Annotated in this window: 198 protein-coding genes, 4 tRNA genes, 2 pseudogenes and 1 riboswitch (2 of these 205 only partly in view); of the genes and pseudogenes, 130 read left to right on the forward strand and 74 right to left on the reverse strand. The window is 65.9% G+C overall.

Annotated elements, in window-relative coordinates; genetic code table 11:
• The 3 genes from AC1MLZ_RS00550 to AC1MLZ_RS00560 form a co-directional block, all read right to left on the reverse strand.
• Positions 1-1,138 carry the beginning of an ABC transporter permease/M1 family aminopeptidase gene (locus AC1MLZ_RS00550; protein ID WP_480959960.1) on the reverse strand. It extends 2,453 nt beyond the left edge of the window, so only the first 1,138 of its 3,591 coding nucleotides appear in the window; the start codon lies at positions 1,136-1,138; its stop codon lies off the left edge, out of view.
• A 5-nt stretch (positions 1,139-1,143) separates the two neighbouring features.
• The gene (locus AC1MLZ_RS00555; RefSeq protein ID WP_480959961.1) at positions 1,144-2,055 is read right to left on the reverse strand and encodes an ABC transporter ATP-binding protein; all 912 of its coding nucleotides are present in this window, start codon (positions 2,053-2,055) and stop codon (positions 1,144-1,146) included.
• 340 nt (positions 2,056-2,395) lie between these two features.
• A complete protein-coding gene (locus tag AC1MLZ_RS00560; RefSeq protein ID WP_480959962.1) occupies positions 2,396-2,680 on the reverse strand; it encodes a hypothetical protein in 285 nt (94 codons plus the stop codon).
• 100 nt (positions 2,681-2,780) lie between these two features.
• On the opposite strand from AC1MLZ_RS00560, the gene AC1MLZ_RS00565 reads away from it, so the two are divergent.
• Positions 2,781-3,920 carry a calcium:cation antiporter gene (locus tag AC1MLZ_RS00565; protein ID WP_480959963.1) on the forward strand — a complete coding sequence of 380 codons (1,140 nt, stop codon included), beginning with the start codon at positions 2,781-2,783 and terminating at the stop codon, positions 3,918-3,920.
• A 2-nt stretch (positions 3,921-3,922) separates the two neighbouring features.
• Here the strand turns inward: AC1MLZ_RS00565 and AC1MLZ_RS00570 are convergent, their stop codons facing one another.
• The 3 genes from AC1MLZ_RS00570 to AC1MLZ_RS00580 all read right to left on the reverse strand — a co-directional run bounded on the left by AC1MLZ_RS00570 (position 3,923) and on the right by AC1MLZ_RS00580 (position 6,341).
• Positions 3,923-4,309: a c-type cytochrome gene (locus AC1MLZ_RS00570; RefSeq protein ID WP_480959964.1), complete on the reverse strand. Its 387-nt coding sequence runs from the start codon at positions 4,307-4,309 to the stop codon at positions 3,923-3,925.
• Positions 4,306-4,503, reverse strand: coding sequence for a hypothetical protein (locus tag AC1MLZ_RS00575; RefSeq protein WP_480959965.1), 198 nt, complete (start codon positions 4,501-4,503; stop codon positions 4,306-4,308). Before AC1MLZ_RS00575 ends, AC1MLZ_RS00570 begins: the two co-directional genes overlap by 4 nt.
• Before the next feature lie 113 nt (positions 4,504-4,616).
• Complete coding sequence (locus AC1MLZ_RS00580) at positions 4,617-6,341, reverse strand: M1 family metallopeptidase (protein WP_480959966.1); 1,725 nt, start codon at positions 6,339-6,341, stop codon at positions 4,617-4,619.
• 262 nt (positions 6,342-6,603) lie between these two features.
• On the opposite strand from AC1MLZ_RS00580, the gene lon reads away from it, so the two are divergent.
• The 7 genes from lon to AC1MLZ_RS00615 all read left to right on the forward strand — a co-directional run bounded on the left by lon (position 6,604) and on the right by AC1MLZ_RS00615 (position 14,714).
• Positions 6,604-8,997, forward strand: coding sequence for an endopeptidase La (gene lon / locus AC1MLZ_RS00585; protein ID WP_480959967.1), 2,394 nt, complete (start codon positions 6,604-6,606; stop codon positions 8,995-8,997).
• Positions 8,998-9,124: 127 nt separating this feature from the next.
• Positions 9,125-9,397: an HU family DNA-binding protein gene (locus AC1MLZ_RS00590; protein WP_056048186.1), complete on the forward strand. Its 273-nt coding sequence runs from the start codon at positions 9,125-9,127 to the stop codon at positions 9,395-9,397.
• Between the two features lie 67 nt (positions 9,398-9,464).
• Positions 9,465-9,539: transfer RNA gene (locus tag AC1MLZ_RS00595), tRNA-Val, on the forward strand.
• 283 nt (positions 9,540-9,822) lie between these two features.
• Positions 9,823-10,458 (forward strand): CerR family C-terminal domain-containing protein, encoded by a 636-nt coding sequence (locus AC1MLZ_RS00600; protein ID WP_480959968.1) that lies wholly within the window; start codon positions 9,823-9,825, stop codon positions 10,456-10,458.
• Positions 10,455-11,618: an HlyD family secretion protein gene (locus AC1MLZ_RS00605; protein ID WP_480959969.1), complete on the forward strand. Its 1,164-nt coding sequence runs from the start codon at positions 10,455-10,457 to the stop codon at positions 11,616-11,618. The genes AC1MLZ_RS00600 and AC1MLZ_RS00605 overlap by 4 nt, the downstream gene beginning before the upstream one ends.
• Before the next feature lies 1 nt (position 11,619).
• Positions 11,620-13,251: a DHA2 family efflux MFS transporter permease subunit gene (locus AC1MLZ_RS00610; RefSeq protein ID WP_480959970.1), complete on the forward strand. Its 1,632-nt coding sequence runs from the start codon at positions 11,620-11,622 to the stop codon at positions 13,249-13,251.
• On the forward strand, positions 13,251-14,714 hold the full coding sequence (locus AC1MLZ_RS00615) for an efflux transporter outer membrane subunit (protein WP_480959971.1): 1,464 nt from the start codon (positions 13,251-13,253) through the stop codon (positions 14,712-14,714). The genes AC1MLZ_RS00610 and AC1MLZ_RS00615 overlap by 1 nt, the downstream gene beginning before the upstream one ends.
• A 290-nt stretch (positions 14,715-15,004) precedes the next feature.
• On the opposite strand, the gene AC1MLZ_RS00620 is transcribed toward AC1MLZ_RS00615, so the two are convergent.
• Positions 15,005-15,340, reverse strand: coding sequence for a DUF6481 family protein (locus tag AC1MLZ_RS00620; protein ID WP_056058003.1), 336 nt, complete (start codon positions 15,338-15,340; stop codon positions 15,005-15,007).
• A gap of 297 nt (positions 15,341-15,637) precedes the next feature.
• Between AC1MLZ_RS00620 and AC1MLZ_RS00625 the strand changes: the two genes are divergently transcribed.
• Together AC1MLZ_RS00625 and AC1MLZ_RS00630 are read left to right on the forward strand one after the other, a co-directional pair.
• Positions 15,638-17,236: a hypothetical protein gene (locus AC1MLZ_RS00625; RefSeq protein WP_480959972.1), complete on the forward strand. Its 1,599-nt coding sequence runs from the start codon at positions 15,638-15,640 to the stop codon at positions 17,234-17,236.
• Positions 17,237-17,323: 87 nt separating this feature from the next.
• A complete protein-coding gene (locus AC1MLZ_RS00630; protein WP_480959973.1) occupies positions 17,324-20,029 on the forward strand; it encodes a TonB-dependent receptor domain-containing protein in 2,706 nt (901 codons plus the stop codon).
• Between the two features lie 163 nt (positions 20,030-20,192).
• Here AC1MLZ_RS00630 and AC1MLZ_RS00635 read toward each other — a convergent pair whose 3' ends face one another.
• Positions 20,193-20,849 carry a prolyl hydroxylase family protein gene (locus AC1MLZ_RS00635; RefSeq protein WP_480961425.1) on the reverse strand — a complete coding sequence of 219 codons (657 nt, stop codon included), beginning with the start codon at positions 20,847-20,849 and terminating at the stop codon, positions 20,193-20,195.
• A 180-nt stretch (positions 20,850-21,029) separates the two neighbouring features.
• Here AC1MLZ_RS00635 and AC1MLZ_RS00640 point away from each other — a divergent pair, with 180 nt between their 5' ends.
• The 20 genes from AC1MLZ_RS00640 to AC1MLZ_RS00735 all read left to right on the forward strand — a co-directional run bounded on the left by AC1MLZ_RS00640 (position 21,030) and on the right by AC1MLZ_RS00735 (position 38,646).
• Positions 21,030-21,803, forward strand: a complete 774-nt coding sequence (locus AC1MLZ_RS00640; RefSeq protein ID WP_480961426.1) for a type II secretion system protein N — start codon at positions 21,030-21,032, stop codon at positions 21,801-21,803.
• Entirely contained in the window at positions 21,800-24,013 is a 2,214-nt protein-coding gene (gene gspD, locus AC1MLZ_RS00645; protein ID WP_480959974.1) for a type II secretion system secretin GspD, read from the forward strand. The genes AC1MLZ_RS00640 and gspD overlap by 4 nt, the downstream gene beginning before the upstream one ends.
• A gap of 134 nt (positions 24,014-24,147) precedes the next feature.
• Entirely contained in the window at positions 24,148-25,668 is a 1,521-nt protein-coding gene (locus AC1MLZ_RS00650; protein ID WP_480959975.1) for a GspE/PulE family protein, read from the forward strand.
• Positions 25,669-25,784: 116 nt separating this feature from the next.
• Positions 25,785-27,011 (forward strand): type II secretion system inner membrane protein GspF, encoded by a 1,227-nt coding sequence (gspF, locus tag AC1MLZ_RS00655; RefSeq protein WP_480959976.1) that lies wholly within the window; start codon positions 25,785-25,787, stop codon positions 27,009-27,011.
• A gap of 8 nt (positions 27,012-27,019) precedes the next feature.
• A complete protein-coding gene (gene gspG / locus AC1MLZ_RS00660) occupies positions 27,020-27,460 on the forward strand; it encodes a type II secretion system major pseudopilin GspG (protein WP_480959977.1) in 441 nt (146 codons plus the stop codon).
• Positions 27,435-27,914, forward strand: a complete 480-nt coding sequence (locus AC1MLZ_RS00665; RefSeq protein WP_480959978.1) for a GspH/FimT family pseudopilin — start codon at positions 27,435-27,437, stop codon at positions 27,912-27,914. The genes gspG and AC1MLZ_RS00665 overlap by 26 nt, the downstream gene beginning before the upstream one ends.
• A 58-nt stretch (positions 27,915-27,972) precedes the next feature.
• On the forward strand, positions 27,973-28,326 hold the full coding sequence (gspI, locus tag AC1MLZ_RS00670) for a type II secretion system minor pseudopilin GspI (protein ID WP_480959979.1): 354 nt from the start codon (positions 27,973-27,975) through the stop codon (positions 28,324-28,326).
• Between the two features lie 41 nt (positions 28,327-28,367).
• Positions 28,368-29,051 (forward strand): type II secretion system minor pseudopilin GspJ, encoded by a 684-nt coding sequence (gene gspJ, locus AC1MLZ_RS00675; RefSeq protein ID WP_480959980.1) that lies wholly within the window; start codon positions 28,368-28,370, stop codon positions 29,049-29,051.
• On the forward strand, positions 29,041-30,030 hold the full coding sequence (gene gspK / locus AC1MLZ_RS00680) for a type II secretion system minor pseudopilin GspK (RefSeq protein WP_480959981.1): 990 nt from the start codon (positions 29,041-29,043) through the stop codon (positions 30,028-30,030). The genes gspJ and gspK overlap by 11 nt, the downstream gene beginning before the upstream one ends.
• Positions 30,027-31,121 (forward strand): type II secretion system protein GspL, encoded by a 1,095-nt coding sequence (gene gspL, locus AC1MLZ_RS00685; protein WP_480959982.1) that lies wholly within the window; start codon positions 30,027-30,029, stop codon positions 31,119-31,121. Before gspK ends, gspL begins: the two co-directional genes overlap by 4 nt.
• A complete protein-coding gene (gene gspM, locus AC1MLZ_RS00690) occupies positions 31,118-31,594 on the forward strand; it encodes a type II secretion system protein GspM (RefSeq protein ID WP_480959983.1) in 477 nt (158 codons plus the stop codon). Before gspL ends, gspM begins: the two co-directional genes overlap by 4 nt.
• Positions 31,591-32,316, forward strand: coding sequence for a type II secretion system protein N (gspN, locus tag AC1MLZ_RS00695; protein ID WP_480959984.1), 726 nt, complete (start codon positions 31,591-31,593; stop codon positions 32,314-32,316). Before gspM ends, gspN begins: the two co-directional genes overlap by 4 nt.
• Positions 32,317-32,382: 66 nt before the next feature.
• Positions 32,383-32,459 (forward strand) — tRNA-His (locus AC1MLZ_RS00700).
• Between the two features lie 111 nt (positions 32,460-32,570).
• Entirely contained in the window at positions 32,571-33,620 is a 1,050-nt protein-coding gene (locus AC1MLZ_RS00705; RefSeq protein ID WP_480959985.1) for a Leu/Phe/Val dehydrogenase, read from the forward strand.
• Positions 33,621-33,795: 175 nt separating this feature from the next.
• Positions 33,796-34,521 carry a heme ABC transporter permease CcmC gene (gene ccmC, locus AC1MLZ_RS00710; protein ID WP_480959986.1) on the forward strand — a complete coding sequence of 242 codons (726 nt, stop codon included), beginning with the start codon at positions 33,796-33,798 and terminating at the stop codon, positions 34,519-34,521.
• Positions 34,522-34,618: 97 nt separating this feature from the next.
• Positions 34,619-35,065: a cytochrome c maturation protein CcmE gene (ccmE, locus tag AC1MLZ_RS00715; protein WP_480959987.1), complete on the forward strand. Its 447-nt coding sequence runs from the start codon at positions 34,619-34,621 to the stop codon at positions 35,063-35,065.
• Complete coding sequence (locus AC1MLZ_RS00720; protein WP_480959988.1) at positions 35,062-36,975, forward strand: heme lyase CcmF/NrfE family subunit; 1,914 nt, start codon at positions 35,062-35,064, stop codon at positions 36,973-36,975. The genes ccmE and AC1MLZ_RS00720 overlap by 4 nt, the downstream gene beginning before the upstream one ends.
• Positions 36,972-37,499 carry a DsbE family thiol:disulfide interchange protein gene (locus tag AC1MLZ_RS00725; RefSeq protein ID WP_480959989.1) on the forward strand — a complete coding sequence of 176 codons (528 nt, stop codon included), beginning with the start codon at positions 36,972-36,974 and terminating at the stop codon, positions 37,497-37,499. Before AC1MLZ_RS00720 ends, AC1MLZ_RS00725 begins: the two co-directional genes overlap by 4 nt.
• A 101-nt stretch (positions 37,500-37,600) precedes the next feature.
• Positions 37,601-38,002 (forward strand): cytochrome c-type biogenesis protein, encoded by a 402-nt coding sequence (locus tag AC1MLZ_RS00730; RefSeq protein ID WP_480959990.1) that lies wholly within the window; start codon positions 37,601-37,603, stop codon positions 38,000-38,002.
• Entirely contained in the window at positions 38,002-38,646 is a 645-nt protein-coding gene (locus tag AC1MLZ_RS00735) for a tetratricopeptide repeat protein (RefSeq protein WP_480959991.1), read from the forward strand. The genes AC1MLZ_RS00730 and AC1MLZ_RS00735 overlap by 1 nt, the downstream gene beginning before the upstream one ends.
• 96 nt (positions 38,647-38,742) lie before the next feature.
• Here AC1MLZ_RS00735 and AC1MLZ_RS00740 read toward each other — a convergent pair whose 3' ends face one another.
• Positions 38,743-38,961: a DUF3072 domain-containing protein gene (locus tag AC1MLZ_RS00740; RefSeq protein WP_248521178.1), complete on the reverse strand. Its 219-nt coding sequence runs from the start codon at positions 38,959-38,961 to the stop codon at positions 38,743-38,745.
• A 50-nt stretch (positions 38,962-39,011) separates the two neighbouring features.
• Complete coding sequence (gene ald / locus AC1MLZ_RS00745) at positions 39,012-40,118, reverse strand: alanine dehydrogenase (RefSeq protein ID WP_480959992.1); 1,107 nt, start codon at positions 40,116-40,118, stop codon at positions 39,012-39,014.
• A gap of 127 nt (positions 40,119-40,245) precedes the next feature.
• On the opposite strand from ald, the gene AC1MLZ_RS00750 reads away from it, so the two are divergent.
• The 6 genes from AC1MLZ_RS00750 (at position 40,246) to AC1MLZ_RS00775 (ending at position 46,988) form a co-directional block, all read left to right on the forward strand.
• Positions 40,246-40,686 carry an Lrp/AsnC family transcriptional regulator gene (locus tag AC1MLZ_RS00750; RefSeq protein WP_480959993.1) on the forward strand — a complete coding sequence of 147 codons (441 nt, stop codon included), beginning with the start codon at positions 40,246-40,248 and terminating at the stop codon, positions 40,684-40,686.
• 291 nt (positions 40,687-40,977) lie between these two features.
• The gene (locus AC1MLZ_RS00755; RefSeq protein WP_480961427.1) at positions 40,978-42,876 is read left to right on the forward strand and encodes a potassium transporter Kup; all 1,899 of its coding nucleotides are present in this window, start codon (positions 40,978-40,980) and stop codon (positions 42,874-42,876) included.
• A 112-nt stretch (positions 42,877-42,988) separates the two neighbouring features.
• Positions 42,989-43,507, forward strand: coding sequence for a 2'-5' RNA ligase family protein (locus tag AC1MLZ_RS00760; protein WP_480959994.1), 519 nt, complete (start codon positions 42,989-42,991; stop codon positions 43,505-43,507).
• 66 nt (positions 43,508-43,573) lie between these two features.
• A tRNA-Met gene (locus AC1MLZ_RS00765) sits at positions 43,574-43,650 on the forward strand.
• Positions 43,651-43,830: 180 nt separating this feature from the next.
• Positions 43,831-46,203 carry an FdhF/YdeP family oxidoreductase gene (locus tag AC1MLZ_RS00770; RefSeq protein ID WP_480959995.1) on the forward strand — a complete coding sequence of 791 codons (2,373 nt, stop codon included), beginning with the start codon at positions 43,831-43,833 and terminating at the stop codon, positions 46,201-46,203.
• The gene (locus AC1MLZ_RS00775) at positions 46,200-46,988 is read left to right on the forward strand and encodes a formate/nitrite transporter family protein (protein ID WP_480959996.1); all 789 of its coding nucleotides are present in this window, start codon (positions 46,200-46,202) and stop codon (positions 46,986-46,988) included. The genes AC1MLZ_RS00770 and AC1MLZ_RS00775 overlap by 4 nt, the downstream gene beginning before the upstream one ends.
• A gap of 31 nt (positions 46,989-47,019) precedes the next feature.
• On the opposite strand, the gene fdhD is transcribed toward AC1MLZ_RS00775, so the two are convergent.
• From fdhD to AC1MLZ_RS00790, 3 genes are all read right to left on the reverse strand, one after another.
• On the reverse strand, positions 47,020-47,811 hold the full coding sequence (gene fdhD, locus AC1MLZ_RS00780; RefSeq protein WP_480959997.1) for a formate dehydrogenase accessory sulfurtransferase FdhD: 792 nt from the start codon (positions 47,809-47,811) through the stop codon (positions 47,020-47,022).
• Positions 47,808-48,245, reverse strand: coding sequence for a molybdenum cofactor guanylyltransferase (gene mobA / locus AC1MLZ_RS00785; protein WP_480959998.1), 438 nt, complete (start codon positions 48,243-48,245; stop codon positions 47,808-47,810). Before mobA ends, fdhD begins: the two co-directional genes overlap by 4 nt.
• Before the next feature lie 74 nt (positions 48,246-48,319).
• Positions 48,320-50,608 (reverse strand): FdhF/YdeP family oxidoreductase, encoded by a 2,289-nt coding sequence (locus AC1MLZ_RS00790; protein WP_480959999.1) that lies wholly within the window; start codon positions 50,606-50,608, stop codon positions 48,320-48,322.
• Between the two features lie 124 nt (positions 50,609-50,732).
• On the opposite strand from AC1MLZ_RS00790, the gene trxB reads away from it, so the two are divergent.
• The gene (gene trxB / locus AC1MLZ_RS00795; RefSeq protein ID WP_480960000.1) at positions 50,733-51,701 is read left to right on the forward strand and encodes a thioredoxin-disulfide reductase; all 969 of its coding nucleotides are present in this window, start codon (positions 50,733-50,735) and stop codon (positions 51,699-51,701) included.
• A gap of 22 nt (positions 51,702-51,723) precedes the next feature.
• On the opposite strand, the gene AC1MLZ_RS00800 is transcribed toward trxB, so the two are convergent.
• From AC1MLZ_RS00800 to AC1MLZ_RS00810, 3 genes are read right to left on the reverse strand one after another with little or no spacing between them, the layout of a single operon-like run.
• Positions 51,724-52,491 (reverse strand): hydrolase 1, exosortase A system-associated, encoded by a 768-nt coding sequence (locus AC1MLZ_RS00800; RefSeq protein ID WP_480960001.1) that lies wholly within the window; start codon positions 52,489-52,491, stop codon positions 51,724-51,726.
• Positions 52,479-53,153, reverse strand: coding sequence for an alpha/beta hydrolase family protein (locus AC1MLZ_RS00805; protein WP_480960002.1), 675 nt, complete (start codon positions 53,151-53,153; stop codon positions 52,479-52,481). Before AC1MLZ_RS00805 ends, AC1MLZ_RS00800 begins: the two co-directional genes overlap by 13 nt.
• A gap of 29 nt (positions 53,154-53,182) precedes the next feature.
• Complete coding sequence (locus AC1MLZ_RS00810; RefSeq protein ID WP_480960003.1) at positions 53,183-53,461, reverse strand: acyl carrier protein; 279 nt, start codon at positions 53,459-53,461, stop codon at positions 53,183-53,185.
• Positions 53,462-53,554: 93 nt separating this feature from the next.
• Between AC1MLZ_RS00810 and AC1MLZ_RS00815 the strand changes: the two genes are divergently transcribed.
• From AC1MLZ_RS00815 to AC1MLZ_RS00870, 12 genes are all read left to right on the forward strand, one after another.
• On the forward strand, positions 53,555-55,216 hold the full coding sequence (locus AC1MLZ_RS00815) for an acyl-CoA ligase (AMP-forming), exosortase A system-associated (protein ID WP_480960004.1): 1,662 nt from the start codon (positions 53,555-53,557) through the stop codon (positions 55,214-55,216).
• Positions 55,213-56,439: a pyridoxal-dependent decarboxylase, exosortase A system-associated gene (locus AC1MLZ_RS00820; RefSeq protein WP_480960005.1), complete on the forward strand. Its 1,227-nt coding sequence runs from the start codon at positions 55,213-55,215 to the stop codon at positions 56,437-56,439. Before AC1MLZ_RS00815 ends, AC1MLZ_RS00820 begins: the two co-directional genes overlap by 4 nt.
• Before the next feature lie 183 nt (positions 56,440-56,622).
• Complete coding sequence (locus AC1MLZ_RS00825; protein WP_107961943.1) at positions 56,623-57,267, forward strand: XrtA/PEP-CTERM system exopolysaccharide export protein; 645 nt, start codon at positions 56,623-56,625, stop codon at positions 57,265-57,267.
• A gap of 2 nt (positions 57,268-57,269) precedes the next feature.
• Positions 57,270-58,793 carry an XrtA system polysaccharide chain length determinant gene (locus AC1MLZ_RS00830; RefSeq protein ID WP_480960006.1) on the forward strand — a complete coding sequence of 508 codons (1,524 nt, stop codon included), beginning with the start codon at positions 57,270-57,272 and terminating at the stop codon, positions 58,791-58,793.
• 7 nt (positions 58,794-58,800) lie between these two features.
• The gene (locus AC1MLZ_RS00835) at positions 58,801-59,835 is read left to right on the forward strand and encodes an AAA family ATPase (protein ID WP_480960007.1); all 1,035 of its coding nucleotides are present in this window, start codon (positions 58,801-58,803) and stop codon (positions 59,833-59,835) included.
• A complete protein-coding gene (locus tag AC1MLZ_RS00840) occupies positions 59,835-61,499 on the forward strand; it encodes a hypothetical protein (protein ID WP_480960008.1) in 1,665 nt (554 codons plus the stop codon). Before AC1MLZ_RS00835 ends, AC1MLZ_RS00840 begins: the two co-directional genes overlap by 1 nt.
• 13 nt (positions 61,500-61,512) lie before the next feature.
• Entirely contained in the window at positions 61,513-62,583 is a 1,071-nt protein-coding gene (locus AC1MLZ_RS00845; protein ID WP_480960009.1) for an ExeA family protein, read from the forward strand.
• A gap of 19 nt (positions 62,584-62,602) precedes the next feature.
• Positions 62,603-63,430, forward strand: a complete 828-nt coding sequence (locus AC1MLZ_RS00850; RefSeq protein ID WP_480960010.1) for an XrtA system polysaccharide deacetylase — start codon at positions 62,603-62,605, stop codon at positions 63,428-63,430.
• Positions 63,427-64,464, forward strand: a complete 1,038-nt coding sequence (locus AC1MLZ_RS00855) for a FemAB family XrtA/PEP-CTERM system-associated protein (protein ID WP_480960011.1) — start codon at positions 63,427-63,429, stop codon at positions 64,462-64,464. Before AC1MLZ_RS00850 ends, AC1MLZ_RS00855 begins: the two co-directional genes overlap by 4 nt.
• A complete protein-coding gene (locus AC1MLZ_RS00860) occupies positions 64,461-65,756 on the forward strand; it encodes a glycosyltransferase (protein WP_480960012.1) in 1,296 nt (431 codons plus the stop codon). Before AC1MLZ_RS00855 ends, AC1MLZ_RS00860 begins: the two co-directional genes overlap by 4 nt.
• Positions 65,753-67,228 (forward strand): exosortase A, encoded by a 1,476-nt coding sequence (gene xrtA, locus AC1MLZ_RS00865; RefSeq protein ID WP_480960013.1) that lies wholly within the window; start codon positions 65,753-65,755, stop codon positions 67,226-67,228. Before AC1MLZ_RS00860 ends, xrtA begins: the two co-directional genes overlap by 4 nt.
• Positions 67,229-69,115, forward strand: coding sequence for an XrtA/PEP-CTERM system amidotransferase (locus tag AC1MLZ_RS00870; protein WP_480960014.1), 1,887 nt, complete (start codon positions 67,229-67,231; stop codon positions 69,113-69,115).
• 141 nt (positions 69,116-69,256) lie between these two features.
• Here AC1MLZ_RS00870 and AC1MLZ_RS00875 read toward each other — a convergent pair whose 3' ends face one another.
• Positions 69,257-70,927 (reverse strand): formate--tetrahydrofolate ligase, encoded by a 1,671-nt coding sequence (locus AC1MLZ_RS00875; protein WP_480960015.1) that lies wholly within the window; start codon positions 70,925-70,927, stop codon positions 69,257-69,259.
• Between the two features lie 197 nt (positions 70,928-71,124).
• Here AC1MLZ_RS00875 and AC1MLZ_RS00880 point away from each other — a divergent pair, with 197 nt between their 5' ends.
• Positions 71,125-72,720: an isocitrate lyase gene (locus AC1MLZ_RS00880; protein WP_480960016.1), complete on the forward strand. Its 1,596-nt coding sequence runs from the start codon at positions 71,125-71,127 to the stop codon at positions 72,718-72,720.
• Between the two features lie 286 nt (positions 72,721-73,006).
• Here the strand turns inward: AC1MLZ_RS00880 and AC1MLZ_RS00885 are convergent, their stop codons facing one another.
• Positions 73,007-76,156, reverse strand: coding sequence for a PAS domain-containing protein (locus tag AC1MLZ_RS00885; protein WP_480960017.1), 3,150 nt, complete (start codon positions 76,154-76,156; stop codon positions 73,007-73,009).
• Between the two features lie 378 nt (positions 76,157-76,534).
• Positions 76,535-78,088, reverse strand: coding sequence for an aldehyde dehydrogenase (NADP(+)) (locus AC1MLZ_RS00890; RefSeq protein ID WP_480960018.1), 1,554 nt, complete (start codon positions 78,086-78,088; stop codon positions 76,535-76,537).
• 274 nt (positions 78,089-78,362) lie between these two features.
• Between AC1MLZ_RS00890 and AC1MLZ_RS00895 the strand changes: the two genes are divergently transcribed.
• The gene (locus tag AC1MLZ_RS00895) at positions 78,363-79,358 is read left to right on the forward strand and encodes a LacI family DNA-binding transcriptional regulator (protein ID WP_480960019.1); all 996 of its coding nucleotides are present in this window, start codon (positions 78,363-78,365) and stop codon (positions 79,356-79,358) included.
• A 43-nt stretch (positions 79,359-79,401) separates the two neighbouring features.
• Complete coding sequence (locus AC1MLZ_RS00900) at positions 79,402-81,201, forward strand: IlvD/Edd family dehydratase (protein WP_480960020.1); 1,800 nt, start codon at positions 79,402-79,404, stop codon at positions 81,199-81,201.
• Between the two features lie 282 nt (positions 81,202-81,483).
• Here the strand turns inward: AC1MLZ_RS00900 and AC1MLZ_RS00905 are convergent, their stop codons facing one another.
• Genes AC1MLZ_RS00905 through AC1MLZ_RS00925 form a run of 5 tightly spaced genes read right to left on the reverse strand, consistent with a single transcriptional unit; the run spans position 81,484 to position 86,627 of the window.
• Positions 81,484-82,329, reverse strand: a complete 846-nt coding sequence (locus tag AC1MLZ_RS00905) for an aldose 1-epimerase (protein ID WP_480960021.1) — start codon at positions 82,327-82,329, stop codon at positions 81,484-81,486.
• Positions 82,329-83,744 (reverse strand): sugar porter family MFS transporter, encoded by a 1,416-nt coding sequence (locus AC1MLZ_RS00910; protein WP_480960022.1) that lies wholly within the window; start codon positions 83,742-83,744, stop codon positions 82,329-82,331. Before AC1MLZ_RS00910 ends, AC1MLZ_RS00905 begins: the two co-directional genes overlap by 1 nt.
• 43 nt (positions 83,745-83,787) lie before the next feature.
• Positions 83,788-84,666, reverse strand: coding sequence for an SMP-30/gluconolactonase/LRE family protein (locus AC1MLZ_RS00915; RefSeq protein ID WP_480960023.1), 879 nt, complete (start codon positions 84,664-84,666; stop codon positions 83,788-83,790).
• A gap of 1 nt (position 84,667) precedes the next feature.
• Positions 84,668-85,453: a D-xylose 1-dehydrogenase gene (gene xylB, locus AC1MLZ_RS00920; protein ID WP_480960024.1), complete on the reverse strand. Its 786-nt coding sequence runs from the start codon at positions 85,451-85,453 to the stop codon at positions 84,668-84,670.
• A 4-nt stretch (positions 85,454-85,457) separates the two neighbouring features.
• A complete protein-coding gene (locus AC1MLZ_RS00925) occupies positions 85,458-86,627 on the reverse strand; it encodes a fumarylacetoacetate hydrolase family protein (protein ID WP_480961428.1) in 1,170 nt (389 codons plus the stop codon).
• A gap of 196 nt (positions 86,628-86,823) precedes the next feature.
• Between AC1MLZ_RS00925 and AC1MLZ_RS00930 the strand changes: the two genes are divergently transcribed.
• The 4 genes from AC1MLZ_RS00930 to AC1MLZ_RS00945 all read left to right on the forward strand — a co-directional run bounded on the left by AC1MLZ_RS00930 (position 86,824) and on the right by AC1MLZ_RS00945 (position 94,615).
• Positions 86,824-86,985, forward strand: coding sequence for a hypothetical protein (locus tag AC1MLZ_RS00930; RefSeq protein ID WP_480960025.1), 162 nt, complete (start codon positions 86,824-86,826; stop codon positions 86,983-86,985).
• The gene (locus AC1MLZ_RS00935; RefSeq protein ID WP_480960026.1) at positions 86,985-88,625 is read left to right on the forward strand and encodes a DUF5597 domain-containing protein; all 1,641 of its coding nucleotides are present in this window, start codon (positions 86,985-86,987) and stop codon (positions 88,623-88,625) included. Before AC1MLZ_RS00930 ends, AC1MLZ_RS00935 begins: the two co-directional genes overlap by 1 nt.
• Positions 88,626-88,662: 37 nt before the next feature.
• Complete coding sequence (locus AC1MLZ_RS00940; RefSeq protein WP_480960027.1) at positions 88,663-91,545, forward strand: TIM-barrel domain-containing protein; 2,883 nt, start codon at positions 88,663-88,665, stop codon at positions 91,543-91,545.
• A 388-nt stretch (positions 91,546-91,933) separates the two neighbouring features.
• A complete protein-coding gene (locus AC1MLZ_RS00945) occupies positions 91,934-94,615 on the forward strand; it encodes a TonB-dependent receptor (protein WP_480960028.1) in 2,682 nt (893 codons plus the stop codon).
• Positions 94,616-94,703: 88 nt separating this feature from the next.
• On the opposite strand, the gene AC1MLZ_RS00950 is transcribed toward AC1MLZ_RS00945, so the two are convergent.
• Positions 94,704-96,836: a TonB-dependent receptor gene (locus AC1MLZ_RS00950; protein ID WP_480960029.1), complete on the reverse strand. Its 2,133-nt coding sequence runs from the start codon at positions 96,834-96,836 to the stop codon at positions 94,704-94,706.
• A 113-nt stretch (positions 96,837-96,949) separates the two neighbouring features.
• Here AC1MLZ_RS00950 and AC1MLZ_RS00955 point away from each other — a divergent pair, with 113 nt between their 5' ends.
• From AC1MLZ_RS00955 to AC1MLZ_RS00970, 4 genes are read left to right on the forward strand one after another with little or no spacing between them, the layout of a single operon-like run.
• Positions 96,950-97,696 carry an ABC transporter ATP-binding protein gene (locus AC1MLZ_RS00955; RefSeq protein WP_480961429.1) on the forward strand — a complete coding sequence of 249 codons (747 nt, stop codon included), beginning with the start codon at positions 96,950-96,952 and terminating at the stop codon, positions 97,694-97,696.
• Positions 97,693-99,111, forward strand: coding sequence for an ABC transporter permease (locus AC1MLZ_RS00960; protein ID WP_480960030.1), 1,419 nt, complete (start codon positions 97,693-97,695; stop codon positions 99,109-99,111). Before AC1MLZ_RS00955 ends, AC1MLZ_RS00960 begins: the two co-directional genes overlap by 4 nt.
• A complete protein-coding gene (locus AC1MLZ_RS00965; RefSeq protein ID WP_480960031.1) occupies positions 99,108-100,463 on the forward strand; it encodes a DUF3526 domain-containing protein in 1,356 nt (451 codons plus the stop codon). The genes AC1MLZ_RS00960 and AC1MLZ_RS00965 overlap by 4 nt, the downstream gene beginning before the upstream one ends.
• A 43-nt stretch (positions 100,464-100,506) precedes the next feature.
• On the forward strand, positions 100,507-101,457 hold the full coding sequence (locus AC1MLZ_RS00970; protein ID WP_480960032.1) for a type 1 glutamine amidotransferase: 951 nt from the start codon (positions 100,507-100,509) through the stop codon (positions 101,455-101,457).
• A gap of 89 nt (positions 101,458-101,546) precedes the next feature.
• On the opposite strand, the gene AC1MLZ_RS00975 is transcribed toward AC1MLZ_RS00970, so the two are convergent.
• On the reverse strand, positions 101,547-104,411 hold the full coding sequence (locus AC1MLZ_RS00975) for a TonB-dependent receptor plug domain-containing protein (protein WP_480960033.1): 2,865 nt from the start codon (positions 104,409-104,411) through the stop codon (positions 101,547-101,549).
• 357 nt (positions 104,412-104,768) lie between these two features.
• Between AC1MLZ_RS00975 and AC1MLZ_RS00980 the strand changes: the two genes are divergently transcribed.
• The 8 genes from AC1MLZ_RS00980 to AC1MLZ_RS01015 all read left to right on the forward strand — a co-directional run bounded on the left by AC1MLZ_RS00980 (position 104,769) and on the right by AC1MLZ_RS01015 (position 116,573).
• Positions 104,769-107,144 (forward strand): PAS domain-containing sensor histidine kinase, encoded by a 2,376-nt coding sequence (locus tag AC1MLZ_RS00980; protein WP_480960034.1) that lies wholly within the window; start codon positions 104,769-104,771, stop codon positions 107,142-107,144.
• 118 nt (positions 107,145-107,262) lie between these two features.
• Positions 107,263-107,712: a tRNA (adenosine(37)-N6)-threonylcarbamoyltransferase complex ATPase subunit type 1 TsaE gene (gene tsaE, locus AC1MLZ_RS00985; protein WP_480960035.1), complete on the forward strand. Its 450-nt coding sequence runs from the start codon at positions 107,263-107,265 to the stop codon at positions 107,710-107,712.
• The gene (locus AC1MLZ_RS00990; protein ID WP_480961430.1) at positions 107,709-108,689 is read left to right on the forward strand and encodes an aminoglycoside phosphotransferase family protein; all 981 of its coding nucleotides are present in this window, start codon (positions 107,709-107,711) and stop codon (positions 108,687-108,689) included. Before tsaE ends, AC1MLZ_RS00990 begins: the two co-directional genes overlap by 4 nt.
• Positions 108,686-109,441, forward strand: a complete 756-nt coding sequence (locus tag AC1MLZ_RS00995; RefSeq protein WP_480960036.1) for a nucleotidyltransferase family protein — start codon at positions 108,686-108,688, stop codon at positions 109,439-109,441. Before AC1MLZ_RS00990 ends, AC1MLZ_RS00995 begins: the two co-directional genes overlap by 4 nt.
• Positions 109,434-112,394 carry a double-strand break repair protein AddB gene (gene addB / locus AC1MLZ_RS01000; RefSeq protein WP_480960037.1) on the forward strand — a complete coding sequence of 987 codons (2,961 nt, stop codon included), beginning with the start codon at positions 109,434-109,436 and terminating at the stop codon, positions 112,392-112,394. Before AC1MLZ_RS00995 ends, addB begins: the two co-directional genes overlap by 8 nt.
• Entirely contained in the window at positions 112,384-115,809 is a 3,426-nt protein-coding gene (gene addA / locus AC1MLZ_RS01005) for a double-strand break repair helicase AddA (protein WP_480960038.1), read from the forward strand. The genes addB and addA overlap by 11 nt, the downstream gene beginning before the upstream one ends.
• 64 nt (positions 115,810-115,873) lie before the next feature.
• Positions 115,874-116,197 (forward strand): thioredoxin TrxA, encoded by a 324-nt coding sequence (trxA, locus tag AC1MLZ_RS01010; protein ID WP_055877560.1) that lies wholly within the window; start codon positions 115,874-115,876, stop codon positions 116,195-116,197.
• Between the two features lie 91 nt (positions 116,198-116,288).
• On the forward strand, positions 116,289-116,573 hold the full coding sequence (locus tag AC1MLZ_RS01015) for a virulence factor (RefSeq protein WP_480960039.1): 285 nt from the start codon (positions 116,289-116,291) through the stop codon (positions 116,571-116,573).
• Position 116,574: 1 nt separating this feature from the next.
• On the opposite strand, the gene argJ is transcribed toward AC1MLZ_RS01015, so the two are convergent.
• Positions 116,575-117,795 (reverse strand): bifunctional glutamate N-acetyltransferase/amino-acid acetyltransferase ArgJ, encoded by a 1,221-nt coding sequence (gene argJ, locus AC1MLZ_RS01020; RefSeq protein WP_480960040.1) that lies wholly within the window; start codon positions 117,793-117,795, stop codon positions 116,575-116,577.
• Positions 117,796-117,938: 143 nt separating this feature from the next.
• Here argJ and AC1MLZ_RS01025 point away from each other — a divergent pair, with 143 nt between their 5' ends.
• From AC1MLZ_RS01025 to AC1MLZ_RS01040, 4 genes are all read left to right on the forward strand, one after another.
• A complete protein-coding gene (locus AC1MLZ_RS01025; protein WP_480960041.1) occupies positions 117,939-118,190 on the forward strand; it encodes a hypothetical protein in 252 nt (83 codons plus the stop codon).
• Between the two features lie 99 nt (positions 118,191-118,289).
• Entirely contained in the window at positions 118,290-121,028 is a 2,739-nt protein-coding gene (gene secA / locus AC1MLZ_RS01030) for a preprotein translocase subunit SecA (protein WP_480960042.1), read from the forward strand.
• Positions 121,029-121,302: 274 nt separating this feature from the next.
• Positions 121,303-121,719, forward strand: a complete 417-nt coding sequence (locus AC1MLZ_RS01035; protein WP_480960043.1) for a secondary thiamine-phosphate synthase enzyme YjbQ — start codon at positions 121,303-121,305, stop codon at positions 121,717-121,719.
• A 127-nt stretch (positions 121,720-121,846) separates the two neighbouring features.
• Entirely contained in the window at positions 121,847-122,461 is a 615-nt protein-coding gene (locus AC1MLZ_RS01040) for a CC0125/CC1285 family lipoprotein (RefSeq protein WP_480961431.1), read from the forward strand.
• Positions 122,462-122,629: 168 nt separating this feature from the next.
• Here AC1MLZ_RS01040 and mfd read toward each other — a convergent pair whose 3' ends face one another.
• Positions 122,630-126,100 (reverse strand): transcription-repair coupling factor, encoded by a 3,471-nt coding sequence (gene mfd, locus AC1MLZ_RS01045; protein WP_480960044.1) that lies wholly within the window; start codon positions 126,098-126,100, stop codon positions 122,630-122,632.
• A 118-nt stretch (positions 126,101-126,218) separates the two neighbouring features.
• The gene (locus AC1MLZ_RS01050) at positions 126,219-126,485 is read right to left on the reverse strand and encodes an FAD assembly factor SdhE (protein WP_480960045.1); all 267 of its coding nucleotides are present in this window, start codon (positions 126,483-126,485) and stop codon (positions 126,219-126,221) included.
• Between the two features lie 108 nt (positions 126,486-126,593).
• Here AC1MLZ_RS01050 and recG point away from each other — a divergent pair, with 108 nt between their 5' ends.
• Entirely contained in the window at positions 126,594-128,645 is a 2,052-nt protein-coding gene (gene recG / locus AC1MLZ_RS01055) for an ATP-dependent DNA helicase RecG (protein ID WP_480960046.1), read from the forward strand.
• A 31-nt stretch (positions 128,646-128,676) separates the two neighbouring features.
• Positions 128,677-129,117, forward strand: coding sequence for a DMT family transporter (locus AC1MLZ_RS01060; RefSeq protein WP_480960047.1), 441 nt, complete (start codon positions 128,677-128,679; stop codon positions 129,115-129,117).
• Between the two features lie 4 nt (positions 129,118-129,121).
• Here the strand turns inward: AC1MLZ_RS01060 and AC1MLZ_RS01065 are convergent, their stop codons facing one another.
• From AC1MLZ_RS01065 to serS, 5 genes are all read right to left on the reverse strand, one after another.
• Positions 129,122-129,424 (reverse strand): PilZ domain-containing protein, encoded by a 303-nt coding sequence (locus tag AC1MLZ_RS01065; protein ID WP_480960048.1) that lies wholly within the window; start codon positions 129,422-129,424, stop codon positions 129,122-129,124.
• A gap of 122 nt (positions 129,425-129,546) precedes the next feature.
• Positions 129,547-130,770, reverse strand: coding sequence for a tyrosine--tRNA ligase (gene tyrS / locus AC1MLZ_RS01070; protein ID WP_480961432.1), 1,224 nt, complete (start codon positions 130,768-130,770; stop codon positions 129,547-129,549).
• Between the two features lie 296 nt (positions 130,771-131,066).
• Positions 131,067-132,200 carry a peptidoglycan DD-metalloendopeptidase family protein gene (locus AC1MLZ_RS01075; protein ID WP_480960049.1) on the reverse strand — a complete coding sequence of 378 codons (1,134 nt, stop codon included), beginning with the start codon at positions 132,198-132,200 and terminating at the stop codon, positions 131,067-131,069.
• Positions 132,200-132,964: a 5'/3'-nucleotidase SurE gene (gene surE, locus AC1MLZ_RS01080; RefSeq protein ID WP_480960050.1), complete on the reverse strand. Its 765-nt coding sequence runs from the start codon at positions 132,962-132,964 to the stop codon at positions 132,200-132,202. Before surE ends, AC1MLZ_RS01075 begins: the two co-directional genes overlap by 1 nt.
• Positions 132,964-134,241, reverse strand: a complete 1,278-nt coding sequence (serS, locus tag AC1MLZ_RS01085) for a serine--tRNA ligase (RefSeq protein WP_480960051.1) — start codon at positions 134,239-134,241, stop codon at positions 132,964-132,966. Before serS ends, surE begins: the two co-directional genes overlap by 1 nt.
• A gap of 173 nt (positions 134,242-134,414) precedes the next feature.
• Between serS and AC1MLZ_RS01090 the strand changes: the two are divergent.
• The 5 genes and pseudogenes from AC1MLZ_RS01090 to AC1MLZ_RS01110 all read left to right on the forward strand — a co-directional run.
• Positions 134,415-134,468 (forward strand): annotated as a pseudogene (locus tag AC1MLZ_RS01090) (hypothetical protein); the annotation flags it as partial.
• Positions 134,469-134,518: 50 nt separating this feature from the next.
• Positions 134,519-134,842, forward strand: a complete 324-nt coding sequence (locus tag AC1MLZ_RS01095) for a hypothetical protein (RefSeq protein ID WP_480960052.1) — start codon at positions 134,519-134,521, stop codon at positions 134,840-134,842.
• Between the two features lie 81 nt (positions 134,843-134,923).
• The gene (locus AC1MLZ_RS01100; protein ID WP_480960053.1) at positions 134,924-135,250 is read left to right on the forward strand and encodes a hypothetical protein; all 327 of its coding nucleotides are present in this window, start codon (positions 134,924-134,926) and stop codon (positions 135,248-135,250) included.
• 668 nt (positions 135,251-135,918) lie between these two features.
• Positions 135,919-136,389: an RNA polymerase-binding protein DksA gene (dksA, locus tag AC1MLZ_RS01105; RefSeq protein WP_480960054.1), complete on the forward strand. Its 471-nt coding sequence runs from the start codon at positions 135,919-135,921 to the stop codon at positions 136,387-136,389.
• Between the two features lie 144 nt (positions 136,390-136,533).
• Positions 136,534-136,833, forward strand: coding sequence for a PilZ domain-containing protein (locus tag AC1MLZ_RS01110; RefSeq protein ID WP_480960055.1), 300 nt, complete (start codon positions 136,534-136,536; stop codon positions 136,831-136,833).
• A gap of 140 nt (positions 136,834-136,973) precedes the next feature.
• Here the strand turns inward: AC1MLZ_RS01110 and AC1MLZ_RS01115 are convergent, their stop codons facing one another.
• Complete coding sequence (locus tag AC1MLZ_RS01115; RefSeq protein WP_107962500.1) at positions 136,974-137,129, reverse strand: YdcH family protein; 156 nt, start codon at positions 137,127-137,129, stop codon at positions 136,974-136,976.
• 252 nt (positions 137,130-137,381) lie between these two features.
• Between AC1MLZ_RS01115 and AC1MLZ_RS01120 the strand changes: the two genes are divergently transcribed.
• Together AC1MLZ_RS01120 and AC1MLZ_RS01125 are read left to right on the forward strand one after the other, a co-directional pair.
• Positions 137,382-137,543, forward strand: a complete 162-nt coding sequence (locus AC1MLZ_RS01120; RefSeq protein ID WP_480960056.1) for a YdcH family protein — start codon at positions 137,382-137,384, stop codon at positions 137,541-137,543.
• A gap of 114 nt (positions 137,544-137,657) precedes the next feature.
• On the forward strand, positions 137,658-138,119 hold the full coding sequence (locus tag AC1MLZ_RS01125) for a DUF1465 family protein (RefSeq protein ID WP_480960057.1): 462 nt from the start codon (positions 137,658-137,660) through the stop codon (positions 138,117-138,119).
• A 101-nt stretch (positions 138,120-138,220) separates the two neighbouring features.
• Here the strand turns inward: AC1MLZ_RS01125 and AC1MLZ_RS01130 are convergent.
• A tRNA-Pro gene (locus tag AC1MLZ_RS01130) sits at positions 138,221-138,297 on the reverse strand.
• A gap of 122 nt (positions 138,298-138,419) precedes the next feature.
• Here AC1MLZ_RS01130 and lepA point away from each other — a divergent pair.
• The 8 genes from lepA to AC1MLZ_RS01170 all read left to right on the forward strand — a co-directional run bounded on the left by lepA (position 138,420) and on the right by AC1MLZ_RS01170 (position 149,081).
• The gene (gene lepA, locus AC1MLZ_RS01135) at positions 138,420-140,228 is read left to right on the forward strand and encodes a translation elongation factor 4 (RefSeq protein WP_480960058.1); all 1,809 of its coding nucleotides are present in this window, start codon (positions 138,420-138,422) and stop codon (positions 140,226-140,228) included.
• Between the two features lie 155 nt (positions 140,229-140,383).
• Positions 140,384-140,572, forward strand: a complete 189-nt coding sequence (relB, locus tag AC1MLZ_RS01140) for a type II toxin-antitoxin system RelB family antitoxin (RefSeq protein WP_480960059.1) — start codon at positions 140,384-140,386, stop codon at positions 140,570-140,572.
• Positions 140,573-140,613: 41 nt separating this feature from the next.
• Positions 140,614-140,841 carry a type II toxin-antitoxin system RelE/ParE family toxin gene (locus AC1MLZ_RS01145; RefSeq protein ID WP_480961433.1) on the forward strand — a complete coding sequence of 76 codons (228 nt, stop codon included), beginning with the start codon at positions 140,614-140,616 and terminating at the stop codon, positions 140,839-140,841.
• A 212-nt stretch (positions 140,842-141,053) separates the two neighbouring features.
• Positions 141,054-143,348 carry a TonB-dependent receptor gene (locus AC1MLZ_RS01150; protein WP_480961434.1) on the forward strand — a complete coding sequence of 765 codons (2,295 nt, stop codon included), beginning with the start codon at positions 141,054-141,056 and terminating at the stop codon, positions 143,346-143,348.
• Positions 143,349-143,597: 249 nt separating this feature from the next.
• A complete protein-coding gene (locus AC1MLZ_RS01155; protein WP_480960060.1) occupies positions 143,598-146,966 on the forward strand; it encodes a polysaccharide deacetylase family protein in 3,369 nt (1,122 codons plus the stop codon).
• Positions 146,967-147,043: 77 nt separating this feature from the next.
• Entirely contained in the window at positions 147,044-147,802 is a 759-nt protein-coding gene (gene modA, locus AC1MLZ_RS01160; protein ID WP_480960061.1) for a molybdate ABC transporter substrate-binding protein, read from the forward strand.
• A complete protein-coding gene (modB, locus tag AC1MLZ_RS01165; RefSeq protein ID WP_480960062.1) occupies positions 147,803-148,492 on the forward strand; it encodes a molybdate ABC transporter permease subunit in 690 nt (229 codons plus the stop codon).
• Entirely contained in the window at positions 148,482-149,081 is a 600-nt protein-coding gene (locus tag AC1MLZ_RS01170; RefSeq protein WP_480960063.1) for an ATP-binding cassette domain-containing protein, read from the forward strand. Before modB ends, AC1MLZ_RS01170 begins: the two co-directional genes overlap by 11 nt.
• 73 nt (positions 149,082-149,154) lie before the next feature.
• Here AC1MLZ_RS01170 and AC1MLZ_RS01175 read toward each other — a convergent pair whose 3' ends face one another.
• Positions 149,155-151,386: a glycoside hydrolase family 3 N-terminal domain-containing protein gene (locus AC1MLZ_RS01175; protein WP_480960064.1), complete on the reverse strand. Its 2,232-nt coding sequence runs from the start codon at positions 151,384-151,386 to the stop codon at positions 149,155-149,157.
• A gap of 233 nt (positions 151,387-151,619) precedes the next feature.
• Here AC1MLZ_RS01175 and AC1MLZ_RS01180 point away from each other — a divergent pair, with 233 nt between their 5' ends.
• From AC1MLZ_RS01180 to AC1MLZ_RS01190, 3 genes are read left to right on the forward strand one after another with little or no spacing between them, the layout of a single operon-like run.
• Entirely contained in the window at positions 151,620-152,345 is a 726-nt protein-coding gene (locus AC1MLZ_RS01180) for an ABC transporter ATP-binding protein (protein WP_480960065.1), read from the forward strand.
• The gene (locus AC1MLZ_RS01185) at positions 152,338-154,863 is read left to right on the forward strand and encodes an FtsX-like permease family protein (protein WP_480960066.1); all 2,526 of its coding nucleotides are present in this window, start codon (positions 152,338-152,340) and stop codon (positions 154,861-154,863) included. Before AC1MLZ_RS01180 ends, AC1MLZ_RS01185 begins: the two co-directional genes overlap by 8 nt.
• Entirely contained in the window at positions 154,863-155,930 is a 1,068-nt protein-coding gene (locus AC1MLZ_RS01190) for a lipocalin-like domain-containing protein (RefSeq protein WP_480960067.1), read from the forward strand. The genes AC1MLZ_RS01185 and AC1MLZ_RS01190 overlap by 1 nt, the downstream gene beginning before the upstream one ends.
• Positions 155,931-156,025: 95 nt before the next feature.
• Here AC1MLZ_RS01190 and AC1MLZ_RS01195 read toward each other — a convergent pair whose 3' ends face one another.
• Together AC1MLZ_RS01195 and AC1MLZ_RS01200 are read right to left on the reverse strand one after the other, a co-directional pair.
• A complete protein-coding gene (locus tag AC1MLZ_RS01195; protein WP_480960068.1) occupies positions 156,026-156,757 on the reverse strand; it encodes an acid phosphatase in 732 nt (243 codons plus the stop codon).
• The gene (locus tag AC1MLZ_RS01200) at positions 156,754-157,827 is read right to left on the reverse strand and encodes a phosphatidylinositol-specific phospholipase C1-like protein (RefSeq protein ID WP_480960069.1); all 1,074 of its coding nucleotides are present in this window, start codon (positions 157,825-157,827) and stop codon (positions 156,754-156,756) included. The genes AC1MLZ_RS01195 and AC1MLZ_RS01200 overlap by 4 nt, the downstream gene beginning before the upstream one ends.
• Positions 157,828-157,848: 21 nt before the next feature.
• On the opposite strand from AC1MLZ_RS01200, the gene AC1MLZ_RS01205 reads away from it, so the two are divergent.
• The 6 genes from AC1MLZ_RS01205 (at position 157,849) to AC1MLZ_RS01230 (ending at position 163,462) form a co-directional block, all read left to right on the forward strand.
• Complete coding sequence (locus AC1MLZ_RS01205) at positions 157,849-158,184, forward strand: hypothetical protein (protein WP_480960070.1); 336 nt, start codon at positions 157,849-157,851, stop codon at positions 158,182-158,184.
• Positions 158,185-158,659: 475 nt separating this feature from the next.
• Complete coding sequence (locus tag AC1MLZ_RS01210) at positions 158,660-159,139, forward strand: DUF4126 domain-containing protein (protein WP_480960071.1); 480 nt, start codon at positions 158,660-158,662, stop codon at positions 159,137-159,139.
• A complete protein-coding gene (locus AC1MLZ_RS01215; RefSeq protein ID WP_480961435.1) occupies positions 159,136-160,518 on the forward strand; it encodes an FAD-containing oxidoreductase in 1,383 nt (460 codons plus the stop codon). Before AC1MLZ_RS01210 ends, AC1MLZ_RS01215 begins: the two co-directional genes overlap by 4 nt.
• A complete protein-coding gene (locus AC1MLZ_RS01220; RefSeq protein ID WP_480960072.1) occupies positions 160,515-162,173 on the forward strand; it encodes an FAD-dependent oxidoreductase in 1,659 nt (552 codons plus the stop codon). The genes AC1MLZ_RS01215 and AC1MLZ_RS01220 overlap by 4 nt, the downstream gene beginning before the upstream one ends.
• Positions 162,174-162,190: 17 nt before the next feature.
• Entirely contained in the window at positions 162,191-162,475 is a 285-nt protein-coding gene (locus AC1MLZ_RS01225) for a UBP-type zinc finger domain-containing protein (RefSeq protein ID WP_480960073.1), read from the forward strand.
• 297 nt (positions 162,476-162,772) lie between these two features.
• Positions 162,773-163,462: a peptidylprolyl isomerase gene (locus AC1MLZ_RS01230; protein ID WP_480960074.1), complete on the forward strand. Its 690-nt coding sequence runs from the start codon at positions 162,773-162,775 to the stop codon at positions 163,460-163,462.
• 280 nt (positions 163,463-163,742) lie between these two features.
• On the opposite strand, the gene AC1MLZ_RS01235 is transcribed toward AC1MLZ_RS01230, so the two are convergent.
• Positions 163,743-165,359, reverse strand: a complete 1,617-nt coding sequence (locus AC1MLZ_RS01235; RefSeq protein ID WP_480960075.1) for an NAD(P)/FAD-dependent oxidoreductase — start codon at positions 165,357-165,359, stop codon at positions 163,743-163,745.
• Between the two features lie 54 nt (positions 165,360-165,413).
• On the opposite strand from AC1MLZ_RS01235, the gene cobO reads away from it, so the two are divergent.
• From cobO to cobS, 5 genes are all read left to right on the forward strand, one after another.
• Positions 165,414-166,019: a cob(I)yrinic acid a,c-diamide adenosyltransferase gene (gene cobO / locus AC1MLZ_RS01240; RefSeq protein WP_480960076.1), complete on the forward strand. Its 606-nt coding sequence runs from the start codon at positions 165,414-165,416 to the stop codon at positions 166,017-166,019.
• Positions 166,020-166,212: 193 nt separating this feature from the next.
• A riboswitch (cobalamin riboswitch) is annotated at positions 166,213-166,408 on the forward strand.
• 172 nt (positions 166,409-166,580) lie between these two features.
• Positions 166,581-166,988, forward strand: a complete 408-nt coding sequence (locus AC1MLZ_RS01245) for a DUF1636 domain-containing protein (RefSeq protein WP_480960077.1) — start codon at positions 166,581-166,583, stop codon at positions 166,986-166,988.
• Entirely contained in the window at positions 166,985-167,998 is a 1,014-nt protein-coding gene (cobT, locus tag AC1MLZ_RS01250; RefSeq protein ID WP_480960078.1) for a nicotinate-nucleotide--dimethylbenzimidazole phosphoribosyltransferase, read from the forward strand. Before AC1MLZ_RS01245 ends, cobT begins: the two co-directional genes overlap by 4 nt.
• Before the next feature lie 11 nt (positions 167,999-168,009).
• Positions 168,010-168,567, forward strand: a complete 558-nt coding sequence (locus AC1MLZ_RS01255) for a histidine phosphatase family protein (RefSeq protein ID WP_480961436.1) — start codon at positions 168,010-168,012, stop codon at positions 168,565-168,567.
• Between the two features lie 5 nt (positions 168,568-168,572).
• On the forward strand, positions 168,573-169,295 hold the full coding sequence (cobS, locus tag AC1MLZ_RS01260) for an adenosylcobinamide-GDP ribazoletransferase (protein WP_480960079.1): 723 nt from the start codon (positions 168,573-168,575) through the stop codon (positions 169,293-169,295).
• Here cobS and AC1MLZ_RS01265 read toward each other — a convergent pair.
• From AC1MLZ_RS01265 to AC1MLZ_RS01275, 3 genes are read right to left on the reverse strand one after another with little or no spacing between them, the layout of a single operon-like run.
• Positions 169,257-170,729, reverse strand: coding sequence for a cobyric acid synthase (locus tag AC1MLZ_RS01265; RefSeq protein WP_480960080.1), 1,473 nt, complete (start codon positions 170,727-170,729; stop codon positions 169,257-169,259). The two genes, cobS and AC1MLZ_RS01265, sit on opposite strands and share 39 nt — an antisense overlap.
• Positions 170,717-171,655: an adenosylcobinamide-phosphate synthase CbiB gene (gene cbiB, locus AC1MLZ_RS01270; RefSeq protein WP_480960081.1), complete on the reverse strand. Its 939-nt coding sequence runs from the start codon at positions 171,653-171,655 to the stop codon at positions 170,717-170,719. Before cbiB ends, AC1MLZ_RS01265 begins: the two co-directional genes overlap by 13 nt.
• Positions 171,648-172,634, reverse strand: coding sequence for a threonine-phosphate decarboxylase (locus AC1MLZ_RS01275; protein WP_480960082.1), 987 nt, complete (start codon positions 172,632-172,634; stop codon positions 171,648-171,650). Before AC1MLZ_RS01275 ends, cbiB begins: the two co-directional genes overlap by 8 nt.
• Before the next feature lie 80 nt (positions 172,635-172,714).
• On the opposite strand from AC1MLZ_RS01275, the gene cobU reads away from it, so the two are divergent.
• From cobU to AC1MLZ_RS01290, 3 genes are all read left to right on the forward strand, one after another.
• Complete coding sequence (gene cobU / locus AC1MLZ_RS01280; RefSeq protein WP_480960083.1) at positions 172,715-173,272, forward strand: bifunctional adenosylcobinamide kinase/adenosylcobinamide-phosphate guanylyltransferase; 558 nt, start codon at positions 172,715-172,717, stop codon at positions 173,270-173,272.
• A 100-nt stretch (positions 173,273-173,372) separates the two neighbouring features.
• Positions 173,373-173,606, forward strand: coding sequence for a hypothetical protein (locus AC1MLZ_RS01285; protein WP_480960084.1), 234 nt, complete (start codon positions 173,373-173,375; stop codon positions 173,604-173,606).
• Positions 173,607-174,044: 438 nt separating this feature from the next.
• Positions 174,045-174,782, forward strand: coding sequence for a Crp/Fnr family transcriptional regulator (locus AC1MLZ_RS01290; RefSeq protein WP_480960085.1), 738 nt, complete (start codon positions 174,045-174,047; stop codon positions 174,780-174,782).
• An 8-nt stretch (positions 174,783-174,790) separates the two neighbouring features.
• Here the strand turns inward: AC1MLZ_RS01290 and AC1MLZ_RS01295 are convergent, their stop codons facing one another.
• From AC1MLZ_RS01295 to AC1MLZ_RS01315, 5 genes are all read right to left on the reverse strand, one after another.
• Entirely contained in the window at positions 174,791-175,009 is a 219-nt protein-coding gene (locus AC1MLZ_RS01295; RefSeq protein WP_192975560.1) for a hypothetical protein, read from the reverse strand.
• Positions 175,010-175,105: 96 nt separating this feature from the next.
• The gene (locus tag AC1MLZ_RS01300; RefSeq protein ID WP_480960086.1) at positions 175,106-176,122 is read right to left on the reverse strand and encodes an arginine N-succinyltransferase; all 1,017 of its coding nucleotides are present in this window, start codon (positions 176,120-176,122) and stop codon (positions 175,106-175,108) included.
• Positions 176,119-177,324 carry a hydrolase gene (locus tag AC1MLZ_RS01305; protein ID WP_480960087.1) on the reverse strand — a complete coding sequence of 402 codons (1,206 nt, stop codon included), beginning with the start codon at positions 177,322-177,324 and terminating at the stop codon, positions 176,119-176,121. Before AC1MLZ_RS01305 ends, AC1MLZ_RS01300 begins: the two co-directional genes overlap by 4 nt.
• Before the next feature lie 40 nt (positions 177,325-177,364).
• Positions 177,365-178,267: a DUF481 domain-containing protein gene (locus AC1MLZ_RS01310; protein ID WP_480960088.1), complete on the reverse strand. Its 903-nt coding sequence runs from the start codon at positions 178,265-178,267 to the stop codon at positions 177,365-177,367.
• A gap of 39 nt (positions 178,268-178,306) precedes the next feature.
• The gene (locus AC1MLZ_RS01315; protein WP_480960089.1) at positions 178,307-178,801 is read right to left on the reverse strand and encodes an RNA pyrophosphohydrolase; all 495 of its coding nucleotides are present in this window, start codon (positions 178,799-178,801) and stop codon (positions 178,307-178,309) included.
• A gap of 74 nt (positions 178,802-178,875) precedes the next feature.
• On the opposite strand from AC1MLZ_RS01315, the gene AC1MLZ_RS01320 reads away from it, so the two are divergent.
• From AC1MLZ_RS01320 to AC1MLZ_RS01330, 3 genes are all read left to right on the forward strand, one after another.
• A complete protein-coding gene (locus AC1MLZ_RS01320; protein WP_480960090.1) occupies positions 178,876-179,817 on the forward strand; it encodes a histone deacetylase family protein in 942 nt (313 codons plus the stop codon).
• Positions 179,814-181,175 (forward strand): cryptochrome/photolyase family protein, encoded by a 1,362-nt coding sequence (locus tag AC1MLZ_RS01325; RefSeq protein ID WP_480960091.1) that lies wholly within the window; start codon positions 179,814-179,816, stop codon positions 181,173-181,175. The genes AC1MLZ_RS01320 and AC1MLZ_RS01325 overlap by 4 nt, the downstream gene beginning before the upstream one ends.
• A gap of 125 nt (positions 181,176-181,300) precedes the next feature.
• Positions 181,301-182,545: a class I SAM-dependent methyltransferase gene (locus tag AC1MLZ_RS01330; protein WP_480960092.1), complete on the forward strand. Its 1,245-nt coding sequence runs from the start codon at positions 181,301-181,303 to the stop codon at positions 182,543-182,545.
• 81 nt (positions 182,546-182,626) lie between these two features.
• On the opposite strand, the gene AC1MLZ_RS01335 is transcribed toward AC1MLZ_RS01330, so the two are convergent.
• On the reverse strand, positions 182,627-183,337 hold the full coding sequence (locus AC1MLZ_RS01335; RefSeq protein ID WP_480960093.1) for an SDR family NAD(P)-dependent oxidoreductase: 711 nt from the start codon (positions 183,335-183,337) through the stop codon (positions 182,627-182,629).
• 16 nt (positions 183,338-183,353) lie between these two features.
• Complete coding sequence (purF, locus tag AC1MLZ_RS01340) at positions 183,354-184,811, reverse strand: amidophosphoribosyltransferase (RefSeq protein ID WP_480960094.1); 1,458 nt, start codon at positions 184,809-184,811, stop codon at positions 183,354-183,356.
• Between the two features lie 120 nt (positions 184,812-184,931).
• Here purF and hisI point away from each other — a divergent pair, with 120 nt between their 5' ends.
• The 4 genes from hisI to AC1MLZ_RS01360 are packed head-to-tail and all read left to right on the forward strand — an operon-like array spanning position 184,932 to position 188,067.
• The gene (gene hisI, locus AC1MLZ_RS01345; protein WP_480960095.1) at positions 184,932-185,294 is read left to right on the forward strand and encodes a phosphoribosyl-AMP cyclohydrolase; all 363 of its coding nucleotides are present in this window, start codon (positions 184,932-184,934) and stop codon (positions 185,292-185,294) included.
• On the forward strand, positions 185,291-185,776 hold the full coding sequence (locus tag AC1MLZ_RS01350; protein ID WP_480960096.1) for a hypothetical protein: 486 nt from the start codon (positions 185,291-185,293) through the stop codon (positions 185,774-185,776). The genes hisI and AC1MLZ_RS01350 overlap by 4 nt, the downstream gene beginning before the upstream one ends.
• A gap of 32 nt (positions 185,777-185,808) precedes the next feature.
• The gene (locus tag AC1MLZ_RS01355) at positions 185,809-186,261 is read left to right on the forward strand and encodes a MerR family transcriptional regulator (RefSeq protein WP_480960097.1); all 453 of its coding nucleotides are present in this window, start codon (positions 185,809-185,811) and stop codon (positions 186,259-186,261) included.
• 3 nt (positions 186,262-186,264) lie between these two features.
• Positions 186,265-188,067, forward strand: a complete 1,803-nt coding sequence (locus AC1MLZ_RS01360) for an acyl-CoA dehydrogenase C-terminal domain-containing protein (protein ID WP_480960098.1) — start codon at positions 186,265-186,267, stop codon at positions 188,065-188,067.
• A gap of 339 nt (positions 188,068-188,406) precedes the next feature.
• Here the strand turns inward: AC1MLZ_RS01360 and AC1MLZ_RS01365 are convergent, their stop codons facing one another.
• Genes AC1MLZ_RS01365 through AC1MLZ_RS01375 form a run of 3 tightly spaced genes read right to left on the reverse strand, consistent with a single transcriptional unit; the run spans position 188,407 to position 191,989 of the window.
• Positions 188,407-189,723: a cell wall hydrolase gene (locus AC1MLZ_RS01365; RefSeq protein WP_480960099.1), complete on the reverse strand. Its 1,317-nt coding sequence runs from the start codon at positions 189,721-189,723 to the stop codon at positions 188,407-188,409.
• Positions 189,720-190,640 (reverse strand): cysteine synthase A, encoded by a 921-nt coding sequence (gene cysK, locus AC1MLZ_RS01370; RefSeq protein WP_480960100.1) that lies wholly within the window; start codon positions 190,638-190,640, stop codon positions 189,720-189,722. Before cysK ends, AC1MLZ_RS01365 begins: the two co-directional genes overlap by 4 nt.
• A complete protein-coding gene (locus AC1MLZ_RS01375; RefSeq protein ID WP_480960101.1) occupies positions 190,637-191,989 on the reverse strand; it encodes an MFS transporter in 1,353 nt (450 codons plus the stop codon). Before AC1MLZ_RS01375 ends, cysK begins: the two co-directional genes overlap by 4 nt.
• A 462-nt stretch (positions 191,990-192,451) precedes the next feature.
• On the opposite strand from AC1MLZ_RS01375, the gene AC1MLZ_RS01380 reads away from it, so the two are divergent.
• The 5 genes from AC1MLZ_RS01380 to AC1MLZ_RS01400 all read left to right on the forward strand — a co-directional run bounded on the left by AC1MLZ_RS01380 (position 192,452) and on the right by AC1MLZ_RS01400 (position 197,642).
• A complete protein-coding gene (locus AC1MLZ_RS01380; RefSeq protein ID WP_480958258.1) occupies positions 192,452-193,651 on the forward strand; it encodes an IS256 family transposase in 1,200 nt (399 codons plus the stop codon).
• 234 nt (positions 193,652-193,885) lie between these two features.
• Positions 193,886-194,938 (forward strand): pyruvate dehydrogenase (acetyl-transferring) E1 component subunit alpha, encoded by a 1,053-nt coding sequence (pdhA, locus tag AC1MLZ_RS01385; protein WP_480960102.1) that lies wholly within the window; start codon positions 193,886-193,888, stop codon positions 194,936-194,938.
• The gene (locus AC1MLZ_RS01390) at positions 194,938-196,350 is read left to right on the forward strand and encodes a pyruvate dehydrogenase complex E1 component subunit beta (RefSeq protein ID WP_480960103.1); all 1,413 of its coding nucleotides are present in this window, start codon (positions 194,938-194,940) and stop codon (positions 196,348-196,350) included. The genes pdhA and AC1MLZ_RS01390 overlap by 1 nt, the downstream gene beginning before the upstream one ends.
• 106 nt (positions 196,351-196,456) lie before the next feature.
• Positions 196,457-197,110 (forward strand): squalene/phytoene synthase family protein, encoded by a 654-nt coding sequence (locus AC1MLZ_RS01395; protein WP_480960104.1) that lies wholly within the window; start codon positions 196,457-196,459, stop codon positions 197,108-197,110.
• A 64-nt stretch (positions 197,111-197,174) separates the two neighbouring features.
• Positions 197,175-197,642: an EF-hand domain-containing protein gene (locus AC1MLZ_RS01400; RefSeq protein ID WP_480960105.1), complete on the forward strand. Its 468-nt coding sequence runs from the start codon at positions 197,175-197,177 to the stop codon at positions 197,640-197,642.
• Here the strand turns inward: AC1MLZ_RS01400 and trmFO are convergent.
• The gene (trmFO, locus tag AC1MLZ_RS01405) at positions 197,578-198,945 is read right to left on the reverse strand and encodes a methylenetetrahydrofolate--tRNA-(uracil(54)-C(5))-methyltransferase (FADH(2)-oxidizing) TrmFO (RefSeq protein WP_480961437.1); all 1,368 of its coding nucleotides are present in this window, start codon (positions 198,943-198,945) and stop codon (positions 197,578-197,580) included. The two genes, AC1MLZ_RS01400 and trmFO, sit on opposite strands and share 65 nt — an antisense overlap.
• Before the next feature lie 58 nt (positions 198,946-199,003).
• Here trmFO and AC1MLZ_RS01410 point away from each other — a divergent pair, with 58 nt between their 5' ends.
• Together AC1MLZ_RS01410 and AC1MLZ_RS01415 are read left to right on the forward strand one after the other, a co-directional pair.
• Positions 199,004-199,447, forward strand: coding sequence for a DUF488 domain-containing protein (locus AC1MLZ_RS01410; protein ID WP_480960106.1), 444 nt, complete (start codon positions 199,004-199,006; stop codon positions 199,445-199,447).
• A 275-nt stretch (positions 199,448-199,722) separates the two neighbouring features.
• Positions 199,723-200,460, forward strand: coding sequence for an energy transducer TonB (locus AC1MLZ_RS01415; protein WP_480960107.1), 738 nt, complete (start codon positions 199,723-199,725; stop codon positions 200,458-200,460).
• An 85-nt stretch (positions 200,461-200,545) separates the two neighbouring features.
• Here the strand turns inward: AC1MLZ_RS01415 and moaC are convergent, their stop codons facing one another.
• From moaC to AC1MLZ_RS01435, 4 genes and pseudogenes are all read right to left on the reverse strand, one after another.
• On the reverse strand, positions 200,546-201,013 hold the full coding sequence (moaC, locus tag AC1MLZ_RS01420; RefSeq protein ID WP_480960108.1) for a cyclic pyranopterin monophosphate synthase MoaC: 468 nt from the start codon (positions 201,011-201,013) through the stop codon (positions 200,546-200,548).
• Entirely contained in the window at positions 201,010-201,801 is a 792-nt protein-coding gene (trpC, locus tag AC1MLZ_RS01425; protein WP_480960109.1) for an indole-3-glycerol phosphate synthase TrpC, read from the reverse strand. Before trpC ends, moaC begins: the two co-directional genes overlap by 4 nt.
• A gap of 1 nt (position 201,802) precedes the next feature.
• Positions 201,803-202,792, reverse strand: coding sequence for an anthranilate phosphoribosyltransferase (gene trpD, locus AC1MLZ_RS01430; RefSeq protein ID WP_480960110.1), 990 nt, complete (start codon positions 202,790-202,792; stop codon positions 201,803-201,805).
• A gap of 110 nt (positions 202,793-202,902) precedes the next feature.
• A pseudogene (locus tag AC1MLZ_RS01435) lies at positions 202,903-203,460 on the reverse strand (anthranilate synthase component II); the annotation flags it as partial.
• A 188-nt stretch (positions 203,461-203,648) separates the two neighbouring features.
• Here AC1MLZ_RS01435 and AC1MLZ_RS01440 point away from each other — a divergent pair.
• Positions 203,649-204,053: a hypothetical protein gene (locus tag AC1MLZ_RS01440; protein WP_480960111.1), complete on the forward strand. Its 405-nt coding sequence runs from the start codon at positions 203,649-203,651 to the stop codon at positions 204,051-204,053.
• A 76-nt stretch (positions 204,054-204,129) separates the two neighbouring features.
• On the opposite strand, the gene trpE is transcribed toward AC1MLZ_RS01440, so the two are convergent.
• Together trpE and AC1MLZ_RS01450 are read right to left on the reverse strand one after the other, a co-directional pair.
• A complete protein-coding gene (gene trpE / locus AC1MLZ_RS01445) occupies positions 204,130-205,623 on the reverse strand; it encodes an anthranilate synthase component I (RefSeq protein WP_480960112.1) in 1,494 nt (497 codons plus the stop codon).
• A gap of 4 nt (positions 205,624-205,627) precedes the next feature.
• Entirely contained in the window at positions 205,628-207,583 is a 1,956-nt protein-coding gene (locus AC1MLZ_RS01450) for a peptidylprolyl isomerase (protein WP_480960113.1), read from the reverse strand.
• A gap of 161 nt (positions 207,584-207,744) precedes the next feature.
• On the opposite strand from AC1MLZ_RS01450, the gene tpiA reads away from it, so the two are divergent.
• Positions 207,745-208,488, forward strand: coding sequence for a triose-phosphate isomerase (gene tpiA, locus AC1MLZ_RS01455; RefSeq protein WP_480960114.1), 744 nt, complete (start codon positions 207,745-207,747; stop codon positions 208,486-208,488).
• 127 nt (positions 208,489-208,615) lie between these two features.
• Complete coding sequence (locus tag AC1MLZ_RS01460) at positions 208,616-209,314, forward strand: hypothetical protein (RefSeq protein WP_480960115.1); 699 nt, start codon at positions 208,616-208,618, stop codon at positions 209,312-209,314.
• Positions 209,315-209,452: 138 nt separating this feature from the next.
• Here the strand turns inward: AC1MLZ_RS01460 and AC1MLZ_RS01465 are convergent, their stop codons facing one another.
• Positions 209,453-210,838: a leucyl aminopeptidase family protein gene (locus tag AC1MLZ_RS01465; RefSeq protein WP_480960116.1), complete on the reverse strand. Its 1,386-nt coding sequence runs from the start codon at positions 210,836-210,838 to the stop codon at positions 209,453-209,455.
• Positions 210,835-212,226 (reverse strand): serine hydrolase domain-containing protein, encoded by a 1,392-nt coding sequence (locus AC1MLZ_RS01470; RefSeq protein WP_480960117.1) that lies wholly within the window; start codon positions 212,224-212,226, stop codon positions 210,835-210,837. Before AC1MLZ_RS01470 ends, AC1MLZ_RS01465 begins: the two co-directional genes overlap by 4 nt.
• Before the next feature lie 164 nt (positions 212,227-212,390).
• Here AC1MLZ_RS01470 and AC1MLZ_RS01475 point away from each other — a divergent pair, with 164 nt between their 5' ends.
• Complete coding sequence (locus AC1MLZ_RS01475; protein ID WP_107957518.1) at positions 212,391-212,537, forward strand: lmo0937 family membrane protein; 147 nt, start codon at positions 212,391-212,393, stop codon at positions 212,535-212,537.
• Between the two features lie 125 nt (positions 212,538-212,662).
• On the opposite strand, the gene AC1MLZ_RS01480 is transcribed toward AC1MLZ_RS01475, so the two are convergent.
• Together AC1MLZ_RS01480 and AC1MLZ_RS01485 are read right to left on the reverse strand one after the other, a co-directional pair.
• Positions 212,663-212,959 (reverse strand): diguanylate cyclase domain-containing protein, encoded by a 297-nt coding sequence (locus AC1MLZ_RS01480; protein WP_480960118.1) that lies wholly within the window; start codon positions 212,957-212,959, stop codon positions 212,663-212,665.
• On the reverse strand, positions 212,953-213,285 hold the full coding sequence (locus AC1MLZ_RS01485; RefSeq protein WP_480960119.1) for a diguanylate cyclase domain-containing protein: 333 nt from the start codon (positions 213,283-213,285) through the stop codon (positions 212,953-212,955). The genes AC1MLZ_RS01480 and AC1MLZ_RS01485 overlap by 7 nt, the downstream gene beginning before the upstream one ends.
• Before the next feature lie 75 nt (positions 213,286-213,360).
• Here AC1MLZ_RS01485 and AC1MLZ_RS01490 point away from each other — a divergent pair, with 75 nt between their 5' ends.
• Positions 213,361-213,525, forward strand: coding sequence for a hypothetical protein (locus AC1MLZ_RS01490; protein ID WP_480960120.1), 165 nt, complete (start codon positions 213,361-213,363; stop codon positions 213,523-213,525).
• A gap of 78 nt (positions 213,526-213,603) precedes the next feature.
• On the opposite strand, the gene rpsU is transcribed toward AC1MLZ_RS01490, so the two are convergent.
• On the reverse strand, positions 213,604-213,804 hold the full coding sequence (gene rpsU / locus AC1MLZ_RS01495) for a 30S ribosomal protein S21 (protein WP_031393196.1): 201 nt from the start codon (positions 213,802-213,804) through the stop codon (positions 213,604-213,606).
• Between rpsU and AC1MLZ_RS01500 the strand changes: the two genes are divergently transcribed.
• Both AC1MLZ_RS01500 and AC1MLZ_RS01505 read left to right on the forward strand, forming a co-directional pair.
• Positions 213,803-213,961 carry a hypothetical protein gene (locus tag AC1MLZ_RS01500; protein WP_480960121.1) on the forward strand — a complete coding sequence of 53 codons (159 nt, stop codon included), beginning with the start codon at positions 213,803-213,805 and terminating at the stop codon, positions 213,959-213,961. The genes rpsU and AC1MLZ_RS01500 overlap by 2 nt on opposite strands.
• Before the next feature lie 113 nt (positions 213,962-214,074).
• On the forward strand, positions 214,075-215,082 hold the full coding sequence (locus AC1MLZ_RS01505) for a LacI family DNA-binding transcriptional regulator (protein WP_480960122.1): 1,008 nt from the start codon (positions 214,075-214,077) through the stop codon (positions 215,080-215,082).
• Here the strand turns inward: AC1MLZ_RS01505 and AC1MLZ_RS01510 are convergent.
• The 3 genes from AC1MLZ_RS01510 to AC1MLZ_RS01520 form a co-directional block, all read right to left on the reverse strand.
• Positions 215,054-216,199: an MFS transporter gene (locus AC1MLZ_RS01510; protein ID WP_248521462.1), complete on the reverse strand. Its 1,146-nt coding sequence runs from the start codon at positions 216,197-216,199 to the stop codon at positions 215,054-215,056. The genes AC1MLZ_RS01505 and AC1MLZ_RS01510 overlap by 29 nt on opposite strands.
• A gap of 89 nt (positions 216,200-216,288) precedes the next feature.
• Positions 216,289-218,547: a TonB-dependent receptor gene (locus tag AC1MLZ_RS01515; RefSeq protein WP_480960123.1), complete on the reverse strand. Its 2,259-nt coding sequence runs from the start codon at positions 218,545-218,547 to the stop codon at positions 216,289-216,291.
• Positions 218,548-218,679: 132 nt separating this feature from the next.
• Entirely contained in the window at positions 218,680-219,729 is a 1,050-nt protein-coding gene (locus AC1MLZ_RS01520) for a Gfo/Idh/MocA family protein (protein ID WP_480961438.1), read from the reverse strand.
• Between the two features lie 65 nt (positions 219,730-219,794).
• On the opposite strand from AC1MLZ_RS01520, the gene AC1MLZ_RS01525 reads away from it, so the two are divergent.
• Together AC1MLZ_RS01525 and AC1MLZ_RS01530 are read left to right on the forward strand one after the other, a co-directional pair.
• The gene (locus AC1MLZ_RS01525) at positions 219,795-220,703 is read left to right on the forward strand and encodes an aldo/keto reductase (protein ID WP_480960124.1); all 909 of its coding nucleotides are present in this window, start codon (positions 219,795-219,797) and stop codon (positions 220,701-220,703) included.
• On the forward strand, positions 220,700-221,770 hold the full coding sequence (locus AC1MLZ_RS01530) for an LLM class flavin-dependent oxidoreductase (protein ID WP_480960125.1): 1,071 nt from the start codon (positions 220,700-220,702) through the stop codon (positions 221,768-221,770). Before AC1MLZ_RS01525 ends, AC1MLZ_RS01530 begins: the two co-directional genes overlap by 4 nt.
• Positions 221,771-221,801: 31 nt before the next feature.
• Here AC1MLZ_RS01530 and AC1MLZ_RS01535 read toward each other — a convergent pair whose 3' ends face one another.
• On the reverse strand, positions 221,802-222,710 hold the full coding sequence (locus tag AC1MLZ_RS01535; RefSeq protein WP_480960126.1) for a LysR family transcriptional regulator: 909 nt from the start codon (positions 222,708-222,710) through the stop codon (positions 221,802-221,804).
• Positions 222,711-222,964: 254 nt separating this feature from the next.
• Between AC1MLZ_RS01535 and AC1MLZ_RS01540 the strand changes: the two genes are divergently transcribed.
• Entirely contained in the window at positions 222,965-224,017 is a 1,053-nt protein-coding gene (locus AC1MLZ_RS01540) for an MFS transporter (protein ID WP_480960127.1), read from the forward strand.
• 125 nt (positions 224,018-224,142) lie between these two features.
• Here AC1MLZ_RS01540 and glpD read toward each other — a convergent pair whose 3' ends face one another.
• The 5 genes from glpD to AC1MLZ_RS01565 form a co-directional block, all read right to left on the reverse strand.
• Positions 224,143-225,636 carry a glycerol-3-phosphate dehydrogenase gene (glpD, locus tag AC1MLZ_RS01545; RefSeq protein ID WP_480960128.1) on the reverse strand — a complete coding sequence of 498 codons (1,494 nt, stop codon included), beginning with the start codon at positions 225,634-225,636 and terminating at the stop codon, positions 224,143-224,145.
• A complete protein-coding gene (glpK, locus tag AC1MLZ_RS01550) occupies positions 225,633-227,120 on the reverse strand; it encodes a glycerol kinase GlpK (RefSeq protein WP_480960129.1) in 1,488 nt (495 codons plus the stop codon). Before glpK ends, glpD begins: the two co-directional genes overlap by 4 nt.
• Before the next feature lie 17 nt (positions 227,121-227,137).
• The gene (locus AC1MLZ_RS01555; RefSeq protein WP_480960130.1) at positions 227,138-227,947 is read right to left on the reverse strand and encodes an MIP/aquaporin family protein; all 810 of its coding nucleotides are present in this window, start codon (positions 227,945-227,947) and stop codon (positions 227,138-227,140) included.
• 64 nt (positions 227,948-228,011) lie between these two features.
• The gene (locus AC1MLZ_RS01560; protein ID WP_480960131.1) at positions 228,012-228,389 is read right to left on the reverse strand and encodes a PilZ domain-containing protein; all 378 of its coding nucleotides are present in this window, start codon (positions 228,387-228,389) and stop codon (positions 228,012-228,014) included.
• A gap of 142 nt (positions 228,390-228,531) precedes the next feature.
• On the reverse strand, positions 228,532-229,407 hold the 3' portion of the coding sequence (locus tag AC1MLZ_RS01565; RefSeq protein WP_480960132.1) for an oligosaccharide flippase family protein. 573 nt of this gene lie beyond the right edge of the window; only the last 876 of its 1,449 coding nucleotides appear in the window; its start codon lies beyond the right edge, outside the window — the gene reads right to left on this strand; it ends in the stop codon at positions 228,532-228,534.

Below are 229,407 nucleotides of genomic sequence, written 5' to 3' on the forward strand. Positions count from 1 at the left end.
GCTCCCCCGCATAATAGATCGCGATGATCAGCGGGATGATGCTGAAACTGCCTTGCAGCGTGCCGATCACCGCGAACGTCAGTTGCCGGATCGGTGCGCCGAACATCTCGTTGGCGAATAACATCCCGGCCAACGTGTTGAACAACCCGATGATCAGCAGCACGAGGAACGCAGGACTGCGGAACACGAGCGCCATCTCGAACCGGCAACGCGACGCCAGCCGTGTCCAGCCAGCGGCTTGCGGACGTGCCGGAGGCAGGCGTTCGACCGTCTGGGGTGGCGTTGCGGCAAGCTTCTCGTCGCTCCTGCGCTGTTTCTTCAGTTTGCGCTTCGACATCCCGCGTTCGGCGAAGCTGAACCGGGCATAGGCGATGCCGACCGCTATCAGTCCGAGGGTAAGGGCGATTGCGCGATTGGCGAGCAACGTGCCGGTAAACGGCGGCAGGCCGGCATTGGCCTGGCTGGCGGTCCAGTAGCGCGTGGTCGTTCCGAGCGCACCCAGTCCGAAAAGCTCGACATAGGCACCCACCGCACGCCATTCGGGCTTCGTTCGAAGAATGCCGTTGATCGCGAGATACAACACCAGGAACACGACGACGCCGAGATAGCTGTACATCATCGAGCGCGTCGCGGTGGCGACCGCGAAGAAGATCGCCGACGTCAGGAAGACGTTGGGCAACGCCAGCAGGAAATAGGCGTAGGCATAATCGCGCAACCGGTTCGGTCCGAGCGTTTCGGCATCGATCCAAGGCATCAGCGATCCCAGCCAGATCGCCAGCGGAATTGCCGCGAAGGCAAGCGCCGCCGCGGCGAATGCGCCGAGGAAGCGGGCGATCAGATAATCGAACTTGCCGACGCGCGTCGAGCGTACCATCGGCCCGAACCCGCTCTCGTCGTCGCGCACGATGACGTTCGCGACGAACGCGGTCGTCACGAACATGAAGAACAGCGACATGATCAGATGCACCTGCGCGATCGCGACGGGGGCATTCTTGTGGATGTTGGCGCCGCTGCCGATCTGGATCTGTTCGACGGTCATCGACCCGAACGTCAGCAGGAAGAACAGGATCGCTACCACCCAGAAGACCGGATTGCGTAACTGATAGCGGAGTTCGAAGCGCGCGATCTGGGCGAACATCGCGCTCAGACTGCTGCAGCGGAGGTGGCGGGTTCGTCGACCAGCACGCGTCGCGATCGCGCCAGCGTGGAGAAATACACGTCCTCCAGACCGCCTGCTGCCGCCGTGAAGCCTTCGCCTGGATCGTCGTTCGACAGGATGTGGATGATCGTGCGACCCGCGAACAGCCGTGTCGAGATCACTTCGTAGCGCAGCCGGCATTCGTCGAGTTCGTCGCGCCCGATCGTCTTGGCCCACACTGCACCGCGCGTGCGTGCGATCAGTTCGAGCGGCGCGCCTTCGAGCTGGATACGGCCCGCTGCCAACACCGCCATGCGCGGGCACAGATCGGCTACGTCCTCGACGATATGCGTCGACAGGATGACGACGACGTTCTCGCCGATCTCGGCCAGAAGGTTCAGGAAGCGGTTGCGCTCTTCGGGGTCGAGTCCGGCGGTCGGTTCATCGACGATGATGAGTTCGGGATTGCCGATCAGCGCTTGCGCGATGCCGAAACGTTGCCGCATTCCGCCCGAGAAACCGGCGATCGCCTTTTTGCGGACCGACCAGAGATTGGTCTGGTTGAGGAGCGTCTCGACGGTGTCCTTGCGCTCCTTCGCGGATGCCACGCCTTTCAGCACGGCCATGTGATCCAGCATGTCGTAGGCCGATACCCGCGGGTACACACCGAAATCCTGCGGGAGATAGCCAAGCCGTTCGCGGAGCGCTTCGGGATTCGCGATCACGTCGATCTCCCCGAACCGGATCGAGCCCGACGTCGGCGTCTGCAACGTGGCGACTGTGCGCATCAGCGTCGACTTGCCCGCGCCATTGGGACCAAGGAGCCCGAACATTCCGTTGGGTACGTGCAGCGTGACGGCGTCGAGCGCGCGTGTCCCGTTGGCATAAATTTGCGTGACGTTCTCGAGATCGAGCATGGAGACCCTTCCGATTTGTCGTCAACCTACCCGGTGTATTGCTCGAGTAAAGCGGTTTATGCCTCGATTTGGATGGACCGTCTGGTGCCGGTGATTGAACCGGCATCTGCCATGCGGGCGCAGGCGTATGATCCAGGTTTCGGGGATCGACATCCTCTCGGCCTTTGTGGTTGGTTGCGTATTTTCTGATGGTGGACCGCCCACAGTACCGCGAGCACTTGTGCAACGTTCTATAGGATGAAGGGCCGGCGGCAATGCTATCGACACGCGCGTTGATCTGCGTGTGGTAACCGCGCCCGTCGCCGTGGGAATGCGTGCCGCTATGCCACGAGGCGATTGACTATCCGCCTGCGTTCGGCCCGGGTTCCGGCGGCTCGGTCCATCGTCCGAACACTGCGGACCGGAACAACGGGCTTGCGCCACCTGCGACCGGATCGACGCCCAGCGCCTCCATAATCTTCCGTGCATCCCGTACGCTCAGCGACACGTCGACGTCGCCCACGTTGATCGGCGAGACGCCGTGCAACGCCACTGCGGCGCTGGAGATCACCCACCAGGGATCGAGGGCATCGCGCAGCACCTCCGTCGTCATAACGAGCGTTCGGCGAAGATCGGCAGGCAACATCCGTGCACACTAGCCGATCATCATCGAGGGGCAATCGCGTCGACCCGGACCCTTATCGGCCCTCGCGCATTCGTTGTCCAAGTAGCAAGCGGGAACATGCATGACGATCGAAGTCGCCGACCGACCGAATAAACACGTGCCGAATGAACATGGGGCGGAGACGATGCCGGACCGCTTGGCGCTGCCAATCTGGACGCTGATCGCACCGGGACTAGGCCTCATCGCCGTGCTTGTCGGCCTTGCAAAGATGGGGGCGCTCGGCACCGCCGCCGCCGTAATCGTCCTGATAGGCAGCGTGCTTGCAGCGGTGCATCACGCCGAGGTCATCGCGCACAAGGTCGGCGAGCCGTTCGGCACGCTCGTCCTCGCGATTGCCGTTACGGTGATTGAGGTGTCGCTGATCGTTTCGCTGATGCTGGCCGATGCGGGCGACGCGACCACGCTCGCGCGCGACACGGTGTTCGCGGCGATCATGATCATCCTCAACTTCATTATCGGCATCTGCCTGCTGGCGGGCGCGGTCCGGCATCACGAGCAGCGGTTCACGTTGAAGGGCATGACTGCGGCGCTTGGCGTGCTCGCAGCAATGGCGGTGCTGTCGCTGATCCTGCCGAACTACACCTCGTCGACGGCGGGACCGACCTACGCATCGTCGCAGTTGATGTTCGTCGCGATCGTGTCGCTGGTCCTCTACGGCACGTTCGTCCTGGTCCAGACGGTCCGCCACCGCGATTATTTCCTGCCCTCGACCGACGACAAGGACGATCACGCCGCCCCGCCATCAGGGCGCGCGACCGGGATCGCCTTCGCGGCGTTGCTGGTGGCACTCGTCTCGGTGGTGTTGCTCGCCAAGACGCTGTCGCCGACGATCGAAGCCGCAGTCATCGGCGCCGGGCTGCCGCTGACCGTGGTCGGCGTAATTATCGCCGCGTTGGTGCTCGCGCCGGAAAGCCTGGCCGCCTACAAGTCCGCACGCCGCAACCGGTTGCAGACCAGCCTCAACCTCGCGCTCGGCTCCGCACTCGCGACGATCGGTCTGACGATCCCGAGCGTTGCGATCGTGTCGCTCGTGCTCGACCTGCCGATCGCGCTCGGCATCGATGCGAAGAGCATGACGCTGCTCGCGCTGTCGCTGTTCGTCGCGACGCTGTCGCTCGGTACCGGGCGGACGACGGTGTTGCAGGGCGTCGTCCACCTCGTGATCTTCGCGGCCTATCTGTTCACGACGGTGGTGCCCTAAGCTCAGGGACCTTGCGTCGACAGGTATTCGATGACGTCGGCGCGGTCCTTCGGGTCGGGGAGGCCTGCGAACGCCATCGTCGTGCCGGGCACCATCCGCCGCGGGTTGGTGAGCCAGACGTCCATCCGCTTGGCGTCCCATTTGCCGCCGAGCGCCTTCAGTCCGGCGGTGTACGAGAAGCGCGGGCGGCGCTCGCCAATCGGGTTGCCCATCACGCCGTAGAGATTGGGACCATCCGTATCGCCCCCATATTGCCCGATCGTGTGGCACGCGGTGCAGCGTCGGAACACGCGCTCGCCCCGCGCGATCTGGTCGGTCGCGCCGGTGTCCGGACCCGAACCGCACCCGGCGAGTGCCAGCGTCAGCAGGAGCCAGCCCGCGGCCTTCATCGTCTCTGGCGTGCCGCCAAGGCTAGGCCGGCGGCGATCTGCACGACCGCATAAAGGCGTCTGCGGCCGGGGCGGTCGACGAACGGTTTCACCAGCTTCTCCGTACCAAGCGCGTCGTCCTTCCAGAGATCGACGTGTCGACGCGGCTGAAGCAGGCCGATCAGGCCGTCCCCGACCGCAAAGATCGCCGCCATCTCCGCCGCGCGCGATCCCCAGACGTTCCCCTGCGAACGCAGGGGGCCAGGAGCCTCAGGCGTCGTCTCTTGAGACCCTGGGTCTCCGCGTTCGCGGGGGAACGGCGGAGAGGTCATTGCGCTTTCACCTTCGCAGCTTGCGCGGCTTTCCAGGCCGCCACGTCTTCCAGCGCGACACTACGCCGCAGGACCAGCGCATCGGGGTCGATCACGACATGCGCGCCGGCCGGGACGGACACGCTCGCCTTCCCCCCGGTCATCGGCAAAGTCCGCGTCTTACCATCGATCTGCACCTGAACCGGCAGCGGGAAGGGGCCACTACCCGGCACTTTCCACGCCAGCGACAGCGTATTCCCCGTCCGCGTCTCGACCAGTTCGGGCAGAGCCGCCTGACGAAGATACACGTCGAAGAACCATTTATAATCCTTCCCCGTCACCTGCCGGACGAGCGCCTCATACTCCATCGTCGACCCAAACCGAGGCGTAAAATTTCCTGGCTTCGGATCCGCGCGCCCATACACCGCCAGCCGCGTGACGTCGAAGAACGCCTTGTCGCCGATCAACCCACGCAGCGTGTGGAGCATCCAGGAGCCTTTGTAATAAATGTCCTGCCCGGCGCCGCCCTTGTCGAGCTCGTACACCTCCTCTTCGGTGGTGACGCGCTGCTGCGTGATCGGCTTCAGGTTCATGATCGAGGTCCGCTCACCCTGCATCATCGCCGCATAGCGCGCACGCCCCTCGCGCCATTGGCCGTAGAGCGGCTGCATGTACGTACCATAGCCCTCGTGCAGCCAGTAATCGTCCCAATTGGCGGCGGTCAGCTGGTTGCCGAACCACTCATGCGCGAACTCGTGCTGGAACAGCCAGTCGAACCCTTCCGGCGCCTTGGCATAGTCGTTGCCGTACGCGTTGATCGTCTGGTGCTCCATGCCCTTGTGCGGCGTCTCGACCACGCCGAGCTTCTCGTCGCCGAACGGATAGGGGCCGATCATGCTCTCGAAGAAATCGAGCGTCGGCGCGAATTCGGCAAAGAGCTTCTCCGCCTGCGCCTTTTCGCCCGGCAGATACCAGTAATGCATCGGAATGCTGTTGCCGAAGCGGCTCTTGTACGCGCCGCTGATCTCCTCGTACGGCCCGACGTTGAGCGCGATGCCATAGGTGTTGGGATGCTTGGCGCGCCAGTTCCACGTCGTTCGGCCATCCGCCAGCGTATCGACGCCGAGCAGCACGCCGTTCGAAGGCGCCTTCAGCCCCTTCGGCACGGTGATGTGCAGCGTGACCAGCGCTGGCTCGCCGGTCGGGAAATCGAGGCACGGCCAGAACAGGTCGCAGCCATAGCCCTCCGCAGTGGTCGCGAACCAGGTTCGGCCATCGGGCGTCTTCGACCAGACCATCCCGTCGTCCCACGGCGCCTTCACCGCGACGTGTGGCGTGCCGCCATAGGTGATCTTCGCGGTGACCTTGCCGCCTGCTGCGACGGGCTTGGGTAGCGTGATCGTGAGCCGTCCCTCGGGATTGCTCCACGCCGAGGGCGCGAGCGCAACGCCGTCGATCGCGATCGCGGTGACCGGCAGATTACGGTCGAGGTCGATCGGCAGGCGGGTGAGTGGCGCCTTCGCGGTGAAGACCAAGGTGGCCACCCCGTTCAGGCTCTCCGTGTCGGGCAGGACCTCGATTGCGAGATCGGCGCTGTCGAAGCGGAGCGCGGTCTGCTCCGGCGTCAGCACCCCGCCGGAGCGCTGCGTCTGAGCGGTAATTGCGGGCTCGCCCTTCTTTGGAAGCGGGGCGGCGGCGAGAAGCGCGGTGGCGCTGGCGGCGAGGAGGAGGCGCGAGATCATGGGCGGCGTTCTCGCGCGGAGGTCGGAGCGATACAAGCCCCTCCGTCATGCCGGGCTCGTCCCGGCATCCACCGTTCCGCACACTCGATAGACGTGAGTTCGCGGAACGGTGGACCCCGGAACACGTCCGGGGTGACGGAGGTGAGCGCGGCCGATCCGACCCTTCCACATACCGATCCACCACCAACCAATTGATGGACGGTTCATCCTCACCATATAGGGTAAGAGATTGCCCCCCATGCAGGCACCCACCGGAGCGTTCATGACCCAGTACCCCGTCCTTCCTCTTCGCGACATCGTCGTGTTCCCGCACATGATCGTGCCGCTGTTCGTCGGCCGCGATAAATCCGTTGCCGCGCTCGAAGCGGCGATGGCGGCGGACAAGGAGATCTATCTCGTCGCGCAGGTCGACCCGGCCGAGGACGATCCCTCGCGCGACGCCCTGTATTCGATGGGCGTCACCGCGACCGTCTTGCAACTGTTGAAGCTCCCCGATGGCACCGTCCGCGTGCTCGTCGAAGGCAAGCAGCGCGCGACGCTGGAGACGCTGGACGAGAGCGGCGACTTCCTGACCGCTACCGTAGAACCAGTTTCCGATGCCGAAGTCGAAGGCGCCGAGGTTACTGCGCTGATGCGCTCGGTGGTCGACCAGTTCGAGAATTACGCCAAGCTCAACCGCAAGCTCGCCTCCGAGACCGCGGTCCAGATGTCGGAGATCGAGGACGCGTCGAAGCTGTCCGACGCGGTCGTCGCCAACATCGCGATCAAGGTCGCCGAGAAGCAGGCGATGCTGGTCGAGACCAACCCGTCCAAGCGCCTCGAAATGGCGATGGTCGCGATGGAGGGCGAGCTGGGCGTCCTGCAGGTCGAGAAGAAGATCAAGAGCCGCGTCAAGCGCCAGATGGAAAAGACGCAGCGCGAATATTACCTCAACGAGCAGTTGAAGGCGATCCAGCGCGAACTCGGCAACGAGGACGGCGAGGGCGAAGGCGACGAGATCGCCGAGCTGACGCAGAAGATCGCAACGCTCAAGATGAGCAAGGAAGCGCGTTCGAAGGCGACGGGCGAGCTGAAGAAGCTGAAGACGATGGCACCGATGAGCGCCGAGGCGACCGTCGTGCGCAACTATCTCGACGTGCTGCTCGGCCTGCCATGGGGCAAGAAGTCGAAGATCAAGAAGGACATCGCCGCCGCGCAGGTGACGCTGGACGAGGATCATTACGCGCTCGAGAAGGTCAAGGACCGGATCGTCGAGTATCTCGCGGTGCAGGCTCGCACCAACAAGCTGAAGGGGCCGATCTTGTGCCTCGTCGGCCCTCCCGGCGTCGGCAAGACCTCGCTCGGCAAGTCGATCGCCAAGGCAACCGGACGCGAGTTCATCCGTCAGTCGCTCGGCGGCGTGCGTGACGAAGCCGAGATTCGCGGCCATCGTCGGACGTATATCGGCTCGTTGCCGGGCAAGATCGTGACGAACCTGAAAAAGGCCGGCACCTCGAACCCGCTGTTCCTGCTCGACGAGATCGACAAGCTCGGTCAGGATTTCCGTGGTGATCCTGCGTCGGCGTTGCTGGAGGTCCTTGACCCTGAGCAGAACGGCAAGTTCCAGGATCATTATCTGGAGGTCGATATCGACCTTTCGGACGTGATGTTCGTCTGCACGGCCAACACGCTGAACCTGCCGCAGGCGCTGCTCGATCGCATGGAGATCATCCGTCTGGAGGGCTATACCGAGGACGAGAAGGTCGAGATCGCCGAACGCCATCTGGTCGAGAAGCAGATCGAGGCGCATGGCCTGAAGCCGGGTGAGTTCACGCTGACGCAGGAGGGGCTTCGTACGCTCATCCAACAGTACACGCGTGAGGCCGGCGTGCGTACGCTGGAGCGCGAGATCGCCAAGCTGTGCCGCAAGGCGCTGCGCCAGATCCTTGAGAACAAGACCACCAGCGTCACGATCACGCCCGAGAACATCGGCGAGTATGCCGGTGTGCAAAAGTATCGCCACGGGCTCAGCGAGACCGAGCATCAGATCGGTGCGGTGACGGGTCTGGCCTGGACCGAAGTCGGTGGCGAGCTGCTGACGATCGAGAGCGTCACGGTGTCCGGCAAGGGTGCTGCCAAGCTCACGGGTACGCTCGGCGACGTGATGAAGGAGTCGATCGAGACCGCGTTCAGCTATGTGAAGGCTCGCGCGCCCAGCTACGGCATCAAGCCGTCGCTGTTCAACCGCAAGGACATCCACATCCATCTTCCCGAGGGTGCGACGCCCAAGGACGGTCCTTCGGCGGGCGTCGGGATCGTGACGTCGATCGTCTCGACGATGACGGGTATCCCCGTGCGGCGCGAAGTGGCGATGACCGGCGAGGTCACGCTGCGTGGTCGCGTGCTGCCGATCGGTGGCCTCAAGGAGAAGCTGCTGGCTGCTCTTCGCGGCGGTATCGAGACGGTGCTGATCCCGGCCGAGAACGAAAAGGACCTCGTGGAGATACCGGCGAACATCAAGGCGGGGCTCAAGATCATTCCCGTCAAGCATGTCGACGAGGTGCTTCGCCTGGCGTTGACAGAACCGCTCGAAGCGATCGAGTGGACCGATGCCGACGAACTGGCGGCCTTGCCGCCGGCACCGATCGCACCGGTCGGGGGTGGCCTTCACCACTGATCCATGTTTGGATTGTAAGCGATGACGCGGCGGTTTCGTTTGACAGCAGACGGGGCCGCCGCATTATTGCGCGCTGACTGCGACCGTGATTCATTCGCGGCCGAATTGAGACATTCCGGGGGACTATATGAACAAGCAGGAACTGATCGCGACGGTTGCCGACACGTCCGGGCTCGTGAAGGCCGACGCGGTCAAGGCTGTCGAGGCGGTGTTCGACGCGATCGAGGCCTCGCTCAAGAAGGGCGACGAGGTTCGCCTGGTCGGCTTCGGCACGTTCTCGATCTCGAAGCGCAAGGCGTCGACCGGCCGCAATCCCCGTACCGGTGAACCGATGACGATCAAGGCGTCGACCCAGCCGAAGTTCAAGGCCGGCAAGGGCCTGAAGGACGCGGTCAACTAGGACCGGGGTCGATAGGGCTGGACAGGCAGGCGCGGCCTGCCTAAAGGCCCGCTTCCGAACGAGTTTCGGGCGCGTAGCTCAGTGGTAGAGCACACCCTTCACACGGGTGGGGTCGCTGGTTCAATCCCAGCCGCGCCCACCAGATTTACGCCGGTTTCTTCGCACGAAGGGGCCGGCGTTGCTGTTTCTGGCGTCGGCCGGTGTAGCGTGATCTTACGGCAGGCTTCGTCCCCAAAAATTCCGTCATCCTGACGAAAGTCAGGATCCAGGGTAATCAAGCGCAATCCTCCTTGGCACTGGATCCTGACTTTCGTCAGGATGACGGGGTGGTTTTCCTGGCGCGGCGTGCGGCGAAGATCAGTAGTCCGCGCAACATGACATCTTCTTCATTAGGCTGGTTCGTTCGATCGAACTAAACGCCCCGCGTGGTCCAGTCCCGACTCCTAGACATCGCGATCAGCGAATTCGGCAGCAAGGGGCTGGAGGGGGCAAGCACGCGCGCGATCGCGGCGGCGGCGGGCACGGCGATGTCGTCGATCACCTATCATTACGGCGGTAAGGACGGGCTGTACCTCGCCGCGGCGGATCGGATCGCCGAGCGCATGTCCGCGATGATGATCGAGCCGTTCGACGTACCCGTCGGGGTCGTCGAGGACGCCGCCGCAGCACGCACCCGTATCCACCGGATATTCGCGCGGCTCGCGGATAAGATGGCGAGCGACGAGAACGCCGACTGGACGCTGTTCATCCTGCGCGAGCAGATGAAACCTGGTGCGGGGTTCGAGCGGATCTATGGCGGTGTGATGGGGCAGATGATCGAGACGCTTGCTCATCTCGTCGCCACCGCGACCGGCTGTACCAGCGCGCGCGTCGCTCGGATCACGACGATCACGTTGATGGGTCAGGTACTCGCGCTGCGATCGAGCCGCGCCACCTTCCTCAAACTGCTCGGGCGCGATGCGCTCGGGGCCGACGACATTCACGATATCAAGGCGCGGATCGACGCCAATATCGACGCCATTCTCGATTCGATGCGTGCTGAAGAACAGGGCCAGGCATGACCGACCAGACGAACCATTCCGACACCGACCATGACGACGAGGATCGCAAGGGCGATCCGACCGGCGAGGACCAACAGTCCGATACCGAGCAGCAGGACGAGTCCGACGACGACAAGAAGCCGTCGGTGTTCAAGAAACCGCTGTTCTGGATCATCCTCGTCATCGTCGTCGGCGGGCTGATCATCGGCGGCGTGCTCTACTGGCTCCACGCGCGCCAGTTCGAGTCCACGGACGACGCGTTCGTCGACACGCATATCGTCCGTCTTGCGCCACAGGTCGCGGGTACCCTGGTGCAGGTCGCCGACATCGACAATCGCCACGTCGAGGCGGGGCGCCTGCTCGCCGTCATCAAGGCATCCGGCCGCGATGCGCAGGTTGCCGAGGCGCAGGCGAACGAGTCGCAGGCGCGCGCGCAGTTCGCCCAGGCGCAAGCGCAGGTCACCGCCGCCGAGGCCCAGCGCCAGCAGGCCGCGGCCCAGGCGCGCGTGCCGATGGCGGCCGCGGTCAAGGCACAGCAAGATCTCGCACGCTACGAGGCGCTGCTTCGGCTCGATCCGAGCGCAGTCGCCGGGCAGCAGCTCGATCAGGCGCGAGCCACCGCCCGACAGACCGCCGCCGATGCCGCCGCCGCCCGCGAGCAGATCGACACCGCGACCGCCCAGATCAGCGTCGCCCGCAAGCAGGTCGGCGCGGCGAAGTCGGTGATCGACGCCCGCCGCGCGCAGGTCGAGCAGGCGAACGTCACGATCGGCGATCTCCGCCTGACCGCGCCGGTCGCAGGGCAGGTCGTCAACCGCTCGGTCAATGTCGGTTCCTATGTCGCGCCCGGTACGCAGTTGATGGCGATCGTTCCCGACACGATGTGGGTGACGGCCAATTTCAAGGAAACGCAGCTCACGCTGATGAAGATCGGCCAGCCCGTCGACATCCATGTCGACGCCTATCCCGGCGTCGACTTCAAGGGGCATGTCGACTCGATCCAGCGCGGTGCCGGCCAGGCGTTCGCGCTGCTGCCTCCACAAAACGCCACCGGCAACTATGTGAAGGTCGTCCAGCGCGTTCCGGTGCGGATCGTGTTCGACGCGAAGAACGGTCCCGATCCGAAGCGGTATCCGATCGGCCCGGGCATGTCGGTGGTGCCGACGGTCAAGGTTCGCTGAGGTGGCAAAGGCTCCCTCCAAGGCTGGGGCCAAGGTCGACGCGGGCGGCGGCCATACCTGGTCGCCGAGCCGGTCGGCGGCGGGCAAGTACAGCCCGTGGCTGATCGTCGCGATCATCTCGATCCCGACTTTCATGGAGGTGCTCGACACCTCGATCGCCAACGTCGCGCTCGATCACATCTCGGGCGGGCTGTCGATCACCACCGATCAGGCGACCTGGGTGCTGACCAGCTACCTCGTCGCCAACGCGATCGTCATCCCGATCTCCGGCTGGCTGTCGGACGCGATCGGCCGGAAGCGCTATTTCCTTCTTTCGATCGCGCTGTTCACGCTCGCGTCGCTGCTCTGCGGCCTCGCGCCAAACATCGGTACACTGGTCGTCGCGCGCGTGCTGCAAGGCATCGGCGGCGGCGGATTGGCGCCGGTCGAACAGTCGATCCTCGCCGATACCTTCCCGCCCAAGCAACGCGGGATGGCGTTCGCCGCCTTCGCGATCGTCGTCGTCGTGGGCCCCGTGCTGGGGCCCACGCTCGGCGGCTACATCGTCGAATATTCGAGCTGGCACTGGGTGTTCCTGATCAACGTCCCCGTCGGCATCGGTGCGTGGTTCCTGGTCGAGACGTTCGTCGATGAACCGCCGCAGGTGAAGAAGGACCGTGACGAGCGGTTCAAGAACGGCCTGACGATCGATTACGTCGGCGTCGCGCTGGTCGCGCTGGGGCTCGGCTTCCTCGAACTCACCTTCGATCGCGGGGAGCGCGAAGACTGGTTCGCGAGCGGCTTCATCGTCATGTCGGCCATCATTGCCGCGGTGTCGCTGGTCAGCCTCGTCATCTGGGAGCTGAACCACAAGGACCCGGTGATCGACCTGAAGCTGATGAAGAACCGCAACTTCGCGCTGACGATCGGCATCATGGGCGTCACCGGCATGATCCTGTTCGGCACGACGCAGCTCATCCCGCAGATGCTGCAACAGGTGCTCGGTTACAGCTCGCTGGATGCCGGCCTCGCGCTGACCGCCGGCGGTCTCGCGACGCTCGTCATGGTGCCGTTCGCCGGGCGGCTGAGCGGTCTTATCGACGTGCGCCTCCTCCTGTTCCCGGCGTTGCTGGTGCAGGCGTTCGCGTTGTGGAACATGAGCCACCTGACCGCGGACATCGCGTTCTCCGATGCGGCGTTCGCGCGGCTGTTCCAGGCGATGGCGCTGCCGTTCCTGTTCGTGCCGATCAACGCGATCGCCTATGTCGGGCTGAAGCAGACGCAGACCGCACAGGCGTCGAGCCTGCTCAACGTCTCGCGCAATCTCGGCGGCACGATCGGCATCTGCTTTGCGCAGACGCAGCTTGCGGGCGGACTGCAGCGGCACCAGTCGGAACTCACGCAGACGCTCAACCCGCTCGATCCGAACTACAACGACTGGATGCAGAAGGCGGCGGACGCGTTTGCGGGGCAGGGCGATCCGACCACCACGCCGCTCGCGGTGCTCTACAGCCAGATGCAGCGGCAGGCGACGATGCTCGCGTTTCTCGACGTGTTCCGCGCGATGATGGTGGTCGTGCTGTGCGTCGCGCCACTGGTTCTATTCATGCGCTCCGGCAAGACCGGCGGCGCGCCCTCGGGAGGGATGCATTGATGCGTGCGCGGTTCATGGTGGTTGCGGTTGCGGCCCTGCTCGCGGGGTGCACCGTCGGCCCGAATTACACACCGCCGGAGATGGCGGTGCCGCCGTCGTTCGTCGGTCCGCAGGCCACAGTAGGTGCGACCGTTGATCCGGCGCGCTGGTGGTCGGCGTTCGGCGATCCGCAACTCGACGGGCTCGTCGAGCGCGCGCTGAAGGGCAATCCCGACGTCGCCATCGCCGCCTCGCGCGTGCGGCAGGCTCGGTTGCAGGAAATCGTCGCGCGCTCGCAAGGCCTGCCGAGCGTCAACGCCAGCGCCAGCCCGAGCCATGTCGAGTTCAGCAGGAACGCCGGCCTCTCATCGATCGCGCGTGCGTTCGGCGGCGGCACGGGGGCGGGCGGCACCGGCTCGACCGGCGGCATCGCTTTGCCTGGCAGCGGGATCACGACGTACTCGGTCGGCTTCGACGCGAGCTGGGAGCTCGACCTGTTCGGTGGCGTCCGGCGCAGCACCGAAGGGGCGCGTGCTCGTACCGAAGCGGCGGTCTGGTCCAAGCGTGACGCCGCTGTGACGCTCGCCGCCGAGGTGGCGCAGGCCTATTTTGCGCTCCGGCTCGACCAGGCGCAGATCGCGACGATCGAGGGCGAGATCGCCAACCAGCGCCGTGCTCTGACCATTGCCGGCAACATCGCCAAGGTGGGCCTCGTCCCGCCGATTGACGTGACGCGACAGCGTGCCTCGATCACCTCGACCGAAGCGCGCGCCGAACCGGTCCGCGCCGATGTCGATGTCCGCATGCACGCGCTCGCGATTCTGCTTGGTGAACCACCCGCGACGCTGATGACCGAACTCGCGGCGCCCTCGGTCGCGCCGCTCGGCGTGCCAGCGATCCCGGCTGGCTTGCCGTCGGAGCTATTACGGCGTCGCCCCGATGTCCGCGCGGCCGAACGCGATCTCGCGGCCTCGACCGCGGATATCGGCGTTGCGGTGGCGGACATGTATCCGAAGTTCAGCCTTACCGGCATGGGCCAGCTGATCTCCACCGCGCTCGGCAACCTGTTCTCGGGCGACAGCCTCCAGTTGACCGCGAGCGGTGCCGCGCAGTTCCCGTTGCTCGACTGGGGTCGGCGCAAGGCGACCGTGAAGTCGCGTGAGGAGGACCGCGAGCAGGCGTATCTGCGCTATCGTTCGACCGTGTTGCAGGCGTTGCGCGATGTCGAGGATCCGCTCGCACAGATCGCCGCCGAGCGACGCCGGAACGCGGCTTTGCAACGGGCTGTGGTCGATGCGCGGAGCAGCGCGAAGGCGGCGGAGTCGCAGTATCGCACCGGATTCGTCGCGCAGAATACGCTGCTGGACGCGGAGACGGACGTGTTGGCCGCGCGCGAACAGCTGGTGTCGAGCGATGCGCAATTGCGGCAGCTGACGGTGGCGTTGTTCAAGGCGCTTGGCGGTGGCTGGGAACAGGCGGAGTAAGGGCGCGCGCTAACACATCTGTTACCCGCGCTTAATTGTTCTCCCGCGAAGGCGGAAGCCCAGTCTGGGCTCCCGCCTTCGCGGGAGAACAAGGAAGTGGAGAACTGTACCCGTTCCCCATACACCACCCCGGCGAAGGCCGGGGCCCAATTGGGGGACGTCGGTAACATGGGGATGCGCCTCATTCCTACGACCTTGCCAATTAGACCCCGGCCTTCGCCGGGGTGGTGGTCAGCTCAGAGGTCTGAAGGTTTCAGCAGCTAGAAGGGCGGCCACCGACCGCCCCAAAATCACTTCTTCTTGTTCTTCCGCGCCGCATACTTCGCGTCACGAATCGCCTTCTTCTCGGCGTCGGTCAGCTCAACCTTGGCCTCGGCCTCGCGCTTCTTCGCGGCAGCAGCCTCGGCCTCGGCCTTCTTGGCAGCCTTGGCCTCGTCCTCGGCAGCACGCTTGGCCGCACGCTTCTCGCGCTCGGCGAGTTCCTTGGCTTCGCGCGCGGCGAGACGCTCGGCAACGACGGCTTCGTCGATCGGTGGCTTGGCGCGCAGGGCTTCCAGCGCCTTCTGCTTGGCGGCGGCTGCGCTGCTCGTACGGTCCTGGAAGCTGGGGTCCTTGAAAGAGGCCATTGTCGTAGAATAATCCTGTAATATCGGTCTGGCCGCCCGCACGCAGGAATGCGTGGGCAGTGACGCTGGCTGCGCCCTTAAATCATCGCGCGCCGGATCGGAAGAGATGTGTTCGCGCACGCCCTTTTCAAGGCGCAGGACATTTGCGGTGTCATCGATACGTCACACATAAGTCATGCAACCGTCACCGAAATCGCATCGAGGCGTCACGCATCCCGCATAGTCGGCTAATCGAGGTCGGCAGGGGGGAGCCTGAGTCGATCCATCAGATCAACGATCCGACCGGGAGTCTCTCGAATGACTATCTTCAAGCGCACGAGTCTTGTCTTGCTGGCCGGCACCGCCTGCCTTGCGCTGTCCGCTTGCGACGGTGCCGACAGCGTCGGTTCGCCAGGCGAGGGCGTGATCGTCGTGCCGGGCACGCCGACGCCCAGCCCAACGCCTTCGCCTACGCCGACCCCGACGCCGGGTACGCCCGCTGCGTCGTGCCCGACCGGCACCACCGACGTCGGCATCCTCGGCGCCTATCGCTCATGCCGTCTGCCGTCGTCGATCACCACGGCGCTCAGCCTGCCACGGGTTTCGGGCGTCGCCTATGAGATCAATGGCCGCGTCGATGTCGGTGTCGACGTCGGTGGTGCGGGTACTGCGTTGGGCGGTACCCCCACGACGCTGACGATCGCAGCCGGCTCGCTGATCTACGCGAACACGACCAACTCGGATAACGACTTCATGGTCGTCAACCGCGGCTCGCGGCTGATCGCGGAAGGCACCGAAACGCAGCCGATCATCTTCACCGCACAGGCCAACCTGACCGGTGGCGTGAACGACGAATCGCAGGGCCTGTGGGGCGGCATCATCCTGGCCGGCCGCGCGCCGATCTCGAACTGCAACACCACCGTCGGCGGCGGGTCGGCAGCGTGTGAGAATGTTGTCGAGGGTACGAGCACGGCGCTCTACGGCGGCGCGACCCCGACGGACAACAGCGGTACCATCCGCTACGTCCAGATCCGCTATTCGGGTACCGTCATCAGCCCCAACAATGAGCTTCAGGGCCTGACGCTCGGCGGCACCGGTTCGGCTACGGTCCTGGATCACATCCAGATCCACAACAGCTCGGACGATGGCATCGAGATCTTCGGCGGGCGCAGCAACCTGCGCTATCTGGCGATCACCGGCGCGGATGACGACGGCCTGGATACCGATGTTGGCTGGCAGGGCTTTATCCAGTTCGTTCTGGCGATCCAGAAGCCGAGCAATACCACCGGCGACAATTATTCGACCGAGATCGACTCGAACAACAACGAGGACGCGCTGCCCCGCCAGCGCTACAACCTGGCGAACTTCACCTTCGTCCAGACCTCGACCGCGACCAACGCGGCGATCCGCCTGCGCGGCGGTGCGGACGCCGTGTTCGTCAACGGCATCGTCAGCAACCCGAGCGGCGCCTGCCTGAACGTCATCGCCGGTGCCGACGCTGGCGGCAAGACGACGATCCGTCCGGCCAATGCCGATCTGCAGGACAACGGCCCGCCGGTGTTCAACTCGGTCGTGTTCAGCTGCACCACGCCGTACGCTGAAACGACAGTCAACGGCATCACGGTGACGACCGCCGAGCAGCAGGCGCTGTTCCGCGCCGGCACCAACAACACCGATGCGGCGGCTGTCGGTTCGGCCCTGACCGGTACGTTCCTGCCAGCGGGCATCGCTTCGACCACGCCGGCGTTCAACGCGTCGACGCTCAACCCGTCGGGCTCCGCCTTCCTGGTCGCCACCAGCTATGTCGGCGCGGTCAACGGCTCGACCGACACCTGGTACCGCGGTTGGACGTGCAATTCGAACCGCGCGAACTTCGGCACGACCAGCAGCGCCTGCACGGCGCTTCCGGCCAGCTGAGCCAGCTGACATGAAGACGGCGCGGGGGGCGGGGGCCCTCCGCGCCCCTTCGCATTGAATCGAATTCCTCTTGTTGCCGGGGCAGCCATGAAGTCATCCGTTCTCGTCTCCGTCCTTCTTGCGACGACGACACTCGTGCCGGCCCATGCGCTGGCGCAATCCGCTCCGGCAGGCAGCGTCGTTTCGCCTCAGGCCGGAACGCCTATCGAGGCGAGGAACAGTCCGGCGGCCGAGGCTGCGCAGGAGCAGGAGCAGGTCGACGTCTCGACCCCCGGCGGCAATTCGGGCGGCGAAGACATCGTTGTCATCGGCCGCAACGTCCCCAACGTGGTACGCGCGACTGCCGAAGTCGTCAGCGTGCTGTCTAGCGCGGATATCGCGCGGACCGGTGAGGGCGACATCGCCGGCGCGCTTCAGCGCGTCACGGGCCTGTCGGTGGTCGGCAACGGCTTCGTCTATGTCCGCGGTCTCGGCGATCGCTATTCGTCGTCGCTCCTCAACGGATCGCCGCTGCCGTCGCCCGAACCGCTGCGCCGCGTCGTCCCGCTCGATATCTTCCCGACCAACGTCATCGCCTCGGCACTGGTCCAGAAGAGCTATTCGGTGAACTATCCCGGTGAATTCGGCGGCGGCGTCATCAATCTGACGACCAAGGCCGTCCCGGAAAAGAGTTTCTTCCAGATCGGCGGGTCGCTCGGTGCGGATACCGTGACGACCAGCGAACTCGGCTATGTCTATGACGGCGGCAAGAACGACTGGTCTGGTTTCGACAGCGGCGAGCGCAAGGTGCCCGGCTTCATCAAGCAGGCTGGCCAGGCCGGCACGTCGCCGACGTCGGTCGACCTCACGTCGATGTCCAACGCCGAAACCACTCTGCTCCAGCGCAACAACCAGCTTCCGGCCAACTGGTCGGGCGAGGCGAGCTTCGGCACGTCGACCGATATCGGCAGCACCCGGGTCGGCGTGATCGCGGCGGCGGGCATCAGCAACACGTGGCGCACGCGTGACAATCACCAGCAATCGACCGACGATATCGATGGCGGCCTGCTGACCGATTTCCAGACGGTGCTGACCGACAACCGGGCGGTCGTGAACGGCCTGCTCGGCTTTGGTGCGGAGTTTGGCGAGAACAAGATCCGCTGGACCAATCTCTACATCCACGACACCGTGAAGCAGAGCCGGCTGAGCGCGGGAAATACCACCAATATCGGCATTCCGTCCCCCTATGACGTGCCGGCGTTTATCACGCAGAACACCAGCTGGTTCGAACGCGAACTGATCGACACGCAGCTGACGGGTGAATTCAAGTTCGGCAATTTCGCGTTCGATACCCGCGGCAGCTACGCCAAGACCCAGCGTAATTCGCCGTACGAGCGCCAGTTCACCTATCAATACGACACGGCCGCCAAGGATTACGTCAATAGCCTCGTCGGATTCCAGAGCGCGTCGGTTGCGTTCAGCGAATTGAACGAGCAGCTCTGGTCGGGGCAGGCGAGCCTGACGTGGAACGTGCCGTTCGACCGGCCGTTCGCGCTGTCCGCGGGCTATGCGTATAACGACACGACGCGTGATTCGAGCCGCTATACCTTCCAATATGCCGGCGCGAACAACGCCGCGTTGTCGCCCGCCGTGGCGCAGCTGCGTCCCGATTATCTGCTGTCCGACTATATCGTCCAGACCAACGGCATCTACCTGCGCAACACCTCGTCGGATCAGGGCGCGGCAATGTACGATGCCTCGCTCAAGGTGCACGGCGTCTACGGTCAGCTCGAGGGCGAGATCCTCGACGGACTGCGCGCGACCGTCGGCGTCCGCTACGAGACCGCGAAGGAGAGCGTGACCGCATCGGCGAACCGCGGCAGCACGCGCCTGAGCAACGATTACTTCCTGCCGGCGGTGACCGTCACCTATAATTTCGCGCCCGACATGCAGGCGCGTCTGCATTTCTCGAAGACGCTGGCCCGTCCGCAGTTCCGCGAACTCGCGCCGCAGCTGTACCAGGATTTCGACTCCGATCGCCTGTTCATCGGCAACGCGTTCCTGCAGGATTCGCAGCTGTATAATGCCGAGGCGCGCTACGAATGGTATTTCGCGCGTGACCAGAAGTTCAGCCTGGCGGGCTTCTACAAGCGGATCGAGAACCCGATCGAGGCCGTCGCCTTCTTCCCGGGCGGTGACCGTCTGCAGACCGGTTTCGCCAACGCACCACAGGCCAAGCTGTATGGCGGCGAGAGCGAGTTCCAGAAATACGTGAACCTCGACGGGCTCGACGCCGACTGGCTGGCGACGCGGCGCCTCGTGCTGATCGCGAACTATACCTACACGCATTCGGCGATCAAAGCCGACAACTCGCTGATCGCGAGCCCGATCCAGTCGGGCACGCAGGTTCAGCTTCTGCCCTCCAATGTGCTGTTCCAGGATGGCGCACCGCTGGTCGGGCAGTCCGATCACCTCGTGAACCTTCAGCTCGGGATCGAGGACAAGGAAAGCCTGTCGCAGCTGACGATGTTGTTCAACTACGCCAGCAACCGCGTGACGAACCGCGGACCGGTAGGCGGCGGCAGCGGCATTCGCTTGCCTGACCTGATCGAGAAGCCAGGTATCCGCTTCGACGTGGTTGCACGCCAGGGGATTAATTTCGACGGCAAGCAGATCGAAGTGAAGTTCGAAGGCCGCAACCTGACGGGGACAGGGTACCGCGAGTACCAGTCCTTCGCGAACGGCGCGCAGGTTGACATCAACCGCTACAAGCTGGGCCGGGTATTCATGCTGGGCGCAAGCGTCCAGTTCTGACGTCCTCCGTCACCCTATCCGAAATCCTCTCCCGCCAGGGGGAGGTGGCGCTGAAGGCGACGGAGGGGGAGGACACGACGCAGAGGTTATCACCTGCCGCCCCCTCCGTCTGGCGAAGTGCCAGCCACCTCCCCCTGGCGGGGGAGGATCGAGCAGGGGCGGCTTACCCCCATTCCTTCTCCCGAAACCATTTCGTGATCACATATTTGACCCCCGCGCGCACTTTCATCCCGTGATGCAGCGTCGCGGGGTTGAGGTTGCCGTCTGCGCGCCGGTTGTTCCACGCCAGCAGCTTGCCCGTCTCCGCCTGGATGATCTTGTCGATCGCCTTGAACCGCGTCGCGCCGCCAGCCTCGGGCTGGTTGAGGTAGATCATCACGGTCCACGTCCGGTTGCCCGCGATCCCGCAATAGCGCTGGTAATCGACGCCGTTGGGCTCGAAATAATCGGTGTGTCCCTTGAACTCCTGCCCGATCGCATAGCGTTGCCCCTGCAACGGCTCGCCGTGGCGCGCGTCGAGCCCGGTCAGCGCAGCGATCCGGCGCTCGACCTCGATCACCGCCGGATCCTGCGCAGAAAGGTCGCCCGTCTCGCTTGTCCGATAGCTCGCATCGCCGTTCGAATCGGAGATCGTCGAGGGCCGCCGCACCGAATCGATCTGTTCGATCAGCGTGGCGCAAAGGTCCGGCGGCAGAAAGTCGCGCCGCACGAACAGGTCGAGCTTCGCGCTCGGCACACGCTGTACGCCCGGCACGGACAGCCGCGCGATGACGGCTTCGGGAGGCAGGCCGGAGCCGCTGGATGTGGGATGCTCGGACATCCCCGCCTTCTGCCAACCGATGTCGTCGTGCGCCACCCCGCTCGAACGCGAACTATCGACCCGCAAGCCATTGACGCGGAATTGTAACATGGCATGCCTACGCGCTGGGAAGCGGGAAAATGGGGTGGGTCGCGGATGCGATTGAAGCTGGACGCGAGGGCGCGCCGTATCTTGCGGCGTATGCCGGTCGTGAATGTCTATACTGTGGTCGAACTCGCGCTGCTGGCCGGGCTGGCGGCGCAGTGCGCGCGGCTGGCATGGACGATCGCGACGCCGATCACGCCGCTGGGCGATTGGCGCCCCGCCGCGCCGATAGTGGTAGGTTCGCCTGCCGATATCCTGCGCGGATTCGATCCGTTCTTTCGCCTTGGTGGCGCAGCGGGAGCACCGGCTACCGTCACGTCGCTCCAGTTGACGCTGTTCGGCACCCGTATCGACGAGGCGATGGGTCGGAGCTCCGCGATCATCGCCGGCCCCGATGGCGTCCAGCAGAGCGTCGCGGTCGGCGACGAGATCCAGCCCGGCGTGCGTCTCAAGGCGGTCGCGTTCGATCATGTCACGATCGACCGCGGCGGCGCCGACGAAGACCTGTTCCTCGATCAGTCGGGATCGGTAACGCCGGTCGTTCCCGGTGCCGCGCCGGCTGGCGCAACGGCACCGGTCGTCGGCGTCCCGATCGCTCAGTTGCGGAACGAGATCGGCTTCATTCCCCGTATCGACGGCGGCCGCATCAGCGGGCTCACCGTCCGGTCGCAAGGCTCGGGCAACGCGTTCCGTTCCGCAGGGCTGAAGGACGGCGACGTCGTCACCTCGATCGGCGGGCGCCCCGTCTCCGGTCCCGGCGATCTGGACCGTATCGCCAAGGATTTCGCGGGCGGCGGCAACGTCCCCATCACCGTAGAACGCGGCCAGGATACCCTGCCGCTCGCCATCACGATCGCGCCACCCAAATGAAAAAACTGTTTCTCGGCCCCGTCGTTGCCCTCGCGCTGGCCGCCGGCGTCCACGCGCAGACCACGCTCAACGTCCGCGATGCCGACATCCGCGCCTTCATCGCCGATGCCGCCAAGGTCACCGGGCGCACGTTCATCATCGACAACCGCGTCGCCGGCAAGGTGACGGTGGTCACCGATCGCCCGCTGTCGCGCTCCGAATATTTCGAGATATTCCTTTCGACCCTGCGCGCCAACGGCCTCATCGCGGTGCCGACCTCGAACGGAGCATTCCGTGTTCAGCCGCTCGACAACGCCGCGTCGCAGCCGAGCCGGATCGGCGTCGCGGGCGCCGCGCGCAACAGTTACGTCACCGAGATCATCCGTCTTCGCGCGATCGACGCGCAATCCGCGGTCGAGACGGTTCGCCCGCTGGTCAGCGCGCAGGGCTCGGTCAGCGCGAACCGCGGCGGCAACAGCCTCGTCGTGGTCGATTTCGCCGACAACATCCGTCGCATTCGCGAAGTTCTTCGCCGGATTGACACCGACACCTCCTCCACGCGGGTCGTCGCGCTCAAGAACGCCAGCGCGAAGGAGATCGCCACCGCGCTCCAGGGCCTGATCGGCGCGGGCACCGGCGGCGGGCAAGGCGGGCAGGGCGGTGGCTCCGGCCCGAGCGCATCAGTCGTCGCGGTCGAGGGCTCGAACGCTGTCGCCTTGCGCGGCGATCCGACCACCGTCGCCCGTCTCGCGCAGGTTGCTGCCGACCTCGACCAGAAGGCACGCAACGGTACCGAGATCAAGGTCGTGTTCCTCGAGAACGCCGATGCCGAGCAATTGCTGCCGGTTTTGCAGGAACTCGTTGGCCAGACTCCAACGCAGCCTGTGCAGACGGCGTTGTCGCGCTCGAACTTCGGATCGAGCAGCACCAACGGCGCGTCGGGCGGCCAGTCGAATTTTTCGCAACCGCAGGTTCCGCAATCCGGACCGTCGCCGAGCGGCGGCGGCGGCGGATCAGGACAGGCCGCGATCACCGCAGCCGGCGGCAAGACCGCCGCAGTAGTTACGCGCTTCGCCGGTGCCAACGCGATCGTCATCGCCGCCCCCGCCGAGATCCAGCGCCAGTTGAACGACGTCGTCCGCCAGCTCGACACACGTCGCGAACAGGTGTTGGTCGAGGCGATCGTCGCCGAGGTTTCTGATTCGACCGCGCGCACGCTCGGCGCGCAGTTCATCGTCGGCGATCCGAGCGGCGGTGCGTTCGGCGCATCGACCTTCTCGAACTCCGCGCCCAACATCCTGCAGATCGCGGGCGCGATCGGCGCGACACAACTCAACACGTCGAGCACGACGACCACCAACACCGACGGAAGCACGACGACCACCAACACCACCAGCCCTGCGGCGGACACGCTTCAGCAGTCTGCAATCGCCTCGATCCTCGCGGCCACCGGCGGCTTTGGCGGGTTCGGCGGCAGGATCGGCAGCACCTTCTTCGGCGCGATCATCAACGCGGTGAAGAGCGACACGACGTCGAACCTGCTCCAGGTCCCGCACCTCGTCACGCTCGACAACCAGGAGGCGCACAGCCTCGTCGGACAGGAGATCCCGATCACCACGGGGCAGGCGCTCAGCACCAATTTCGACAACGCGTTCCGCACCACGCAGCGTCAGAACGTCGGCATCGAACTGACCGTCCGTCCTCAGGTAAACTCGTCGGGCACGGTTAAGCTCAACCTCCGCCTCGAAGTCAGCTCGATCGCCGGGCCGGTGTCGAGCGACAACAGCGACCTCATCCTCAACAAGCGCGAGGTCGAGACCGTCCGCACCGTCGACGACGGCCAGATCGCGGTCATCAGCGGTCTGCTCGACGACAATGAGCGCCGCACGATCGAGAAGATCCCGCTGCTCGGCGACCTGCCCGTGCTCGGCCATTTGTTCACGTCGAAGGCGAAACAGCGCGCGAAGACCAACCTGATGATCTTCATCCGCCCGACGATCCTGCGCACCGCGGAAGACAGCCGCAAGCTGACCGAGCAGCGCTATGGCTATGTCCGCCTGCAACAGGGGCTTCAGGAGCCGGGCGCCGAGCCCTCGATCGACCAGCTCGTCCGCGACTACATGGGCGCCGCACCACCGATCCCCAGCGGCCCGATCCCCGGCAGCATCGAAGACCCCCGCATCGCGGTACCCGTCCGCACCTCGACGATGGTCGTCCGGCCCAAGAAATGATTATCCGCGAAGGCCACGAGATCGACGCTCTTCCTTCCCCCCTCCCGCAAGCGGGAGGGGCCGGGGGTGGGCGCCCGACCTCCTCGATCGGTATCGTTGAAGGAGAGCGCGAGCCCTCCCCCAACCCCTCCCGCATGCGGGAGGGGAGTGAGGCAGACCTCCCCCAGATCACGATCCCCTACGCCTTCGCCCGAAAATTCGGCGTCGTCATCGACCACACCGACACCGATTCCCATCTCACGATCGCGATGCGCGCCGGCGCGGACCCGAAAGTCCTGCTCGAACTCCGCCGCTACCTCGCCCGCCCTTTCGACGTGACCTTCGTCGAGCAGATCGCCTTCGACCGTCTCCTGTCGAACGTCTACGCGATGGACGGCCAGGCCAACGCGCTCGCCGCGGTGGGCATGGGCGACGAACTCGATCTGCTCGCCGGCGACATGCCGACGGCGGAGGATCTGCTCGACACCGCCGACGACGCGCCCGCAATCCGCCTCATCAACGGCATCATCGCCGACGCCGCACGCAATGGCGTGTCGGACATCCACATCGAACCGTACGAGACCGGCCTCGTCGTCCGGATGCGGATCGACGGCGTCCTCCGAGAAACGCTGCGCATGCCGCCCAACGTCGCGCCGGTCGTCGTCAGCCGCATCAAGGTGATGGCGCGTCTCGACATCGCCGAGCGCCGCGTGCCGCAGGATGGTCGCATGGGGCTGACGCTCGGCGGCAAGCTGCTCGACGTCCGCGTGTCCACACTACCGAGCCGCGCCGGCGAGCGGGTCGTGCTGCGTATCCTCGACAAGGAAAACGCCGGGATCGATCTCGAAGCGCTCGGCCTGCCGCCCGCGCTGTTCGCGCTGCTGAACGAAGCGCTCAGCGAACCCAACGGCATCATCCTCGTCACCGGGCCGACCGGCTCGGGCAAGACCACCTCGCTCTACGCGGCGCTCCGCCTGCTCAACGACGGCAGCCGCAACATCCTCACCGTAGAGGACCCGGTCGAGTACGCGGTCGACGGCGTCGGCCAGACGCAGGTCAACCCGAAGGTCGGCCTCACCTTCGCGGCGGGCTTGCGCGCGATCCTCCGCCAGGACCCCGACGTAGTGATGGTCGGCGAAATCCGCGACCGCGAGACTGCCGAGATCGCGGTGCAGGCGTCGCTTACTGGCCACCTCGTGTTGTCGACGGTCCACACCAACGACGCGATCGGCGCGATCACCCGCATGCGCGACATGAAGGTCGAGAGTTTCCTGCTCGCCTCGACCTTGCGTGCCGTGATCGCGCAACGCCTCGTCCGCCGGCTGTGCCCGACGTGCCGCAAGGCCGTCCCCGCCTCGGACACGGTAGCGCCGCTGCTAGGCATCGCGCCCGACGCGATCGTCTACGTCGCGCAAGGCTGCGAGGACTGCAATCAGACCGGCTACAAGGGCCGCATCGGCGTCTTCGAAGCGGTCCGCATCGACGACACCATCCGCCGCCTGATCAACACCGACGGCCACGAATCGGAGATCACCGCGCACGCTTTCGCGAAGTCGCTGAACTTGGCCCAGTCCGCCCGCGAGCTAGTCCTGTCAGGCCAGACCACCGCCGAAGAAGCCGTCCGAGTATCCCGCCGCGACACGACCGAAGTCGTGCCTGAGGTGACCGATGCGTAACGCCGCGCGCCCGTCATGCCGGGCTTGTTCCGGCATCCACGGTACCGCGCTTCCCGAAGCCATCGAATACGCGGGACCGTGGACCCCGGAACCTGTCCGGGGCGACGAGGTGCGCGGTGGCTGACTTCGATTACATCGCAATCGACACGAAAGGCGCCGAACGCCGCGGCCACGTCGCGGCGCTCGACATAGACGTCGCGCGCGCCACCCTCGACGCACGCAAATTCTACGTCGTGAAGATCACCCCCGGCGCGCCCCCGCAGGCAACCAAGGGCCGCCCCCTTTTCGGCCTCCAGCTCGGCACGCCCAAGATGTCGGGCAAGAACCTCACCCTCTTCACCCGCCAGCTCGCGACCTTGAACCGCGTCTCGCCACTGGAAGAATCCCTCCGCACGATCACGCGCCAGACCGAGCAGGACAGCGTCCGCACGATCGTCCAGCACGTCCACGCCGGCGTCGTCGAAGGCCGCCGCCTAGCCGACGCGATGGCGCGTGAACCGAAAAGTTTCCCACCACTCTACCGCGCAATGGTCTCGGCGGGCGAAAGCTCAGGCTCGCTGCCGACCATCCTCGACCGCCTCGCCGCGCTGCTCGAACGCCAGGCCGAAATCCGCGGCAAGCTCATCACCGCACTCGCCTACCCGTCGATCCTCGCGCTCGTCGCGCTCGGCGTCGTAACCGCTCTGATGATGTTCGTCGTGCCCCAGGTGGTCGAGCAATTCGACACAGTTGGCCAGCAATTACCGTTACTTACGCGCATGGTGATGGCATTCTCCGCCTTCCTCGTCGGCTATTGGTGGGTGATCGTTCTTGGCCTAACCCTGTCTAACCTTCTTTTGTGGCGAGCGCTCAAGGAGCCGACCTTCCGGCTCGCCTTCGACAGCTGGCTGCTCCGCATTCCGATGCTCGGCCGCCTCATCCGAGACCTCCACGCGGCCCGGATGGCGCGAACGCTCGGGACGATGGTGGCCAGCCGCCTCCCCCTGCTCGACGGCCTCAACCTCACCGCCAGCACGATCCACAACCGTCGCCTCCGCCAGGCCTCGGATCAGATCGTCGATGCCATCCGAGGCGGTGGCAGCCTCTCCGCCGCGATGCGTCGCGCCGGCGTCTTCCCCCCGCTGCTGACCTATCTCGCAGCGAGCGGAGAAGCCGCCGGTCGCCTGGACGAGATGCTCGAGCGCGCCGCCGACTATCTCGAACGCGAGTTCGACCGTTTCACCGCCACCGCATTGTCGTTGCTCGAACCGCTGATCATCGTCGTGATGGGCGGCATCGTCGCGACGATCGTGCTATCCATCCTGCTCCCGATCCTCCAGCTCAACACGCTGGCCGGACAATGAGGTTGTACATGCGTCCCGAAGACAAGAAGAAGCGCCGCGAGGCGGGTTTCACCCTCGTCGAGCTGATGGTGGTGATCGTCATCATCGGCCTGCTAGCCACCATCGTCGCGCTCAACGTGCTACCCTCGGGCGACACCGCGCGGATCCAGAAGGCGAAGGCCGACATCTCGCAGATCGAGGGCGGGCTGGAACTCTACAAGCTCCAGAACATGACTTTCCCGAACACCAGCCAAGGCCTGAACGCGCTCGTCTCCGCGCCCGCCGGCCTGACCGATCCCTCGCGGTATCAGCGCGGCGGGTATCTGAAGAAGCTCCCGAACGATCCCTGGGGTCGTCCGTATCTCTACGCCTCGCCCGGCGCGCACGGCGAGGCCGACGTCTGGACCTTCGGGGCGGACGGTAAGGAAGGCGGCGAGGGGATCGATGCCGATATCGGCAGCTGGCAGTAACGCGCAGCCGGGGGAGCGCGGCTTCACACTGGTCGAGCTGATGGTCGTCGTCACGATCATCGGCCTCGCATCGGCGGTGGCCGTCCTCGTAATGCCGGACCCGCGCGGCCGCGTACTCGACGAAGCGACGCGATTCGCGCTGCGCACCCGTGCGGCGCATGATTCGGCGATCGTCGAGGCACGTCCGGTTAGCGTGTGGATCAGTGGCGGCGGCTACGGCTTCGACCGCCGTATGGCCGGCGGCTGGACGCCGATCGCGGAGAAACCGATGCGCGTCGAACGCTGGAACGACGGCACCAGGGCAAGCATCGGCGACACCAGCGGTCGCATGCGCGTGACGTTCGACCCGACCGGCCTCGTCGATCGCCCCGCCGAAATCCGGCTCGATCGCGACGGCGTCGCGGCGACGGTCCATATCGACGCCGATGGCAGCGTGCGTGCCGATGCGGGCTGAGCGCATCTCTACGCCTCGTCAACGTTACGCCGAACGCGGCTTCACGTTGATAGAGATCATGGTCGCGCTGGCAGTATTCAGCCTCGCGGCGATGGCGCTCGTGCGTCTGGAGAGCGCGACGATCCGCGGCGCATCGATCCTCGACGAAACGCTGGTCGCGCAGATGGTGGCCCGCAACGTGGCGATCGACGCCGTAACCGCCGCGCAACCGCCGACCGCAGGCCGCGTCACCGGTGTCGAGACGAATGGCGGTCGGGCTTGGACATGGACACGGCAGGTCAGCGCGCTTGGCGGATCGAGCGTGCTGCGGATCGACGTGGCGGTCGCGGATCGGGCCGGGACGCAATTGGGGCGCCTGACGGTGGTACGCCCGGCGCCGAGAGTGGCGCCGCCGCCGGTTGCCCCGTCATGAGGGAGCATTGGCGAAAGTCTCCGTTCGTTCCTGGACGGTCGATGTCGCGAGCGGACGAGGCCGGCTTCACGCTCATCGAGGTCATGGTGTCGCTCATGATCTTCGGCATGATCGCCGCCGCCGGCGTCGCCATCCTGTCGTTCAGCGTGAAGGCACAGAGTTCGACCGGTGCCAAGCTCGACGACATCAGCGCGCTCACCCGGACGATGTCGATCCTCTCGGCCGACCTTGCCCAGGCCACCAACCGTGCCAGCCGCGATCAGGCGGGCACCAACGTCCCGGCGTTCATCGGCGAGAGCGGGTCGGGCGTCACGCCGATGCTGCGCCTGGTTCGCGCCGGCTGGAGCAATATTGACGGTGCGGCGCGCTCCAGCATGCAAAAGGTCGCCTATCGCGTCGACGGGGGCACGCTCCAGCGGGTCGCCTATCCGATGGTCGACGGTGCGCAGCCGCTGCCGCCCGCGGCGCTCCTCACCAAAGTCCGACAGGTTACGCTGCGCTATCGCATCGCCGGCGCCTGGAGCGATCGCTGGGACGGTGCGAGCGGCATGCCCTTGCCCGACGCGATGGAACTTGTCGTGCAGCGTGACGACGGGATGCAGTTCCACCAGATGTTCCTCGTTGGCACCAGTTACGTGCCGGCGCCACCCGAAGGAAACGGTCCGTCGCCCACGCCACCGCCCGGCACCGTGCCGCCGACGCAAGGGGCGTCCGGTGCGCGCTAGCGATTGCGGATCCGAACGTGGTGCGGCGCTGCTCACCGTGCTGATGCTCGTCGCGATCATCGCGGTGATGGCGGGTGCGGCGCTGGAGAAGCTCCGCCTGTCGACCCGGCTTGCCAGCAATGCCGCGACCGGCGAACAGGCGCGCGCCTACGCGTTTGCCGCGGAGACGATGGCGCTCACGCGGGTTTCCAACCTGCTCGGCCAGAGCCCCAACCGGGTTACGCTCGCCGGCAATTGGAGCAATACGCCGTTCGGCTTGCCTGTCCCCGGCGGCTTCGCGACCGCCCGTGTCCGCGATGGCGGCAACTGCTTCAATCTCAACGCGCTCGTCACGCAGGGACCGACGCCGGGCGTGTACGTGACCTTTCCGGAAATCCGTCCGCAGTTCGTTCGCCTGATGCGGTTGTTGAGCGTCCCGACCCAGGTCGCAGAACAGATCGCATCGGGCGCCGCGGACTGGATAGACAGCGACCAGGACCAGCAGGCGATGGGCGCGGAGGACGGCGCATATCTCGGTCGCGAGACGCCGTACCGGACCGCGGGAACGCTGATGACCGATCCCAGCGAACTCCGCGCGATCGCCGGCATGACTCCTGAAATCTACGCCACGGTCAGGCCTTGGATCTGCACGCTGCCGATCGCCAAGGCTTCGCCAATCAACGTCAACACGCTGCTGCCCGAGCAGGCGCCGTTGTTCGCCATGCTGTTTCCCGACACGCTCTCGGTCGGCGGTGCACAGCAACTACTGCTCCGCCGTCCGCCGCAAGGCTATGGCGAGGTCGGCGAGATTACCAAGGCTGCGGCGTTGCAGGGCGCTGCCACGCTGGCGCCTGGCGCCGTGGCGACGGTGCTGTCGAGATGGTTCACGCTCGATATCGACGTAACGCTCGGACGCACGCAAATGCAGGAACGTGCGCTGATCGACGCGAACCGGCTTCCCGCGCAGCTCGTATCGCGGCAATGGGGCGAGCCATCATGACCACGCTGTTGTTCCTTCCCGCCGGCGAGACCGGATATCGCTGGATGCGCGTCGTCGATGCGCGCGTGGTCGGGGAGGGGGAGGGTATCCCCGATATCGCCGTCGATGAAGAGACGATTGCGGTGGCCCCCGCCGACGCAGTGACGCTGCATTGGGCGGAACTGCCGTCGCGCTCGCAAGCGCAGGCAACTGCTGCAGCGCGTATTCTCGCCAGCGAGGCGAGCGCGTCTCCGCTCGCCGAACTCCATGTCGCAGTCGGGGACGAAGGCGCGAGCGACCGACCGATCGGGGTGGTGGGCGCGGCGATGATGCGCGACTGGCTGCGGATACTGGCAGACGCGGGGGTCGATCCGGTCGCCGTCATTCCCGCGCCGATGCTGCTGCCACGGCCCCAAGAAGGATACGCGCGGGCGGATCTCGCCGGCAGGGGGGTCGTGCGCGGCATTTCCAGCGGGTTCGCCGACGAGGCGCGACTTACCGAACTGGTGACTGGCGGCACCGCGCCTGCGACGATCGATCGCGATACGCTGGAAGCCGCGATCGTCGCCGCCGCGGCGTCGCCGACGCTCGACCTTCGCCAAGGTCCGTTCGCTCGTCGACGCCGGTTCGGGATCGACTGGGTCTTGATTCGGCGGCTGGCCGTGTTGTCCCTGACGATCCTCGCGGTGACGCTCGCCATCTCGCTCGTGCGCATCGCCAAGTACAGCTTCGGCGCCGACGCCCTGGAAGCCGAGGCCAACACCGCTGCGGTGGCCGGCCTGCCGCGCGGCGAGACGGTGGTCGATGCCAGCCGCCAGCTCGACGAACGCCTGTCGCGCGTGCGGGGGCCGGGGCTCGGCTTCACCACGACTACAGCAGCGGTGTTCGCGGCGGTGCGCGCCACGCCTGGCACCGAAGTGACCGCGCTCGATTTCCAGGCGAACGGCGACCTGCGCTTGTCGGTAGCGGTCGAGCGTGAGGCGCTGGCGACGGATCTCAGGCGCGCGCTCGAAGTCGCCGGCTTCTCGGTCCGCGCGGGCGTGTTCCAGGCGGCGGCAGGTCGCGTGACCGGCGACCTCACGATGAGTCCAGCATCGGGGAGCGGACGATGACCGGATTGAAGACCTGGTTCGAGGGACGTTCGCTCAGGGAGCGGCGCCTGCTGCTCGTGATGGCTGGGCTCGCCGTGCTGACGCTGCTGTGGGCGCTGATCATCCATCCGGTCGGCGACGGATTGTCGAGCGCGCGTGAGCGTCATGCCGGCGCCGTGACCCGGCTCGGCGAAACGCGCGCGCAGGTCGCGACGTTGCGCGATATCCAGCGGACGCGCGCGACGCCGTTGACTGGCACGCTGGCCGATGCGATCCGTGCCGAGGCGGACCAGGCCGGCTTCGCGCTCGCCTCACTCGATCAGGACGGTGCGAGCCGGGTTCGCGTCGGCATCCAGTCGGCCCGCCCTGCTGCGCTGGTCGCGTGGCTGGCGCGGCTCGAACGGCTCGGAATCCTCGTCGATTCGTTGGCGATGACCGACAAGGGCGACAAGACCGTCGGCGTCGCACTCACGTTGAAGGCGCGGGCGGCATGAGGCGGATCCGTTTGCGTACTGGTCCTGCCGCGCTGTTCGGTGGGATGCTGCTGATCGCGCTGATCGTCTTCCTGCCGATGCGCGCAGTGCTCGGCTGGGTCGGCGTCGGCGACGAGGGTCTGGTCGCACGGCGTGTGTCGGGAACGATCTGGGGCGCAACGCTGACCGAAGCGCGGTTCGGCGATCTCGCGCTGGGGAACCTGCACGCGCGGCTGTCGCCGTTGCCGCTGCTGGTCGGCCGCGCGACGATCGTCTTTGCCGGTCCCGAATCGGTGTCGGCCAAACCGTTGCGCGGGTCGGCCAGCGTCAGTCGCCACGGTTTCGGGGGCGACCACATGACCGCCACCGTCGCGACTGGGCGACTGTTCGCGCCAGTGCCCGTCTCCGCGCTCGATCTCGACGACGTGTCGGTCCGCTTTCGTGACGGCCAGTGCGAAGCCGCCGAGGGCCGTGTCCGCGCGACGCTGGCGGGCGATGTCGGCGGGATCACGCTGCCGCAGTCGGTCAGCGGCACCGCGCGCTGCGACGGCACTGCCTTGCTGTTGCCGCTGGCGAGCCAGTCGGGGACCGAAAGCATCGCGCTGCGGATAGAGGGGGCAGGGACCTACCGCGCCGAGCTGTCGTTGCGTCCGTCCGATCCGCTCGCGGTTCAGAAGCTGGAGCAAGCCGGCTTCGTGAGCGGCCCGAACGGCTATCGGCTCGCGATCGAAGGACGTTTTTGACGTCTTTTGGGCAAGTCGACGGTTGACGCAGGGCGGCGACCCCCGCTAGGGGGCGATGCCTACGCGGCGGTCGTAGTTCAATTGGTTAGAGCGTCGGCTTGTGATGCCGGATGTTGCGGGTTCAAGTCCCGTCGGTCGCCCCATTTTTCCATTATTTTCGACAAGCCCCGCAATGCGGGCGCTTTGGGCTGGTAAAAGCTCTCGGAAAATAATATTTCGCCTCCCGGTAATTTTATTCTCCTCAGGAGCCGGCGATGACAGCGGTTTGGGACCTTCCCGATTTCGACGACCACGAGGGCGTTCATGCCTTCACCGATCCCGAATCGGGTCTGCACGCGGTAATCGCGGTGCACTCGACCAAGCTCGGGCCGGCAGCCGGCGGCGCGCGCTTCTGGCATTATGCCGACAACGGCCGCGCGGTGACCGACGCGTTGCGCTTGTCGCGCGGCATGAGCTTCAAGAACGCGATGGCCGGGCTGGAGCTCGGTGGTGGCAAGGGCGTGGTCCTCGCGGCCAAGCCGGGCGACGTCATCACGACCGCACAGCTCGAGGCATTCGGCCGCGCGGTCGACTCGCTCGGCGGTCGCTACGTGACGGCTGAGGACGTCGGCATGTCCGAAGAGCGCATGAAGGTGATTGCCAGCCAGACGCGCTATGTCTCCGGCCTGCCGGTCGCGAGCGGCGCGGCGGGTGGCGATCCCGGGCCGTACACCGCGCTGGGCATCTATCTCGGCGTGAAGGCGGCGGCACAGCGCGGCCTTGGCGCGACCGACATGAAGGGCGTTCGCGTCGCGATCCAGGGCGTGGGCTCGGTCGGTGGCGGGCTCGCGCGGTTGTTGGCGAAGGACGGCGCGGTGCTGACGCTGGCCGATGTCGACGAGGGTCGGGCGCAGAAGCTGGCCGGCGAACTTGGCGCGACTGCGGTAGCGGCCGAGGCGATCCTGACGACCGAGGCGGATATCTTCAGCCCGAACGCACTTGGTGCGATCCTGACCGAGATGTCGATCGCGGCGTTGAAGGCGAAGGTCGTCGCGGGCGGTGCGAACAACCAGCTGAGCGTCCGCGAGGATGGCGCGCGCCTGCATGCTCGCGGGATCCTCTATGCGCCGGATTACGTGATCAACGCAGGTGGCATCATCAACGTCGGCCTCGAGTATCTGGGGCAAGGTGACGAAGCCGAGGTAAAGGCACGGATAGCCCGCATCCCCGACCGCCTGATCGAGGTCTGGAACGAAAGCGACCGCTCGGGCGAACCGGCCTCGGACGTGTCTGACAGCATCGCAAAGCGCCTGATCGGCCGCTAAAACCCTTCTCCCCGCCGGGGAGAAGGTGGCACGAAGTGCCGGATGAGGGGAGTTGGGGCGGACGACCCGAGCCTCACTCCCCCTCACCCTCCCACCGCAAGTGCGGCGGGCCCCTCCCTCTCCCCGAGGGGAGAGGGCTTTAAGTCCGCGGTGACTTGCCATAGTGGTATCCCCAGTGGCCACCCTACACGCCTTCGCAAACCCCGCGCGCTTCCTGAAGATCGCCAAGCCGTTGACGCCGTTGCTCTTCTGGGCCGGCGTCGCGCTCATCGTCGTCGGGTGCTGGGCCGGTCTCACGCAAACACCGCCCGATTATCTCCAGGGCGAGACGGTCCGCATCCTTTATATCCACGTTCCCGCCGCCTGGCTCGGCATGGGCGGATGGAGCGGGATCGCGATCTCCAGCATCATGTTCCTCGTCTGGCGCCATCCGCTCGCCAGCGTCGCGGCGCGGGCGATCGCGCTGCCCGGCGCCGTGTTCGCCGCATTGTGTCTCATGACCGGTTCGATCTGGGGGCGGCCAACCTGGGGGACGTGGTGGCAGTGGGACGGCCGGCTGACCTCGATGCTGCTGCTGTTCTTCGTCTATCTTGGCTACATGGCGCTCGCCAAGGCCGATGCGGACCGCGGTGGCGACGGGCGCGTGCCGGCGTTGTACGGGATCGCCGGGTCGGTACTGCTGCCGATCATCCGCTATTCCGTGGTGTGGTGGAACACGCTGCACCAAGGGCCGAGCATCGGCCTGACCCAATCGACGATCGATGGCTCGATCCTCTGGCCGCTGCCGATCATGCTGGCCGGCTTCACCTTCGTGTTCGCAGGGATCGTCTTGATGCGGATGCGAACAATGCTCGCCGCGGCGAAATCCGAAGCGCGTATGCGGCGGATGGCTAGAGCATGAGTCCTTGGCCGTTCGTGACTGCCGCGTATGTCGTGACGCTCGGCGGCGGCGCGATCATCTCGTTGCTGAGCTATCTGGCGATGCGAAGGGCCGAGAAATGAAGGCCAAACATCAACGCTTGACGCTCGCGCTGCTGGCACTCGGCGCGGTCGTCGTAGCGGGTCTGCTAGCACTGTCCGCGCTGAAAGATCAGGCCGCATTCTTCTACGCGCCCTCCGACGTGCTCCGCGACGGCCTCCCGCTCGGTCGCGCGGTCCGGCTCGGCGGGATGGTCGAGGGCGGTTCGATCACGCGCGCCGCGGACGGGATTACCGTGCACTTCGTCGTCACCGATGGACAGGCGACCACCCCGGTGGTCTTCGCCGGCATCGTCCCCGACCTGTTCCGCGAGAAGTCAGGCGTCGTCGCCGAAGGCCAGTTCCAGCCCAATGGCAGCTTCGTCGCGTCGAACCTGCTTGCCAAGCACGACGAGAAATACATGCCGCCGCAGATGGCCGGCAAGATGCACGAAACCAAGACGCTCGAACCGGACGCCAAGCCGTGATCGCCGAAGCAGGCCTATCCGCGCTCTGGTTCGCGGGCGCGCTGGCGGCGTTGCAGCTAGCCCTGGCGGCAATCGCCATCGCGCGCGGTCGTGACGACGTCGCGGCGGCGGTGCGGCCGGTGGCGATCGTCCAGGGGCTGCTTGCGCTGCTGGCGATGGCGCTCCTGATCGAGCTGTTCCTGGACTCCGACATGTCCGTGAAGCTGGTCGTTGAGAACAGCCATTCCGCCAAGCCCTGGCTCTACAAGTTCGCCGGGGCATGGGGTAACCACGAAGGCTCGATGCTGCTTTGGGTGACGATCCTCGCGCTGGCGGGCGGTGTGGTCGCGATCTTCGAGCGCTCGTTGCCCGAGCGTACGCTCACCGCCACGCTGGGCGCGCAAGCAACGATCGCGCTCGGCTTCTACGCGTTCCTGCTGTTCTCCTCGAACCCGTTCGCGCGGCTCAACCCCGCAGCGCCCGACGGTCTCGGGCTAAACCCGCTGCTGCAGGACCCCGGCTTGGCGTTCCATCCGCCGACGCTTTACACGGGGTATGTCGGCCTCTCGGTCGCGTTCTCGTTCGCCGTCGGTGCGCTGGTGACGCGCGATGTGGGGCCAGCGTTCGCGAAAGCGATGCGCCCCTGGGTGCTGATCGCGTGGATATTCCTCACGCTGGGCATCACGGCCGGATCGTATTGGGCGTATTACGAGCTCGGCTGGGGCGGCTGGTGGTTCTGGGACCCGGTCGAGAACGCCTCGCTGATGCCATGGCTTGCAGCTACCGCCTTGCTCCATTCGGTGACGGTGCTGGCGACGCGAGATGGCCTGCGCGCCTGGACGATCATGCTGGCGGTGGTCGCGTTCTCTATGTCGATGATCGGCACGTTTTTGGTGCGCTCGGGCATCCTGACGAGTGTGCATGCGTTCGCGGTCGATCCGGAGCGCGGCGCATTCATCCTGGCCTTGCTCGCCATCTACATCGGCGGCGCGCTCGCGCTGTTCGCCGCGCGGATCGGCACCGTCCGCGCGGGCACGACCTTCGATCCGGTCAGCCGCGAGGGCGGGCTGGTCGCGAACAACCTGCTGTTGTCGGTGATCCTCGGGATCGTCCTGATCGGCACGCTCTACCCGATCGTCGCGGCGAGCTTCGACGTCCAGCTTTCGGTCGGCCCGCCGTTCTTCAACAAGGCGGCGGGGCCGATCGCGTTGCTGCTGGTCGCGGTCATGGCGGTCGGGCCGCTGCTGCGCTGGCGGCGTGACGATGCTAAAGCCGTGCTGAGCCGTGTGATGCTGCCGATCGGTACGACACTGGCGGCGGCGCTCGCTCTCCTTTTCGTCTGGCCGGGCGTGCTCCCCTGGGCCGGATTGTCGCTTGCCGCTGGGCTCGCTGTCGCCAGCGTCGCGCCGCTGTGGAAGCGCAATCTCAGGCGCACGCCGCTGTTCACCTACGGCATGGTCATCGCGCATCTCGGCATCGCGGTCAGCCTCGCGGGGATGGCGTCCGATAGCGCGTTCACGAAGGAAACGCTGGTCGCGGTCCGCGCGGGCGAGCCGGCGCGCGTCGGGCCCTACACCGTGACGCTCGACGGGATCTCGCCGGTGATCGGCGAGAACTGGTCGGCGTTGGAAGCGCGCCTGACCGCAACGCGTGGAGGCAGCGAGAGCATCCTCCGCCCGCAACTCCGGTTCTTCGCCAACCCACCGACCAGCACCAACGAGTCCGCCATCCTGACGGTGCTCGACGGCCAGCTCTATACCGTGCTCGGCCAGCCGGATGGGCAGGGGCGGTGGCAGCTTCGACTGTGGTGGAAGCCATTCGTGACGCTGATCTGGTTCGGCGGCGTGCTGATCGCGCTGGGCGGCATGCTGTCGCTGCTCGGCCGGGTGCGGCGCGAGCGGCGAGCTGCAATACGGACTCAATGGGCATGAAGCGTTTCGCACTCTGGGCGCCTCTGGCGATCTTCGTGCTGCTGTTCGCAATAGTGGCGAGCGGGCTGTTTCGGCCGGCGGAGAAGGTGGTGCGATCAGCGATGGTCGGCAAGCCGCTTCCGGATTTTGCTCTGCCGCCAATGATCCCCGGCAAGCCCGGCTTGACCAGCGCGTCGTTCCGGCAGGGTAAGCCGCGGTTGCTCAACGTGTTCGCGAGCTGGTGCATCCCGTGCGTCGCCGAGGCGCCGCAACTAATGCGGTTGAAGGCGATGGGCGTGCCGATCGACGCGATTGCGATACGCGACACTGCGCCCGCAATAGCCGGCTTCCTGCGCCGCAATGGCGACCCGTACGCGCGGATCGGCAGCGACAAAGCGAGCCAGGTGCAGTTGGCGCTAGGCTCGTCGGGCGTACCGGAAACGTTCGTGATCGACGGTCGCGGGATCGTCGTGAAGCAGATCATCGGCGATATCCGGCCGGAGAATGTGGCGGAAATCGTGCAAGCCGTAAAGGACGCCCGGTGAGTGTCTCCTTCCGTCATGCCGGGCTTGTTCCGGCATCCACCGTTGGACTTGATCATCGGCGGTCGGGTTCGCGGAAGGGTGGATCCCGGAACAAGTCCGGGATGACGGGGGTGGCATTGGCTATGCTGCTACCCACGCCAGCCCTTACCCAGCCCGTCACGCCGCCAGCGCACTACGCGAACGTACAACTCGCCGACCCAGCCAAGGAAGCGTCAGCGCGCGCGCTGATGGAGACGCTGCGCTGCCTCGTCTGCCAGGGCCAGTCGATCGCCGACAGCGATGCCGACATGGCCGCGGACATGCGCGCGCTCGTCCGCGAGCGGATCGAGCGTGGCGAGAAGCCCGCGTCGATCCGCGACTGGCTGATTGCCCGCTATGGCGATTACGTGACGTATGATCCGCCGCTCTCGGGCCTGACCTGGCCGCTCTGGCTTGCCCCGGTTCTGCTGCTCGCTATCGGCGGCTGGATCGCTAGGTCGAGTTTCCGGCGGAGGACACGCTGATGGGCTGGGTCTGGCTTGCCGTGATCGGTGCGGGCGTATTCGCGCTGCTCGCGGTGTTGAAGGTCGACCGGCTGTTATGGACGATGGTCGCGTCGGCGCTCATGCTGGGTGCGGCGGGCTATGCGTTGCAGGGGCAGCCGGGGCTCGTTGGACACCCGGTCGCGACCGGACTTGTGCCGACGCCCGACGATGGCGCGATGCTCGAACTGCGCGATCAGATGCTGGAGCGGTATACCGGTGCGGCGGCGTATCTGGTGGCTGCGGACGCGATGACGCGGATCGGCGATCGTCGCGCGGCGGTGCAGGTGTTGCTGGGCGGAATCCGTATCGCGCCGAAGAGCCTGGTGTTGTGGACCGGACTAGCCAATGCGCTGTCCGCTCATGATGCCAATCAGGTATCCCCGCCCGCGCTATTCGCGTTTCAGCAGGCGATGCGACTGGCCCCGAAGCATCCCGCGCCACCGTTCTTTCTGGGCTTGGCGTATGTCAGAGCAGGGGAGTTCGCTAAGGCTCGGCCGTATTGGGCAAGGGCACTGGCACTGACGCCGGCTGACATTTCGTACCGGGGCGAGATCGCCACAAGGCTCGCGCTATTGGACCGGTTTCTGGCGATGCAGGACGTGCCGAACGTAGGTCAAAAATAGCCACGTCATCCTGGGCTTGACCCAGGATCCAGAGCCAGATGCGTTATGCTATTTGGCTCTGGATCCTGACTTGTGTCAGGTTGACGGAATGAAGGCTTACTGCCCCCGCCCGGTCTTCGCCTGCAACTCGTCGATCTTCTTCGACGCGTCCGCCTTGGTCAGCGTCTCGTCGAATTCCTCATGTGCTTCCTCGGACAGCGTCTTGAGGTAACTCGCCTGTGCGCCGGTCATCTTCTCGTCGCCGGTGGTCCAGTCGTCTGGGTCCTTCTCGGCGTTCGAGAACGGTTCGGACTTGGGGTTCGGGGTGTCGGACATTGGAAATTCCTTTCCCCTGTCCAACACCCATGTTCCGTATCCGTTCCCGATCAGCCAGCCCATGCTTCGTACGGTAAACCTAGATCATCCGCGACCGCCTTGTACGCGATCTTGCCCTTGTACACGTTCAGGCCGTTGGCGAGATGCGGGTCGGCCTTCATCGCCGCTTCGGCGCCTAGATTCGCCAGCTTGAGCGCGAACGGCAGCGTCGCATTGTTCAGCGCGAACGCGGAAGTCCGCGCGACCGCACCCGGCATGTTGGCGACGCAGTAATGGATCACGCCGTCGACCTCGAACACCGGATCCTCGTGCGTCGTGGCATGCGACGTCTCGAAACACCCGCCCTGATCGATCGCGATGTCGACCAGCACCGAGCCGCGCTTCATCGTCTTCAGCATTTCGCGGGTGACGAGCTTCGGCGCCGCCGCCCCCGGCACCAGCACCGCGCCGATCACCAGATGCGCGTTCTTCACCGCGGCCGCGATCGCGGCCTTCGATGCATAGGCCGTCTTGATCTGGCTGGAGAAGAACATGTCGAGTTCGGCGAGACGATCGTTCGAGATGTCGTAGATCGTCACGTCGGCACGCATGCCGACCGCCATCTGCGCCGCGTTGACGCCCGACACGCCGCCGCCGAGGATCGCCACCTTGGCCGGCGCAACACCGGGAACGCCGCCGAGCAGGACACCACGTCCGCCCTGCTCCTTCTCGAGATAATGCGCGCCGACCTGCACCGACATGCGGCCCGCGACCTCGGACATCGGCTTCAGCAACGGCAACCCGCGGCGATTGTCGGTGACGGTCTCGTACGCGATGCAGGTCGCGCCGGACTTCATCAGCCCCTCGGCCTGCGGCTTGTCGGCGGCGAGGTGGAGATAGGTGAAGAGCAGATGGCGCGCCTCCAGCATCGCGATCTCGCCCGGCTGCGGCTCCTTGACCTTCACGATCATGTCGGCACCGGCGAACACCGCGGCGGCGGTCGGCAGGATCGTCGCGCCCGCGTCGACATAATCCTGGTCCTCGAAATCGATGCCCGAGCCGGCCTGCGTCTCGACGACGACCTCATGACCGGCCGCGACGAGTTCGGCGACCGACGGCGGGGTCAGGCCGACGCGATATTCGTGGTTCTTGATTTCCTTGGGGACACCGACGCGCATTGATTCCACTCCATTATCGTTTGCGCGATACTAGCGCGCCTTGGACGGGAAGGGTTCGCAAACTCGTTTCGATACGATAGCGCGTTTGCAAGATGCGTGCATCCATCGCTGTCAAAACGAGAGAATCTTGAGCGCCACGATCGAACGCAGGATTTTGGACCTGCTCGCCGCCAATGCCGACCTGACCAGCGCCGAACTCGGCGACGCGGTCGGCCTGTCGGCAAGCGCCGCGCATCGTCGCGTCGCGCAACTGCGAGAAAGCGGCGCGATCGTCGGCTACCGCGCCGTTCTGTCGCGATCCGCGCGCGGCGACCCAAGCATCGTCCTTGTCAACGTCACGCTTCGCGACCAGCGCAAGGATACGATGGCGGCATTCGAGGCAGAGATCGTCGGCTGCCCACAGGTCGTCCAATGCTTCCTGATGAGCGGCGAGGCGGATTACATGCTCCACGTCGAGATCCGCCACGGCGAGACGTTCGAACGCATCCACCGCGAGACGCTGTCGCAATTGCCGGGCGTCACGAGGCTAGCCTCTCATTTCGTCATCCGAGAAGTGATCACGCGCTAGTGTTTTCCTGCGAACGCAGGAATCCAGGACCAAGAACGTCGGTGCCCGGTACCCTGGGCTCCTGCGTTCGCAGGAGAACGGAAATGGTCGAAGTGTTTTGCCCGCGCCGCGCGCGTCCATTCCGACCCGGTTAATCGAAGCTAACCGCCCTGCCGTTGCCGCCCTCTACCCCTCATGCTAAATGCGCGCGCTTGGGGCACAGGGTGAAATCGGAAATTCGATGATGATTGCTGCACTTCCGGGTCGATTCACCGTCCAGTGAGCGTCGACCAGACCGCCGCGGCCTCGACCGTGCCACCCGCCAATCTCGATCTCGAGACGGGGCATCATCACTCGGACGGCATGCTGAAGCTCGCCTTCGGGGCGATCGGCATCGTCTTCGGCGATATCGGCACCAGCCCGCTCTATGCCTTCCGCGAGACCTTCGCCGGCCATCACAAGCTAGCGCTCGACGCGGCGCACATCATGGGCGTCATCAGCCTGATGTTCTGGTCGATGATGATCGTCGTGACGGTCAAATACGTCATCATCATCATGCGCGCCGACAACAAGGGCGAGGGCGGCAGCCTCGCATTGCTCGCGCTCGTCTCGGGCAAGACCAAGACGAAGCGCTGGAGCAAGGGCATCATCCTGCTCGGCGTGTTCGCGACCGCGCTGTTCTACGGCGACAGCATGATCACGCCCGCGGTGTCGGTGCTGTCCGCGGTCGAGGGCCTGGCCGTCGCCGCGCCCGCCTTTGCAGGCCTGGTGCTGCCGATCGTGATCGTCATCCTGATCGCACTGTTCTGGGTGCAGAAGAGCGGCACCGCGCGCATTGGGCTCGTGTTCGGACCAATCATGCTGGTGTATTTCAGCGTCATTGCGGTGCTCGGCATCCTCAGCATCGTCCAGACCCCCGGCGTGCTCTGGGCGCTGTCGCCGCATTATGCGGTCGAGTTCTTCATCATCGATCCGGAGCGTGCGTTCCTCGCACTCGGCTCGGTCGTGCTCGCGGTCACCGGCGCGGAGGCGCTGTACGCGGACATGGGGCACTTCGGCCGCAAGCCGATCGGCCTGTCGTGGCTGTTCTTCGTGCTCCCCGCGCTGATCCTGAATTACATGGGGCAGGGCGCTCTACTCTTCCGTGACGGGCAGGCCGCGCTGGTCAGCCCGTTCTACAACCTTGCACCCGAGAGCCTCCAGCTTCCACTCGTCATCCTCGCGACGATGGCCGCGGTGATCGCGTCGCAGGCGGTCATCTCCGGCGCATTCTCGGTGACGCAGCAAGCGATCCAGCTCGGCTTCATCCCGCGCCTCCGCATCGAGCACACCAGCGCCTCGACCGCGGGCCAGATCTACATCCCGCTCGTCAACGGCGCGTTGATGGTGATGGTCATCCTGCTCGTGCTGTTCTTCCGCACCTCGTCGAACCTGACGAGCGCGTACGGCATCGCGGTGACCGGCGCGATGTTCATCGACACGTGTCTGCTCGGCGTGGTGCTGTTCCGCCTCTGGAACTGGCCGAAGATCGCGGCGATCCCGCTGCTGGCGATCTTCTTCACCGTCGACGGCGCCTATTTCGCAGCGAACCTGACCAAGGTTCCTGCCGGCGGCTGGTTCCCGCTTCTGGTCGGCTTCATCATCTTCACCTTCCTGACGACCTGGTCGAAGGGGCGGCAGCTGATGATCGACCGGATGCACGAGGCGGCGATGCCGATAAAGGTGTTCATCGGCTCGGCGGCGAGCTCGGCGTCGCGCGTGCCGGGGACGGCGGTGTTCATGACCTCGACCGCGGACGGCGTGCCGCATGCGCTGCTCCACAACCTCAAGCATAACAAGGTGCTGCACGAGCGCGTCATCCTCCTCACCGTGAAGATCGTCGGTCAGCCCTATTGGCCCGCCAACGACCGTGCGGTGCGCGAGGAGCTTGGCGATGGCTTCCACCGCCTGATCCTGCGCTATGGCTTCATGGAGGACGCCGACGTGCCCGCGGCGCTGCGCCAGGTCCATAATTGCGGTGCGGACTTCAAGATGATGGACACCAGCTTCTTCCTGTCGCGTCAGACGCTGCTCGCGTCGGACAAGCCCGGCATGATGCTGTGGCGCGAAAAGCTGTTCGCGTGGATGCTCCGCAACGCCGAAAGCGCGATGGAGTTCTTCCGCCTGCCGACCAATCGCGTCGTCGAGCTTGGTAGCCAGGTCGAGATTTGAGAATGCCTCGATCAATTCGCCCCGTCACCCCGGACTGGTTCCGGGGTCCACCGCCCCGCAAACTCTCAGGCCGCTGGATTCGCGGACCGGTGGATGCCGGAACGAGCCCGGCATGACGGGTGTGTCGGAAGTGGCGCCCATCATCGTCACCGCGTTGTTCGGTCGCCAGGACACCGCGTTCTTCGATTCCATGCGGCGCGAGCATTTTCCGCCCGAGCGCAACCAGCTCGACGCGCATCTGACGCTGTTCCACCACCTACCGCCCTCAGGGCTCGATGAGCTCAAGCACCGCCTCAACCAGGAAACACGCGGTATCCGTGCCCCACAGGCGCGCGTGGGCGGCCTCATGTCGCTCGGCCGCGGTGTTGCCTACCGGATCGAGTCCCCCGATCTCGTCGGCATCCGCGCGCGTCTCGCCGACGCGTTCACCGGCATGCTGACCCCGCAGGACGCCGGCGGCTGGCGTCCGCACGTCACGATCCAGAACAAGGTCAGCCCGCAAGTGGCCAAGCTGCTGCTCGGCAATCTGCAACGCGATTTCGCGCCCCGCGACGTTGAAATCGCCGGTCTGGGCGCGTGGTGGTACCGCGGTGGACCGTGGGAAGCGATTTCCCGGCACATGTTCGCTTGACCGCCTCGAAACCGCTTCCTATAGGCCGCGCCTCGCAGGGAAGAACGCTTCCCTGACGGACGGTACGGCGAAGTAGCTCAGTTGGTTAGAGCACGGGAATCATAATCCTGGGGTCGGGGGTTCAAGTCCCTCCTTCGCTACCATTCGGACTTGGCGCACACCGCCGCCGGCATACCACCCGCAGACCGACGCAAGCGATCACCAACTGCGGGAAACTCGTCTTCGCAATTGCAAAATGCGCTTCTATTGCCTTGGGTTATTGGTCAGCCTGTGTGCCGCATTTCGGGCGCACGCGTCGGTCCGGCCTTACGGGAGATACGAGTATGCGTGACAAACGCCCTGATGGGATCGCCGATTACACGGGTCCGGCCGGCGGCTGGGGAGCGCTGAAAGCGGTCGCCGTCTCGCTGAAGGCGCAGCAGATCGTCGTGCGCGGTGGCCAGACGCTGCTCAAGTCGAACCAGCCCGACGGCTTCGATTGCCCGAGCTGCGCATGGCCCGACCCGAAACATACCTCTTCATTCGAATTCTGCGAGAACGGCGCGAAGGCCGTCGCGTGGGAATCCACCGCGAAGACGATCGGTGCCGACTTCTTTGCCAAGCATAGCGTGTCCGATATCTGGCAGCAGAGCGATCATTGGATCGAGGATCAGGGCCGCGTCACCGAGCCTCTTCGCTACAACGCCGCCACCGATCATTACGATGTCGTGAGCTGGGCGGATGCGATGCGCGAGATCGGCGCTGGTCTCGCCGCCGTGCCGGACCCGAACCAGGCCGAGTTCTACACCTCGGGCCGCTGCTCGAACGAGGCGGCGTTCCTGTTCCAGCTGTTCGTGCGGCTGTACGGCACCAACAACTTCCCCGATTGCTCGAACATGTGCCACGAGGCGACCTCGGTCGGCCTGCCGAAATCGATCGGCATCGGCAAGGGCACCGTCAGTCTCGAGGATTTCGATCACGCCGACCTGATTCTGTCGATCGGCCACAACCCGGGCACCAACCATCCGCGGATGATGGCGACCTTGCGCGAAGTGTCGAAGCGCGGCGGCAAGATCATCGTCTTCAATCCGCTCAAGGAACGCTCGCTAGAGCGCTTCGAATCGCCGCAGTCGGTGGTCGAGATGGCGACGATGTCGGCGACCCCGATCGCCAGCAGCTATTATCAGGTGAAGGTCGGCGGCGATGCGGCCGCGCTGAAGGGCATCGCCAAGGCGCTGGTCGCGCTCGACGAGGCTGCCAAGGTGTCCGGCGGCGAGCCTGCGCTCGATCACGCGTTCATCGCCGAGCATACCGCCGGGCTCGACGACTATATCGCCGATCTCGCGACCAGCGAATGGGCGGAGATCGAACGCTCCAGCGGGCTCTCGCGCGGTGACCTGGAAGAGGTTGCACTCGCCTATTCGAAGTCGAAATCGACGATCTGCTGCTATGGCATGGGCATCACGCAGCATCGCACCGGCACCACGAACGTCCAGCAGATCGCCAACCTGCTCCTCCTGCGCGGCAATATGGGCCGCCCCGGCGCGGGCATCTGTCCGCTGCGTGGCCACAGCAACGTCCAGGGCGACCGCACCGTCGGCATCACCGAACGGCCCATGACGATGCTGCTCGACAACATGCGCGACGTGTTCGGGTTCGAGCCGCCGCGCGAGCACGGCCATTCGGTGGTCGAGAGCATCGCCGCGATGCGCGACGGCGAGGCCAAGGCGATCGTCTGCCTCGGCGGCAACCTCGCGATCGCCTCGTCCGACCCACAAGCCTGCGCGGAAGGGTTCCGCAACCTCGATCTCGCGGTTCACATCACCACCAAGCTCAACCGGACGCAGTTGCTGATGGCGAAGGCGACCTATGTGTTGCCGTGCCTGGGGCGGACCGAACTCGACATGCAGGCGACCGGCCAGCAGTCGGTGACGGTCGAGGACTCGATGTCGATGGTCCACGCCTCGCGCGGCTTCCTGATGCCGCCGGGCGAGAATGTGAAGTCGGAGATCTGGATCGTCGGCGAGATCGCTAAGGCCACCTTCGCTGCCAAGGGCCGCGCGCCGATCGAGATCGACTGGGACGCCTATGTCGGCGACTACAGCCTGATCCGCGACAAGATCGAAGCGGTGTTCCCCGCCTTCGCCGACTATAACGCACGCATCCGCAAGCCGGGCGGCTTCCATCTCCCGAATTCGGCGGCGATGCGCGAGTGGAACACGGACAGCGGCAAGGCCAACTTCATCGTCGCCAAGGGCGTCGAGGAGGATGAGAGCGCCGGCGATCCGGCCGTGCTGCGCCTCACGACGTTGCGCGCGCACGACCAGTACAACACTACCGTCTACAGCCTCGACGATCGCTATCGCGGGGTGTTCGGGCGTCGCGACATCCTGTTCATGAACGAGCGCGACATGGCACGTCTGGGGCATAAGGAGGGCGACGTCGTCGATATCGCCACCGCGCTCCAGTTCGCGCGACCCGATCGCGTGGTGCAGAAGCTGATGCTGGTCCGCTATGCACTGCCCGATGGCTGCGTCGCCTCCTATTACCCCGAGACGCAGCCGCTGATCGCGCTCGAGGATCACGATCCGCAGAGCTTTACGCCGTCCTACAAATCCATTCCGGTAACCGTCCGTCCCGCAGCGGCCGACATGGGTTCGGATCGCGGCGTGGTGCGTGCAGGGATCGTCGGTCACCAGAGCAAAGTACCCGCATGAGCATCGGATATTCGTCGACGATCGACACCTACGCGACCCTCGCTGCGATCAAGGCAGAGGCGCTGCGGCGCTCTCCGGCCGGGTTCTTCGCGGGCGCGATCCTGGCCGGCACGTATATCGGCATTGCGATGATCCTGGCGATCAGCACCGGAGCGGGACTCGAACCGGGTGTGCGCCCGCTGGTGATGGGCGCAACCTTCGGCTTGGGGCTGATCCTGACGGTGTTCGCGGGCGCGGAACTGTTCACCGGCTATGTGATGTATCTCGGCTTCGGTCTCGCAAAGCGGACGATCACCGTCGCGGACGCCGTGAAGCTGACCGTCGTCGTCTGGGTCGGTAATCTGATCGGTGGACTGGTCCTGTCGGCGGTGTTCGCCGCAGGCGGGGGCGGCGCGGTGTTCGCCAACGCGGACACGATGTTCCATGCCTATGTCCAGCACAAGGTCGAGGCGAGCGCAGTCGCGTTGCTGGCCCGTGCGATCCTCTGCAACTGGCTGGTGTGCCTTGCGATCTGGACCGCTGCCCGGATGACGGGCGACGCTGCAAAGTGCATTGCGATGGCGTGGATACTGCTTGCCTTCGTCGCGGCCGGGTTCGAGCATTCGGTCGCCAACATGACCGCACTGACGCTTGGGCTGATGGTGCCCAACCCGTCGATCGATATTGCCGGCATGGTCCGCAATCTTGCGATCGTCAGCGTCGGTAACATCATCGGCGGGCTGGTGTTCGTCGTCGGCGGCTACCTCGCCGCGGCAAAGACCGACGCGGTTCTCGCCGCGAAATAAGCGATCCTTCGCCTGGCTGCACCATCCGCAGCTAGGCGAAGACGTCCCACGGATCGTTGACCACCAGGATCGCGTCGCTGCGGGCGAGCGCCAGCAGCGTCAGACCGTGCTCGCGAGCATGATCGATCGCCAGGCTGGTTGGCGCGGAGATCCCGACCAGCATCGGCGCGCCGGCGATCAGCGCCTTGTCGACCATCTCGAAGCTGATCCGCGAGGTGACGAGGATGAAGCCGTCGATCGCGTGCCCCTCGATCGCCAGCCCTCCGACGAGCTTGTCGAGCGCGTTGTGACGCCCGACGTCCTCGTAGGCGGCAACAACCCGGCCTTCACGATCGCATGCCGCCGCCGCGTGAATGGCGCCCGTAGCGGCGTTGAGGGGCTGATGCGCGCGTAACCCACCCAGTGCAGCAAACAGCGCATCCACCTGCGTGTCGGGCTTTGGCGGCGCCTTGGGGACGGGTTTGCGGAGTTGTTCGAGCCCCGAGATCCCACACAGCCCGCAACTCGTATCGCTGGTCCGGTGGCGGACGCGGTCATGGATGCGCCCCTTGCACCGCTCGGACAGGCCGACGCGAACGATCCAGCCCGCTTCCGCCTCGAAGACATCGATGTCGCGAACGTCGTCGGCACTGTCGGCTAGCCGTTCGGTCAGCAGGAAGCCGGTCGTGAACTCGGCGAGATCGGCCGGCGTCATCATCATCACCGCGTAACCCAGCCCGTCGATCTCGATCGCAACCGGGACCTCGATCGCTATCGTTCGCTCCCCCGGCAAGACCGAATCGGGTCGCAGGATCTTGATCGGCAGCGTGCGAGAGGTCGTCATAAGGCGGCAATGTCTTCCGGCGTATTGATGTTTGGGATCGGCGTGGGCGCAGGGATCGGTAAGGCACCCATGGCCTCCGCCCAACCGCGAACCGAACGCCGCCGCGATGCTTCGATATGCGCCAGCAGCGCCGTCGTCGACGCCGTGTCCCAATGCCCGAGTACCGGCGCATCGGGGCAGTAGGCGGGCGCTCGCCGCGCGAGTGCGGCCAACAGACCGTCAGGCAGTAACGGCATGTCGCACGCGATCGTCAAAACCGACGTGAAGCCGTGGTCGGCAGCATAGGACAGCGCACCCGCAATCCCGCCCAGCGGCCCGATATCGGGGCCGGGCAGGTCGGCGATCGGGCCATCCCTGCCGACGATCACCGCCGCCTCGACATACGGCAGGAGCAGGTCACGTGCATGCTCGGCCAGCGCACGCCCCTGAAACATCGCCTGCGCCTTATCCGAACCGAACCGCGACGATCGCCCGCCGGCCAGCACGACGCCGAGGATCCGCGGCTCGGTCAGCGCCTCGTCTCGATCCGCACGGGGACCGATTTCGCGGCCGGAACATGGCTTTCACGAGCGTGGTGGGCGACCGGTATGAGCAGATTGCTTTCGGGGTAATAGGCACCGATGCAGCCCTCCGGGATCGAATATTCGACCACGCGGAGCTTGTTCAGCCGGCGATCCGAATTGTCGCCGGCATCGCCGACCAGATCGACGTCGTCGCCGTCGGTAATCCCCATGCGGATCATGTCGCTCCGGTTCATGAATACGATGTCGCGCGTACCCTTCACCCCGCGGAAACGATCGTGATAGCCATAGACGGTCGTGTTGAACTGGTCGTTCGATCGCAGCGTCATCAGTCGGAAGCGGCCCTCCGCCTCTTCGAAGCCGGTCACGTTCAGCGCCTGCGGAATGTTGATCTCCGCCTTGCCGCTCTCTGTCTTCCACTCGCGATGCGCCGCAGGAACACCCTTCCAGAAGCCGCCGGGTGTGAACATCTGGTCGTTATAGTCCGTGAACAGGTCCGGATACGTCACTTCGATCGCATCGCGGACGCGCGCATAATCGCGCACCCACGCGTCCCAATCGAGCTTCGGATTGGGGGGCAGCGTCGCCTTGGCGATCCCCGCGACGATCGCGGGCTCGGACAGCAACGTCTCGGCAGCCGGCGTCGCCTTGCCTTTCGATCCGTAGATCTGGCTGAACGAATCCTCGATCGACACGCTCTGTGGCCCGGTGCCCTGCATGTCGGTTTCGATCCGGCCGAGGCAGGGGAGCAGATACGACGTTTCGCCGGGCAGCAGATGCGAGCGGTTGAGCTTGGTCGCAATATGCACGGTCAGGTCGAGCCCGCGCCATTTGGCTTCCATCCGCGCATGATCCGGGATCGCGCGAACGAAATTGCCGCCAAGGCCAACGAACGCCTGCGCACTGCCATCGAGCACCGCCTCGCACGCCTCGACCGTATCCCAACCTTTCTCGCGCGGCGGCTCGAACCCGTATTGCTCGGCCAGCTTGTCGAGCGGCGCGAGCTCCGGCTTTTCGGTGATGCCGACGGTGCGTTGGCCCTGCACGTTGGAATGCCCGCGGACCGGACCCATGCCTGCGCCCGGTTTGCCGATATTGCCGCGGAGCAGCATCAGATTGACGAGCATGTGGACGTTGTCGATCCCGCCGACATGCTGGGTCAGCCCCATCCCGTACACCGCGATGACTGCCTTCGACTTCGCATAGACTTTGGCCGCAGCCTCGATCTCGGTACGGGCCAAGCCGCTCTCATGCTCGATCGTCGCCCATTCGGTGGCGCGCGCGACATCCGCGAACGCCTCGAACCCGGTCGTGTGTTCGCTCAGGAACGCATGATCCAGGACCGGAAGGCCGTTGATCCGCTTGGCGTTGTCGTCGGCTTCGATCAGGTATTTGCACATCCCCATGATCGCGCCGACGTCACCGCCGGTCTTGAGCTGGTGATATTGCGAGGCGATCGGCGTCGACTTGCCCGTGACCATCTCGATCGGGTTCTGCGGGTCCTGGAATTTCTCCAGCCCGCGCTCCTTGAGCGGATTGAACACGATGATCTCGACGCCGCGCTTCGAACAATCGCGCAAGGGGTGCAGGAACCGCGGGCTGTTCACGCCGGGATTCTGTCCGAAATAGAAGATCGCGTCGCACTTCTCATAGTCGGAGAGGTGGATCGTGCCGACCGCCGAGCCGATCGCCGACTTCAGTCCGACCGACGTCGTCTCGTGGCACATGTTCGAGCTGTCGGGCAGGTTCTGGCTGCCGTACATCCGCGCGAGCAGGCTATACATGTACGAGGTTTCGAGACTTGCGCGACCCGAGGCGTAGAAGATGACCTTGGTCGGATCATAGGTCTTCAGCTTGGCGCCGATCCCGGCGAACGCCTCGTCCCAGCTGCACGCCGTGTATTTGTCGGTCGTCGCATCATATTTCAGCGGATGCGTGAGGCGGCCGGCCTGTTCGAGATCGAAATCCTTCCAACCGAGCAGTTCGCTGACCGTGTGCTGTTCGAAGAATGCGGGCGTTACGCGGTACGATGTCAGTTCCCAGGCGGTTGCCTTGGCGCCATTTTCGCAGAACTCGGCGACATGCGGATGCGCAGGCTTGCCCCAGGCACAACTCACGCACATGAAGCCCTCCGGCTTATTCTGGCGGCCGAGTTCCCGGATCGCTTCGGGCCCGACCTTCTCGCGCGCAGAAATCTCGACGAGCGACTTCATGGAGCCCCAGCCGCCTGCTGGTGCGGTGTAATCCTCGATCTCTACGGTCCGGTCGTCGCTCATGGTCATCTCCGCTTTTGTCCTCAAACGAAGCGGCAAAGCTTTCGATGCAGGGCCAACAGATTTACCGACGGTTCAAATCGTTGCGCCCATCGCCTAGATGCAATGCGAATCTCAAGGAACGACGATGACCACCCATACCACACGCATGCTTATCCTCGGTTCGGGGCCGGCCGGGCTGTCGGCTGCGATCTATGGCGCGCGTGCCGGGATGGCGCCGATCGTCGTGCAGGGCATCCAGCCCGGCGGGCAGCTGACCACGACCACGGATGTCGAGAACTATCCCGGCTTCAAGGACGTGATCCAGGGGCCGTGGCTGATGGAGCAGATGCAGGCGCAGGCTGAGCATGTCGGCACGCGGATGATGTGGGACACGATCGTCGAAGTCGATCTCACCAGCCGCCCGTTCCGCCTGATCGGCGACAGCGGCGACGTGTACGAGGGCGACACGCTGGTGATCGCGACGGGTGCGCAGGCGAAGTGGCTCGGAATCGACAGTGAGGAGCCGATGAAGGGCAAGGGCGTCAGCGCGTGCGCAACCTGCGACGGCTTCTTCTACCGCGGCAAGAAGGTGGCGGTGATCGGCGGCGGCAACACCGCGGTCGAGGAGGCGCTGTACCTCACGAACCATTCGCCCGACGTGACGCTGATCCACCGCCGCGATTCGCTCCGCTCGGAGAAGATCCTCCAGGACCGCCTGTTCGCGCACAAGGGCGTGACGGTGCTGTGGAACAAGGAGGTTCGCGAGTTCGTCGACGGCGGCGGCAATGCGGGACTGGTCGCGCTGGAACTGGAAGACACGGTGACGGGCGAGCGGTCGCGGCTGGACGTCGATGGCGGGTTCGTGGCGATCGGGCATCACCCGGCGACCGAGTTGTTCCGTGGGCATATCGATCTCGATTCGGATGGATATATCGCGGTCGAGACCGGTTCGACCCGGACCAGCGTCGAAGGCGTGTTCGCGTGTGGCGACGTCGCGGACAAGGTGTACCGGCAGGCGGTGACCGCGGCCGGTACGGGCTGCATGGCGGCGCTGGACGCAGAGCGCTTCCTGGCGGCGGCCGAGTTTGCGGAACTGGCCGAAGCCGCTGAATAGACGGCGTAATCGGGAAAGAAGATTAGGCCAGGTTACGCCTAATCGCGGTCTCCAGCGCGGCGCCTGCCGGGCCGGTGAAGCTGTGGGAGTCGGTGTCGATCGTCTCTGACGCGACGGCGGCACCGGCTACTGCGGCGAAGGCGATAGCGGTCGCGTCGCCGCGGGCCAGGATGACCGTCGCGTCCGTATGCCAGTCGGCAATGGCGGTCAGGACTTGCCTCGCGAGCAGGGTTTTTCCTTCCGATGACGTGCGAAGGGTCTTTGATAAGCCTCTGAGAAAACTCCTGAATCTTATTTCGCGCGATATCGCGCGCCGCCACGTTGCGGGATTGCGGAGGGCGCTGCGATAGTGCGCGCGGATTGCTGCGGCGGGGGGAAGGTCGTCGATCGGTTCAACAACCCAGGGGTTGGCGAGTATGAGGCGGTCGAGCCCCGCCGATCGCCCGAATAGCGCGAGCGTGCTGGCGGCATCGCAGTTGCCAAAGCCGACTAGGCGAGTGACGTGCGGTGCTGCATGCCGGAACGCGGCAGCGGCGGCGATCAGGTCGGGTTGGGCGCTCAGGAACCCGCCATTGTCGCCCGTCGAGTCGCCGACGCCCCGGCGGTCGTAGCGGAATACTGGCGTGCCTGCAGCGGCCAGCCGATCAGCCAGCATCGCCATGCCGCGATGCGCGCCACTGCGGATTTCGTTGCCGCCGGATATGATGAGCAGTCCGGTCGTGCCATCGGCCTCGTCCAGCGTGGCGGCGAGCGCTTCGCCTTCGCACGCAAAGCGTATCAGCCTTCGCACGATGCTATCCAGCGCGAGATATCGGCCGCAAGTTGCTGTGCCAGAATGATATCGTTGCCCGGTTCCGCTCGGCGCCATAGCGGCGCGCCGGGGTAGGTCGCATCGGCGGGTCGGGGATCGGTATCCAGGCGTACGATCCGGTATCGTCCATCTTCGCGGGGCACAGCGCTTTGCAATTCGGCGACCATTTCAGGGGACAGGAGATTGCCTGCGTATTCACCCTGGCGGATGTGGTGGGATCTGCTGGCGCTGCGGGTGCGTTCGAGATCGCGGACGAGGTCTTCGCCGGTTTGTGGGGCGAGGTGCCAGCGGCCGGTGAGGTTCGCGCTGGCGTCGAGTAGCGCGCCGCTCCTTATCGATAGTGCGTAGGTATCGGTGCCAAGCTGTTGTAATAGCGCGGCATAGGCCTGGCGCTGGTCGGACAATCTCGCATCCGGCGTCGCGACAACGCTTTCGCCGGTGCCGGGGAAGTCGGGGAGTACGCTGCCGATCCCTTGACCCGCAAGCGCGCGGAGGATCGTGCAGGCGAACTGCCGGGTGCGGTTCGCTTCTTCGAACAAGGGTAAGGCGGCGATGACGATCGGGCCAGTTTCCGGCCCGAATCGCAGCATCGTTTCGCGGCCGTGCTTCCAGGCATAGGTATCGAAGCGGAGGCCGGTCATCCCGGCGGAGGCTAGACCGTCCGTTGAAGCTAGACCAGTGCCTTGCCCGCGGCAAACGTCACCAGAGCCCCGAACGTCTCGAGCATCTCGCCGTCGATCTCGTCGTCCTCGATCAGGATGCCGAGCCGGTCTTCGAGTTCGGTCAGCACGCTGGCCACCGCCATCGAATCGAGTTCGGGCAGCGCGCCGAACAGCGGCGTGTCGGCGGTGAACGCGGCGACTCGTTCACCGCTGAGGCCGAGGATGTCGGCGAGGACGGCGCGCACCGTCGTTTCGACTTGGGAAGTGCCTTCGAAGATCACGAGCATCGCCTGAACCGTTACGAACCGGGCCCCGCTAGCGTGTGGGGGTGAATTCGGCAACGGGTTCGCGCCAAGGGGGCTTGGCGCTATTAGGGACCCATGATCGCGCTCGACCCCAAACCGTACCCTATCGACCACATCGCGCTGCGTGGTGTGCCTGACGCAGTTGCGCTGGTCGACAAGGCGGGCGTGATGACGTTTGCCGAACTCGAGGCGGGCGTTGGGGCGCTGGCGGGGTGGCTTGCTGGTCGGGGGCTGTCGGCGGGGGACCGGGTAGCGACCTGGTTGCCGAAGACGCGGGTTGCGTGCCTCATGCCGCTTGCGGTGGCGCGGGCGGGGCTGGTGCATGTGCCGGTCAATCCGCTGCTCCGGCGGGCGCAGGTCGCGCATATTCTGGGCGATAGCGGGGCGCTGCTGCTCGTGACGCAGGGCGCGCGGGCCGGGACGCTGGACGATGGTGACGTTCCGGATGGGTGTTCGATCGTTGAAGAGACGGACCTGCTCCTTCTGTTCCCTCGCGAAAGCGGGGGGCCAGGATTGCAGAGTGCGACGCCTGGGATTCCTGGACCCCCGCCTTCGCGGGGGAACGGGGTTGAGGCCAGCGCCAGTTCTCCAATGGCGCCGTCCGATGCCGATTCCGACACCCTGGCCGCGATCCTCTACACGTCAGGATCGACCGGCCGGCCGAAGGGTGTGATGTTGAGTCACGCCAATTTGTGGCTCGGGGCGATCTCGGTCGCGCATTATCTCAAGCTTGAGCTTGAAGATCGCGTGCTCGGCGTGCTGCCGCTGTCGTTCGACTATGGCCAGAACCAGCTGTTCTCGACCTGGGCAGCGGGCGCGTCGGTGGCACCGCTAGATTATCTGGTCGCGCGGGACGTCGTGAAGGCAGTCGAGCGGGTCGGGGCGACGACGCTCGCCGGCGTGCCGCCTCTTTGGGTGCAATTGTTGGAGGCTGAGTGGCCGGTCGAGACTGCGACGCGGTTGAAGCGACTGACCAACTCGGGCGGTGCGCTGACGCCGCGGTTGGTGCGGGACTTGCGCGAGCGGTTTCCGGCGGCGGACGTGTACGCGATGTACGGGCTGACCGAGGCGTTCCGGTCGGCCTATCTCGACCCCGCCCTGATCGATTCGCACCCCGACGCGATGGGGCAGGCGATCCCGTTTGCCGAGGTTACGGTGGTGAAGCCAGACGGTACGCCCGCCGCTGCGGGTGAGTCGGGGGAGCTCGTGCATTCCGGGCCGCTCGTCGCGCAAGGCTATTGGCGGGATGCGGAGCGGACGGCGCAGCGATTTCGGCCGGCACCTGATGGCAATGGGATGGCGGTCTGGTCGGGCGATACCGTCGTCGAGGGTGAGGACGGTCTGCTCCGGTTCGTCGGGCGGGATGACGAGATGATCAAGAGCGCGGGCAATCGGATCAGTCCCCTCGAAGTGGAGGAAGCCGTGCTGGCCGGAGGTGAGGCGCGTGAGGCGGTTGCGGTCGGTGTAGCAGACGAACGGCTGGGGCAGGCGATCGTGGTGATGCTGGCTGGGGATGCGAGCGAAGAGGCGGCGTTGCGGGCGCGGTTACGGACGGCCTTGCCGAGCTTCATGCAGCCGGGGGTGTATCTATGGCGGGATGAATTACCGCGTAATGCCAATGGGAAGCTGGACAGGTCTGCCATCGCGTTGGAGGTGCGAGATTGTTCACCCGCGAAGGCGGGTGCCCAGACTGGGTCCCCGCCTTCGCGGGGAAACAAGGAGGGGAGCGCGTCATGAAACCGATGGGTGCTCTTCCGCCTGAGTTCGCGCAGCAAGATGGCCCGCTGAACATCGCCGGTCGGTCTGCCGACGAATGGGCTTCGAACGCCGGCGACACGCCGCTGTTCGTCTACGACATGGCGATCGTTGCCGCCCGTATCGCACGGTTTCGGGCGGCGATGCCGGCGATCGATCTGCATTATGCGATCAAGGCCAATCCGCATGCCGCTCTGCTCGCCGCGATGGCGCCGCTGGTCGACGGGCTCGATGTCGCATCATCGGGCGAACTCGCCAAGGCGATGGCGGTCAAGCCGGCCGCGTCGATCAGTTTTGCCGGGCCCGGCAAGCGTGACGACGAACTCGTGGCCGCAATCACTGCTGGCGCCACGCTCAACGTCGAATCGGAAGGCGAAGCGACGCGGGCTTTCGCGATCGGCGAGCGGCTGGGGCACACGCCGCGGATGGCTGTGCGCGTGAACCCCGATATCGAACTGCGCGGTTCGGGGATGCGGATGGGCGGTCGGGCATCACCGTTCGGGGTCGATGCCGTCCGTGCGGCAGCACTCGTCAAGGAGATCGTCGCGGCGGGCGCAGACTGGCGCGGGTTTCATATCTACGCCGGCAGCCAGGCGCTCGATGCTGGTGCGATCGCCGAGACGCAGGCGGCGACGATCGCGCTTGCGGCACGGTTGGCGGAAGAGGCAGGCGTAGCGCCCCCGCTCGTCAATCTCGGCGGCGGGTTCGGCGTGCCGTATTTCGCGGGTGACGCGGCGCTCGACGTCGAACGGGTCGGCGAGGCGCTGGCTGATGCGCTTGCATCGCGTCCGGGGATCCTGGGCGAAGCGCGGTTCGCGATCGAACTCGGGCGCTGGCTTGTCGCCGAGGCCGGCGTCTACCTGACCCGCGTGATCGACGTGAAGCAGAGCCAGGGGGAGACCTTCATCATCGTCGACGGCGGCCTCAACCACCAGCTCGCGGCGAGCGGCAATTTCGGCACCGTCGTTCGCCGCAATTACCCGATCGCGGTCGCGGCTAGGATGGGCGAGGCTCCGGCCGAAACCGTATCCGTCGTCGGCCCGCTCTGCACGCCGCTGGACCGACTTGGCGACAAGGTCGGGCTGCCGCCAGTGCAGGTCGGCGAGCTCATTGCGATCTTCATGGCCGGCGCATACGGCGCGAGCGCCAGCCCGAGTGCGTTTCTTGGGCATCCACCGGCGATTGAGATCGTTACTGTTGGATAGCCCATCGGCGCGGTCTCGAAATGGGGTGTCCCATTATGGGGCCATAGCCCACGGGAGCATGGTTACGGGGCGCTCCTAACGCTATCTTCACCTGTTCCTCGCATAGCCGAGGCTGAGTTTAGCCGACCGCCGGGCAACCGACGGCCAGCGTCCCGCCAATGTGGCGCCAGGAGAGAAGTGCCCATGCGTTCCGGACCCGTATCGAAATCCCTGCTTACCCTAGGCCTGGTCGGAACGGCGTTGTCTGCGTGTTCGACCACTGGTGGCCGTCCCGAATTGCCGCCCGCGTCCTATGTCGCGAACAAGGAACTGCCGGGCGAGGAATACGTCATCGGGCCACTCGACCAGCTCAACATCTTCGTCTGGCGTAATCCCGAATTGTCGTCGAAGGTCCAGGTGCGTCCCGACGGCCGCATCACCACGCCGTTGATCAACGACATGCCCGCGGTCGGCAAGACGCCTGCGATCCTGGCGGACGATATGAAGAAGGCGCTGGGTGCGTATATCAAGGACCCGATCGTCTCGGTCATCGTCGAGAATTTCAGCGGCACGTACAGCCAGCAGGTCCGCATCGTCGGTGCAACCGAGAAGCCGGCTTCGATCCCGTACCGCGCCAACATGACGTTGCTGGACGCAATGATCGCAGTCGGCGGGCTCAGCCAATATGCGGCGGGCAACAAGGCGCGGCTGGTGCGCTATGACCGCGAGACCGGCAAGCAGACCGAATTCGCGCTGCAGATCGGCAATCTGCTCAAGAAGGGCGATTCGTCGGCCAACGTCCGGCTCGAACCCGGCGACGTCATCATCATTCCCGAATCGATGTTCTGAGAATGAACGGGATCTACGACGAGGTACGCATCGCCCTGCATGCGATCTGGACGCGGCGATGGCTGGCGCTGGGCGCGGCGTGGGGCGTGTGCGTGCTCGGCTGGCTGGTCGTGTCGCAGATCCCGAGCCGCTACGATTCGAGCGCGCGGATATTCGTCCAGATGCAGACGATCCTGCCCGCGGGCATGGACGGCGTGCCGCAGAGCGTGCCGATGACCGTCGATACGATCCGCACGACGCTGATCTCGGCGGTGAACCTCGAAAAGGTCGTGCGCGGCACCGATCTGGCGAACACCGTGGCCAGCGACAGCGACGTTGCCGACCGCGTCGCGACTCTCGCCCCGAACATCAAGATCGCCTCGCAGCAGGATAACCTGTTCCAGATCACCACGAGCGCCGCGAGCCCCAAGGTCGCGCGGCAGGTGACGCAGAAGCTGATCGACCTGTTCGTCGAGCAGAACCTCGCGGGCGATCGTTCGAAGACGACGCAGAGCCTGACCTTTCTCGACCAGCAACTGGCGGCGCGGCAGAAGCAGCTTGCCGATGCCGAGGCCAAGCGCGCCGATTTCCAGAACCGCTATCTTGGCGCGCTGCCCGGTACCGGGTCGGTCAGCGACCGCATCGGCGCATCGCGGTCGCAGATGGCGCAGGTCGACGGCGATCTTGCTGCCGCGCAGTCGAGCCTCGCCGCGGTGCAGGGCCAGATGGCGGGAACGCCGGCGACGGTTCCGGGTGCCGGCGGTGTCGCAGGCGCGGCCGGGCCTGCGCGCGCGCGGTTGCAGGCGATCCAGGGCCAGCTCGCCGATGCGCGGGCGCGGGGCTATACCGAGAACCATCCCGACGTCGTTGCGCTGAAAAGTCAGCTGGCGGCGGCGGCGGCGGCGGCGCGTAGCGAGCCCCTGTCGGGCGGAGCGGCCGGCGGGAACGCGCAGAACCCGCTCTACGCGTCGTTGCAGTCTATGGTCGCGGACCGTCAGGCTACCGTCGCGTCGCTGCGCATGCGGAAAAGCCAGTTGCAGGGCGACCTCGATCTGCTCAATTCGAAGCTGTCGGGCGATCCCGAGGTTGCCGCCGAGCAGGGTTCGATCGATCGCGATTATCAGGTGCTGAAGGACCAGTATGACGCGTTGCTGCGGCAGCGCGAGCAGACCGCATTGGTTGGTCAGGCGCAGTCGCAGAACGATCACGTGAAGTTCAGCGTGATCGATCCGCCGACGATGCCGCGCACCCCCAGCGCCCCCAACCGGATGCTGTTGCTGTCGGGCGTGCTGATCGCAGGGCTGGGCGCGGGGATCGGCGCGGCGTTTGCGATGGGCCAGTTGCGGACCACGTTCCCGACGACCTCGCGGCTCGAAAAGGCGGCAGGGATGCCGGTGATCGGCGCGATCGGCGAAGTCGTGACGCGCGTGCAATCGAGCCAGCGCCGACGGAAACTGACGATGTTCCTGGGCGGCACCGCCGCGCTGGGCGCTGCCTATGTCCTGTTGCTGGGGGTGGAAATCCTTCAGCGCGGGCTGGCGGCATAAAGGGGGCATGACCGTGACCAAACCCGTCCGCGAACCCTCGCTGCTCGAACGCGCGGCCAAGGTGTACGATTTCAATGCTCATGCCCGCGCGCGTGGTGGCGTCGTGCCGGAAGTGCCGGTGGTCGAGACCCCAGTGGTCGAGACGCCCGCGGCTGCCGCCTCGGCGCCGGTCGCTCCCGCCGCGCCCGAACCGACCTTCGCGCCGTCGCACGAGTTCACCGATCCGACGTTCCTCGCAATCCCCGAGGAGCTGCGCGCGCCGATCGGCGACGAACTGCCGGACGAGTTCTACGTCCCCGAAGAAACGGACGACACCGCGCGGATCGACCGCGGGATGCTGGCGGGCAACGGCATGATCGTGCCCGGCGCACCGGTAGGTCCGCTCGCCGAGGAATTCCGGCTGATCAAGCGCCAGTTGCTGATCTCCAGCACGCGCATCGCCGAGAGCGACAGCCCCGACAAGGCGCGGATGATCCTGGTCTGCTCGGCTCGACCCGGCGACGGCAAGACGTTCTGCGCGATCAACCTCGCACTCTCGATCGCCGCCGAGCGCGATACCGAAGTGCTGCTGGTCGACGCCGACGTCGCCAAGCCCGATGTCGTCAAGCAGCTTGGCCTCACCGATGGCCCCGGCCTGCTCGATGCGCTGAGCGACGTGCGCGTGGATGTCGAAGACTTCGTGATCCAGACCGACGTGGCGCACCTGTCGATCCTGCCCGCCGGGACCAAGACGACGATGGACACCGAATTGCTCGCCAGCGCGCGCACCAAGGCGGTGATCGCGCGGCTGCTCGAAGCGAACCCGCGCCGCGTCATCATCTTCGATTCGCCACCGGCGCTCGCGGCATCGCCCGCTGCCGTGCTGGCGATGCGGGTCGGGCAGGTGATGCTCGTCGTCCGCGCCGATCGTACGCCCGAAAGCGAACTGCGCGCCGCGGTCAATCTGCTCGACGGGTGCGAGCATATCCAGCTCGTCCTCAACGCGGTATCGTTCGTCCAGGGCGGCGCGCGCTTCGGCAGCTATTACGGCCAGGAGGCCTGATGATGACCCGGCCAACCAGGCTGACGATCCGCGCACTCGCGCTGGCGGGAAGCACGGCCGTGGCCGCCGCGCTGCTGGCATCGCCGGCCGCCGCGCAAGCCACGCGCCGCGTCACGATCAATCCTTATATCGAGGCCAGCCAGACGCTGTTCGCCGATCTCAACGACGGTGATCTGCTGACCTACACCAGTCTTGCCGCGGGCGTGGATGCGACGATCGAGACACAGCGCGTTTCGGGGCAGCTCAGCTATCGCTACGAACGCCGCTTCGGCTGGGGCGACGACCTCGGCGATCAGGATATCCATTCGGGCCTCGCGCGCGTCGACGCCCGCGTCACGCGCAACCTGACGCTCGAAGCCGCCGGCATCGCGACGCGCGCTCGCTCTGACATCCGTGGCGCAGCGCCCGGCTTGCTCGTCGGCAACGTCGACAACGTAAGCCAGGTCTATTCGGTGTTTGCCGGCCCTAGCTTCACCGACACCTTCGGCCCGGTCCTGTTCAACGCAAACTACCGCCTCGGCTATACCAAGGTCGAGACGCCGACCTTCGGCGACACGGCGATCGGCGGGCGGCGGCTCGATTATTACGACGACTCGATCGGCCATACCGCCACCGCCAGCGCGACCGTCGCGCCCGGCAGTATCGCGCCGTTCGGCGTGACGCTTAGCGGCGCCTATGACCGCGAGACTGCCGGCCAGCTCGATCAGCGTTACGAGGGGTATTACGGCCGCGGCGACATACTCCAGCCCATTTCGCCCTATGTCGCGCTGACCGCCGGCGTCGGTTACGAGAAGATCGAGACGAGCCAGAAGGACGCGGTGGTCGACGCGACCGGTACGCCGGTACTCGACCGCGATGGCCGGTTCATCACCAACGAGGCGTCGCCGCGGCGGATCGCCTACCGTACCGACGGGGTCTATTACGACGCGGGCGTGATCTGGCGGCCCAATCGCCGGACCTCGGTCGAGGCGCATGTCGGCAAGCGATACGGCTCGCTCAGCTATACCGGCACGGCGACGTATCAGGCGTCGCAATCGGTCGGCCTGTCGGTCAACGTCTATGACAGCGTGCAGACCTTCGGACGGCAGCTCCGCACCGGCATCGGCAACCTACCGACGAGTTTCCTGACCGGCCAGCAGCAGGGCTTCGGCCAGCAGTTCAACGGGTGCGTGTTCGGCACGTCGGGGGCGGCGCCGGGCGGTTGCCTCAACGACGTGTTCCAGTCGATCTCGACCGCGAGCTACCGTGCGCGCGGCGTCGACGGCGTGATCGTCGCCACCCGCGGGCGATCGACGTTTGGCGCAGGTGCAGGCTATGCCAATCGCAAGCTCTACGCGCCCAATTTCGCGCCGGGCATCGTCGTGACCGGCCTCGAGGACCAGAGCTATTACGGGCAGCTGTTCTATCAGCGTTCGCTGACCCGGGCGTCGGGCGTCAATGCCGCCCTGTTCGCCAATTATTACGATCCCGGCGTGGCCAATATCGCGCCGGAAGACGTGTCGGGTGACGACGGCGTATGGTCGTACGGGGCGACGGGCACATACTACCACAATTTCGGGCGACTCGGCACAACCGCGTCGCTCGGACTTTACAGCTTCAAGGTCGGTGATTTCGACAGCGAGTGGTCGGCGCAGGCGCTGATCGGCGCGCGGTACCAGTTCTGAAGGCGAGCAGCAGATGTACGACGAACATTATGGACTGACGGGTCGGCCATTCCAGCTCACCCCCGATCCCAAATTCTGGTTCGAGACCGCCACGCACCGCAAGGCGATGGCGTATCTCGGCTATGGTCTGGCGCAGGGCGAGGGCTTCATCGTCATCACCGGCGATATCGGCGCGGGCAAGACGACTCTGGTTGGTCACCTGATGGACACGATCGACCACCAGCAACTGAACGCGATTCGGCTGGTGTCGACCGCGATCGAGGCGGACGACCTGTTGCGGATCGTCGCGACCCAATTGCAGGTCGATCCTGCCGGGCTGAGCAAGGCCGAATTGCTGACCGCTATCGAGCGTGGGCTTCACGCCGTCGCGCGCACCGGCAAGCGGACGCTGCTGATCGTCGACGAGGCGCAGGCTCTGCCGGTGTCGGCGCTCGAAGAATTGCGCATGCTGTCGAACTTCCAGGCCGGCGGCCACGCGCTGTTGCAGATCGTCCTGCTCGGCCAGCCCGAATTCCGCGATCGGCTGCACGGCTCGGAGCGGCTCGAACAGCTCCGCCAGCGCGTGATCGCGATCCATCATCTCGATCCGATGGAGGAGCATGAGGTGTCCGACTATCTCGCGCACCGCCTGTCGGTGGTCGGCTGGACGGGCAATCCCGACTTCGCCGACGACGCGTTCGCGGCGTTCTATGCCGGGTCGGCGGGCGTTCCGCGTCGGCTGAACCTGCTCGCGGGCCGCGTCATGCTCCACGCCGCGATCGAGGACCTGACGGTGATCGATGCCGCGGTCGTTCAGTCGGTGCAGCGCGACCTGGAGGGTGATCTGCCGATGCTGGCGACCGATACGGGGAAGGGGGCTGTTGCACCCTCCGAGCCCTTCGTGAAGCCTGCGCCGGTGGCGGAAACGCCGCGGATCGATCCCGCGATCGAAGAGCGCATCGCAGATCTCGAAGCGCGTGTGGCGTTGCAGGATAAGGCGCTCCGCCGAGTGCTTACGCTGCTCGTCGACTGGGTCGAGAGCGACGACAACAGGCCGGAATACGCGCCGATCCGTGGTGTCGCCGCTTGGCATGACGTGGCATAAAATGGCTGTTCTGAATGGCATGTCCGTCGATGTTGAGGACTGGTTTCAGGTCGGTGCTTTCGAAAAGGTCATAGACAAGGCGAACTGGGATTCGCTCAAGCCGCGGGTCGAGGCGAACACGGACGCCGTTCTCGCGCTGTTCGCCGAAAGCGATACGAAGGCGACGTTCTTCACGCTCGGCTGGGTCGCGCACCGCTATCCCGCGCTGATCCGGCGGATCGTCGACGCGGGCCACGAGATCGCCAGTCACGGCTGGGATCACCAGCGCGTCTTCACGATGACGCCGGACGTGTTCCGGGCAGATCTCGACCGTGCACGGATCGCAATCGAGGATGCGGCAGGCACGAAGGTCACTGGCTACCGCGCGCCAAGCTTCTCGATCGACCAGCGTACGCCTTGGGCGCATGTCGAACTCGCGGAGGCGGGCTATGCCTATTCCTCCAGCGTCGCGCCGGTGAAGCACGATCATTATGGCTGGCTCGACGCGCCACGCTACGGGTTCAAACCGCTCGCCGACGATGGGCTGATCGAAGTGCCGGTGACGGTCGCCAAGTTCGGAGAGCGCAAGCTTGCCACCGGCGGCGGGTTCTTCCGGCTGCTGCCTGCTGCGATCACGGATTTCGCGGTACGGCAGGTCAACCGCGAAGATCGGCCGGCGATGTTCTACTTCCACCCGTGGGAAATCGATCCGTCGCAGCCGCGCGTGGCGGAGGCGCCGATCCGCTCGAAGATCCGCCATTACTCGCGGCTCGGCGCGATGGCGGGCAAGCTGCGCGGGTTGCTGGATCGTCATGAATGGGGCCGCGTCGATGCGGTCGTCGCGCGCGAAGCGGCCCGGCTGGCGTGACCGCACCGATGCCCGTCGGTATGCGCGAAGCGGACCTTCGCGATCCGGCCGAGTGCGCCCGGATCACCGCGTTCGTCAAAGCGGTGACGGGCGCCACGCCGTTCCACTTGCCGGCCTGGAGCCGCGCAGTGCAGGAGGGATGTGGCCAGCGGGCGCGTTACCTGGTCGCCGAAGATGGTGGCGTGATCGCCGGTGTCCTGCCGCTGACCGAAATGCGATCGCCGCTGTTCGGACGTGCGTTGGTATCGACCGGGTTCGGCGTCGATGGCGGCGTGCTCGGTGGTGCTGTCGAACCACTCGCGACCGGTGCGTGGAACCTGGCATTCCGGACCGGCTGTCCGTCCGTCGAACTCCGCGGTGGGCCTGCGCCTGACGGCTGGGCGAGCGACGACACCAGCTATCTCGGTTTCGCACGCGATTTGGCGAAGGACGACGACGCCGAACTGCTCGCGATCCCGCGGAAACAGCGTGCCGAAGTCCGCCGCGCGCTCGGTTTCGATCTGGAAATCGTCACCGGCAACGACCGGAGCCTGCTAGCCGAGCACTACCGCGTCTATGCGGAATCGGTGCGCAATCTCGGTACGCCGGTGTTTCCCGCAAAGCTTTTTCGTAGCGTTGCGAGCGTGATGGATGCCGATGTTCTCACCGTTCGGCATGAGGGCAGGGCGGTTGCCAGCGTGTTGAGCCTGTATTTCGGCGGTACCGTCTATCCCTATTGGGGCGGGGGCACCGATGCTGCCCGGGGCTTGCGCGCCAACGACCGGATGTATTTCGCGCTGATGGCGCACGCCCGTGCGCGCGGCTGCACGCGGTTCGATTTCGGTCGCTCGAAGACCGGCACCGGTGCGGCGGCGTTCAAGAAGAACTGGGGCTTCACGCCCGAGCCGCGGCTTTACGCCAAGCGCAGCAACGGTCCGGCGCGCGAAGTGAACCCGCTAAACCCCAAATACGCGCTGATGGTGCGGACTTGGAAGAAGCTCCCGCTCTGGGCGGCGAACGCAGCAGGGCCGTGGATTTCCCGAGGCCTGGGGTGAGCCTGCTTTTCCTGGCGCACCGCGTTCCGTTCCCGCCCGATCGCGGCGACAAGATCCGCAGCTTCCACATCCTCCAGTATCTGGCGAAGCGCACGCGCGTGCATCTGGTGGCGTTTGCCGATGACGATGCGGATTTCGATCTGCCTGCGGTGTTCACGGAGATGCTCGCGAGTTGCACCGTTTTGCCGCGCACCAAGTCGCAGAAGCGCGCCGCGATCGAAGCGCTCGCGACCGGCAAACCCGTATCGCTGACGGCGTTCGCCAGCGCGGGAATGCAGGCCACGGTCGACCGCGTCGTTCCGCAAGTATCGGCCATCTACTGTTTCTCGGGGCAGATGGCGCAGTATCTGCCAGCCGACGCGCCGCCGGTCGTGATGGATTTCGTCGACGTCGATTCCGCCAAGTTCGCGGGGTTTGCGGAAGACACCCGCGGCCCGATCCGCTGGATGATGCGCCGCGAAGCACGGTTGCTGGGGGTTTTCGAGCGGGACATTGCGGCGCGGGTCTCGGCGAGCCTGTTCGTTAGCGAGGCCGAGGCTGCATTGTTCCGCGAGGGTGGTGCGGGCGGCCGCGTCCTGGCTGTCGAGAACGGGATAGACTCCACGAAGTTCGACCCTGCAGCGAGCGACCTCAACCGTGCAATCGGTCACCCCCCCGGCGGAGGCCGGGGCCCAATTGGTGAGGTCGCAGCAACGACGCGCAACCCTCGATCATCGACATCGCCCAATTGGGCCCCGGCCTTCGCCGGGGGGGAGGGCGTGAGCGAGGCCGATGGCTTTCCCTTGATCGTCTTCACCGGACAGATGGACTACCGCCCCAACATCGACGCCGTAACCTGGTTCGCGCGGGACATTCTCCCGCTGATCCGTCGCCACTATCCCGCCCACTTCGCGATCGTCGGTCGCGCACCCACACCGGCGGTGCAGGCGCTCGCCAGCGACCACGTCACCGTCACCGGCGCGGTCGACGACGTCCGCGGCTGGCTCGCCGCCGCTGCGGTCTGCGTCGCGCCGCTGAAACTCGCACGCGGTATTCAGAACAAGGTGCTCGAAGCGATGGCGATGGCGCGTCCCGTCGTCGCCTCCGCCGCTGCCGCCGAAGGAATCGACCACGCCGACACCATCCGCGTCGCCGGCACCGCTGAGACATTCGCGGCCCAGGTGCTGGCCGTGCTCGAAGCCCCCGAGGACGCTGCTCGCCTCGGCGCCGCCGCCCGCGCGCAGGTCATCCGCCGCTACGGCTGGGACGCACGCCTCGCTCCACTCGACGCGCTGCTTGGCGTGTCCGCATGAGCGTATGGCGCCGCCACGGCATCGCGCTGGCGATCGCATCGGCCCTGATCCTGCTGACGTTCCGCAGCGACGTGCGTGATCTCGCGCATATCTGGTGGAACAGCACGACGTTCGGGCATTGCCTGTTCATCGGCCCGGTCTTCGCCTGGCTCGTATGGCAGCGTCGCACGGAGCTTGCCCAACTCACGCCGACCGGCTGGTGGCCCGGTCTGGCGCTCGTCGCGATCGGTGGGTTCGGCTGGTTGATGGGCGACGCAGCCTCGGTCGGCTTCGCGCGTCACGTTGGCGTCGTGATGATGCTGCAAGGTGCGGTCGTCACGATCCTCGGACCCAATGTCGCACGCGGACTGCTGTTTCCGCTTGCCTACGCCTTCTTCCTCGTGCCGTTCGGCGAAGGTCTCGAACCACCGTTGCAGAGCATCACCGTCGCGATCGTCATGCCGCTGCTCCACCTCGTCGGCGTACCGGCGGTGGTCGACGGCGTGCTGATCCACGCCGGCCGCTATTATTTCGAGGTCGCCGAAGCGTGCTCGGGCGCGAAGTTCGTCATCGCAATGGTGGCGTTCGGCGTGCTGGTCGCCAACCTCTGCTTCGTGTCGTGGAAACGGCGGGCGATCTTCCTGATCGTCTCGGTCGTCGTGCCCGTCATCGCCAACGGCTTCCGTGCGTTCGGGACGATCTGGGCGGCGGACCTGACGTCGGTCGAGGCCGCAACGGGTCTCGATCATATCGTTTATGGATGGGTCTTCTTCGCGCTCGTCATGGCCGGCGTGCTGGCGATCGGCTGGCGCTGGTTCGACCGCGCTCCCGACGATTCCGCGTTCGATCCGGCGACGCTGCAGGCGATACCCCGCCACAGCACCGACCTTCTGATCGCGACGGCGCTCGCGCTCGCCACGGTCGCGGTCTTCCCGCTCTGGAGCGCGGCGATCGCAAGCCGGACGCAGGAATTGCCCGCGCATATCGACCTTCCCGAAATAGCCGGCTGGCACCGCGTCCCCGTCAGCACACGCGCGCCCTGGACGCCTTATTACCCCGGCGCGGACCATTATCTGTTCGGCCGCTACGCCGACGCCTCGGGCGCGACCGTCGACATGAGTATCGCCGTGTTCGGTAGCCAGCATGAGGGCAAGGAGTTGATCGCATACGGCGCGGGCGTTCTGCGACAGGAGGATCGCTGGGTTCGCGTCGAGACCCTGCCCGCGATTTCGGGTGGTTCGGCGATGCGGATCACGGCGCCGGGGCCCGTAGAGCGGATCGTCGCGACGTGGTACCGGGTCGGCGACACGACCACGCAGGACGAGACGCTGGTGAAGATCGAGACGATGAAGGCGCGGCTGCTCGGCGGTCCGCAACGCGCGGTGGCGATCCACCTGTCGGTCGAGGGCGCCGATCCGCGTCCGATCACGCGCTTCCTCGCCGCATTGGGGCCGATTGCTACGGTTGCCGATGGCGCAGCGGGGATGCGCTAGATGTGCGGCATCGCCGGGATCTTCCACCCGGGTACGCCCAAGCCGGTCGATCCCAACCGCGTCCATGCGATGATCGCCGCGCTGGCGCATCGCGGGCCAGACGGCGATGGCATCTGGACCGCGCCGGGCGTGGGGCTCGGCCATCGCCGGCTGTCGATCATCGACCTCGAAGGCTCGCCGCAGCCGATGTCCGACGGCTCGCTGACGATCACCTATAACGGCGAAGTCTATAATTTCGCCGAACTGCGTGACGAACTGATCGCCAAGGGCGCGATCTTCCGCACCGCCGGCGATACCGAAGTCCTGCTCCACGCCTGGCGCGCCTGGGGGCCGTCGATGCTCGACCGGTTGAACGGCATGTTCGCGTTCGGAATCCACGATTCCGCCGCGCACACGCTGTTCCTCGCGCGCGACCGGATGGGCGTGAAGCCGCTCTATTACGTCGAACTCGCCGACGGTTCGCTAGCCTTCGCCTCCGAACTGAAGGGCCTGCTCGCGCACCCGCAACTCCGGCGCGTGCCCGATCTGAGCGCGGTCGAGGATTATCTAACGTTCGGCTATGTCCCCGATGATTCCTGTATCGTCGCAGGCGTGAAGAAGCTGGCGGCCGGGCATTTCCTGCTGGTCGAACGCGGCCGCCCGGTGCCAAGCCCTCGCAAATGGTGGGACATCGATTTCTCCAACCGCGCGACCGGCTCTGCAAAGGCGCTCGGCGAGGAACTGGTCGACCGGATGCGCGCGGGCGTGCGCTCGCGGATGGTCGCCGACGTGCCGCTCGGCGCGTTCCTGTCGGGCGGTGTGGACAGTTCGGCGGTCGTCGCGTTGATGGCCGAAGCAAGCCCCAAGGCCGTCCGCACCTGCACGATCGGCTTCGACGAAGCGGGGCATGACGAGCGCAGCTTCGCCACCACCGTCGCCCGGCGCTTCGCCACCGATCACAGCGAGCGCGTCGTGCAGTCGGGCGATGTCTCGCTGATTGACACGCTCGTCGCGAGCTTCGACGAACCCTTCGCCGACGCCTCTGCGCTGGCGACGTACCAGGTCTGCGCGCTGGCCCGCGAGAGCGTCACCGTCGCGCTGTCCGGCGATGGCGCGGACGAAGCGCTCGCCGGCTACCGTCGCTATAAGTTCCAGTCCGTCGAGGAGCGCGTCCGTGGCCTGCTCCCGGCGCATTTGCGCGCGGACGTGTTCGGCACGCTCGGCCGCTGGTATCCCAAGGCCGACTGGGCGCCGCGGCCGCTCCGGGCGAAATCGACGTTGCTCGCACTCGCGCAAGGGGGAGGCGAGGCGTATGCGCGGTCGGTCGGCGTCACCACACCCGAACTGCGCGCACAGCTTTATACGCCGGCCGCCCGCGCCATGCTCGGGGGTTATCGTGCCGAGGACCGCTATGTCGCGACGATGGCGAACGCGCCGGCGCGCGACGCGATCGACCGCGCGCAATATGCCGACATCAAGCACTGGCTGCCCGGCGACATCCTCACCAAGGTCGATCGTACCAGCATGGCGGTAGGGCTCGAAGCGCGCGAACCGTTGCTCGACCACCGCCTGATCGAGTTCTGCGCGACGCTGCCGGCCAACATGCGGTTGCGGCGCGGCGAGGGCAAATGGCTGATGAAGAAGGCGATGGAGCCGTATCTGCCGCGCGAGATCCTCTACCGCCAGAAGATGGGCTTCGTGACGCCGATCAGCGCGTGGTTCCGCGAAGCGCTGGCGGGGGAAGCGTCGGCACTGGCGAAGTCGCGCACGCTCGGCGAAACGGGCTGGTTCGACATGGCGACGATCGCGCGGATTGCCGACGAACACCGCATGGGCCGGGTCGAGCATGGTCGGACCTTGTGGCAGTTCGTGATGCTCGAGCGCTCGATGAAGCGGATGTTCGGATAGCGCCGCGCGAATCCTCCCCCGCCAGGGGGAGGTGGCACCGAAGGTGACGGAGGGGGAGGACACGGAACTAGCGTTTTGCGTGCCTCCCCCTCCGTCTGGCAAGTGCCAGCCACCTCCCCCTGGCGGGGGAGGATTAAGCCCCTAGAACAATCCCTCGATCAGCCCGTCCTCATTAAGGCGGATCGCTTCGGCCGCCGGCACCCGCGGGAGGCCCGGCATCGTCATGATCTCGCCGCAGATCGCCACCACGAAGCCCGCGCCTGCCGCCAGCCGCACTTCGCGGACCGGCACGATATGCCCGGTCGGCGCACCAAGCAGCGCGGGATCCGTCGAAAAGCTGTACTGCGTCTTGGCGAGACACACGGGGAGGTTGCCATAGCCCGCATCCTCCCAGCGCTTGAGTTGTGCCAGCACGCTAGGTTCGGCGACGGCATGCTCGGCGCGGTAGATGCGCCGCGCCACGGTGTCGATCTTGTCGAAGAGCGAGAGTTCGTCGCCATAGATCGGCGCGAATCCACCGCCATGCGTCTCGCAGATCTCGGCAACCGCTTCGGCCAGTTCGACCGCGCCTGCGCCACCCTCGGCCCAATGCCGACAGAGGATCGCGCGCGAGCCGTGCTGCGCGGCGGCCTCGACGATCGCGGCGATCTCGGCATCGCTGTCGGTGTAGAAATGGTTGATCGCGACGATCGCGGGCACGCCGAACTGACGGATGTTTTCGATATGCCGGACGAGATTGACCGCGCCACGCCGGACCGCTTCGACATTCTCTTGCGCGAGGTCAGCCTTCGCCACGCCGCCGTTCATTTTCAGCGCACGGGCGGTCGCGACAATCACGACCGCGTCGGGGGCGAGACCGGCCTGACGACATTTGATGTCGAAAAACTTTTCCGCGCCGAGGTCCGCGCCGAACCCTGCTTCCGTGACGACATAATCGCCAAGCGACAGCGCCGCGCGTGTCGCGATGACTGAGTTGCAGCCGTGCGCGATGTTGGCAAACGGTCCGCCGTGCAGGAATGCGGGTGTCCCTTCCAGCGACTGGACGAGATTGGGCTTGATAGCCTCGGCCAACAGCACTGCCATCGCGCCATCGGCCTTCAGGTCGCGCGCGGTGATGGGCTGTCGATCACGCGTATAGGCGACGACGATGTCACCGAGCCTGCGCTCCATGTCGGCCAGATCGTCGGCAAGGCACAGGATCGCCATGACTTCGGACGCGACGGTGATGTCGAACCCGGATTCGCGCGGATACCCATTCGCCACGCCGCCGATCGACTGGACGATATCACGCAGTGCCCGATCGTTCATGTCGAGCACCCGCCGCCACACCACGCGCCGCACGTCGATCTGGAGCGCGTTGCCCCAGTGGATATGATTGTCGATCATCGCCGCGAGCAGGTTGTGCGCGGCCGTAATCGCGTGGAAATCGCCGGTGAAATGGAGGTTGATGTCCTCCATCGGCGCGACCTGCGCGCGACCGCCACCGGTCGCGCCGCCCTTGGTGCCAAAGCATGGCCCGAGCGACGGTTCGCGAAGCGCCAGCACCGCCTTGCGGCCGGTGTGGCGGAGCGCGTCGGCGAGACCGATCGAGGTGGTGGTCTTGCCCTCGCCCGCGGGGGTGGGATTGATCGCCGTGACGAGGATCAGGCGTCCGTTCTTACCCTTCTCGCGCGCCTGCAGCCAGTCGAGCGAGATCTTCGCCTTGAACCGTCCATAGGGCTCGATCGCCGCATCTGGAATGCCGAGGCCGTCGGCGATGGCGGCGATGGGGCGCAGGGCGACGCTGCGGGCGATGGCGATATCGGTGTCCATCGCGCACGCCTAGCGGGGGAGCGCGGTGCTTTCCAGCCGATCGGAAAGATTGCCGGATCGGTCTGTCATTTTATTGACAGACCGACACGACCCTCGCCGCTGGAATGACAGTGAGACCTCAAGTCAGGACGAAGATCGTCGGTGCCCGATGTCAACAACTCTACACGACGATCAACGCAGCAGCGAAAGGATCGCCCGTGACCTACCAGACGCACATCGTCCAAATGACCTCGTTGATTGCCGACCAGAACGGCACATGGGATGCGATCTCGCCCGAATCGGTCGCGCGAATGCGGCTCCAGAACCGCTTCGCCACCGGGCTGGACATCGCGCGCTACACGGCCGCGATCATGCGCAAGGACATGGCCGCGTATGATGCGGACCCGGCAAACTACACGCAGTCGCTCGGTTGCTGGCACGGCTTCATCGCGCAGCAGAAGATGATCAGCATCAAGAAGCATTTCGGCACGACTGACCGCCGATACCTCTACCTGTCGGGCTGGATGGTCGCTGCAATGCGCAGCGAGTTCGGCCCGCTGCCCGACCAGTCGATGCACGAGAAGACCAGCGTTCCGGCGCTAATCGAGGAACTTTATACCTTCCTTCGCCAAGCCGACGCGCGCGAACTCGGCATGATGTTTCGTGAGGTCGATGCGGCACGCGCATCCGGCAACGCGATCGAGGAACAGCGCCTGCTGAATGCGATCGAGAACCACCAGACGCATGTCGTGCCAATCATCGCCGACATCGACGCGGGCTTCGGCAATGCGGAGGCGACGTATCTGCTCGCGCGGAAAATGATCGAGGCGGGGGCGTGCGCGCTCCAGATCGAGAACCAGGTCAGCGACGAGAAACAGTGCGGCCATCAGGACGGCAAGGTCACCGTGCCGCACGAGGACTTCCTCGCGAAGGTCCGCGCCTGCCGCTACGCGTTCCTCGAACTCGGCGTCGAGGACGGCATCATCGTCACGCGCACCGACTCGCTCGGCGCCGGCCTCACCAAGCAGATCGCGGTCAGCAAGGAAGCCGGCGACCTTGGCGACCAGTATAACTCGTACCTCGACTGCGAGGAGATCGATCCGGCGACTGCGCGGAACGGCGACGTCATCCTCAACCGCGACGGCAAGCTACTCCGTCCCAAGCGCCTGCCGTCGAACCTGTTCCAGTTCCGCGCGGGGACCGGCGAGGATCGCTGCGTGATGGACTGCATCGCGTCGCTGCAGAACGGCGCCGACCTGCTCTGGATCGAAACCGAGAAGCCGCACATCGAACAGATCGCCGGCATGGTCGACCGCATCCGCGAGGTCGTCCCGAATGCGAAGCTCGTCTATAACAACTCGCCCTCGTTCAACTGGACGCTGAACTTCCGCCAGCAAGTGTTCGATGCCTGGTCGGCGGCCGGCGAAGACGTCTCCGCCTATGATCGCGCGCGCCTGATGAGCGTCGAATACGACGGCACGACGCTTGCCGACGAAGCCGACGAACGCATCCGCACCTTCCAGGCGGATTCGGCCAAACGTGCGGGGATATTCCACCACCTCATCACGCTGCCGACGTACCACACGGCCGCGCTCTCGACCGACAACCTCGCCAAGGAGTATTTCGGCGACGCAGGAATGCTCGGCTATGTGAAGGGCGTCCAGCGCAAGGAGATCCGCGAGGGCATCGCCTGTGTAAAGCACCAGAACATGTCCGGCTCGGACCTTGGCGACGACCATAAGGAATATTTCGCGGGTGAGGCGGCGTTGAAGGCCGGCGGCGCACACAATACGATGAACCAGTTCGCGGCCTGACGCCCTAGCCGGAGCGAGAGCTCCGGCGCGGACCCGCGGCAGGCCCGGCCGGCGGGGCCAAAAGTCCCGTCCGACGACGCGGCTTTGCCGCGGCGATATGCCTTGTTTCAGGTATGCTCGGTAAAACCGGCGGTTCTTGTGAGAATCCTCCCCCGCCAGGGGGAGGTGTCGCCGAAGGTGACGGAGGGGGAGGACACGGAACATCGGTCACCTTATCCTCCCCCTCCGTCAGGCTACGCCTGCCACCTCCCCCTGGCGGGGGAGGATCGTTAAACTGCCGGCAGGTTCACTCCGCCGAGTCCACCCGGTCCGCCGCAAGCGGCTCCGCCAGCGCCGTTTCGCCAAGCGAAGCCAGCACCGCCGCTGTCAGTGCGTCGAGCCCATACGGCTTCTCCAGCATGATCGCGTCCGTATCGCCCTCGACCGACGCGGTGTCACCGCTCGCAAAAACGATCCCGACACCCGGCCGCAAGGCGCGCGCGGTGCGGGCGAAGTCCGGTCCCGAAACGCCGGGCAGGTTGATGTCGGTCACCAGCGCATCGATCGGTACGGTCTGAAGCGCGGTCATCGCGTCTTCCGCACTCGCCGCGTCGACCACGACGAAGCCGCTCCCTTGCAGCATCTCGGCGGTGTTCGCGCGGATCATCTCGTCGTCCTCGACCAGCAGTACAGTGCGCCGTGCCGACGCGTCCATCCGTCGCTCCGCCTCAATACGCGCATCGCGAGCGACCTTGGCGGCAGGAGAGTCGCCACGCTGCCGATTGGCCAGCACTTCGCGGAATTTCCGTGCCAGAGCCTCCCGCGTGTAGGGCTTCGACAACAGGTCGACGCCCGCATCGAGCTTGCCGCCATGAACGATCGAGTTCTCGGTATAGCCCGACGTGAACAGGACCACGAGGTTCGGCAGCCGTTCCTTTGCCTTGCGGGCAAGTTCCGGACTTTTCAGCGTTCCGGGCATCACCACGTCGGTGAACAGGATGTCGATCGGCACGCCGCTCTCGACCACGTTGAGCGCACTCGCCGCGTCGACCGACTTCAGGACGCTGTAGCCGAGATCGGTCAGCAGTTCGACCACGGTGGTGCGGACCTCGTCGTCGTCCTCGACGACCAGCACCGTCTCCGTGCCGCCGCAGATCGGCCCCGCATCGGCAACGACCTCGACGTCCTCGCTCTCCATCGCGCGTGGCAGATAAAGCTTGATCGTCGTGCCTTCGCCGACCTCCGAATAGATCTTCACATGGCCGCCGGACTGTTTGACGAAGCCGTAGACCATCGACAGGCCCAGCCCCGAACCCTTGCCCTCGCTCTTGGTCGAGAAGAACGGCTCGAACACCTTCTCGATGATTTCGGGGCTCATGCCGCTGCCGGTATCGGATACCGCGAGCAAGACGTACTGGCCGGCCTCGACCTCCTCGTGGCTGCGGGCATAGGCGTCGTCGAGGTGGGCGTTGCCGAGTTCGATGGTGAGTTTGCCCTGGCCGTCCATCGCGTCGCGCGCGTTGATCGCGAGGTTGAGCAGTGCGTTCTCGATCTGGGCGGGATCGATGAAGGTGTTCCACAGGCCACCGCCGACCACCGTCTCGATCTCGACGCCCTCGCCGATCGCGCGACGCAGCATGTCGTCCATCCCGCGCACGAACCGCGTGACGTTGACGACCTTGGGCTCGAGCGCCTGACGACGCCCGAACGCCAGCAATTGCGACGCGAGCTTCGACCCGCGCGTGACGCCCGCCATCGCGTTGGCGACCCAGCGCTCTGCCCGCTCGTTGCCGGCCAGGTTCTTGCCGAGCAGCTGGAGGTTGCCCGAGACGACCTGGAGCAAATTGTTGAAATCATGCGCGACGCCGCCGGTGAGCTTGCCGACGGTCTCCATCTTCTGCGATTGCGCGAGCTTGGCTTCGGCCTCGCGGCGCTCGCCGATCTCGGCGATGACGCGCGCCTCGAGCGTCTCGTTGAGCTGGCGGAGTTGATCCTCGGCGCGCTCGCGGTGGCGAACCTGACGGGCGAGCGCTTCGGCCTGTTCGCGCAAGGCGGCTTCGGCGGCGCGCTGATGCGTGATGTCGGTGTGGACGCCGACCCATTCGATGACCTCGCCGCCTGAGTCGAGGATCGGGAGGCTGCGGACGGCGAAGGTGCGCCAAGTGCCGCAATGTCGCCGGACGCGGTGCTCGAACACGAACATCGACTTGTTCAGGACGGCGTTGGTCCACGCCTTGAAGGTCGCCGCGACATCGTCGGGGTGGATCGCATCGGCCCAGCCGAAATTCTGGTATTCGTCGATCGACTGGCCCGTGAGCGTCGCCCACCCCGGCTGTTCGCCAAGCATCCGGCCGTCGGGGCTGTTGGTCCAGAGCACGCCGTGAACCGCGTCCATCGCAGTGCGGAACCGGCCGTTGCTGATGCCGAGTGCCGCCTCGCGTTCGGCGCGCTCCTCGACGTCGATGCCGAGCACGTAGATGCCGGCGATCGAGCCATCCGCGACGGTGTGCGGCACGTAGCGAAACTCGGCGCGGCGCGGGCGGCCGTCGCGGTGCGGGAAGACGGTCTGCGCGATGAAGCTCTCGCCGGCCAGCGCGCGCTCGAACGAGGGGCGGCGATCCTGGTAGACGGTCTCGCCGAGCACCTCGCGGACGGGCTTGCCGATCATCGTCTCGGGCGCGACGCCGAGCCATTCGTCATATTGCGCGTTGGCGAGACGGTAGACGTGATCGCGATCGACGTACGCGATGAGCATCGGCACGGCGTCGGTGACGCGGCGGAGTTCGGCTTCGCTGGCGGCGAGGCGGTGTTCGGCTTCGACCCGGCCGCTATTGTCGACCATCGTGCAGAGGACGCCGCCGACGATGCTGCCCGCTACGATGCTGCGAGTGGGGCCGCCGGCGCAGTAGACCGGCGTGTAGAACAGGTCGAGCGTCAGCGTTTCAGGGCCATCGGGGCGCTGGAACAGGATCGGCTGGTCGCGATAGGCGACGGTCTCGCCGCGGAACCCCGCTTCGAGGACGGCACGGTTCCAGTCCCACACTTCGGGGAACGCGGTCGCGACCGGGCTGCCGAGTGCTGCGGGGTGGCGATCTCCTGCGACTGCGCGATAGCTGTCGTTGTAGAGCATGATGTGCTCGGGGCCCCACATCACGACCTTGGCTACGGGCGAGTTGAGGATGTTGGCGAGCGTGACGCGGAGTTCGGGGGGCCATGAGTCGATCGGGCCGAGCGACGTCGCGCTCCAGTCGCGCTGGCGGACGAGCAGGCCGCATTCGCCACCGCCGACCAGGATTTCCAGCAAGGCTGTCGTTGCAGCGTCGCGGTCGCGCATCTGTTGAAGCGCGGTGCGGACGACGGCGGCAGCGTCGCCATGCCCTCCGTCGGTCAATTCGTCGATGTAGCTGCCGAGATCGGATGGCAGGGAAATGGTGCGCGACGAGCCAGGGGTTGTCATGCCGGACTAGTGAGTATGTGGCGCGCGCGTGTCAATGATTAGGGATGGTTGGGGGCGCATGGAAGCGTGCATCCAGCCATACCCCAGCACCCAGCACCCAGCACCCAGCACCCAGCACCCAGCACCCAGCACCCAGCACCCAGCACCCCGCACCACCCCGGCGAAGGCCGGGGCCCAATTGGGTGACGTCGCTAAACGGAGCGTTGCTCTCCGTTACGACCACCTCTCCAACTGGGCCCCGGCCTTCGCCGGGGTGGTGGCTTTTGTGATCAAGCAAGCATGTTTCCCCGCGAAGGCGGGGATCCAGGCTGGGCTCCCGCCTTCGCGGGAGAACAAGGAGGAGGAGGCCATCCGACAGCCCCCTCTCTCATCAGCCGATCAGCCCTCGGTGCGCGGAAGGCCGAGCGGGTTGTCGTGCTTGACGGCCTTGGGGAGCAGCGCGTCGGGGAGGTCCTGGTAGCAGACCGGGCGCAGGAAGCGCTCGATCGCTGCCGTGCCGACCGAGGTCGTGCGCGGGTCCGAGGTGGCGGGGAAGGGGCCGCCATGTACCATGGCAGGGGCCACCTCTACGCCGGTGGGCCAGCCGTTCGCGAGGATGCGACCGGCCTTGCGTTCGAGCACCGGCACGAGTGCTGCGGCGTCCGTGTAGTCACCCTCGTCGATCTGCAGCGTGATCGTCAGCTGACCCTCGACCTGTTCGAGGACCTGGCGGACTTCGGCCAGATCGGCGCAACGGACGATGATCGAGGCTGCTCCGAACACTTCGTGCGACAGCGCGGGGTCGGCGACGAACGCCTTGCCGGTGGTCGAGAACAGCGCGGCGCGACCGCGGTTTGCGCCTTCGGCCTTGGTGCCGCGCGCGACCGTCTCGACTGCATCGTGACCGGCAAGCGCCGCGACGCCCTTGTCGTAGCTGGCGTAGATGCCCGGGGTCAGCATGACCTGCGGCGCGGCTTCGCCAAGCGCGGCAGCGGCGGCTTCGACGAAAACGTCGAGCTCAGGACCATCGACCGCGATGACGATGCCGGGGTTCGTGCAGAACTGGCCCGAGCCCATCGTCAGCGAACCGACATAGGCCTTGCCGAGCGCTTCGCCGCGCGCCGCGAGGGCTGCCGGGAACAGGAGTACCGGATTGACGCTGCTCATTTCGGCATAGACCGGGATCGGCTCGGGACGGGCCGCAGCCAGTGCGACCAGCGCAAGGCCACCGCCGCGCGAGCCGGTGAAGCCGACCGCCTTGATGCGGGCGTCCTTGACCAAAGCTGCGCCGAGTTCGTTCGCGGGACCCTGGACCAGTGAGAACACGCCCTCAGGCAAGCCGCACTTGGCGACCGCGGCCTGGATCGCCTTGCCGACCATCACCGACGTGCCGGGATGCGCGGGATGACCCTTGACCACGACCGGGCAACCGGCGGCGAGTGCCGACGCGGTGTCGCCGCCCGCGACCGAGAAGGCGAGCGGGAAGTTCGAGGCGCCGAACACCGCGACCGGGCCGACCGCGATGCGGCGCTGGCGCAGGTCGGGACGGGGGGCGGGCTTACGCTCGGGCTGTGCTTCGTCGATGATGACCGACGCCCATGTGCCCTGACGGAGGTGCTTTGCGAACAGGCGGAGCTGGCCGGTGGTACGACCGCGTTCGCCTTCGAGGCGCGGGCGGGGGAGGCCGCTTTCCTGAAGGGCGCGGGCGACGAGCGGATCGTGGATCGCCTCGATCTCGTCGGCGATCGTCTCGAGGAATTTCGCGCGGGTCTCGGGGTCCGTCTCGCGGAAGGTGTCGAACGCTGCCTCGGCGAGCCTGCACGCCTCGGCGACGTCGGCCTCGCTCGATACCGCGAAGGCGGGCTCGATCTTCGCGTCGGTCGACGGATCGATCGCGAGGAAGGTGACGTCGCTGCTTACGGCGCGTGCGCCGATCGGGAAGGTACCGTCCATGTCAAATCTCCAAGCGTTCGGAGCGGTCATGCCGATCGAGGGCAGAACCGCGAATGATGCTGACCATGAAGTAAGGTTGGGAGCGATAACACGCAAGCCAAGCTTGCTCAGACGGGGATGTGCCCGATGCTATCGATTGCAGGCTGATTATCCCGCGTTCCCCTGCTAAACACCGGTGATGGGGACAATTACGCGCAAGCCGCGCACCGCAACCGGACGCCGGAGCGGAGCACCGACTATTTCCGATGTGGCGACGCTCGCCGGTGTTTCGCCGATGACCGTATCGCGCGTCATCAATGGCGAAGCCAAGGTGCGCGAGGCGACTCGGGACGCGGTCAACGCCGCGATCGCCACGCTCCACTATGCGCCGAACCGCGCCGCGCGCAGCCTCGCGGGGGGCGGGCAGATGCGGATCGGGCTGCTCTACAGCAACCCGAGTTCGGCCTATCTCAGCGAGTTCCTGGTCGGCAGCCTCGAACAGGCGAGCCGCAGCGACGTGCAACTCGTCGTCGAGAAATGCGACATCGGCGACCACGAGATCGAGGTGGCGCGGCACATGATCGAGAGCGGGATCGACGGCGTGATCCTGCCGCCGCCGCTATGTGATTCACGCGCCGTGCTCGACGTGCTGACGGAGGCAGGCGTGCCGACCGTCGTCGTGGCGACCGGCTCGCCGCCAAGCGGGTCGGCGGCGGTCACGATCGACGACTTCGAAGCGGCGCGCGCGATGACCGAACATCTTGTGAAACTGGGGCATTCGCGAATCGGGTTCATCATCGGCAACCCGAACCAGACCGCCAGCGCACTGCGCCACCAGGGCTATCTGGCGGCGATGGCGGATGCCGGGCTGCCGGCCGACGATTCTCTCGTCGTCGGCGGGCTGTTCACCTATCGATCGGGGCTCGATGGCGCGGAGCAACTGCTCGACGCGAAGGACCCGCCGACCGCGATCTTCGCGAGCAACGACGACATGGCGGCGGCGAGCGTCGCGGTGGCGCATCGCCGCGGGCTGGACGTGCCGGGCGACCTGACCGTGTGCGGGTTCGACGACAGCGCGCTCGCGACGACGATCTGGCCTGAGCTGACCACCATCCATCAGCCGATCGCGGACATGTCGCGTGCGGCGGTCGAACTGCTCGTGGCGGCGATCTCGCATCGTCGTGGCGGCGGCAAGGATCACAACGGCCACGTCGTACTCGACTATACGCTGGTCCGGCGACAGTCGGATGCGGCACCGCGCCGGCGCCCGCCCGCAAGCGTGCGCGCTTGACCGACTCCCGGTGGTCGCGGTAGCGCTCCCATAAGATAATCGAATGCGTTCAGGAGAGTTTGCAGTGGACCGTGTACCGGTGAAGCCGTTCCGATCGCGCGACTGGTTCGCCGATCCCGCCCGCTCGGACATGACCGCGCTCTATCTCGAACGCTTCATGAATTACGGGCTGACCCCGGCGGAGCTACGCTCGGGGCGGCCGATCATCGGCATCGCGCAGTCGGGCAGCGACCTTAGCCCTTGCAACCGCATCCATCTCGAACTCGCCAAGCGGACGCGTGACGGGATTCGTGACGCAGGCGGCATCGCGATGGAGTTTCCGGTCCATCCGATCTTCGAGAATTGCCGCAGGCCGACTGCGGCGCTCGATCGCAACCTGGCGTATCTGGGGCTGGTCGAGACGCTGTACGGCTATCCGATCGATGCGGTCGTGCTGACCACCGGCTGCGACAAGACCACGCCGTCGGGCATCATGGCGGCGTCGACCGTGGATATTCCAGCGATCGTGCTGTCGGGCGGGCCGATGCTCGACGGCTGGCATGACGGCGAACTGGTCGGGTCGGGAACGGTGATCTGGCGCAGTCGGCGGAAGCTCGCGGCTGGCGAGATCGACGAAGAGGAGTTCCTCAACCGTGCGACCGACAGCGCACCGTCGGCGGGGCATTGCAACACGATGGGCACGGCGTCGACGATGAACGCGGTCGCCGAGGTGCTCGGGCTGTCTTTGACCGGGTGCGCGGCAATTCCCGCGCCGTACCGCGAGCGCGGGCAGATGGCGTACGAGACCGGCCGCCGGATCGTCGACATGGCGTATGAAGATCTGCGGCCGTCGAAGATTCTCACGCGCGAGAGCTTCCTCAACGCGATCCGTCTGGTCAGCGCGATCGGCGGGTCGAGCAACGCGCAGCCGCACATCATGGCGATGGCGCAGCATGCTGGTGTCACGCTGTACCCCGAGGACTGGTCGGATCACGGCTACGACCTGCCGTTGCTGGTCAACATGCAGCCGGCGGGCAAGTATCTCGGCGAGCGCTTCCACCGGGCTGGCGGTGTGCCGGCGGTGCTGCATGAACTCATCGCGGGCGGGAAGCTCGACACGAGCTGCCTGACGGTGACTGGGCGGTCGATCGGCGAGAACATCGCAGGGCGCGAGACGCGTGATCGTGAGATGATCAAGCCGTTCGACGCGCCGATGATGGAGCGGGCTGGGTTCCTGGTGCTGAAGGGCAATCTGTTCGATTTCGGGATCATGAAGACCTCGGTGATCTCGCCGGCGTTCCGCGAGCGGTACCTGTCGACGCCGGGGGCCGAGGATCGTTTCGAGGCGCGGGCGATCGTGTTCGAGGGCTCGGACGATTATCATCACCGGATCAACGACCCTGCGCTCGATATCGACGAGGGGTGCATCCTGGTGATCCGCGGGGCGGGTCCGATCGGATGGCCGGGTTCGGCGGAAGTCGTGAACATGCAGCCGCCCGACGCGCTGATCCAGCGCGGCGTGCTGGCGCTGCCGACGCTGGGCGATGGGCGGCAGTCGGGGACGTCGGACAGCCCTTCGATCCTGAACGTCTCGCCCGAGAGCGCTGTCGGCGGCGGACTGTCGTGGATCCGGACGGGCGACGTGGTGCGGATCGATCTGGTGGCGGGGCGGTGCGATGCGCTGGTCGAGCCCGACGAGATCGCGCGGCGCAAGGGTGAGGGGCTGCCCCCGGTGCCCGAGAGCAATACGCCGTGGGAAGAGCTCTACCGCGAGAAGACCGGGCAGTTGGCCGAAGGCGGCGTGCTCGACTTCGCGGTGAAGTATCGCGGGATTTCGGCGAAGACGCCTCGGCATAACCACTAGGGTCTGGGGGGCGTCGTGTTCGGTACACGGCGTCCTTCCCTCGTCATCCTGGACTTGATCCAGGATCCAGAGCCACGCGCGCTGTGCTAAGTTACTCTGGATCCTGACTTTCGTCAGGATGACGGAGATAGGGTCGGCTGCGTGGCCCGCGCTTCTCACCGCCGCCCCGCTTCCCAATCGTCATCCCAGCGAACGCTGGGATCTCACCGTTTGGCGAGTGTCATCTGCCCCGGGGGGATACCCCAACTTTCGCTGGGGTGACGGTCTGGCGGTGAACGGTGACTACGAGGCCCGAGCAATCGTCAGCGACATAGCGATGGTCCGGGTCTCGTCCGGTGCCAGGATCATCGGGTCCGCCAAGTTCAGCGCGTTCGGCATGTCGCTCACCGGTTCGGCGCAGAAGAACCCCAAACCAGGCGGCGTGAAGACGTGGAGATAGGGCGTGCCCTCTCCGGTCAGCGTGATCGTGAAGTCTGGAGTCGCGATCGTCGCCTCCCTGCTCCAGCCTTCATAGGCGTTGTCGATCAGCGACTCGCGCACGACCGCATCCCCCTCCGACCAGTCCGCGAAGTGTGTCGCGCCGGTCCGCTCGGTCGGGAGCATCGCGTCGTCGGCGAGCCAGACGGACTTCGCGTCGAAGCTCAGGCGCGTGTCGTCGGTGGCGGGGAAATAGGGGTGGAACCCCAGCCCGGCGGGCATGGCCCGGTCGGTGGTGTTCTGGACCGACAGCGACACGCGCAGCCCGGACTCGTCCAACGAGACATGCTGTTCCGCGCGGTAGGACCAGGGCCAGTTGGCGTCGGCTTCGTGGATGTGGACCAGCACCGCCGAGCCCGCATCCGACGCCTGCACGTCCCAGCCACGCAGCCAGCCGACGCCGTGGAGCGGATGATCCTGCCCCTCCATGTTGCGGGGCAGGACGTAAGGCTCCCCCGCAAACACGAACCGGCCGTCGGCGATCCGGTTCGCATACGGCACCAGCGGGAAGCACGCGGTCTCCAGCGGGTTGGTCGCGCCCGTCGGCGTCGGGCGCAACACATCGCGGCCCTGGTAGGTAAGGGCGGCAATCGTGCCGCCCAGTTCCGGCTGGAGCGCGAGCCTCCAGTCGCCCACTTCGAGGTGCAGCATCAGCCGACCATGTCCTCGAGTTCGCGACCGCGCGTCTCCGAGACCATCTTCCACACGAAGAAGAACGAGACGAACGCCGACAGCGCATAGAAGCCATAGGTGAGCGACAGGCCGAGCGAGATCGCCATCGTCGGGAAGCTCACCGAGATCGCGAAGTTGGCGAACCACTGCGCAAAGCCGGCGACGGCCAGACCCGAACCGCGGATCTGCGTCGGGAACATCTCGCCGAGCATCACCCACATGATCGGGCCCCAGCTCAGGTTGAAAAACACGACATACGCATTGGCCGCAATCAGCGCGATCAGGCCGTTCTGGTCGGACAGCCGCAGCGAACCCTCGACGATCGCACCGCTGGCAAAGCAGATGCCGACGATCGCGAGCGTGACGGTCATGCCCGCAGACCCGATCAGCAGAAGCGGTTTCCGCCCGACCTTGTCGACTAGCGCAACCGTGAGCAGGCAGGCGACGATCGACAGCGAACCCGACAGGATATTGATCAGCAGCGCATCGCTCTCGCTGAAGCCGACCGACTGCCACAGCACCGAACCGTAATAGAACACGATGTTGATGCCGACGAACTGCTGAAAGATCGCGAGGCCGATGCCGGTCCAGACGATCGGGCGGATCTTGCCGCTCGCCTTGTCGATCAGGTCCGACAGCTTGGGACGATGCGCGTCGGCCGACAGCGAACCGCGGATCTCGGCGACTTTCCGCTTGGCTTCGGTGGCTCCGAACAAGCGCGTAAGGACGGTTTCGGCCTCGTCGTAACGCCCCTTGAGGACCAGGAAGCGCGGGCTTTCGGGGATCAGGAACAGCGTCACGAGATAGATCGCGGCGGGGATGACCTGCATCCAGAACATCCAGCGCCATGCCGGATAATCGAGCCAGAACAGCGCGGTGGACGACCCGGCGATCCGCGCGAGATACCAGTTGGCGACGAACGCCCCGGTGAGCCCGGTGATGATCATGATCTGCTGCACGCTCGATAGCCGGCCACGAACGTTCGCGGGGACTACCTCGGAGATGTAGACCGGCGCGAGCACGCTGGCGGCACCGATGCCGAGACCGCCGATGATGCGCGCGAGAACGAACATCGTGGCGGACGTTGCCGCGCCAGCTCCAAGAGCGCTGATGATGAAGAGCACGGCGGCGATCATCATGACGTTGCGGCGGCCGAGATTGTCCGCCAGCCGGCCGGCCATGAATGCACCGACCGACGAGCCGATCAGGATCGCGCCGACGGTAAAGCCGGTGCCGAGCGACGACAGCGCGAACGTGCTTTCGAGTCCTGCCTGCGTGCCGTTGATGACGCCCGAATCATAGCCGAACATGAACCCGCCGATCGTCGCGACGATGACGATCATCGCGATGAGCGCTCGGTTCACATGCTGGCCGGAATCTGCCGCAATGGTCATTGGTTTTCCTCTCTGGTGCAACGCTCTGGCGGCGTTTGGCGCATTATAGTGTGATGGGGTCTACGAGCACGCCGGGCACGGCGACGCGGAAGGTAAAGAGATTGCCGGCGAGCGGTTGGGCTGTGCGGGCGTCGTCGTCGAGCCCCTTGGCGGCGGTTGTCGCATACGCGGTGCGCCCATCGGGACCGCCGAGTGCGATCTTGGTGACGTTGGCCACCGGGAAGCGGACGATATCGGTAAGGCTGCCATCGGCGGCATAGCGTCGCGCTGCCCAGCCGCCGAAGAAGCCGACCCAGACGCCGCCCTCGGAATCGCAGATCGCGCCGTCCGGGTGGCCGTCATCGGGCCCGACCGTCAGGAACACGCGCGGCACGCCGAGCTGGCCGTCGGCGTCGATCGGATACGCGTCGATCTGCTTGCCGAGTGTATCGACGGCGTAGAGCGTGCCGCCATCGGGCGAGATCGCCGGGCCGTTGGTAATCACGACGGGCGCAATGCCCGTCTTGGTCAGCGCGCCGTCATGCCAGTGGTAGACATGGCCGGTCTCGTCCTCTTCGGCATTGTCCATCGTTCCGAACCAGACGCGGCCTGAGGGATCGCGTGCGGCATCGTTGAGGCGGTTGCCGGGCGTTTCAGGGTGAACCGCGACCAGATGTTCGAACACACCCGTTGCGGGGTCGAACCGGTGAAGGCCGCCGCGGATCCCGGCGAGGAAGCCGCCATCGCTGGCGGGGATCACCCAGCCGACCTGATCGGGCGCTTCCCACGTGTCGAGCGTCGTCGTCTTGGGATCGAAGCGGTGCACGGACGGCGCCTTGATATCGACGAACCAGAGTGCGGCGTCGCGCTCGACCCAGATCGGGCCTTCGCCGAGCGTCGCGCCGACCTCGCAGATGCTCTCGGCCGTGATCTCGTTCGTCATCTTAGCGCCACCCGGCATCGACGAAATAATCGTGGCCGGTGCACATCCGCGCATCGTCCGACGCGAGGAACAGCACCAGTGCCGCGACGTCGGCGGGCTGGACGCGGGTCTTGAGACACTGCGCCGCGATGATCTCGGCCTCGCCCTCGGGCGTGTACCATTTGAGCTGGCGCGGCGTCTCGACGTTGCCGGGGACGATCGTGTTCACCCGAATGCCGTCACCACCGAGATCGCGCGCCATCGCGCGGGTCATGCCCTCGATGCCGGCCTTGGCGGTCTGGTAGATCAGCAGTTCGGGCAGCGCGAGATGCCAGGAGATCGAGCCGAAATTGAGGATCACGCCGCCGCCGGCGCGCTTCATCGATGGCACCACGGCCTGCCCTGCGAAGAACAGATGGCGCAGGTTGGTCGCCATCCGCTCGTCCCAATATTCAGGGGTGATCTCGTCAATCGTATGGCGATCGTCGTTGGCGGCGTTGTTGATCAGGATATCGATCCCGCCGAGCCGGTCCTCGATCGTTGCAACCGTCGTCTTCAGCGCCTCGATATCGCGGAGGTCGAGCGGCAGGAAGATCGGTGCGGTCGCGACGTCGGGCGTCAGCGTCTCGATCAGCGCGTTGGCCGCGTCCTCGGCCATGTCGACGAACGCGACATGCGCGCCCTGCCGCGCGAACGCCTCGACCAGCCCGGCGCCGATACCCGACGCGCCGCCGGTGATCAGGACGCGCTTGCCCTTGAGGCTGGGATAGATCGCCGTCTGGTCGGCGGCTTGGGTCTTCTGCAACACGGGCTTACGCTCCCTGGTTCTTGGTGGGCGCGAGCAGGCCACGACCTGCCAGATTGCGCATGAGATCGCCGATCCCGTAATTCCACGGTGCGGCATCCTTCGACGTCGTCACCGGATTGACGAGCGCTCCGAGCTTCGGGTTCGAGATCGTGACGACGTCGCCGACCGCGTGCGTGAAGCCGCGGCCCGGCTCGTCGCGGTCCTGCGTCGGCGCGAACAGCGTGCCGAGGAACAGCACGAAACCGTCGGGATATTGGTGCTCGCTCATCGCCTGGCGGACGAGTTCCTCGGGATCGCGGCTGATCTGGTCCATCGAGCTGCTGCCGTCGAGCCGGTAGCCTTCGGCGCCCTCGATCGTCAGCGCGATCTGCGCCGCACGAACGTCGTCCATGCCGAACGTTTCGTCGAAGAGCCGAATGAACGGGCCGATCGAGCAGGACGCGTTATTGTCCTTAGCCTTGCCGAGCAGGAGGGCCGAACGCCCTTCGAAATCACGCAGATTGACGTCGTTGCCGAGCGCCGCGCCGACGGTCTGGCCGGTGCGATCGACGATCAGGACGACTTCGGGTTCGGGGTTGTTCCAGGTCGAGTCGGATCGGATGCCGATCTCGCCACCCCAGCCGATCGTGGAAAGCGTCGGGCTTTTGGTGAAGATCTCCGCATCGGGGCCGATCGCAACTTCGAGATATTGCGACCACATGCCGTCTTCGATCAGCGCAGCCTTGAGCGCGGCTGCGTCGGGCGAGCCCGGGACGACCGAGCGGATGCTGCCACCCACGCGTTCCTCGAGCCGGGCGCGAACCGCGACGGCAGCCGACGCATCGCCGCGTGCGCGTTCCTCGATCACACGTTCGAGTGCGGAGACCGCGAAGGTGACACCGGAAGCCTTGACGCACTGGAGGTCGATCGGGCTCAGCAGGCGAACGTCCGCGGTGGCATCGGGAGAGAGCGACAGATCGTCGAGATGGCCGAGATCGGTACCCGCGCCGGTGTCGAACTTACCGCTCGCGATCAGATCGGCGACGGTCGGCGCGACATGCGACATATCATACACGCGACCGCCGCGGACGATGACCGGGGTCGGCCCGTCGCCCAGGTCGATCCGGCCGAGCAATGCCGCCTGTTCCCAATCGGCGGGCAAGGCCCACGCCGACGCGAATGCGATCTCCACGATGTAATCCCCTCCAGGTTTGTTAGCGGTACCGTATGCTGCACAGCGACAGCGTCAAGCCCCCAATGCGGCATCCCATCGTGTAAGGCTATTGTCGATCCGACTTGCGTAAAATGCAAATGGGCGACATTAATCTTATAAATGAGATGTGCGATTAGCACGGACGACGCGATCGCGTCGAGCAGGGAGAGGCGACTTTATGGCAACGCGCAGCATGACGCCCGCAACGGCCAACGCGTGGATGGTAACGATATCATTCGTTGCCGTCGCCGACTGCTTCCACGCTGATTCTCCGGTGTATTTCGGTATCGACGGTCGGCTGATCGGCGATGGCGGCCTCGCTTTTGCGAAGAAGGATTGATGATGGTTCGTATGAAGAGCGTGCTGGCCGGCCTCGCGCTGTCCGCGTCGATGATCGCCGGCGTCGCGCCCGCGTCCGCGCAAACCGCGACCGAAATCCCGCGGCTGGTGACGAAGAACGGTCGGCACGCCCTGATCGTCGACGGCGCACCGTTCCTGATGCTGGCGGGGCAGGTCAACAACAGCAGCAACTACGCCGCCGCGCTGCCGCAGGTGTGGCCGATGCTCGACCGGATCCATGCGAACACGGTCGAGATTCCGATCGCCTGGCAACAGGTCGAGCCGGTCGAGGGCAAGTTCGACCTCAGCTTCCTCCAGACGCTGCTCGATCAGGCGCGGGTGCATGACAAGCGCGTCGTGCTGCTCTGGTTCGGGACGTGGAAGAATACCTCGCCCGGCTACACGCCCGACTGGTTCAAGGCCGACAACCGCCGTTTTCCGCGGATGAAGCTGAAGGACGGCACCGATCATTATGTCCATTCGCCGATGTTCCGCGCGACGCTGGAGGCTGACAAGCGCGCGTTCGTCGAGGTGATGAAGTACCTCAAGGCGCATGATCCGCAAAACACGGTGATCATGGTGCAGCCCGAGAACGAGGTCGGCAGCTATCGGTCGCCACGCGATTACGGCGCTCAGGCCAACGCGGTGTTCGCGAAACCCGTACCCGCTGAGTTGGCCAAGGCACTGAAGAAGCCGGGCGGATCCTGGACTCAGATGTTCGGAGCGCAGGCGGATCGCGCGTTCAACACCTGGCACACCGCGCGCTTCGTCGACGAGATCGCGGCGGCGGGGAAGGCGATCAAGCCGTTGCCGATGTACGTCAACGCGTCGCTCGCCGGGCCGTCCAACGTGCCCGACCCGACCGGTGTCGCAAGCGGTGGGCCGCAGCAGGACGTGCTCGATATCTGGAAGGCGGCGGCGCCTGCGCTCGATTTCCAGGCACCCGACATCTACGACCGCGATGCCGCGCACGTCGCGCTGTACCTCGACGCCTATGCGCGCCCCGATAACGCGCTGATGGTCCCCGAGATCGGCAACGCAAAGGAATTTGCGCGCTTTTTCTGGGCGGCGCTCGGCCGCGGCGCGATCGGCTATGCGCCGTTCGGGATGGATGACACCGGGTATTTCAACTACCCGCTCGGGGCGAAGGCGCTCGATAATGAGACGCTCGACGCGATCGGACTGAAATACGGCGCACTCGCGACGATGGGCAGTGACTGGGCGAAGATCGCGTTCGAGCATCCGACTTGGGGGGCGGCGAAGCCTGACGATGGTGCCGCGCAGACGACGACGATGGGCGATTGGACGATCGGCACGAGCTATGGCGAGTGGCAGTTCGGGCAGAAGGACTGGACCTGGATCAAGTCCGAGCCCCCGGTCTGGGCGAAGGAAGCGGTAGGCGGTGTCGCGGTCGCGCATCTGTCGCGGAACGAGTTCCTCGTGGTTGGCGATCATGTCCGGCTGAACTTCGGCACCGCGAAGGATGGTCCCAAGAACGGTTCGGTATTCCGCGTCGAGGAAGGCCGCGTGGTCGACGGGCGCTGGGTGATGAGCCGCGTGTGGAACGGCGACCAGACCGATTACGGCATCAACCTCATCACGCCGGTCATCCTGAAGGTGACCATGGGCAGCTATAAATAACGAGCGCGAAGCTCGGCGATATCAAAGGATGACGATGATGAAGGCTTTCGGTTTTGGCCTGCTGCTGGCTGGCAGCGCACTTACCCCGGCACTTGCGCAAGCGCAGGTCGCCAAGGGCGGCTTCGAAAAGATCACGAACGGGATCGGCGTCGCGCCGTCGAGCGGTCCTGCGGGCTGGGTCGAAGTGACGGTGCACGGCGACGGGATCATCCACGTCGTCGCCAGCCCGACGCGCGTGACGACCGCGCCGAGCCTGATGGTCCCGACCCCGCCGATCGCGGGGCAGTACACCGTCACGCAGCAGGGCAAGCGCGTGCTGATCGCGACCGCGCGCGACACAGCCGAGGTCGATCTGAAGACCGGCCGCGTGCGCTTCCTCGACGCAACGGGCAAGGTCGTGCTCGACCAGGCCGCCGCGCCTGCGTTCGCCGCAACGAATGCGGATGGAAAGCCGTTCGTCGTCGCCTCGCAACAATTCAACCGCGGCACGGACGAGGGGCTGTACGGGCTCGGCCAGCACCAGAACGCGCAGATGGATTACAATGGCGAGGATGTCGAACTCGCGCAGCACAACATGGACATCGCCGTCCCGTTCGTCGTCTCGACGCGCAACTACGGCCTGTTGTGGGATAATGACGGCATCACCCGCTTCGGTAACCCGCGGCCATACTCGTTGGTCGGCACCGATGGCTTGAAGGTGACGAGCGGCGGCAAGCCGGGCTTTACGGCCCAATATTACCTCGGCGACCGGCTCGCGGTGACGCAGCAGGAAGCGTCGATCAACTACCAGTATATCAAGGATCAGGCTAAGTGGCCCGCCGCTGCGAAGGCAAAGACGGTTGCCGCGACCGGTGGCCAGAACACCGCGGGCAATGCGGTCGAGACGCAGAAGGTCGTGTGGACCGGCGACGTGACGCCCGACATCAGCGGCGTGCACAAGTTCCAGCTCTACGGATCGAGCTATTTCAAGGTGTTCGCGGACGGCAAGGAGGTGCTGAACCGCTGGCGCCAGAACTGGAACCCATGGTACGCGAATTTCGACCTGCCGATGACCAAGGGCAAGCGCGTCGCAGTGCGGATCGAGTGGGAGCCGAACGCGGGCTACATCGCGCTGCTCCACAACAATCCGCTGGCGGCGCCCGATCGCCATTCGGTGTGGTTCACCAGCGATATCGCGAAGTCGGTCAATTATTGGTACGTGCCCGGCAAGGACATGGACGAGGTCGTCGCGGGCTATCGCAAGCTGACCGGCAAGGCCGTGATGATGCCGAAATGGGCCTACGGCTTCTGGCAGTCGCGCCAGCGTTACAACACGCAGGACGAGGTCGTCGACGTCGTCAAAAAGTACCGCGACCTGAAGATCCCGCTCGATAACATCGTCCAGGACTGGTTTTACTGGCCCGAAAACGCGTGGGGCAGCCACGCGTTCGACAAGGCGCGCTTCCCCGAGCCGCAGAAGATGATCGACAAGATCCACGACATGAATGCGCGTTTCATGATCTCGGTGTGGCCGAAATTCTATCCGACGACCGAGAACTACAAGGAGCTCGCGGCGAAGGGCTACACCTACCGCAACAATCTCGACGTCAAGAACATGGACTGGGTCGGCAAGGGCTACGCGAACACCGATTACGATCCGTATGCGCCCGAGGCGCGGACGATCTACTGGCGACAGATCAAGGATAGCTTGGCGAAGATCGGGACGGATGCATGGTGGCTCGATGCGAGCGAGCCCGACGTGCATTCGAACCTGTCGATCCCCGAGCGGATAGCGACGATGGGGCCGACTGCGGCGGGGCCGGGCGCGCAGTATTTCAACAGCTATCCGCTGGTGCATGTCGGTGCGGTCTATGACGGCTGGCGGCAGTATAAGCCGGACGTCCGTCCCTTCATCCTGACGCGGTCGGGCTTTGGCGGGTTGCAGCGCGAGGGTGCGGCGGTGTGGTCCGGCGACGTGGCGAGCCGCTGGTATGATCTGCGCGCCCAGATTTCGGCGGGCGTGAACATCTCGATGTCGGGCATTCCGAACTGGACGCACGACATCGGCGGGTTCGCGCTGGAGGATCGCTATGCGAGCAAGACGCCGACCGCTGCCAATCTGGACGAGTGGCGCGAGCTGAACCTGCGCTGGTTCCAGTTCGGTGCGTTCAGCCCGCTGTTCCGCAGCCACGGCGAGGCGCCGTTCCGCGAGATCTACGAGATCTCGCCCGAGGGCTCGCCGATGCGCGACTCGATGGTCTGGTACGACCAACTTCGCTACCGCCTGATGCCCTATATCTACACGGTGGCGGCCGAGACGTGGTTCAAGGACGGCAGCATCATGCGCGGCCTCGTGATGGACTATCCGAACGATGTGCAGGCGCGGAAGGTGAACGACGAATATCTGTTCGGCGACAGCTTCCTCGTCGCGCCGGTGACCGAATACAAGGCGCGGTCGCGCGCGGTGTATCTGCCGGCGGGGACGGCGAGCTGGTATGATTTCCACACCGGGCAGGTGTATCGCGGCGGGCAGACGGTCACGGTGGCCGCGCCGTTCGAGCGGATGCCGCTGTTCGTGAAGGCGGGCGCGATCGTGCCGATGGGGCCGGTGACGCAATATGTCGACCAGAAGCCGGACGCGCCGCTGACGCTGGCGGTCTATACCGGCGCGAACGGCAGCTTTGGGTTGTATGAGGATGACGGCACCAGCGAGCAGTATCGCGGTGGCGCGTACAGCCGGATCCCGGTGACGTACGACGACACAACCGGGGTGGTGACGCTCGGGGCTCGCGAAGGGCAGGGATATAAGGCCATGCCTGCGAGCCGGACGGTGCGGGTGCGGTGGATGACGGCTGGGCGTCCTCTCGATCTGGACGGGGCGGGGGATGCGACGGTGACGTATCGCGGGGCTGTGGTGGAGGTGAAGCGGCCCGGTCGGTGAGAACCCGGGCTCCGGCTCTGGCCGGGGATACTCCTCAATGATGCCGGACCTGTTCCGGCGTCCACCTTGCCGCCGCCGCGGGTGCGATCCCGGTGGCATCGAGGTAACCGCCGGATTTAGTAGTTCAGTGAACCGCTAAACTCGCCATCGCGCCGTATGATCGAAACCCGGTGCGAGAAACCAGCTTGCATGCAATTTCGATTTAAATCGGGCAAAACCAGCGTCTACGATACCCTGTGGAATATCTGCGGCGCTTGCACGTTACCCGATGCAACATTCGTGAAACATAGTCGTAACGATGGCGAAACGATACTGCCACCGTAGCGCAACATGTGTTTTCTAGAGCGACGCTCAGTCGGACCGCACGGGCCGAGGGAGAACACACGACATGTTGCATCATTCGCGCCTGCTTTGGGCGACGCTGCCGCTTACGTTCGCGGCGCTCGGCGCCGCCCAGTCGGTTGGCGCGCAAACCAGCGTCGGCGCCTCCAGGACGGATGGGCAGCAGCCCGCCGCCGATATAGCCACGGATGCCGCCGACGATGCAGCAGGGGAGATCGTCGTCACCGGCTCCTATGCGCGAAGCCTTGCCGCCGCGACCGAGACCAAGCGGCGGGCCGCGTACGGGGTGGACGCAATCAACGCCACGGACATCGGCAAGTTTCCCGCGCAGAACGTGGCGGAAGCGCTCCAGCTCATCCCCGGCGTGACCATAACGCGCCCACGCGGCGAGGGGCTGTACGTCAGCGTCCGCGGCCTGGGTCCGCAGTTCCAGAGCACGCTGCTCAACGGGCGCCCGGTCGCGATCAACGACCTGATCGAGAATGGCGGCGCGAACGGGCGCCAGTTCCGTTTCGAGATGCTGCCGGCCGAGTTCGTATCGCAGATCGACGTGGTCAAGACGCCGACGCCCGACATGACCGAAGGCGCGCTGGGCGGCAACATCGACGTGAAGACCTTCCGTCCGCTCGACGTCGGTAACAAGACCACGCTCAACCTGCGCGGCACCTACACGACGCTGACCGACAAGGTGAAGCCCAACGCCACGATATTGACGAGCGCCAAGACCGAAGACGGCACGTTCGGCATCCTCGCCGGCGCGCAATATTGGGGCAAGGAAGTGCGTAACGACCGTTCCTACAACACCGGCTGGTACCTCGATAAGTTCGCCTCAGCGCTCGGTACGGGATTTTACACGCCGGGCCGCACGCGGCCGACCGTGGAGACGGAGGATCGCAAGCGGCTGTCGGGCATGATCTCGGCACAGTGGAAGCCAAGCCCCGAGCTGGAGACCACGCTCGACGTGCTCGCGACCCGGCTCGACATCGCCTATGACGAATACGGGCTCGACATCTATCCGGACGATGCCAGCGTCGCCGGTCACAGGCCAGTGCTGGTGCCCGGCTCGGTTAAACTCGACGGCAACACCGTCGCCGCCGCGACCATCAACGACGTGCGCTTCATGGGCACGCGCGAATACAGCCTCAACCGCCACGACCTGATCACGGTAGGGCTGAAGCAGGCCTGGACTCCTGAAGGTTGGAACGTCGTCGCCAACGCCAACTGGTCGTTCGCGCACAGCTATCACCCGAGCTACGCCGAGGGCACGGTGCGCAGCCGCATCCAGTTCTTCGCGCCGCTCAGCTATGACACATCCGGCGGGTATAAGGTGGCGCCGACGATCTCGACCCCGGTCAACGTCCTCGATCCCGCCAATTATACACTGTACCCGTTCAATATCGCGCCAAAGAACAGCAAGGATTGGGATACATACGGTCGGCTCGATGTCGACCATGAGATGGACGGCTTCATCACCAAGCTCGCAGCGGGCGGCGAATATCACTGGCGCAAGCGCGATTACCGCCGTCGCGATTTCACGGTGAATCCTGCCGCCAACACATCGCTCACCAGCTTCGCGCCCAACGGTTTCGAACAGCTCCCGTTCGACGATTTCCTGTCGGGCGTCGACGGCAACATCCCGCGCACCTGGCTCGTGCCAATCACCAGCGTCTTCTACGACAAGCTGTTCACCGACGCGATCGCCAACAGCCCGCTGTCGGCAGGCGACATGCGAGCCTCCTATGTCGTGACCGAGAAGACGGCGGGTGGCTATATCCGCGCGGACTATGCATTCCCCGTTGGTAGCGTCGCGGTTACCGGCAATATCGGCGTGCGCTACGTCCACACCGATCAGGTCGCGAGCGGCACGCTGACGACGGGTAACGTCTCCACGCCCGCAAGCTTCCCGCAGACGTTCAGCAACTGGCTACCGAGCGTCAACCTGCGCGCCGAGCTGACCCGCGATCTGGTCGGGCGCCTTGCCGCCAGCCGGGTACTCACGCGCCCGAACGTGACGCAGAGCGCACCGCAGATCAGCGTCTCGACCGACCAGGCCACCGCGAGCGGCGGCAACCCGGCGCTGCAACCGTTCCTCGCCACGCAGTTCGACGGATCGCTCGAATGGTATTTCAATCGCTCCGGCTCGCTGACGGGCGCGCTGTTCTACAAGGCGATGGACGATTACATCACCGCGCAGAACATCAACGTCGAGATCCCCGGCCGCGGCACGGTGCTGCTGAGCACGCAGGTGAACGGCGGCAGTGCCAAGGTCTACGGCGCCGAAGCGGCCTATAACCAGGTGTTCACGTTCCTGCCGGCGCCGTTCGACGGGCTTGGGGTACAGGCATCCTATACCCACACCTCGGTGCAGGCGAGCTACACCGCGGGCGCGCGACCGATCAAGGATCAGCTGATCGGCCTGTCGAAGAACAGCTTCAACGTGGTCGGCTTCTACGACAAGGGGCCGCTGGCGGCGCGGATCTCGTATACCTGGCGCGACAAATATCTGGCGGGGGTCGGTAGTACCACGCAGGTGCCGACCTATGTGGCGGCGTTCGGCACGCTGGACGGCAATATTTCCGTGCGCGCCACGCGCGACCTGACCTTCAGCGTCGAGGCGATCAACATCGCCAATGCCAATAGCTACAGCTACAACGAGAAGGAGCTCCAGTTCGGCGAGATCAATAATTACGGCCGTACCATCCTGTTCGGGGTGCGCGCGCAGTTCTGATGCCGAGGGTACTGTATCGGGCCGTCGCGCCGCCTCGTATTGGCGGCGTTGCGGCTCGACGGGCAATGGGAAACCCATCCGCGATCCTTCAGAAACGTGAGGCCAAAGAGACAAGCACGGAGCGCGGCGCACCGGGATATACCCACAAGGCGCTATAGCTGCTCTGTGCGTAGGTTTGATCGAGAATGTTGTCGACCTCGACGCGTGCGGTCAGCCGTTCGGTTACGGGATAAGCGATGCTGGCCTTGGCTTTCACATAGCCGTCCAGGCGCAAATTGCCCCCGTCGAGCGCCGCAGCCCGCGAGCCGACATAGGTCCCGCCCGCGCTCATCGCGAGATCGTGGCCCGCCATGGGAACGCTCGCGAACAGTTGCAGAGTACCGGCGTGGCGTGGAACGTTGAGCACGTCGGCGCTGGGGAATGCCGGATCGCGAGCAGCAGCGTCCGTAAACGCGTAGTTACCGATCAGCCGCACGCGCGGAGCAAGATCGACTTCGCCATCCAGTTCGACGCCGCGCGATCGGATCCGCCCAACCGTCGCCAGGAAGTTCACGTCGACCGGATCGGTCGCCAGAATGTTGCGCTTGGACACGTCGAACCAGCTGGCCGTGGCACGAAACGTCGGCAGGACCAGCTTGGCGCCGATCTCATAGCCGTGACCGGTTTCCGGCTGGAACGCTTCCCCCAACCGTCCGATACTGGAGTTGGCCCGGGAGCCTTCCCCCCAATTGGCATGGAATGCGAAGCGAGGATCGGGACGATATCGAACGCCGGCGCGAAACTCGACGGGGTTGCGCTTCAGGCGACTAAGCTGTCCCGACCGCAAATTGTCGATGCGCTGATCGAGATGCTCGTATCGCAGGCCGCCTACCGCGCTGAAAGTATCGGTCACCTCCCACATATCCTGGCCATAGACGGCAACGGCTTTGCGGCGTTCGTTGGTGACGGTGAACGGGGCTAGCGGCCCGGCAACGCCGCCATAGACCGGTTCAAAGACGTTGATCGGGTAAGGTTGAGCTGCACTGGGGCGAAAGCGCTCTTGATAGGTGTCGAAGTCGAGATCGTAGAGCGTTACGCCGAAGCTCGGCCGATGCGTACCAAGGGCGGAGACCGTTCCGCGCACTTCGGCTCGTCCGGACCAGTCCGTCAGGTTCCAGTCGCGAAAGCGGCGTTGGCGACGAACCGTCCCGTCGGGGAGCAGTGTCGAGGCTTCGCTGGAAAAACCGTGGATGCGGGCGTCGCGATAGGCGGCGCCGCCTACCAGTGACCAGCCGTCGCCCAGGTCTTGATCGAGCGAGAGTTCATGTCGCCAGTTGCTCGACGAAACGCGGCCATCGCCCGGTTCTCCCAGGAAGCGCTCGCGCGGCACCGCCTCGCTGTCGCCGTCGATCGCCGGAATGCCCCGGTCGAACGGCGCGCGGAACTGGATATACTCGCCTTGATAGGTCAGCGTCGTACCGGCTGCCGGTCGCCAGCGGATCGATGGTGCGAACAGCCTACGACGAAGATCGACATGATCCCGGAACCCGTCGCTGTTCTCGATTGCGCCGACCAGCCGGATCGAAAACGAGGACGACAGCGCCGACTCGACATCGCCTTCCAAACGATACGTGCCGAACGAACCGGCACTCGCCGTAGCGCTGCCAGCCGTGCGAAACTGGGGCGTCTTGGTGACGATATTGACGACCCCGGCCGGATCGATCGCGCCGAATACCGCCCCGACCGGCCCCTTCAGCACCTCGATACGCTCGACATTGGCGGGATCGCGCGGCGGTCCGAAGCCGCGATTGGCAAGGAAGCCGTCGACGAAATACTCGGCGCCCGTATCGGGCGTCCCGAGAAAACCGCGGATCGCATAATTGTCGCGCAGCCCGCCCAGATTATTCTGCTGCGAAATGCCGCTGACCAGTTCGAGCGCATCCGCGAGCCTGCGTACGCCATACTCGTCGAGGATGCTGCGATCGAGGGCGATACTCGCCTGCGACATCCGCTCGGTGACGGTGTCCGACCCATTGGTACGATCGAGCCGCCTTTTGCCCAGGACCACGATGTCGTCGACGGTCGCGGTTCGCGCCTCAACCGTCTGCTGCGCCCGCACTGGCGTGACCGGCCAGAGCAACGCGCAAACCGCCGTGCCGAGCGACGCGGTAGAAACGCGACGCCATCCCGGCACGCGGTCTCGACCTGATTTGCCCACGACGTTGTCTACTGCCTCGACCATGTACTGCCCCCGATAGATCGAAGAAACGCAATGCCATTTGCCCTTGCGTAACGATACATCGTCTCATAGACGGCTCGTGTTGCGGTGCAAGATGAAAAGACGATGACATGATGATGACAACCAACATGGCCGTTGCGTCGGCGATCGAGGTGCGCGGCCTGCGTCATGGCTATGGTGACCGCGAGGTTTTACGCGGGCTCGATCTGACGGTTGCACCCGGCGAGATCTACGCGCTGCTGGGTGGCAACGGCGCGGGCAAGTCGACCACGCTGTCGGTGCTGCTGGGCTTCATCACGCCGTCAAAAGGCATGGTGCGCGTCGCCGGGATCGATCCCACGACCAGCCCGGCGAACGCGAGAGCGCAACTCGCCTATGTCCCGGAAACCGTCGCGCTCTACGATCACCTGACAGCGCGCGAGAACGTCGACTATTTTCTGGCGCTCGCCAAGGCTCCACGGTCTGCGGGAACGGTGATCGAACCCGCGCTGGAGGCCGTCGGCCTGCCGCAGCATGCCTGGAACGATCGCGTCGGCGGCTTCTCGAAGGGCATGCGCCAGAAGGTCGCCATCGCACTCGCGCTGGCCCGTCACGTTCCCGTCCTGCTGCTCGACGAGCCGACGTCGGGCCTCGATCCGCGCGCGACCATGGAATTCAATCGCCTGATCGAAACCGCGCGCGACCGGAACGTCGCCATCCTGATGGTGACGCACGACCTGCTCAGCGCCGTCGATGTGGCGGATCGCATCGGCTTCCTCGCCGATGGCCGGATCGAGGAGGAGCTTACCGCCAGTGCGGACGCGGCCCGGTTCGATCTCAATGCGCTCCATGCCCGCTACACGGGCGCGAGGGCGGCGGCATGAGTTCGTCGGTACTTCGGGTTGCCGGCGAGGAATGGCGCAGCCTTGCGCGCAATCGTGCCGGCGTCATCGCCACGCTGTTGCTGGTCGCGCTGATCGTCGTCTCCGCCCTCGTCAGCTTCGAGCGACGCACCGGGATCGAGGTCGAGCGGGCGCGGTATCAAGCCTCGGTCGATGACGGTTTCGACAAGCAGCCCGCGCGTCATCCGCACCGGATGGTGCATTATGGGCAGTTCGTGTTCCGACCGCTGAGCCCGCTGGCGTTCTTCGACTTCGGCGTCGACAGCTTCACCGGCAACACCATTTTCCTGGAAGGCCATCGCCAGAACAGTGCCAATTTCTCCGAAGCGCGGCAATCGTCGCTGCTGCTCCGGTTCGGCCAGTTGACGCCCGCGTTCGTGCTCCAAACCCTCGCGCCCCTGCTGCTCATCTTCCTTGCCTTCACCAGCGTGGCGCGCGAGCGGGAACGCGGGACGTTGCGATTGTTGCTGGCTCAAGGTGTCAGCGGGGCGCAGCTACTGGCGGGTAAGCTGCTCGGTCATGCAGGCATCGCACTGGCGATCGGCGCGCCGGCATTCCTGCTCCTGATAGGGCTCGCATCAAGCGGCGTCGCTTCGTGGACAAGCGTCACGTTGCTCGTCATCGGCTATGCAGGGTGGCTGTTACTCTGGGCCACGATGGCGGTGCTGGTCTCGGCGATGGTCGCCCGATCGCGCGATGCGTTGGTGGTGCTTGTCGGTATATGGATGGTCGGCGTCATCCTGCTGCCGCGAGCCCTACCCGAAATCGCCGCCGCTCGCGTCACGCTGCCCAGCAGAATCGAAACCGAGATCGCGCTGCACCGCGACCTCAAGCAGATCGGCGACGCACACAATCCCAACGATCCCTATTTCGCGGAGTTCAAGGCGCGCACGCTGGCGCGGTACGGCGTTTCGCGGGTCGAGGACATGCCCGTTCAATATGCCGGCCTCGTCGCCATGGAGGGCGAGCGGTTGACGGCCGAACTCTACGCGCGCTCGGCCAGGGAGATGGAGGCGCGCGAGACGGCCCAGAACGGCTTCGTCCGCGGGTTCAGCGCAATCAGTCCGTTGATTGCGATGCGCCAGCTGTCGACGGCGCTTACCGGTACCGGGCTCGCCGCCCACCAGGACTTTCTGGATCAGTCGGAGGCGTTCCGCTATCGCTTCGTGCAGGCGCTCAACTGGATGCAGGCGGAGAAGATCCCGAGCGTCGGCGCGGGCGAGGACCCCCGCGTGTCGGCCGACAATTGGAAAACCATCCCGCGCTTTCGATACCGTGGCTTCAGCCCGGCGTCGGCGCAGATATGGCCCAACATGCTGGTGCTGGGCGGGTGGCTGGTCGCGCTGCTGCTGCTCGCTATGCCGATCGCACGCCGTCTCGGAAAGGTATCGCGATGAGCCTCCTACGCGCGGAACTGCGCCTCATCCTGCGCTCGCGGCTCGCCGCCGCCTCGGTCGCATTGTTGCTCGTCCTGTCATCACTTGCCATCCTGTCGGGCCTCTCTGCCGTCGCCCGGCAGGAGGCGACGATCGCGCGCGTGACGGCCGAACAGTCACGCGATCTCGCGTCGGTCGCCAAGGATCAGGGCAAGCCCGACGGGGATGCGGGCTATGCCGCCTATTATTCGTTCCTGCTGACCCATGATCGACCCTCGCGTCTTGCCTTTCTCGCGCTCGGTCAACGTGACGTGCAGCCTGCAGTTCTCCGGGTGCGGGCGCTGAGCCTGCAGCAGCAGCTGTATGAGTCCGAAACCCTCAACGCCGAACAGGCGCTGCCGGGGCTCTTCGACTTCGCGTTCGTGGCCATCTATCTCGCGCCGTTGGTGGTGATCGCGCTGACGCACGATCTCGTCACGAGCGAACGCGAAGGGGGGCGGCTGCGCTTGCTGCTGTCGTTTCCCGGCACCGGCTTATGGCGCCGACGGATCGGTTTGCGGTACCTGCTCGTGCTGCTGGCGTTGCTGATCCCGGCGGGTGCGGCGCTCGTCGCCACCGCGGCGCCTGCGATCATGGGGCTTGGCATCATGACGGTCGCCGCAGTGTACCTCGCCTTCTGGTTCGGCCTGACCTTGCTCGTCGCTAGCCGAGCGCGTGCCTCCACCACCGCGGCTGCGGCGGCGATAGGGTGCTGGATCGTCTTGACCCTGCTGCTGCCTACCCTTGCCAACGCGGCGATCGCGCGCGCGGTGCCGGTCGGCAAGGGCATCGATCTGACACTGGCGCAACGCGAGATCGTGCATCACGGGTGGGACGTGCCCAAGTCGGAAACCTTCGACAAATTCCTTGCCACACATCCCGAGTGGCGCGGGCATGAGACGTTCGAGGGCCGGTTTCACTGGAAATGGCTGTTCGCCATGCATCAGGTGGGCGACGAGGCGGTCGCGCCGCAGGTCGCGGCGTACCGGACGAGCCTGATCGAGCGTGAACGCTGGACGACGCGGCTGGGCTGGCTGCTTCCGAACGTCGCGGCACAGGGGATGATGCACCGGTTGGCCGATACCGATCTCGTCGCGCAACTCGACTACCAGGACAGTATCGGCGCCTTTCACAAGACGTTGCGGTCGTTCTTCTACCCCTATCTGTTCTTCGATCGCCCGTTCACGCACGCCGATTTCGGCTGGCTGCCCCGCTACGTTTCGCGGGCGGGAACGGCATCCTGGCCAGCCATCCCCATGCTCATGCTGCTGGTGGTCACGGGGCTCTTGCTCATCGCAGGGGCGTCCCGGATGCGTCGCATCGGCCGCCGTTGATTGTCGGAGACGAGCGGCGGGCGATCGAGGCGGCGGACCCGGCTTGAAGTCCGCAACCGGGCCGTTGAACGACAGCAAGCCGCACGGTGTGCCGACAGCCGTCCTGAGGCGTTGTGCAAGCTTCTCAACGAAGGACGTCGTGGTGCCGCACTATCTTGTCGCTGAAAGTGAACTGCCCGAGGACCGCGCCGCCCGCCGCCAGCGCGCGGGCAAAAGTTCTGGCGAGACCTACGCCGCCACGCTTTCGCAAATGGTGCCCGATGCCACGATTTCCGTGATTTCACCCGCGGACGACGATGCCCGAACCTATGCGCCCGACGAACTGCGGGTGTTCGACGCGGTGTTCCTGACGGGCTCGCCGATGCACGTGTACCAGCAGACCCCAGCCGTCGATCGCCAACTCGCCTTCATGCGTGCGGTATTCGCATCCGGTGTGCCCTCGTTCGGATCATGCGCCGGTCTCCAGATCGCAGTCGCGGCGGCCGGTGGACGCGTGCGCAAGATGCCGGAGCGGATGGAGGCGGGCGTGGCGCGGCGTATCTTTGCGACGGAGGCGGGCCGCAACCATCCGCTGCTTGCGAACCGCCCTCCGACCTGGGACGCCGCTGCTATTCACGGAGACGAAGTCGATGAATTGCCACCGGGCAGTACCCTGCTCGCGAGCAACGCCGTCACGCGTGTCCAGGCGGTCGAAATCCGCTTTGACGGTGGAACGTTCTGGGGCGTGCAATATCATCCGGAACTGTCGCTCGAGGAGATCGCCAGCGCGCTGCGCAGTCAGGCCGCGGACCTCGTCGAGGCGGGGTTGGCTGGCGAAGAGGCCGAAATACTGGATCAGGCGGCTTTGCTGGACAAGCTCCATGCCGGTCCTGAAGATCGCGCTACCCGGCGGGCGCTCGGTGTCGATGGCGAATTGGCAGACGAGGGCAGTCGACGCCAGGAAATAGCCAATTTCCTGGCGCATCTTGGGGAAAAAGGGGGTGAACGCCCTTGAAGCTGCAACTCTGATTCTAGTGGCTGGTACGCAAACGGGCGGGGCAGTTGCCTGCCCCGCCCGCGTGAGTGTCCGAAGACGCTTCGGTCCTAGAACCTCAGCTGTGCGCCGACGTAGAAGCGGCGGCCGATCGGATCGTAGACGTCCGCTGCCGTCGTCGTACCGGTGATCGTGCCGTAGAACACCGTGTCCTCCAGCTTCGGCGGCTTGCGGTCGAACAGGTTGGTGACGCCGAAGAACATCTCCATCTGCTTGCTCTCTTCGCCCACGCGCGCACGAAGCTGGACATCGTGATAGAAGCGCGATGCGATCTCGTTATGCGCGGCAATCTCGGGCGCCAGGCCTTCCGAGCTGTCGGCAAACTCGGCGCGCGGTGTGTCGAGCATCGGGCTCAGATATGTCGTGGTCCAGTTCACGCTGTACGGACCTGCGCTGTAGCTGGCCGTCGCGTTCACCTTGTCACGGAACGCCGCGCCGTATTCCAGGTTGCCGACGCCGCTGTTGACGGGTGCCGCCGGGTCGGACTGCGTCTGATAGCGCATCGTATGCGTGTACAGCACGCTGAGGTCGAGACGATCGTCCGTCGCCAGGCCGAGCGCGCGACCATAGCGCAGGTTGACGTCGATACCGCGCGTCTTGGTATCGGAGATGTTGATGTTCTGCGCGTTCACCGTGCGGATGTAGCCGGTGTTGTCGTACCGGATGACGTTGTTGCAGAACTGCGGCTCGCTGGTCAGCAGGCACTGCTGGATCGACGTCGAGCGCGGGATGATGCCGATCGCATTGCTCAGCTTGATGTCGAAATAATCGACGGTCAGGCTGAAGCCACGGATCTGGTCGGGCGCGATCACTGCGCCGAGCGTCAGGGTCTTGCCCTTTTCCTCCTGCAGGGTGCGATTGCCCCCGTCGAAGCCGTTGATGCTCTGGATATCCGCCAACTCGTACTGGAACGTTCCGCCGTTGCGCACCGCAGCGGCGATCGCCGGAATCTGGCGGCAGGCATTGGCATAGGTGCCGGCCGACGCCGCGGTCACGCCGTCGCAAGGGTCCTGCACAGACGGGAAGGTTTCCGATGCCGACGAGAACAGCTCGTTGATATTCGGGGCGCGGTTGGCGATGGCATAGTTGCCGCGGAAACGGAGCCCGCGGACTGGCGAATATTCACCGCCGGCGTTCCAGCTGAACACGGTACCGATCGTCGAATAATCCGAATAGCGAGCAGCACCCTGCAGGCTCAGCGAATTGACGAACGGCAGGTCCTTCAGGATCGGGATGTCGATTTCGCCGAACAGTTCCTTCACGTTGAACTTGCCGACCGTGTCAGGCGTCTGGTTCCCCGAATTCTGACCGGCATTGGTCAGCGCATCCCAATTCTCGCTGCTCTTCTCGCGGCGATACTCACCACCGAACGCGACCTGCACGTCGCCGTAGGGCAGCGTGACGAGCGAACCGTTGAGGCTGGCATTGGCGACGAACTGCGTGTTCTTGATTGCGACCGAGCGCGGCAGGTCCGACTGGACATAGGTCGAAGCAGCGGCGCCAGCGGTATTGTATCCGAACAGGTTGATCGGCGCGCAGCCCGCTGCACGGGCGGCGGAGTCACGGCAGATGATATTGCCGGTGGCGTCCGTGACCGCGTCGAGCGCGTTCGCGTACTTCGTGATGTCGATGTCCTGGCTGCTCGTGCGATCCTTCAGCTGGCCGTAGACGCCCGACACTTCGTAGCGCCATTTGGGGCTGATATCGCCGCGGAAGCCACCGGCGATGCGGAAGGTATCGCGGTCGTTCGTGTTGCTGCGGCTGAACACCTCGTTCTGACGACGACGGAACGAGATCGAGGTCACGTCATTGTCGGCGATGCCGTCGCTGTTGCGGGCAATGATCTGCTGACGGACCGACGCCGGCAGGTAGGGGTTGTCGATCGCATAGCCGGCGCCGACGTCGAGCTGCGAGTCGAGTGCGAGCGCTTCGATCTGCGAGCTGGACTTGGTCTTGGCGTAGGTGCCTTCCAGGAACGCCGTCACCGAATCGCTGAACTTGTACTGCGCTGCACCCGCTGCGAGATAGCGTTCGACCGGCGTCGAGATACGACGCACCGAGTTGCGGTTGAACCCGATGCCGCCCCCAGCAACCACGGAGTTGTCCGGATTGAACGAGAACAGGTTGCTGGCATAGCCGCCGCCGTTCGTCGACTCGTTGTTGCCGTTCCGGAACTGGAACTGGCCTTGCGCGGAATACGAACTGTAGGACTGCGGACCGCAGCCGAGGTTCGAGCAATCCTCCGCCGAAATGCCCCGCTTGTTCGACAGCAGGCCGAGATCCTTCGAATAGGTCCCGTTGACGATGATCGACCCGCGATCGTCCTCGCCGAACTTCGTGCCGCCGGTAATGCTGGCGGTATAGTTCGGATTGTCGCCGCGGCTGGTCAGGCCGTATTGTGCACGGGCGGTGATGCCCTGCATGTCCGTCTTCATCACATAGTTGACGACGCCGGCGATGGCGTCCGATCCGTAGATCGCCGACGCGCCGCCGGTGACGACCTCGATCCGGTCGACGAAATCGGCCGGGATGTTGTTGACGTCGACGACCGAGGTCCCGGCCACGCCCGGCACGAACCGGCGCCCGTTGACCAGGACGAGGGTCCGCGAGTCACCGAGGTTGCGAAGGTTGATCGTCGCAATGCCGTTGCCAGCCGTCGCAAAGTTGCTGTTGGTCCGGCTGAGGCCCGGAATGCCGACCTGCGGGAGCTTCTGCAACAAGTCCTGCGTGTTGACGATGCCCTGCGACTGGATCTGCTGGGAATCGACTACCGCTACTGGTGACGCCGATTCGAGATCCGGGCGGCGGATACGTGATCCGGTGACGACGATGTTGTCATCAGCGGTGGCGACCGGCTCGGGAGCGACGGTCTGATCGGTAGCCGAAGGCGCTGCCTCGACGCTCGGCGTGGACACGGCCGTGTCCTGCGCAAAGGCGGGCGCAGCCAGTGTTCCGGCGGCCAGAATGGTAGCAGTTAGGAGCAGGTTACGAGGCAAAGGTCGTCCTTTTCAATTCCACGCGGTAGTGGCCGTGCGGTTGCTGCGGATGACTGGCCTGCGCAAATTCTATGCGACGAAATGACAGTGTAATTGTCTCATTTCTTCACAAGTGACGCAAATCTGCAACAGATGCGCGGCGCGTCTCAGGGGCTGCAAAGGGCTCCGTCCTGTGCTCGGACCTCGACCAGACGATGAGATTTCCACCGCCATGACCTTCCCTATGAGGCCAGGGTTGGCTTAGACGAGTTCCATGTATTCTTACGCGGCTGCTCGATGATCACGCTCGGAACCGGCATGGCCGTACTGGTCGGCGTGTTCGTACTGATGCTCGTCGGCGCAGGCTCGGTGCTGCTGTTCCTCGGCTTGCGCGCACGAAGCGCAGCCGCCGACATCATGGAAGCGAATGCGCAGCTGCGAACGGTGCTCGACGGATCGCCGGCGATCGTGACGGTGATCCGCTCGGGTGGGCGGGTCGAGATGTCGCAGCCGATGGCGGACTGGTTGGGGTTGGAGGCGCCGCCACGTTCGCTGGCGGAGCTGGCTGCCGGTGGAGCCGGTCTGTCGCCCGACGATGCCGCACGGTTGATTGCGGACGTGACGGCGGCGCAGCGGTCTGGTCGCTCCTTCGTGCGGGCCGTCAAGTTGGCGGGATCGACGAAGGCGCTAACGTTTCGCGGTGGGCGCGCACCAGGAGAGATGGGTGCGACCGGAGCGGTATTGCTCTGGGCGTTCGATGCGTCCGATAGCGAAGCCGAAATCGCTCGACTCGGGGCGGAGACGATCCGGCTTGGGGCAGCATACGAATCTCTCACGGGGCTGATCGAGGCGGCACCCATGCCGATGTGGTACCGCGCGACGGATCTTCGGCTGGCGATGGTCAACTCTGCCTATGTCGAGGCGGTCGAGGGGCGCGATGCAGCCGATGTGGTGGCGCGTGGACTGGAGCTGGTCGAGGGATCGGGGCGGGGCGGGCCTCTGGCGGGTGCTGCGGTTGCGCGCGAGCAGGGGCGGCCGCATCAGCAGGTCCTGCCCGCGACGATCGACGGCGCGCGGCGGTCGTTGCAGATTTACGACGTCCCATTGTCGAGCGGCGGTGTGGCCGGGTTCGCGATCGATATCGAGGAACTGGAGCAGGCGCGTTCGGGGGCGAAGCGGTTTGCCGAAGCGCAGCGGGCGATGCTCGATCGGCTGTCGGCGGGCGTCGCGCAGTTCGGCGGCGATCGGTCGCTGGTGTTCTGCAACCAGCCGTTTCGCCGGATGTTTGCGATGCGGAGCGAGTGGCTGGCGGACCGGCCGGAGTTCGACCGCGTGCTGGAGCGGATGCGGGAAGCGAACCGGCTGCCCGAGGTGCGCGACTTCCCGAGCTGGAAGGCGGAGCGGCGCGACTGGTTCATGCAGACGGGTGGATCCCAGGGCGGCTCGCCCGGCGGCGGCGCGATGGAGGAGAACTGGCATCTTCGCGGCGGCACGCATCTGCGCGTCGTCGCGCAGCCATTGCCCGACGGTGGTTTGCTGCTGATCTTCGAGGATCGCACCGAGCAGGTTCAATTGGCCAGCGCGCGCGATACGCTGCTGCGGGTACGGACCGCGACGTTCGACAATTTGTTCGAGGCGCTCGGCGTATTCGCGGCGGATGGGCGGTTGCAGCTCTGGAACAATCGGTTCCGTGCGTTGTGGGGGCTGGAGGAGGAGTTCCTTGCCTCGCATCCGCGCGTCGATGCGTTTGCGGAAGCGGCCGGCGCGAAGCTCGCGACACCTGGTCGGTCCGTGCTGATCCCTGATCTCGTCCGGTCGGCGACGGTCGGGCGCCAGCAGCGTGGCGGGCGCGTTGCGTTCGCGGATGGACGACATTTCGAGTTTGCCGGTGTGCCGTTACCCGATGGCAATGCGCTGTTCACGATGCTCGACATCACCGACAGCCGTCGCGCCGAGCAGGCCCTGCGCGACCGAGCGGATGCGCTCGAGGCGACCGACAAGGTGAAGACTGCGTTCGTCGCGAACATGAGTTACGAACTGCGCACGCCGTTGACGTCGATCAGTGGGTTCGCGGAGATGTTGCACGGCGGGTACGCGGGCGCGATGACGCCGCAGGCCGAGGGCTATGTCGGGGCCATCTTGGAATCGGTCGAGCGGTTGGGGTTGCTGGTCGACGACGTGCTCGACCTGACCCGGGCGGAGAGTGACCGCGCCGAAACCGATCGCAGCGACGTGGATCTCGCGACCACCGTGCGCGCGGCGGCCGAGACGATCCTGCCGTCGGCCAAGCGGCGCAAGCTCGACTTCGCGATCGAGGTGGCGCGGTCGACCGGGCGGGTGAACGGCAATCCGAAGCGGCTTAAGGAGGTCGTCGAACATCTGCTGCGCCATGCGATCGCGGCGACGCCGGATGGCGGGCGGGTGCTGCTGCATACCGACGGCAATGCGACGTCGGCGCGGATCGTGGTGTCGGACGACGGGGTAGGGATGGACGCAGAGGCCGTCGCGCACGCGTTCGACCGGTTTGCGGAGTCGAAGCCGATGGGGGATCGGGCATTAGGGTTAGGCTTGCCGCTGGCAAAGCAGTTCGTCGAGGCGCATGGCGGCACGATCGAACTGGTCTCGGAGCCTGGCGAGGGCACGCTGATCACGGTCGAATTGCCGCGGCGATGAGGGCGCACTTTCTACTCCCTCTCCCCTCCGGGGAGAGGGTCGGGGTGAGGGGCTGCCAAGCAGTGCAACGCCCGGAACAGCCCCTCACCCAACCCTCTCCCCGAGGGGGAGAGGGCTCATGCGCGTGATCCGTCTACCCGATCCGCAAGCGACCGAGGCGTTCGGGGCGCTCTTGGCCGAACGTGTCCAGCCCGGCGATGTGATCACCCTCGAAGGCACGCTAGGCGCGGGCAAGACCAGCGTCGCGCGCGGCCTTCTCGCCGCGCTCGGCCTCGTCGGCGAAGCACCGTCACCCAGCTTCGCGATCGTCCAGCCCTACGAGCCCCCCGAGGTGCGTTTCCCCGTGCTTCACGTCGACCTCTACCGCATCGACGACCCCGCCGAGATCGAGGAACTGGCGCTCGACGATTCACGCTATGACTCACTCCTGCTCGTCGAATGGCCCGAGCGCGCCGGCCCCGACCATTGGCCCGATGCGCTTCGCCTCAGCCTGACGATCGATCCGGACGGCACGCGCAGCTTGACTATCGGCGTCCCGGAAGCTTGGAGGTCGCGATGGCCGACATGACCCCGCCGCCCGGCGCCGCCGCTTTTCTCGACGCTCATGGCTGGAGTGGGGCGAAGATCCTCCCGGTCGCAGGCGACGCGTCGTTCCGGCGGTACTTCCGTGCGGTTGAAGGCGCCGAAGAGGGGGCGCGCAAGGCCATCCTGATGGACGCGCCGCCGCCGCATGAGGACCCGCGCCCCTTCATCGCTATCGCGGAATGGCTGGTCGAGCACGACTTTGCAGCTCCAGCGATCCTGGCGTGCGATCTCGACCAGGGGCTGGTGCTGATCGAGGATTTCGGCGACGATCGGTTGCGCGAGGCGGTCGACGCGGCGCCTGACGAGGAGCTTTCGTTGTACGCGCCGGCGATCGACTTGCTGGTGCGGCTGCGTGCAGAGCCCGCGGGACCGGTCCCCCCCTATGATCGCGCCGTGCTGAAGCGCGAGGCGGGGCTGTTCGTCGAATGGTACTGCCCGGCGGTCGGGATCGAGCCTGATCTGTCGGGTTGGGACGCGGCTTGGGAGGCGGTGTTCGACCATGCCATTGCCGACACGCCGGTCACGGTGCTGCGCGATTATCATGCTGAAAACCTGATGCTGGTCGGGCCGGAGCGCTCGCTCGGCCTGCTCGACTTCCAAGACGCGCTGGCGGGGCATCCGGCCTATGATCTGGTATCGCTGTTGCAGGACGCGCGGCGGACGGTCGATCCGGCGATCGAAGCGGCGATGCTCGAGCGATATCGCGCGGCGGCGGACGCGGGGGAAGATTTCATGAACGCGTATCACGTGCTCGGCGCGCAGCGGAATGCGAAGATCCTCGGCATCTTCACGCGGCTGTGGAAGCGCGACGGCAAGCCGCATTACCCGACGATGTGCCCGCGCGTGTGGACCTATCTGGAGCGCGATCTGGCGCAGCCGGTGATGGCGCCGGTCGCGGCGTGGTTCGCGGCGAACGTGCCGTCGGTACTTCGTGGCGATCCGCTGGCCTTGAGCGCGTGACCCGCCAGCAGACGATTCGCCCTGTCCCTCGCGGGATCGTACCCGAGACGGCGATGGTGATGGCCGCCGGGCTCGGCAAGCGGATGCGCCCGCTGACCGCGACGCGACCCAAACCACTCGTGCAGGTCGCGGGCAAGCCTTTGATCGATCACGTCTTCGAACGGTTGCAGGCCGCCGGGATCAAACGCGCGGTCGTCAACGTGCATTATCTGGCGGATACGCTGGAGGCGCACGTCACAGACCGGTTCGAAGGGATCGATGTCGTGATCTCCGACGAGCGCAAGATGCTGATGGAGACGGGCGGCGGGCTCGTCCAGGCGCGGCACCTGCTCGGGAATGCGCCGGTGCTGGTCGTCAACAGCGACAATCTCTGGATCGACGGGCCGATGGACGCGATCAAGCTGCTCGCATCGCGCTGGGACGACGCGAAGATGGACGCGCTTCTGCTGATGGTGCCGCTCGCGCGCGCCAACAATCACGGCGGCATGGGCGATTTCTATCTCGCCAGCGACGGGCGGATCGCCGGGCGGCGCAAGCCCGGCCGGGTCGCGCCGTTCGCCTATACCGGCATTCAGATCCTGCATCCCCGCCTGATCGCGGACTGGCCGGAGGGGCCGTTCTCGACCAACCTGTTCTGGGACCGCGCGATCGCGGCCGGTCGCGCCTATGGACAGGTCCACCAGGGCCTGTGGTTCGACGTCGGCACGCCCGCCGCGATCCCGAAGACCGAGACGATCCTCGCGGATGGCTGATCTCATCGCGACGGATCGACCGACGCTGTACACGATCCCCGCGCACCGGGCGTTTGCGGATGCGCTGGTCGCCGGGCTGACCCGACGGGCGGGGCGCGATCCGCTCGCACTGGCCCGAGCGCTCGTCGTGCTGCCGAACAATCGCGCGGTGAAGGCCGTGACCGAGGCGTTCGTGCGCGCGAGTGGCGGCGGGCTCGTGTTGCCAAGGCTGGTGGCGCTAGGCGATCCCGAGATGGGCGAGGCGGTCGGCGCCGCGCTCGATCCGGCGGACGACATCGATCCGCCGCTCCCCGCCGTGCCGCCCTATCAACGCCGCATGATCCTCGCGCGGCTGGTGTCGGAAGAGCGCGCGCGCGAAGGCCATCCGGTCGATGCGGCCGAAGCGGTGCGGCTGGCGGGCGAACTCGCGCGAACGCTCGACCAGCTACTGGTCGAGGAGGTGCCGCCGACCAAGTTGCGCGATATCGAGCTTGGGCCTGAACTCACCGAGCATTGGCGGCGTGCGCTGGCGACGTTCGAGATCGTGCTGCAACGCTGGCCGGGCGAACTGGCACGGCTGGGGCGGATCGACGAAGCAACGCGGCGCTCCGCGTTGCTCGATCGGCTCGCTCAGCGCTGGCGGAACGCGCCGCCGGCCGGGATCGTTTGCGCGGCAGGTGTGACCGATTCCGCTCCCGCAGTCGCACGGCTGCTCAGGTGTATAGCCGAGATGCCGCAGGGGATGGTGGTGTTCGCCGGGCTCGATCTCGCGCTGCCGGACGAGGAATGGGACGCGCTCGGCCCGCATGATCCGAACCCGGTCACCGGGCTCGCTCGGCGGTCGATCGAGACGCATCCCCAGTTCGATGCCAAGCTGATGCTCCTGCGTATGGGCATCGCGCGGGGCGAGGTACAGACGTGGCGCGAAGGCGGCGGGCACGACGCCGATGCCGCGCGCGGGCGGGCGATCGCCAACGCGCTGGCGCCCGCGGATTTCACCGGCAAATGGACGCAGATCGCCGCGGAGGATCGCCGCTTGAAAGGCGTGACCGCAGCCGAACTCGCGACCCCGGCGGAGGAGGCGCAGGCGATTGCGCTCGTCCTCCGCGAGGCGTTGGAGGTGCCGGAGCGCACCGCCGCGCTGGTCACGCCTGATCGCGCGCTCGCCCGGCGGGTGGCGGCGCATCTGGGACGTTGGGGGATCGCGATCGACGACAGCGCGGGGCGGCCCTTGTCGATCCTGCCACCGGGAACGTTGCTGCTCGCGCTTGCCGAAGCGGCGGCGCAGCGCTTTTCGCCTCTCGCGCTGCTGGCGTTGCTGAAGCATCCGCTGGTGCGCGCGGGCGAGGATCGCTTGCTGTGGCTCGACGGCGCACGCGCGCTCGATCGGCGGTTGCGCGGACCACGACCGGCGGCTGGGCTCGATGGCATCACCGGGCATCTGGAGGAGCGCAAGGGGACGGCGGCAAATTGGTGGACCGACGTCCAGCCGTTGCTGACGCCGCTGGCCGGCGCGTTCGATCAAGGGCCGCAGCCCCTGGCGGCGGTGCTCGCCTGCCTGCGCGAGACGGCGCAGACCTTGTGCGGCGACAATCTCTGGTCGGGTCTCGCAGGGCGTGCGGCCGCGGAATTCCTCGCCGATCTCGAAGCCGAAGCGCCCGCCGGACCGCCCCGGATCGATCCCCGGGAACTGCCACAACTTTTGCGGACGTTGCTCGACGAGGTCGCGGTGCGGCCAGCGCCGGGCGGCCACCCGCGGCTCGCGATCTATGGCTTGATCGAGGGGCGGTTGCAGACGGCCGACGTCATGGTGCTTGGCGGGCTGAACGAAGGCGTGTGGCCGGGGCGGCCCGCCCCCGACCCGTGGCTCGCGCCGCGCATCCGCATGGAACTCGGGCTGCCGGGGTTGGAGCGACGTGTCGGCACCGCCGCGCATGATTTCGCGCAGGCGCTCGGTGCACCTCGCGCGGTCGTCACGCGAGCACGGCGGGATGCGAAATCGCCAGCTCTGGCCTCGCGGCTCTGGCTCCGGTTGCAGGCGCTCGCCGGCGATCGGTTCGAACGCGCGTCGGCGCTGGAAGGCTGGACGCGCGCGCTCGACGATCCGGGTGAGCATCTGCCAGCGGATCGTCCCGCCCCGTCGCCGCCAGCGCTGCTGCGCCCCAAGGCCATCTCCGTCACCGAGGTCGATCGCCTCAAGGCCGACCCCTACGCCTTCTACGCACGCCGCGTGCTCGGCCTGATGCCGCTCGATCCAGTCGATGCGGACCCGAGCGCGGCGTGGCGCGGGACCGCGGTCCACGACATCCTCGAACAATGGTGGAAGCAGGACAACTGCACCGTCGACACGCTGCGGCAGCGTGCGAAAGCGATGCTCGACGACGAGCGGACGCATCCGATGATGCGCGCGCTGTGGCAGCCGCGCCTGCTGGAGGCGATCGACTGGATCGCCGGCGCGATCGTCGCGCAGGGCGAGGACGGCCGCACGGTCGCCAGTGCCGAGGGCAAGGGCAAGATCGAGATCGCCGGGGTGACGCTGTCGGGCCGCTACGACCGCATCGACAAGCTCCCCGATGGGCGCCTCGCGGTGATCGACTACAAGACCGGCAAGCCACCTTCGCCCACCGCGGTCCGCGCCGGCTACAGCCTGCAACTCGGCCTGCTCGGCCTGATCGCCGAACGCGGCGGGTTCCCAGACGTCTCCGGCACCGCTGGCGCGTTCGAATATTGGTCGCTCGGCAAGAAGCGCGACGCGTTCGGCTATATCGAGAGCCCGGTCGATCCCGAGGGCAAGCGCGACAAGATCCCGACCGCCGAATTCACCGCGATCGCCGCGCACAACTTCACCGAAGTCGTCGGCGAATGGCTCACCGGCAGCGCCGCGTTCACCGCGAAACTCGTCCCCGAATACGCCCCCTATGCCGAGTATGACCAGTTGATGCGACGCGACGAATGGTACGGCCGTGAGCACTGATACGCTTGCCACGCTGCCCCGGCTGAAGGGTGCGCAAGCTGATGCCAGTAACCCGGCCTCGCACGTCTGGCTGTCCGCGTCGGCGGGCACCGGCAAGACACAGGTGTTGGCGGCACGCGTGTTCCGCCTCCTGTTGCGCGGCGTAGATCCCGGCGCGATCCTGTGCCTGACCTTCACCAAGGCGGGCGCGGCAGAGATGGCGCAGCGCATCAACGGCCGCCTCGCCGCGTGGGTACGGATGCCCGCGCCCGCACTGGCGGCGGACCTGATCGCGCTAGGCGAGAGCCCGGTACAGGCGTTGCAGGATCGCGCCCGCACCCTGTTCGCCAAGGTGCTCGATGCGCCGGGCGGTGGCCTGCGTATCCAGACGATCCACGGCTTCTGCCAAGGGTTGCTCGCGGCATTCCCGGTCGAGGCCGGGCTGACGCCAGGCTTCCGGCCGCTGGAGGCGCGCGAAGAGGCGGGGCTTGCACGCGAGGCCCTCGCGACGATGCTGTCGGACGCCGAACGCGAGGGCCGCGAGCGCCCGGTCGAGATCGTAGGGCGTCTGTCGCTGCGGATGGGCGAGGGCGGGGCGGAGGCGTTCCTGCTCGCCTGCGCTCGCGCGCTGCCACCGTTGGAGGCCCTCCCGGTCGGCATCCAGCCTTGGCTCCGACGCGAACTCGGGCTTCCGTCCGGGGATATCGATGAGGCAATCGCGGAATGGTGCGACGCGCTCGACCTCGATGCGATCGCGCGCATCGCCGCGGCCAATCGCGCCTGGGGGAGCGCCACCGGCCAAGCCGCGGCGGCGACCGTGCAGCGTTGGCTCGACTCAGAGGACCGCGCGGCAACGTTGGATGACCTCGCCAGCGTCGTGCTGACCGGCACGGGCACGCAGCGGAAGGCGTCGAAGAAACTGATCGATGCCGAACCCGATTACGAAGTCCTCGCGCGCGATCTGGGCGAGGCGTGCACCGACGTCCTGTCGATGGTCCAGCGCGCAACGTACTGCGACCTGCTCGCCGATGCACTTGAGGTCGGACGCGATTACGCGCGGGCCTACGCGCTCGCCAAGCGGCGCGCGGGGGCAGTCGATTTCGACGATCTGATCGCGACGACGGTGGCGTTGCTCGACCAGCCGGGGATCGGCGAATGGGTCCGCTACAAGCTCGACCAGGCGACCGAGCATCTGCTCATCGACGAGGCGCAGGACACGAACCTCAGTCAATGGCGGATTGTAAGTGCTTTAGTCTCTGAATTTTTTGTTGGGCGGGGCGTTCACGCTCCGTCCGTACGAACGCTCTTCACGGTGGGAGATTGGAAGCAGGCCATATTCGGTTTCCAAGGTACCGATCCGATTAACTTCGCCTATTTCGAACGTCATTTCGGCGAGCGAGCGAATGCCGCGCTCGGCAGTGACGATATGCCGTTAGAGGACCGCGGGCTGCCGATGGCCCGACTATCGCTAACCCACTCGTTTCGATCGACGCGAACCGTACTAGAGTTTGTTGACGCTGCAATCGAAGCTGCTGGTGAGCCAGGGCTTGGAATGATCGGACAGGCCGAGCGTCACGCGAGTGAGGTAGCCGGGCCGGGCACCGTGACCTTGTGGCCGCCGGTCTCAGCAGGCGGCAGCGAGGACGACGAAGAGGGCTGGGTCGACGACGCGGTGCGCAAGCTCGCCAGCGATATCGCGCGCGCGGTGAAGGGCTGGCTCGCGCCCGACACGGGCCTGATGCTGGAAAGCAAGGGGCGGCGTTTGCGTCCCGAAGACGTCATGATCCTGGTCAAGCGGCGCGGCGACCTCGCCTCGCTGATCGTCGCGCGGTTGTATGCCGAGGGCGTGCCGGTGGCGGGCGTCGATCGCCTGCGGCTGAACGCGCCGCTCGCGGTGCAGGATTTGCTCGCGACGATCCGCTTCGTGTTGCAGCCCGAGGACGACCTGAGCGTGGCCGCGCTGCTCGTGTCCCCACTGATCGGCTGGACGCAGGACGAGCTTATGGCGGCCGCACCGCGCGAGGCAGGGCCGTTGTGGCGCCACCTGCAACGCACGCAACCCGCGACAAGACTGGCCCCGTTGCTGGCGATGCTGGCGCGCGCCGACATCGCCACGCCGTATCAGTTCCTGGAGGAACTGCTGTCGGGCCCGCTCGACGGCCGGCGGAAGCTGATCCGGCGGCTGGGCACCGAGGCGCGCGATCCGATCGAGGAACTGCTCAACGCCGCACTGACATTCGAGAACACGACGACGCCGTCGTTGCAGCGTTTCCTCGACTGGTTCGACCGCGGCGATGTCGAGATCGTGCGCGATCCCTCGGCGCCGCTCGATGCGGTGCGGGTGATGACCGCACACGGCGCGAAGGGGTTGCAGGCACCGCTGGTAATCCTGGCCGACGCGACGGCCGACCCATCGGCCGCGCCGCGCTCGATCCTCAAATGGGCGCCCGAGCCCGGCGCCGCGCCGATCCCGGTGTTCCGCCCCCGATCGGCCGAGCGCGGCGGGCCGCTGGATGGGGCCGTGTCGGCGGCCGAGCAGCGCGAACTTGAGGAGCATTGGCGGCTGTTCTACGTCGCCGCGACGCGGGCCGAAGAGCGGCTGGTGATCGCCGGTGCGCTCGGCCCCCGCGCGAAAGGCGTGCCGCCGGAGAATAGCTGGTACGCCGCGGCTGACCGTGCGCTGGCGGCGCTCGGCGTGGCTGAAGGCGAGGGCGCTCGAACTTTCCACGGGGCGGAACCGCAGCCAGCGATCGTCGCCAAGGTTGCCCAGCAAGCCATCGCGTCCGAAACCGTGCGGCTTCCAGACTGGGCGCACCAGCCGGCGCCGACCGAATCCCGTCCGCCGCGACCCTTGTCGCCGTCCGCGCTCGGCGAGGATGCTGTGTCTGATCCGCCGCCCACGCCGATGATGCGACTGGCGGCGGAACGCGGGCGGCTGATCCACGCGCTGTTCGAGCGGCTTCCTGCGATTGCGCCCAGCGGCCGCGCCGCGGCAGCGGATCGCTGGCTGGCTAAAGCGGGCGGCGTCGAGGACGGCGCGGCGAGGGCGGAAATCATTGCGAGCGTCGCAGCGGTGCTCGACGACCCGCGGTTCGCGGACCTGTTCGGCGCAGACGCGCTGGCCGAAGCACCGATCGCCGCGACGTTGAGCGACGGCATCGTCGTGTCAGGGACGGTCGACCGCCTGCTGATCGAGGCGGACCGCGTCCGCGTGGTCGATTTCAAGACCGGGCGCCGCGCGCCGCCGGAGCTGGCGGACGTTCCCGAATATCACCTCAAGCAGATCGCCGCCTATGCCGAGGCGCTGCGGGTGATCTTTCCGGGCCGCGCGGTCGAGGCGGCGTTGCTCTACACCGCAGGGCCGCGGCTGATCGTGCTGCCGGACGCGCTGCTTGCCGATCACAAGCCGCGCTATCGGCCCACGGAGCAAAGCTAGCGCGCCGGTGGTTGAGCGAACGCACGCGCGACCCTAGATTACGAGCAACCAAGGAGAATTCACGATGGCGACTAAGCAGATCACCGATGCCAGCTTCGATGCGGACGTTCTGAACGCCGACGGCCCCGTGCTCGTCGATTTCTGGGCGGAATGGTGCGGCCCGTGCAAGATGATCGGACCCTCGCTTGAGGAAATCTCGGAAGAACTGGGCGAAAAGGTAACGATCGCCAAGCTCAACATCGACGAGAACCCCGACGCACCGGGCAAGTACGGCGTGCGCGGTATCCCGACGATGATCCTGTTCAAGGGCGGCGCACCGGCGGCAACCAAGGTTGGCGCGGAGCCCAAGGGCCGGCTGAAGGCCTGGCTTGAGGGTGAACTGGCCTGATGCAAAGCCCGCTCGACTGCGCTAGATTATCGGCATGACGATGATCGGGCATAATCGGGCGGGCGCTACCCCGGCTCGACGGGGAGGTAGCATGTACGCGATCGTATTCGATCTGGACGTGTCGATGCTCGAGCAGATGTATCCCAACCCGTCGTGGCGGAATGCGTATCGCGATGTCGGCGATATCCTCAATAAGCGCGGGTTCGAGCGGCAACAGGGCTCGACCTATTTCGGCAATGAGACCATCTCCGCAGTCGACTGCGTTCTTGCCGTGCAGGAACTGAACCGCACCTATCCCTGGTTCAGTCCCGCCGTGAGCGATATCCGGATGTTGCGAATCGAAGAAAATAACGATCTGTCACCGGCACTACGGTGATTCAGCTCCGATAGTCGGCGTTGATCGAAATGTAGCCATGCGTCAGATCGCAGGTCCATACGGTGGCGCGGCCTTCGCCTAGCGCCAGGTCTACGCCGATTTCGATTTCCTGGCCTTTCAGATGCGCCGCCACCGGCGCCTCGTCGTAACCGCTCAGCGCCAAGCCGCCCTCGGCAACCTGCGTATTCCCGAACCGGATCGAGAGCGTATCCCGGTCGGCGGGTTCGCCAGCTTTGCCGACCGCCATGACGACCCGCCCCCAATTCGCGTCCTCGCCGGCGATCGCGGTCTTCACCAATGGCGAGTTGGCGATGCTCATCGCAATGCGGTGTGCGCTGCGGTCGCTCTCCGCGCCGGTCACCTGGATCTCGATCAACTTCTGCGCGCCTTCGCCGTCGCGGACTACGAGCATGGCGAGTTGGTGACACAAGTCGGCCAGCGCGGCGCGAAACGCATCCGCGCCCACACTGTCGTCATCGGCCAGCGCCACGTTCCCAGCCTTGCCCGTCGCGAACGCCAGCACCGTGTCGCTGGTCGAGGTATCGCTGTCGACCGTAATGCACGAGAAGCTCGGCGCGTTCGCCTTCGACAGCGCGGCTTGCAGGAATTCCGGCTCGACCGCGGCATCGGTGAAGATGAACCCGAGCATCGTCGCCATGTCCGGCGCGATCATCCCCGAGCCCTTGATGATCCCCACCAGCGTGACCGTGCGATCGCCGATCACTGCCGTCGTAACCGCCCCCTTGGTGAAGGTGTCGGTCGTCATGATCGTCGCGGCCGCATCCTCCCAGCCGCACGGGGCCGCAGCGAACGCAGCATCGAGCCCGGCCTCGGCCTTGTCGATCGGCAACGGCACCCCGATCACGCCGGTCGACGCGACGAACACGTCCGAAGGCTGGCACCCGAGATGCGCCGCGGTCCGCGCCGCGATCGCCTCGACCGCCGCACGCCCGCGCGATCCGGTGAATGCGTTCGAATTACCCGCATTCACCACCAGCGCGCGCGCCTGCCCGAGCGTCAGCGCCGCACGGCACCACTCCACTTCGGGCGACGGACATTTGCTCTGCGTCAGCACCCCCGCGACCACCGTCCCCGGCTCCAGCGTCACGAACGTCAGGTCGCACCGATCCCAGGTCTTGTACGCCGCGCGGGCGACATGCAGCGTGACTCCGTCGATCGAAGGGGCGGCGGGGAAGGGCAAGGCGAGCGGCGAGATCTGCATCCCGCCTTCATAGTCGCTGCCGGGCGGGCGACAAGACGACGTGCGCGAAGATCGCCGGGGCTCCTGCTCCGCCGCGTCCGCAGGGTGCTGGGCTGAGACGAACGGTAGATTTATCGCGCAACCTCGCATACAGCCAACTCCGCATGAACCTGCTGCTTCTCCTCTCCGCCCTCCTGTCCGCGCTGACCGGCGCGGTGCCGGGTGTGCGTGGCCAGTCTGCGCAGGCCGTCGCGCAAGGCAGCGTTTGCTCGCAGTCGGTGGCAGCAACGCCGGCCAAGGTCTTGTTAAGGCCACTATCTGCCGTCACCACCTTGCCTCAGGTCGCGGTCGCCAGCGCGCTGCGCACCATCGCTATCGTCTCGCTGCCGCTATGGGCCGAGCGCCGCCGCGAATAGCGTTTTGGTGTGACCTTATCGTAACCTTTGGATCCGAGTGATCCGCTTCCGCGTGCGCCCACCGCGTGTCGCCGCGCCATAAATTCAGGAAATCTGCCCATGTTCGGTGGCCTCGCCAAATCCTTGTTCGGTTCGTCCAACGACCGTTACGTCAAGTCGCTCAACCCGATCCTCGCCAAGATCGCCTCGTTCGAGCCCGCGCTCCAGGCAATGTCCGACGAGGAACTCTCCGCGCAAACCGTCAAGTTCCGCGCGCGGCTGGCGAACGGCGAGAAGCTCGACGACCTACTCCCCGAAGCGTTCGCGACGGTCCGCGAGGCCGCGCACCGTGTGCTCGGCCAGCGCCATTACGACGTGCAGATGGTCGGCGGCATCGTCCTCCACCGCGGCGAGATCGCCGAGATGCGGACCGGCGAGGGCAAGACGCTCGTCGCCACGCTCGCGACCTATCTCAACGCGCTGCCCGGCGACGGCGTCCACGTCGTCACCGTCAACGACTACCTCGCCGCGCGCGACGCGGAGTGGATGGGGCAGGTCTACACCTTCCTCGGGATGACGATCGGCGTCATCATCCCGAACCTGTCGGACGAGGAACGTCGCGCCGCCTATGCCGCCGACATCACCTACGGCACCAACAACGAGTTCGGCTTTGATTACCTCCGCGACAACATGAAGTACGAGCGCAGCGCGATGACGCAGCGCGCGTTCAACTTCGCGGTGGTCGACGAGGTCGATTCGGTGCTGATCGACGAGGCGCGCACGCCGCTGATCATCTCCGGCCCAACCGACGACAAGTCCGAGCTGTACATGCAGGTCGACGCGGTCGTGAAGCAGCTCGATCCGATCGATTACGACAAGGACGAGAAGCAGAAGACGATCATCCTCACCGAGGACGGCACCGAGAAGGTCGAGCGGATGCTCGAGGCGGCGGGGCTGCTCGAAGGGCAGAACCTGTATGATTTCGAGAACACGCAGGTCGTGCATCACCTCAACCAGGCGCTCCGCGCGATCGTGATGTTCAAGTCGGACATCGACTACATCGTCAAGGACGGCAAGGTCATCATCATCGACGAGTTCACCGGCCGCATGATGGACGGCCGGCGCTGGTCGGATGGCCTGCACCAGGCGGTCGAGGCGAAGGAGGGCGTCCAGATCGAGCCCGAGAACCAGACGATGGCCTCGATCACGTTCCAGAACTATTTCCGCATGTACCCCAAGATCGGCGGCATGACCGGCACCGCGGCGACCGAGGCGGCCGAGTTCTACGACATCTACAAGATCAACGTCGTCAGCATCCCGACGAACGTCGAGGTCAAGCGCGTCGACGAGGAAGACGAGTTCTACAAGGACACCAAGGACAAGTTCGCGGCGATCGCCAAGAAGATCAAGCATCACGCCGACCTCGGCCAGCCTGTGCTGGTCGGTACGGTGTCGATTGAGAAGTCCGAGATGCTGAGCGAGTTCCTGGTTGGCGAGAAGGTCGAGCACAAGGTGCTGAATGCACGCTTCCACGAGATGGAGGCGCACATCGTCGCGCAGGCCGGGCGCAAGTCCGCGGTGACGATCGCGACCAACATGGCGGGCCGCGGCACCGACATCAAACTCGGCGGCAACCTCGAATTCCGCATGCTCGACGAGCATCCCGAACTGGTCGAGGGAACGCCCGAATATGACGAGGCGGCGGCGCGGATCACGATCGAGATCGAGGCGGAGAAGCAGGCGGTGCTCGCCGCGGGCGGTCTGTTCGTGCTCGGCACGGAGCGGCATGAGAGCCGGCGTATCGATAACCAGTTGCGCGGACGTTCGGGTCGTCAGGGCGATCCGGGCCTGTCGCGTTTCTATCTCAGTCTCGACGACGACCTGCTCCGAATCTTCGGGCCGGACACGCTGTTCGCCAAGATGATGCGCAACAATATCGAGGACGGCGAGGCGATCGGCAGCAAGTGGCTTTCGAAGGCGATCGAGACCGCGCAGAAGAAGGTCGAGGCGCGCAACTACGACATCCGCAAGCAGGTCGTCGAATATGATGACGTGATGAACGAGCAGCGCAAGGTCATCTACGAGCAGCGCGCGGACATCATGGATGCCGATACGGTCGGCGACGTGGTGACGGACATGCGCGCGGAGACCGTCAACGTGATCGTCGGCGATGCGTGCCCGCCCAATTCGTATCCCGAGCAGTGGGACGTCGAGGGGATGAAGACGCGGCTTGCCGAGGTGCTGAACCTCGAGCCGCAGATCGATGCGTGGCTGCTGGAGGAGTCGGTCGACCCCGAGGTTCTGGAAGAGCGAATCCGGGCGATGGCGGACGAGGCGATCGCGCAGAAGTCGGCGGATCTTGATACCGAGACGTGGACATCGGTCGAGAAGTCGATCCTGTTGCAGAATCTCGATCATCACTGGAAGGAGCATCTCGCGACGCTCGATGCGCTGCGTCAGGTCGTGCATTTGCGCGCGTACGCGCAGAAGACGCCGATCAACGAGTATAAGCAGGAGGCGTTCTCGCTGTTCCAGCGCATGCTCGAAACGATCCGCGAAGACGTGACCAAGACGATCGCGCACGCCCAGTTCCAGATGCAGGCGCCGGTCGGGCTGCCCGAACTGCCGGACTTTATCACGACGCATTTTGACCCGTTCACGGGGGATGATGACTCGAACGATTTCGATGGCGGCACGCGCGGCCACATCACGTCGCAGATGCCGCCGTTGCAGATCCCACGGCCGCAGGAGGCTGATATCGGCGAGGATCCGGCGAACTGGGAGGGTGTGGTCAGCCGCAACGCGCCGTGCCCTTGCGGGTCGGGACGCAAGTACAAGCAGTGCCACGGCGCTGTTTAAGCTTTAGTACCGGACACACGAACCACCCACCCCGTCACCCCGGACTAGTTCCGGGGTCCACCGTTCCGCACCCTCAACGCTGTCGAGTGCGCGGAACGGTGGATGCCGGAACAAGCCCGGCATGACGGAGTGGGTTTGAACAGCGTATCGCCCCTAGTTCTCCCGCGAAGGCGGGAGCCCAGGCCATTGGCGATGGCATATGAGACTCCTGGACCTCCGCCTGCGCGGGGGAACAGGACTTGGAGCAACCCTCCCAACCGATCGTTAGGACCCCATGCGCCAAGCCACGACAATCCTAACCATCGACACCACCCGCCAGGGCCTGATCGACGTCACCGACCCGATCGTCCGCTGGACCCGTGACCAACACCTCACCGAAGGCCTGCTGACGATCTTCTGCCGCCACACCTCGGCCTCGCTTCTGATCCAGGAAAACGCCGCCCCCGAAGTCCGCACCGACCTCGAAGCCTATTTCGCCCGCATCGCCCCAGAGTCGCGTGAGTACGAACACGACGACGAAGGCCCGGACGACATGCCCGCCCACCTCCGCACTGCGCTGACTCAGGTCCAGCTCTCGATCCCGTTGATCGACGGCCGACTCGCGCTCGGGACTTGGCAGGGCATCTACCTGTTCGAGCATCGCCGCCGCCCGCATCGGCGGACTTTGGCGCTGCACTTGATCGGGGTTTAGACGAATCGTGAAAAATGCGTCAGCGAGGTGGCGCATTGGAGCCAACCCGTTCATCAACCGTTCCACCACTGACGGCTAATAAGAGGCGTTTCGCCGCACTCGCCGCGAACGGAGACATACCATGTTCATGAAACCTGGTCGCAAGGTCGCATTGGCAGCGCTCGCTACGGGCGCTTTGCTGCTGGCTGGTTGTGCGACTGAGACCACTTATCGCCCTGCGACGGGGCAGGGGTTCAACCGCACCGGCTATAGCAGCCGCCAGGTCGAGCCGGGCCGCTTCCTCGTCAGCTTTGCCGGCAACAGCGTCACGTCGCGCGACACCGTCGAGCGTTATCTGTTCTTCCGCGCCGCCGAACTGACGCTGCAGAACGGCTTTGACTATTATCTAATGGCCGACCGCGACACCAACCTCCAGTCGCGTACCTACTCGACGCCGGGCATCGGTGGCGGGTTCGGTTATGGCGGCTTCGGGGGCTATTGGGGTCCATCGTGGCGCTATTACGGCCGCGGCTTCGGCTGGCGTAACTGGAGCCCCGGCTTTGGCGGCGGGTTCGGCGGCTATGGTGGCGGCTTTGGCGGCGGACCATGGGGCAACGACTTCGACGTCCGTACGATCGATCGCTACGAAGCAACGGCCGAAATCGTGATGCGCAAGGGCCCTATCCCGCGCGACAACATCCGGGCGTTCGATGCACGTAAGGTCGTCGACAGCATCGGACCGAGCGTCGTTCTGCCGAAGTAAGCTGCGGCTTTGTCGACGTAAAAAGGCCGGGCTACCCCAAGGTAGTCCGGCCTTTTTGTTGCGCTGCTCCCTCTCCCCTTCGGGGAGAGGGCCGGGGAGAGGGGCTGTTCTAGGCGACGTCCTACTTGGCAGCCCCTCACCCAACCCTCTCCCCAAAGGGGAGAGGGCTTAAGAAGCCGCCTTCGCCAGCCCCTTCGACAACTGCAACGCCCCATGCAGCCGAGCCTTCGGATCGCCCCACGCCCGCTGCAACACCAGCTTGCTGTCCGGCCGCAACCGCGCAACCCCGTTCAGCCGTTCGACATACGCCAGCAGCTTGTCGATATTCGGCGGCTTGTCGCCGTGGAACGACACCAGCACGCCCTTCGGCCCGACATCGATCTTCGACACGCACGCGCGTTTCGCGTTCAGCTTGATCTCGATGACCTTGATTAAATTCTCGGTCGCATCTGGCAGCGGGCCGAAGCGATCGATCATCTCGGCAGCGAACGCCTCGATCTCCTGACCTTCGTCGAGATCGTTGAGGCGACGATACAACCCCATCCGCAGGTCGAGATCGGGCACGTAATCCTCAGGGATGAGAATCGGTGCATCCACGGTGATCTGCGGGCTGAAATCGCGCGGCCGCGACGAGGTCATCCCGCCGGCCTTGGCGTCCATGATCGCCTCCTCCAGCATCGCCTGGTAGAGTTCGAAACCGACTTCCTTGATGTGCCCGGTCTGCTCGTCGCCGAGCATGTTGCCCGCCCCGCGGATGTCCAGATCGTGGCTCGCCAATTGGAACCCGGCGCCGAGCGAATCCAGATCGGACAGCACCTTCAAGCGCTTCTCGGCCGTCACCGTCATCTGCCGCTCGGGCGGCGTCACCAGATACGCGTACGCCCGCGTCTTCGAGCGGCCCACGCGCCCGCGCAACTGGTACAATTGCGCGAGGCCGAAGCGGTCGGCGCGGTGGACGATCATCGTGTTGGCGGACGCGATGTCGATCCCGCTTTCGATGATCGTGGTGGAGACGAGCACCTCGAACTTCTTGTCGTAGAACGCCGACATGCGCTCCTCGACCTGCGTCGGCGACATCTGGCCGTGCGCCACGACGAAGCGGACCTCTGGCACTTCTCGCGTCAGGAAATCCTCGATCTCGGGCAGATCCGCCACGCGGGGCGTCACGACGAAGCTCTGCCCGCCACGGTAATGTTCGCGCAGCAATGCCTCGCGCAGGACGACCGGGTCGAACGGCATGATGTACGTCCGCACCGCGAGGCGATCGACCGGCGGGGTCTGGATCACCGACAACTCGCGGATGCCGGACATCGCCATCTGCAGCGTGCGCGGGATCGGCGTCGCGGTAAGCGTCAGCATGTGGACATCGGCCCGAAGCGCCTTCAGCCGCTCCTTGTGCGTGACGCCGAACCGCTGCTCCTCGTCCACAACCACGAGCCCGAGCCGCTTGAAGTCAATATTCTTCGCCAGCAACGCGTGCGTGCCGATGACGACGTCGATCGTTCCGTTCGCGAGCCCCTCCTTGGTCGCCTTCGCCTCGCTGGCAGTGACGAGCCGCGACAGGCGCCCCATGTTCATCGGGAAGCCTTCGAAGCGGCTCACGAAGTTGTTGTAATGCTGGCGCGCGAGCAGCGTCGTCGGGCAGACGATCGCGACCTGCTTGCCGCCCATCGCCGCGACGAACGCCGCGCGCAATGCAACCTCGGTCTTGCCGAAACCGACGTCGCCGACGACCAGCCGGTCCATCGGCTTGCCTGCGGCGAGATCGCCGAGCACGTCTTCGATCGCGCGGTCCTGGTCCTCGGTTTCCTCATACGGGAAGCGGTCGACGAAGCTCGGATACCCGCTCGCATCGGGTTCGAGCACGTCGCCTGGGTGCAGCGCGCGTTCGGCGGCGGTCGCGATGAGTTCGCCGGCGATCTCGCGAATCCGCTCCTTCATCTTCGACTTGCGACGCTGCCAGCCCTCGCCGCCGAGACGGTCGAGCGTCGCGCCTTCCTCGGACGAGCCGTAGCGCGAGAGGACGTCGATATTCTCGACCGGCACGTACAATTTGTCGCCGCCGGCATAGCTCAGCGCGACGCAATCGTGCGGGCTCTGGCCGACCGGGATCGAGGTCAGGCCCTCGTACCGCCCGATGCCGTGCTCGGTGTGGACGACCAAGTCGCCCGGCGTCAGCGTCGCGAGTTCGGCGAGGAACGCGTCGGCGGATTTCTTGCGCTTCTTGCGGTGGACGAGCCGGTCGCCGAGCATGTCCTGCTCGGTAAGGACTGCGATCCCCGGCGCGGTGAAGCCGTGATCCAGCGGCAAAACGATCAACGCGACGCCGAAGCTGCGCGCGGTATCTGCGATGCCGAGCGCCTCCTGCCAAGTCTCGGCGTGCTTGCCGCCTTTCATCCCGTGGTCGGCGAGCAGGCTACCCAGGCGTTCGCGCGCGCCGATCGAGTAGCTGGCAAGGATCGGTTTCCGCCCCTGCTTGCGCAGTTTCTCGACGTGATCCGCGACCGCTTCGTAGATGTTCGTCTGCGCCGCGCGCTCGGGACCGAAATCACGCGGGCCGTCGACGTCGAAGTCGAGCACGGTGTCGCTCGGCGGTTCGTGGAACGGCGACGTGATATGCGCCGCGAACGCTTCCACTCCGCCGGACCATTCCTGCGCGTCGAGATACAGCGCCTTGGCGGTTAGCGGGCGATAGCTGCCGGGCTGGGCGGCCTCGGCGCGTTTGCGGTTCTCGTAATAGTCGGCGATCGATTCGAGCCGGCTCTCCACCGCCGCGGCGACGCCGTTGTCGCGCACCACGACGTCGTCGGCGCCGAGATGGTCGAACAACGTCGCCATCTTCTCCTCGAACAGCGGCAGCCAATGCTCCATGCCCGCGATCCGCCGGCCCTCGGAGATCGCCTGGTACATCGGATCGCCGGTCGCGGTCGCGCCGAACGCGTCGCGGTAGCGCGTGCGGAAACGCTTGATCGAGTCCTCGTCGAGCAGCGCTTCGGAGGCGGGGAGCAGGACGAAGCCGTCGATCCGGCCTGTGGTACGCTGGTCCGTCGCGTCGAACGTGCGGACGCTTTCGATCTCGTCGCCGAAGAAATCGAGGCGGAGTGCGTGGTCTTCGCCCGACGGATAGAGATCGACGATCCCGCCGCGCACTGCGTATTCGCCCTGGTCGTGGACGGTGTCGGTGCGGACATAGCCGTTCGCCTGGAGCAGCACGGCGAGCTTGTCGCGGCCTATCCGTTCGCCGGGCGCAAGCCGCGCGACGAGCTGGCGGATGCGGAACGGGGTGAGGACGCGCTGCGTCACGGCGTTGGCGGTGGTCAGCAGGAGCTGCGGACCCTTGGGCTTGCCTTGCAGGCGTTGCAGCGCCGCGACACGCTCGGCCATGATGCGCAGCGTGGGCGAGGCGCGGTCGTACGGGAGGCAGTCCCAGGCGGGGAAGCTCAACACCTCCAGATCGGGCGCGAAATATGCGGCGGTCGAGGCGACCGCGCGCATCGCCGCATCGTCCGGCGCGATGAATACCGCCCGCGTCTTCGCAGCGCGCGCGAGGTCTGCGAGCAGCGACGGCTGGAAGCCGGACGGCACGCCCGACAGCGTCAGCGGGCTCGTCGCGGAGAGGATCGTCTTGAGATCTGGCATTGGCTTCCTAAAGCCCTCTCCCCTTTGGGGAGAGGGTTGGGTGAGGGGCTGTTCCGGGCGCTGCGCTGCTTGGCTGCCCCTCACCCCGACCCTCTCCCCGAAGGGGAGAGGGAGGTACTTACTTCACGACCGTCACGTAATTGATGTCGCGCATCGCCTGCATCATCGGGCCGTCCCACTCGGGCGGGCACACGATCGAGCCGATCGCCCAGCCCATGATGTCGACGTCCTGCTCCTCCAGCAGCGCCTCGAACCAGTCGAGCTGCTCGGGCGTCCACGTCCGGCCATAGGTTTCGAAGAAGCCGCCGATCATCATGTCGGCTTCGCGCGTGCCGCGGTGCGAGCTGCGGAAGCCCAGGCGCTTGAGGCGGGTCTCGTGGTCCATTTCGAACTCCAAACACGAACGGCCGGCGCCCGTGGACGGGCAACCGGCAAAACACTTGCAGGGACCCGTAGCAGCGGACGTCGGCTAGGCTATAGAGGCCAGATAGTCATGCGACCCGAAATCCTCAATCCGCTGTTCGCCGAAACCCTCGTCCTGAAGGGGGTGGGGCCTGCGCTCGCCAAGCCGCTCGACCGGCTCGGGCTCGCGCGCGTCGTCGACGTCGCCTTCCATCTGCCGACCGGATACGTCGATCGCCTGCCGCGGACCGAACTGATGTCGAGCGACGCGGGGCGGATCATCACGATCACGCTGACCCCGCGCGACTACAAGATCAGCGCCGGCCGCGGCCCGACGCGCGTGCAGGCGACCGACGAGCACGGCAATTACGTCAGCCTCGTCTTCTTCGGCGGCAGTTCGGGCTGGGCGAAGAAACTGCTCCCGATCGGCGAGGCCAAGCGGATATCCGGCCGGCTAGACGAATACGGCCAGGAATTGCAGATCGTCCATCCCGACATCGTCGAACCCGACGAGGAGTTGCGCGAACGCGAGCCGATCTATCCGTTGTCGGAGGGCCTCACGTCGCGGCGGCTGGCGGCACTGACCACGCAGGCGGTCGCGCGCGCGCCGGACCTGCCCGAGTGGATCGAGCCGGGACTGAAGGCGAAACGCGAATGGCCGGGCTGGCACGAGTCGCTGGAGCGCATCCACGCCGACCCGTCGGATGCGAAGGCGCGCGAGCGGCTGGCCTATGACGAAGTGTTCGCGAACCAACTGGCGATGACGCTGGTCCGCGCCGACACGCGGAAACGACGCGGGCGGGCACTCCACGGCGACGGCCGTCTGCGCAACATGCTGAAGCTCCCGTACACGCTAACCGGCGCGCAATCGCGGACGGTCGGCGAGATCGAGGGCGATCTCGCGCAGACCGCGCCGATGCTGCGGCTGCTGCAAGGCGATGTCGGCTCGGGCAAAACTTTGGTCGCAGCGATGGCGATGCTGATCGCGGTCGAGGCCGGCGCGCAGGCGGCGATGCTAGCGCCGACCGAAATCCTCGCGCGCCAGCATTACGAGACGTTGCGCAAAACGCTCGCCGGCCTGCCGATCGAGGTCGGCGTGCTCACCGGTCGCGACAAGGGCCGCGTGCGCGAGGCGACGCTGATGGCGCTGGCGAGCGGCGAAATAGATATCCTCGTCGGCACGCACGCGATCTTCCAGGACGCGGTCGGCTACAAGGACCTGGGGCTCGTGGTGGTCGACGAGCAGCATCGCTTCGGTGTCGCGCAACGGATGACGCTGCAGGCGAAGGGCGTCGCCCCGCCGCACCTGCTCGCGATGACCGCCACGCCGATCCCGCGCACCCTGACGCTCGCGCAATACGGCGAAATGGACGTCAGCCGCCTCGATGAGATGCCGCCGGGCCGCCAGCCGATCGAGACGCGCGTGATTTCCGAGGACCGGCTGGACGATGTGGTCAACGCGCTCGGCCGGCATCTCGCGGACGGCGGGCAGGCATATTGGGTGTGCCCGCTGGTCGAGGAAAGCGAGAAGAACGACCTCGCCGCCGCGGAGATGCGCGCGGAAACGCTGCGTGCCCGCTTCGGGGACCAGGTTGCGCTGATCCACGGTCGCATGAAACCGGCCGAAAAGGACGCGGTCATGGCCGAGTTCTCCGCCGCGCGCACGTCGGTGCTGGTCGCGACGACGGTGATCGAGGTCGGCGTCGACGTCCCCAACGCAACGCTGATCGTGATCGAGCACGCCGACCGCTTCGGCCTCGCCCAGCTCCATCAGCTCCGCGGGCGGGTAGGGCGCGGTACCGGCCGATCGATCTGCCTGCTGATGCGCGGCTCGTCGCTCAGCGAAACGTCCCGCGCGCGCCTAGCCCTGATGCGCGAGACCAACGACGGCTTCCGCATCGCCGAGGAGGATCTGCGGTTGCGTGGCGCAGGAGAGTTGCTCGGCACGAAACAGTCGGGCGAGATGGCGTTCCGGCTCGCGACTCCTGAGATGATGGCCGACCTTCTACAATGCGCGCACGACGACGCGCGGCTGTTGATCGACCGCGACGGCGGGTTGGAGGGCCCGCGAGGGCAGGCGGCGCGGACCGCCCTCTATCTGTTCGACCGTGACGCCGGTGTGGCGCTGCTCCGCTCGGGTTGACCTTGGCCGGGCGAGCGATCACGGACCCGGCATGGCCACCCTGTTCCCCATTCTCGTCGTGCTGCTCGCGGGTATCGGCCTCGCGATCCAGCCGCCGACCAACGCCGCGTTGGTGAAGGCGTCCGGGTCGCTCTGGCTCGGTTCGCTCGTGTCGTTCGCGGTCGGGACGATCATATTGTTCGGAATATGGGCGGCAACCGACCGGACGATGCCCGTCGCGTTGAAGGGCGCTCCGGGTTGGGCGTGGCTGGGCGGCCTGTACGGCGCGTGCTTCGTCGCGGCGCTCGCCTATGCGACGCCGCGGCTCGGACTGGCGTCCGCGCTGACGATGGCGGTCGCGAGCCAGCTCGTCACGGCGCTGATCCTCGATCGGTTCGGCCTGCTCGGGCTCAGCCAGCAGCCGATCAGCGTCGCGCGATTGGCGGGGGTGGCGCTCGTGATCGGCGGCGTGGTTCTGGTCCGCGCTGGCTGAGCCGTCAGGTGTGGCGGATCATCACCGCGAGCATGCCGTAATATTGGGCGAGCGGGATCGTCCGTTCGAGCTCGCAACCGATCCGACCGCCGAGCGCCCAGCGCACGACGGCATCGACGTCGCCGATGATCGGCAGGGTAATCCGCAGGGGATCGCCCGCCACCGGATTGCCTTCGCAGCGCGCCATCAGCCCGTTCACGGACATGTTGACGAGCACCAGCTTGATGTTGTTCCCTGCTGCGTCGATCGCCCGCGTGCGGTGCATGACTTCGTCGCGGGGAGCGCCGCGCGCGTCGCGAACGGCCATTGCATACCCTGGCATCGATCGTTCCCCCGTTATGAACATATCGTCAACCTATGACGTATCTCGTGAACCTGGTGCGAACGGTCATGCTTAACGCGGCGTTCTTCGAAACGAGAATGCGTCTATTACGAAGGGGTTAGCATCCCGTGGCGCTTTTTGCCGAGACTGAGGCGAACGGCGGAGCCGACTTCGATGATTGCCGCCGGCTCGCGAACCGCCTCGCCATCGACGCGCACCGCGCCCTCGGCGATCTTCCGTCGCGCTTCGCCATTCGAGGCGACAAAGCCCAGGCCCACCAGCGCCTCGACGATCCCGATCGCACCGCGGGAGACGGCGAAGCTCGGCAAGGCGTCGCCGGACGCGCCTTCTTCGAACGTCTTCCGTGCGGTCTCGGCGGCCTGTTCGGCGGCGGCACGGCCGCGGCACATCGCGGTCGCTTCGTTGGCCAGGACGATCTTGGCGGCGTTTATCTCCGCGCCTTCGAGTGCCTCCAGACGCGCGATCTCGTCGAGCGGCAGGTCGGTGAACAGTTTCAGGAAGCGGCCGACGTCGCGGTCGTCAGTGTTGCGCCAGAACTGCCAGTAATCGAAGTGCGGCAACTGGTCCTCGTGCAGCCAGACCGCGCCCGACATCGTCTTGCCCATCTTCCCGCCGTCCGCGGTCGTGATCAGCGGGGTGGTGACGCCGTAGACCTCGGTGGAATCCATGCGGCGCGCGAGTTCGATCCCGTTGACGATGTTGCCCCATTGATCCGATCCGCCCATCTGCAACCGGCACTCGGCGCGACGTGACAGCTCAAGGAAATCGTAGGCCTGCAGGATCATGTAGTTGAATTCGAGGAAGCTCAGCGACTGTTCGCGGTCGAGGCGAAGCTTGACGGAGTCGAACGCGAGCATCCGGTTGACCGAGAAATGCTGGCCGACATCGCGCAGGAACGGGATATATTCGAGCGCGTCGAGCCATTCGGCATTGTCGAGCATTACCGCGTCGGTCGGGCCATCCCCGAACGTGAGGAAGCGTTCGAAGATGCGGCGGATCGAGGCGACGTTGGCCTTGATCCCATCCTCGCCGAGCAGTTTCCGCGCCTCGTCCTTGAAGCTCGGATCGCCGATCTTGCCGGTGCCGCCGCCCATCAGGACGATCGGCTTGTGCCCGGTCTGCTGAAGCCGGCGGAGCAGCATGATCTGGACGAGGCTGCCGACGTGCAGCGACGGCGCGGTCGGATCGAAGCCGATATAGCCGGGCACAACCTGCTTGCCGGCAAGCGCATCGAGTGCGGTCGCGTCGGTCATCTGGTGGACATAGCCGCGCGAGGTCAGCGTGGTGAGCAGGTCGGACTGGTAGGTCATGAACGAGCCACTAGCAGCCAGTATACAGCCCGTCATCCCACCCACCGCAGTCATCACGCCTCTTGGCCGTCATCCCAGCGAAAGCTGGGATCTTTTCGGGGCGAGTGCTGCGGCCCGAACGGGGATATCCCAGCTTTCGCTGGGATGACGGTGCGGAAGGAAGCCCGGTCTACCCAACCGCCGTCATCCCAGCGAACGCTGGGATCTTTGTGGGGTGGGTGCTGCGGCTCGAATGGGGATATCCCAGCTTTCGCTAGGATGGCGGTGAAGGGGGAGGGGTAGGCGGTGGGGTGGATTCAGGTCCGCGGCAGTTGTGACGTCGGGTCCACCGGCGTCCGCCCCTTGCGGAGTTCGAAGTGCAGTTCCGGGCGGTCCGCAAACCCGGTGTCGCCCGACAACGCGACCGTCTGCCCACGCTTCACACTCTGCCCGCGTTGGACGAGGAGTTTCGAGGCGTGGCCGTAGACGCTCGTCCAGCCGCCGCCGTGCTTGATGATAACCAGCCCGCCCAGCGCGGCGATGCCGTCGCCGACATACGCGACCACGCCGTCCGCCGCCGCATGAATCGGCGTCGCGATCGGAACCGCGATCTTGATGCCATCATTGCGCTCGCCGCTCGCGCCGTGACCGAAGCGTTTCACGACCTTGCCGTCGACCGGCCACAGGAACCCGCCGCTCGCCAGACGCGCCGGCCCGGTGACGACCGCGTTGGACGGGAGCACGCGGCGCGGCGTCGCGATCGGTTTCGCCGGCGCCTGGTTGCTGGCCAGCGCGGGCTCGCCGCCGGTCAGGATGTCGTCGATGTCCAGCGTGAAGGCCTGCGCGCGTTCGGAGGCGCTCGCGCTGCCACCGCTGCCCCCGCCGGGGATCTGGATGCGCTGGTCGGCGCGCAGCACATACGGTTCGACGAGCGCGTTGGCAGCGACGATCCGCGACCATTCGACGCCGTACGCGCGGGCGATCGCGATGCCCGTCTCGCCGCGACGGACCTGGTGATAGCGACCGCCGGGAATGGTCAACCGCTGGCCGGCGCGGATCGCATAGGGCGATTCGAGGTCATTCGCGCGCGCAATCGCTTCGAGGCTCGCACCGCTGCGATCGACCACGCGGCTCAGCGTATCGCCGGGCCGGACGACATAGGTCGAGTCGGCAATCGTCTTCGCATCGGCGCTGACGGGCCGCGCCTCCCAGGCGGGGCGCGGGGCGGGCAGGGTGGTCACCTCGCCGGTATCGCGTCCGGGAATGTTCTGCGGCGGTCTGTCTCCGCGCGGCATATCCGCGCGCGCGCGCGGCGGATCGTTGCGGCGGGGGGAGGGACCGCGGTACGGGCGCTGCGGCGCGTTACCGTAGCCGGCGGGACGATCGACGTGCGGAATGCACGCGGTCAGTCCGAGCGTCGCCAGCGAAACCAGGACGCCCGCACGCCGCATCAACGATAGGCCTGCGCGAGCATATCCATCGATTCGAAATGCGTCAGGTCGAGGTGCAGCGGCGTGACCGACACATACCCCGCCGCCGTCGCTTCGAGGTCCGTCGCGTGCGCCGGCGTCTCGACGGTCCGGCCAAGCGCAAACCAGTGATACTCGTACCCACGTGGATCGACGTTGCTGACGATCTGCAACCGACCATAATCGCGCAGGCCCTGACCAACGACGCGCACGCCCTTCACCGCATCGGCTGGCCCGGCGGGAAAGTTGATGTTGACCAGCGTTCGCGGGGCAAGGGGCGCGTCGACCAGTGGCCGCAACACGCGCTCGCCCCAGGCCGCCGCCGCCTCGAACGGTACGCTGTCACCCATCCCCTCGCGGCTGTAGATCTGGCTCAGCGCGATCGATCGGATACCGCCCAGCGCTCCCTCCATCGCCGCCGAGACGGTGCCCGAATAGGTCACGTCCTCGGCCAGGTTCGCACCGCGATTGACGCCCGACAGGATCAGGTCGGGCGGACAATCCTTCATGATCTTGGCAAGCGCCATCATCACCGCGTCGGTCGGCGTGCCGGCGACGGCGTAGCGCTTCTCGCCGTGCTTCCGCACACGTATCGGCCGTGAGAGCGTCAGCGAATGCCCCGCGCCCGACTGTTCCTCGGCTGGTGCGACGACCCAGACATCGTCGGACAACGTCCGGGCTATCGTCTCGAGCACCTTCAGGCCGGGGGCGTAATAGCCGTCGTCGTTGGTCAGCAGGATCCGCATCAGCGTCTAGGCTCCAAAAGTGTAAGTCCGCCGAGATACGGCTGGAGCACGGCGGGCACGGCGACCGAGCCGTCCTCCTGCTGATAATTCTCCAGCACCGCGACGAGCGTTCGCCCGACCGCCAGTGCGGAGCCGTTGAGCGTGTGGACGAACCGCGTGCCCTTCTCGCCCTCGGGCCGATAGCGCGCGTTCATCCGCCGCGCCTGGAAATCCGTGCAGGTCGAGACGCTGCTGATCTCACGATAGCGCGCCTGGCCCGGCAGCCAGACTTCGAGATCGTAGGTGCGTGCCGCGGTGAAACCCATGTCGCCGGTGCATAGGAGCATCCGCCTGAACGGTAGCTGCAACGCGTCGAGCACGCCCTCCGCGCATGCCGTCATCCGCTCGTGCTCGGCCTCGGACATGTCGGGGGTGACGATCGAGACCATCTCGACCTTGTCGAACTGATGCTGGCGGATATAGCCGCGCGTATCGCGCCCCGCCGCGCCCGCCTCGGACCGGAAGCACGGCGTCAGCGCAGTGAAGCGCAGTGGCAGTTCGCCCTCGGCCAGTATCTGTTCGCGAACGATGTTGGTCAGGCTCACCTCCGCGGTCGGGATCAGCCAGCGGCCGTCGGTGGTGCGGAACAGATCTTCCGAGAATTTCGGCAACTGGCCGGTGCCGAACACGGCCTCGTCGCGGACGAGCAGCGGCGGCGACACCTGCTCGAAGCCCGCGTCGGCGACATGATCCAGCATGAACTGCCCGAGCGCGCGTTGCAGCTTTGCGGCAGGCCCGCGAACCAGCGTGAAGCGCGCGCCGGACATCGCGGCGCCGGTCTCGAAATCGAGGCCGAGGGCAGGGCCGATCGCGTCGTGCTCGCGGGCGGTGAACGCAAAGGTCGTGGGCGTACCACGGGTGTGGACGAGCGCATTGTCGTCCTCGCCGCCGCCCTCGGGCACGTCTGCGGCGGGAAGGTTGGGGATCGCCGCCAGCATGTCGCCGAGTTCGCCACTCAGCCGCGCCTCGTCCGCTTCCAGCGCCGGCAGCGCCTCCTTCAAGCTCGCGACTTCGGCCATCAGCGCCTGCGCCTTGGCCTCGTCTTTCTGCGCCTTGGCCTGGCCGATCGCCTTCGAGAGTTCGTTGCGGCGGGTCTGCGCGGTCTGCGAGTTCGCGATCGTCGCGCGGCGCTGCTCGTCGAGCGTCACGAGCGAGGTGGACTGCGGTGCGACACCCCGCTTGGCGAGGGCGGCGTCGAAGGCGGCGGGATCGTCGCGGATCAGGCGTATGTCGTGCATGGCTGGGCTATGCCGATGGCCGGGGGCGTACGCAAGGCGGCGCAACCGCCCCGGCACGCGGCGCGTCACCCCGCATACGCAGAGCGAAAAGGAGAAACCTGCATGCATCTTCCCCACAACCCCGTCGTGCTCGTTAGGAAGTCAGCAGCCGCCTCAAGGGTGAACTCGACAAGGACCTGACCGGCCATCCGATCAAGGACATCGAGAAGGCGCTGAAGAACGCCTGACCACAAATACAAAAAAGGCCCCGTCGGGATATCCGGCGGGGCCTTTTCCTATGCGGTATTCGAATGCCTACGCGGCAACCGCCTTCGGCGTGGTGAAGCGCTTGCGTGCTACCAGTGCCGCCGCCGCCGCACCGAACAGCAACACCATCGGCGGCGCAGGAACGGGCGCAGGTGGCCCTCCGCTCGATCCCGTGCTGCCGCTCGAACTGGCGCTGCTGGCGCTGCTGGCACTACTCGCGCTCGATCCGCTCGAGCTGCCCGACGACGCGCTGCTGCCCGACGAAGCCGAGCTTCCCGATGATCCGTTGGAACTCCATCCACCGGTCGAGTTCCAGCCGCCGCTCGATCCCCACCCCTTGCTGCTCGATCCATAGCCCGACGAACTGCCGCTGCTGGCCGACGATGCCGAAGACGCAGACGAAGCCGATGACGCACTGCTCGACGCGGACGATACGTTGCCGCTCGACGAGGAGGACACGTTCCCGCTGGAACCGCCGGACGACGACGTGCTCGAAATTTCAGCGCCGCCCGTGCTCGTGGATGAGCCGCCCGCGCTGGTAGAAGAACCGCCGGTGCTGGTCGACGATCCGCCGGTCGACGTCGATCCACCGCTCGACGTCGACGAAATCACGACGCTGCCGCCCGATCCACCGCTTCCCCCGAAGCCGCCACCAAAGCCCCCGCCAAAACCGCCACCGAAAAAGCCGCCGCTGCCGCCGACCACGACGGGATCGCCGCCACCGCCGCTGCCGACCGGACCTGCACCGCCGCCACCGAGATAGCCGTCACCGACTGGCGCTGGCGCCGCATTGGCGACGGTTACGACGGTCGGCGCGCAGGTCGTGCGTGTCGTCGTGGTGACGCGGCGAACGCGGGGCCGCGATACGGCGGCGACCTGCGGTCGGGCGACCCGCTTGACGAGAACGCGCTTGGCGTTCGCGGTTCGCGCCGGGCGTTCGGCGACATGCACGGCGCCACCACCGATCAGGGCACCCCCGCATGCGCACGCGCACAATTTGGCCAAGGCCATCCGCACCGACATATCGTTTCTCTCTCGTTGCCGGCACCCTCGTGTTGCCGGATCCCCGTCTGCAGCATTGGAATACCGCTATCTCACTAACTGCAAAACAAAGCATTAAGTGCAAGCACGTTAACCATATCCGGGATGGTTAAAAGACGATTTACGCGGCGGTGAACAGCCAGCTTAGCCTTAACGTGCCGGGCTGGGACACAATGTCGGCTGTGCCTGGACCAATCGACGAATCCGATGCGGTCGGACCCCGCGAAATCCCGTCAGCGATCCTTGCAACAAAATGTCGGATCGACAATCGAATGCGCAAGTCCTGTCGCTTGTGGTTGCCATCGCCTGTGACTATACGCGCATTCACCATTTGGGGGCGGCTCCCGGAAATCAGCGAGGCTGATACGACGGAACCAGAGGGAGAGTGGTATGGCGACCGTTATGAATCGTATGGACGATACCGGGACTATCAACCGAAACGCCGCTAACGACAGCGACGACGAGGGCTATCGGCCCGATGTCGACGAACCCTTCATGAGCTTGAGGCAGCAGGCGTATTTCCGTCGCAAGCTGCAGGCCTGGAAGGAAGCGATCCTGCGGGAGTCGCTGGAAACGCTGTCGCAGTTGCAGGTGGATTCGTTGCGCGAGGCCGACCTCACCGATCGCGCGTCGAGCGAGACCGACTGGTCGATCGAACTGCGCACCCGCGATCGCCAGCGCAAGCTGGTATCGAAGATCGAGGCGGCGATTCGCCGAATCGACGAGGGTGAATACGGCTATTGCGAAGTAACCGGAGAGCCGATCAGCCTGGCACGGCTCGAGGCCCGGCCGATCGCGACCATGACGGTCGAAGCGCAGGAACGTCACGAGCGCAACGAGAAGGTCTCGCGCGAGGATTGACATCGGGCGCTGTTCAGGCGCCGGCTTTCCAGGCTATGCACTGGACGAACGGCCGGCGTGGTGTAGCGAAGGGCTGCGCCTCAGGGTCGCGGATGGGCCAATCATGCGACGATCAGTTTTTGTGCAACCGGACGGGGCGGTACAGTGACCGCCGACGCGCCGAGCAAGCGGGCGGGGACGCGCGACAGCCTGTTCCTTACTGCGCTCATGCGCCTGGGTAGCGAAACGCGTCTTCGCGAGGTGCGCGTCCGGAACCTGTCCGAGGGCGGGCTCATGGTGGAATTGGCCAAGGTCGCCGAAGTCGGCACGCCGGTTGCGCTCGAATTGCGCGGGATCGGTGATGTTGCGGGCAAGGTGGCGTGGTGCACCGCAGGGCGCATGGGCATCGCGCTCGATTCGCCGATCGATCCGAAACTCGCGCGTAAGCCGGTGAGTGGCGTCTAGACCGGTAATCGACGCTGCCGCATCTACCTTTTCCAACACGGCGGCGGCGCGCTAGGTCACGAGCAGGGCGATTACGCGCGGGATTGCGACGGACAGGCTGTGGCCCCCCGGACCGAATCCGGGGAGCGATTACGCCATTATTACAGGCTGACGATCTCTTCCTTCAGTCGCAGCTTCTGTTTCTTCAGTCCGGCGAGGATGGTCGCATCGGGCATGGGCCGGTGAGTCTCGTCGGCGATCCGCCGATCGAGCACGGCGTGCTTGGTTTCCAGAGCTGTCTGATGCGTCGTCTGCACGGTGGGATACCTCCTGCATTCGGGTTGGGGAATTGAGTAAACCACTCCGTCACGAAAATGTCTTCATCGGAAACCGACCAAATCGATTGAATGAGCGATTTGGCACGACGGACCGATGGCGGTGCATGATGGCAGTTGCCTGTGTTGGTTTCCTGCTCGCGCGCGGCGCTGCATTTGCTAAGGACGCCGGATATGGCGACATGACCCGGGGGACGAGTGGAAGACGCGCAAACCAGAGTTCGATTGGACGGGATGCGGATCGAGCATCGTGATCTCGATGACGCGATCGCCGCGCTCGCGATGGTGCCGACTCATGACCAGTTGCAGATGGCTCGCCTCAAGAAGCGCAAACTCCGGTTGCGCGACGAGATCGCGTCGCTGGAGGATCTGCTGATCCCGGACATCATCGCCTGAACTCGCTGGACTAGCACGAAATTCGATCGAGTTGCCCGTTTCGGGACAGATCGTGGTTACCAGCATGTTTACCCTATTGGGCAGGCATGGGGTGGTGTGGCATCTGGTCGATCGATGACCCAGGCCGGACACGAATTGCGGATGCAGCGCCGCTTGACCGACACGCTTTACAGCGAGGCGATGCTGCTGGCCGATGAGGCTCGCACGTATTTCGACGAGGTGGGAAGGATGGAGCGTGAGGCGCTCGATCCGTTGATCCGGGTGAGCTTCAGCTGCGAATCATTGAAGGTGACCACCCGCCTGATGCACATCATCGCATGGTTGCTGACCCAGCGAGCGGTGCAGACCGGCGAGCTTCGGGCATGCGACGCGCTCGATCCGATGCGGCGACTGGGCGATGCACCGGTTACCGATGAAATCCTGCTCGATCTGCTGCCGGCGCGCGCGCGCCGGCTGATTGAATCCAGCGCCGATCTTCATCGCCGGGTGGCGTTGCTGGATACCGCGCAAGGCATGCCGGATGCGATCGCCAGCCCGGCTCTTTCGTTACAGAGGCGGATTGCCGGCGCGTTCTAGCTGGCGCGCGCCTCCGCTGACACGCGAAGTTGCGATCGGGTAGCCGATCGCCACAAATTTCAATTCGGGGAAAACGCGGCAGGAATCCGCGAAATCGGCAATGGTCGGGGCGATAGGATTCGAACCTACGACCCCTGGACCCCGAGACCAGTGCGCTACCAGACTGCGCCACGCCCCGACAACATTGCCGGTGAGCCCCCTAGCCGCGACATGGGGTCCGATCAAGACAATTATGGAGTGTCCCGTTTGGAGTGTCGGGGCGATCTATCCCCCGCGCGGCGTCACTGCTAGGAGCGCGCCATGACTCCGCTCGACCGCATCCGCAATTTTTCCATCATCGCCCATATCGACCATGGCAAGTCGACGCTCGCCGACCGGCTGATCCAGGAAACTGGCGGCCTGACCGCGCGCGAAATGTCCGAGCAGGTGCTCGACAACATGGACATCGAGAAGGAACGCGGGATCACGATCAAGGCGCAGACCGTGCGGCTTGCGTATCACGCGAAGAACGGTCTGGATTACGTCCTCAACCTGATGGACACGCCGGGGCATGTCGACTTCGCCTATGAAGTCAGCCGCAGCCTGGCGGCGTGCGAGGGCGCGCTGCTGGTGGTCGATGCCGCGCAGGGCGTCGAGGCGCAGACGCTGGCGAACGTCTATCAGTCGATCGAGCACGACCATGAGATCGTGCCGGTCATCAACAAGATCGATCTGCCCGCCGCCGAGCCCGAGAAGGTTCGCAAGGAAATCGAGGACGTGATCGGCATCGACGCGTCCGAGGCGGTGCTCGCGTCGGCGAAGTCGGGGATCGGCATCGTCGAGATACTCGAGGCGATCGTCACCAAGATCCCGCCCCCTAAGGGCGATCCCGAGGCGCCGCTGAAGGCTATGTTGGTCGACAGCTGGTACGATCCGTATCTCGGCGTCGTCATCCTGGTGCGCGTGATCGACGGGGTCCTCAAGAAGGGCCAGCAGATCAAGTTCATGCAGACCGGCACGATGCATCTGGTCGACCGGGTCGGCTGTTTCCGCCCGAAGATCGAGCAGCTGACCGAACTCGGCACCGGCGAGATGGGCTTCATCACCGCGCAGATCAAAGAGGTCGCGCAAACGCGGGTCGGCGACACCATCACCGACGCGAAGCGGCCTGCGCTGGAGGCTCTGGCGGGCTTTAAGGAAGTCCAGCCGGTGGTGTTCTGCGGCATGTTCCCGGTCGATGCCGCCGAGTTCGAGAAGCTGCGCGAGAGCATCTCGAAGTTGCGGTTGAACGATGCAAGCTTCACGTTCGAAATGGAAACGTCCGCGGCGCTGGGCTTCGGCTTCCGTTGCGGGTTCCTCGGATTGTTGCATCTGGAGATCATCCAGGAGCGTCTCACGCGCGAGTACGACCTGGACCTCATCACGACCGCGCCGTCGGTGGTGTACGAGATCGAGTTGGCGCATAACGGCGGTCATCTCGAACTGCACAATCCGGCCGACATGCCCGACCCGACGAAGATCGCGTCGATCGCCGAGCCGTGGATCGAGGCGACGATCTACGTCCCCGACGAATATCTCGGCAGCATCCTGAAGCTCTGCCAGGATCGCCGCGGCATCCAGAAGAACCTGACCTATGTCGGCGGCCGCGCGCAGGCGACCTACGAACTCCCCCTGAACGAAGTTGTCTTTGATTTCTACGACCGCCTGAAGTCGCTGTCGAAGGGCTATGCGAGCTTCGATTATCACCAGATCGGCTACCGCGAGGGCGACCTCGTCAAGATGGGCATCCTGGTCAACGAAGAGCCGGTCGACGCGCTGAGCATGATCGTCCACCGTGGCACCGCCGAAGTGCGCGGCCGCGGCATGGTCGAGCGGCTCAAGGAACTGATCCCGCGCCACCTGTTCAAGATCCCGATCCAGGCGGCGATCGGCGGCAAGGTGATCGCGCGCGAGACGATCAGCGCGATGCGCAAGGACGTGACCGCCAAATGCTATGGCGGCGACGCCAGCCGCAAGAAGAAGCTTCTGGAGAAGCAGAAGAAGGGCAAGCTGAAGATGCGCGAATACGGCTCGGTCAGTATCCCGCAAGAGGCGTTCATCGCCGCGCTGAGGATGGGCGACGACGCGTAGGCGCCCAAGGCTAAGCGGCGCAGCGGCTTAGCCGAGGCCAGCGCCAAGCCGGACGGCGACCGACCGAGCGCGCACTCGGTCGTGTCGTCCGACGACGCGGCTTTGCCGCGGCGCGACTGCATTGCTTTCGGCAGTAACAAGCCTAAACTCGCCTAATGGCGCAAGTCTCATCAAAACCTCTTGAGTCCGAGTCCCCGATCTCAGCAGAAGCCTATGATCGCTGGCTGCGCGAAAAGGTCGCGCGGTCGTTGGCAGATCCTCGTCCGTCGATTGCGCACGAAGATGCCGTTGCCGCGATAAGATTGGTCTTGGGCTCTGCCGATCGATCAGGCGGAGATCGCTGAAGCTGATCTGGCGCCCCGAAGCGGTCGAGGATGCCTCCACGATTCTAGGTTACGTCGCCGATCGAAATATGGGCGCAGCACTGCGCCTTGCGACATCGATCGAGGCATGCGCGCACCGTCTCGTCGATCATCCGTTCATGTACCGGCCGGGCAGGGCCGACGGCACGCGCGAAGCTGTCGTCCAGCCTAACTATCTTCTGATCTATCGCATCGCCTTGGACACGGTCGAGATCGTCAACGTCGTGCATGCGCGTCGGGATTACCCGTAACTTCCTTCACCAACTGTCATCATACCAACACAATCCCCGCCTAACCGCCGGCTCGGGGAGTGAGCGTCGCGAGGCGTCGTCGGGCCGTCCGGGAGGGTGGTCGAGGGCGAGCCGCGACGTTTGTATTTTGGGATGTGTGGCCGGTCGTCAGGGACGCCGCCGCATTATTGGGGAATGTCATTTTGAAGATTTCGGTCGTTAAGTCGGCGCTGATGCTCGGCGTCGCGTTGGGTTCCGTGCTGTGTGGTTCGGCCGCGTTCGCGCAAGACGCTGCGCCCGTCCAGACGCAGGCTGCACCCGAGGAAGGTCTCGGCGACATCGTCGTCACCGCCGAGCGTCGGTCCGAGAACCTTCAGAAGGTGCCGCTGTCGGTCGGCGTCGCGTCGGGCGATGCGCTGCGCACCTACACGTCGGGCGGCGACGATACGCTGCTCGCGCTGTCGGGTCGGGTGCCCGGCCTGTATGTCGAATCGACCACCGGCCGCATCTTTCCGCGCTTCTACATCCGCGGTCTCGGCAACATCGATTTCTATCTCGGTGCATCGCAGCCGGTCACGATCATCCAGGACGACGTGATCCTCGAGCATGTCGTGCTCAAGTCGAACCCGGTGTTCGACGTCCGCCAGGTCGAAGTGCTGCGCGGTCCGCAAGGGTCGCTGTTCGGGCGCAACACCACCGCCGGCATCATCAAGTTCGACACGATCAAGCCGAGCAACGATTTCGAGAGCCGCGCGTCCGCGTCGGTCGGCTCCTATAACAGCGTCAACCTGGACGCTGGCGTCGGTGGCCCGCTGATCAAGGACCTTCTGTCGATCCGCCTCTCGACGCTGATCCAGCACCGCGAGAACTATGTCGACAACCGGTTCGCCGGCGTCAGTGCGGACAACACCGCGACGCCGCGCAAGGACGCGATGGGCGGCTTCGACGACCGCAACGTCCGTGTGCAACTCGCGCTGACCCCCGGCGAGCGCTTCACGCTCGACCTGTCGGGCCATGCGCGCTGGTATGACGGCACCTCGACGCTGTTCCACCGCGGCGCGCTGAAGAAGGGTTCGAACGACGTGTCGGCCGAGCCGCGCAACGTGGTTTCTTACGACGAAGCGAACGACAACCCGCAGAGCTACAACACCTATGGCGGCTCGGTCCGCGCCACCTACGATTTCGGTCCGGCCGCGCTGACCTCGATCACCGCGTACGAGACGACGTCGGGCTTCAGCCGCGGCGACACCGATGGCGGTGCGGGCGCGAACTTCCCGGTTGGCGGTCAGCCGAACGGCTTCGGCCAGTCGCAGGGCCAGATCCGCGATCTCGATCAGTGGTCGCAGGAAGTCCGGCTTGCGGGCACCCCCGGCGGCCGTTTCAACTGGCAGGTCGGCGGCCTGTATTTCGACACCCGCGACATCACCGATTTCTACCAGCGCGGGGTTTTCCTGACGACGGCGGCGCGCAACCCCAACAACTGGGTTCGGCTGCACAACGTCAACACGTCCTGGGCCGGCTTCGGGCAGCTCAGCTATGAGCTGGTCGACAGGCTGACGCTGACCGTCGGCGGTCGCATCACCGAGGACAAGAAGCGTACGCAGCTGCTCAAGACCGCGGACACGGCGGCGGGCGTCGTCACGTATCGCGGCCGAACCGACGTCACGCTGAAGTCGACCAAGCCGAGCTGGGATGCGAGCATCCTGTATCAGGCGACCCCCGACATCAGCCTGTATTCGCGCGTCGCCCAGGGCTTCCGCGGACCGACGATCCAGGGACGTTCGGCAGTGTTCAACTCCGACTTCTCGACCGCGAACTCCGAGACGATCCTGTCGTGGGAGACGGGAATCAAGACGCGCCTGTTCGACAATACGCTGAGCCTCAACGCCACGGTGTTCGGCTACCGCGTCAACGACATCCAGCTCAACGGCAACGACGTCAACGGCAACGGCATCCTGTTCAACGGCAACAAGGCCGAGGCGTACGGCATGGAAGCCGAAGCCAATTGGAAGCCCGTCCCGAACCTCACGCTGGGTGCGGGGCTGAGCCTGCTCCACAGCGCGATCCGCGACAAGACGACCGAGGTGCAGATCTGCGCGCTCAACAACGTCGTGGTCTGCACGCCGTCTGCTCCCGTTCGCGCGGTGCCCGGTGCGTTCGGGACGACGTATCTGGTGAAAATCAACGGCGAGCCACTGCCGAATGCGCCTGAGTATAATGTCGACCTTACCGCGCGCTACGACCAGCCGCTCGGCAATGGCGGTCGCGCGTTCATCGCGGGCGACTTCAACATCCAGGGCTATACGCAGTTCGTGCTGTACAAGACCAAGGAGTTCACCGCGAACGGCAACTTCGAGGGCGGGCTGAAGATCGGCTATGCCGCGCCCGACGATGCGTATGAGTTCGCGGTATTCGCGCGCAACATCACGGGCGAGAAGAACCTCAAGGGCGTGATCGAGAACTACATGGCAGCGGTGTTCAACGAACCCCGGATCATCGGCGTGTCGCTGAGCGGCAAGTTTCGCTGATCTGACCTTCCCCCCTCCCGCAAGCGGGAGGGGTTGGGGGTGGGCTCGCGCTGTCACTAGGCGCAGCACACGTTCTGGCCGGGCGCCCACCCCTCGGTCCCCTCCCGCTTGCGGGAGGGGATGCAGTGAAATTCGCGTCCCTACCTGACGCCCGCGTGACGCATTTGTCAGGAGCGCCCGCGCGAACGGCAATGTAGCGAAACATTGCGGCGAGTTGCCGTTTTCCTTCGGCCGGTTGATATTCGCTCCATGTCGCTCAATCCCGTATTCTACGATGCAAGCGGCCGCCGGCGTCGGCGCTTTACCTTCGGCGTCGCAGCGTTCATCGCCCTGCTGCTGCTGTCGATCGCTGTGTTTGCCGTCTCGATCGGCGCGGTGCCGACTGCGCCGTTGCTGCCGATCGAGCCCGAGCATCCCGCGCTTCACAAGCTCCCCGCACCGCGCGGCGGCATCCTCCGCGAGACCCGGCGCGATCTGGATTACTACGCCAAGCAGTTGTTCGGGACGAGTGCGGCGAAGCCCGGTGTCGGCAATGGCGCGAGCCCGCCGCTCGCGATCGCCTTCCACGCGCCGTGGGATCAAGCAAGCACGGCCAGCCTCGCGCGGCACGTCGAACAGCTCGACTGGCTGATCCCCGGCTGGGTCTCGATCACCGGCAAGGACCACAAGATCACGGTCTTCCGTGACCAGGCCGGTCGCGACATCCTCAACAAGGCAGTCCACCGTCCGGTGATCCTGCCGATGGTGCAGAACGCGGTCGATGGGAACTGGGACGGGGCAGGCAGTGCCGCGTTGTTCGCGGACCGGAAGGCTCGCGGCGCATTCCTGGACAAGCTGGTGCCGTTCCTCAGCGCGAACCATGCTGGCGGCGTGTTCTACGATTTCGAGGATCTGCCCGCGGCGGCGCAACCCAACTACCGGGCCTTCCTTGCCGAGACACGCGCGCGGTTTGCGCCCCGCGGCTGGGCCGTCGCGATCGCGGCGCCGGTCGCCAATCCCGACTGGAACCTGCCGGCCTATGCCAAGGTGACCGACAAGGTCTTCCTGATGGCGTATGACGAGCACGAGACGAGCGGCGCGCCGGGGCCGATCGCGTCGCAGCGCTGGTTCGCGCGGATGGTCGCCGACGCGGCGCGTGGCATTCCGCCCGCCAAGCTGGTCGTCGCGATCGGCTCGTACGCATACGACTGGCACGCCGGTGCCGAGAGCGGCAACGGCGACGCGCTGGACGTCGAGGAAGCGTGGCAGAACGCCGCGGACTCCGGCACGGTGCCGACCTTCGACAAGGCCAGCGGCAACAGCAGCTTTGCCTATTCCGAGGGCGGCGTTCAGCATCAGGTCTGGCTGCTCGACGCGGCGTCGGCGTATAACCAGATCGCGTTCCTGCAAAAGGCCGGCCTTGGGAGCGTCGCGCTGTGGCGTCTCGGCTCCGAGGATCCAGGCCTTTGGTCGATCTGGGGCCGCAATCATCGCAGGCTGCCGGTGCCCGCCGCGATCGACGCGATGCCGGCGGGTACCAACGTCGATATCGAGGGCAGCGGCGAGATCCTGAAGATCGCCGCCGAACCCGTCACCGGCATTCGCGATACCGTGCTGGCTAAGGAGGGCACGATCGCCGACGTCGTCTTCAAGCGGATGCCGTCACCCTATGTCGTGGTGCGGACCGGCTATCGTCCCAAGCAGCTCGCGTTGACGTTCGACGACGGGCCCGATCCCGAATGGACGCCGCAAATCCTGGAGATCCTGAAGCGTGAACATGCGCCGGCGACGTTCTTCGTGATCGGCGAGAATGCGCTGACGGAACGGCCGCTGCTCCAGCGGATGGTCGATGAAGGGCATGAGATCGGCAGCCACACCTATACGCATCCGAACCTCGCCAACGTCTCGCCCCGGCAGGTGAAGTATGAGCTGAACACCACGCAGCGCCTGTTCCAGGCGTTCACCGGGCGTTCGCTCCGCCTGTTCCGCGCACCCTATTTCGGCGATGCCGAGCCGAGCACCGCGGACGAGATCGTACCGGCGCTCGAAGCGCAGCAGCGCGGCTATATCTCGGTCGGCCTCCACGTCGATCCCGATGACTGGAAGCGGCCGGGCGTGCAGGCGATCATCGACCGGACGATTGCAGGGGTCGAGGCGGGCAACCCGGACCGCAGCGGCAACGTCATCCTGCTCCACGATGCGGGCGGCAACCGCGCGCAGACCGTCGCCGCGCTGCCGATCATCATCGAGCGGCTGCGCGCCAAGGGGTACAGCTTCGTCCCCGTATCGACGCTTGCCGGCCTGTCTCGCGATGCGGCGATGCCCGTCATCTCGTCGAGCGACCGCGTCGCGGCGGTGGCCGATCTCGCGCTGTTCAGCACGCTTGGCGGGATCGTCGTCGCGCTCCGCTGGATCTTCGGGATCGCGATCACGATCGGCATCCTGCGCGCGCTGGCCTTGTCGGCGCTCGCGCTGATCCAGGCGCGTCGCGAGTTGAAGACGGTGTTCCCGGCGATCGATCCCTCGCGGTTCGTGACGGTGATGATCCCCGCGTTCAACGAGGAGCGCGTGATCGTCCGTGCGGTGCAGGGCGTGCTGGCCTCCGCCGACGTCGCGATCGAGGTGATCGTGATCGACGACGGCTCGAGCGACCGCACCAGCGGCGTCGTGTCGGAGGCGTTCGCGGGTGACGACCGTGTCCGCCTGCTGACGCTGGAGAACGGGGGGAAAGCGCGTGCGCTCAACCGCGGGCTCGAGCTGGCGCGCGGCGAGATCGTGATCGCGCTCGATGCCGATACCCAGTTCGAGCCGATGACCATCGCCCGGCTTGCGCGGTGGTTCGACGATCCGAAGCTCGGTGCGGTCGCGGGCAATGCCAAGGTCGGCAATCGCGTCAACCTGATCACCAAATGGCAGGCACTCGAATACATCACGGCGCAGAATCTCGAACGGCGTGCGCTCGCACGGCTGAACGCGATGACGGTCGTGCCCGGCGCGGTCGGTGCGTGGCGGCTGGAGGCCATCCGCAGCGTCGGCGGCTATCCCGACGATACGCTCGCCGAGGATCAGGACCTGACCATCGCGATCCAGCGGCACGGCTGGACGGTGCAATACGACCAGTTCGCGATCGCCTGGACCGAGGCGCCCGAGACGATGCGTGCGCTCGCCAAGCAGCGCTTCCGCTGGGCGTTCGGGACGTTGCAGTGTCTCTACAAGCACCGCTCGGCGATCGGTCGTTCGCAGCCGCGCGGGCTTGGCTGGGTCGGGTTGCCGCAGGCGATCGTGTTCCAGATCGTGCTCGCCTCGATCTCGCCGATCATCGATCTCGCGCTGCTGGTCAGCTTCGCGTCGACCTATCTCGCGGTGCAGGCGCATGGCTGGGAACAGACCAGCCACGACGTCTATACGATGCTCGCCTATTGGCTGATCTTCACCGCGATCGACGTGCTTGCCGCCACGATCGCGTTCGCGCTCGAGCGCAAGGAACGCTGGCGGCTGCTCTGGCTGCTGATCCCGCAGCGCATCGGCTACCGTCAGGTGATGTACTACGTCGTGCTGAAGGCGATCGCGCAGGCGCTCCGTGGGCCGCTGGTCGGCTGGGGTAAGCTGGCGCGTACCGGGCGAGTGACAACGAACTGACGTGCAACGCTTCGGTGGCTATGGCGTTATGGTGTGCCCCTATATATCGTAGGGGCATTGACCCCCGAGGTGATCGAATGCGGTATCTGATGTTGGCGCTGGCGTTTCCGGCAATCCTGACGGCGACCGCCATACACGCTCAACAGCGTCCGCCGCTGGTGCTCGCGGCGGCATCATTGCAGGAACCGCTGACCGCCGCGGCTAACGCCTGGGCCAAACAGGGGCATGTGAAGCCGACGATCTCGTTCGCGGCATCCTCCGCGTTGGCACGGCAGGTCGAGTCCGGGGCGCCTGCGGACCTGTTCGTGTCGGCGGACGAAGATTGGATGAACGAACTTGCCGCGAAGAACCTTATCGTCGCATCGACGCGAGTGACGTTCCTCGGCAACCGGCTGGTGGTGGCCGCGCCGGCCGCGAGCAGGGTCCGTATTCCGGTGAGGCCGCCCGCGGCCCTGGTACGCGTGCTGACTGCAGGACCACTTGCCATGGCGGACGCGGCGGTACCGGCAGGCAAATACGGCCAGGCGTCGCTGGAAAAGCTCGGCGTGTGGGCGCAGGTGTCGCCAAAGGTGGTGCGTGCCGAGAATGTCCGGGCGACGCTGGCGTTGGTGGAGCGCGGCGCAGCGCCACTGGGAATCGTCTACGCAACCGACGCAAAGGCGTCCGTCAAGGTGCGGATCGCCGGCGTTTTTCCCGAGACCACGCATCCCGCGATTACGTATCCGATTGCGCGCTTGAAGGCATCGGCCAACCCCGAGGCAGAGGCATTCCGGCGCTTCCTGGTGTCACGCGCGGGCAAGGCGATCTTCGTGCGGTACGGATTCTCTGCGCGTTAAATGCTCGATGCAACCGAATGGGCGATCGTCGGGCTGTCGTTGAAAGTCGGCGGCGTGGCGATGGCGGTGACCCTGCCGATCGCCTTCGCGCTGGCGTGGATGCTCGCGCGCGTCCGGTTTCCGGGTAAAGTCGTCGTCGACGCGGCGGTCCATCTGCCGCTGGTCGTACCGCCGGTCGTCACGGGCTGGCTGTTGCTGATCGCGTTCGGGCCCAATGGACCGATCGGCGGCTGGCTGCAGGACTGGTTCGGGGTGACGGTGTTGTTCCGCTGGACTGGCGCGGCGATTGCGGCGGGGGTGATGGCGCTGCCGTTGATGGTGCGCGCGATGCGGCTGTCGATCGAGGCGGTCGACCGTCGGCTGGAAAATGCCGCGCGGACGCTGGGGGCGGGGCCCTGGCGCGTGTTCTGGACGCTGACCTTGCCGCTGAGCGTACCCGGCGTACTGGCGGGCGCGGTGCTGGGGTTCGCGCGCTCGATCGGGGAGTTCGGTGCGACGATCACGTTCGTGTCCAACGTCCCGGGCGAGACGCAGACCCTGCCGCTGGCGATCTACTCGGCGTTGCAGCAGCCGGGAGCGGATGCACTGGTTTGGCGATTGTCGGCGATTTCCGTGGGGTTGTCGCTAGTTGCTCTGATCGCTTCCGAACTGTTGACCCGGCGTGCCGGACGGGGGCTGGATGTCCTTTGAGATCGATGTCGAGAAGCGGCTCGGCGACACGCGGGTAGCGCTGACTCTGGAGGCGGGCGGCGGCGCGACGGTCTTGTTCGGGCCGTCAGGGGTCGGCAAGTCGAGCATCCTCAACATGGTCGCCGGGCTGTTGCGCCCCGATCGCGGGCAGATCGCGGTCGATGGCGAGACGCTGTTCGGGAACGGCACCAACCTTCCACCGGAACGAAGACGTGCGGGCTATGTCTTTCAAGAAGCACGGTTGTTCCCGCATATGCGTGTGCGGGCGAACCTGTTGTACGGTGCGGGCGGCGAAGCAGACGCGTTCGCGGCGACGATCGGGTTTCTCGGGATCGAGCATCTGCTGGACCGCTGGCCCCGGACGCTGTCGGGCGGCGAGGCGCAACGCGTCGCGATCGGGCGGGCGTTACTCAGCCGACCGCGCTTCCTGTTGCTGGACGAGCCGCTGTCGTCGCTCGACCGCGCGCGGCGCGAGGAGATCATGGTAGCGATCGAGCACGTCCGCGACGTGCTCCAGCTACCGATCCTCATGGTAACGCACGACCCGGCCGAAGCCGAACGGATCGGAACGCGAGTCGTTCGGATGTAGATGTTTCCCGGCGAAGGCGGGGTCCAGACTCCCCGCCTTTACGGGAAACCCCCGCCCTTACGAAAGAACAGAGTCAGACGAGTTCGAAGCTCCGCTTTTCGCCGTTGATCGAACTCGTGGCGACCCATAGATCGAACATTCCCGGCTCGACGACCCACTCGCCATCGCCCCAGAACCGCAGGTCTTCGCGCTTCAAGGCAAGCGTCACGCGCTTGCTCGCACCAGCTGCCAGCGAGACCCGCGCAAACCCCTTGAGCTCGCGAACCGGTCGCGTTCGACTGGCGACCCGGTCGTGGACGTACAGCTGGACCACTTCGTCACCGGCTCTGGCGCCTGTGTTGGTGACGGTCGCGTTCACGGTAATCGCATCCGTCATCTGCGACGGGACCGTCACGTTCGAGACCGTGAAGCTGGTATAGCTCAGACCGTGGCCGAACGGGTAGAGCGCTTCGTTCTTCGTCTCGCGGTAGCGCGATTTATATTCTTGGCTGCCGGTATCAGGCGCAGGGCGGCCGGTATTCTTGTGGTTGTAGAAATAGGGTTCTTGGCCGCTTTCGTTGGGGAAGCTGGCGGATAGCCTGGCGGATGGATTGACGTCGCCGAACAGGACGTCGGCGATCGCGTTGCCGCTTTCGGACCCCAGGAACCACGTCGCGACGATCGCAGGCGCATCCTTGACGGCACCGTGCAGCGCGAGCGCGCGGCCGTGGCGGAGGAGGACGATGATGGGCTTGCCGGTCGCGGCTACGGCTTCGGCGAGCGCCATCTGCGGGGCGGGAATGGTGATCTCGCTACGGGACTGCGCCTCGCCCGACATGAGTTGCGATTCGCCGACCGCGAGCAGGACGATGTCCGCGGCTCGTGCAGCGGCGACGGCTGCGGCGATCCCGCCTGGCAGCGCGGCTTCGATCTCTGAACCCTGCGCGGTCGTCACGCTCAAGCCGCGTGCGCGCAGCCCTTGCGCGATCGAGACGTTGAGTTTTTCGTCGGCCATGAACGCCCAGGTGCCGACGACGTTCTTGCGATCCTCGGCGAACGGCCCAATCAGCGCGATGTGGCCGGGGTTTGTCTTCAAGGGCAGCAGGTTGCCGTCGTTTTTTAGCAGCACGATCGAACGTGCACCGGCCTCGCGGCTGAGCTTCAGCATCGCCGGTGTTGAGACGCTGGTGCGCTCGGCTTTCTGGCTGACCGATCGATAGGGGTTGTCGAACAGGCCAATCGCGTCCTTCAAATGGAGCACGCGACGGACGCCCTCGTCGAGCCGCGCGAGGGGGACCTCGCCCTTCTCTACGAGGTCGGGCAACCACAGATTGAACAGGTTCGACTGCATGGCCATGTCCATGCCCGCCATGAACGCCTTCTTTGCGGCGTCGCGGCCATCGATGGCGTACCCATGCGCGATCAGTTCCTCGTCCGCCGTGTAGTCGCCGACGACCATGCCGCGGAAGCGCCATTCGCCGCGCAGCAGATCGGTCATCAGCCAATGATTGCCGCTCGCAGGAACGCCATCGATGTCGTTGAACGCACTCATCAATGTCGCAACACCGGCGTCCACCGCAGCCTTGAACGGCGCGAGGTGGACTTCGCGCAACGTGGCAGGCGAGATCTCGGTGAAGTTGTAATCCTGTCCGCCGGACACCGCTCCGTACGCCGCGAAATGCTTGGCACACGCGGCCACGCGCGTGGGGTCGCGCAGGTCGTTGCCCTGGAAACCCCGGACGCGCGCCTTGGCCAGTTGCATGCCGAGATACGGGTCTTCGCCCGAGCCTTCGGCAACGCGGCCCCAGCGCTGGTCGCGGGCGACGTCGACCATCGGTGCGAAGGTCCAGTGGATGCCAAGCGCCGTGGTCTCCAGTGCGGCGGCGCGCGCGGTGCGTTCGGCAAGGCCCGGATCGAATGCGCACGCCTCGGCGATCGGCAGCGGGTAGGCGGTGCGCAGGCCGTGAATGACATCGCCAGCGAAGATCAGCGGGATCTTCAGGCGGGTGGCTAGCGCAGCATCCTGCGCCGCCCTGGCACCGGCATAGCCGACGCCGTTGAAGAGCATGCCGATCTGACCGGTCTTGATCCGCGCGATCTGTTCGGCTGCGCCACCGCTGGCGAGACCAGGATTGAAGGGAACGCCGATCGGCCGGATCTGATCTGAAAAACAGCTAAGCTGGCCGGCTTTCTCGGCTGGGGTCATCCTGGCAATCAAGCTTTCGATCCGGTCGCTCTGCGCGAACGCGGTGGTCGATCCGAGCGAAAGGCCTGCGATCGCCGCACCGCCCGTCAGCATTTGGCGGCGATCTAGAATGGGCGACATGTCCTGCTCCTTTGCATTTTGACGAGGATTAACCCTCGTCCCACGGTTCCGCAAATCGACATGCGAGGTCTGCCTGAGGCCGGTCACGGCGCGTTCCCGGCGCACGTCGCGCGATGATGCCTACCGGGCCGTAACCGCGGTCATTTATGCAGGCAGGGAACCGAAAGAGCTTATCGGATGTACCGTATGCGCGCGACTCGACGTCGAGCCGCGCGGGTGGGACGGACATGGGCATGCGCGAACCCCGGTATGGAGACGACGACGCACGTCGAGCAGCCGACATGGTGCCGCCGCTGCTCGACGTGCGTGCGCTGGCCAAGTCCGTACCCGGGCCGCGGCCGTTGTTTCGCCACCTGGACCTCGCGGTTTCCGCGGGCGAACTCGTCGCGATCATTGGTGAGTCCGGCGTCGGCAAGTCGACGCTGCTTAACATCCTCGCCGGTCTCGATGACGCGGACGAAGGGAGCGTGGCGATCGACGGTATCGATCTGAATACGCTGGACGAGACTGCGCGCACGCGGCTCCGCCGTGAGCGGATCGGCTTCGTGTTCCAGGCGTTCCACATCCTTCCCTATCTGACTTTGCGACAGAACACCGCGTTGCCGCTGGCGCTCGTATCGCCTGACGCCGCTGCGGCGGACCTGCGGGCGGACGCGATGCTCGATGCCGTCGGGCTTGCCGGCCGTGGCAACGGTTACGCGCGGGACCTGTCGGGTGGCGAACTGCAACGCGTCGCCATCGCGCGGGCGCTGGTGCATCGGCCCGCCCTGATCCTGGCAGACGAACCGACGGGTAACCTGGATCCCGAGACCGCGGCACGCGTGCTGGCGCTGTTCGCCGAGGCGGTGCGCGGCAACGGTGCGGCCGGGGTCATGGTGACGCATTCGGCGGCAAGCGCGGCGATCGCCGACCGGGTGCTGACGCTGGGTGCCGAGGGTCTGGTCGAGCGGCGTGGCTAACACGGCTGGGCTGATCTCGGGACGGCTGGCACTGGGTTGGCTGATCGCCGGCGAGTGGCGGTTCCACCCGGCACGTTTCCTGACGACGGCGGTGGCGATCGCGGTCGGCGTCGCGCTGGGGTTTGCGGTCCATCTCGTCAACGGCTCTGCGCTCGCATCGTTCGACGGGGCGATGCGCGGCGTCAGCGGGGCGGCGGAACTGTCGATCCGCGCCACCAGTCCGCTCGGCTTTGACGAACGCGTGTATCCGAAGGTCGCGACGGCGAACGGGGTCGCCGATGCCAGCCCAGTTGTCAGCCTCGACGCGCGGATTGGCCGCACGCGCCTGACGCTGCTGGGTGTCGACGTGATCCGCGCGGCGGCGGTGACCCCGTCGCTGATCGGTCTGCGTCCCGCCGGCCCTGACGCCGGCAACGATGCCGCCTTCGACGAAGCCGCGATCTTCCTCTCGCGTCAGGCCATGACGCAAATCGGCGCACGCGTCGGTGCGACGGTACGGGTCGTCGCCAACGGCCGGACCGTGCCTATGCGGATCGCCGGTACGTTGGCAGCTACCACCGACGCGGCGGTCGGCGTCATCGACATCGCCGGCGCACAGTGGCGGTTCGGCAGGCTCGGCCGGATCGACAGGCTGGATCTGGCGCTGTCCGATCGCGCCGTGGCGGAGCCCGCGTTGCGCACGCTGTTGCCCGCCGACGCCGTGCTATCGACCGCCGCGGCGCAGAACGCCCAGGGCGACGCGCTGTCGCGAGCCTACCGCGTCAACCTCGACATGCTGGCGCTCGTCGCTTTACTGACCGGCGGGTTCCTCGTCTATTCGGCGCAGTCGCTGTCGGTGGTCCGCCGTCAACGCGCGTTCGCACTGCTCAGGACGCTCGGCATGCCCCGCGGCGGCGTCATCGCGGCGGTGGTCGTCGAAGGTCTGGCGATCGGTCTCGTCGGCTCCGCGGCAGGTCTGCTGGCAGGATACGGCCTGGCATGGGCCGCGCTGCTCTGGTTCGGCGGCGATCTTGGAGCGGGCTATTTCGGCGGCAGCAGCACGCGGGTGGTGTTCCAGCCGGGCGCGGCATTGGGCTTCTTCCTGCTGGGGCTGCTCGCGGCATGTCTCGGTAGTGCGGTGCCAGCGCGCGTCGCGGCGCGCGCTGCACCGGCCGCGGCCTTGAAGAACGCCGGCGACGTGCTCGATCCGCGCCGTCCCGTCGCATGGTGGCCCGCTGCGGCGTTGCTGGCGGCGGGGGCCGGGGCGTCGCTGTTGCCGGCAGTCGGCGGTCTTCCGCTGTTCGGTTTTGCCGGCATGGCACTGATGCTCGCGGGCGGCGTGGCGGGCGTTCCGTGGTTCGCGAGGACGCTGCTGACCCCCTTGGCCCGACGCGGCAGGGGAAGCGTCCCGCGGCTGCTGGCGGTGCGGCACCTGCACGGTGCGCCGGGCGAAGCGGCCACCGCGCTGTGCGGCATCGTCGCCTCGACCGCGCTGATGATCGCGATGGCGACCATGGTGACGAGCTTCCGCGGCGCGGTCGACGACTGGCTCGGTGATGTCCTGGGCGCGGACCTGTACGCGCGGACCACGGCGGGGGCATCGTTCGATCCTGCGACGCGGACGCGCCTCGCCGCGACGCCGGGTATAGCGACGGTGGCATTCAGCCGCCAATTGCCGCTGACGATCGCCGCCGATCGCCCCCCGGTCAGCCTGATCGCGCGGCCTGAACGAAATGGCCGCGATCCGCTGCTGGTACTGATCGACCGCGCGCCTTCGCTTCCCGCCGGTGCTTTGCCTGTCTGGGTGTCGGAGCCCGCCCAGCGACTGTACGGATGGGAGCCGGGCGCGACGATCACGCTGCCAATCGCCGACCGTACGCGCTTCTATGTCGCTGGCGTCTGGCGCGATTATGGGCGGCAGGCCGGCGCGGTGCTGGTCGACGAAGCTGATTACCAACGGCTGACCGGAGACGAGGGCCGTGACGAGATTTCGGTGACCGCCTTACCCGGTCAGGACGTCGACCGGATCGCTGCCGGGCTGACCGCGCGGCTTCCTGCCGCGCTCCGCGGTCAGGTCGAGATCACTCGGCCCGCAACGCTGCGTCGGCTGGCGCTGACGCTGTTCGATCGCAGTTTCGCGGTGACCTATCTGCTGGAAGCGGTGGCGATCCTGGTCGGTCTCGCAGGTGTCGCGGCGACGATGTCCGCCCAGACGATCGCGCGCGAACGCGAGTTCGGCATGCTCCGCCACCTCGGCCTGACACGCCGCCAGCTCACCGCGATGCTGGCGACCGAAGGCGCGATCGTCGGGATGACGGGCGCGCTCGCGGGCATCGCTCTCGGCCTGCTGCTGGCGCAGGTGCTGATCCACGTCATCAATCCGCAGTCGTTCAACTGGACGATGACGACACGCATACCGATCGGCACGCTGGTCGGCGTCGCGGCCGCGTTGACCGGCGCGGCGGCGGCGACCGCGATTTTGGCAGGGCGTCGCGCAACCGCCCGCAGTGCGATCCAGTCGGTTCGGGAGGATTGGTAATGCAGCGGTTCGCAATGCTGACGGGATGGCTCGCCGCCGTCGCAGTCGCAGCCCCGGCGGCGACGCCGTATCCGCAGGTGCGCCCCGGGATCGTCCTGCGTTTTCCCGCCGACCACGGCGCGCATCCGTCGTTCCGCACCGAATGGTGGTATGTCACCGGCTGGCTCAGGACCGCGGAAGGCAAGGACCTGGGGTTTCAGGTGACGTTCTTCCGCACGCGACCGCCGGTGGATCCGGGCAATCCAAGCCGCTTTGCCGCGAGCCAGGTAGTGTTCGCCCATGCTGCACTTTCGGACCCGGCCAGCGGGCGCCTGCTGCACGGCGAACGTGCGGGGCGCCAGGGCTTCGGTCTCGCCTCGGCGAAGACGGGCGATGCGGACGTCGCGATCCGCGACTGGCGACTGAGGCGCGACCCGAACGGACGCTGGCGAACGACCGTCGCGGCGGACGGCTTTACGCTCGCGCTCGCTTTCCAGCCTACCCAGCCGCCACTGGCTCAGGGGCAGGGCGGGTACAGCCGCAAGGGACCCCGGCCCGAAGAGGCGAGCTATTATTACTCGATCCCGCACCTGAAAGTCTCCGGCAACGTCGTGCGGGGCGGGCGAAGCGTTGCCGTCACAGGTGAGGCGTGGCTCGATCGCGAATGGTCCTCGAACTATCTTGCCCCCGCCGCGCAGGGGTGGGACTGGACCGGTCTCAACTTCGACGACGGCTCCGCGCTGATGGCGTTCAGGATACGGCGCAAGGGTGGCGGCACGCTGTGGGCAGGCGGATCGCTGCGCCGGCCCGATGGCAGGACCGTGGCGCTAGGCCGATCGGACGTGGCGTTCCGACCAGTCGCGACCTGGCGAAGCAAGGCGACCGGAGCCGTCTATCCGGTGATGCAGGATCTGAGTATCCGCGTGGATGGCAAGGTCATCACGCGCCGACTAACGCCCATGTTCGCCGCACAGGAACTCGATGCGCGCCGGAGCGGACTTCCGGTCTATTGGGAGGGCGCGGTGCGAACGCCCGGAGGACGCGGCTATCTCGAACTTACCGGCTACGACCGCGCGCTGACGATGTAGCCGCTCCCCGCGATGGCCGCTGCGGGTCGCGCGTTTCGGCCAACTTGTCGCGGATCGTATCGTATGCATTCGCAGCATTGCGAGGCCCTGATCGCTTACTCCGCGGCAGTATCTCTCATGCACTGCGTGGCCTGGGACACAGCGGGTAGAGCAGCGGCGAGCTCGCTACGTGCGAAATCCATGTCACGTCGAAATTCAGACGAGCTGTGGAGCGACGCGACCAATACCGATCCGGCCATGTAGCCCGCGTCGACGGCGCTCCTGCTATGTGCGCCGCAGATGTAACGACTTTCGCCATATTGGCGCCCGCGGCGCAGGATTTGCGTCGCACGAGAGGGTATCAGCTCGGCGAGGATCAGCGCTGCGGACCAGCCCGACGTCGTATGGCCAGACGGATAGTCGCCATTGCCTGCCAGATGCGCGGTCTTCGGCTCGCAGATCGGCAGGTCGTCGTTCAGATACGGACGCTTGACGGCAAAACCATCCTTGGCACGGCCGACCATGTTGCGGTCGCTCATCTGCGCGAAGATGCGGGTGAGGGCAGGGGACGATCTCGCGTCGAGCCTGCGACCGATCGCGCAGGCGAAGACGGTGAAGCGATCGTCGGTAACGTCGCGCGTTGCCATGTCGCCGCGCGGCATACCGAGCAGCGCACGGGTCTCGCGGAAGGTTGCGCGGTCGTCGCGGTCCTGAGGCGATCCGGGTTTCGGCGGGGCGGGGAGGATCTGCATCAGGTCCGGCATCGGCTGGTTCAGCAGATAGTCGGTCGACGCGGTCGCGCCGGTAGCCATCGTCAGCACGGCGAGGAGCGCGAGCGTCCGTATCATTTGCCACCCTTGTCGAGGTCGCCGCAGCCCTTGGGACGACGCACGGGATTGCAGCGGGCGACCAGACCACCGGGCAGGGCGACGTGATAGCCGCCGGACAAACGCGGATCGGGCCAGAGATAGTCGGTCGAGACATACTGCGCGCCGCCCGCCAGCGCTGTGTCGCGCGGGATCGTATCGCTGGCGCGGGCCTCGCGCGTGTTGGCGTCGGCGCGGGTGCGGACGATGAACCCGGCGACGACGTCGCGGCGGATGCGTGCGGCATCGCGGACCGGGTCGTTGAGCGTCAGATAGGCGGCGGCGGGCGAGGCCTCGTCGGTGTTGATGAAAAACACGCGCCCTTCGAGCGAACGCCGCTGGCCGCGATACACGGCAACCTTGGCCGGCGGTTCGTCCAGCGCGAACAGGAACTTCCCGCGCGACGCCTCCAGCAACGGCCAGTTGTCCGCCAGCACGGCGTCGCGCAGCGTTGGATAGCGGCCCTGAACATCATCGGGGACGATCAGCTTGCCGGGCGCCATCACCGAGCGGATCTCGGCGTCGAGCGCATCATATGCCGCCCCGTCGTACGGCAGCGCGTCGATCCCGCCACGCGCGGCGTTCTGCTCGTCCTTGGCGTTGAACATGAGCAGGATCGGCACGTGACGCGGATGCTGGGTCGACCAGTCGCGGATGATCGTCAGGCATTCGGTCAGCAGGACGCAGCTTGAGGCGTTGTCGATGCCGGGGATGTGCAGCACCTTGAAGCCCGGCCGCCTGAGCTTCGGATCGTCCGAACCGCGCGCGTAATGGCCGCCCTGCGGGTCGTAGTTCACGTCGATCTCGAGTTGCCTCGCGCCGGCATCGAGTTGCTCGGTCAGACTGCGGTGCGAATAGTCGAGCGCATCGGCCATTGCCGGGTCGGTCGCGCGCAGCTTCGCCATCGTCGCGGCGGGCATCGGCTGTTTGTAGCTGTTGTGCGTGCCGATCACCGCCACGTCGTTGATCCGCAGCGGCGCTGCCGTGTCGCGCGCTACCGCCGCTTGAGTAAGAAGGCCAAGCGTCAGCCCGGCCACGATCGATCGTTTCACAGATACTCTCCAGATCAGAATTTGAACAACACCGAACCCCACACCGCGCGGCCGGAGATCGGTCGCGCGTTCGCGCAAGCCCTTCTCGCTGATCGTGGCGATCGAATAGCTCGCGTCGACCTTCTTCTGCGCGACCGTTCAAGGCGCCCGGTGATCAGCATCTCGCTACCCTCGCCGGCGGATTGTACGGTATCGGTGCTCGGCGCGCCGCGAGCCGTCGACTGCGCACGGGCGGCGCCCGCCGCGGCCATGATGACCGGCGATGCCGCGGTCGCCCGCAGCATGTATAGGGTACGCATGACGTTGAACCCGCGTTGTGCGCCGACCTCGCAGATCGACCTGTCGCAAGAGCTATGACCGCTACCGATGACGGCGAAACGGCAATTTCATTACGCCGCTGTGATGAAATGAAGACGCGTCCATGACGCTTAGGCCGATTCCACCACAAATGGATATGCACTGACAGCGTAGGGCTCGGCGGGGGCCGTTCGAATGCAAGCTTTGGACAATTGAACCGGCGTGGCGGGCAGCTACGCGATGCGTTCGCGATGGCATGCGGTACGGTGGAAAGGCCAAAAAGAATCGCCCGATCAATCGCGCAGGCTGCGCCGTCGGCGAGACAGACGGTACTCGTCGGGATCGAAGCGGTCGCAACGAATAAAATTCGGCTTAGGGCTAGTCGGTGTTGGCTTTCGATATCAGGCGCTTGGTCCGGTTGGACCGTTGCTCCACGACGGCACACTGTAGGATCGATCGCAGATCGGACGCGTAACGAATTGACGCTCGCGTTAGTGCGTGGGACGATCTCGAACACACCGGATCGGAGACTGCCATGCTCGTTCCCCCGCTCGTCAACGGACTGATCCTCGCCTTCGTCATCGGCATCGTCGCGGGGTTGCGCGCGATGATGGCGCCGGCTGCGATCGCCTGGGCGGCGAGCAAGGGGACGCTGCCGTTGCAGGGGACGTGGCTGGCGTTCCTCGGCTACCGGTTCACGCCGTGGATATTCACGCTGCTTGCGGCCATGGAACTCGTCACCGATCAGTTGCCGTCGACGCCCAGCCGCAAGGTGCCGCCGCAGTTCGCCGCGCGCGTGCTCGCCGGAGGACTGTCGGGGGCGGCCGTGGGCTACGGGATTGGCGTGCCATTGCAGGGGATCGTTCTCGGCGTGGTGGGAGCGGTCGTCGGCATTTATGCTGGCGCGGCTCTTCGCGCGCGACTGGCGGCGGCGTTCGGTAGCGATCGACCTGCAGCGCTGATCGAGGATGCGGTCGCTATCCTCCTGGCGGTGCTGGTAGTGCTGTCGATCTGATGCGGACGTTTGATGCGATCATCGTCGGCGCCGGGCAGGCCGGACCACCACTCGCAGGCCGCCTTACCGCCGCAGGCATGACGGTCGCGCTGATCGAGCGAAAGCTGGTCGGCGGGACCTGCGTCAATACCGGCTGCATGCCCACCAAGACGCTCGTGGCGAGCGCCTATGCCGCGCATCTTGCGCGACGTGCGGCGGATTTCGGAATCGCCACCGGCGACGTTACAGTCGACATGCCCGCGGTCGCGGCCCGTGCGCGCAAGGTCGTGATGGACGCACGATCGGGGAACGAGCGCTGGCTCGAAGGCATGGCAGGCCTTACCCTCCTTCGCGGGCACGCCCGGTTCACCGGACCGCGGACGATCTCGGTCGACGGCGAGGACATGACCGCGCCGCGCATCTTCCTCAACGTCGGCGGGCGCGCGAGCGTGCCGGACATGCCCGGCGTCGGCGACGTTCCGCATCTCGACAACACCGACATGGTTGCGCTGGAGCATATCCCCGCGCATCTCGTCGTCGTCGGCGGAAGCTATGTCGGGCTTGAGTTCGCGCAGATGTATCGGCGGTTCGGCTCTGCGGTGACCGTGGTAGAACGCGGCGACCGGCTGATCGCACATGAGGATGCCGACGTGTCCGACGCGGTGCGCGGCATATTGGAAGACGAAGGTATCGCAGTGCGGACCGGCGCGAACTGCATCGCGTTCGCGCAGGCTCCGGATGGCGTCGCGGTATCGGTTGATTGCCGGGCAGGCGATCCCGAGGTGATCGGCAGTCATGTGCTGCTGGCGGTCGGACGGCGCCCGAATACCGACGACCTCGGGCTCGAACTCGCCGGGATCGCGACGGACGCGAAGGGCTATGTCACCGTCGACGACATGCTGCAGACGAACGTGCCGGGCGTCTGGGCGCTGGGCGATTGCAACGGACGCGGCGCGTTCACGCATACCGCGTATAACGACTTCGAGATCGTCGCGGCGAACCTGCTCGATCGTGGCGAACGAACGCTGAGCCAGCGGTTGGTCGGCTACGCGCTCTATACCGATCCGCCCCTCGGCCGGGTGGGAATGACGCAGACGCAGGCGGAGAAGACGGGGCGACCGATCCTGGTCTCGAAGCGGCCGATGACTCGGGTTGGACGCGCGGTCGAAAAGGGCGAGACCAAGGGGTTCATGAAGATCGTGGCGGACGCGGAAACACAGCGGATACTAGGGGCGGCGATCCTCGGAACGGGCGGCGACGAGGCGATCCATGGGATCCTCGACATGATGAACGCGGACCAGCCGGTGTCGGCCCTGCGCTGGGCGGTGCCGATCCACCCGACGGTGTCCGAACTGATCCCGACGCTGCTGCTCGGTCTCGAACCGGTTGCGGGCGCATGAGCGATCTCGGCGCACGCGATCACCAGATGTATCCGGTGCTGAACGCCGAGCAGCTTGAGACGGCAAAGCGTTTTGCGAGCGGTCCGGCGCGCATGTTCGCGGCGGGCGAGCAGGTCTATGCGATCGGCGAGCACGGCGTCGCCGCTTGGCTGGTGCTCAAGGGAACGATCGATGTCGTCCGTCGCGACGGGCTGATCCACGAGGCGCCGATCACGACGCACGGCCCGGGGCAGTTGACTGGCGAGGTCAACCAGCTTGCCGGGCGGCCGACGATCGCAGGGGGTACCGCAGGGTCCGAGGGATGTACCGCGCTGCCGTTCGACCCGGCGCATCTGCGCGCTTTGATGGTCGGCTCGGCGGATGTCGGCGAGATCGTGATGCGCGCCCTGATCCTGCGTCGCGTCGGCCTGATCGAGCAGGGCAGCGGCGGGACGGTGATCGTCGGCCTCCCGGATAGTCCCGACGTCGTCCGGCTACAGGGGTTTCTCACGCGATCGGGCTATCCGAACGTCGTCCTCGACGCGGCGTCTGACGACGAAGGGCGTGCACTGGTCGAGCGGACCGGTGTCGCGTCGAGCGATTTGCCGCTCGTGGTCTGTCCGAATGGTACGGTGCTGAAACGGCCGTCGGATATCGAGGTCGCGGCGTGCCTCGGCATCACGCCCGATCTCGATCCGGACACGGTGTACGACGTCGCGATCGTCGGCGCGGGGCCGGCGGGGCTGGCGGCGGCGGTGTATGCGGCGTCCGAGGGGCTGTCGGTGATCGTGCTCGACGAGCGCGCGATCGGCGGGCAGGCGGGCGCATCGGCGCGGATCGAGAATTATCTGGGCTTTCCCACCGGTATATCGGGGCAGGCGCTCGCCGGCCGTGCGTTCAACCAGGCGCTGAAGTTCGGAGCGGAGATCGCGATCCCGCTGACCGTCGAGCATCTCGATTGCGACGAAGATCGGCCGGCGGGCGATCCGCTCGCGCTCGAATTACCGGGTGACAGGCGCGTTCGATCACGAACCGTGATCGTCGCGTCCGGTGCGCGCTATCGTCGGCCGGACATCCCCGACCTGGCCGAGTTCGAGGGCGCCGGCGTCTCCTACTGGGCATCGCCGATCGAGGCGCGGTTGTGCGAGGGCGAGGAGGTGGCGCTGGTCGGCGGCGGCAACTCGGCCGGACAGGCGGTGGTGTTCCTCGCGCCGCGCGTGAAGCACCTGCACCTGATCGTGCGCCGCCCACTGGCCGCGACGATGTCGAAATACCTGATCGACCGCATCGCCGCACTGCCCAACGTGACGATCCGCGTCGGCACCGAGGTCGTCGGGCTGGAGGGTGAGCGCGCGACCGGGCTGACCGCGGCGATCTTTCGCCAGCGCAGCGACGGCGCGGAAACGCGGTGCGCGATGCGACATCTGTTCCTGTTCATCGGCGCGGACCCCAATGCGGGCTGGCTCAAGGGCTGCGTCGATACGGACGGGAAGGGATTCATCGTCACTGGCGGCGCCGCGCTGCCGTTGCAGACTAGCCGCACCGGTGTGTTCGCGATCGGTGACGTGCGCGCAGGCTCGACCAAGCGCGTCGCGGCGGCGGTCGGCGAAGGCGCGGCAGTGGTCGCGCAGATCCACACGATACTCGCCGACATGGCGGAAAGGCGCGCGAGATGAGCTACGGGTGCACGCATATGGACACCATCCACACGGTGACGCCGAGCGCGAAGGGCTGTCAGGAGTGCCTCCGGATCGGCAGCGAATGGGTACATCTGCGGCTGTGTCGGGAATGCGGCCATGTCGGGTGTTGCGACGATTCCCCGCACCGCCACGCGACCGCGCACTTCCACGCGACGCGGCATACGATTATCGAGGGCTATGACCCGCCGGAGGGCTGGGGCTGGTGTTTCGTCGACGAGACGATGGTGGATTTGCCGGACCAGACACCACAGGTCGGGCCGATCCCGCGGTATGTTTGAGGGGGCGGAGGTGCTTTCGTTGCCGGGGTCGCTCGACGATACTTGCCGATAGATATCCAGCACTGAGGAGTACACAGGACGGACTGTCCACAGGTCTTCCCCCCCGCCGACCTCCGCCGGGGAGGTGCTTGACGGGGAAGCGTCAGCGACGTCGATCAAAGGCGTCAGCGAGTTGAGCCTTGGTACGTTCGCAAACTGCGTCGATATAACGAAGCGCTCCACACCGCTCCTCCCGCGCTTGCCTCACCGCGGACGGAAGGGTAGCCGACCCCATCGGTAAAGGCGTGAGTGATCGAAATGCGGCGTTTGATGATGGGCTTCGTGGCCATTGCGGCCCTGGCGACCGCGGGGACCGCGCAGCCGGCAAAGCGGGCGGTACAGCGCGCCGAACCGGGACCCAAGCCGGGCTTGGTACGCGTCCGCATCGTTACGTCGGAGGGCCCGATCCTGCTGGCGCTCGATGCCCGCCATGCGCCGAAGACGACCGCGAATTTTCTCGCCTATGTCGATGACGGGCGGTTCGACGGGACCGACTTCTACCGCGCGAGCCGCCAGAAGTCCGCGCCGAAGCTCGGCTTCATCCAGGCGGGCATTCGCACCGACGCGCGGCGGATCCTGCCGCCGTTTCCGCTCGAGACCACTGCGATGACCGGGATCAAGCATCTCGACGCGACGATCTCGATGGCGCGGGGGATGACGCCAGCGTCGGCTGGCGGCAATTTCTTCATCACGGTCGGGCCGGCGCCGGCGATGGACGCACGTGCGGGCTATCCGGGCTATGCGGCGTTCGGGCATGTCGTCGCTGGGATGGACGTGGTGAAGCGTATCCTCGCCAAGCCGACCGGCGGCGGGATGGACGCGTTCAAGGACCAGATGATCTTGAAGCGTGTCGCGCTGGTAAGTGCGCGGCGGCTTGACGGGGTGGCCAAGCCGACGGGGCTACCGCGGGCATGGTTGATCGAGACGGGGCCACGGCGGCGTAAGTGAATAGGCGGGCGGCGGGCCGCACCTCGACCAGCACCGCGCCCTGTGTTGCTTAGTTCAATCGGGGGGAGCGTAGCCTCCTCCGCACGCGTCTGCCGCAACCGCGGACGCCATCCACGTCCGCACCGCCCTGGCGAAGGCCGGGTGGGACTGTAAAGTTCGTCCCGCTAGTCACGTGCTTAGAACAGTCGCCGCAACCTTCTCAGTTCTCCCGCGAAGGCGGGAGCCCAGGGTAACGGACGCTAGCGTCTGTGGGTCCTGGACCCCCGCCTACGAAAGGGGTTTATGCCGTGAGGCTAAGCGCAACCGCTTCGGCAACCTTGATGCCGTCGACCGCGGCGGAAAGAATGCCCCCTGCATAGCCAGCGCCTTCGCCCGCCGGGAAAAGCCCCGGAGTGTTGAGGCTTACAAAGTCGTCGCCCCGCGTGATCCTCACCGGCGATGACGTCCGCGTCTCGACTCCGGTGAGCACTGCGTCGGGATGGTCGTAGCCCGGAATCTCACGCCCGAACGCCGGCAGTGCCTCGCGGAGCGCCGTAATCGCGAACTCCGGCAGGCACTCCGACAGGTCGGTCATGTGGACGCCCGGCTTGTACGACGGGATCACGGAACCGAGCGCCGTGGAGGGCCGACCGGCGAGCAGGTCGCCGATGCGTTGCGCTGGCGCCTTGTAGTTCGAGCCGCCGGCGACATAGGCGCGCGATTCCCAGTGGCGTTGCAGTTCGATCCCGGCAAGCGGGTGGCCGGGATAGTCGCGCTCGGGGTCGATGCCGATCACGATGCCCGAGTTCGCATTGCGTTCGTTACGCGAATATTGGCTCATGCCGTTGGTCGCGACGCGGCCTTCCTCCGAGGTCGCCGCGACGACGGTGCCGCCCGGGCACATGCAGAAGCTGTAGACGGTGCGGCCGTTCTTGCAGTGGTGCGACAGGCTGTACGCCGCCGCGCCGAGATCGGGATGGCCCGCACAGGGGCCGAACCGTGCTTCGTCGATCCACGACTGCGGATGTTCGATGCGGACGCCGATCGAGAAAGGCTTGGCCTCGACGTGCACGCCCTTCGCATGGAGCATCTCGAACGTGTCGCGCGCGCTGTGGCCGACCGCGAAGACGACGTGGTTCGCTTCGAGATAGTCGCCGGTGCTGAGGTGGAGGCCGCGAAGTTGTCGGGCGCCTGCCTCCTCGACGATGTCGAGGCCGTCGACGCGGGTCGAGAAGCGGTATTCGCCGCCGAGCGCCTCGATCGTCGCGCGCATGCTCTCGACCATCGTAACGAGTCGGAAGGTGCCGATATGCGGGTGCGCTTCGGTCAGGATTTCGGGCGGCGCGCCGGCCTTCACGAACTCGGTCAGGACCTTGCGGCCGAGGTGGCGCGGGTCCTTGATCTGGCTCCAGAGCTTGCCGTCGGAGAAGGTGCCGGCGCCGCCCTCGCCGAACTGGACGTTGGATTCGGGGTTGAGGACGCTTTTGCGCCAGAGCCCCCAGGTGTCCTTGGTGCGTTCGCGGACGACTTTGCCGCGGTCTAGGATGATCGGGCGGAACCCCATCTGCGCTAGGATCAGGCCCGCGAACAACCCGCACGGGCCCGCGCCGACGACGACCGGGCGGGGGCCGGTATAGCTCGCGCCGCCCTTGGTGACGAAACGATACCCCGTGTCAGGCGTGCGCTGGACGTGGCGATCCTTGCGGAAGCGCGTGAGGACGGTGTCCTCGTTCTTCAGCGTGACGTCGACCGAGTAGACGAGCTGGATGTCCATCTTGTCACGCGCATCGTGCGCCCGCCTGGCGATGGTGTAGCGGATCAGGTCGCGCGGGGTGACGCGCAGGCGATCGCGGATCGCGGCGGGGAGCGCTTCGTCGGCGTGGTTGAGCGGCAGCTTGAGGTCGGTGATGCGGAGCATGGTGGACGCTCTAGCGCCACACGTCGCAATCCGCCATCGGGAGGACGAGAGGACATGATCATGCGGACCGACGACGAGCAGAATGCCAAGAGCGCCAAGCGCAAAGAGGTTCAGGACCGGATCGTCGCGAGCAAGACGATCGAGAAGGGCCTGATCATCGTCCACACCGGCAAGGGCAAGGGCAAGTCGACCGCCGCGTTCGGCATGGCGGTGCGGATGATCGGGCATGGGCGCAAGGTCGGCGTTGTGCAGTTCGTGAAGGGCGCGATGGCGACCGGCGAGAAGGCGGTATTCGACGCGTTCCCAGACCTGTGCGAGTTCAAGCCGATGGGCGAGGGGTTTACCTGGGACACGCAGGATCGCGCGCGCGACATCGCGGTGGCGCGTGAGGCATGGGACGAGGTGAAGCGGATGATTGCCGATCCGTCCTATGCGATGGTTGTGGCGGACGAACTGAACATCGTGTTGCGGTATGAGTATCTACCGGTGGACGAGGTGCTGGCGGTGTTGGCGGGGAAGCCTGAGATGACGCACGTCGTGGCGACCGGGCGGAATGCGCCGGATGCGCTGATCGAGGTGGCGGATCTGGTGACCGAGATGACGCAGGTGAAGCATCCGTTCCGGTCGGGGGTAAAGGCGCAGGCTGGGGTCGAGTTCTGACGTAACTCAGCAACTTAACGGAACGCTACAATCAATGTCCGTCATCCTGACGAAAGTCAGGACCCAGGGTAACGGATGGCGACTTTCGTGGCTCTGGGTCCCGACTTTCGTTAGGATGACGGGCGGGTGCGAAGACCGCTCGCGGGGTTCTGACTCCCATAGCGGCGCCTTGCATGACCTTCTCCCCCCGCGTATCGCTCTACGTGCGACAGGTTTTCCCAAGGCGGCAACGCTTAGGGAAATGAAAATGGGAACGGGAAACACCCGGCTGCCCCTGCAACTGTACGCGGCGAGCCATCGTGCCTCATGCCATTGGGATACTCCCGAGAAGGCTGCGCGGACGGCGTTGACCCGCGAGCCAGGAGACCTGCCCGTCGCGGTCGTCTTTCGTCCGGCCAGGGTGCGCCGAACGGACGGGTAATACCCCGAGCGACGACATCGCTTCGCGTCACGCGGAGGCAGGGGGCATGTGCCTTCAGCCTGCCGCGCGGTGCGGGTCCGACTGTCCGAAGGGGTTCCGATGCCAAGTTCACGTCATGTTGCTATCGTCCGGGAACGGACATGCTGAAGCCAGTCGAAGACGGCGTTGCGGTGGTCGCGTGCAATACGTGCCGCCATTCCACCGATGCGCGCGACGACGGTGAAGGCGTGCGCGGCGGCGCGCGGCTCGTCAGCGCATTGAAGGCGGTGCAAGCGAGCGATCCGGCCTATGCCGACGTTGCGGTGCAGGAGATGCCGTGCCTGTTCGCATGCCAGGATTTCTGCACGATCCACCTGCGCGCACCCGCAAAGGTCGGCTACGTTCTCGGGAGGTTCGAGCCGACCGAGGACGCCGCGCGTGCAATCCTCGATTACGCACGGCTGTACGGCGAAAGCGCGTTCGGGCAGGTGCCGTTCAAGCAATGGCCGCAGGGAGTGAAAGGGCATTTCATCACCCGCACGCCGCCCGCCGGGTTCGTCGTCGAATGACCTGTTTCCCAACCTCCGGGGCATTCCTGGCGTCCTTGCGTGCCCTGCCTCAACCGGATGAAACGGCTCGATCCGCGGCGGTGGCGCGTCAGGGGCAACTGACCAAGCCGCCGGGCTCGCTCGGGCGGTTGGAGGAGATCGCGGTCTTCATGGCCGGCTGGCAGGGCCATGAACGCCCGCGCCTCGATCGCGGCAGGGTGGTGGTCTTTGCCGGTAATCACGGCGTCGTCGATCGCGGCGTCAGCGCATTTCCAGCTTCGGTCACTGCGCAGATGGTGGCAAATTTCGAGCATGGCGGCGCGGCAATCAATGCTCTGTCGCGCGCGGCGGGGCTCGATCTCAAAGTCGTTTCGCTCGATCTCGATCGGCCGACCGCCGATTTTGCGATGGCCGCTGCGATGTCGGAGGGCGACTGCCTCGCCGCGATCAACGCGGGCGCGGCAGCCGTTGCGGACGCGCCGGATCTGATCGTCCTCGGCGAAATGGGGATCGGCAACTCGACCTCGGCCGCGGCGCTGTGCCTTGCAAGCTTCGATGGATCGGCACGCGACTGGGTCGGGCCCGGTACCGGCGTTGACGACGACGGCATGGCGCGCAAGATCGCGACGGTGGAGGCCGGGCTGGCGCTACACCGGGACGCGCTGACCACGCCGTTTGAGACGCTGCGCAGGCTTGGTGGTCGAGAGATTGCCGCGATCGCAGGAGCGGTCCTCGCGGCCCGGATCGCGGGCGTTCCCGTCATGCTCGATGGCTTCATATGTTGCGCCGCGGTCGCGCCGATCGCGGCGGCATGCCCGGACATCCTCGCGCATTGTCTTGCCGGCCACGTATCTGCCGAGCCGGGTCATGCGCGTCTGTTGCAGGCATTGCGGCTCGATCCCCTGTTGTCGCTGGGCATGCGGCTCGGCGAGGGAAGCGGTGCGGCGACCGCGACGCTGCTCGTTCGCGCGGCGCTGGCGGCACATGACGAGATGGCGACCTTTGCCGAGGCGGGGGTCTCGGTCGCGTGACCGGCTCGCACATGCTGTACCTGATACGGCATGGCGCACCGACGCGCGAAGGGCTCCTGCTGGGCCGAACCGACGAGCCGGTAACGGATAAGGGCATTGCCGCCTGTCTGGCACGGACGGCTACGCTGGACGTTCTACGGATCGTGACGTCGGACTTTGCACGGACGCGCGACTGTGCGTCGGCGATCGCGGCCTCTCGGGCGATCGAGTTCGATGTGGACCCGCGGTGGCGCGAACTCGACTTCGGGGCTTGGGACGGGCTGTCACCGGCAGATGTCGATCCGGCGGCGTTGGCGCAATTTTATGACGATCCGGACGCGGCCCCTCCACCGGGCGGGGAGCGCTGGTCCGCACTCCAAGGCCGCGTGCACGACGCGCTTGCCGATTTGCCGCCGGTCGCGACGCTGGTCGTTACGCATGGCGGCGCAATTAGGGCCGCGCTCGCGAATCTTTGCGGGTTCGAGCGGCGACAGATCTGGGCGTTCAACCTGCCCTATGCAGCGCTCGTGTCGCTGCGAATCTGGCCCGGAGAAGAGCGGACCGTCCAGATCGTCGGGCTCGCGACGTGAGGCGGATGGTTGTCGCTTTCGGCTTCCTGACGCGCTTGCCGATGCCGTGCGTGACCGTCGGGCCAAGCGGTTTTGCCGAGGCGATACGCTTCTACCCGATCGTCGGACTGGCGGTCGGCGTTCTGGTTGCGGCGGCTGGATGGCTCGGTGCGCTGATCGACCCGTGGGCAGGCGCCTGTGCCGCGCTGCTGACGTGGGTCGCAGTCACCGGCGCGTTGCATCTCGACGGATTGGCCGATCTTGCCGATGGTTTGGGTGCGGCGCACGGTGACCAGTCGCGGCTGCTGGCGGTGATGGCGGACCCGCATATCGGCAGCTTCGGCGTCGTCGCGATCGTCAGCCAGATGATCGCCAAGCTGGTGCTGCTTCATGCGGTTGGGATGGCAAGCTGGTGGGTCGTCATCCTGGTGCCGTTCGCTGCACGGATGGGGCCGCTCGCCTGGGCCAGGCTGTTGCCACCAATCCGAACCGGCGGCTTGGGAGCGGCGGTCGCGGGTGCGGTGCGGCGACAGGACCTGACTGGCTGGGGACTGGTTCTCGCGCTGGCGGCGGTCGTCGCCCCGGCGCTGGTGATCGTTCCGTTTCTCGTGCTCGGCGTCGCCGCCTGGTTGCGGCGGACGTTGGGTGGCGTAACTGGCGATGCCCACGGTGCCGGGATCGAGATCGTCGAGACCGGGGTGTTGCTCGTGCTAGCCGTTGGTGGCGTGATGGCCGGCACGCTGCGCTAACGCCAGCATCGCGTCGAGATCGAGGTGACGCTCGAGCGTGGCCGCGATCGCGTCGAGCGCCGCGTCGATCGAGGCTGCGTGATCGGGCCCGACCGCATCGACACCGATCCGCGCAAGCCAGACCGAGCGCTGTTCGGCGAGAGCCAGCAAGCCGTGGACATAGCTGCCTGCGACGAGCCCGTCCGCACTTCTCGCGCCTTCGGGGCTGCCGTCGGCGCGATGACCGACGGGACGATCCAGACCAGCGCCCACAGTCTCGCCCATGTGCATCTCATAGCCCTCGAACCGTGCGCCGCCCGCGCTGCCTTCGACCCGTTCGAGCGTCTTGGTCGCGGTGAGGACGGTATCGATGTCGAGCAACCCGAGCCCTTCGACGGTGCCCGTCGGGCCCTCGATCCCGTGCGGATCGGCGATGCTGCGTCCGAGCATCTGGTAGCCGCCACAGAGCCCCAGAACCGGCTTGCCGCGCCGATGATGGGCGCGGATGTCAATGTCCCAGCCTTGCGCACGGAGGAACGCGAGATCGGGGATCGTCGCCTTCGATCCGGCAAGGACGATCATGTCGACATCGGGGATCGCCGTGCCGGGCGGGATCATCAGCAGCGAGACGCCGGGTTCGAGCCGGAGCGGATCGAGGTCGTCGAAATTGGCGATCCGCGGCGTGATGGGGCAGGCGATCGTAACGCTTCGGGAGGTCGACGCGGCAGGCCGTTCGAGGATCACCGCGTCCTCGCTCGGTAGCCGCACGGCGTCGGCGAGCCAAGGTACTACACCGTAGCCCCGCCATCCGCTGCGCGCCTCGATCGCGCGATAGCCGTCGTCGAACAGCGCTGCATCGCCACGGAATTTGTTGATGAGAAAGCCGTGGATCATCGCTGCGTCCGCTGGATCGATCACGGCGCGCGTGCCGACCAGCGACGCGATGACGCCGCCGCGGTCGATGTCGCCGACCAGGACGACGGGTACGTCGGCGGCACGCGCAAAGCCCATATTGGCGATATCGCCATCGCGCAGATTGATCTCGGCGGGGCTGCCTGCTCCCTCGACGATGACCAGATCGCAGTTCGCGGACAGGCGCTCGAAACTGTCGAGGACGTCGACCAGCAATCCGGCCCGTCCCTCGCGCCAGCGCGCGGCGGCGAGCGTACCGCGGACCTGCCCGCGGACGATCAGTTGCGAGGTGCGATCGCCCTGCGGCTTCAGCAGCACCGGGTTCATGTCGACGCTCGGCGCGACGCGGCAGGCGATCGCCTGCGTCGCCTGCGCGCGACCGATCTCGCCGCCGTCCGCAGTGACCGCCGCGTTGTTCGACATGTTCTGCGGCTTGAAGGGGCGGACCGACAGCCCGCGATTGGCGAACGCACGGCAGAGTCCGGCGACCAGCACCGACTTGCCGACGTCGGATCCGGTTCCCTGCAGCATCAGCGCAGCCATGCGATCGCTCCGGCAATGAGGAGGAGTAGGACGCAGGCTCGGCGATAGATGGCGAGCGCGCCGTGAAGGTCCACCACCGTGACGTTGATGCGGCCGACACCGATATAGGGCTTGTCGGTGACAAGGCCGTCATAGGCGATCGGCCCGGCCAGACGCAGGTCGAGCGCGCCGGCCATTGCCGCTTCGGGCCAGCCGGCATTGGGCGAAGCGTGTTTCCCGGCGTCTCGCAGCATCGTCCGCCAGCCGCCACCGCCGGCGATACAGAGCAGTACGCCGCTGATCCGCGCTGGGATCAAATTGGCGATGTCGTCCGTGCGCGCCGCGGCCCAGCCGAATGCGCGCCAGCGGTCCTCGCGGTGCCCGATCAGGCTGTCGGCGGTGTTGATTGCCTTGTACGCCCACAGGCCGGGCAGCCCTGCCACCAATAACCAGAACAACGGTGCGACCACGCCATCGCAGACGCTTTCCGCAAGACTCTCGATCGCGGCACGAGCGACACCGGCTTCGTCGAGCATCGCGACGTCCCGGCCCACGATCATCGCGACGCGTGCGCGCGCGGTTTCGAGATCGGCTTCCTGCAATGCGCGGGCGATCGGTACGACGTGATCGTGGAGGCTGCGGATCGCGAGGCCGGGTGCCGCCATCAGGCCTATTGCGATCCACGCAGCGTGGCCAAATGTGAACCGGGCAAGCTCGGCGACCAGCCATGCGCCGCCCGCCCCTGCTGCGATGACCAGCGCAATCGTCAGGACGCCGGCAGCACGGCGGGTCGCGCTTGATGAAACAGGACGGTTCCAGCGCGTTTCAGCCCAGCCGATCAACCGTGCGAACGCGCCGACCGGGTGGCCGACCTTGGCATAAAGCGCCGCCGGCCAGCCGATCGCGATGTCGACGATGATTGCAAGCGCCGCAACGGGTTCAGTCATGCGCGAGCGCTCGGTCCAGCCGCGCGAACGACGCTTCGTCGCCCGGCACGCCGATACGGAGCCAACGCGGCGAATGGTCGAAGGTTCGCGTTAGGATGCCGGCGCGAGCGAACCGCTCGAACAGCGCCTCCGAATCGTCGGTGTCGATCAGGCGGAACAGTGCGCAATCACCGCTGGCCAGAAGACCGTGGCGGGAGAGCAAGGCATCAAGCCGCGCAGCACGGTCCGCGATCGACGTGCGCGCCCGGGCGATCCAGCCGGTATCGCGGTACGCGGCGATACCATAGGAGATGGCATGCGCGGATATCGGCCAGCTTCCCAACTGCCGGCGCATCTCGGCTGCCTGCAACGGTGGAGCGATCATGAACCCGAGCCTGATACCCGGCAGGCCAAAGAACTTACCGAATGATCGGAAGACGATGGCGTGGTCTTCGGGCGACAGCAGGGGAACGATGCTCGAATCCGGCGCAACGTCCGCAAAGGCTTCATCGACCACAAGCCAGACGCCTTTGCGCGCAACTTTCACCAGCCGATCGGGTGCATCGAGCAGACCGTCCGGGTTGTTGGGGTTGGCCAGCAACAGTGTGCCATTGTCGACCGTATCGATCGCGGCGCGGGCGATCGGTGTCGCGCCGGGGATGGCGTCGGCGTGCGTGGCGTAGCTCGGTGCGACGAACCGAACAGGAGCGGGCAGGCCGAGATGGGGCAACCGCCGCAAGCCGATCTCGCTGCCAGGCAACGCCACGACGCGGTCTGCGCTCGTACCGAACACCGCGGCCGCGGCAGCTTCCAACGCCTGTAGGTCGGCCGGCGAAGGCAGGCGGTGCAGATCGACCGAGGGCATGGGATCGGCGTTCCAGGCGTGAGGATTGATCCCGGTCGACAGATCGAGCCAGGGGCGCGGCGCGTCGGGATAGTGAGCGGCGGCAATGTCGATCCGTCCGCCGTGGATGCGCAGCGCGTTCATAGGGTCTTTCACGCGATCAGGCGCTTTCGCTTGATCTTGCGAGCCTCATCGTCATTCCGGTCGCGAGCCGCAAGCACGAAGGAGATGGCGGAATGCAATCGGTTGGGGCCCCGTTCGGTAATAGCCTGTTCGTGCTGGGCGGCGCGCGGTCGGGCAAGAGCCGTCATGCGCAGGCCGTTGCGGAAACGGCGGCGGAGCGAGATGGCGCTCGGCTCGTCTATGTCGCGACCGCGCAGGCGTTCGATGGCGAGATGGAAGATCGCATTAGCCGGCATCGCGCGGATCGCGACGCGCGCTGGCGGACGGTCGAGGCGCCGACCGCTCTCGCCGCCACGTTGATCGCGGAGGATGGTGCCGACGTGCTCATGCTGGTCGATTGCCTGACGCTGTGGGTGTCGAACCTGTTGCTCGCAGACGAGGCCATCGCAGCGCGAACGGATGATCTGGTGATGACGATCGCCGGGTTGAAGGGGCGCATCATTCTCGTCTCGAACGAAGTGGGGCAGGGGATCGTACCCGACAATGCACTGGCCCGCCGCTTTCGCGACGCAGCGGGGCTATTGCATCAGCGCATTGCGGCCCAGGTCGACACGGTGGACATGGTCATGGCCGGTCTTGCGCAGCGTTGGAAGGAGGCGCGCACAGATTAACACCATCACGCGGACGCGCGCCCGTTCTCGGTTCATGTCCGTCCAGTTGGCTTTTGCCTCGAGGACGAGCATAGTGTGCTGCAGCAGAAACGGGGGCGTGATGCATAGCAAGGCGCAGACGATCGCACGGTTGAAATCCATGGCGTTTCTCATCGAGGAGGCGTTACGGATTGCCGATGAAGGCGACAATGCCATGCTTGGCGCAAAGCTGAGCGACTGTATCGATTGCCTTCATGCAGCGCTGACGGACCTCGATGACGGCGCGCGCTTCCCGTCGGATCCTGACACGATCGGGTCTCCACGGCAAACTGACTTGACGCAACTGTCTATCTGACGTCGCCGGCCCATGGCCGTCTGCAACGTGTTTCTCGCTGGACCACCCCGCCGCGGCACCGTGCTTGAATAATATCGCGCGCGAACGCCGGACCGGAACCATCCAGCCGCGATGCCGTCAGTCGAACTGAAACCGGTATTTGGATGCTCATAATCAAGAGTAAAGCTTGCTTGAGATAGAACATTTGTTCGTTGAGGCGGTATAACCTAGCTAAATGTCTTGCTGAGCCTTTTTCACGGGCCGAATCCTGCGGTCGTGGCAAGCGGATTATATTTGGCAGATGAACGAGATTAATTGAGTTTTGTTGGCCTTGCGCAACAAATATTGAAACAAAATCACTTCGGGTATGTTAAAACGATTTATCGTCAGGCGATATTTTGGGCACTGACGGCCGAGAGATGCATGTGCTCCCGCCCCGATAATCGCGGGAGATCACCAATGGCCGGCACGTCCAGCCCCTTGGCGCTGATGGTTCGAAAGCTGGAAACGCATGCCGTTCTCGATGCTGACGATCGCGCCGCACTGTTCGCTCTTCCTTACACACTGAAAACATTCGAACCTTCCTCGTATCTGGTGCGCGAGGGAGATGCGCCGGAGCAATGCGCGGTGCTGCTGTCGGGGTTCGCCTATCGCCAGAAGCTCACCGGGGCAGGAATGCGCCAGATCGTGTCGCTGCATATTCCAGGCGAAGCGCTGGACTTCCAGCATCTGTTTCTCGACGTTGCCGATCACAATGTTCAGACCCTGACGCGGGCGGAAGTAGCAACGATTCCACGTACCGCGCTCCGTGAACTGGCACGCGAACGTGCGGCGATCGGCAATGCGATTTTCGTGAATACCTTGGTTGAGGGTTCGATCTTCCGCGAATGGATCCTTAATATCGGTCGTCGCGATGCACGATCGCGGCTCGCGCATTTCCTATGTGAATTCGCCATCCGGCTGGACATGCAGGGGCTCACGGGGGAGCACGGCTACGAATTGCCAATGAGCCAGGAACAGCTCGGCGACGCGCTTGGCCTTACCGCGGTACACGTCAACCGAACGATCAAGTCGCTGGAGGCCGACGGGCTGATCAGCCGTAATCGCCGCCGCATCGGGTTTCCGCAATGGGATGCGTTACGTGAACTGGCCGATTTCTCGAGCCGATACCTTCATCTGGCACAGCAGAAAACTTAACTGCTCGTTTAGCCGTTGCGGGCGTGATCGAGCGAGTCGATGATCCGTCCGCCCGCCATGAAGACGGCCACCGGACAGGCTGCAAACAGCAGCCAGCCGCCATATCCCGGATAAAGATCGAGATAATGGCGGCCGCGTTCGACCGCGCCGAGCCCGAGGCCGTATATTACGAGAAAAGCCTCGAACTTGGTCTTGATGATGAAGAGGCGAGCAAAGCGGTTCCACATTTCGGATGCTGAGCAAGATGCGTACCAACGGCGGAAACCGGCGTTTTGCGCCTTCTTTGAATTAGTTAACTGTAAATTAACCCGACAGTGAGCGGTTCACAGCCGGGGGACGTGAACAACGCGGTCGTCTTTGCCGACGCGGAGCGCTCGCGCGCAATCTTCTGACAAAATCGCCCCCTCGCTCGTCACCCGAACACAACCGAACGCGGCGCGGAAATTTGCAAGTTGGCCAGTTGCCACGAGGGCTTGCGTTCCACCGTCGCGGTCGATCCCGACGAGAGCGTCTTCACGCGCGTTTGCGATCGAGCGGACGCGGTCGGTGCGCGCGGTCATGGTCGGGCCGCCGTCGAAGATGTCGACATAGTTCTCGAACGCGAAGCCTTCGTTCTCCAGCATCCGCATCGCCGCGCGGCCAGAGGGGTGGGGCAGGCCGATCGCGGCGCGCGCGGTCTCGGTCAGCATCGCGGTGTAGATCGGGTGCTTGGGCATCAGGTCGGCGATGAACTGGTGGCCGTTGGTCGCATTGAACTGATCTGCGTCCTGGAAATTCATTCCGAAGAAGCGTCCCGCGAGTCCGTCCCAGAACGGCGAGCCTCCTGCCTCGTCGATCACACCGCGTAGTTCGGCAAGGATGCGGTCGGCGAAGCGCGCGCGGTGCATCTTGATGAAGAGGTAGCGGCTACGGGCGAGCAGCAGGCCCAAGCCGCCCGCGCGTTCGCCAGGGTGCAGGAACAGGCCGCCGACCTCGCTCGCGCCTTCGAGGTCGGTGGCGAGCGTGAGCATGTCGGCGCGAAAGGTACGGTTCAGCTCGCGGCTGTGCTGGGTGAGTTGGCCGATCCGGTAGCTGTAGAACGGGTAGCTCTGTCCGACCTGCGTGAAGATCTGGCAGGTGCCGCGTACCTCCTTCGTCTCGATGTTTTCGAGGATGAGTACGAACAGCTCGTCCTGGACCGGGCCGTCGGTACGCGCGAAGGCGGCGTGGCTGCGTTCAAGCTTGGCAGTCAACGCGCGGCGATCGGGGGGCAGGTTGGTAAACCCGCCGCCCGTCAGCTTGGCCATTTCGTAGAGGTGCTGGAGATCGTCGTCGACCGCGGCCCGGATCCTGAAACTCACAACCGGCCCTCCGCGATACGCAATATGGTGACCGCCGACAGCGCCGCGCGCTCGGCGAGGCTGTCGGGGATCATGAATTCGTCGGTCGAATGGATCGCGCCGCCGCGAACCCCCATCGTGTCGACCACGGGCACGCCGGCGGCCGCGATGTTGTTGCCGTCGCAGACGCCGCCGGTCGCCTTCCAGGCGATGTCGAGACCGAGATCCGCACCAGAACTCTTGACCAGATCGAACAGGCGCGCGGCGCCCGCGTCGATCGGTTTCGGGGGGCGGTTGAAGCTGCCATGGACTTCGATCTGGACGTCGTGCTCGGCGGCGACGATCGCCACCGCGGAGTCGATATGCGACTGCGCCCGCGCGATCTCGTCGAGCGTCGCAGGGCGAAAGTTGATGCGCAGGATGGCGAGATCGGGGACGACGTTGTTCGGGCCGCCGCCCTCGATCCGCGCCGGGTTCACCGCGAGGCTGGGTCCGCGGACCTTCGACAGCCGCACCGCGATGTCCGCGGCCGCGACGAGCGCGTTGCGGCCGTCCTCGGGATTGCGCCCCGCGTGCGCACTGCGGCCGTGGACGATGATCGAGAAGTTTCCCGTGCCGCCACGCGCACCGGCAAGCGTCCCATCGGCGAGCGCCGGTTCGTAGGTCAGCGCGGCGACCTTGCCGTGCGCGGCGCGGGCCAGCAGCGCGGCGGACGAGAAGGAGCCGGTTTCCTCGTCCGAGTTGATGACGACGTCATAGCCGATCCGGGCGGCGAGGGGACTGGCCTCGACCGCTCGGAGCGCCGCGAGCATCACCGCGAGCCCGCCCTTCATGTCCGCGACGCCCGGGCCGTTCAGCCGGCCGTCTTCGCGCCATCGCAGTGACTGAAACGCGTGATCGACGGGATAGACCGTGTCCATGTGGCCCGTGAACAGCATGCGAATCGGCGCGTCGGCACGGACGACGAGGTGCAGATGCATGCCGTGCTCGATCGCGGAGACCACTCCATCCGCGCCGACGCTGTCGACTGGTGTCGGTTCGACTAGGGAAATCTCGCCCGGCAGGCTCGCAAACGCGTCGCCGAGCAATCGGGCCATCGTGGCGAGCCCTGCAAGGTTGCGCGTGCCGCTGTTGACGGCAGCCCACGTCTCCACCTGTGCCAGCATCGGTGCAGCGCCCGCCGTGTCGACGGCATCGCGCTCGATCGTTGAAAGTCCCCTCATCACGCGACCCTAGCGAGGCCGGGCGCGCGTGGGAACAGCGTCAGAAGCTGTAGACCAGCGAGGCGCGGCTGGTCGTGTCGGTCGAGACCGAGCCGATCGGCGGCTCGCTCTCATACTGGACGCTGTAAGATAGCGACGCCGAAAGTGGCCCGATCAGCTTGGCGTTGACCGAGGTGGTGCCGCTGAGCGTACTGTTGAACCGCTGGACATAGGCGGACGCGACTTGGCTGACGGACAGGCCGCTGAGGATCCGAACGCTGAAATTGGCCGTCCCGCGTGCGGCAATGCTGCTTTGCGTGGTATCGTCGGTGAACTCGGTATGACGGTATGCTGGCCCGAGTTCGAGATCGAGCTTGGTGCCGGCGGTCTTGATGACGCTGTAACCCGCGCCGATCGAGGTCGAATAACGGTTGAAATAGCCGAGGAACCGGTCGCCTTCATATTGCGCGACGCCGTAGATATAGGCGCGGTCGTCGACCTTGTAGTTGGGCTCGTACGAGGCGAGGTAGTGCTCGCGCGTCGTGATGTCGAGGTTCGACTGATAATCTGCCTGAGCATGGAATTTGTGACGCCAGCGCAGGCCTTCGCGGTTGAGGTCGAGGACCGCGGTGCCGCCCGCCGTGTCGGAATTGCCGGTCGTCAGATAGCCGCCCACTTCCGCCCTGCCGCTCCACAGGTCGAGAAAGCTGGCTTGGCGGATGACCTGCGTCCGTTGTGCGGCGCGATCTTCTTTCCACTTCTCGGCGATCGCGAGCACCGCGTCGCCGCTGAGTGGATCGGCGGCGCGCGCATATTTGGCTATCGTGTTGACGTCGGCCTCGTTCCCCGCCGCCAGCGCCGCGTCGAGCATCGCGCGGATCGTCTCGGGGATCATCACCGATTGCGGATCGGGCGCGTTCGCCAGGAGCAGCGGGGCGAGAAGGATAGGGGCTAAGCGGCGCACAGTCGTTCCGTAACGGCAGCGTCGCGGATTGGGAACTGCTCAGCGTTTCGAGGTTGCGCCGAGATGTGGCGCGAAGGCGGCGAGTACCTGTTCGTACAACGCCTTCTTGAACGGCACGATCAGCCGCGGCAGGTCGGCGGGATCGCTCCAGCGCCACGCTCGGAATTCCTCGTGCTCGGTGGCGATGTTCACGTCGGCGTCGGTGCCGTGGAAGCGGTAGAGGAACCAGCGCTGCGTCTGACCGCGCCATTTGCCTTTCCAGACTTTCCCCAGCAGTTCGGGGGGGAGATCGTAGACGAACGTGCCGGGAGCCTCCGCGATCAGCTCGACCTTGTCCGGCATGACGCCGGTTTCCTCGCCGAGTTCGCGCAATGCGGCGGCTTCGGCGTCCTCGCCGGGGTCGATCCCGCCCTGCGGCATCTGCCATGCCTCCAGCGGCGAATCGTTGCGCTGGCCGACGAACACCTTCCCCTCGGCATTGATCAGCATGATCCCGGCGCAGGGACGGTAGGGCAGGGTCGAAACGTCGGTCAAAATAGTCTCCGCAACGCAGGTGCTTGGGGCTCGGGCAGCTTGGGGCTCGGCAGGCGCGCTCCTACCTACGGAGCATGATCCATGTCGTCCACCATCCCGACTATGTCACCCCCGCGCCCGCGCGCTCGACCTATCGCTGGAACAAGAACGGGCTGATCCGCGACCTGCTGCTTGGAAAAGGCGAGGCGGTCGCGTGGCACCGGGCCGAGACGACGCCGACCGCGTGGCTGGAGGCGGTGCATGACGAGGATTACGTCGCCGAAGTGCTCCGCGCGGAGGTGCCGAAGGAGAAGGAGCGGCGGATCGGGTTTCCGGTGACGGCGGCGGTTGCGTCGCGCGCGGCGATGGTGCCGCACGGGACGTGGCTCGCGGCGTGTCTCGCGCTGGAACACGGGTTTGCGGCGAACACGGCGGGTGGGAGCCATCATGCGCTGGCGAACACCGGCGCGGGGTTTTGCGTGTTCAACGATCTCGCAGTCGCGGCGGCGCGGCTGATCGACGAGGGGCGGGTGGCGCGTGTGCTCGTGGTCGATTGCGACGTGCATCAAGGCGACGGGACCGCGGCGCTGCTCGCAGGACGGCCGGAGATCGCGACCTATTCGATCCACGCAGAGAAGAATTTTCCGGTGCGAAAGGCGCGGTCGACGATCGATGTGCCGCTGCCGGACAAGGTGGGCGACGACGTCTATCTAGCGACGCTGGAGGCGACCCTGGTGCCGTTGCTCGACGAGTTTCGGCCGGAGTTGATCCTGTATCAGGCTGGCGTGGATCCGTTCGACGGTGATCGGCTGGGGCGGCTGGCGCTGACCTTGGACGGTCTGGCGCGGCGGGAGCGGCTGGTCGCTGGCCTCGCGATTGCGCGGGACGTGCCGCTCGCGAGTACGGTCGGCGGCGGGTACGGCGAGGACGCGCTGGCGATCGCCGAACGGCACGTCGCCGCGATTATGACGCTTGGGCAAACTTTTGCGGGTGCGCATGACGCCGGACTGCGGATTGGTGCATTGAGCGCACGATGACGACACCTTCCCTGCTCTGGCTGCGCCAGGACCTTCGCCTTCACGATCAACCCGCACTGATCGCCGCCGCGCATGCGGGGACGGTGATCCCGGTCTATGTGCTCGACGACGATGCGCCGGGGAAATGGAAGATGGGCGGGGCGCAGCGCTGGTGGCTGCATCATACGCTCGACGCCTTTGGGAAGTCGCTGGCCGACAAGGGATCGAAGCTGATCCTTCGGCGGGGGAATGCAGTCGAGGTGTTGACGGCGCTGATGGCGGAAACCGGTGCCGAGCAGGTGCATGCGATCCGGCATTACGAGCCGTGGTGGCGCAAGGCCGAGGCAGCGCTTGGCGATCGACTGTGCCTTCATGAGGGCAATCACCTCGCGCGTGTCGAGGACGTGAAGACGGGCTCGGGCGGGCAGTTCAAGGTGTATTCCTCGTTCTGGAAGGCGCTCAACCAGATGATGCCGCCGCGTGAGCCCGAGCCTGCACCGAGGACTATTCCCGCACCCGAGACCTGGCCGACGAGCGAGACGCTCGCGGATTGGAATCTGCTGCCGACCAAGCCGGACTGGTCGACGGGCTTCGACGGCTGGGCGCCGGGCGAGGCGCAGGCGCTGGAGAATGCGAAGGCGATGGCGTCGATCGTCGAGGCGTACGACGTTGATCGCAACATGCCGGCGATCGAGGGCACCTCGCGACTGTCGCCGCATCTGCATTTCGGGGAGATTTCGCCGCGAACCGTGTGGCATGCGGTCGATGGCCACGGTGATGCGACGACGTTCCGCAAGGAACTGGCTTGGCGGGATTTCACCGATGGCGTCGTGCTGACGATGCCGGATTACGGCGACACGAACGGGCGCCCCAAGTTCGACAAATTGCCTTGGCGGTCCGGCGAGGACGCCGAGGCTGACCTGAAGGCGTGGCAGGAGGGCAGGACCGGCTATCCGATCGTCGACGCCGGGATGCGCCAGCTCTGGGCGACCGGGTGGATGCATAACCGCGTGCGGATGATCACGGCGAGCTTCCTGATCAAGCACCTGCTGATCGATTGGCGCGAGGGGGAGCGGTGGTTCTGGGATTGCCTGGTCGATGCGGATTACGGGAATAATTCGGTGAACTGGCAGTGGGTGTCGGGGACCGGGGTGGATTCGAATATGTTCGGGCGGATCATGGCGCCGTTGTCGCAGTCGGAGAAGTTCGATGCGGGGGACTATATCCGGGAGTGGGTGCCGGAGTTGGCGACGGTGTCGGGTGCGGCGATCCACGATCCAGAGGAGTCGGGTTGCCGGCCGCGTGACTATCCGGCGAAGATCGTCGGGCACCGGGAAGGGCGGGAGCGCGCGCTCGAGGCGGGGCGGCACGCGCGTTGAGTAGCGGCCACCTTTGCACTTCGTCAGGATGACGGTTTGGCGAGGGGTGTGCGGCTGGCCCCATATTCGAGTGTTTGACGCCTGCCTCTTTCCTCGCTGGGCCCCCTGTTGCATGGAGCGCCGCGATGACCGCCGTTCCCGCTTTCGATGATGTGCCCGCCGCGCAGGTTTCCACGGTCGCTCGCGTCGTCGCGCCCGTGTTCCACCGCCTGCTCGACCGGATCGATGCGGGGTTGGAGAGCGGCGGGATCGATGCGCGACTGCCCGATGGCACGCGGCGGCTGATCGGCGGACGGGCGTCGGGGCCTTTGCCGGTCGTTACGGTGCATCGTTGGCGTGCGCTGGTACGGTTGGCGACGGCGGGGTCGGTCGGCTGGTACGAGGGCTGGGCGGCAGGCGACTGGTCGAGCCCCGATCCGGTGCCGCTGTTCGACCTGTTCATGCGCAACCGCCGCTCGCTCGGGAGTTCTGCGCGATCAGGCGGCGTGGTGCGGTTGGCGGCGCGGGCGTGGCACCGGATGCGGCGTAACGACCCGACCGGCTCGCGGAAGAATATCGCGGCGCATTACGATCTCGGCAACGATTTCTACGAGACATGGCTCGATCCGAGCCTCACCTATTCGAGCGCGATCTTCGCCGAGCCGATCGACGCTGCCGAGCCGCATGAGGCAGCGCAGGCGACCAAGTTGCGTGCGATCCTCGACCGGACACGCGCGGGGGCGGGCGATACGATCCTGGAGATCGGCTGCGGCTGGGGATCGTTTGCCGAGATGGCGGCGCGCGCGGGTGTTGGCGTGCATGCGTTGACGCTGTCGACCGAGCAGAAACGGCAGGTCGATGACCGGATCGCGGCGGCGGGGCTCGATGGTGTTCGCGTGGCGCTGACCGATTACCGGGACGTTACCGGCACCTATGATGCGGTGGCAAGCATCGAGATGGTCGAGGCGGTCGGCGAGGAATATTGGCCGGTGTATCTCGATGCGATCGCGCGTGCGTTGAAGCCGGGTGGGCGCGCGGCGTTGCAGTATATCTCGATCGACGATGCGATCTTCGATTCGTATTCGCGGAGTGTGGACTTCATCCAACGCTACGTTTTTCCGGGCGGGATGCTGTTGTCCGAGTCGCGGTTTCGCGCGCTGGCGGAGGCGCGGGGGCTCGTTTGGGAAGACCGGCGCGGGTTCGGGTTGCACTATGCCGAGACGCTGCGGCGGTGGCGCGTGGCGTTCGATGCCGCGGTCGCGGAGGGGCGGTTGCCGGCGCGGTTCGATGCTCGGTTCGTGGCGTTATGGCGGTATTATCTGATGTACTGCGAGGGCGGGTTTCTTGGCGGCGGGATCGATGTCGCGCAGGTTACGCTGGTGAAGCGGTAGCGTTTTCCTGCGTACGCAGGAATCCAGGGTAACGGGCAGTGGCGATTGTGACCCTGGGCTCCTGCGTTCGCAGGAGAACGGTTAGGCGACTCGCTCGAAATGGCCGGGTTGGAAGCCTTCGATTGCTAGCGCCACGATCCGGTCAGCCACTACAATTGGTTCCTTGACCGAACTCGGATCTTCGCCTGGATAGGCGCGCGCGCGCATCTTCGTGCGCGTCGCGCCGGGATCGACGACCGCGGTGCGGATCGCGCTGATCTCGGCCATCTCGTCGCCATAGGCACCGAGCAGCGTTTCGAACGCCGCCTTCGACGCGCCGTAGAGGCCCCAATAAGCGCGGGGCTTGCGGCCTACGCTGGAGGTCACGCCGATCACGCGCGCCGACTTCGCCTTCTTCAGCATCGGATCGAACGCCGCGATCAGCGCTGCCTGCGCGCTGACGTTGAGCGTCAGGACCTGCGCCATTTCCTTCGGATCGATCGCCGGGACCGACGACAGCGAGCCGAGCATGCCCGCGTTGAGCACCAAAATATCCAGCGCATCCCAGCGGTCGCCGATCGCGGTCGCGAGGCGCGCGATGGCTTCGCCCTCGGCCAGATCAAGCGGAGCGATCGTTGCCGAGCCGCCGGCCGCGTGGATCGCCGCTTCGACCTCTTCGAGACCGCCGGGCGTCCGCGCCGTCAGGACGACGTGCGCGCCCTTTGCCGCCAGCGCGATCGCAGTCGCAGCGCCGATGCCGCGGCTGGCACCGGTGACCAAGGCCAGCCGGCCTTCGAGAGGCTTGTCCGTCATAACAACTCCGGGAGTATCAGATGACGCGTTCGGCGAGCATCGCGAACTGGTCAACTTCCGAGCCTTCGTCATGGTCGGTCAGCGTCGTCGGATAGTCGCCGGTGAAGCACGCATCGCAATATTTCGGTCGGACATCCGCACGCTTCGCCTCGCCAAGCGCCTTGTAGAGGCCGTCGATCGAGATGAAGTTGAGGCTGTCGGCATGGATGAAGCCGGTCATGCCGCCGAGATCGAGCTTGGCCGCGAGCAGCTTCTCGCGCTCGGGCGTGTCGACGCCGTAGAAGCACGAGTGCCGCGTCGGCGGGCTGGCGATCCGCATATGGACTTCGGCAGCACCCGCCTCGCGCATCATCTCGACGATCTTGAGCGAGGTGGTGCCGCGAACGATCGAATCGTCGACGAGGATGACCCGCTTGCCCTTGATCAGCGCGCGGTTGGCGTTGTGCTTGAGCTTCACGCCGAGGTGGCGGACCTTGTCGCCGGGCGAAATGAACGTGCGGCCGACATAATGCGAGCGGATGATGCCCAGCTCGAACGGAATGCCCGATTGCTGCGCATAGCCGATCGCCGCCGGCGTGCCCGAGTCGGGAACCGGGATGACGAGATCGGCATCGACCGGCGATTCGATCGCGAGCTGTGCGCCAATCGCTTTGCGCACCGAATAGATCGAGTGATCGCCGACGATCGAATCGGGGCGCGAGAAATAGACCCATTCGAAGATGCACGGCCGCGCCGCCATCGGGGCGAACGGGCGGATCGACCGGATCTCCGACCCCTGGACGATCACGAGTTCGCCCGGCTCGATCGCGCGGACGAAGGTGGCGCCGACGACATCGAGCGCGACCGTCTCGGAGGCGAAGATCACCGCCTCGCCGAGCTTGCCCATCACCAGCGGACGGATGCCGAGCGGATCGCGGCAGGCGATCATGCCCTCCGGCGTCATCACGATCAACGAATAGGCGCCCTCGATCTGCTTGAGCGCATCGATGAAGCGATCGAGCAGCGTCCGGTAGTTCGAGGTCGCGACGAGGTGGATGATCGTCTCGGTATCGCTGGTCGACTGGAAGATCGAGCCGCGGCGAACCAGCTCACGACGCAGCCGCATCGCGTTCGAGATGTTGCCGTTGTGCGCGATCGCGAAGCCACCGGTCGACAGCTCGGCATAGAGCGGCTGGACGTTGCGCAGCGCGGTCTCGCCGGTCGTCGAATAGCGGACATGACCGCAGGCGACGGTGCCGGGCAGCGAACGGATCACGTCGTCGCGGTCGAAATTGCCCGCGACATGGCCCATCGCGCGGTGGGTGTGGAAATTGGCGCCGTCGAACGTGGTTATGCCAGCGGCTTCCTGCCCGCGGTGCTGCAACGCATGCAGCCCCAGAGCTACGAGCGCGGCCGCGCCATCGGTGGCGGAGACGCCGAACACCCCGCATTCTTCGCGGAGTTTGTCGTCATCGAAAGGATTGGTCGTCTGCATGCCGGATCTCACGTCGTGCGGAGCCCGCCATATAGGAGCGGTTCCCGCGTTTGTCGCCTATTTGTAATAAGATTGCGCGCCGTCCGTCGCATCGCCCAGCTTTCCGGGTATATCGGAGGCATGACAAACAGCCGCGACACGGGCTTTACGCTCGATCCGAAATTCGATTCCGCCGGGCTTTTGACCGCGGTCGTCACCGATCGTGTCTCGGGCGACGTGCTGATGGTCGCGCATATGAATGCGGAGGCTTTGGCGCAGACGCAGGCGACCGGTGAGGCGCACTTCTGGTCACGGAGCCGGGAAAAGCTCTGGAAGAAGGGCGAGACGTCGGGGAACGTCTTGCGTGTCGCCGAACTGCGGATCGACTGCGATCAGGATGCGGTGTGGGTGATCGCGGATGCGGCGGGGCCGGCGTGCCATACCGGCGAGCGGACCTGCTTCTTCCGGCGGATCGAGGGGGGCAAACTGGTGCCGGCCGAATGAGGCGGGTGCTGTTGCTCGCTTTGGTGTTGAGCGGGTGCGGGCGGGAGCCGGCGGCCGCGGTGGCGGACAGCGCGGGGTCTCGGCTGGAGGCTGCGGCCCAGACGGCGGGGATCGTACCGGACCCCAGCGCGCCGCTGCAAGGATCGTGGGCGCGCGATACGGACCGCGTTTGCGTCGTCGGGATCGAGAAGGTCGCCAAGATCGGTGTCAGCATCGACTATGGCGAGGATCAGGCGTGCGCCGCGTCGGGGACCGTCGAGCGGTCGGCCGAAGCACTGAAACTCGCGTTCGGCGCGTGCAGGTTCGACGCGCGCTTCGATGGCGATCGGATCGTGTTTCCTGCCGAAATACCCGAAGCTTGCGAGTCGCTCTGCACGGGCCGCGCGTCGCTCGCGGCGCTGACCGTCGACCGGCTGAGCGAATCCCGATCGGAGGCCGCGACGCTACGGTCGACAAAGGGAAAGTTGCTTTGCGGCAGTTGACGTTGACGTAAACGGGAGTTATTTCTCTGGGGATGGCGACACAAGCATCCTCTCGATTGCAGGCGACCCCGCAGTCCTACGCGGTGATCGAACCGCGGCATGACCGTGAGAGCTTCACGATCTCCGACCTGTCGGCCGAGTTCGACGTCACAGCGCGCGCGCTCCGCTTCTACGAGGACGAGGGCCTGATCGCACCCGAGCGTCGCGGTACGCAGCGAATCTATTCGCACCGGGATCGCGCGCGGCTCGCCTGGATACTGCGCGGCAAGCGCGTCGGGTTCAGCCTCGGCGAGATCCGCGAGATGATCGACCTCTACGATCTCGGCGACGGTCGCCGTGCGCAGCGACAGGTCGTGATCGAGCGGAGCCAGGCGCGGATCGCGCTGCTGACCGCGCAGAAGCGCGATATCGATCTCGCCATCGACGAACTCACCAGTTTCGTGGCCCTCCTCGAAGTGAGCCGCGCCCAAGACAACCAAGGATAAACCATGCCCCAGTATACGCCCCCCGTCCGCGACACGCGTTTCGTCCTCGAGCATGTCGTCGGCCTCGATCGCTATAATAACCTCCCCGGCTTCGATGCGGCCTCGCCCGACGTCGTCGACGCGGTGCTCGAAGAGGGCGGCAAGTTCGTCGCCGAAGTGCTGTTCCCGCTTAACCTGTCGGGCGACCAGCAGGGTTGCACGCGGCACGAAGACGGCTCGGTGACGACGCCCGACGGCTTCAAGGAAGCCTACAAGCAGTATGTCGAGAGCGGCTGGGCGACGCTCGGCAATCAGCCCGAATATGGCGGGCAGGGCATGCCGCACGTCGTGTCGACCGCGTTCCAGGAATACATGATCTCGTCGAACATGGCGTTCGCGATGTATCCCGGCCTGACGCACGGCGCGATCGCCGCGCTGATCGCCAAGGGGTCTGACGCGCAGAAGGCAATGTACGTGCCGAAGATGGTGTCGGGCGAATGGGGCGGGACGATGAACCTGACCGAACCACAGTGCGGCACGGACCTGGGTCTGATCCGCACCAAGGCCGAGCCGCAGGCCGACGGCTCCTACGCGATCTCGGGCACGAAGATTTTCATCTCGTCGGGCGAGCACGACCTGACCGAGAACATCATCCACCTCGTCCTGGCGAAGACTCCCGGCGCGCCGGACAGCTCGAAGGGCATCTCGCTGTTCGTCGTGCCGAAATTCCTCGTGAACGAAGACGGTTCGCTCGGCGCACGCAATGGCGTTACGTGTGGGTCGATCGAGCACAAGATGGGAATTCACGCAAATTCGACCTGCGTGATGAACTATGATTCGGCGACGGGTTGGCTCGTTGGCGAGGAAATGAAGGGGCTCGCGGCGATGTTCATCATGATGAACGCCGCGCGTCTCGGCGTGGGGCTTCAGGGGCTGGGTATCGCCGAAGTCGCTTACCAGAATGCTGTTCAGTACGCGCAGGACCGGCGTCAGGGTCGGGCGCTGACCGGGCCGAAGGAGCCGCAGGAGAAGGCGGACACGCTGTTCGTCCATCCCGACATCCGCCGCATGCTGATGGAGGGCAAGTCGCTGACCGAAGGCCTGCGCGCGCTGATCCTGTGGACCGCGCTTCAGGCCGATCTCGAGCATCATGCCGAGACCGAGGAAGAGCGGCAGATGGCGGGCGACATGATCTCGCTGCTGACCCCAGTCATCAAGGGCTATGGCACCGACATGGGCTATGCGATCGCGACCAATTCGCAGCAGGTTTACGGCGGGCACGGCTACATCGCCGAATGGGGCATGGAGCAGTATGTCCGCGATGCGCGGATCGCCCAGATCTACGAAGGCACCAACGGCGTGCAGGCGATGGATCTGGTCGGTCGCAAGCTCGCGCAGAATGGCGGGCGCGGCATCCAGGCGTTCTTCAAGCTGGTTGCGGACGATGTCGCGGCGGCGAAGGGTGATCCGGCGACTGCCGTGTTCGCCGAGGCGCTGGAGAAGGCGAACGGCCAGCTTCAGGCGGCGACGATGTGGTTCATGGCCAACGGCATGAAGAACCCTGAGAACGTCGGCGCTGGCGCAGTCAGCTACATGCACCTGATGGGGATCGTCGCGGTCGGCACGATGTGGCTGCGGATGGCGGTTGGTGCGGCAAAGCTGAAGGCGGCGGGTGAGGGCGAGGCCGCGTTCCTCGACGCCAAGCTGGTGACGGCGCGCTTCTTCGCCGAGCGGATCCTGCCGGATGCGGGTGCGCTCCGTCGGAAGATCGAGGGTGGGGCTGAGTCGCTGATGGCACTGCCGCCCGAGATGTTCATGGCGGCCTGAGTGCGGGCGGGGGATCGCTGAGATAATCCGCCCGCCTTTCCGTGGGGCGTTTGCCCGCCTCGCTCCATTCCAACCCCCGTTCGTGCTAAGCGAAGTCGAAGCACCTGCTGGGGCATGCCCTTCGACTTCGCTCAGGGCGAACGGGTGGGGTGGGGTGCCGAAGCGATCCGCTGCGCTTGTTCCGATTGAGTCCGAACAAACCATTCGGTTCATCCCGAGTAGCGATCGAGCTTGTCGAAAGTGCGTGTCGAGGGACAGCGCGCCGCGGCCTGTACCTCCATACGTCTTGTGGACCACTCAGTCTTTACTCGGCACGAACGAGATTGGAGTTTGCGAGCGCTATTTGGTTCCGGCAGCGGCTGGCGTTGGCGGCGTCGCAGCAGCCGGAGTCGTTGCAGGCGGTTTGCGCCGTACGCCGTTCAGTTCGACCGTCGCGGGAACCGACCCTGGCGGTGCAGCAGCCGGAACCGGAACCGCGGTCAACGTCGCCTGGACCTTCATGCACTGAGCGGGGTCGGCGCGCTTGAACTGGCGGCAGTTCCACAGCGACTTCTCGTAGCCGCTCGCCCGATCCCGCAGATAACTGAAACTGAGCGCCGCCGTCTGGGCGGGTGCGAGCGGAAGCGACGTTGCCGCCTTGCTGCCGTCCGTCCAAGCCATGTAGCGGCAGAACGGTTTGTCACCGCAGGCTTGTGCCGCGAGCGTGGCGAGTGCGTCCGCAGCCTGGTTGCGGGGCAACGTCACGAGAATCGTATCACTGTCGACTGGCGCGGTAGGAGCAGGCGTCGGCTCGGCAGCGGGGCCGAACCCCATCGCGATCGATGCCTCCGCCAATGCCGCATCGGCCTCGGCAAGTGCAGCGCCAGTCTTGTGCGCGTCGGAAAGGTCGGCGAGCTGTGCGATCACCGGCTCGACGGTTTCGGGATGGCGGCCGAACGCCGGAGGCGTGCCCCACCAGCCGGACCAGCGGAAGAACAAATGCGTGTTGACCGCGGTGATCTTGTCGAGGCTCGACTGCCAGTACGGCACGACCCAATCGGTATGGTAGTGCGTCGCGTAGCCGACCTGCTTGAACACCGCGCCGGAGAGCGATGCAGCGGCGACTTCGCGCGCGCGGCGCCAGGCGTCGTCGGTCGGGCGCCAGCGGGTGATCGCGCCGTCGCAGCTGAAGCTGAACTGGCAGCCGGTGGAACGGTCCTGGCCTTCGAAGACTACGCCACACACAGTCTTCGGGAAGGCCGGGTGGCGCAGGCGGTTGAGTACGACCTGCGCGACCGCGCGTTCGCCGAGCGTGTCGTCCCCGGCTTCGTAGAGGATGCCGGCGGCCATGCAGTCGGTGGCGCGCGCTAGATCGTCCGGACCGCCGGCGAAGCGGAACGGGCGCGCGGCCGGGTTGGGATCGGTCGAGAACGGCACCGTCGCGTTGAATGCGCGCGCGTCTTCGGGACTGAGATCGACGAACTTCACCGGCTCGACCTCAGGGACTTCGGCTTGCGGCACGACCCGGCCAGCGGGAAGGGCCACCCGCTTCGAATGCTGGACGATCACGGGTGCGTTGGCGACGACCAGCGCAGGCCCAACGATCGCCAGCGTGGAAATGCCGACGAGGGTGGCGCGCAGCACCTGAGTACCGCGCGCGGAGAGAGGAGGCGTCACTGTTCGGGCAAGAAGTCCGGGACCGACAGATAGCGTTCGCCGGTATCGTAGTTGAAGCCCAGCACGCGGACATCGTCGGGCAGGTCAGGCAGCTTCTGAAGGATCGCCGCCAGCGTCGCGCCCGAGCTGATGCCCACCAGCATACCCTCTTCGGTCGCCGAACGGCGCGCCATGTCCTTCGCCACCGCGGCGTCGACCTCGATCACGCCGTCGAGCGCCTGGGTATGGAGATTGACCGGGATGAAGCCCGCGCCGATGCCCTGGATCGGATGCGGGCCGGGCTGGCCTCCGGCGATCACCGGCGATGCGGCAGGTTCGACCGCGTAGACTTTGAGCGAAGGCCAGACCTTCTTCAACGTCTCGGCGACGGCGGTGATATGACCACCCGTGCCGACGCCGGTGATTATCACGTCGATCGGGCTGTCGCGGAAATCTGCAAGAATTTCTTCCGCGGTCGTCGCTACATGCACGGCGATGTTTGCAGGGTTTTCGAACTGCTGCGGCATCCATCCGCCGGGGGTCTGCTCGACTAGTTCCTTCGCCCGCTCTATCGCGCCCTTCATGCCCTTCTCCCGTGGGGTCAGGTCGAACGTTGCGCCATAAGCCAGCATCAGGCGTCGACGCTCGATCGACATGCTCTCCGGCATGACCAGAATGATTTTATAGCCTTTCACCGCCGCGACGAGCGCAAGGCCGATGCCGGTGTTGCCGCTGGTCGGCTCGATGATCGTACCGCCCGGAAGCAGGCTGCCGTCGCGTTCCGCTGTCTCGACCATAGCGAGCGCAACCCGGTCCTTGATCGAGCCGCCGGGATTGGCACGTTCGGACTTCACCCAGACTTCGGATTCGGGGAACAGCTTCGACAGGCGAATGTGCGGCGTGTTGCCGATCGTGTCGAGGATCGAGTTGGCCTTCATGGCTTGGCTTCTCCGTGCTGTGGTTCGGTCTCTAGGATCTCTGGGGGATCAAAGGTTTTCGCGCGCCCAAGTTCCGGGAACAGTCGCGCCCAGCCGATCGTGATCGCAATAGCACCGACGCCGCCGAACACCACTGCGCCGACCGGACCGAGCAGCGACGCCATCACGCCGCTCTCGAATTCGCCGAGTTCGTTCGAGGCGGAAATGGTGAGCTGCGAAACAGCGCTGACGCGCCCGCGCATCGCATCCGGCGTATGGAGCTGGATCAGCGACTGGCGGACATAGACCGAGATCATGTCAGCGCCACCCGCGACGATCAGCGCGACGAGACTGAGGATGAAGGCGGGTTGGACGGGGATACCGGCGATGGTGCCGGGTGCAATGCCGAGCAGAGTTACGATCGGAGTGGCGACGCCGAAGGTAAGGATCGCGAGGCCGAACACGATCACCGCGATCAGCATCTTCACTCCGACGTTCGTGCTCATCGGGCGGAACGAGAACCAGATCGCAGTCACCGCCGCGCCGATGCCCATGCCCGCCGCGAGCACGCCCAGCCCCTGCGAGCCGACGTGGAGGATGTCACGCGAGTAGACCGGCAGCAGCGACGTCGCGCCGGCCAGCAGCACCGCGAACAAGTCGAGCGTGATCGTCGCGAGCACGAGGCGGTTGCGGCGCACATAGGTAAAGCCCTCGATGATGCGGGCGAGGGGGCGGTGATCGGTCTGCGCGGCGGGCTGCGGGACCGGACCGATCATGAACATGAATAGGAGCGCGACGACGAACAGGATCGTCGCCACGCCGTACGCGACTTCCGGGTGAATCGCGTAGAGCAGTCCGCCGACGCTGGGGCCTGCGATCGTGCCGACCTGCCACGCGATCGAGCTGATCGCGATGGCGGTCGGGAGGACGGCGCGGGGGACGAGGTTGGGCGCGAGTGCGGAATAGGCCGGGCCGGAGAAGGCTCTGGCAACGCCGAACGCTACCGCGGCGACGAACAGCACGCCGAGCGTAAGGTGTCCGGTCCAGGTCAGCAGCCACAAAGTCGCGGCGGTGAGCACTAGCAGCGCGGTCGTTCCGCGGACGATCCAGCGGCGGTCGAAGCTGTCTGCGACGAGCCCGGTGATCGGGGTCAGCAGGAACAGCGGCACGAACTGCGCGAACCCGATCATCCCGAGCATGAAGGCCGCCTCGCGGATGTCCATCGTCTCGCGGGCGATGTTGTAGACCTGCCACCCGATCACGATCGACATCGCGCTGACGGCTATCGTGCCGGTGAAGCGGGACAGCCAATAAGCGCGGAAATTCGCGATCCGTAGGGGATGCTGGAGGGGGTCTGTCGTGGTAGCCATTGTGGTTGGCTTTAGGCGGTGGCGCGCGGGGAGAGCAACCGGAGCTTTGCTTGGGGTTGGGATAGCGGCCCAAGCCAGGACTGTTCGCTCCCCTTGTTCTCCCGCGAAGGCGGGAGTCCAGCCTGGGCTCCCGCCTTCGCGGGAGAACAAGGGGCAGGAGTTGTCGTGTCTGGGCATCGGGTCGTCGCCACCGCTCCTCCGTCATATCAGCACCACCCCGGCGAAGACCGGGGCCCACTTGGGGAACGTCGCCAACAGAGCGATGCGCGTCGTTACTACAACCTCACCAATTGGGCCCCGGCCTTCGGGTCGTGTCCCCGCTGGTGGTGTAGCTCAGCGGTAGTGAAGCTGACCGGTCGCGCGCTATCATCCAGCGCTGTAGCGGCCGGTCAGGTTCACGGGTGGCCATCGAAGATCTTCGGATAGGTTTGGGTTGCAAGACTCAACCAACGGAGACCTTCGATGACCGACGATACGATGAACCTGCAAGCGCTGGTGGGAAAGAGCGCGGATGCAGATTTCCTACGCGAAATGATTGGCTTTGCCGCGCAGCGGCTGATGGACCTGGAGGTCGGTAGTCTGACCGGCGCGGGTTATGGCGAGAAGAGCAGTGACCGCCTCGCGCAACGTAACGGTTACCGCGAGCGGGACTGGGAAACGCGGGCCGGCACCGTTGAACTGCGTATCCCCAAGCTGAGGACGGGCAGCTACTTTCCCGCCTTTCTGGAGCCCCGGCGCCTTTCCGAGAAAGCGCTAACCGCAGTCGTCCAGGAGGCATACATCCAGGGCATCTCGACCCGTTCGGTCGACGATTTGGTGAAGGCCATGGGTATGAGCGGCATCTCGAAAAGCCAGGTGAGCCGGCTTTGCGAGGAGATCGACGTCCGCGTGAAGGCGTTCCTCGAGCGCCCCATTGAAGGCGACTGGCCATACGTGTGGGTCGACGCGACGTACCTGAAAGTGCGTCAGGCTGGTCGGATCGTCTCGGTCGCGGTCACCATTGCGGTCGGCGTGAACGGTGACGGCAGGCGCGAGGTGCTCGGCATGGCGATCGGTGCGTCGGAGGCCGAGACATTCTGGACAGACTTCCTCCGCGGCCTCGCGCGGCGGGGCCTACGCGGCGTGAAACTCATCATCTCGGATGCCCACGAGGGCATCAAAGCTGCCGTCTCACGCGTGTTCAGCGCCACGTGGCAGCGGTGCCGCGTACATTTCGCGCGCAACGCTACGGCCCATGCCGGCAAGAGCGGGCGGCGCGTCGTCTCGGCCTTCATCGCCACCGCGTACGCACAGGAGACGCCCGAAGCCGCCAAGGGTCAGTGGCGCAAGGTCGCCGATCAACTCAGGCCCAATGTCCCCAAGCTCGCGAAGCTCATGGACACTGCCGAGGAGGACGTGCTCGCGTACATGTCGTTCCCGCCACAGCATCGCACCAAGCTGCACAGCACCAATCCACTCGAACGCCTCAACGGCGAGATCAAGCGGCGCACCAATGTCGTCGGCATCTTCCCCAACGAGGATGCCATCACCCGGCTGGTCGGCGCCTTGCTGCTCGAGCAAAACGATGAGTGGGCGGTTCAGCGGGGCCGTTACATGACACTGGAAAGCGTGACGCAATTGGGCGATGATACCACCGTCACGTTGTCGTCCATGACGGCGTAATCGACCCGGCCCTGCCCGGAGATCAAAGCGGCTACGCCGCTGAAGCTACACCACGCGGTGGGACACGATCGGCCTTCGCCGGGGTGGTGCGCCTGTGGAGGGGCTCCCGCGACACCCCTCGACCCCATCCCAAGCCCCCAAAACCAACATACCCCAGACGGGAATTGATGTTCCGCCCCGTCCGCGCCTATAGGCTCCCTCAACTCCCCTACGGAAAACGAGGTTTCCCACATCGTGGCCAAGACCCCCCAACCAGCACGCGTAATCGCCGAACCACCGATTACGAACCGTGAACGACCAGCAGAACCAAAGCCCTACGAGGCTTCGAAGGACGAACTGCTCGAACTGTATCGGCAGATGCTGCTGATCCGCCGTTTCGAGGAAAAAGCCGGCCAGCTCTATGGCTTGGGCCTGATCGGTGGCTTCTGCCATCTGTATATCGGCCAGGAAGCGGTCGCGGTCGGCCTCCAGTCCGCGCTCAACGGCGAGACCGATTCGGTGATCACCGGCTACCGCGATCACGGCCACATGCTCGCCTACGGGATCGACCCGAAGGTGATCATGGCCGAACTCACCGGACGCAATTCGGGTATCTCGAAGGGCAAGGGCGGGTCGATGCACATGTTCTCGACAGAGCATAAATTCTACGGCGGCCACGGCATCGTCGGTGCGCAGGTGTCGCTCGGCACCGGGCTCGCGTTCAAGCACAAATACGCGAACGACGGCGGCGTCTGCATGGCCTATTTCGGCGACGGCGCGTCGAACCAGGGCCAGGTGTACGAGAGCTTCAACATGGCCGAGCTGTGGAAGTTGCCGATCATCTTCGTGATCGAGAACAACCAGTACGCCATGGGCACGAGCGTCAATCGCGCGTCGGCCGAGGACCAGCTGTATCGCCGCGGCGAGAGCTTCCGCATTCCCGGTATCCAGGTCGACGGCATGGACGTGCTGGCGTGCCGCGGTGCCGCCGAAGAGGCGCTGGCCTGGGTCCGCGCGGGCAAGGGTCCGATCATCCTCGAGATGAAGACCTATCGCTATCGTGGCCACTCGATGTCCGATCCGGCGAAGTACCGGACGCGTGACGAGGTCCAGGCGGTCCGCGACAAGTCGGATCCGATCGACCATGTGAAGACGCTGCTCGGTGCGCAGGGCGTGACCGAGGCGGACCTCAAGTCCATCGAACAACAGATCAGGAAGACCGTGAACGAAGCCGCCGATTTCGCCGAACAGACCCCTGAGCCGGATGCCGCCGAGCTGTATACCGACGTTCTGGTGGAGTCGTACTGATGGCGATCGAGATCAAGATGCCCGCGCTCTCCCCGACGATGGAAGAGGGCACGCTGGCCAAGTGGCTCGTCAAGGAAGGCGACAGCGTCAAGTCGGGCGACATCCTCGCCGAGATTGAGACCGACAAGGCGACGATGGAGTTCGAAGCAATCGACGAAGGCACGATCGGCTCGATCGCCGTGCCCGAGGGTACCGACAACGTGAAGGTCGGCACCGTCATCGCGACGATCCTCGAAGAGGGCGAGAGCGCCAGCGACGCCAAGCCGGCGACCGAGTCGCCTGCCGCGACCAACCAGGCCGCCCAGAGCGCGCCTCCGGTTGCACCCGAGGCTGGTCCTGCACCGACGAAGGCGGAGAGCGGCACGCAACAGCTTGTCGCCTCCGCGGAGAAGGTCGGCATTTCGGATCCAGCGATCCCCGAGGGCACCGAGATGGTCAAGACGACCGTCCGCGAGGCCCTGCGTGACGCGATGGCCGAGGAAATGCGCGAGGACGACCGTGTCTTCGTGATGGGTGAGGAAGTCGCGCAGTATCAGGGTGCGTACAAGGTCACGCAGGGGCTACTCGAAGAGTTCGGCGAGCGTCGCGTCATCGACACGCCGATCACCGAATACGGCTTTGCCGGCATCGGTGCAGGCGCGGCGATGGGCGGCCTTCGCCCGATCGTCGAGTTCATGACCTTCAACTTCGCGTTGCAGGCGATCGATCACATCATCAACTCGGCCGCCAAGACCAACTATATGTCGGGCGGCCAGATGCGCTGCCCGATCGTGTTTCGCGGTCCGAACGGCGCTGCGTCGCGCGTGGGTGCCCAGCATTCGCACAACTTCGCGGCATGGTATGCGAGCGTCCCCGGCCTGATCGTGATTGCGCCGTATGATGCGGCGGACGCGAAGGGCCTGCTCAAGGCGGCGATCCGCACCGAGGATCCGGTCGTGTTCCTCGAGAATGAGCTGATGTACGGCCGCAGCTTCGACGTCCCCAAGCTCGACAACCACGTCCTGCCGATCGGCAAGGCGCGGATCGTCCGCGAGGGCAAGGACGTCACGATCGTCAGCTACTCGATCGGCGTCGGCATTTCGCTCGAAGCTGCCGAGAAGCTGGCCGAAGAGGGCATCGACGCGGAGGTGATCGACCTGCGCACGCTGCGCCCGCTGGACACGGACACGGTGCTGAAGAGCCTCGCCAAGACCAACCGCGTGATCGTCGTCGAAGAGAATTGGGCGACCTGCTCGATCGCGTCGGAGATCGTCTCGGTAGTGATGGAGCACGGCTTCGACGACCTCGACGCGCCCGTGTTGCGCGTGACGAACGAAGACGTTCCGATGCCCTACGCGGCGAACCTCGAAAAGCTGATGCTGGTGAACGTCGACAAGGTCGTCGCGGCCGCCAAGAAGGTTACGTACAAGTAAGACCTACCCGGCCGGGTGATCCCGGCCGGGCCTTTCGCGGGCAAAGCGGACAGCATGCCGGGCGAGCCCCTGTATGGCACGGCGTCGTTTTGCTAAGACGCCGCCGATGACACCGATCGATCCCGAACGCGTACTGGCGCTCAGCTATGCGCCACCCGCTGTACGCGACGCGTTGGAAGCGCTGCTCGCGCTCGACTCTACGCTGGGCGCAATCGTGCGGACGACGCGGGAGCCGATGGTCGGGCAGATGCGACTGACCTGGTGGTACGAGGCTCTCGGCAAGCTCGACAGCGCGCTACCGCCGGCCGAGCCAGTGTTGCAGACACTGTATGCGACGGTGATCCCGGCGGGCGTGTCGGGTACGGAACTGGCTTTGATGACAGAGGGTTGGGAGGCGTTGCTCGCACCTGATATCGATGCGGCATCGATCGATCGGTTCGGCGTGGACCGGGGCGAGCGCCTGTTCTCTGCGGCTGCGTGCGTGCTGAAGGTACAGGATCCGCGGATCGCGCTGGCCGGGCGGGGATGGGCACTCGCCGATCTCTCGCATCGGCTGAGCGATCCGGCAGCCCGCGAGCTTGCGCGTGAGAGCGCGGTCACCCTGCTGGGCGCGGCGTTGCACGGGCGTTGGCCGGCGCGCGCGCGGGTGCTCGGGGCGTTGGCGATTTCCGCACGAGCGAACCTGTCGATCGTCCCGACGCGCCAAGCGAGCCCGAAACGTGTCGGCCGGCTCATGCTCCACAGATTGACCGGATACTGATCGATCGGCTTGGGGAAGGTGGGGCGAGAGCCTACGCTGCGCCCCGGCAACGGGGGCGGCGGCGATGTGGCGATACCTGGCGGGCGGTACGGCGGTGATCGCGTTGATCGTTGCGGGGTTCATGCTTTTCAGCGGCGATGCGCGGCCGGGGCCTTTGCTGCCGACGCAACCGGTCGCGCAGGTTGGCGGTGCGGTGGCTTCCGAACCGCTGCCCGCCGCGGCGCCCGAAGCGACCGAGCGCACGCGCGAGCAGAAGCGGTTCGATCGCTACGACAAGGACCGCGATGCGAAGATCACGCGCGACGAATATCTCATGCAGCGGCGCAAGGCCTATGCGAAGCTCGACGTCGATGGCGACGGCAAGCTCTCGTTCGACGAGTGGGCCGTGAAGGCGACGACCAAGTTTGCCGCCGCCGACGCCGACAAATCGGGCACGATGACCGCGCCCGAATTCGCCACGACGGCGCTTAAGCGGAAGGGGCCAGTGCGAACGAACTGTCCGCCGGTTCAGGCTGCGGCGGAGGAGAGTTGAGCCATTCGGCCAGCGCCGCCCGGCCGCGATCGGTATACATGCGCTTGCGATCCGCCTTCTTGGTCCGGCCCATGATCGGCGGGAACAGGCCGAAATTGACGTTCATCGGCTGATACGTCTCGACCTCGGCGCCGCCGGTGATGTGACCCAGCAACGCGCCCAGCGCAGTGGCGTAGGGCGGGGGAGCCAGCGTCTTTCCGGTGAGTTCGGCTGCCGCGAACAGCCCGGCGAGCATGCCGATCCCGCAACTCTCGATATACCCCTCGCAGCCGGTGATCTGGCCGGCAAAACGGATGTTCGGCCGCGACTTCAGGCGGAGCGTCTCGTCGAGCAACTCGGGCGAGCGGATGAAGGTGTTGCGGTGCAGGCCGCCCAGCCGCGCGAACTCGGCATTCTCCAGGCCGGGGATGGTGCGGAACAGGCGGACTTGGTCGGCGTGCTTCATCTTGGTCTGGAAGCCGACGATGTTCCACAGCGTTCCCTGCGCATTGTCCTGTCGAAGCTGGACGACGGCATGCGGCCAGCGTCCGGTCTTGGGATTGTCGAGACCGACCGGCTTCATCGGGCCGTAACGCAGCGTATCGACGCCGCGCTCGGCCATCACCTCGATCGGCATGCAACCGTCGAAATAGGGCGTGTCCTTCTCCCATTCCTTGAACGGGGTCTTCTCGCCATCGATCAGGCCCTGGTGGAACGCCAGATACTGGTCCTTGTCCATCGGGCAGTTGATGTAATCCTTGCCCTCGCCCTTGTCCCAGCGCGACGCGAACCAGGCGGTGTCCATGTCGATCGACTCGCGGTGGACGATCGGTGCCAGCGCGTCGAAGAACGCGAGCGCCTCGCGGCCCGTCTCGGCGCCGATACCGGCGGCCAGCGATGCGGCGGTGAGCGGGCCGGTGGCGATGATCGTCGGGCCATCGGGCAGCGCGTCGATCCGTTCGCGGACGAGGGTGATATTGGGATGCTGGTCGATCGCCTCGGTCACGCTGGCCGAGAAATTGTCGCGATCGACGGCGAGCGCGGAGCCGGCGGGAACGCGGTGAATATCCGCCTGCCGCATTATCAGCGAGTTGAGCGTGCGCAGTTCCTGATGCAGCAGCCCGACCGCATTGCTCTCGGCATCGTCCGAGCGGAAGCTGTTCGAGCAGACGAGTTCGGCGAGGCCGTCGGTCTGGTGCGCGGGCGTCTCTTCGCCGCTGCCGCGCATTTCGGAAAGGCGAACCTGGAGGCCGGCTTCGGCGAGTTGCCAGGCAGCTTCGGAACCGGCGAGCCCGCCGCCGATGACATGGATATCGTGGGTCATCCCGGTCAGATAGCGGCGGACGCTTGCCGTGTCAGGCCCCCGATACCACTTCGCCCCCATGACAGACCCGACGAAGATCTTCACGATCGGCTACGAGGCCACGACGATGGCCGATTTTCTCGCCGCATTGAAGGCGGCAGGGGTAGAGCGGGTGATCGACGTCCGCGCTCTCCCTTTGTCGCGGCGGCCCGGTTTTTCAAAGTCCTCGCTCGCCGCATCGCTGCGTGAGGCCGAGATCGACTATGTCCATCTAAAGGCGCTCGGGACGCCGAAGCGGGGGCGCGATGCGGCAAAGAAAGGCGACGTCGCAACCCTGACGGCAGTATATGACGAACAACTCGAACTGCCTGAGGCGCAGGCGCAGGCGGCAATCATGCTGGGGTTGGCGGCAGAGAAGCCGAGCGCTCTGCTGTGTTATGAGCGCGACCCGTGCCACTGCCATCGGACGCTGTTGTTGCAGGCGGTGGGGCAGGGGGCCGAGGTGGTGGACCTGTTCACGTAGGCGGAGCAGGGCCATCCTGGCGGGAGCCCGAACGGGATATCCGCCTTCGCCGGGAACCACGGCCTGGGCGAAAGGCGCCTGCCGCTACTTTCGCCGTCGCAACAGGGCCGTGGCCTTCGCCGGGGTGGTGTCCTAATTCTATTATGGAGTGGGTTTCTTCGGCGGTGACTGTCGAGTGGAAGCAAGACGTCGGCCGTCCCTCATGCACGTTCGGCCAGCGCGGGTTCATCCGTTGCAGGGCTTTGTTTGGGAAAAAGAGACACCAGATCAGCATAATGACACGTAATCAGTCTCGGGCGAGAGACAGGGTCGGGGCAGCGCTGGGCGCCGTCCTGCTGCCGGGGATGCTTGGCTATGCGCTGCTTGCAGGGCTGGTTGTGCCGATGCCGGCGGCGGTGAGCGATGCGCTGAAGGTGTTCGACGCGGCGCCTCCTCCGCCACCGCCGCCCGAGGAGAAGGTGAGGCCTCGGCCGTCGCCTAGCCGCAAGCCAGAGGGGGCTGCGTCGCCGCCTAACCTGAAGTCGAAGGCAACCGAGGTGGTCGCGCCACCGCCGGTGGTGCCGGTGGTCGTGCCGCCGCCTGTTGTCGTGGCGCCCAAGGCCGGTTTGGGCGCACAGGCTACTGCTGGCGCTTCGGATGTTCGCGGGCCGGGGACCGGAAGTGGTGGGATCGGCAACGGGACCGGGAGCGGGGGGTATGGTGACGGCGACGGTGGTGGTGGTGAGGAGACGCCGCCGCAGTGGCGTCGGGGGCGGTTGAAGGACTCCGATTATCCGCGCGATGCGGCCGAGACGGGTATTTGGGGGCGGGTTTCGGTGCGGTATGCGGTTCAGACCGATGGGCGGGTGTCGCGGTGTCGCGTGACCCGGTCTAGCGGGAGCCGGGTGCTGGATGATCTGACGTGTCGGTTGATCGAGCAGCGGTTTCGGTATGATCCGTCGCTTGATGCGGCGGGGCGGCCGGTGGAGTCCACGATCGTGGAGAGCCACGACTGGTCTATGGATGAGGATTGAGTCCCAAGCTGACCGCGCTTTGCTTGGCTTGCCCTCACCCTCGCCGCCTTTGGCGTCTTTCCCTCTCCCTTTGGGGAAGGGATTTTTAGGCAGTCCAGTTGCCGGATTTTCCGCCGGATTTTGCTCGGACGCGGATGTCTGAGAGGACCATCGTCTTGTCGATCGCCTTGGCCATGTCGTAGATCGTGAGGAGCGTTACGGTGGCTGCCGTGAGGGCTTCCATCTCGACGCCGGTCTTGCCTTCGGTCGAGGCGGTGGCGGTGGCGGTTACGCCGGTTTCGTCCACGACCAGGTCGATCTCGACCTTGGTCAGCGGGAGCGGGTGGCAGAGGGGGATCAGGTCGCTGGTGCGCTTGGCGGCCATGATGCCCGCGACGCGCGCAACGGCCAGGACGTCGCCCTTCTTCGCGGTTCCGGCGCCGATTGCCGCGGCGGCTTCCGAGGACATGGTGATGCGGCCGGAGGCGACGGCTTCGCGGGCGGTGATAGCCTTGCCGCCGACGTCGACCATTCTTGCCGCGCCGGCTTCGTCGATGTGGGTGAGGCCGGTCATCCGACCCCCACTTCGCCGACAAGCGCTCGGGTCGCCGCTTCGACGTCGTCCTGGCGCATGAGCGCCTCGCCGATCAGGAAGCAGTGGATGTCGTGCTCGGCCATCGCGTCGAGTTCGGCGCGCGTCGTCAGGCCGCTCTCGGCGACGAAGGTGCAGTCCTTGGGCGCCTTGCCGACGAGGTCGTAGGTGCGCTGGAAGTCGACCGTGAAGTCGCGCAGGTCGCGGTTGTTGACGCCGATCAGGCGCGACTTGAGCCTCAGCGCACGCTCCATCTCATGCGCGTCGTGGACCTCGACCAGCACGTCCATGCCGCATTCGAGCGCGGACGCCTCGATCTCGGCCATCTGGACGTCGTCGAGCGCAGCGACGATGATGAGGATGCAGTCGGCGCCGATCGCGCGCGCCTCGGTCGACTGCCAAGGGTCGACCATGAAGTCCTTGCGCAGGACCGGGATCGAGACGGCGTCGCGCGCGGCGGTCAGATAGGCGTCTGAGCCCTGGAACCACTTTTCGTCGGTCAGCACGGACAGGCACGCGGCACCGCCGGCTTCGTAGGCGCGGGCATGCGCGACGGGGTCGAAATCGGCGCGGATCAGGCCTTTCGAGGGGCTGGCCTTCTTGACCTCGGCGACGAGTGCGTAGCCGGTCTTCGCGTCTAGCGCGGCGCGAAACCCGCGCGGCTTGGACATGCGGGCGATGCCGGCGTCGATATCGGCGAGCGACGTCGTCGCCTTGCGAGCGGCGACTTCGGCGCGCTTGGTCTCAAGGATGCGGTCGAGCATGGTCATGTCAGTAGGCGATCCAGCGGGCGAGCAGCGCATCGGCACTGCCGGTGTCGAGGGCGGCGGCGGCCTTGGCCACGCCGTCGACAAGGTTGGGAACGGTGCCGGCGACCATCAAGGCGGCGGCGGCGTTGAGCAGGACGGCGTCGCGGTAGGCGCCGGGTTCGCCCTTGAGCAGGCGGCGGAGCGCGTCGGCGTTGTGAGCTGCGTCGCCGCCGCGGATATCGGTGATGGCGTGGCGGGTCAGGCCGGCGTCTTCGGGGGTAATCTTGGCGGGGAGCGTGACGGTGCCGACCGAGGCGACGATGCTGGGACCAGCGCCCGATAGCTCGTCGAGGCCTTCTTCACCCGAGACGACGAGCGCGGCTTCGGTGCCCAGTTGTTCGAGCGCGTCGGCGTAGAGCGTGACGTAGTCGGGGCGGGCGATGCCGATCAGCTGGCGGGTGGTGCCAGCCGGGTTGGCGAGCGGGCCCATCAGGTTGAAGATCGTCCGCTTGCCGATGCGCTGGCGGATCGGGGTGATGCGCTTCATCGCCGGGTGGTGGTTGGCGGCGAACAGGAAGGCGATGCCGATCTCGTTGAGGCTCGCCTCGGCGGTGGCGCCGGCGCGGGCCATGTCGAGGCCGAGGACTTCCAGCGTGTCGGCGGCGCCGGCCTTGCTGGAGGCGGCGCGGTTGCCGTGCTTGGCGACGGGCACGCCGCAGGCCGCGACGACCAGCGCGACGGCGGTCGAGACGTTCAGCGTGTGGTGGCCGTCGCCGCCGGTGCCGCAGACGTCGATCGCGCCGGCGGGGGCGTCGATCGGGAGCATGCGATTGCGGAGCGCGCGCGCGGCTTCGGCGATCTCGATGCTCGTTTCGCCGCGGGTCGCGAGATCGGTCAGGAAGGTTGCGATCGCGTCGTCGCTGGCGCGGGCGTCGAGGATGTCGGCGAACGCCTCGCGCGCGGATTCGCGGGAGAGGGGCGAAGTGGGGTCGGGTAGCAGCACGGCGGTCAAATTCCCCTTCCGCTTGCGGGAGGGGCTTCCTGTCCAGCAGACGTCGTGGGTGCGGCGCTGCCCTTCCCCGACCCCTCCCGCAGGCGGGGCGGGAGTTGGTGGGGAATGTCGGCCATCTTCAGGAAGTTCGCCAGCATCTCGTGGCCGTGTTCGGTTGCGATGCTTTCCGGGTGGAACTGGACACCGTGGATCGGCAGCGTCTTGTGGCGGAAGCCCATGACCGTGCCGTCCTCAGCCGTGGCGTTCACTACCAGCGTCTCAGGCACGGCGTTGACGATCAGCGAGTGGTAGCGCGTGGCGATGAACGGCGAAGGCAACCCCGCGTACAGCCCGGTATCGTCGTGGAGCACGGGTGAGGTCTTGCCGTGCATCAGGCCGCCGCGCTCGACCTTGCCGCCGAAATGCTGGCCGATCGCTTGGTGCCCGAGGCACACGCCGAGCAGCGGTTTGCCGGCATCCGCGCAGGCGGCGACCAGGTCGAGGCTGACGCCCGCCTCGGTCGGCGTGCAGGGGCCGGGGGAAATGAGGAACGCGTCCGCGCCCGACGACAGAGCCTGCCCGGCGGAGATCGCATCGTTGCGGACGACTTCCACTTCGACGCCCAGTTCCATCAGGTAATGGACGAGGTTCCAGGTGAAGCTATCGTAATTGTCGACGACCAGGATCATGCGGACGCCATAGCCGAAGTGCATCGGGGTGCAACGGTGTTGCCGCAAACCGACGCAGTTGCGACGGCTTGCCGCAATTCCCCCGTGTCGCAGTCGCGGGGGGCCGGGCGCGTTCCTATATGAGCGCTATCATTCAGGGCGGAGCAATGCCGCATGCTGGACGTTATCCTTTCAAAGGAGCTTAACCGATGTTTCGTACCGCCGTCCTTGCTGCGCTGATCGCGCTTCCCGCCATGGCTTCGGCGCAGGATGCCCAGGTCGATAAGCCACCGCAGCGGATCCGCAGCGTGACCCTGACGGGCGACCAGACCTGCCCCAAGTCCAGCGGCAGCGAGATCGTCGTCTGCTCGACGCTCGAACAGCCTTACCGTATTCCCAAGTCGCTGCGAGACGACAAGCCGATCGCGGCGCAGAACCAGAGCTGGGTGAACCGCGCGGCGACGATGGATCAGGTCGGGCGCGTGGCTGGCGGGTTGCCGAATACGTGTTCGGCGGTTGGTACAGGCGGCCAGTCGGGCTGCTTCATGCAGCGCAACCAGGCGTTTGCGGCGGAACGTCGTGCGTCGGCTAGCGAGTCGAATACGCAGCCGTAAGATCATGGTCTCCCGCGAAGGCGGGAGAGCAGTTTGGGTCCCCGCCCTTGCGGGAAAACTACGTCTTAGCGACCGATTACTGACCGAAGCCGGGCGCCCTGGCCCGGCTTACGGCTTCGCGCGCTGCAGCCAGGATCGCGCCCGCTTTCGCCTCACACTCACGCTGCTCGTATTCGGGGATGCTGTCGGCGACGATCCCTGCACCGGCCTGGACGTGGATCGTGCCGTCCTTGACCACTGCGGTTCGGAGGACGATGCACGAATCCATCGAGCCGTCGGGCGAGAAATAGCCGACACCGCCCGCGTATGCGCCGCGGCGTTCGGGTTCGAGTTCGGCAATGATCTGGCAGGCGCGAACCTTCGGCGCGCCGCTGACCGTGCCGGCGGGGAAGCCTGCGAACAACGCGTCGAGCGCGTCCTTGTCCGGCGACAACGTGCCGACGACGTTCGAGACGATGTGCATGACGTGGCTGTAGAATTCGACGCCGTAGCTGTCCGTTACCCGCACCGAACCTGGCGATGCGGCGCGGCCGACGTCGTTGCGGCCTAAATCGAGCAGCATCAGGTGTTCTGCGCGTTCCTTCGGATCGGCGAGCAGGCTGATCCGGTTCGCCTCGTCCTCGGCGGCGGTCTTGCCGCGCGGGCGCGTGCCGGCGATCGGGCGGATCGTCACTTCGTCGTCGCGAACGCGGACGAGGATTTCCGGGCTCGATCCGATCAGCGCGAAGCCCGGCAAGTCGAGATGATACAGGAACGGCGATGGGTTGATCCGGCGCAGCGAACGGTAGAGTTCGAACGGCGGTAGCGCGAACGGCGTGCTGAAGCGCTGGGCGAGCACGACCTGGAAGATGTCGCCTGCGAGAATGTAATCCTTGGCGGCGGCAACCATCTCGCCATAGCGCCCCTCGGGCAGCGCTGGTGTGTAGACGGGTTCGGCGACGTCGGCACGGATCAGCGCCGGGACGGGGGTGCTGGCGAGTTTGGCGGCGACCGCGTCTAGACGCTCCTCGGCTTCGGCCACGATCGAGTCGGCATCGCGTGCCGGATCGGCCCAGGCGGGCGCGACCAGGTAGAGCGCGTCGCTCAGGCGATCGAACACCAGGATGACGGTCGGCCGTACGAAGATCATGTCGGGCAGGCCAAGCGGGTCGATCGGCGGCTGCTCCAACGTCTCGACCAGCCCGATCGTCTCATAGCCGAAATAGCCGACGAGGCAGGCTAGCGCACGAGGCAGCTCGGACGGAACGTCTGCCCGACATTCAGCGACGAGCGCACGCAACGCATCCAGAGTCTGTACCGGACATGGCTCGAACGCGTCACGATCGGTGGCCCAGTGACGATTGATCTCGGCACTATGCCCATGCGCGCGGAACAGCAGGTCGGGCGCGAGTCCGATCAGGCTGTGGCGACCGCGGGTCGCGCCGCCTTCGACCGATTCGAGCAGGAAGTCGCCACGTCCCGGCTCGATCAGCTTCAGCGCGGCGGCGACCGGCGTCTCGGTATCGGCCACCTGACGACGCCAGACCAGCGCGGGGCGTCCGTCGGCCAATGCTTCACGCGCGGTCGTCATGCGATCAGTTCCCGGCGGCGCCCTGGCCGAGCAGGTCGGCACGGACGCGGGCGATCGAGGTGGCGTTGGTCTTCACGCCGACATCGGCACGGACTGCCTTGGCGAACTGCTCGACATATTCGCGACCGACCGAGCGGCCGATATTCGCGCGCGCCGCCTTGATCGCGGCGTCATTCCCTGTGGCATTGCCGCTGGCGATGCTGTCGAGCTTGATGATGAACCAGCCGCTGTCGTCGGGTGCGGCGAGCGTCTTGGCGGTGTTCGGCGCCATGCTGAACATCAGCGCGAGGGCGGGCGGGGCACCGCGTGGATCGGCGGCGATCTGCGCACGCGATGCGGTCAGCGGGCGTGCGGCGGGCAGCGGCAGCTTGGTCTGCGCCAGCGACTGCTGGATCGGCATCCCCTTGTTGATCCGCGCGAGCACGTCGGCAGCAACCTTGCGCGCCGCCTGCCGCGAGCGCTCGGCAGTCACGTCGCGCAGCACGGCAGCGCGAACCTGCGCCAGCGGACGCGGCGTGGCGGGAACGACGCGACCGAGCGCGACGACCGCGAAGCCGCCATCGGTACCGAGCTGGACGAGCTGTGGGCCATCGCCCTCGGCGGCCTGGAACGCGGCTGCGACCAGCGGCGCGATCGCCGGATTGGGCTGGCTCGCGGCGTCATCGGGATTGGCGCCGCTTGCGATCAGCGCCGGCGTCGTGACGGGCTGGAGCTTCTGGTCGGCGACCACTTCGTCGAACGTGGCGTTCTTCGAAAGCGAATCGTCGAGCTTGTCGTGGATCGCCGACAGCGCTTCGGTCGCCTTCTGGATGCCAAGTGCGGCGGCGATCTCGCCCCGAACCTGATCGAGCGAGCGTGCGGCGACGGTCTCGACCGCGTCGACCTTGGCGACGGTCCAGCCAAGCGGCGTGCGGACCGGGCCGATCACCGCGCCATTGGCGGCGGCGAACACGGCGTCGGCGACCAGCGCGGACGTCGTGCCGGCATAGGCGGCCTTCTCGACCTTGGCCTGGGTCGAGGCTTCGAGACCGGCGGCGCGCGCGGCGTCAGCGAGGCTGGTGCCGCCCTTCACCTTGGCAGCAATCGCTGCGGCACCGGCCTGATCGGCGACGACGACCTGCGTGATCGTGCGCTTTTCGGTCGCGGCATAGCGTGCGCGATCCTGCTGATAGGTCTTGGCGATTTCCGCGTCGGTCGGCACGGCCTGCGCCTTGACCTGCTCGGGCGAGACGATCGCGTAGCGGACGATACGGCGCTCGGGCACGGTGTAGCGGGCGATGTTGCGCTTGTAGAATGTGGCGAGGTCGGCATCGGTCGGCGCGGGGCCGGCGGGAACGACCGCGGCGGGAATGAAGCCGATCGTGCCGGTGCGCTTTTCGAGCAGCAGCGAGGCGTAAGGCAGCGCGAGTTGGCTGGAGACCTGAGTCGCGCCGGTGCTGGGGATCGTGAGCTGCTGCGCGAACGTGTCGCGGACGATATCGCTGCGGATCTGCGCGTCAGTCAGCTTCCGCTGGGCGAGTATCTGACGGTAGAGATTCTCGTCGAACTTGCCGGTCGGGCCCTGCAGTGCGGGGATGCTGGCGATCTGGCCGTCGACGGCGCGCTTGCTGACGACCATGCCTTGCGCACGGCCGAACTGCTCGAGCGCCATGCTGGACATGATCCGGTCGAGCGTGCCGTCAAGCCCGCCCTGGTTGACGAAGGTCGCCATGTCGAGCGTCGGCTGTTCCTGACGGAAGCCTTCGAGCTGGGTCTGTGCCTGGGTCTTCAGCTCGTTCTCGGTAACTTCGGCCTTGCCGACCTTGGCCACGTCGCCGCCGGTGATCCCTGCGCCGCCGGTCATCGAGCTGAGCCCGGTGATGTCGCCCGCCGCGAACGCGAGCGCGATCACACCAAGCACGATGAACGTGATGACCACGCCGACCTTCGAATGGGTAAGGCGGCGAAAGAAAGCGAGCATGGACAGCCGATCGACAGGGATTGGAACGCGGTTGCTTTACGGGGGCAAGGGCGGCTCTTCAAGTCGGGCGCTTACATGGTCGTTTGGGTCGTGTCGTCCCGTGCGGGCTTGTGCAGGGCGGGCGCGTCGCTATCGCTGGGCGGAACATGCGGGAGATCGTGATGCGGCGTAAGCTAGTAGCCGGAAACTGGAAGATGAACGGGTCGCGGGCGATGCTCGCCGAACTCGATGCGATCGCGGCGGCAGCGCGCGATGCACCGGGAATCGACGTGTCGGTCGCGGTGCCGTTCACGCTGATCGCCGGGGCATCCGAGCGTGTCCCGAGCCTCGCGATCGGCGCGGAGGACGTGCACGAGGCGGATTCGGGCGCGCATACCGGGTGCGTATCGGCGGCCATGGTCAAGGAAGTCGGCGCGCGCTTCACGATCGTCGGCCATTCGGAGCGGCGTTCGGATCAGCACGAGACCAGCCACGATGCATGGGCCAAGGCCGCGGCGGCGCGGCGGCAGGGGTTGCACGTGATCCTGTGCTGCGGCGAGACCGAGGCGGAACGTAATGCGGACCGGGCCGAGCGTGTCGTGCAAGCGCAGATCGAGAAGTCGGTGCCGGACAATGCGGACGGGAGCTGGTTCACGCTGGCGTATGAGCCGCGCTGGGCGATCGGCACGGGACGCACGCCGACGCTGGACGAGATCGCGGCGATTCATGCGATTGCGCGCGCCAAGTTGCGGATGCTGATCGGTGATGCGGCGGCTGGGGTGCGCATATTGTACGGCGGATCGGTCACCGGGGCGAATGCGGCGGCGATCCTGTCCACGGCCAACGTCGACGGTGCGCTGGTCGGCGGGGCGAGCCTGACCGCCGAGAAGTTCGTGCCGATCATCGAGGCCGCGGCGGGGGTTTGAGCGCCCGAGCGCGATCGAGGTCGTTGTCCTTTGTTAAGTCTCGCTAAACGTTGCGCTCTTATCATCGAGGAGCCGTTTCGGTGATTGGATCGTTGATCGGCGTGATGCTGCTTTCGTGCGAGGTTGTATGGCCAAGTGGGTTCCGGGTTGCGTAGGCGCTTCGATCGCGATGTGCGCTGTGGTCGGCTCGATCCCGGCATGGGCCGAGACGCCGCGTGAACTGCTGACCCAGGCCGGTTTCGTCGACCGTGATCGGGGCGTGGCGCTGGCACGGATCGACAAGGCGGCGGCGGTCGCAGGGCAGGCGCTGAGCCATTCGCCGAACGACCAGGAGGCGGCGATCATGCAGGCGATGGCGAACGGCTATCGCGCAAAACTGCTCGGCAATCGTGGCCAGGCGATCGCCGCGCGGAAACAATATGAGGCGCTCGTCGCACGCTATCCGCGCAATGCCGAGGCGCAGGCGGCGCTGGGGGCGTGGCATGTCGGGGTGATCGCGAAGCTCGGGCGGTTCGTCGGGCGTGCGGTGGCGGGTGCGCAGAAGGCGGCTGGGTTCGAGGCGCTGGACAAGTCGGTGGCGTTGGGCGGCAACCGCGCGATGTTTGCCGGACTTGCGGGGTTGTTGCGGCTGGAGCTCGATCCAAACGACGCGCGGGGGCGTGCGTTGGTCGAGACCGCGAGCAGGGCGCCGACGCCGACCGCAATCGACGGGTTCGTGCGGAAGGCAGCGGCAGCGGTGCTGGTGCCGCTGCGCGCGGGCGACGCGAATGCGACGAAGGCGCTGGCGGACAAGCTGCTGCCGTTCGGGCAGTTCGCAGCGAGGTGAACCTGCCTAGCCGGCCTCCGCTGTCATTCCCGCGAAGGCGGGAACCCATACTGGCTACCGTATCGGTGTGATCACCGACCTGTGAGGTTATGGATCCCCGCCTGCGCGGGGATGACAGCGTGTTTGCGTTACCTCTATTTAGCGCGAATACCGCTTCGCCAACATGGCGAATGAAGCGCGCAGAGCATACGCCTCACCCCCCTTGGGCCGACCCGGCTTGGCAGACGGACGCCACGCGAACACGTCGAGATGGGCCCATGCCGCGGTCTTCGGCACGAACCGGCGGAGGAACAGCGCAGCGGTGATCGCGCCGGCAAAGCCGCCATCGGGCGCGTTGACCATGTCGGCGATGTCCGACTTCAGCATCTCGTCATAGCCATTCCACAGCGGCAGGCGCCACATCTGGTCGTTCTGCTCGAGTCCGGACGCGAGCAGGTCCGTGGCGAGCGATTCGTCATCGGTGAACAGCGGCGGCAGGTCCGGGCCCAGCGCGACGCGCGCCGCGCCTGTCAACGTGGCGAAGTCGAGGATCAGCTCGGGATTCCCTTCGCCCGCCTTAGTCAGCGCGTCGCCGAGCACGAGGCGGCCTTCCGCATCGGTGTTGGTGTTCTCGACCGTCAGGCCCTTGCGCGTCGCGAGCACGTCGCCGGGGCGGAAGGCGTTGCCGGCGATTGAATTCTCGACCGCAGGGATCAGCAAATGGAGGCGGACCGACAGCTTGGCTGCCATTACCAGGCTCGCGAGCGCCAACGCGTGCGCCGCGCCGCCCATGTCCTTCTTCATCAGCCGCATGCCCGCAGACGGCTTGATGTCGAGCCCGCCGGTGTCGAAGGTGACGCCCTTGCCGACCAGCGCGATGCGGGGATGCAAGGGATCGCCCCATTCGAGTTCGATCAGCCGCGGCGCCCGGTCCTTGCTCGCGGCCTGGCCGACCGCGTGGATCATGGGGTAGCCGGTCGCGAGCGCGTCACCGCGGGTGGTCGTGACGGTCGCGCCGTGGCGTTTGGCGAGCATTTCGGCGGCGGCTTCGAGGTCGGCGGGTCCCATGTCGGACGCGCCCGTGTTGACGAGATCGCGGACCAGCGCGGTGGCTTCGGCGAGGCGAACCGTCTCGTCGATATGCGCGGCGTCGGCGGTCAGGAGTACGCGCGGGCCGGTCGCGTCGGGCTTCACGTAGCGGGTGAACTGATGCTGTGCGAGCATCCAGCCGAGCCCGGCTGCGCCGACCGCACCGTCTGCCAAGCGGTACGATCCCGCAGGCAACGACGCACCGAGCGAGGCGATCCGCCAGGGGGAGGTCACCGCCTCGTTGCAGACCAGCAGCATCGACCAGTCGTCCGCAGTCTCGCCCGGCAGCACCGCGCGGTCGCCGGGCTTGCCGGTGAGGCGATGCGCGGCGATCGTCGTGCGGACACGCGTCGGTTGCTTGGCGAGCCAGCCTTCATACGCGTCGGGGTGGACGACGTGGATCGTCCGCGCAGGTTGGCCGCGGTCGGGTACGAGCATCGAAGCGAAGTCGGTCATGAAGCGGGCGCCACCAGAAGTTGTTCATATCGGCCGCGCGATCCCGGCTCGGCATAGGTGCTGAGCGAGAGCGTGCGATCGGGATAGGTGATGCGATAGGTGCGGTTGACGAAGCCGCCGCGCAAGCGGGTCTTGCCGGTTTGTGCGAACGCGGTCGGTTCGCCGAGGGCGCCGAGGCTGGTCTTGTAGTCGGCAAGCGCGACCGGCTTGAAGTAAAAGTTGGCGTCTTCGGTCAGGCGCTTGGGGTCGAGCGTGCCGGTGCGGAGCTGGTCGTAGACGGCGCGGGCCCGGGCGAGGGCGGCGGTGTCCTCGGCGTTCGCAGGCGCGGGCGGCAGGACGATCTTGGCGACCCCCGCGGAGATGCGCCCGGTCGCGTCGCTGAACCAGCTGTTAGTCAGGACGACGATCGCCGCCTTGTCGTCGGGATAGACCGTGTTCTCGGAGAGGAAGCCGACCGCTTCGCCGCTGTGCTCGACATAGCGACGACCGTTGGCGCTGCCGGTGAAGACGCCCAGCCCGTAGCCGTTGCTGCTGCCGTCGGCGAGTTTCACCGGCGTTTCCTGTGCGGCCCAGTCGTCGGCAGGAAGCGTGGTGCGGTTGAGGCGCGCGACGTCCCATTTGGCTAGGTCTTCCGCGCTCATCGACAGTTCGCCGGCGGCGTAGAGCCAGCCGTCCGCGCTAGGTGTCTCGGGGCGGACGGGGCCGAGCGCGAACCGGCCATAGCCCTGCGGGAACGCCTTGCCGATCGCCTCGTCCTGATCGAGCGCGCGGATGTCGAGCGGCTTGAAGATGCGCTGTTGGAGGAAGGACAGGAGCGGCTGGCCCGACACCTTCTCGACGATCAGGCCGGCGACGACATAGCCCGTGTTGGAATATTGCCACTGCGTGCCGGGTTGGAAATCGAGCGGCTTCTTTGCCCAGCGATCGACGATCTGCTGCGGCGTGACGGGCTTGGCCATCGCGGCAAAACTGTAATCCTGCGGCCAGTAATCCTGGAGGCCGGAGGTGTGACTGAGCAACTGGCGGATCGTGATGCGGTCGCCGCCGGTCACGCCGGGGATGTACTTCGAGACGGTGTCGTCGAGGCTGAGCTCGCCTTCGTCTTCGAGCAACAGGATCGCGGCGGCGGTGAACTGCTTCGAGATCGAGGCGATCTGATAAGGGAGTTTCGGGTCGGCGATGGCGATTGCTTCGGAAGGTTTGCCATAGGCCTTGGCGAACACGATCCGTCCGCCGCGAACGACCGCGATCGACGCGGACGGTACGCCGGTATCGCCGAGCGCACCGCCAACCAACGTGTCGATCTGCGCGGTCTCCGCAGGCGTGAGCGATTGCGCGATGGCGGGGGCCGGCAGAAGCGCGGAGACGGCGAGAAGGCGGAGGATCATGACGTGCAACGAAGCAGAACCGGCCAGCGCGCGCAACGCCGCGATTTTAATTCCGCGACGGTTGAGGGGGTTAGCTCAAGGCAGCAATGTTGACGGAACACGCCGGGTTACACACTCGTTTCATCGGGCGGCCGGGAGCCTTTTACGTCTCAGGGGACACAATCATGCTGTATACCATCGCCATCATACTGCTCATCCTCTGGCTGGCAGGCTTCGCCTTCCATGTCGCGGGCGGGCTGATCCATATCCTGCTGGTGATCGCGGTCATCGTCGTTCTGGTGAAGCTGTTCACCGGGCGCAACGTCGTCTGACGAGCCCAGAGCGGGGCACGATTCGATCGATATCGTACCGTGCAATATCCGTACCGCGAGCTTGTGACATCCCGTACGCGCCTAGACGTACGGGATGTCGGCTTCGACCGAATGCCGTTTCCGTCTCAAGCGCACGTGGTGCGAGCCGCATCGCCCAGCGGACCTGCTCGGGATTGGCAAGGCTGCGCGACGGCTTTTGCCAAAAGCGTATCCGCGTCGCGTCCGTCATGCAGGGCGAGCGCTACGCCGATATTCGCACCGATCGACGCGGTGAACCGCTCGAACTCGAAGGGCTTCACGAACGTCGCGCGCAATCGATCGAGGAAGTCCGTCAGTTCGGCCGGGTCGGCATAGGATATCAACGCGAACTCATCGCCGCCAAGCCGCGCAATGTATTCGTTGGAGCGCCGTATCGTCAGCAACGGGCTGAAAGAGCGATCAGCAGTTGATCGCCTGCCTGATGACCATAGGTGTCGTTGACCGCTTTGAAACGGGACAAGTCGAGCATGACGGCCGCCATGCAGGGATGCCCGCCCTTCAGTCCGAGTCTGCGCCCCAGGTTTTCATTGAAGCTCATGCGGTTCGGCAAATCGATCAGGCCGTCGTGCAGCGCCATCCGGCGCAGACGGCGATACGATTCGCCCTGGCTGTGCCCATCGATCAACGCGCTGAGGGCGGCACACCCTACCACCAGCAGCGCGGCGATGGCGGTCGTGACGCCCAGCGTCGACAGAGTCCGGTCGGGCAACCCGTTGCCAAGTTGCAGGTGACGAAACGATCGTGGCGCGTATCTCGACGCCGTTGATGCACAAATGCCCGCAAGATGAGGGCGTCATCGGTCTTCGATATCGCCGCGATAAAAATCGCCACGATCGCGCTTTGCGTTGGGAATTTCTGGGGCAAGCATCGACTGCAGGTACGCGCACCGATGGCACGGCGGCGCAGCTATTATGCCGATCCTACGACGATCGAAGACAGCCGTATATAAGCGACGGTTTCATCGCTTACACGCGAGATACCGGCAGGGTAGAGGTACTCTTTCCCTGCCGAGCGTCTCCGCCTTCGCTCAGTTATCTCGTTCCGCGCGCTTCCGGTCGGCCTTCCGAGCGCGACTCACGGCGGCGGCGTGTTCACGCGCCCGCTTTTCCGACGGCTTCTCGTAGTGCCGGCGAAGTTTCATTTCCCGATACACGCCTTCACGCTGAAGCTTTTTCTTCAGCGCACGAAGGGCTTGGTCGACATTGTTATCGCGGACGATGATCTGCATGCAATTAAGGCTCTCGAATCTCGGCTATCATGGCGGTCTGCCGACCAAAGCCGCTTTATGGCGGCTGTGGCTGAAAGCCAAGCCGGTAATGCAATTGCCGACTTTATGTTTCAAGCCGTACGAGGACGTCCGCCGCGTCGCGATCCGTGACTGGTGAACTTTGCAAGGTAGGCTGAAGCAAGAAGCGAACGAAATGGCAGAGCCTCATCCAAGGCCTCATACTGCATATTTCGTTGGCATCGTTCCATCGTCGACCCGTGGAGAAATTGCGTGCGGCCAACGATCAATGACGTTTCCCGGCTTGCTGGCGTTTCCATCAAGACCGTCTCACGCGTTCTCAACAACGAGCCCCGCGTGTCGGAAGCCACGCGGGCGCGGGTGACGGCAGCGTTCGCGACGCTCAAATACCGGCCGAACATGGCGGCGCGGACGCTGGCCGGCCATCGCAGCTTCCAGATCGCGCTCGCGTGCGACAATCCGAGCCCGTATTACGTGTACGAGATGCAGTCCGGTATCCGCGACCGCTGTCTGCTCGACGGCGTGCGGATGATCGCGCAGCCCTATGACCATGATTCGGACCTGCTGATCGACGATATCGAAAGCTTGATCGATGGATCGGGTGTCGACGGACTGATCCTGACGCCGCCCGCGACCGACTATCCCGAGGTACTGGCGCTGATGGCGCGTCGCCAAGTGCGGTTCGTCCGCGTCTCGCCGGGGACCGACCTCGACCTCACGGCATCGGTGTTCATCGACAATGTCGGCGCGGCGACCGTGATGGCGCGGCATCTGCTGGCGCTCGGCCATCGTCGCATCGGCTTCATCACGGGGCATGCGAGCTATGCGACCAGTGCGCAGCGACTGGCCGGCTATCGCGCTGCGCTCGACGAGGCCGACATCGCGTTCGATCCCGTCTTGGTTCGCCCCGGCGACTATGACTTCGCATCGGGTGCGGACGCGACGGAAGCACTGCTCGCACTCCGCCAGCCGCCCACCGCGATCTTCGCCTCGAACGACGACATGGCGGCGGGCGCGCTCAGTGTGGCGCACCGGCGCGGGCTGGCGGTACCGGCCGACGTGTCGATCGCAGGGTTCGGCGACGACGCGATATCGCGGTTCGTCTGGCCCGCGCTGACGACGATCCGCCAGCCGACGCGGACGCTTGGCTACAAGGCCGCCGACCTGCTTCTCGCCGCGGAGTTCGAGGCGAAGCGGATCGAAGTCCCGTTCGAACTGATCCGCCGCGGCTCTACCGGGCCGGTTCGATCCGCGGGATGAGCAATTGGATGAACCCCAGCGCCAGCAGGTAGCTGCAGGCACAGATCGCCAGCATCGGCGCGTAGCCAAAGCCGTGGCCTAGCGACCAGGCGGAAAGCTGGATCATGCCGATCGAACCCATGTTGCCACAGAACGCGGCGATCCCGATCGTCGACCCGACCGAGCGCGCAGGCATGACGTCGGTGGTCAGGGCAAAGACGTTGGTCGAAAACCCCTGATGCGCGAACAGCCCCAGGCCAAGCACCAGCGCGGCGGTCCATGGGCTTTGCAGCGACAGCACGATCGGCACCGGCAGGATCAGCAGCGCATAGAGCAATAGCGTGGACTTGCGCGCACGGTCGAGGCTCCAGCCGCGCGCCATCAGCCGGGTCGGCAACCAGCCGCCGGTAAGCGCTCCGCACGCCGCGAGCGCATAGACGAGCGCGACGGGGAGCCCGACCTGCCCCTGCGGCAGTCCGAACAACCGGTGGAACAGATCGGGCAGCCACGACAGCATGAAGAACCAGACCTGATCGGACAGCACCTTGGCGACCGCGATGGCGAGCGTCCGGCGGTCCTTGAACAGGTCGATCCAGCGGATCGGCGCGGGGCCACCGGTCTCGGCGATGGCGGCGGGCATCTTGAACGCGAACCATGCGACGACCCACACTAGCCCGAGGCCGCCGGCGACGAGGAACGCCGCGCGCCAGCCGAACGCAATCGCCAGCGCTGGGATGACCAGCGGGGTTATGACCGCGCCGACATTGGGCGCGGTGTTGCCGATCCCCAGCGCGATCGAGCGGTCCTTGGGCCCGAAATAGGTCGCGGCAGACTTGACCGCGGCGGGGGTGCCGATCGACTCCGCCGCGCCAAGCACGACGCGCGCGCCGATGAACCCGCTCACGCCCGACACGAAGGCGTGCGCCATGCCGGCGAGGCTCCATACGAAGACGCCAGCCGCGAAGCCGATCCGGAGGCCGACCCGGTCGATGAACCAGCCGGTCCCGAGGAACGCCACCGCGGCGGCGAACTGGAACGCCGACGCCATGTTGCCGTAATCCTGGTCCGACCAGGCGAACTCCTGTTCCAGCGTCGGCTTCAGCAACGCCAGGATCTGCCGGTCGACATAGTTCAGCATGATCGCGAAGAACACGAGGGCGACGACCACCCAGCGCGCTTTCGACTGGACCGGGGAGGCGGTGGGGGAGGGGTTTTGTACCGTTTCCGTCAAAAGTTCAGCCTTGCGGTGATGCCGGCGTAGCGATCCGCCTCGCGCGGGATGATGTAACGAAAGGCGCCACCGGGCCCGCCGCTGGTGATCGCCGAGGCAAAGCTGGTGTCGAGCACGTTCTTCACCTGGAGCACGACCCTGAAGGCATCCTTCGCATCGACGATGCCGGCGGAGAGATCGAGCAGGCCGTATGCCTGGATCGTCGTCGCGTCGCGGATCGCGGCGCTCGCGTCGAACTGCGAGATCTGGCTGGACTGGTAGGAGCCTTGTGCGCCGACCGTGAAGTCGATGCTGCTGCCGGTGCGGATGCGGTAGTCGCCGCCGAGCGAACCCTTCCACCGCGGCGCATAGCCAAGCTGCGTACCCGCGGGTACGACGCCTGTGGTCGAGCCGTTGGTCGGGATATTGAACTGGTCGACATGCGCGTCGGTATAGGCGAGCCCGCCCAAGATGTTGAGGTCGCGGACCGGACGGTAGATCAGGTCTAGCTCGCCGCCACGGGTCGAGATGTCGCCCGCATTGGTGAAGCGGGTGACGAGCACACCCGCGACGACATCCGGGTTGTTCGCCTGGAAATTGTGATATTTGGCGTAATAGGCGGCGAGGTTGATCACCAGCTTGCCACCGAACAGCGTGTTCTTCAGGCCGATTTCATAGCTGTCCGCGGTCTCCGGATCGATCACGTTGGTGCCGGTCGCGCCGAGATTGTAGAAGATGTTGAACGCCGGCCCCTTATAGCCGCGCGAATAGGTCGCGTAGGCGGTCGATTGCGGTGCCAGGTCGAATTGCAGCCCGCCCTTGCCTGACCAGTTGGTGTTGGTGGTCTTACCGGCGAACGGGCCGAAGCTCGGGTTGATACCTGGTCCCGCGAGCGGGGTGACGCGGCTGTGGAAGACGTCGAGCTGGTCGCTGGTGTAGCGGACGCCGGCAATCGCGCGGAACCGATCGGTCAGGTTGAAGACGCCCTGTCCGAAAAAGGCGAGGTTCTTGAAGGTCGAGCCGAACACTGCGGTGCCGGTCGGCCGGGTCACCGTCGGGCCCGCGGTCGAGCAGGGGGTGAGCACGGTCGGCGTCGGCGTGGCGGTGCAGACGACGTCGTCGCGGCGGAACGTCCGTTCGGTTTCCGCGCGCGAGTAAAATGCACCGACGACGTAGCTGAAGAACTGGTTCGACGGCGAGGCGATCCGGACTTCCTGCGTGAAGGTGTTGCTGACCTGCGGCCCGAAATCATGAAGCTGGTTGGCGCCGACATAGGCGGTCGGCAGCCAGTCGCCGTCGCGGATCTCGGTATTGTCGTACTCACGGTAGGAGCCGATGTACGTCACCGTCTGCGTGCCGAGCGTCGCGTCGGCCTGCAGCGAGACGCCCCAGCTCTTCTCGTCGGTATGCGTGATCAGGTCCTGGTTGACGGTGCGGGACTTGTTGCCGTTGCGATCGGGCAGGACGCTCGCGGTAAGGCCGGTGGTCGGCGTGGTGCCGATGACCTCGGCGCAGCAATCGTCGTTGCTCCGGCGATAGTCGCCGATCAGCGTGAAGGTCAGGTCGGGCGTGGCGTCGGCGACCACCATGCCGCGAAAGCCATAATGCTCGTACCCGTTCACGCGCCGGTTATCGTGCGCGACGTTGCGGATGTTGCCCGCGTAATTGCCGTAGAAGCCGGTGAAGCGGCTCTTGATCGTCTCGCTCACCGGAATGTCGAGCGCAGCGCGCGTGCGATATTCATTGCCGTTGCCGGTGAAGAACGAGCCCTCGACCGAGCCGGCGAATACGTTGCCGGGACGCTGGGTGACGATGTTGATGACGCCGGCGCTCGTGTTCTTGCCGAACAGCGTGCCCTGCGGACCACGCAGCACTTCGATCCGGTCGATGTCGATCAGGTCGCTGAACGCTTCGCCGGCGCGGCTGTAGACCACGCCGTCGACGACGGTGGAGATCGATGGCTCGCCCGCGACCGAGAAGGTCGAGGTGCCGACCCCGCGCAGGAACAGCGACTGGTTGATCGTCGTGCCCGATTTGCGGAAGTTGAGCGTCGGCACGAGATACTGCGCGCCTTCCAGGTTCACCGCACCCTGCGCGGCGATTTGCGCGCCGGAGATCACCGACACCGCGACCGGCACGTCCTGGAGACGCTCCGAGCGTTTCTGCGCGGTGACGACGATTTCACCCGGCACGGACGCATCGGGCGGGCTCGGGGCGGCGGCCTGCGGTTGTGCTGCATCCTGCGCCCATGCCGGTGCGCCCAGCCCTGCGGCCATGGCCACTCCCGTCAACAACCAATGCGTTTTCATGCGCGTCCCCTCCACAATCCCTACTTCAATGGTAGGTTAAACAGTGTCCCGCGCTGTCATACATGATTTCGCCTTGGGGCGTGCAAAGTATGGCTTCATTCAGAACCCCAGTTCGGCCATCTCCACCACGCGCTTCGTCCGCGCGCTGATCTCGGCGGCGGTACCGATCGCGACCGCCATGAGCCCGTCGCGCGCGCTAACCTCCACGGCGATTTCGCCACGCACCGCGGCAATGAACTTCTGGTGCTGATAGAAAGTCGAGCCATGATGGCTGCCGACGTCTAACGCGGTTTGGTCAACCTCGATCACTTGGCGCTCGACCTGTTTCGGGTTGAGGAAGCCAGTGCGCGGGCTGAACACCAGCGCGCCCTCGGGGATCAGCACGTCGAGCCGCGCAGCGTCGCCGACCGCGGTGATTTCCTCCTGGTTCTCGGCGCCGTCCGCGAACATCGACAGGTCGAGCATCGCGCGCACGCCGTTGGCGAAATCGACCGTCGTGTAGCTGTTGTCGATGATGTCGGGCCGCTCGCCGTCATAGCGCTCGTCGACATGGTTCACGTCCATCGCGCCCGAACAATACACGCGGACCGGTTCCGACTGTACGATCAGCCGCATCAGATCGAAGAAGTGGCAGCATTTCTCGACCATCGTCCCGCCGGTGTTGCGGCTGAAGCGATTCCAGTCGCCGACCTTGGGCAGGAACGGGAAGCGGTGTTCGCGGATCGACAGCATCCGTAGGCGCCCGATCCGGCCGCCATGCACTTGTTCGATGAACGCCGCGGCGGGCGGCATGTAGCGATATTCCATCGCGGTCCAAAACGGTCGCGTCATCTGCGCGGCGCGGTCGACGACCCAGCGTGCATCCTCCAGCGTCGTCGCCAGCGGCTTTTCGCAGAGGATCGCCACGTCCGCATCGAACAGCGGCGCCAGCACAGCGCGGTGCGTGTAATTAGGGCTAGCGACGATCACCGCATCGACCAGCCCACTGCGGGCAAGCGCCGTCGCATCGGCAAATTCCTGTACGCCATCGCCGCGCGCACCCAGCGCATCGCGGGCCCAGCCAAGAGACGTGCTCACCGGATCGGCGATCGCGGTGACGACCGCGCCGGGGGTGACTGCAAGGTTCTGGAGATGCTCGACCCCCATCATGCCGGTTCCGACCAGCCCATAACGTACTTGCTCGACCAAGCGTATTACCCCTATTCGTGACAGCGATGTCGCAGCTTGATCCTACACCCAAAGCCATTCCGCTCGGCAAGAGCGGAATCCTTGTCAGCCCGATAGCCTGGGGCATGTGGCGGTTCGCCGGAGTGGGCGTCGCCGAAGGACGCGTGCTGATCGAGGCGGCGTTCGATGCGGGTGTCACTTTGTTCGACACCGCCGATATCTATGGTTTCGACGGCACAGGCGGGTTCGGCGACGCGGAAGTGTTGCTCGGGCGCATCTTCGCAGACTCGCCCGGTCTGCGCGAGCGGATGATCCTCTCGACCAAGGGCGGCATCCTCCCGCCGCTGCCGTATGATTCGAGCCCGGCCTATCTGGCGAAGGCGCTCGACGCCTCGCTGGCGCGGCTCGGGGTCGAGCAGATCGATCTTTACCAGATCCATCGCCCGGACATCCTGACGCACCCGCAGGAAGCGGCGCGTGCGCTCGAGGATGCAGTGACGGCGGGCAAAGCGCGCGCGGTGGGCGTGTCGAACTACACGCCCGCACAGGCGCAGGCGCTGGCGTCGTTCCTGACCATCCCGCTCGTCAGCCATCAGCCCGAATTCTCGCCGCTCCACCTCGAACCGCTCGAGAACGGGCTGTTCGACCAGGCGATGGAGCGCGACATGGCGGTGCTCGCCTGGTCTCCGCTCGGCGGTGGCCGGCTCGGCGTGCCCGCCGACGCGCGCAGCGCAGCGGTCGCGGCGGCGCTCGATCGCAAGGCGGCCGAGACGGGCGCGAGCCGGGCAGCGACCGCGTATAGCTGGATCATGGCGCATCCGGTGCGGGCGATCCCGATCGTCGGCACGCAGAACGCCGCGCGCATCGCCGAACTCGCGCAGGCGTTTGCAATCACTTGGACCCGGCAGGACTGGTACGATGTGCTGATCGCGGCGCGCGGCGAGGCGTTGCCATGATAAAATCCTGCGAAGTCAGCTGGTTCTCGGCGCTGTGCGACGACGATTACGAGTTTCTCGGCGTGCCCGATCCCCGGCTGCAATCGAGCTGGGAGCATTGCCGCGACATCGTCCTCCAGGCGGAGACCGGCGGCTACGACAACATCCTGCTGCCCTCGGGCTATGCGCTGGGGCTCGACACGACCGCGTTCGCCGCGGCGATCGCACCGATGCTCCGGCGGCTGGCGCTGTTGATGGCGGTACGCGTCGGCGAAAGCTGGCCGCCGCAACTCGCGCGCCAGATCGCGACGATCGACCGGATGCTCGGCGGACGGCTGAACATCAACATCATCTCGTCGGATATGCCCGGCGAGACGCTCGCCTCCGGCCCGCGCTATGCCCGCACGGTCGAGCTGATGCGGATCCTCAAGACGCTGCTGAACGGCGAGGCGCTCGATCATGACGGCGAGTTCTGGAAACTGAAGCTCGATCCCCCGCGGATCGGGACCGTCTCGGGCAAGGCGCCTCTGCTGTATTTCGGCGGGCTGTCACCGGACGCGCGCGAGGCAGCGGCCAAGGAATGCGACGTCTATCTGATGTGGCCCGATACGCGCGAAAAGGTCGCCGAGATCATCGCCGACATGACCGCGCGTGCCGCCCGTCATGGTCGCACGCTGCGCTTCGGTTATAGGGCGCACGTCATCGTCCGCGAGACCGAAGACGAGGCGCGGGTGTACGCCGACCGCCTGCTCTCGAAGCTCGATGCCGAGCAGGGCGCGGCGATCCGTGCGAAGTCCCTGGATTCGGGGTCTGCCGGCGTCGCAGCGCAAGCCGCGCTGCGCGAAAGCGCATCGGCTGATGGGTACGCGGAAGAGAATCTGTGGACCGGCATCGGGCGCGCGCGCTCGGGCTGCGGCGCGGCGATCGTCGGCGATCCCGACCAGGTACTCGCCAAGCTCGCCATGTACCAGGACATGGGGATCGAGGCGTTCATCCTCTCGGGCTATCCCCACGCCGCGGAGGCCGACCTGTTCGCGCGGCACGTGCTTCCGCAGATGACGCACGCGCCGCTCGCGAACGGCAACTAGAGCCTGCGAGTGCGACATGCTGGCTGATCGATCAGTCGATCAGCAGACCACGCGTCAGGCATTCGAGCAGTGCGTCGACCTTTGGGCTCAGCTGCCGGTTTCTCGGCCAGACCAGATGCAGCGGTAACCCGGTAGTAGCGAGTTGCGGAAGGATCTCGACAACCTCGCCGCGGTCGAGTTCGTCCTTGATGAGCCACGTGGCGAGTTGCGCGATCCCAAACCCCGCCTTGACTGCGCCGACCTGCGCCTCGGCGCTTCCAAGCACGATGCGCGCCTCCATCGTCCTCTCCTCGATATGGCCGGTGTCGTCGGCGAACCGCCAGCCGTTCGTACTGCCATCGGCGCGGCCATAGAGGATGCAGTCGAACGCCCCGAGATCGTCGGCCGATCCTGGCGTCCCGCGTCGATCGAGATAGGCGGGCGCCGCGCAGAAGATCACGCGTTCGCTGCCCAGCAGGCGGTGTCCAAGGTTGGCCGCCTGTGTTTCCGACGTGCCGATACGGACGGCGACATCGATGCCCTCTTCGACGATGTCGACTTTACGGTCGGTAAAGGTGATGCTCGCGCGCACGGCGGGATGCCGCCCGGCGAACGCGAGCAGCAGTGGTAATACCTGCATCCGGCCGAACGCGATCGGCACGTCGACCTTCAGCCGGCCGACGATTTCGGAGCGATGCGCCGCCAATACCGCTTCGGCATCGGCGAGATCGCCCAGCACGCGGACGCAGGTTTCGTAGAATGCGGCACCGACATCGGTCAGCGTGAGGCGGCGTGTCGTGCGCTCGAACAATCGGCTGCCCAGGCGCGCTTCCAGCCGCGCCACGCTCTTGCTGACCGCGGAATTGGTCAGGTTCAGCCGAATGCCAGCCGCGGTAAAGCTGCCGGCGTCGGCAGTCGTGACAAAGGCTTCGATACCCTTGAGTCGCTCTGACGGGATCATATCCTCATCATTATGGAACTTATGTCCTGCAACAAGCGAATTAATGCCGCAGGCATACTCTTTTGGTCGCACGTAAGGAGGGCGCATTACAGGAGTTATCACTATGTCGTCCGTCCGTACCCTCCACGCCGAGCCGCTTGGGACCAAGTCCCCTGGCAATAGCTTGGCGGTCCTGCTGCTCGCGATCTCGGCGTTCGTGATCGTCACGACCGAGTTCATCATCGTCGGCCTGTTGCCGAGCCTGTCGCGCGACCTTGGCATCTCGAATCACGGTTGCCGGACAGCTCGTGACGTTGTTCGCGTTCACCGTCATGCTGGCGGGACCGTTCCTGACGGCGATGCTGTCGCATTTCGAGCGCAAGCGGCTGTTCGTGGTGATCCTGGTGATCTTTGCCGGGGCGAACGCGCTGGCCGCTGCGGCGCCGGACATCTGGGTGCTGGGCTTCGCACGGTTCCTGCCGGCGCTCGCGCTGCCCGTGTTCTGGGGCACTGCAAGCGAGACGGCCGGCGAACTCGCGGGGCCTGAGAAAGCGGGCAAGGCCGTCGCCAATGTCTATCTCGGCATTTCCGGCGCGATGGTACTCGGTATTCCGCTCGGTACGCTCGCGTCGACCGCATTCGGCTGGCGCGGGACGTTCTGGGGCCTGTCCGGACTGTCGCTGGTAATGGCGGTCCTGCTGCTCGTCGTGATGCCGACGCTGGCCCGGCCCGCGCGGGTCAAGCTCGCCGAACAGGCACGCATCCTGAAGGATCCGTATTTCCTGGGCAACGTGGTGCTGTCGGTGATCGTCTTTACCGCGATGTTCACCGCCTACACCTACCTCGCCGACACGCTCGAACAGATCGCGCATATCCCCGCGGGCCAGGTCGGCTGGTGGTTGATGGGCTTCGGGATCGTTGGTCTGGCGGGGAACTGGCTTGGCGGCCAGTTTGTCGGACGCGGGCCGCTGATGGTGACGGGTATCACGTCGCTGGTGCTCGCGATCGGCATGGCCGCGACGACCCTGGTCGCCGGATCGCATGCCTGGCTGATGGTCGCGCTGGCGATCTGGGGCATCGCCAACACGGCGCTGTATCCGATCTGTCAGGTACGTGTGATGCAGTCCGCAAGCCACGCGCAGGCACTGGCGGGTACGCTCAACGTGTCGATGGCCAATGCCGGCATCGGCCTGGGCGCGATCATCGGCGGTTCGGTGATCCAGCATCTCGGTCTGGGGAGCGTCGGGTACGTAGCGGCAGGGATCGCCATCCTCGCGGCCGTCGTCGCGCCGCTAGTCGGCCGGCTTCGGAGCCGGAACGCCGGTTGATAGATGCTATTTCACAGCCCGGTTCGGCGACGACCTCGCCGAACCGGGCTGTGAATCCCAAGTTCGATCTGGACAGACCACGCCTCACGCGACTTCGGCACGGTAGGGGCAGGGCCCGTCCGTGTCTAACGAGCGTCAGTCCGTCCCGCGAGATACGCCTCGACTGCCGCCTTGAGCCGCTCCCCGCCGTGTAGGCCGAGCTTGGTCCGCCGCCACAGGATGTCTTCCGCGGTGCGCGCCCACTCCTCGTCGACCAGATAGTCGATTTCGCGCTTGGAAAGTCCATGCCCGATGTCGTCGAGGCTCGTCGCGTTACCGAGCACGCGCTCGATCCGGGTCCCGTAAGCGCGCGCCATGCGGAGCGCGTTTACCTCGTCGAGGAACGGCCAGCGGGCGCGTACGGTTTTGAGGAACGTGGCGAAATCGCTGTTCGGGAGATCGCCGCCGGGCAGGGGAACGCCCGCGGTCCACGGTTTTGCCATCTTGGGGAGGAACGGTGCGAGGTCTTCGAGTGCGTGTTCGGACAGCCGGCGATACGTCGTGATCTTGCCGCCGAAAGCAGACAGGATCTGCGGAGCTTCACTGGTCCCCAGGCGCAGGACGTAATCGCGCGTGATCTCCGAGGCGTTTTCGTTGCCGTCGTCGAACAGCGGGCGGACGCCGGAATAGCTGCCGACCACATCGCCGGCGCCGATCTGTCGCGTGAAATATCGGTTGACGCTGTCGCACAGATACTCGGTTTCGTCGGGATCGATCGTCGGATGCGACGGGTCGCCTTCATAGGGCTTGTCGGTGGTGCCGATCAGCGTGAAGTCGTCCTCATAGGGGATCGCGAAGATGATCCGCTTGTCGGGGTTCTGAAGGATGTAGGCGTGTTCGCCCTCGAACAGCTTGGTCACGATGATGTGGCTGCCCTTGACGAGGCGGGGCGGACGCTCGGCGTTCGCCTGGGGCATCTCCGCGAGCACCTTGCTCACCCAAGGGCCGGACGTGTTCGCGATCGCCCGCGCGGAAACCGTGCTGCCGTCGCCGAGCGTCGCGACCCAGTGATCCTTCTCCCGGCGGGCGCCTTCGAAGCTGGTGTGGGTGCGGATCTGCGCCCCGCGTTCGGCGGCGTCGAGCGCGTTCAGGACCACCAGGCGCGCGTCGTCGACCCAGCCGTCCGAATAGACGAAGCCGTGGCGGATCGGTTTCAGGCCGGCGCCCCATTTGGTCTTGTCGAGCCGTACGCCGATCGACTTGGGCAGGCGGGTGCGGCCGCCGATATGATCATAGAGGAACAGGCCGAGCCGGATCAGCCAGGCCGGACGCATCCCGGCGGCGAGCGGCATCACGAACCGCATCGGGCGGATCAGGTTTGGCGCGACGTCGATCAGCTTCTCACGCTCGGCAAGCGCTTCGCGGACCAGCCGGAACTCGTAATATTCCAGGTAGCGCAGACCGCCATGGATCAGCTTGGTGCTCGACGACGAGGTGTGCGAGGCGAGGTCGTCGCGCTCTACCAGCATTACGGTGAGGCCGCGGCCGGCGGCATCGCGCGCGATCCCGGTGCCGTTCACGCCGCCGCCGATGACGAGCAGGTCGACGTCGATGTTAGGCCGGGTTGTTGCGTCGCTCATGATGTCGTCCTCGAGCTCGTTCGATCGACGGCTTCCTGCCAGCCGGCCATCAGTGCGGTTCGCTCGTCGCCCTTCATCTTCGGTGCGAAAATCCGGTCTTCCTTCCAGGCTGCGGCGATGTCGTCGGGGCCGTTCCAGATGCCCACCGCCATGCCGGCTAGGAAGGCCGCGCCCGCCGCCGTCGTCTCGATGTTGGCAGGCCGGACGACGTCGGTGTCGAGCATGTCGGCTAGGAACTGGCAGAACCAGTCGTTCGCCGCCATGCCCCCGTCGACGCGGATCTGGCGGGCATCGCGCGCGCCGTCGGCGGCCATCGCGTTCATCAGGTCAGCGGTCTGGTAGGCGACCGACTCCAGCGCGGCGCGGGCGATGTGCGATCCGGTTGCGGCGAAGGTGAGCCCGGTAATGCTCGCGCGCGCATCGGGGTCCCAATGCGGCGCGCCGAGGCCGACGAACGCGGGCACCATGTAGACGCCGCCATTGCCGTCGAGCTTGGTCGCCATGTCGTTGGTGTCGGCCGCGCGGTTGATCAGGCCGAGCCCGTCGCGCAGCCACTTCACCGCCGCGCCCGCAACGAAGATCGAGCCCTCCAGCGCATAGGTGATCTCGCCGTCGAGTTGATAGGCGATCGTCGTCAGCATGCCGTTCTTGCTGGTCACCGCTTCCTTGCCGGTGTTGAGGAGGACGAAACAGCCGGTGCCGTAGGTCGACTTGGCGTCGCCGCGCTGGAAGCACGCCTGACCGACCACCGCCGCCTGCTGATCGCCCGCCATGCCGCCGATCGGCACCGCCTTGCCGAGCAGGTCGGAGGTGGTCTCGCCAAAGATCGTGCTGTTGTTCTTGACCTCGGGCAGCAGGCTTTCGGGAATGTCGAGCATCCGCAGCATGTCCGGGTCCCACGCGCCCTTGTGAATGTCGAACAGCAACGTGCGGGAGGCGTTCGATGCGTCGGTTGCGTGGACCTCGCCACCGGTCAGCCGCCAGAGGAGAAAGCTGTCGATCGTCCCGAACGCAAGCTCGCCCTTGTCGGCACGGGCACGAACGCCGTCGACATTGTCGAGAATCCATTTGAGCTTGGTGCCCGAGAAATAGGGATCGAGGATCAACCCTGTACGCTCGCGTACCAGGGTTTCGTTGCCGTCCGCCTTCAGTTGCGCGCAAAGCTTTGCCGTGCGTCGATCCTGCCAGACGATCGCGTTGTGGACGGGTTTGCCGGTCTTGCGGTCCCACACCACCACGGTCTCGCGCTGGTTGGTGATGCCGATCGCCGCGACCTTGCCGCCATCCGCTTCGGCCGCTTCCTTCAGCGTCTCGACGGTGTCGCGCCAGATATCTTCGGCGTCATGCTCGACCCAGCCCGATTGCGGATAATGCTGGGCGAATTCGCGGCGGACGGTCTGGCGGGGGACGCCGTCGGTGCCGAACGTCATGCTCCGCGTCGAGGTTGTGCCCTGGTCGATCGCCAGGATGATGGTGTCGGTCACGCCTTACACTCCTCGAATTACTGCGGGCCCGCGAGCGGCTTGTCGCGCGGCAGGAAGGGACGGATCAGCAGATGCTGCAAGCCACCGCCGATGACCGCTCCGATCAGCGGACCCGCGATCGGCGCCCACCAATATCCACCGACGCCGGGAAACGCGGATCGGTCCCACCCCATCAGCCACGCGAAGGTGCGAGGTCCGAGATCGCGCGCTGGATTGATCGCCCAACCTTCAAGATACCCCATCGACGCACCGATCACCGCAACCAGCAGGCCGATCACTATGGCCCCGAAATTCGCCTGCGGGGCCATGGTGTTGAACTCGTCGGTGATCGCGAAGATCCCAAAGATCAGGATCGCGGTGAGAATGATCTCGTCGACGAACCCCTTCATCGTCGTCACTGCTAGGCCCGGCGCGGTGAAGAACACGCCTGCGCCACCGCCGCCCGCGCGCGTCAGATGCTGCGTCGCGTTGAAGTGATCGATGACGTTGTAATACAGTGCGTAGACGATCGCCGCGCCGATGAACGCTCCGATGAGTTGCGCGCACCAATAGGGCAGCACCTTCTTCCACGGGAATCCGCGGTACAAGGCAAGCGCCAGCGTCACGCCCGGATTGGCATGCGTTCCGGACACCGCCCCGGTAACGTAGATCGAGATCGACACCGCCATGCCCCAGGTGATGCACACGCCCCAATAGGCGGTCTTGTACGGGCTGGGATCGTACAGCGTGTACATGGCCGCGACCGACAGGCCGAAGGTCATCACGATACAGATCGCGACCGCCTCGGAGATTAGCTCGCCGAGGAAAGCTCTGGATGGCGGGGTCATGGGCGTACCCTAACGCCCGTATCGGTTTGGTCGAGGATTTGTTCCTAATCCACGTCGGTCGAAATCAGAGCTTTCGGTATGGGCTTCGAAGTTCGTCGATCCATCCTGCCGTCGGCGCTGGAATCGTTCTCGGCGCGTCGATCTTTACCGATTTCGCAGGGGCGCTCGGTGCGATTGCGGCCTTCTTGTGAGCCTCGACCGGGTCGATCTGCTCGGCAAAGGCAATGCCTGCGAACCCGTTGCGGACCCACTGGACCGTAGCGCCGATGGCTTGAAGCGCGCCGACCGAAATCAAAACCGTCGCACCGGGACGCAAGCTGGCGGCATTGTCGATCCGTATGCCGCCGACGGAGAGATCGCGTACGCGGTGCCTGGTCTCCGCCTTCCCGCCGAACTGCTCGATCACCGCCATCAGCATGACGCTGGTACGTCGTGCACGCACCACATGGTTCGGAGGCGTGTCTTCGGCTGGAGGAACGGCGGGGCTATCGGGCACGACGAATGGACGGTCTCAGGGGCTACTCGTGCTGGTATATCCCATCGTCGGGTGCAATCAAACCGATCTTCGGCAGGTACGGGCGGGATCAGGTTCGCGCCTCGCGCGACAGCGACAGTTTTACACCACCCGCGGCGCGGCGGATTTCGCGCCAGGTGGGGTGATCGAGCACCGCCAGCGCCACGACCCAAAGCACGGCGCCCAGCACGGCCGAGATCGCCATCCTGATCGACAGGATCTGGCCGTCGCGTACCAGCAGGAGTAACGGCAGACAGGCCGCCAGTGTGCTCGTCGCGCTCTTGGCGTAGATCGAGAGCAGCGCGCGCGCCGAAAAGCCCACGATCCGCTGGATCAGGCCAATATAGATCGCGTACCAGATACCCGCATAGACGAGCCGCGCGATCGCAGCGGCCTCCAGCCCGAACCGCACGAGGCACGCGAGGCAGATCAGCGCTGCGGCGGTGTCCATCAGGTTGCGGATCAGCAGTTGCCGCAGATGGCCCGACATCAGGGGCACTTCGGTATGAAGCGGCAGTGCGAAGAAGATCAGCTCGCTCAACGCCACCCAGCGAAGCGCCAGCGCGGCTTCCCCCCAGCCTTTGCCGTAGATCATGGTGACGATCGGTGCGGACAACAGCGATAGCAGCAGCATCGCGGGCCACATCACGCTCGTGTAGCAGCCCACCAGGTCCCGGTACGGCTGGTCGAGTGTACGCTTCGTCCGGATCAGCTGCGCGAAATGGCTGAAGAACACCGCGGCCAGACCGCCATTGAGCAGCATGCGCAGGCCGTCGACCATGCCCGCCGCGCGCCCGAACAGACCGACCGCGTGCATGCCGAGCACATTGCCGATGATCAGATCGGGAGACCGCGTTCCGATCGCACCGCTGACCGCGAGCACGGTCGTCCCCGAGCCGAACGAGACGATCGGCCGGGCGCCCGCAAAACTGAGGTGGAAGCGGAC

This window comes from Sphingomonas sp. PEI4 (assembly GCF_056679955.1).

Excerpts from the sequence above, each read along its gene's own strand:
- AC1MLZ_RS00555 (WP_480959961.1), bottom strand. The coding sequence starts at position 2,055 with ATGCTCGATCTCGAGAACGTCACGCAAATTTATGCCAACGGGACACGC.
- AC1MLZ_RS00560 (WP_480959962.1), bottom strand. The coding sequence starts at position 2,680 with ATGTTGCCTGCCGATCTTCGCCGAACGCTCGTTATGACGACGGAGGTG.
- AC1MLZ_RS00565 (WP_480959963.1), top strand. The coding sequence starts at position 2,781 with ATGACGATCGAAGTCGCCGACCGACCGAATAAACACGTGCCGAATGAA.
- AC1MLZ_RS00570 (WP_480959964.1), bottom strand. The coding sequence starts at position 4,309 with ATGAAGGCCGCGGGCTGGCTCCTGCTGACGCTGGCACTCGCCGGGTGC.
- AC1MLZ_RS00575 (WP_480959965.1), bottom strand. The coding sequence starts at position 4,503 with ATGGCGGCGATCTTTGCGGTCGGGGACGGCCTGATCGGCCTGCTTCAG.
- AC1MLZ_RS00580 (WP_480959966.1), bottom strand. The coding sequence starts at position 6,341 with ATGATCTCGCGCCTCCTCCTCGCCGCCAGCGCCACCGCGCTTCTCGCC.
- lon (WP_480959967.1), top strand. The coding sequence starts at position 6,604 with ATGACCCAGTACCCCGTCCTTCCTCTTCGCGACATCGTCGTGTTCCCG.
- AC1MLZ_RS00590 (WP_056048186.1), top strand. The coding sequence starts at position 9,125 with ATGAACAAGCAGGAACTGATCGCGACGGTTGCCGACACGTCCGGGCTC.
- AC1MLZ_RS00605 (WP_480959969.1), top strand. The coding sequence starts at position 10,455 with ATGACCGACCAGACGAACCATTCCGACACCGACCATGACGACGAGGAT.
- AC1MLZ_RS00615 (WP_480959971.1), top strand. The coding sequence starts at position 13,251 with ATGCGTGCGCGGTTCATGGTGGTTGCGGTTGCGGCCCTGCTCGCGGGG.
- AC1MLZ_RS00620 (WP_056058003.1), bottom strand. The coding sequence starts at position 15,340 with ATGGCCTCTTTCAAGGACCCCAGCTTCCAGGACCGTACGAGCAGCGCA.
- AC1MLZ_RS00625 (WP_480959972.1), top strand. The coding sequence starts at position 15,638 with ATGACTATCTTCAAGCGCACGAGTCTTGTCTTGCTGGCCGGCACCGCC.
- AC1MLZ_RS00630 (WP_480959973.1), top strand. The coding sequence starts at position 17,324 with ATGAAGTCATCCGTTCTCGTCTCCGTCCTTCTTGCGACGACGACACTC.
- AC1MLZ_RS00635 (WP_480961425.1), bottom strand. The coding sequence starts at position 20,849 with ATGTCCGAGCATCCCACATCCAGCGGCTCCGGCCTGCCTCCCGAAGCC.
- AC1MLZ_RS00640 (WP_480961426.1), top strand. The coding sequence starts at position 21,030 with ATGCCGGTCGTGAATGTCTATACTGTGGTCGAACTCGCGCTGCTGGCC.
- gspD (WP_480959974.1), top strand. The coding sequence starts at position 21,800 with ATGAAAAAACTGTTTCTCGGCCCCGTCGTTGCCCTCGCGCTGGCCGCC.
- AC1MLZ_RS00650 (WP_480959975.1), top strand. The coding sequence starts at position 24,148 with ATGCGGGAGGGGAGTGAGGCAGACCTCCCCCAGATCACGATCCCCTAC.
- gspG (WP_480959977.1), top strand. The coding sequence starts at position 27,020 with ATGCGTCCCGAAGACAAGAAGAAGCGCCGCGAGGCGGGTTTCACCCTC.
- AC1MLZ_RS00665 (WP_480959978.1), top strand. The coding sequence starts at position 27,435 with ATGCCGATATCGGCAGCTGGCAGTAACGCGCAGCCGGGGGAGCGCGGC.
- gspI (WP_480959979.1), top strand. The coding sequence starts at position 27,973 with ATGGTCGCGCTGGCAGTATTCAGCCTCGCGGCGATGGCGCTCGTGCGT.
- gspJ (WP_480959980.1), top strand. The coding sequence starts at position 28,368 with ATGTCGCGAGCGGACGAGGCCGGCTTCACGCTCATCGAGGTCATGGTG.
- gspL (WP_480959982.1), top strand. The coding sequence starts at position 30,027 with ATGACCACGCTGTTGTTCCTTCCCGCCGGCGAGACCGGATATCGCTGG.
- gspM (WP_480959983.1), top strand. The coding sequence starts at position 31,118 with ATGACCGGATTGAAGACCTGGTTCGAGGGACGTTCGCTCAGGGAGCGG.
- gspN (WP_480959984.1), top strand. The coding sequence starts at position 31,591 with ATGAGGCGGATCCGTTTGCGTACTGGTCCTGCCGCGCTGTTCGGTGGG.
- AC1MLZ_RS00705 (WP_480959985.1), top strand. The coding sequence starts at position 32,571 with ATGACAGCGGTTTGGGACCTTCCCGATTTCGACGACCACGAGGGCGTT.
- ccmE (WP_480959987.1), top strand. The coding sequence starts at position 34,619 with ATGAAGGCCAAACATCAACGCTTGACGCTCGCGCTGCTGGCACTCGGC.
- AC1MLZ_RS00725 (WP_480959989.1), top strand. The coding sequence starts at position 36,972 with ATGAAGCGTTTCGCACTCTGGGCGCCTCTGGCGATCTTCGTGCTGCTG.
- AC1MLZ_RS00730 (WP_480959990.1), top strand. The coding sequence starts at position 37,601 with ATGACGGGGGTGGCATTGGCTATGCTGCTACCCACGCCAGCCCTTACC.
- AC1MLZ_RS00735 (WP_480959991.1), top strand. The coding sequence starts at position 38,002 with ATGGGCTGGGTCTGGCTTGCCGTGATCGGTGCGGGCGTATTCGCGCTG.
- AC1MLZ_RS00740 (WP_248521178.1), bottom strand. The coding sequence starts at position 38,961 with ATGTCCGACACCCCGAACCCCAAGTCCGAACCGTTCTCGAACGCCGAG.
- ald (WP_480959992.1), bottom strand. The coding sequence starts at position 40,118 with ATGCGCGTCGGTGTCCCCAAGGAAATCAAGAACCACGAATATCGCGTC.
- AC1MLZ_RS00760 (WP_480959994.1), top strand. The coding sequence starts at position 42,989 with ATGACGGGTGTGTCGGAAGTGGCGCCCATCATCGTCACCGCGTTGTTC.
- AC1MLZ_RS00770 (WP_480959995.1), top strand. The coding sequence starts at position 43,831 with ATGCGTGACAAACGCCCTGATGGGATCGCCGATTACACGGGTCCGGCC.
- AC1MLZ_RS00775 (WP_480959996.1), top strand. The coding sequence starts at position 46,200 with ATGAGCATCGGATATTCGTCGACGATCGACACCTACGCGACCCTCGCT.
- fdhD (WP_480959997.1), bottom strand. The coding sequence starts at position 47,811 with ATGACGACCTCTCGCACGCTGCCGATCAAGATCCTGCGACCCGATTCG.
- mobA (WP_480959998.1), bottom strand. The coding sequence starts at position 48,245 with ATGTTTCAGGGGCGTGCGCTGGCCGAGCATGCACGTGACCTGCTCCTG.
- AC1MLZ_RS00790 (WP_480959999.1), bottom strand. The coding sequence starts at position 50,608 with ATGAGCGACGACCGGACCGTAGAGATCGAGGATTACACCGCACCAGCA.
- trxB (WP_480960000.1), top strand. The coding sequence starts at position 50,733 with ATGACCACCCATACCACACGCATGCTTATCCTCGGTTCGGGGCCGGCC.
- AC1MLZ_RS00805 (WP_480960002.1), bottom strand. The coding sequence starts at position 53,153 with ATGACCGGCCTCCGCTTCGATACCTATGCCTGGAAGCACGGCCGCGAA.
- AC1MLZ_RS00810 (WP_480960003.1), bottom strand. The coding sequence starts at position 53,461 with ATGCTCGTGATCTTCGAAGGCACTTCCCAAGTCGAAACGACGGTGCGC.
- AC1MLZ_RS00815 (WP_480960004.1), top strand. The coding sequence starts at position 53,555 with ATGATCGCGCTCGACCCCAAACCGTACCCTATCGACCACATCGCGCTG.
- AC1MLZ_RS00820 (WP_480960005.1), top strand. The coding sequence starts at position 55,213 with ATGAAACCGATGGGTGCTCTTCCGCCTGAGTTCGCGCAGCAAGATGGC.
- AC1MLZ_RS00825 (WP_107961943.1), top strand. The coding sequence starts at position 56,623 with ATGCGTTCCGGACCCGTATCGAAATCCCTGCTTACCCTAGGCCTGGTC.
- AC1MLZ_RS00830 (WP_480960006.1), top strand. The coding sequence starts at position 57,270 with ATGAACGGGATCTACGACGAGGTACGCATCGCCCTGCATGCGATCTGG.
- AC1MLZ_RS00835 (WP_480960007.1), top strand. The coding sequence starts at position 58,801 with ATGACCGTGACCAAACCCGTCCGCGAACCCTCGCTGCTCGAACGCGCG.
- AC1MLZ_RS00840 (WP_480960008.1), top strand. The coding sequence starts at position 59,835 with ATGATGACCCGGCCAACCAGGCTGACGATCCGCGCACTCGCGCTGGCG.
- AC1MLZ_RS00845 (WP_480960009.1), top strand. The coding sequence starts at position 61,513 with ATGTACGACGAACATTATGGACTGACGGGTCGGCCATTCCAGCTCACC.
- AC1MLZ_RS00850 (WP_480960010.1), top strand. The coding sequence starts at position 62,603 with ATGTCCGTCGATGTTGAGGACTGGTTTCAGGTCGGTGCTTTCGAAAAG.
- xrtA (WP_480960013.1), top strand. The coding sequence starts at position 65,753 with ATGAGCGTATGGCGCCGCCACGGCATCGCGCTGGCGATCGCATCGGCC.
- AC1MLZ_RS00870 (WP_480960014.1), top strand. The coding sequence starts at position 67,229 with ATGTGCGGCATCGCCGGGATCTTCCACCCGGGTACGCCCAAGCCGGTC.
- AC1MLZ_RS00875 (WP_480960015.1), bottom strand. The coding sequence starts at position 70,927 with ATGGACACCGATATCGCCATCGCCCGCAGCGTCGCCCTGCGCCCCATC.
- AC1MLZ_RS00885 (WP_480960017.1), bottom strand. The coding sequence starts at position 76,156 with ATGACAACCCCTGGCTCGTCGCGCACCATTTCCCTGCCATCCGATCTC.
- AC1MLZ_RS00890 (WP_480960018.1), bottom strand. The coding sequence starts at position 78,088 with ATGGACGGTACCTTCCCGATCGGCGCACGCGCCGTAAGCAGCGACGTC.
- AC1MLZ_RS00895 (WP_480960019.1), top strand. The coding sequence starts at position 78,363 with ATGACCGTATCGCGCGTCATCAATGGCGAAGCCAAGGTGCGCGAGGCG.
- AC1MLZ_RS00900 (WP_480960020.1), top strand. The coding sequence starts at position 79,402 with ATGCGTTCAGGAGAGTTTGCAGTGGACCGTGTACCGGTGAAGCCGTTC.
- AC1MLZ_RS00905 (WP_480960021.1), bottom strand. The coding sequence starts at position 82,329 with ATGCTGCACCTCGAAGTGGGCGACTGGAGGCTCGCGCTCCAGCCGGAA.
- AC1MLZ_RS00910 (WP_480960022.1), bottom strand. The coding sequence starts at position 83,744 with ATGACCATTGCGGCAGATTCCGGCCAGCATGTGAACCGAGCGCTCATC.
- AC1MLZ_RS00915 (WP_480960023.1), bottom strand. The coding sequence starts at position 84,666 with ATGACGAACGAGATCACGGCCGAGAGCATCTGCGAGGTCGGCGCGACG.
- AC1MLZ_RS00930 (WP_480960025.1), top strand. The coding sequence starts at position 86,824 with ATGGCAACGCGCAGCATGACGCCCGCAACGGCCAACGCGTGGATGGTA.
- AC1MLZ_RS00935 (WP_480960026.1), top strand. The coding sequence starts at position 86,985 with ATGATGGTTCGTATGAAGAGCGTGCTGGCCGGCCTCGCGCTGTCCGCG.
- AC1MLZ_RS00940 (WP_480960027.1), top strand. The coding sequence starts at position 88,663 with ATGAAGGCTTTCGGTTTTGGCCTGCTGCTGGCTGGCAGCGCACTTACC.
- AC1MLZ_RS00945 (WP_480960028.1), top strand. The coding sequence starts at position 91,934 with ATGTTGCATCATTCGCGCCTGCTTTGGGCGACGCTGCCGCTTACGTTC.
- AC1MLZ_RS00950 (WP_480960029.1), bottom strand. The coding sequence starts at position 96,836 with ATGGTCGAGGCAGTAGACAACGTCGTGGGCAAATCAGGTCGAGACCGC.
- AC1MLZ_RS00955 (WP_480961429.1), top strand. The coding sequence starts at position 96,950 with ATGACAACCAACATGGCCGTTGCGTCGGCGATCGAGGTGCGCGGCCTG.
- AC1MLZ_RS00960 (WP_480960030.1), top strand. The coding sequence starts at position 97,693 with ATGAGTTCGTCGGTACTTCGGGTTGCCGGCGAGGAATGGCGCAGCCTT.
- AC1MLZ_RS00965 (WP_480960031.1), top strand. The coding sequence starts at position 99,108 with ATGAGCCTCCTACGCGCGGAACTGCGCCTCATCCTGCGCTCGCGGCTC.
- AC1MLZ_RS00980 (WP_480960034.1), top strand. The coding sequence starts at position 104,769 with ATGATCACGCTCGGAACCGGCATGGCCGTACTGGTCGGCGTGTTCGTA.
- tsaE (WP_480960035.1), top strand. The coding sequence starts at position 107,263 with ATGCGCGTGATCCGTCTACCCGATCCGCAAGCGACCGAGGCGTTCGGG.
- AC1MLZ_RS00990 (WP_480961430.1), top strand. The coding sequence starts at position 107,709 with ATGACCCCGCCGCCCGGCGCCGCCGCTTTTCTCGACGCTCATGGCTGG.
- addB (WP_480960037.1), top strand. The coding sequence starts at position 109,434 with ATGGCTGATCTCATCGCGACGGATCGACCGACGCTGTACACGATCCCC.
- trxA (WP_055877560.1), top strand. The coding sequence starts at position 115,874 with ATGGCGACTAAGCAGATCACCGATGCCAGCTTCGATGCGGACGTTCTG.
- AC1MLZ_RS01015 (WP_480960039.1), top strand. The coding sequence starts at position 116,289 with ATGTACGCGATCGTATTCGATCTGGACGTGTCGATGCTCGAGCAGATG.
- argJ (WP_480960040.1), bottom strand. The coding sequence starts at position 117,795 with ATGCAGATCTCGCCGCTCGCCTTGCCCTTCCCCGCCGCCCCTTCGATC.
- AC1MLZ_RS01025 (WP_480960041.1), top strand. The coding sequence starts at position 117,939 with ATGAACCTGCTGCTTCTCCTCTCCGCCCTCCTGTCCGCGCTGACCGGC.
- secA (WP_480960042.1), top strand. The coding sequence starts at position 118,290 with ATGTTCGGTGGCCTCGCCAAATCCTTGTTCGGTTCGTCCAACGACCGT.
- AC1MLZ_RS01035 (WP_480960043.1), top strand. The coding sequence starts at position 121,303 with ATGCGCCAAGCCACGACAATCCTAACCATCGACACCACCCGCCAGGGC.
- AC1MLZ_RS01040 (WP_480961431.1), top strand. The coding sequence starts at position 121,847 with ATGAAACCTGGTCGCAAGGTCGCATTGGCAGCGCTCGCTACGGGCGCT.
- mfd (WP_480960044.1), bottom strand. The coding sequence starts at position 126,100 with ATGCCAGATCTCAAGACGATCCTCTCCGCGACGAGCCCGCTGACGCTG.
- AC1MLZ_RS01050 (WP_480960045.1), bottom strand. The coding sequence starts at position 126,485 with ATGGACCACGAGACCCGCCTCAAGCGCCTGGGCTTCCGCAGCTCGCAC.
- recG (WP_480960046.1), top strand. The coding sequence starts at position 126,594 with ATGCGACCCGAAATCCTCAATCCGCTGTTCGCCGAAACCCTCGTCCTG.
- AC1MLZ_RS01060 (WP_480960047.1), top strand. The coding sequence starts at position 128,677 with ATGGCCACCCTGTTCCCCATTCTCGTCGTGCTGCTCGCGGGTATCGGC.
- AC1MLZ_RS01065 (WP_480960048.1), bottom strand. The coding sequence starts at position 129,424 with ATGGCCGTTCGCGACGCGCGCGGCGCTCCCCGCGACGAAGTCATGCAC.
- tyrS (WP_480961432.1), bottom strand. The coding sequence starts at position 130,770 with ATGACCTACCAGTCCGACCTGCTCACCACGCTGACCTCGCGCGGCTAT.
- AC1MLZ_RS01075 (WP_480960049.1), bottom strand. The coding sequence starts at position 132,200 with ATGCGGCGTGCGGGCGTCCTGGTTTCGCTGGCGACGCTCGGACTGACC.
- surE (WP_480960050.1), bottom strand. The coding sequence starts at position 132,964 with ATGCGGATCCTGCTGACCAACGACGACGGCTATTACGCCCCCGGCCTG.
- serS (WP_480960051.1), bottom strand. The coding sequence starts at position 134,241 with ATGCACGACATACGCCTGATCCGCGACGATCCCGCCGCCTTCGACGCC.
- AC1MLZ_RS01095 (WP_480960052.1), top strand. The coding sequence starts at position 134,519 with ATGCGGTATTCGAATGCCTACGCGGCAACCGCCTTCGGCGTGGTGAAG.
- dksA (WP_480960054.1), top strand. The coding sequence starts at position 135,919 with ATGGCGACCGTTATGAATCGTATGGACGATACCGGGACTATCAACCGA.
- AC1MLZ_RS01120 (WP_480960056.1), top strand. The coding sequence starts at position 137,382 with ATGCGGATCGAGCATCGTGATCTCGATGACGCGATCGCCGCGCTCGCG.
- AC1MLZ_RS01125 (WP_480960057.1), top strand. The coding sequence starts at position 137,658 with ATGACCCAGGCCGGACACGAATTGCGGATGCAGCGCCGCTTGACCGAC.
- lepA (WP_480960058.1), top strand. The coding sequence starts at position 138,420 with ATGACTCCGCTCGACCGCATCCGCAATTTTTCCATCATCGCCCATATC.
- relB (WP_480960059.1), top strand. The coding sequence starts at position 140,384 with ATGGCGCAAGTCTCATCAAAACCTCTTGAGTCCGAGTCCCCGATCTCA.
- AC1MLZ_RS01150 (WP_480961434.1), top strand. The coding sequence starts at position 141,054 with ATGCTCGGCGTCGCGTTGGGTTCCGTGCTGTGTGGTTCGGCCGCGTTC.
- AC1MLZ_RS01155 (WP_480960060.1), top strand. The coding sequence starts at position 143,598 with ATGTCGCTCAATCCCGTATTCTACGATGCAAGCGGCCGCCGGCGTCGG.
- modA (WP_480960061.1), top strand. The coding sequence starts at position 147,044 with ATGCGGTATCTGATGTTGGCGCTGGCGTTTCCGGCAATCCTGACGGCG.
- modB (WP_480960062.1), top strand. The coding sequence starts at position 147,803 with ATGCTCGATGCAACCGAATGGGCGATCGTCGGGCTGTCGTTGAAAGTC.
- AC1MLZ_RS01170 (WP_480960063.1), top strand. The coding sequence starts at position 148,482 with ATGTCCTTTGAGATCGATGTCGAGAAGCGGCTCGGCGACACGCGGGTA.
- AC1MLZ_RS01175 (WP_480960064.1), bottom strand. The coding sequence starts at position 151,386 with ATGTCGCCCATTCTAGATCGCCGCCAAATGCTGACGGGCGGTGCGGCG.
- AC1MLZ_RS01180 (WP_480960065.1), top strand. The coding sequence starts at position 151,620 with ATGCGCGAACCCCGGTATGGAGACGACGACGCACGTCGAGCAGCCGAC.
- AC1MLZ_RS01190 (WP_480960067.1), top strand. The coding sequence starts at position 154,863 with ATGCAGCGGTTCGCAATGCTGACGGGATGGCTCGCCGCCGTCGCAGTC.
- AC1MLZ_RS01195 (WP_480960068.1), bottom strand. The coding sequence starts at position 156,757 with ATGATACGGACGCTCGCGCTCCTCGCCGTGCTGACGATGGCTACCGGC.
- AC1MLZ_RS01210 (WP_480960071.1), top strand. The coding sequence starts at position 158,660 with ATGCTCGTTCCCCCGCTCGTCAACGGACTGATCCTCGCCTTCGTCATC.
- AC1MLZ_RS01220 (WP_480960072.1), top strand. The coding sequence starts at position 160,515 with ATGAGCGATCTCGGCGCACGCGATCACCAGATGTATCCGGTGCTGAAC.
- AC1MLZ_RS01225 (WP_480960073.1), top strand. The coding sequence starts at position 162,191 with ATGGACACCATCCACACGGTGACGCCGAGCGCGAAGGGCTGTCAGGAG.
- AC1MLZ_RS01230 (WP_480960074.1), top strand. The coding sequence starts at position 162,773 with ATGCGGCGTTTGATGATGGGCTTCGTGGCCATTGCGGCCCTGGCGACC.
- AC1MLZ_RS01235 (WP_480960075.1), bottom strand. The coding sequence starts at position 165,359 with ATGCTCCGCATCACCGACCTCAAGCTGCCGCTCAACCACGCCGACGAA.
- cobO (WP_480960076.1), top strand. The coding sequence starts at position 165,414 with ATGATCATGCGGACCGACGACGAGCAGAATGCCAAGAGCGCCAAGCGC.
- AC1MLZ_RS01245 (WP_480960077.1), top strand. The coding sequence starts at position 166,581 with ATGCTGAAGCCAGTCGAAGACGGCGTTGCGGTGGTCGCGTGCAATACG.
- cobT (WP_480960078.1), top strand. The coding sequence starts at position 166,985 with ATGACCTGTTTCCCAACCTCCGGGGCATTCCTGGCGTCCTTGCGTGCC.
- AC1MLZ_RS01255 (WP_480961436.1), top strand. The coding sequence starts at position 168,010 with ATGCTGTACCTGATACGGCATGGCGCACCGACGCGCGAAGGGCTCCTG.
- cobS (WP_480960079.1), top strand. The coding sequence starts at position 168,573 with ATGGTTGTCGCTTTCGGCTTCCTGACGCGCTTGCCGATGCCGTGCGTG.
- AC1MLZ_RS01265 (WP_480960080.1), bottom strand. The coding sequence starts at position 170,729 with ATGGCTGCGCTGATGCTGCAGGGAACCGGATCCGACGTCGGCAAGTCG.
- cbiB (WP_480960081.1), bottom strand. The coding sequence starts at position 171,655 with ATGACTGAACCCGTTGCGGCGCTTGCAATCATCGTCGACATCGCGATC.
- cobU (WP_480960083.1), top strand. The coding sequence starts at position 172,715 with ATGCAATCGGTTGGGGCCCCGTTCGGTAATAGCCTGTTCGTGCTGGGC.
- AC1MLZ_RS01285 (WP_480960084.1), top strand. The coding sequence starts at position 173,373 with ATGCATAGCAAGGCGCAGACGATCGCACGGTTGAAATCCATGGCGTTT.
- AC1MLZ_RS01290 (WP_480960085.1), top strand. The coding sequence starts at position 174,045 with ATGGCCGGCACGTCCAGCCCCTTGGCGCTGATGGTTCGAAAGCTGGAA.
- AC1MLZ_RS01295 (WP_192975560.1), bottom strand. The coding sequence starts at position 175,009 with ATGTGGAACCGCTTTGCTCGCCTCTTCATCATCAAGACCAAGTTCGAG.
- AC1MLZ_RS01305 (WP_480960087.1), bottom strand. The coding sequence starts at position 177,324 with ATGAGGGGACTTTCAACGATCGAGCGCGATGCCGTCGACACGGCGGGC.
- AC1MLZ_RS01320 (WP_480960090.1), top strand. The coding sequence starts at position 178,876 with ATGATCCATGTCGTCCACCATCCCGACTATGTCACCCCCGCGCCCGCG.
- AC1MLZ_RS01325 (WP_480960091.1), top strand. The coding sequence starts at position 179,814 with ATGACGACACCTTCCCTGCTCTGGCTGCGCCAGGACCTTCGCCTTCAC.
- AC1MLZ_RS01330 (WP_480960092.1), top strand. The coding sequence starts at position 181,301 with ATGACCGCCGTTCCCGCTTTCGATGATGTGCCCGCCGCGCAGGTTTCC.
- AC1MLZ_RS01335 (WP_480960093.1), bottom strand. The coding sequence starts at position 183,337 with ATGACGGACAAGCCTCTCGAAGGCCGGCTGGCCTTGGTCACCGGTGCC.
- purF (WP_480960094.1), bottom strand. The coding sequence starts at position 184,811 with ATGCAGACGACCAATCCTTTCGATGACGACAAACTCCGCGAAGAATGC.
- hisI (WP_480960095.1), top strand. The coding sequence starts at position 184,932 with ATGACAAACAGCCGCGACACGGGCTTTACGCTCGATCCGAAATTCGAT.
- AC1MLZ_RS01350 (WP_480960096.1), top strand. The coding sequence starts at position 185,291 with ATGAGGCGGGTGCTGTTGCTCGCTTTGGTGTTGAGCGGGTGCGGGCGG.
- AC1MLZ_RS01355 (WP_480960097.1), top strand. The coding sequence starts at position 185,809 with ATGGCGACACAAGCATCCTCTCGATTGCAGGCGACCCCGCAGTCCTAC.
- AC1MLZ_RS01360 (WP_480960098.1), top strand. The coding sequence starts at position 186,265 with ATGCCCCAGTATACGCCCCCCGTCCGCGACACGCGTTTCGTCCTCGAG.
- cysK (WP_480960100.1), bottom strand. The coding sequence starts at position 190,640 with ATGAAGGCCAACTCGATCCTCGACACGATCGGCAACACGCCGCACATT.
- AC1MLZ_RS01375 (WP_480960101.1), bottom strand. The coding sequence starts at position 191,989 with ATGGCTACCACGACAGACCCCCTCCAGCATCCCCTACGGATCGCGAAT.
- AC1MLZ_RS01380 (WP_480958258.1), top strand. The coding sequence starts at position 192,452 with ATGACCGACGATACGATGAACCTGCAAGCGCTGGTGGGAAAGAGCGCG.
- AC1MLZ_RS01390 (WP_480960103.1), top strand. The coding sequence starts at position 194,938 with ATGGCGATCGAGATCAAGATGCCCGCGCTCTCCCCGACGATGGAAGAG.
- AC1MLZ_RS01395 (WP_480960104.1), top strand. The coding sequence starts at position 196,457 with ATGACACCGATCGATCCCGAACGCGTACTGGCGCTCAGCTATGCGCCA.
- AC1MLZ_RS01400 (WP_480960105.1), top strand. The coding sequence starts at position 197,175 with ATGTGGCGATACCTGGCGGGCGGTACGGCGGTGATCGCGTTGATCGTT.
- trmFO (WP_480961437.1), bottom strand. The coding sequence starts at position 198,945 with ATGACCCACGATATCCATGTCATCGGCGGCGGGCTCGCCGGTTCCGAA.
- AC1MLZ_RS01410 (WP_480960106.1), top strand. The coding sequence starts at position 199,004 with ATGACAGACCCGACGAAGATCTTCACGATCGGCTACGAGGCCACGACG.
- AC1MLZ_RS01415 (WP_480960107.1), top strand. The coding sequence starts at position 199,723 with ATGACACGTAATCAGTCTCGGGCGAGAGACAGGGTCGGGGCAGCGCTG.
- moaC (WP_480960108.1), bottom strand. The coding sequence starts at position 201,013 with ATGACCGGCCTCACCCACATCGACGAAGCCGGCGCGGCAAGAATGGTC.
- trpC (WP_480960109.1), bottom strand. The coding sequence starts at position 201,801 with ATGACCATGCTCGACCGCATCCTTGAGACCAAGCGCGCCGAAGTCGCC.
- AC1MLZ_RS01440 (WP_480960111.1), top strand. The coding sequence starts at position 203,649 with ATGTTTCGTACCGCCGTCCTTGCTGCGCTGATCGCGCTTCCCGCCATG.
- trpE (WP_480960112.1), bottom strand. The coding sequence starts at position 205,623 with ATGACGACCGCGCGTGAAGCATTGGCCGACGGACGCCCCGCGCTGGTC.
- AC1MLZ_RS01450 (WP_480960113.1), bottom strand. The coding sequence starts at position 207,583 with ATGCTCGCTTTCTTTCGCCGCCTTACCCATTCGAAGGTCGGCGTGGTC.
- tpiA (WP_480960114.1), top strand. The coding sequence starts at position 207,745 with ATGCGGCGTAAGCTAGTAGCCGGAAACTGGAAGATGAACGGGTCGCGG.
- AC1MLZ_RS01460 (WP_480960115.1), top strand. The coding sequence starts at position 208,616 with ATGGCCAAGTGGGTTCCGGGTTGCGTAGGCGCTTCGATCGCGATGTGC.
- AC1MLZ_RS01465 (WP_480960116.1), bottom strand. The coding sequence starts at position 210,838 with ATGACCGACTTCGCTTCGATGCTCGTACCCGACCGCGGCCAACCTGCG.
- AC1MLZ_RS01470 (WP_480960117.1), bottom strand. The coding sequence starts at position 212,226 with ATGATCCTCCGCCTTCTCGCCGTCTCCGCGCTTCTGCCGGCCCCCGCC.
- AC1MLZ_RS01475 (WP_107957518.1), top strand. The coding sequence starts at position 212,391 with ATGCTGTATACCATCGCCATCATACTGCTCATCCTCTGGCTGGCAGGC.
- AC1MLZ_RS01490 (WP_480960120.1), top strand. The coding sequence starts at position 213,361 with ATGAGGGCGTCATCGGTCTTCGATATCGCCGCGATAAAAATCGCCACG.
- AC1MLZ_RS01500 (WP_480960121.1), top strand. The coding sequence starts at position 213,803 with ATGCAATTAAGGCTCTCGAATCTCGGCTATCATGGCGGTCTGCCGACC.
- rpsU (WP_031393196.1), bottom strand. The coding sequence starts at position 213,804 with ATGCAGATCATCGTCCGCGATAACAATGTCGACCAAGCCCTTCGTGCG.
- AC1MLZ_RS01510 (WP_248521462.1), bottom strand. The coding sequence starts at position 216,199 with ATGCTGAACTATGTCGACCGGCAGATCCTGGCGTTGCTGAAGCCGACG.
- AC1MLZ_RS01515 (WP_480960123.1), bottom strand. The coding sequence starts at position 218,547 with ATGGCCGCAGGGCTGGGCGCACCGGCATGGGCGCAGGATGCAGCACAA.
- AC1MLZ_RS01520 (WP_480961438.1), bottom strand. The coding sequence starts at position 219,729 with ATGATGGGGGTCGAGCATCTCCAGAACCTTGCAGTCACCCCCGGCGCG.
- AC1MLZ_RS01525 (WP_480960124.1), top strand. The coding sequence starts at position 219,795 with ATGTCGCAGCTTGATCCTACACCCAAAGCCATTCCGCTCGGCAAGAGC.
- AC1MLZ_RS01530 (WP_480960125.1), top strand. The coding sequence starts at position 220,700 with ATGATAAAATCCTGCGAAGTCAGCTGGTTCTCGGCGCTGTGCGACGAC.
- AC1MLZ_RS01535 (WP_480960126.1), bottom strand. The coding sequence starts at position 222,710 with ATGATCCCGTCAGAGCGACTCAAGGGTATCGAAGCCTTTGTCACGACT.
- glpD (WP_480960128.1), bottom strand. The coding sequence starts at position 225,636 with ATGAGCGACGCAACAACCCGGCCTAACATCGACGTCGACCTGCTCGTC.
- AC1MLZ_RS01555 (WP_480960130.1), bottom strand. The coding sequence starts at position 227,947 with ATGACCCCGCCATCCAGAGCTTTCCTCGGCGAGCTAATCTCCGAGGCG.